The sequence below is a fragment of the Nodosilinea nodulosa PCC 7104 genome (assembly GCF_000309385.1).
GTDB classification, from domain to species: domain Bacteria; phylum Cyanobacteriota; class Cyanobacteriia; order Phormidesmidales; family Phormidesmidaceae; genus Nodosilinea; species Nodosilinea nodulosa.
Window position 1 is genome coordinate 3,156,540 of the sequence record NZ_JH976537.1, and the last position, 202,509, is coordinate 3,359,048.

At 58.1% G+C, this 202,509-nt stretch carries 165 protein-coding genes and 3 pseudogenes; 88 read left to right on the plus strand and 80 right to left on the minus strand.

Annotated elements, in window-relative coordinates; genetic code table 11:
- The 7 genes from LEPTO7104_RS33920 to LEPTO7104_RS0114615 all read left to right on the plus strand — a co-directional run.
- Positions 1 to 647, plus strand: a 647-nt coding sequence (locus LEPTO7104_RS33920; RefSeq protein ID WP_017299324.1) for an IS982 family transposase, incomplete at its 5' end; no start/stop codon positions are given.
- Between the two features lie 181 nt (positions 648 to 828).
- Positions 829 to 1,299 (plus strand): ribosome maturation factor RimP, encoded by a 471-nt coding sequence (gene rimP, locus LEPTO7104_RS0114595; protein ID WP_017299322.1) that lies wholly within the window; start codon positions 829 to 831, stop codon positions 1,297 to 1,299.
- A 69-nt stretch (positions 1,300 to 1,368) separates the two neighbouring features.
- Positions 1,369 to 2,883, plus strand: coding sequence for a transcription termination factor NusA (gene nusA / locus LEPTO7104_RS0114600; protein ID WP_026072719.1), 1,515 nt, complete (start codon positions 1,369 to 1,371; stop codon positions 2,881 to 2,883).
- 21 nt (positions 2,884 to 2,904) lie between these two features.
- Positions 2,905 to 3,201, plus strand: a complete 297-nt coding sequence (locus tag LEPTO7104_RS38295) for a YlxR family protein (protein ID WP_071527241.1) — start codon at positions 2,905 to 2,907, stop codon at positions 3,199 to 3,201.
- Between the two features lie 311 nt (positions 3,202 to 3,512).
- Positions 3,513 to 6,524 carry a translation initiation factor IF-2 gene (gene infB, locus LEPTO7104_RS0114605; protein WP_017299326.1) on the plus strand — a complete coding sequence of 1,004 codons (3,012 nt, stop codon included), beginning with the start codon at positions 3,513 to 3,515 and terminating at the stop codon, positions 6,522 to 6,524.
- A 73-nt stretch (positions 6,525 to 6,597) separates the two neighbouring features.
- Positions 6,598 to 7,707 (plus strand): low-complexity tail membrane protein, encoded by a 1,110-nt coding sequence (locus tag LEPTO7104_RS37000; protein ID WP_017299327.1) that lies wholly within the window; start codon positions 6,598 to 6,600, stop codon positions 7,705 to 7,707.
- 212 nt (positions 7,708 to 7,919) lie between these two features.
- Complete coding sequence (locus tag LEPTO7104_RS0114615; protein ID WP_017299328.1) at positions 7,920 to 8,120, plus strand: hypothetical protein; 201 nt, start codon at positions 7,920 to 7,922, stop codon at positions 8,118 to 8,120.
- Here the strand turns inward: LEPTO7104_RS0114615 and LEPTO7104_RS0114620 are convergent.
- Positions 8,117 to 9,121 carry an NAD-dependent epimerase gene (locus tag LEPTO7104_RS0114620; RefSeq protein ID WP_026072721.1) on the minus strand — a complete coding sequence of 335 codons (1,005 nt, stop codon included), beginning with the start codon at positions 9,119 to 9,121 and terminating at the stop codon, positions 8,117 to 8,119. The two genes, LEPTO7104_RS0114615 and LEPTO7104_RS0114620, sit on opposite strands and share 4 nt — an antisense overlap.
- A 192-nt stretch (positions 9,122 to 9,313) precedes the next feature.
- Between LEPTO7104_RS0114620 and LEPTO7104_RS0114625 the strand changes: the two genes are divergently transcribed.
- The 3 genes from LEPTO7104_RS0114625 to LEPTO7104_RS33930 all read left to right on the plus strand — a co-directional run bounded on the left by LEPTO7104_RS0114625 (position 9,314) and on the right by LEPTO7104_RS33930 (position 12,815).
- Positions 9,314 to 11,464 carry a polyribonucleotide nucleotidyltransferase gene (locus LEPTO7104_RS0114625; protein ID WP_026072722.1) on the plus strand — a complete coding sequence of 717 codons (2,151 nt, stop codon included), beginning with the start codon at positions 9,314 to 9,316 and terminating at the stop codon, positions 11,462 to 11,464.
- A gap of 209 nt (positions 11,465 to 11,673) precedes the next feature.
- Complete coding sequence (tpiA, locus tag LEPTO7104_RS0114630) at positions 11,674 to 12,399, plus strand: triose-phosphate isomerase (protein ID WP_017299331.1); 726 nt, start codon at positions 11,674 to 11,676, stop codon at positions 12,397 to 12,399.
- A 2-nt stretch (positions 12,400 to 12,401) separates the two neighbouring features.
- Complete coding sequence (locus LEPTO7104_RS33930) at positions 12,402 to 12,815, plus strand: ROK family protein (RefSeq protein ID WP_017299332.1); 414 nt, start codon at positions 12,402 to 12,404, stop codon at positions 12,813 to 12,815.
- A 12-nt stretch (positions 12,816 to 12,827) separates the two neighbouring features.
- Here the strand turns inward: LEPTO7104_RS33930 and LEPTO7104_RS0114640 are convergent, their stop codons facing one another.
- On the minus strand, positions 12,828 to 13,706 hold the full coding sequence (locus LEPTO7104_RS0114640) for an IS982 family transposase (protein WP_017296738.1): 879 nt from the start codon (positions 13,704 to 13,706) through the stop codon (positions 12,828 to 12,830).
- Between the two features lie 206 nt (positions 13,707 to 13,912).
- Between LEPTO7104_RS0114640 and LEPTO7104_RS33935 the strand changes: the two genes are divergently transcribed.
- The gene (locus tag LEPTO7104_RS33935; RefSeq protein WP_017299333.1) at positions 13,913 to 14,155 is read left to right on the plus strand and encodes a hypothetical protein; all 243 of its coding nucleotides are present in this window, start codon (positions 13,913 to 13,915) and stop codon (positions 14,153 to 14,155) included.
- Between the two features lie 45 nt (positions 14,156 to 14,200).
- Here LEPTO7104_RS33935 and LEPTO7104_RS33940 read toward each other — a convergent pair whose 3' ends face one another.
- A complete protein-coding gene (locus LEPTO7104_RS33940) occupies positions 14,201 to 14,965 on the minus strand; it encodes a pentapeptide repeat-containing protein (RefSeq protein WP_083887071.1) in 765 nt (254 codons plus the stop codon).
- 294 nt (positions 14,966 to 15,259) lie between these two features.
- Between LEPTO7104_RS33940 and LEPTO7104_RS0114655 the strand changes: the two genes are divergently transcribed.
- Positions 15,260 to 16,018, plus strand: a complete 759-nt coding sequence (locus tag LEPTO7104_RS0114655) for a hypothetical protein (protein WP_155523645.1) — start codon at positions 15,260 to 15,262, stop codon at positions 16,016 to 16,018.
- A 68-nt stretch (positions 16,019 to 16,086) separates the two neighbouring features.
- The gene (locus tag LEPTO7104_RS33945) at positions 16,087 to 17,103 is read left to right on the plus strand and encodes a pentapeptide repeat-containing protein (protein ID WP_017299336.1); all 1,017 of its coding nucleotides are present in this window, start codon (positions 16,087 to 16,089) and stop codon (positions 17,101 to 17,103) included.
- Positions 17,104 to 17,138: 35 nt separating this feature from the next.
- Here the strand turns inward: LEPTO7104_RS33945 and ruvB are convergent, their stop codons facing one another.
- On the minus strand, positions 17,139 to 18,323 hold the full coding sequence (gene ruvB / locus LEPTO7104_RS0114665; RefSeq protein WP_017299337.1) for a Holliday junction branch migration DNA helicase RuvB: 1,185 nt from the start codon (positions 18,321 to 18,323) through the stop codon (positions 17,139 to 17,141).
- 577 nt (positions 18,324 to 18,900) lie between these two features.
- Between ruvB and LEPTO7104_RS33950 the strand changes: the two genes are divergently transcribed.
- Together LEPTO7104_RS33950 and LEPTO7104_RS33955 are read left to right on the plus strand one after the other, a co-directional pair.
- Entirely contained in the window at positions 18,901 to 20,391 is a 1,491-nt protein-coding gene (locus LEPTO7104_RS33950; protein ID WP_017299339.1) for an AAA-like domain-containing protein, read from the plus strand.
- A gap of 36 nt (positions 20,392 to 20,427) precedes the next feature.
- Positions 20,428 to 21,540: pseudogene (locus LEPTO7104_RS33955) on the plus strand (IS630 family transposase).
- A gap of 144 nt (positions 21,541 to 21,684) precedes the next feature.
- Here LEPTO7104_RS33955 and LEPTO7104_RS0114695 read toward each other — a convergent pair.
- The 3 genes from LEPTO7104_RS0114695 to LEPTO7104_RS39405 all read right to left on the minus strand — a co-directional run bounded on the left by LEPTO7104_RS0114695 (position 21,685) and on the right by LEPTO7104_RS39405 (position 23,175).
- Complete coding sequence (locus LEPTO7104_RS0114695) at positions 21,685 to 21,966, minus strand: type II toxin-antitoxin system RelE family toxin (protein WP_017299341.1); 282 nt, start codon at positions 21,964 to 21,966, stop codon at positions 21,685 to 21,687.
- Entirely contained in the window at positions 21,947 to 22,177 is a 231-nt protein-coding gene (locus LEPTO7104_RS0114700; protein ID WP_017299342.1) for a hypothetical protein, read from the minus strand. Before LEPTO7104_RS0114700 ends, LEPTO7104_RS0114695 begins: the two co-directional genes overlap by 20 nt.
- A gap of 129 nt (positions 22,178 to 22,306) precedes the next feature.
- Positions 22,307 to 23,175, minus strand: a protein-coding gene (locus LEPTO7104_RS39405) for an IS5 family transposase (RefSeq protein WP_225886985.1) whose coding sequence is annotated in 2 segments (ribosomal slippage) — positions 22,307 to 22,806 and positions 22,806 to 23,175 — 870 coding nt in all. Because the reading frame shifts where the segments join, the coding sequence is not laid out codon by codon here.
- 125 nt (positions 23,176 to 23,300) lie between these two features.
- On the opposite strand from LEPTO7104_RS39405, the gene LEPTO7104_RS33960 reads away from it, so the two are divergent.
- Together LEPTO7104_RS33960 and LEPTO7104_RS33965 are read left to right on the plus strand one after the other, a co-directional pair.
- Complete coding sequence (locus LEPTO7104_RS33960) at positions 23,301 to 25,025, plus strand: AAA-like domain-containing protein (protein WP_017299344.1); 1,725 nt, start codon at positions 23,301 to 23,303, stop codon at positions 25,023 to 25,025.
- A gap of 165 nt (positions 25,026 to 25,190) precedes the next feature.
- Entirely contained in the window at positions 25,191 to 27,380 is a 2,190-nt protein-coding gene (locus LEPTO7104_RS33965) for a tetratricopeptide repeat protein (protein ID WP_017299345.1), read from the plus strand.
- A 105-nt stretch (positions 27,381 to 27,485) separates the two neighbouring features.
- On the opposite strand, the gene LEPTO7104_RS0114725 is transcribed toward LEPTO7104_RS33965, so the two are convergent.
- From LEPTO7104_RS0114725 to LEPTO7104_RS0114740, 4 genes are all read right to left on the minus strand, one after another.
- Positions 27,486 to 28,115, minus strand: coding sequence for a Uma2 family endonuclease (locus LEPTO7104_RS0114725; RefSeq protein WP_017299346.1), 630 nt, complete (start codon positions 28,113 to 28,115; stop codon positions 27,486 to 27,488).
- A gap of 81 nt (positions 28,116 to 28,196) precedes the next feature.
- Entirely contained in the window at positions 28,197 to 29,756 is a 1,560-nt protein-coding gene (locus LEPTO7104_RS0114730; RefSeq protein WP_026072723.1) for a GldG family protein, read from the minus strand.
- A gap of 49 nt (positions 29,757 to 29,805) precedes the next feature.
- Complete coding sequence (locus tag LEPTO7104_RS0114735) at positions 29,806 to 30,618, minus strand: ABC transporter permease (protein WP_017299348.1); 813 nt, start codon at positions 30,616 to 30,618, stop codon at positions 29,806 to 29,808.
- A gap of 109 nt (positions 30,619 to 30,727) precedes the next feature.
- Positions 30,728 to 31,750 (minus strand): ABC transporter ATP-binding protein, encoded by a 1,023-nt coding sequence (locus LEPTO7104_RS0114740; protein WP_017299349.1) that lies wholly within the window; start codon positions 31,748 to 31,750, stop codon positions 30,728 to 30,730.
- Between the two features lie 229 nt (positions 31,751 to 31,979).
- Between LEPTO7104_RS0114740 and LEPTO7104_RS38300 the strand changes: the two genes are divergently transcribed.
- Complete coding sequence (locus tag LEPTO7104_RS38300) at positions 31,980 to 32,243, plus strand: hypothetical protein (protein ID WP_155523646.1); 264 nt, start codon at positions 31,980 to 31,982, stop codon at positions 32,241 to 32,243.
- An 81-nt stretch (positions 32,244 to 32,324) separates the two neighbouring features.
- Here LEPTO7104_RS38300 and LEPTO7104_RS0114750 read toward each other — a convergent pair whose 3' ends face one another.
- Positions 32,325 to 33,005: a DUF4033 domain-containing protein gene (locus LEPTO7104_RS0114750; RefSeq protein ID WP_017299351.1), complete on the minus strand. Its 681-nt coding sequence runs from the start codon at positions 33,003 to 33,005 to the stop codon at positions 32,325 to 32,327.
- Between the two features lie 72 nt (positions 33,006 to 33,077).
- A complete protein-coding gene (locus LEPTO7104_RS0114755; protein WP_026072725.1) occupies positions 33,078 to 34,832 on the minus strand; it encodes an ABC transporter ATP-binding protein in 1,755 nt (584 codons plus the stop codon).
- A gap of 167 nt (positions 34,833 to 34,999) precedes the next feature.
- Between LEPTO7104_RS0114755 and rdgB the strand changes: the two genes are divergently transcribed.
- Positions 35,000 to 35,578, plus strand: coding sequence for an RdgB/HAM1 family non-canonical purine NTP pyrophosphatase (gene rdgB / locus LEPTO7104_RS0114760; RefSeq protein ID WP_017299353.1), 579 nt, complete (start codon positions 35,000 to 35,002; stop codon positions 35,576 to 35,578).
- A 92-nt stretch (positions 35,579 to 35,670) separates the two neighbouring features.
- On the opposite strand, the gene LEPTO7104_RS0114765 is transcribed toward rdgB, so the two are convergent.
- Positions 35,671 to 35,790, minus strand: a complete 120-nt coding sequence (locus tag LEPTO7104_RS0114765; RefSeq protein WP_017299354.1) for a photosystem II protein Y — start codon at positions 35,788 to 35,790, stop codon at positions 35,671 to 35,673.
- A gap of 109 nt (positions 35,791 to 35,899) precedes the next feature.
- On the minus strand, positions 35,900 to 36,106 hold the full coding sequence (locus tag LEPTO7104_RS41685) for a hypothetical protein (RefSeq protein WP_155523647.1): 207 nt from the start codon (positions 36,104 to 36,106) through the stop codon (positions 35,900 to 35,902).
- 580 nt (positions 36,107 to 36,686) lie between these two features.
- On the opposite strand from LEPTO7104_RS41685, the gene psaA reads away from it, so the two are divergent.
- From psaA to LEPTO7104_RS33970, 3 genes are all read left to right on the plus strand, one after another.
- Positions 36,687 to 38,981: a photosystem I core protein PsaA gene (gene psaA, locus LEPTO7104_RS0114770; protein ID WP_026072726.1), complete on the plus strand. Its 2,295-nt coding sequence runs from the start codon at positions 36,687 to 36,689 to the stop codon at positions 38,979 to 38,981.
- A 122-nt stretch (positions 38,982 to 39,103) separates the two neighbouring features.
- Positions 39,104 to 41,332: a photosystem I core protein PsaB gene (gene psaB, locus LEPTO7104_RS0114775; RefSeq protein WP_017299356.1), complete on the plus strand. Its 2,229-nt coding sequence runs from the start codon at positions 39,104 to 39,106 to the stop codon at positions 41,330 to 41,332.
- Positions 41,333 to 41,940: 608 nt separating this feature from the next.
- Positions 41,941 to 42,837 (plus strand): glycosyltransferase family 2 protein, encoded by an 897-nt coding sequence (locus tag LEPTO7104_RS33970; RefSeq protein ID WP_196358115.1) that lies wholly within the window; start codon positions 41,941 to 41,943, stop codon positions 42,835 to 42,837.
- Here the strand turns inward: LEPTO7104_RS33970 and LEPTO7104_RS0114785 are convergent.
- The gene (locus LEPTO7104_RS0114785) at positions 42,797 to 43,864 is read right to left on the minus strand and encodes a hypothetical protein (protein WP_017299358.1); all 1,068 of its coding nucleotides are present in this window, start codon (positions 43,862 to 43,864) and stop codon (positions 42,797 to 42,799) included. The genes LEPTO7104_RS33970 and LEPTO7104_RS0114785 overlap by 41 nt on opposite strands.
- Positions 43,861 to 44,940: a glycosyltransferase gene (locus tag LEPTO7104_RS33975; protein ID WP_083887073.1), complete on the minus strand. Its 1,080-nt coding sequence runs from the start codon at positions 44,938 to 44,940 to the stop codon at positions 43,861 to 43,863. The genes LEPTO7104_RS0114785 and LEPTO7104_RS33975 overlap by 4 nt, the downstream gene beginning before the upstream one ends.
- 434 nt (positions 44,941 to 45,374) lie before the next feature.
- On the opposite strand from LEPTO7104_RS33975, the gene LEPTO7104_RS0114795 reads away from it, so the two are divergent.
- The 3 genes from LEPTO7104_RS0114795 to kefC all read left to right on the plus strand — a co-directional run bounded on the left by LEPTO7104_RS0114795 (position 45,375) and on the right by kefC (position 49,078).
- Positions 45,375 to 46,397, plus strand: a complete 1,023-nt coding sequence (locus tag LEPTO7104_RS0114795) for a DNA topoisomerase IB (RefSeq protein WP_017299360.1) — start codon at positions 45,375 to 45,377, stop codon at positions 46,395 to 46,397.
- A gap of 178 nt (positions 46,398 to 46,575) precedes the next feature.
- Entirely contained in the window at positions 46,576 to 47,211 is a 636-nt protein-coding gene (gene kefF / locus LEPTO7104_RS0114800) for a glutathione-regulated potassium-efflux system oxidoreductase KefF (RefSeq protein WP_017299361.1), read from the plus strand.
- On the plus strand, positions 47,204 to 49,078 hold the full coding sequence (gene kefC, locus LEPTO7104_RS0114805; protein WP_017299362.1) for a glutathione-regulated potassium-efflux system protein KefC: 1,875 nt from the start codon (positions 47,204 to 47,206) through the stop codon (positions 49,076 to 49,078). The genes kefF and kefC overlap by 8 nt, the downstream gene beginning before the upstream one ends.
- A gap of 122 nt (positions 49,079 to 49,200) precedes the next feature.
- Here kefC and LEPTO7104_RS0114810 read toward each other — a convergent pair whose 3' ends face one another.
- From LEPTO7104_RS0114810 to LEPTO7104_RS40145, 4 genes are all read right to left on the minus strand, one after another.
- A complete protein-coding gene (locus tag LEPTO7104_RS0114810) occupies positions 49,201 to 49,557 on the minus strand; it encodes a response regulator (protein WP_196358116.1) in 357 nt (118 codons plus the stop codon).
- A 20-nt stretch (positions 49,558 to 49,577) separates the two neighbouring features.
- A complete protein-coding gene (locus LEPTO7104_RS33980) occupies positions 49,578 to 52,883 on the minus strand; it encodes a PAS domain S-box protein (protein WP_040695460.1) in 3,306 nt (1,101 codons plus the stop codon).
- A 388-nt stretch (positions 52,884 to 53,271) separates the two neighbouring features.
- A complete protein-coding gene (locus LEPTO7104_RS37005; RefSeq protein ID WP_017299363.1) occupies positions 53,272 to 53,718 on the minus strand; it encodes a hypothetical protein in 447 nt (148 codons plus the stop codon).
- 97 nt (positions 53,719 to 53,815) lie between these two features.
- Positions 53,816 to 53,974, minus strand: coding sequence for a hypothetical protein (locus LEPTO7104_RS40145; protein WP_017299364.1), 159 nt, complete (start codon positions 53,972 to 53,974; stop codon positions 53,816 to 53,818).
- A gap of 382 nt (positions 53,975 to 54,356) precedes the next feature.
- Between LEPTO7104_RS40145 and murJ the strand changes: the two genes are divergently transcribed.
- From murJ to LEPTO7104_RS0114840, 3 genes are all read left to right on the plus strand, one after another.
- Positions 54,357 to 55,961 carry a murein biosynthesis integral membrane protein MurJ gene (gene murJ, locus LEPTO7104_RS0114830; RefSeq protein WP_017299365.1) on the plus strand — a complete coding sequence of 535 codons (1,605 nt, stop codon included), beginning with the start codon at positions 54,357 to 54,359 and terminating at the stop codon, positions 55,959 to 55,961.
- Between the two features lie 117 nt (positions 55,962 to 56,078).
- Positions 56,079 to 56,744, plus strand: coding sequence for a hypothetical protein (locus tag LEPTO7104_RS0114835; protein WP_026072729.1), 666 nt, complete (start codon positions 56,079 to 56,081; stop codon positions 56,742 to 56,744).
- A 104-nt stretch (positions 56,745 to 56,848) separates the two neighbouring features.
- Entirely contained in the window at positions 56,849 to 59,182 is a 2,334-nt protein-coding gene (locus tag LEPTO7104_RS0114840) for an ATP-dependent helicase (RefSeq protein ID WP_017299367.1), read from the plus strand.
- 56 nt (positions 59,183 to 59,238) lie between these two features.
- Here LEPTO7104_RS0114840 and LEPTO7104_RS0114845 read toward each other — a convergent pair whose 3' ends face one another.
- A complete protein-coding gene (locus LEPTO7104_RS0114845; protein WP_017299368.1) occupies positions 59,239 to 59,520 on the minus strand; it encodes a hypothetical protein in 282 nt (93 codons plus the stop codon).
- Between the two features lie 612 nt (positions 59,521 to 60,132).
- Here LEPTO7104_RS0114845 and LEPTO7104_RS42370 point away from each other — a divergent pair.
- Positions 60,133 to 60,267 (plus strand): hypothetical protein, encoded by a 135-nt coding sequence (locus LEPTO7104_RS42370; protein ID WP_017299369.1) that lies wholly within the window; start codon positions 60,133 to 60,135, stop codon positions 60,265 to 60,267.
- A 10-nt stretch (positions 60,268 to 60,277) separates the two neighbouring features.
- On the opposite strand, the gene LEPTO7104_RS0114855 is transcribed toward LEPTO7104_RS42370, so the two are convergent.
- The 3 genes from LEPTO7104_RS0114855 to LEPTO7104_RS0114865 all read right to left on the minus strand — a co-directional run bounded on the left by LEPTO7104_RS0114855 (position 60,278) and on the right by LEPTO7104_RS0114865 (position 62,663).
- Positions 60,278 to 61,444 (minus strand): murein hydrolase activator EnvC family protein, encoded by a 1,167-nt coding sequence (locus tag LEPTO7104_RS0114855; RefSeq protein ID WP_017299370.1) that lies wholly within the window; start codon positions 61,442 to 61,444, stop codon positions 60,278 to 60,280.
- Positions 61,445 to 61,525: 81 nt separating this feature from the next.
- Positions 61,526 to 62,155, minus strand: a complete 630-nt coding sequence (locus LEPTO7104_RS0114860) for a LysE family transporter (RefSeq protein ID WP_017299371.1) — start codon at positions 62,153 to 62,155, stop codon at positions 61,526 to 61,528.
- Positions 62,156 to 62,189: 34 nt separating this feature from the next.
- Positions 62,190 to 62,663 carry an Lrp/AsnC family transcriptional regulator gene (locus LEPTO7104_RS0114865; RefSeq protein WP_017299372.1) on the minus strand — a complete coding sequence of 158 codons (474 nt, stop codon included), beginning with the start codon at positions 62,661 to 62,663 and terminating at the stop codon, positions 62,190 to 62,192.
- Between the two features lie 324 nt (positions 62,664 to 62,987).
- On the opposite strand from LEPTO7104_RS0114865, the gene LEPTO7104_RS0114870 reads away from it, so the two are divergent.
- The 3 genes from LEPTO7104_RS0114870 to LEPTO7104_RS0114880 all read left to right on the plus strand — a co-directional run bounded on the left by LEPTO7104_RS0114870 (position 62,988) and on the right by LEPTO7104_RS0114880 (position 65,093).
- Complete coding sequence (locus tag LEPTO7104_RS0114870) at positions 62,988 to 63,476, plus strand: DUF4079 domain-containing protein (RefSeq protein ID WP_017299373.1); 489 nt, start codon at positions 62,988 to 62,990, stop codon at positions 63,474 to 63,476.
- A 117-nt stretch (positions 63,477 to 63,593) separates the two neighbouring features.
- A complete protein-coding gene (locus LEPTO7104_RS0114875) occupies positions 63,594 to 64,190 on the plus strand; it encodes a Uma2 family endonuclease (RefSeq protein ID WP_026072732.1) in 597 nt (198 codons plus the stop codon).
- A 111-nt stretch (positions 64,191 to 64,301) separates the two neighbouring features.
- Positions 64,302 to 65,093 (plus strand): IS5 family transposase, encoded by a 792-nt coding sequence (locus tag LEPTO7104_RS0114880; RefSeq protein WP_017296610.1) that lies wholly within the window; start codon positions 64,302 to 64,304, stop codon positions 65,091 to 65,093.
- Between the two features lie 85 nt (positions 65,094 to 65,178).
- Here LEPTO7104_RS0114880 and LEPTO7104_RS33990 read toward each other — a convergent pair whose 3' ends face one another.
- Together LEPTO7104_RS33990 and LEPTO7104_RS0114890 are read right to left on the minus strand one after the other, a co-directional pair.
- Positions 65,179 to 65,388, minus strand: coding sequence for a hypothetical protein (locus LEPTO7104_RS33990; RefSeq protein WP_017299375.1), 210 nt, complete (start codon positions 65,386 to 65,388; stop codon positions 65,179 to 65,181).
- 332 nt (positions 65,389 to 65,720) lie between these two features.
- On the minus strand, positions 65,721 to 66,299 hold the full coding sequence (locus LEPTO7104_RS0114890; protein ID WP_225886986.1) for a HEPN domain-containing protein: 579 nt from the start codon (positions 66,297 to 66,299) through the stop codon (positions 65,721 to 65,723).
- A gap of 60 nt (positions 66,300 to 66,359) precedes the next feature.
- Between LEPTO7104_RS0114890 and LEPTO7104_RS0114895 the strand changes: the two genes are divergently transcribed.
- Complete coding sequence (locus LEPTO7104_RS0114895) at positions 66,360 to 67,472, plus strand: IS630 family transposase (protein WP_017297916.1); 1,113 nt, start codon at positions 66,360 to 66,362, stop codon at positions 67,470 to 67,472.
- Here the strand turns inward: LEPTO7104_RS0114895 and LEPTO7104_RS0114900 are convergent.
- Entirely contained in the window at positions 67,469 to 68,053 is a 585-nt protein-coding gene (locus LEPTO7104_RS0114900) for a hypothetical protein (RefSeq protein ID WP_017299377.1), read from the minus strand. The genes LEPTO7104_RS0114895 and LEPTO7104_RS0114900 overlap by 4 nt on opposite strands.
- Before the next feature lie 466 nt (positions 68,054 to 68,519).
- Here LEPTO7104_RS0114900 and LEPTO7104_RS0114905 point away from each other — a divergent pair, with 466 nt between their 5' ends.
- The 3 genes from LEPTO7104_RS0114905 to LEPTO7104_RS0114915 are packed head-to-tail and all read left to right on the plus strand — an operon-like array spanning position 68,520 to position 69,729.
- Entirely contained in the window at positions 68,520 to 69,113 is a 594-nt protein-coding gene (locus tag LEPTO7104_RS0114905; RefSeq protein ID WP_017299378.1) for a Uma2 family endonuclease, read from the plus strand.
- A gap of 44 nt (positions 69,114 to 69,157) precedes the next feature.
- Positions 69,158 to 69,400: an AbrB/MazE/SpoVT family DNA-binding domain-containing protein gene (locus LEPTO7104_RS0114910; protein WP_017299379.1), complete on the plus strand. Its 243-nt coding sequence runs from the start codon at positions 69,158 to 69,160 to the stop codon at positions 69,398 to 69,400.
- The gene (locus LEPTO7104_RS0114915) at positions 69,400 to 69,729 is read left to right on the plus strand and encodes a type II toxin-antitoxin system PemK/MazF family toxin (RefSeq protein WP_017299380.1); all 330 of its coding nucleotides are present in this window, start codon (positions 69,400 to 69,402) and stop codon (positions 69,727 to 69,729) included. The genes LEPTO7104_RS0114910 and LEPTO7104_RS0114915 overlap by 1 nt, the downstream gene beginning before the upstream one ends.
- Before the next feature lie 34 nt (positions 69,730 to 69,763).
- Here LEPTO7104_RS0114915 and LEPTO7104_RS0114920 read toward each other — a convergent pair whose 3' ends face one another.
- The 5 genes from LEPTO7104_RS0114920 to ggpS form a co-directional block, all read right to left on the minus strand.
- A complete protein-coding gene (locus LEPTO7104_RS0114920; RefSeq protein ID WP_017299381.1) occupies positions 69,764 to 70,222 on the minus strand; it encodes a YaiI/YqxD family protein in 459 nt (152 codons plus the stop codon).
- A gap of 171 nt (positions 70,223 to 70,393) precedes the next feature.
- Positions 70,394 to 70,642, minus strand: coding sequence for a UPF0175 family protein (locus tag LEPTO7104_RS0114925; RefSeq protein WP_026072733.1), 249 nt, complete (start codon positions 70,640 to 70,642; stop codon positions 70,394 to 70,396).
- 61 nt (positions 70,643 to 70,703) lie between these two features.
- Positions 70,704 to 71,696, minus strand: coding sequence for an NAD(P)H-dependent glycerol-3-phosphate dehydrogenase (locus LEPTO7104_RS0114930; protein WP_017299383.1), 993 nt, complete (start codon positions 71,694 to 71,696; stop codon positions 70,704 to 70,706).
- A 149-nt stretch (positions 71,697 to 71,845) separates the two neighbouring features.
- Positions 71,846 to 73,519, minus strand: a complete 1,674-nt coding sequence (locus tag LEPTO7104_RS0114935; protein ID WP_017299384.1) for a glycerol-3-phosphate dehydrogenase/oxidase — start codon at positions 73,517 to 73,519, stop codon at positions 71,846 to 71,848.
- Between the two features lie 499 nt (positions 73,520 to 74,018).
- Entirely contained in the window at positions 74,019 to 75,527 is a 1,509-nt protein-coding gene (ggpS, locus tag LEPTO7104_RS0114945; RefSeq protein WP_017299386.1) for a glucosylglycerol-phosphate synthase, read from the minus strand.
- A 435-nt stretch (positions 75,528 to 75,962) separates the two neighbouring features.
- Between ggpS and LEPTO7104_RS0114950 the strand changes: the two genes are divergently transcribed.
- The 13 genes from LEPTO7104_RS0114950 to LEPTO7104_RS0115005 all read left to right on the plus strand — a co-directional run bounded on the left by LEPTO7104_RS0114950 (position 75,963) and on the right by LEPTO7104_RS0115005 (position 91,779).
- Positions 75,963 to 78,338, plus strand: a complete 2,376-nt coding sequence (locus tag LEPTO7104_RS0114950; protein ID WP_026072734.1) for a heavy metal translocating P-type ATPase — start codon at positions 75,963 to 75,965, stop codon at positions 78,336 to 78,338.
- 172 nt (positions 78,339 to 78,510) lie between these two features.
- The gene (locus LEPTO7104_RS38305; protein WP_071527246.1) at positions 78,511 to 79,476 is read left to right on the plus strand and encodes a toll/interleukin-1 receptor domain-containing protein; all 966 of its coding nucleotides are present in this window, start codon (positions 78,511 to 78,513) and stop codon (positions 79,474 to 79,476) included.
- Between the two features lie 243 nt (positions 79,477 to 79,719).
- Positions 79,720 to 79,947: a hypothetical protein gene (locus tag LEPTO7104_RS43630; RefSeq protein WP_026072735.1), complete on the plus strand. Its 228-nt coding sequence runs from the start codon at positions 79,720 to 79,722 to the stop codon at positions 79,945 to 79,947.
- Positions 79,948 to 80,049: 102 nt separating this feature from the next.
- Entirely contained in the window at positions 80,050 to 80,388 is a 339-nt protein-coding gene (locus LEPTO7104_RS0114960) for a DUF433 domain-containing protein (protein ID WP_017299389.1), read from the plus strand.
- The gene (locus LEPTO7104_RS0114965) at positions 80,385 to 80,732 is read left to right on the plus strand and encodes a DUF5615 family PIN-like protein (protein ID WP_017299390.1); all 348 of its coding nucleotides are present in this window, start codon (positions 80,385 to 80,387) and stop codon (positions 80,730 to 80,732) included. The genes LEPTO7104_RS0114960 and LEPTO7104_RS0114965 overlap by 4 nt, the downstream gene beginning before the upstream one ends.
- A 104-nt stretch (positions 80,733 to 80,836) precedes the next feature.
- On the plus strand, positions 80,837 to 81,196 hold the full coding sequence (locus LEPTO7104_RS0114970) for a hypothetical protein (protein ID WP_017299391.1): 360 nt from the start codon (positions 80,837 to 80,839) through the stop codon (positions 81,194 to 81,196).
- Positions 81,197 to 81,478: 282 nt separating this feature from the next.
- Positions 81,479 to 82,822: an LCP family protein gene (locus tag LEPTO7104_RS0114975; RefSeq protein WP_017299393.1), complete on the plus strand. Its 1,344-nt coding sequence runs from the start codon at positions 81,479 to 81,481 to the stop codon at positions 82,820 to 82,822.
- A gap of 71 nt (positions 82,823 to 82,893) precedes the next feature.
- Positions 82,894 to 84,672 carry an N-acetylmuramoyl-L-alanine amidase gene (locus tag LEPTO7104_RS0114980; RefSeq protein ID WP_017299394.1) on the plus strand — a complete coding sequence of 593 codons (1,779 nt, stop codon included), beginning with the start codon at positions 82,894 to 82,896 and terminating at the stop codon, positions 84,670 to 84,672.
- A 271-nt stretch (positions 84,673 to 84,943) separates the two neighbouring features.
- Positions 84,944 to 85,141, plus strand: a complete 198-nt coding sequence (locus LEPTO7104_RS0114985) for a hypothetical protein (RefSeq protein WP_017299395.1) — start codon at positions 84,944 to 84,946, stop codon at positions 85,139 to 85,141.
- Between the two features lie 32 nt (positions 85,142 to 85,173).
- Positions 85,174 to 86,613, plus strand: coding sequence for a glutamate--tRNA ligase (gene gltX / locus LEPTO7104_RS0114990; protein ID WP_017299396.1), 1,440 nt, complete (start codon positions 85,174 to 85,176; stop codon positions 86,611 to 86,613).
- Between the two features lie 470 nt (positions 86,614 to 87,083).
- Positions 87,084 to 88,970 (plus strand): ATP-dependent zinc metalloprotease FtsH2, encoded by a 1,887-nt coding sequence (ftsH2, locus tag LEPTO7104_RS0114995; RefSeq protein WP_017299397.1) that lies wholly within the window; start codon positions 87,084 to 87,086, stop codon positions 88,968 to 88,970.
- 97 nt (positions 88,971 to 89,067) lie between these two features.
- Positions 89,068 to 90,144 (plus strand): hypothetical protein, encoded by a 1,077-nt coding sequence (locus LEPTO7104_RS0115000; RefSeq protein WP_017299398.1) that lies wholly within the window; start codon positions 89,068 to 89,070, stop codon positions 90,142 to 90,144.
- 306 nt (positions 90,145 to 90,450) lie between these two features.
- The gene (locus tag LEPTO7104_RS0115005; protein ID WP_083887074.1) at positions 90,451 to 91,779 is read left to right on the plus strand and encodes an IS4 family transposase; all 1,329 of its coding nucleotides are present in this window, start codon (positions 90,451 to 90,453) and stop codon (positions 91,777 to 91,779) included.
- 93 nt (positions 91,780 to 91,872) lie between these two features.
- Here LEPTO7104_RS0115005 and LEPTO7104_RS0115010 read toward each other — a convergent pair whose 3' ends face one another.
- Positions 91,873 to 92,751, minus strand: coding sequence for an IS982 family transposase (locus LEPTO7104_RS0115010; RefSeq protein ID WP_017296738.1), 879 nt, complete (start codon positions 92,749 to 92,751; stop codon positions 91,873 to 91,875).
- Between the two features lie 502 nt (positions 92,752 to 93,253).
- Between LEPTO7104_RS0115010 and LEPTO7104_RS0115015 the strand changes: the two genes are divergently transcribed.
- Positions 93,254 to 94,465 (plus strand): TolB family protein, encoded by a 1,212-nt coding sequence (locus tag LEPTO7104_RS0115015; RefSeq protein ID WP_017299400.1) that lies wholly within the window; start codon positions 93,254 to 93,256, stop codon positions 94,463 to 94,465.
- Here LEPTO7104_RS0115015 and dusA read toward each other — a convergent pair.
- Positions 94,448 to 95,512, minus strand: a complete 1,065-nt coding sequence (gene dusA, locus LEPTO7104_RS0115020; RefSeq protein WP_051158501.1) for a tRNA dihydrouridine(20/20a) synthase DusA — start codon at positions 95,510 to 95,512, stop codon at positions 94,448 to 94,450. The genes LEPTO7104_RS0115015 and dusA overlap by 18 nt on opposite strands.
- 200 nt (positions 95,513 to 95,712) lie before the next feature.
- On the opposite strand from dusA, the gene LEPTO7104_RS0115025 reads away from it, so the two are divergent.
- Together LEPTO7104_RS0115025 and LEPTO7104_RS0115030 are read left to right on the plus strand one after the other, a co-directional pair.
- A complete protein-coding gene (locus LEPTO7104_RS0115025; RefSeq protein WP_017299402.1) occupies positions 95,713 to 95,997 on the plus strand; it encodes a YkvA family protein in 285 nt (94 codons plus the stop codon).
- A 175-nt stretch (positions 95,998 to 96,172) separates the two neighbouring features.
- Complete coding sequence (locus LEPTO7104_RS0115030; RefSeq protein WP_026072738.1) at positions 96,173 to 96,550, plus strand: DUF2237 family protein; 378 nt, start codon at positions 96,173 to 96,175, stop codon at positions 96,548 to 96,550.
- Between the two features lie 77 nt (positions 96,551 to 96,627).
- Here the strand turns inward: LEPTO7104_RS0115030 and LEPTO7104_RS0115035 are convergent, their stop codons facing one another.
- A complete protein-coding gene (locus LEPTO7104_RS0115035) occupies positions 96,628 to 96,954 on the minus strand; it encodes a heavy metal-binding domain-containing protein (RefSeq protein WP_017299404.1) in 327 nt (108 codons plus the stop codon).
- A 13-nt stretch (positions 96,955 to 96,967) separates the two neighbouring features.
- Positions 96,968 to 97,861 carry a carboxylating nicotinate-nucleotide diphosphorylase gene (nadC, locus tag LEPTO7104_RS0115040; RefSeq protein WP_017299405.1) on the minus strand — a complete coding sequence of 298 codons (894 nt, stop codon included), beginning with the start codon at positions 97,859 to 97,861 and terminating at the stop codon, positions 96,968 to 96,970.
- A 580-nt stretch (positions 97,862 to 98,441) separates the two neighbouring features.
- Here nadC and LEPTO7104_RS0115045 point away from each other — a divergent pair.
- The 3 genes from LEPTO7104_RS0115045 (at position 98,442) to LEPTO7104_RS0115055 (ending at position 102,297) form a co-directional block, all read left to right on the plus strand.
- Entirely contained in the window at positions 98,442 to 98,723 is a 282-nt protein-coding gene (locus tag LEPTO7104_RS0115045) for a 4a-hydroxytetrahydrobiopterin dehydratase (protein ID WP_017299406.1), read from the plus strand.
- Positions 98,724 to 98,950: 227 nt separating this feature from the next.
- On the plus strand, positions 98,951 to 100,411 hold the full coding sequence (locus tag LEPTO7104_RS0115050) for an iron uptake porin (RefSeq protein WP_017299407.1): 1,461 nt from the start codon (positions 98,951 to 98,953) through the stop codon (positions 100,409 to 100,411).
- 431 nt (positions 100,412 to 100,842) lie between these two features.
- Positions 100,843 to 102,297: an iron uptake porin gene (locus tag LEPTO7104_RS0115055; protein WP_017299408.1), complete on the plus strand. Its 1,455-nt coding sequence runs from the start codon at positions 100,843 to 100,845 to the stop codon at positions 102,295 to 102,297.
- A 79-nt stretch (positions 102,298 to 102,376) separates the two neighbouring features.
- Here the strand turns inward: LEPTO7104_RS0115055 and LEPTO7104_RS0115060 are convergent, their stop codons facing one another.
- Positions 102,377 to 102,793 (minus strand): gamma-glutamylcyclotransferase family protein, encoded by a 417-nt coding sequence (locus LEPTO7104_RS0115060; protein ID WP_017299409.1) that lies wholly within the window; start codon positions 102,791 to 102,793, stop codon positions 102,377 to 102,379.
- Between the two features lie 322 nt (positions 102,794 to 103,115).
- Between LEPTO7104_RS0115060 and LEPTO7104_RS0115065 the strand changes: the two genes are divergently transcribed.
- The 3 genes from LEPTO7104_RS0115065 (at position 103,116) to LEPTO7104_RS0115075 (ending at position 106,660) form a co-directional block, all read left to right on the plus strand.
- Positions 103,116 to 104,093, plus strand: coding sequence for a UDP-glucuronic acid decarboxylase family protein (locus LEPTO7104_RS0115065; RefSeq protein ID WP_017299410.1), 978 nt, complete (start codon positions 103,116 to 103,118; stop codon positions 104,091 to 104,093).
- A 115-nt stretch (positions 104,094 to 104,208) separates the two neighbouring features.
- Positions 104,209 to 105,597, plus strand: a complete 1,389-nt coding sequence (locus LEPTO7104_RS0115070; protein WP_026072741.1) for a UDP-glucose dehydrogenase family protein — start codon at positions 104,209 to 104,211, stop codon at positions 105,595 to 105,597.
- Between the two features lie 232 nt (positions 105,598 to 105,829).
- Positions 105,830 to 106,660: an SWIM zinc finger family protein gene (locus LEPTO7104_RS0115075; protein ID WP_017299412.1), complete on the plus strand. Its 831-nt coding sequence runs from the start codon at positions 105,830 to 105,832 to the stop codon at positions 106,658 to 106,660.
- On the opposite strand, the gene hpsJ-B is transcribed toward LEPTO7104_RS0115075, so the two are convergent.
- The 3 genes from hpsJ-B to LEPTO7104_RS0115090 all read right to left on the minus strand — a co-directional run bounded on the left by hpsJ-B (position 106,657) and on the right by LEPTO7104_RS0115090 (position 110,522).
- Positions 106,657 to 107,445: a hormogonium polysaccharide biosynthesis protein HpsJ gene (gene hpsJ-B / locus LEPTO7104_RS0115080; protein WP_017299413.1), complete on the minus strand. Its 789-nt coding sequence runs from the start codon at positions 107,443 to 107,445 to the stop codon at positions 106,657 to 106,659. The genes LEPTO7104_RS0115075 and hpsJ-B overlap by 4 nt on opposite strands.
- Positions 107,446 to 107,580: 135 nt before the next feature.
- Positions 107,581 to 109,353 carry a peptide ABC transporter substrate-binding protein gene (locus LEPTO7104_RS0115085; RefSeq protein ID WP_017299414.1) on the minus strand — a complete coding sequence of 591 codons (1,773 nt, stop codon included), beginning with the start codon at positions 109,351 to 109,353 and terminating at the stop codon, positions 107,581 to 107,583.
- Positions 109,354 to 109,628: 275 nt separating this feature from the next.
- Positions 109,629 to 110,522, minus strand: a complete 894-nt coding sequence (locus LEPTO7104_RS0115090) for a DUF6492 family protein (protein WP_017299415.1) — start codon at positions 110,520 to 110,522, stop codon at positions 109,629 to 109,631.
- 278 nt (positions 110,523 to 110,800) lie between these two features.
- Between LEPTO7104_RS0115090 and LEPTO7104_RS0115095 the strand changes: the two genes are divergently transcribed.
- Complete coding sequence (locus LEPTO7104_RS0115095) at positions 110,801 to 112,231, plus strand: hypothetical protein (RefSeq protein WP_155523651.1); 1,431 nt, start codon at positions 110,801 to 110,803, stop codon at positions 112,229 to 112,231.
- A gap of 129 nt (positions 112,232 to 112,360) precedes the next feature.
- On the opposite strand, the gene hetR is transcribed toward LEPTO7104_RS0115095, so the two are convergent.
- Positions 112,361 to 113,278 (minus strand): heterocyst differentiation master regulator HetR, encoded by a 918-nt coding sequence (hetR, locus tag LEPTO7104_RS0115100; RefSeq protein ID WP_017299417.1) that lies wholly within the window; start codon positions 113,276 to 113,278, stop codon positions 112,361 to 112,363.
- A 443-nt stretch (positions 113,279 to 113,721) separates the two neighbouring features.
- On the minus strand, positions 113,722 to 114,036 hold the full coding sequence (locus LEPTO7104_RS40150) for a hypothetical protein (protein ID WP_155523652.1): 315 nt from the start codon (positions 114,034 to 114,036) through the stop codon (positions 113,722 to 113,724).
- Positions 114,037 to 114,573: 537 nt separating this feature from the next.
- Between LEPTO7104_RS40150 and LEPTO7104_RS0115105 the strand changes: the two genes are divergently transcribed.
- Positions 114,574 to 115,701 (plus strand): pyridoxal phosphate-dependent aminotransferase, encoded by a 1,128-nt coding sequence (locus LEPTO7104_RS0115105; RefSeq protein ID WP_017299418.1) that lies wholly within the window; start codon positions 114,574 to 114,576, stop codon positions 115,699 to 115,701.
- A gap of 181 nt (positions 115,702 to 115,882) precedes the next feature.
- Entirely contained in the window at positions 115,883 to 118,891 is a 3,009-nt protein-coding gene (locus LEPTO7104_RS0115110) for a bifunctional diguanylate cyclase/phosphodiesterase (protein ID WP_017299419.1), read from the plus strand.
- Here the strand turns inward: LEPTO7104_RS0115110 and LEPTO7104_RS0115115 are convergent.
- The 4 genes from LEPTO7104_RS0115115 to LEPTO7104_RS0115130 form a co-directional block, all read right to left on the minus strand.
- Positions 118,884 to 119,099 (minus strand): hypothetical protein, encoded by a 216-nt coding sequence (locus LEPTO7104_RS0115115; protein WP_017299420.1) that lies wholly within the window; start codon positions 119,097 to 119,099, stop codon positions 118,884 to 118,886. The two genes, LEPTO7104_RS0115110 and LEPTO7104_RS0115115, sit on opposite strands and share 8 nt — an antisense overlap.
- A 145-nt stretch (positions 119,100 to 119,244) precedes the next feature.
- Positions 119,245 to 119,844 (minus strand): superoxide dismutase, encoded by a 600-nt coding sequence (locus LEPTO7104_RS0115120; RefSeq protein WP_017299421.1) that lies wholly within the window; start codon positions 119,842 to 119,844, stop codon positions 119,245 to 119,247.
- 130 nt (positions 119,845 to 119,974) lie between these two features.
- Positions 119,975 to 120,406 carry an FKBP-type peptidyl-prolyl cis-trans isomerase gene (locus LEPTO7104_RS0115125; RefSeq protein ID WP_017299422.1) on the minus strand — a complete coding sequence of 144 codons (432 nt, stop codon included), beginning with the start codon at positions 120,404 to 120,406 and terminating at the stop codon, positions 119,975 to 119,977.
- Positions 120,407 to 120,638: 232 nt separating this feature from the next.
- A complete protein-coding gene (locus tag LEPTO7104_RS0115130; protein WP_026072242.1) occupies positions 120,639 to 121,838 on the minus strand; it encodes an IS4 family transposase in 1,200 nt (399 codons plus the stop codon).
- A 156-nt stretch (positions 121,839 to 121,994) separates the two neighbouring features.
- Between LEPTO7104_RS0115130 and LEPTO7104_RS0115135 the strand changes: the two genes are divergently transcribed.
- Genes LEPTO7104_RS0115135 through LEPTO7104_RS0115145 form a run of 3 tightly spaced genes read left to right on the plus strand, consistent with a single transcriptional unit; the run spans position 121,995 to position 124,326 of the window.
- Positions 121,995 to 122,894, plus strand: a complete 900-nt coding sequence (locus LEPTO7104_RS0115135) for a TIGR02587 family membrane protein (RefSeq protein WP_017299423.1) — start codon at positions 121,995 to 121,997, stop codon at positions 122,892 to 122,894.
- Positions 122,894 to 123,340 (plus strand): TIGR02588 family protein, encoded by a 447-nt coding sequence (locus tag LEPTO7104_RS0115140; RefSeq protein ID WP_017299424.1) that lies wholly within the window; start codon positions 122,894 to 122,896, stop codon positions 123,338 to 123,340. The genes LEPTO7104_RS0115135 and LEPTO7104_RS0115140 overlap by 1 nt, the downstream gene beginning before the upstream one ends.
- Before the next feature lie 53 nt (positions 123,341 to 123,393).
- Positions 123,394 to 124,326, plus strand: coding sequence for a DMT family transporter (locus LEPTO7104_RS0115145; protein ID WP_017299425.1), 933 nt, complete (start codon positions 123,394 to 123,396; stop codon positions 124,324 to 124,326).
- A gap of 20 nt (positions 124,327 to 124,346) precedes the next feature.
- On the opposite strand, the gene LEPTO7104_RS0115150 is transcribed toward LEPTO7104_RS0115145, so the two are convergent.
- The gene (locus tag LEPTO7104_RS0115150; RefSeq protein ID WP_017299426.1) at positions 124,347 to 125,387 is read right to left on the minus strand and encodes a hypothetical protein; all 1,041 of its coding nucleotides are present in this window, start codon (positions 125,385 to 125,387) and stop codon (positions 124,347 to 124,349) included.
- 441 nt (positions 125,388 to 125,828) lie between these two features.
- On the opposite strand from LEPTO7104_RS0115150, the gene LEPTO7104_RS0115155 reads away from it, so the two are divergent.
- Entirely contained in the window at positions 125,829 to 126,386 is a 558-nt protein-coding gene (locus LEPTO7104_RS0115155) for a helix-turn-helix transcriptional regulator (RefSeq protein WP_196358118.1), read from the plus strand.
- Positions 126,387 to 126,532: 146 nt separating this feature from the next.
- Here the strand turns inward: LEPTO7104_RS0115155 and nth are convergent, their stop codons facing one another.
- From nth to rsmA, 4 genes are all read right to left on the minus strand, one after another.
- Positions 126,533 to 127,222 (minus strand): endonuclease III, encoded by a 690-nt coding sequence (nth, locus tag LEPTO7104_RS0115160; RefSeq protein ID WP_017299428.1) that lies wholly within the window; start codon positions 127,220 to 127,222, stop codon positions 126,533 to 126,535.
- A gap of 74 nt (positions 127,223 to 127,296) precedes the next feature.
- Positions 127,297 to 128,388 carry an RIP metalloprotease RseP gene (gene rseP / locus LEPTO7104_RS0115165; RefSeq protein ID WP_017299429.1) on the minus strand — a complete coding sequence of 364 codons (1,092 nt, stop codon included), beginning with the start codon at positions 128,386 to 128,388 and terminating at the stop codon, positions 127,297 to 127,299.
- Positions 128,389 to 128,488: 100 nt separating this feature from the next.
- Positions 128,489 to 129,433: a 4-(cytidine 5'-diphospho)-2-C-methyl-D-erythritol kinase gene (ispE, locus tag LEPTO7104_RS0115170; RefSeq protein ID WP_017299430.1), complete on the minus strand. Its 945-nt coding sequence runs from the start codon at positions 129,431 to 129,433 to the stop codon at positions 128,489 to 128,491.
- 111 nt (positions 129,434 to 129,544) lie between these two features.
- Positions 129,545 to 130,384: a 16S rRNA (adenine(1518)-N(6)/adenine(1519)-N(6))-dimethyltransferase RsmA gene (gene rsmA, locus LEPTO7104_RS0115175; protein ID WP_017299431.1), complete on the minus strand. Its 840-nt coding sequence runs from the start codon at positions 130,382 to 130,384 to the stop codon at positions 129,545 to 129,547.
- A gap of 149 nt (positions 130,385 to 130,533) precedes the next feature.
- Here rsmA and LEPTO7104_RS38310 point away from each other — a divergent pair, with 149 nt between their 5' ends.
- Genes LEPTO7104_RS38310 through LEPTO7104_RS0115185 form a run of 3 tightly spaced genes read left to right on the plus strand, consistent with a single transcriptional unit; the run spans position 130,534 to position 131,919 of the window.
- A complete protein-coding gene (locus LEPTO7104_RS38310; RefSeq protein WP_071527247.1) occupies positions 130,534 to 131,187 on the plus strand; it encodes a cold shock domain-containing protein in 654 nt (217 codons plus the stop codon).
- Positions 131,188 to 131,242: 55 nt separating this feature from the next.
- Complete coding sequence (locus LEPTO7104_RS0115180; RefSeq protein WP_017299432.1) at positions 131,243 to 131,572, plus strand: DUF433 domain-containing protein; 330 nt, start codon at positions 131,243 to 131,245, stop codon at positions 131,570 to 131,572.
- Complete coding sequence (locus tag LEPTO7104_RS0115185) at positions 131,569 to 131,919, plus strand: DUF5615 family PIN-like protein (RefSeq protein WP_017299433.1); 351 nt, start codon at positions 131,569 to 131,571, stop codon at positions 131,917 to 131,919. The genes LEPTO7104_RS0115180 and LEPTO7104_RS0115185 overlap by 4 nt, the downstream gene beginning before the upstream one ends.
- Positions 131,920 to 131,963: 44 nt before the next feature.
- Here LEPTO7104_RS0115185 and LEPTO7104_RS41690 read toward each other — a convergent pair whose 3' ends face one another.
- The 4 genes from LEPTO7104_RS41690 to LEPTO7104_RS0115205 form a co-directional block, all read right to left on the minus strand.
- Positions 131,964 to 133,526 (minus strand): DUF3747 domain-containing protein, encoded by a 1,563-nt coding sequence (locus tag LEPTO7104_RS41690; RefSeq protein ID WP_155523653.1) that lies wholly within the window; start codon positions 133,524 to 133,526, stop codon positions 131,964 to 131,966.
- A gap of 165 nt (positions 133,527 to 133,691) precedes the next feature.
- Positions 133,692 to 134,732, minus strand: a complete 1,041-nt coding sequence (locus LEPTO7104_RS0115195; protein ID WP_017299435.1) for a fatty acid desaturase — start codon at positions 134,730 to 134,732, stop codon at positions 133,692 to 133,694.
- Between the two features lie 378 nt (positions 134,733 to 135,110).
- Positions 135,111 to 146,534, minus strand: a complete 11,424-nt coding sequence (locus LEPTO7104_RS0115200) for a LamG-like jellyroll fold domain-containing protein (RefSeq protein WP_017299436.1) — start codon at positions 146,532 to 146,534, stop codon at positions 135,111 to 135,113.
- A gap of 473 nt (positions 146,535 to 147,007) precedes the next feature.
- A complete protein-coding gene (locus LEPTO7104_RS0115205; protein ID WP_026072745.1) occupies positions 147,008 to 147,475 on the minus strand; it encodes a carboxypeptidase-like regulatory domain-containing protein in 468 nt (155 codons plus the stop codon).
- A gap of 90 nt (positions 147,476 to 147,565) precedes the next feature.
- Between LEPTO7104_RS0115205 and LEPTO7104_RS33995 the strand changes: the two genes are divergently transcribed.
- On the plus strand, positions 147,566 to 147,868 hold the full coding sequence (locus LEPTO7104_RS33995) for a DUF2087 domain-containing protein (RefSeq protein WP_017299438.1): 303 nt from the start codon (positions 147,566 to 147,568) through the stop codon (positions 147,866 to 147,868).
- Positions 147,869 to 147,976: 108 nt separating this feature from the next.
- On the opposite strand, the gene LEPTO7104_RS0115215 is transcribed toward LEPTO7104_RS33995, so the two are convergent.
- The 7 genes from LEPTO7104_RS0115215 to LEPTO7104_RS0115245 all read right to left on the minus strand — a co-directional run bounded on the left by LEPTO7104_RS0115215 (position 147,977) and on the right by LEPTO7104_RS0115245 (position 154,362).
- Positions 147,977 to 148,570, minus strand: a complete 594-nt coding sequence (locus tag LEPTO7104_RS0115215; RefSeq protein ID WP_017299439.1) for an LppP/LprE family lipoprotein — start codon at positions 148,568 to 148,570, stop codon at positions 147,977 to 147,979.
- An 89-nt stretch (positions 148,571 to 148,659) separates the two neighbouring features.
- Positions 148,660 to 148,983 carry a YnfA family protein gene (locus LEPTO7104_RS0115220; protein WP_264308442.1) on the minus strand — a complete coding sequence of 108 codons (324 nt, stop codon included), beginning with the start codon at positions 148,981 to 148,983 and terminating at the stop codon, positions 148,660 to 148,662.
- A 50-nt stretch (positions 148,984 to 149,033) separates the two neighbouring features.
- The gene (locus tag LEPTO7104_RS0115225) at positions 149,034 to 149,636 is read right to left on the minus strand and encodes a Coq4 family protein (RefSeq protein WP_017299441.1); all 603 of its coding nucleotides are present in this window, start codon (positions 149,634 to 149,636) and stop codon (positions 149,034 to 149,036) included.
- Positions 149,611 to 150,960, minus strand: coding sequence for a cytochrome P450 (locus tag LEPTO7104_RS0115230; protein WP_017299442.1), 1,350 nt, complete (start codon positions 150,958 to 150,960; stop codon positions 149,611 to 149,613). The genes LEPTO7104_RS0115225 and LEPTO7104_RS0115230 overlap by 26 nt, the downstream gene beginning before the upstream one ends.
- Before the next feature lie 89 nt (positions 150,961 to 151,049).
- Complete coding sequence (locus LEPTO7104_RS0115235; protein ID WP_017299443.1) at positions 151,050 to 151,250, minus strand: hypothetical protein; 201 nt, start codon at positions 151,248 to 151,250, stop codon at positions 151,050 to 151,052.
- 205 nt (positions 151,251 to 151,455) lie between these two features.
- Positions 151,456 to 152,472: a formamidase gene (locus LEPTO7104_RS0115240; protein WP_017299444.1), complete on the minus strand. Its 1,017-nt coding sequence runs from the start codon at positions 152,470 to 152,472 to the stop codon at positions 151,456 to 151,458.
- Between the two features lie 120 nt (positions 152,473 to 152,592).
- Entirely contained in the window at positions 152,593 to 154,362 is a 1,770-nt protein-coding gene (locus LEPTO7104_RS0115245; RefSeq protein WP_017299445.1) for a putative bifunctional diguanylate cyclase/phosphodiesterase, read from the minus strand.
- 596 nt (positions 154,363 to 154,958) lie between these two features.
- Here LEPTO7104_RS0115245 and LEPTO7104_RS37010 point away from each other — a divergent pair.
- Entirely contained in the window at positions 154,959 to 158,984 is a 4,026-nt protein-coding gene (locus LEPTO7104_RS37010; protein WP_017299446.1) for a PAS domain-containing protein, read from the plus strand.
- A 39-nt stretch (positions 158,985 to 159,023) separates the two neighbouring features.
- Here the strand turns inward: LEPTO7104_RS37010 and LEPTO7104_RS0115255 are convergent, their stop codons facing one another.
- Together LEPTO7104_RS0115255 and LEPTO7104_RS0115260 are read right to left on the minus strand one after the other, a co-directional pair.
- Positions 159,024 to 160,244 (minus strand): ISAs1 family transposase, encoded by a 1,221-nt coding sequence (locus tag LEPTO7104_RS0115255; RefSeq protein WP_017297687.1) that lies wholly within the window; start codon positions 160,242 to 160,244, stop codon positions 159,024 to 159,026.
- A 98-nt stretch (positions 160,245 to 160,342) separates the two neighbouring features.
- Complete coding sequence (locus LEPTO7104_RS0115260) at positions 160,343 to 160,660, minus strand: AzlD domain-containing protein (protein WP_017299447.1); 318 nt, start codon at positions 160,658 to 160,660, stop codon at positions 160,343 to 160,345.
- 295 nt (positions 160,661 to 160,955) lie between these two features.
- On the opposite strand from LEPTO7104_RS0115260, the gene LEPTO7104_RS0115265 reads away from it, so the two are divergent.
- The 6 genes from LEPTO7104_RS0115265 (at position 160,956) to LEPTO7104_RS0115290 (ending at position 168,670) form a co-directional block, all read left to right on the plus strand.
- Positions 160,956 to 161,993: a DVUA0089 family protein gene (locus tag LEPTO7104_RS0115265; protein ID WP_017299448.1), complete on the plus strand. Its 1,038-nt coding sequence runs from the start codon at positions 160,956 to 160,958 to the stop codon at positions 161,991 to 161,993.
- A gap of 145 nt (positions 161,994 to 162,138) precedes the next feature.
- Positions 162,139 to 163,362: a DUF4331 domain-containing protein gene (locus LEPTO7104_RS0115270; RefSeq protein ID WP_026072747.1), complete on the plus strand. Its 1,224-nt coding sequence runs from the start codon at positions 162,139 to 162,141 to the stop codon at positions 163,360 to 163,362.
- Positions 163,363 to 163,738: 376 nt separating this feature from the next.
- The gene (locus tag LEPTO7104_RS34005; RefSeq protein ID WP_225886989.1) at positions 163,739 to 165,004 is read left to right on the plus strand and encodes a tetratricopeptide repeat protein; all 1,266 of its coding nucleotides are present in this window, start codon (positions 163,739 to 163,741) and stop codon (positions 165,002 to 165,004) included.
- Between the two features lie 11 nt (positions 165,005 to 165,015).
- Positions 165,016 to 166,452, plus strand: a complete 1,437-nt coding sequence (locus LEPTO7104_RS34010; protein WP_017299451.1) for a HoxN/HupN/NixA family nickel/cobalt transporter — start codon at positions 165,016 to 165,018, stop codon at positions 166,450 to 166,452.
- Positions 166,453 to 166,538: 86 nt separating this feature from the next.
- A complete protein-coding gene (locus tag LEPTO7104_RS0115285) occupies positions 166,539 to 166,856 on the plus strand; it encodes a hypothetical protein (protein ID WP_155523654.1) in 318 nt (105 codons plus the stop codon).
- Between the two features lie 125 nt (positions 166,857 to 166,981).
- The gene (locus LEPTO7104_RS0115290; protein WP_017299453.1) at positions 166,982 to 168,670 is read left to right on the plus strand and encodes a GspE/PulE family protein; all 1,689 of its coding nucleotides are present in this window, start codon (positions 166,982 to 166,984) and stop codon (positions 168,668 to 168,670) included.
- Between the two features lie 63 nt (positions 168,671 to 168,733).
- Here the strand turns inward: LEPTO7104_RS0115290 and LEPTO7104_RS0115295 are convergent, their stop codons facing one another.
- A complete protein-coding gene (locus LEPTO7104_RS0115295; protein WP_225886990.1) occupies positions 168,734 to 169,474 on the minus strand; it encodes an AzlC family ABC transporter permease in 741 nt (246 codons plus the stop codon).
- A gap of 74 nt (positions 169,475 to 169,548) precedes the next feature.
- On the opposite strand from LEPTO7104_RS0115295, the gene LEPTO7104_RS0115300 reads away from it, so the two are divergent.
- The gene (locus LEPTO7104_RS0115300; protein ID WP_017299455.1) at positions 169,549 to 170,748 is read left to right on the plus strand and encodes an NAD(P)/FAD-dependent oxidoreductase; all 1,200 of its coding nucleotides are present in this window, start codon (positions 169,549 to 169,551) and stop codon (positions 170,746 to 170,748) included.
- A gap of 27 nt (positions 170,749 to 170,775) precedes the next feature.
- On the plus strand, positions 170,776 to 171,264 hold the full coding sequence (locus LEPTO7104_RS0115305) for a PIN domain-containing protein (protein WP_040695472.1): 489 nt from the start codon (positions 170,776 to 170,778) through the stop codon (positions 171,262 to 171,264).
- An 86-nt stretch (positions 171,265 to 171,350) separates the two neighbouring features.
- On the opposite strand, the gene LEPTO7104_RS0115310 is transcribed toward LEPTO7104_RS0115305, so the two are convergent.
- Together LEPTO7104_RS0115310 and LEPTO7104_RS0115315 are read right to left on the minus strand one after the other, a co-directional pair.
- A complete protein-coding gene (locus LEPTO7104_RS0115310) occupies positions 171,351 to 173,405 on the minus strand; it encodes a GUN4 domain-containing protein (protein ID WP_017299457.1) in 2,055 nt (684 codons plus the stop codon).
- A 21-nt stretch (positions 173,406 to 173,426) separates the two neighbouring features.
- Positions 173,427 to 173,780, minus strand: a complete 354-nt coding sequence (locus LEPTO7104_RS0115315) for a Pepco domain-containing protein (RefSeq protein ID WP_017299458.1) — start codon at positions 173,778 to 173,780, stop codon at positions 173,427 to 173,429.
- A gap of 198 nt (positions 173,781 to 173,978) precedes the next feature.
- Between LEPTO7104_RS0115315 and mtnA the strand changes: the two genes are divergently transcribed.
- A complete protein-coding gene (gene mtnA, locus LEPTO7104_RS0115320) occupies positions 173,979 to 175,085 on the plus strand; it encodes an S-methyl-5-thioribose-1-phosphate isomerase (protein WP_017299459.1) in 1,107 nt (368 codons plus the stop codon).
- 72 nt (positions 175,086 to 175,157) lie between these two features.
- Here mtnA and LEPTO7104_RS0115325 read toward each other — a convergent pair whose 3' ends face one another.
- The 3 genes from LEPTO7104_RS0115325 to LEPTO7104_RS0115335 form a co-directional block, all read right to left on the minus strand.
- On the minus strand, positions 175,158 to 176,120 hold the full coding sequence (locus LEPTO7104_RS0115325; protein WP_017299460.1) for a sulfotransferase domain-containing protein: 963 nt from the start codon (positions 176,118 to 176,120) through the stop codon (positions 175,158 to 175,160).
- A 321-nt stretch (positions 176,121 to 176,441) separates the two neighbouring features.
- Positions 176,442 to 177,323: a GNAT family N-acetyltransferase gene (locus LEPTO7104_RS0115330; protein WP_017299461.1), complete on the minus strand. Its 882-nt coding sequence runs from the start codon at positions 177,321 to 177,323 to the stop codon at positions 176,442 to 176,444.
- 4 nt (positions 177,324 to 177,327) lie between these two features.
- Positions 177,328 to 177,813, minus strand: coding sequence for a hypothetical protein (locus LEPTO7104_RS0115335; protein WP_026072750.1), 486 nt, complete (start codon positions 177,811 to 177,813; stop codon positions 177,328 to 177,330).
- 423 nt (positions 177,814 to 178,236) lie between these two features.
- Here LEPTO7104_RS0115335 and LEPTO7104_RS0115340 point away from each other — a divergent pair, with 423 nt between their 5' ends.
- Complete coding sequence (locus tag LEPTO7104_RS0115340) at positions 178,237 to 182,145, plus strand: WD40 repeat domain-containing protein (RefSeq protein WP_026072751.1); 3,909 nt, start codon at positions 178,237 to 178,239, stop codon at positions 182,143 to 182,145.
- 179 nt (positions 182,146 to 182,324) lie between these two features.
- Here the strand turns inward: LEPTO7104_RS0115340 and LEPTO7104_RS37015 are convergent, their stop codons facing one another.
- From LEPTO7104_RS37015 to LEPTO7104_RS0115355, 3 genes are all read right to left on the minus strand, one after another.
- On the minus strand, positions 182,325 to 183,806 hold the full coding sequence (locus tag LEPTO7104_RS37015; protein WP_017299464.1) for a diguanylate cyclase domain-containing protein: 1,482 nt from the start codon (positions 183,804 to 183,806) through the stop codon (positions 182,325 to 182,327).
- A complete protein-coding gene (locus tag LEPTO7104_RS34020; RefSeq protein WP_017299465.1) occupies positions 183,799 to 186,888 on the minus strand; it encodes an ATP-binding protein in 3,090 nt (1,029 codons plus the stop codon). Before LEPTO7104_RS34020 ends, LEPTO7104_RS37015 begins: the two co-directional genes overlap by 8 nt.
- 324 nt (positions 186,889 to 187,212) lie before the next feature.
- Positions 187,213 to 187,794: an HD domain-containing protein gene (locus LEPTO7104_RS0115355; RefSeq protein ID WP_026072752.1), complete on the minus strand. Its 582-nt coding sequence runs from the start codon at positions 187,792 to 187,794 to the stop codon at positions 187,213 to 187,215.
- Positions 187,795 to 188,086: 292 nt separating this feature from the next.
- Here LEPTO7104_RS0115355 and LEPTO7104_RS0115360 point away from each other — a divergent pair, with 292 nt between their 5' ends.
- Positions 188,087 to 189,202, plus strand: a complete 1,116-nt coding sequence (locus LEPTO7104_RS0115360; RefSeq protein ID WP_017299467.1) for a TRAP transporter substrate-binding protein — start codon at positions 188,087 to 188,089, stop codon at positions 189,200 to 189,202.
- A gap of 44 nt (positions 189,203 to 189,246) precedes the next feature.
- Here the strand turns inward: LEPTO7104_RS0115360 and LEPTO7104_RS0115365 are convergent, their stop codons facing one another.
- The 3 genes from LEPTO7104_RS0115365 to LEPTO7104_RS0115375 all read right to left on the minus strand — a co-directional run bounded on the left by LEPTO7104_RS0115365 (position 189,247) and on the right by LEPTO7104_RS0115375 (position 192,563).
- Positions 189,247 to 190,566, minus strand: coding sequence for a TRAP transporter large permease (locus LEPTO7104_RS0115365; RefSeq protein WP_017299468.1), 1,320 nt, complete (start codon positions 190,564 to 190,566; stop codon positions 189,247 to 189,249).
- Complete coding sequence (locus LEPTO7104_RS0115370; protein WP_017299469.1) at positions 190,563 to 191,117, minus strand: TRAP transporter small permease subunit; 555 nt, start codon at positions 191,115 to 191,117, stop codon at positions 190,563 to 190,565. The genes LEPTO7104_RS0115365 and LEPTO7104_RS0115370 overlap by 4 nt, the downstream gene beginning before the upstream one ends.
- Positions 191,118 to 191,375: 258 nt before the next feature.
- Positions 191,376 to 192,563, minus strand: a complete 1,188-nt coding sequence (locus LEPTO7104_RS0115375) for an acyltransferase family protein (RefSeq protein ID WP_017299470.1) — start codon at positions 192,561 to 192,563, stop codon at positions 191,376 to 191,378.
- A gap of 1,249 nt (positions 192,564 to 193,812) precedes the next feature.
- Between LEPTO7104_RS0115375 and xdhA the strand changes: the two genes are divergently transcribed.
- From xdhA to LEPTO7104_RS0115395, 5 genes and pseudogenes are all read left to right on the plus strand, one after another.
- Positions 193,813 to 195,195: a xanthine dehydrogenase small subunit gene (xdhA, locus tag LEPTO7104_RS0115380; RefSeq protein WP_017299471.1), complete on the plus strand. Its 1,383-nt coding sequence runs from the start codon at positions 193,813 to 193,815 to the stop codon at positions 195,193 to 195,195.
- A gap of 381 nt (positions 195,196 to 195,576) precedes the next feature.
- Positions 195,577 to 197,907, plus strand: coding sequence for a xanthine dehydrogenase molybdopterin binding subunit (gene xdhB / locus LEPTO7104_RS0115385; protein ID WP_026072754.1), 2,331 nt, complete (start codon positions 195,577 to 195,579; stop codon positions 197,905 to 197,907).
- 75 nt (positions 197,908 to 197,982) lie between these two features.
- Positions 197,983 to 198,207, plus strand: a complete 225-nt coding sequence (locus LEPTO7104_RS0115390) for a DUF433 domain-containing protein (RefSeq protein WP_026072755.1) — start codon at positions 197,983 to 197,985, stop codon at positions 198,205 to 198,207.
- Positions 198,191 to 198,508 (plus strand): annotated as a pseudogene (locus tag LEPTO7104_RS43635) (hypothetical protein); the annotation flags it as partial. The gene LEPTO7104_RS0115390 and the pseudogene LEPTO7104_RS43635, both read left to right, overlap by 17 nt.
- 18 nt (positions 198,509 to 198,526) lie before the next feature.
- On the plus strand, positions 198,527 to 199,507 hold the full coding sequence (locus LEPTO7104_RS0115395) for an XdhC family protein (protein WP_040696805.1): 981 nt from the start codon (positions 198,527 to 198,529) through the stop codon (positions 199,505 to 199,507).
- A 148-nt stretch (positions 199,508 to 199,655) separates the two neighbouring features.
- On the opposite strand, the gene LEPTO7104_RS0115400 is transcribed toward LEPTO7104_RS0115395, so the two are convergent.
- Positions 199,656 to 199,898 carry a ChaB family protein gene (locus LEPTO7104_RS0115400; protein ID WP_017299475.1) on the minus strand — a complete coding sequence of 81 codons (243 nt, stop codon included), beginning with the start codon at positions 199,896 to 199,898 and terminating at the stop codon, positions 199,656 to 199,658.
- A 322-nt stretch (positions 199,899 to 200,220) separates the two neighbouring features.
- Here LEPTO7104_RS0115400 and LEPTO7104_RS0115405 point away from each other — a divergent pair, with 322 nt between their 5' ends.
- The gene (locus LEPTO7104_RS0115405) at positions 200,221 to 200,886 is read left to right on the plus strand and encodes a hypothetical protein (protein WP_017299476.1); all 666 of its coding nucleotides are present in this window, start codon (positions 200,221 to 200,223) and stop codon (positions 200,884 to 200,886) included.
- A gap of 120 nt (positions 200,887 to 201,006) precedes the next feature.
- A complete protein-coding gene (locus tag LEPTO7104_RS0115410; protein WP_017299477.1) occupies positions 201,007 to 202,002 on the plus strand; it encodes an adenosine deaminase in 996 nt (331 codons plus the stop codon).
- A 71-nt stretch (positions 202,003 to 202,073) separates the two neighbouring features.
- Here the strand turns inward: LEPTO7104_RS0115410 and LEPTO7104_RS43640 are convergent, their stop codons facing one another.
- Together LEPTO7104_RS43640 and LEPTO7104_RS40160 are read right to left on the minus strand one after the other, a co-directional pair.
- Positions 202,074 to 202,307 carry a DUF6887 family protein gene (locus LEPTO7104_RS43640; protein ID WP_422879824.1) on the minus strand — a complete coding sequence of 78 codons (234 nt, stop codon included), beginning with the start codon at positions 202,305 to 202,307 and terminating at the stop codon, positions 202,074 to 202,076.
- Positions 202,229 to 202,509, minus strand: a pseudogene (locus LEPTO7104_RS40160) (ISKra4 family transposase); the annotation flags it as partial. The gene LEPTO7104_RS43640 and the pseudogene LEPTO7104_RS40160, both read right to left, overlap by 79 nt.

Consider the following 202,509-nt stretch of genomic DNA (forward strand, 5'->3'; position numbering starts at 1 on the left):
GCCTGGTCAGCTATCACCGCTTTGTGGAGTGGATGCCGTCGGCTCTGCTGCCCTTATGCGTGTACCTGAAGCACTGTTTTGGCGCTTGTAGCGGCATCAGCTTTATCGATAGCAGCAGCCTCAAGGTGTGCCACAACCGTCGGATTCGACGCCACAAGGTGTTTCGCGGCCTGGCGGCTCGGGGCAAAACCTCAGTTGACTGGTTCTTTGGCTTCAAGCTCCACCTGGTGGTTAATGACCAAGGGGAGTTGCTCAACATCCAAATCACGCCGGGCAATACCGACGACCGCAAGCCCGCCTGTGACTTGCTTCAAGGCCTCTATGGCAAGGTCTTTGCTGACCGGGGCTATGTCTCCAAAGCACTGGCAGAACGCCTCTTTGAGACCTGTGGCATCGAGTTCTTTGCCAAACCCAGGCGCAACATGACAAACCACTTGATGCGGCTCACCGACAAGTTACTGGCCCGCAAGCGCGCCATTGTCGAAACCGTCATTGACCAGCTCAAGAACATCTCCCAGATTGAGCATTCCAGGCATCGCAGCCCTACCAACTTCATGGTCAATGTCATCTGTGGCTTGATTGCCTACTGCCATCAGCCCAAGAAGCCTTCCCTCAATCTTGACTTCGCTCTTCCTCCATCGGCTTAACCCGAACTCAGGTTACCTACGTCGCGGCCTCAGGGCGATCGCCGCTGGCCTCTGTCCCATTGCCGTCACAATCCGCTAGAATAGTGATGCTCAAGCCCCCCGGGTTTGGGTTCCTTTAGCAGAAATGTTTTGGGAGGTGGGTCGAGGCCCACTTTTTTATTGGCATTCTTTCACGCACCAGATGGTACATCCCCTTATTCCCCAGGTGCTCGAGCTGGCGGCCCCCGTTGCCCAAGAGCTAGGGCTAGAAGTGGTTGAAGCGGTTTTTCACACCAATCAGGCTCCTCCAGTTCTGCGGATTGACGTGCGCAGTCTCGAAAACGAAGACACTGGCTTAGATGACTGTGAAAAAATGAGCCAGGCCCTAGAGGCCGTGCTCGATACCACCGACATCATTCCCGACACCTACGTGCTGGAGGTGTCGAGTCCGGGGGTATCTGCCGCCCTCGAAACCGATCGCGACTTTGTAGTGTTTAAAGGGTTCATGGTCGAGGTTGCCTTGACTGAGGCACACAAAGGCAAACGGCAGTGGGTAGGCCAACTCGTCCGCCGTGACGATGACGCCATCGTGCTCAGCCAAAAAGGAAAATCCATCGCTCTACCCCGCGACCTGGTGATGACCGTAGAGTTGAGCGATCAAAGCCCCGACTAAGCGGGCCTGCCGCATTCGCGTTCAGTTCATGAAATTGACACAGTTTTATTGCCCATAGGTGAGTAGGTTATGTCGCTAGTAAGTCTGCCAAATTTGCAGGAGATGATCGATGTCATTAGCCGCGAGCGCAATCTGCCCAAGCACGCGGTGGAAAATGCCCTGCGAGAAGCCCTGCTAAAGGGATACGAGCGCTACCGCCGCACCCGCGAAATCGACACCCATTTCGACGAAGAGTATTTTGACAACTTCGATATCGAGCTAGACGTAGACGACTACGATGACCAGGGCTTTCGGGTGCTGGCCACCAAAACCATCGTCGATGAAGTCACCAGCCAGGACCACGAAATTGCCCTGGCCGAGGTGCGCGAAGTTGCCCCCGAAGCCCAGGCCGGTGACACCGTGGTGCTCGACGTCACCCCCGATCAGCGCGACTTTGGCCGCATGGCCGCGATTCAGACCAAACAGGTGCTGGCCCAAAAGCTGCGCGACCAGCAGCGCAAGCTGGTTCAAGAAGAATTTCAGGACCTGGAGGGCAGCATTCTCTCAGCGCGGGTGCTGCGGTTTGAGCGCCAGTCAGTCATTATGGCTGTGGTCAGTGGCGTCGGTCAGCCCGAGGTCGAAGCCGAACTGCTCAAGCGCGATCAGCTACCCAACGACAACTATCGGGCCAACGCCACCTTCCGCGTAGCGCTCAAAAAGGTATCCGAAGGCTCTCACCGAGGACCGCAGCTGCTAGTGTCGCGGGCCGACGCAGCCCTGGTTGTGGAGCTATTCACCAACGAAGTGCCCGAAATTGAAGACGAGATTGTGCGCATCGTGGCCGTAGCCCGTGAGGCTAACCCACCTTCCCGTTCCGTGGGTCCCCGCACTAAAATAGCCGTAGACACCCTAGAGCGCGATGTGGATCCTGTGGGAGCGTGCATCGGTGCGCGGGGATCTCGTATCCAGGTGGTGGTCAACGAACTGCGGGGCGAGAAGATCGACGTCATCCGCTGGTCTCCGGACCCTGCCACCTATATTTCCAACGCCCTCAGCCCGGCCCGAGTCGACGAGGTGCGCCTGGTTAACCCCGATGATCGCCAAGCCCACGTGCTGGTACCCGAGGACCAGCTCAGTCTGGCCATTGGCAAAGAGGGGCAAAATGTGCGTCTGGCGGCTCGCCTGACCGGCTGGAAGATCGATATCAAAGACTCTGGTAAGTACGATTACGAAGAGGAAGACCGGAGGATTGCCGATCTCATTGCGGCTAAAGAAGCTGCCGCCGCTGAAGCCGCCGAACTGGCGGCCGAAGAAGCCGAAGCCGCCGCCTGGAAAGCAGCAGCAGCGGCAGAACGCGAGGCGGCAGCGGCCCGAGCGGCAGGCCTAGAGGTCGACGAGGCTACTGCGGACGACGATATGGACGTGGCACCTGCCGCCGCCGAAGGTGACGCTGACTCCCTAGAGCCCGTCGCCACCACCGCTGACCTGGACGATGAAGACCTAGAGGCCTCGGCTTCGCTGGAAGAGACCCCGGTAGTTGAAGCAGCCTTGGCGACAGCCGAAGAAGATAAGGATGTTTCTACGGAAACGGCGGAGGAAGAATAGCTATCTGGAGTAGGTTTCTGAATGCAACCCAACTATCGACGCTGCGTCAGCTGCCGACGGGTAGGCCCCAAGGCCGAGTTTTGGCGGCTGGTGCGGGTTTACCCAGATCGCACGGTGCACTTGGGTACAGGTATGGGTCGCTCAGCTTACCTCTGCCCTCGACCCGACTGCCTGAGCGCGGCTCAAAAGAAAAAGCGATTGGGCCGCGCCCTCAAAGCCAGTGTGCCAGACGAGGTGTATCAGCTTCTATGGCAGTGTTTAGAGGGCACGGTCGTAGAAGTTTCTCCAGCGTCTGCTTCTGTAACCCCTGCTCCCTAGCCTACGAATGGTTCTAAAGAAAAAATTGCTCTCAGGAGGCTTGACCAAAAATTTTTGCAACTGAATTGTTCCTAGAGTCGATCCCTCTGAGATTCTGTTCATTGGGGGAGCAACTGATTACACTCATAGTATGGGTATCTGTCTGACCCGCTCTTGGCGTCAGTAAACTTGCTTGGGTTCCCATGTCCACCTAGCCGTGGTTTACAATACCTTGCTAGGGTTAACGTATCCGTCAGAATGGTTTGATGTCGTTTTGTTGGACGAAGCAGGTTGGATTATGTAACAAGCTTGACTAGCGTAGGGAGTTGTGGATGAACGGCAAAGTGAGAATTTACGAGTTGTCGAAGGAATTGAATTTGGATAACAAAGACATCTTGGCGATCGCAAGTCGCCTCGATATTGCCGTGAAGAGTCACAGCAGCACCATCGCTGAGTCAGATGCCGATCAAATTCGCTCTGCGGCGCTTCAGTCACGCGCGAGTAGCGGACCCAACCGGCCCGATCGCCCTCGTCCAGCCGCTCCCGTGAAAAATGGAGCTCGCCCAGAGCGCAAGCAGCAGATCTTAGAAATTCGTCGGCATCGGGTTACCCCCAAATCTGAAACCGAGGCTGCGGCGCCGACCGCCAGCGCGCCAACTCCGCCAACCCAGGACAGGCCGGTCCGATCCGGTGCCGATAGCCTGTCCAAGCCCCCCAGCCGACCCGGGGTGTCCGCTCGCGATCCCCAGATCGAAGATCGACCCAGGCCCCCGGCTGCTCCCAGCCGACCTGATGCCCCCTCCCCCGCCGAGGCCAGCACCGAAACCGTTGAGCGCCCGGTGGCCCCCGTAAAACCCAAGCCAGAGCTGGTGGGTCCCGTCTCGCGATCGCGGCCTGAAACCGATGAGCGTCCGGCGGATGCCCCCGAAGGTGTGCGTCCACCCCGGCCAGTCATTCGCCGCGATCGCAGCAGCAGCCCCGAGCGCCCAACCGAAGGGGCGGCGCGCCCCACTATTCCCATTCGCGAAATTGACGCTGGGGAAGATGTCACCCGGCTCAAACCCAAGCCCAAACTGCGTCGCCCCAACACCGATGCAGAAACAGTACGGGCTGAAACCGCCGCCCGCACTGAGACGACGCCTGCCAACGATTCTTCGATCTCTGTGCTCGGAGTCGGTGGCCTCGATGACTCGCACCCCCGTCGACCCTCGCCCCCCCGTCACAGGCGCGACGAGCGCGAGGACGAAGACGACGATCAGAAAATGCGGGAAAAAGCCAGCAAGGTTGGTAAGACCAAGCGTCGCGGCCAGGGCGTGCTGGGTGAAGATGAAGAAGACCTGGATGTCCTAGTCGATGAACTCGACGAAGATGACGATCAAGTCACCGATGCTCAAAACTTGAGCATTTCCCTGGCTCGTCCGCCCAAGCCTAAGAGCGCGGGTGGGGCCAAGCCCTCGTCGCCTACGGTGAAGAGTCATAAGCCCCAGCATCGCGACAGCAGCGGCGGTGGTCGCTCTCGTCGCGGTCGCCGTGGCGAGGCCCAGCCCACTCAGGAGCGTCCAGAGTTTATCGTGCTGTCCGAAGGGCTAACGGTGCACGAGCTGGCTGAGCAAATCATGGTGCCCGAAACCGAGCTAATTAAGTCTCTGTTTTTCAAAGGTATTGCGGCCAACATCAACCAGACCCTCGATATCGAAACAGCCAAAATGGTGGCTGAAGAATTCGAGGTCATGGTTGAAACCAGCGAGATCGAATCGGAGGCTAAGAAAGTCACTGAAATGATCGACGAGGCCGATCTTGACAGCCTTCAGCGTCGGCCTCCGGTGGTTACCATCATGGGCCACGTTGACCATGGTAAAACTACCCTGCTCGACTCCATCCGCAAGACTAAGGTTGCCCAGGGCGAGGCGGGCGGCATTACTCAGCACATTGGCGCCTACCATGTCGATGTTGACCACGGCGGTACGTCCCATCAGATCGTCTTCCTAGATACCCCTGGTCACGAGGCTTTCACCGCCATGCGGGCGCGGGGCACCCGGGTAACCGACATTGCCATTCTGGTAGTGGCCGCTGACGATGGCGTTCGCCCTCAAACTATTGAGGCCATTAGCCACGCCAAGGCTGCCGAAGTGCCGCTGATTGTGGCGATCAACAAAGTTGACAAAGAGACGGCCAACCCCGATCGCGTCAAGCAAGAGCTGATGGAGCACGGGCTGGTGCCAGAAGAGTGGGGCGGCGACACTATTATGGTGCCGGTTAGCGCCCTGACTGGGGATAACCTCGACAGCTTGCTGGAGATGATTGTGCTGGTGGCCGAGGTTGAAGACCTCCAGGCCAACCCCGATCGGTTTGCTCGCGGTACCGTGATTGAGGCTAACCTCGATAAGGCTCGCGGCCCGGTGGCCACCTTGCTGATTCAAAACGGTACGCTGCGGGTGGGCGACTCTCTGGTGGCTGGCCCGATCTTGGGCAAGGTCAAGGCCATGCTTGACGATCGCCTCAAGCGGGTGCAGGTGGCTGGCCCCTCCTTTGCGGTCGAGGTCCTGGGCCTCAACGACGTGCCCGCCGCCGGGGACGAATTCGAGGTCTATCCCGACGAGAAAGCTGCCCGGGCGGTAGCCGACAAACGCATGCTTGAGCAGCGCCAGTCGCGCCTACAGCAGGCTATGGCCTCTCGCCGCGTCACCCTTAACACCATCTCTGCCCAGGTGCAGGAGGGTGAGCTGAAGGACTTGAACCTGTTGCTCAAGGCCGATGTGCAGGGGTCAATTGAAGCAATTCTGGCGGCGCTTCAGCAGCTGCCTCAGAACGAGGTGCAGATTCGGGTACTGTTGGCCGCTCCTGGTGAGATCAGCGAAACAGATGTCGACCTAGCTGCGGCTAGTGGCGCAGTTATTATCGGCTTCAACACGACGCTGGCTCCGGGGGCGCGGCAGTCTGCCGATCGCCAGGGCGTCGACGTGCGCGATTATGAAGTGATCTACAATCTGCTCGACGATATCCAAGGCGCCATGGAAGGGTTGCTCGACCCCGAGATGGTGGAGGAGCCTCTGGGCCAGGTGGAAGTGCGAGCGGTCTTCCCCGTCCGTAAGGGTGCTGTGGCGGGCTGTTACGTGCTCTCGGGCAAGGTGACTCGCAACTGCAACCTGCGGGTGGTGCGAGGGGGCGAGGTGGTCTACACCGGCAAACTCGATTCCCTCAAGCGGATGAAGGAAGACGCCAAGGATGTGGCCGCTGGTTTTGAGTGCGGCATCGGCATCGACAACTTCAGCGACTGGAAGGAGGGCGACATCATCGACGCCTACCGTCTGGTCACCAAGCGCCGCACCCTGGCGATGGCCTGATGAACGACATTGCCGGGCATTTGTGTCCGGCAATGTCGTTAGGCAATCTACGTAGTCAATCACGGAGTAGAAAATGGCACCCTGGCGCTACGATCCATACCTGTGGGTACACCTGGCTGGTTTAGCTACTGTACCCCTGTGGATCGATCTGTGCCTGTTGGGCCTGGCGGTGGGGAATCCTGCCCTGCCGGGGCTAGAGTTGGGTGTTGTCATCGTCCTGGGGGCGCTGCCGGTGCTGACCATGCAGCTCCTGCGGCCTTTCTACATTTTTAGCCTGCCGGGGATAGCTCTGCGCCCCGCCTGCCTGAGTGACGATCAGCGCCTCCAGCTAAGCCAGTTTCGGCGGTGGCGAGTGCGGTTGGGGGCGCTGTTGGTTCCCTTGCCCCTGGTGTGGGTACTGATTAAGCTTTACCCCCTGGCGTTTTTGGCGCGCGATGTAACTCCCTTTAGCGGCTGGGGCCGATTGGGCGGCGTTGCGATCGCCGCTCTGGGCTTCTTTTTGGCCAATTTGTTTTTGCAGGTACCGGTGGCCGTGCTCCAGGTGATGGCCACCCCTGACCGACGTATGGTCGCTGTTCAGCCTTATCCCGTTGAGGCCATAGCCGCTAACTTTAGCTGGTTGGGGCTGTCGGTAAGCTGGCTTCTGCCCAGCCTGGCGCCCCATAGAGATGTCGGAGACCAGAATCTAGTCTCGCAGGCAGAGCCATCTCCTGACGCTGACAGTGATGAGCCTTCCTTAGAGCTTCTGGATCCAGAGGCTTTGCACGCAGAATCTTTAGATCTAGATAAACCTACTCTGGCCCAGGCTAAATCGGTTCTACCCCAGATATCTATTGCTGAGGAAAACCCAGCAGAAGCTGTTTCTGGGGCTGGTTCTCCCAAAACTGTTTCAATAGAAGCTGCGGAAGCTAAGGCCAGCGATGTCAGCGGGCCAGACTTAGAGCCAAACGAACTCCTAGAAATCCGCGAATCTCAGGAGCATCCGGCGGAACATCATTTGCTCGAAGACTCTATGGCGGCAAGATCTGCAAAGGCGATACGTTCTGGAGAGATAGATCACTCAGAGGATGGCCGCTTGGCGATGAATCATTCTGAAGCGCACGGCGCGAAGGGTAATTCGTCCTTCACGGATCCCATTAGTCCTTCTGCGTCAGAGCCTATTGCCGTAGATACATACCCCTAGAGTTTTGGCGGGTATTTTGTATCATCTATAGGTATTTTTCAATTCTTGATACTGTGGTTTGAATCACAATAGCTGTAGAGCGGTTACGCTATCTTGAGTATGTGGTTGTCTGATCGATCGGGGTTTTTGCTGGCTCGCTGGTCGATTGAGCTATCCCGGACGTTGATATCACCCCATGGGTTGACGTTTACCTAAATTTTTTAGAGGCAGCTATGGCCGTAATTCGCTCTGCAAACTCCACACCGCTTTCTGACCACGCCCGCATTTGGTATGGCCTCAAAAACGCGATCGCGGCTAGCTCTGGTTTCAAAAGCTGGAAGGGTGAGCTACCTGCGGCTGAGGCTGAAACGGCTCCTCTCGATCAGCTGGTGCGCCGCTACCTGCGTGAAACCCTAGAAACCCTGGCCTATTAGGTCTCCCTCAGTGCAGGGTTGTAGTACTGGCGATACCAGTCTATGAATCGCTGCATTCCGACTTCGATGGGGGTGCTGGGGGCAAAGCCCACATCGGCCATCAGATCACTGACATCGGCATAGGTGGCAGGCACATCCCCAGGTTGCATAGGGCACATGACCTTTTTGGCCGGTTTGCCCAGGGTCGTTTCAATCACCTGGATAAACCGCATCAGCTCTACCGGCTGGTGGTTGCCGATGTTGTAGATTTTATAAGGTGCCTGGCCATCGCTATCCGCCTGGCTCCGGGGCTGGGGGGGGTGCTCCATGACGCGCACAACCCCTTCGACCACATCGTCAATGTAGGTGAAGTCGCGCTTCATGCGGCCCTGGTTGTAGACCTGGATGGGGCGGTCGGCCAAAATTGACTCCACAAACTTGAAGTAGGCCATGTCGGGCCGACCCCAGGGTCCGTACACCGTAAAGAAACGCAGCCCCGTGGTCGGAATTTGGTACAGACTGCTGTAGGCATGGGCCATCAATTCGTTAGCCTTTTTGGTGGCAGCGTAGAGGGAGACCGGGTGGTCAACGCGGTCATCCACCGAGAACGGGACCTTGTGGTTGGCTCCATATACTGAACTCGACGAGGCAAAGACCAGATGCTCAACCCCCATCAGGCGGCAGCCCTCCAGCAAATTTAAAAAGCCAGAAAGATTGCTGTCCGAGTAAGCGAAAGGATTTTCGAGCGAGTAGCGCACCCCCGCCTGGGCGGCCAGATGGATCACATATTGAAATTGGTGGCCGCGAAATAGGGCCAGCATGCCGTCGCGATCGAACAGGTCTAGCTGCTCGAAGGTGAAGTTTTTGCTGGGGGTGAGTTGGGCGAGGCGATCGCGCTTTAGCCCCACGTCGTAGTAGTCGTTGAGGTTGTCAATGCCGTATACCTCTAGACCCTCGTTCAACAGCCGCTGGGCGACAAAATAGCCCACAAACCCCGCCACTCCGGTAACTAATACTGCGATGACCTTTTCCTCCGCTGTGGTGACTACCTAACTAAGCCAGCCCCCGTAGTATGCCCTAGACCCCTCAAATCTTAAGTCTTTTGCCTAATTTCACCGACCGTAGCTCTAGCGAGAAGCCATTGCCGCCATCGGTGCTAGGATCAAGCCAAAGTAACCCAGAAGAATGGCAAGAGAGAAAGGACGTAGTCGTACATGCAAGAATTTGAAAAAACAATATCCTTTGGTGGTCGTGATATACACCTGAGGGGAGGGCTGTTGGCTCCCCAGGCCGGGGGCGCAGTGCTAGTCAGATCTGGGGAAACAGCGGTTTTGGTGACCGCAACCCGCTCTACAGGACGTCAGGGCATTGACTTTTTGCCGCTGCTCGTAGACTACGAAGAACGTCTCTACGCCGCCGGACGCATCCCCGGCGGATTTTTGCGTCGGGAGGGTCGCCCTCCAGAGCGCGCCACCCTTATTTCTCGACTCATTGACCGCCCCATGCGGCCTCTGTTTCCCCAGTGGCTGCGCGACGATATTCAAATTGTCGCCACCACCCTGGCCATGGATGAGCAGGTGCCCCCCGATGTCCTGGCGGCAACCGGCGCGTCGATCGCGGTGCTGCTGGCCAAAATTCCCTTCTACGGCCCCATGGCGGCGGTGCGCGTGGGTTTGGTCGGCGATGACTTTGTCATTAACCCCACCTACAAAGAAGTTGAGAACGGCGATTTGGACCTGGTGGTAGCGGGTTCCCCCGACGGGGTCATCATGGTTGAGGCTGGGGCAAATCAGCTGCCTGAAGCCGACGTGATTGAAGCCATCGACTTTGGCTACGAGGTGGTGCAAGACCTGATCAAGGCCCAGCTGGAGCTGATCAAAGACCTGGGCATTGAGATCGTCAAAGAGCAAGAGCCGGTTACTGACCCCACCCTGGCCACCTTCATTGAAGAAAAAACCGCCGCCGCGATTAAGGAGGTGCTGAAGCAATTTAGCCTGACCAAACCCGAGCGCGACGAGAAGCTAGATGCCATCAAAGATGAGCTAGTCACCACCATCGAAGCGCTGGAGGACGACAACCCTATCAAGGTGGCCGTAACCGAAAATGGCAAAGCCCTCGGCAATACCTACAAGTCCGTCACCAAAAAGCTGATGCGGCAGCAAATTGTCGAGGAGAAGGTGCGGGTCGATGGCCGCCAGCTCGATCAGGTTCGTCCGATTTCCTGTCAGGTGGGGCTGCTGCCTCCGCGAGTACATGGCACCGGCCTGTTTCAGCGGGGGCTGACCCAGGTAATGTCGGTAACCACCCTGGGTACCCCCGGAGATGCCCAGATGATGGACGATCTCCACCCCGACGAAGAAAAACGCTACCTGCACCACTACAACTTTCCGCCCTACTCGGTGGGTGAGACAAGACCGATGCGATCGCCCGGTCGTCGGGAGATTGGCCACGGTGCCCTGGCCGAGCGCGCGCTGGTGCCCGTGCTGCCCCCCAAGGAAGAGTTTCCCTACGTGATTCGGGTGGTGTCGGAGGTGCTGTCGTCCAATGGCTCCACTTCCATGGGGTCGGTGTGTGGTTCCACCCTGTCGCTGATGGATGCTGGGGTGCCGATTACCAAGCCGGTTAGCGGAGCCGCCATGGGCCTGATCAAAGAAGGCGATGAGGTGCGCATTCTCACCGATATTCAGGGTATCGAGGACTTTTTGGGCGATATGGACTTTAAGGTCGCCGGTACCGATACGGGCATCACCGCTCTGCAGATGGATATGAAAATCACCGGGCTACCTCTCCAGGTCATCGCCGACGCCATCAACCAGGCCAAGCCCGCCCGCCTGCATATCCTCGAGAAAATGCTGGCCACCATTGACACCCCCAGGGCTGACCTGTCGCCCTACGCGCCCCGCCTGATCAGCTTCAAGATTGACCCCGAGATGATCGGCATGGTGATTGGCCCCGGCGGCAAGAAGATCAAAGGGATTACCGAGCAAACCGGCGCCAAAGTCGACATCAACGATGACGGCACCGTGACCGTATCCTCCATTGAGGGCGAAAAGGCTCTCCAGGCCAAGGCCCTGATTGAGGCGATCGTGTTTAAGCCCTCCGCTGGCGATGTGTTTGTTGGCAAAGTGGTGCGGGTGATTCCCATCGGTGCCTTCGTAGAGTTTATGCCTGGCCAAGACGGCATGATTCACATTTCTCAACTGGCGGACTACCGGGTGGCCAAGGTCGAAGACGAAGTCAATGTCGGTGACGAAGTGATCGTCAAGGTGCGTGAAATTGACGGGCGGGGGCGAATTAACCTGACCCGCCTCAATATTCACCCCGATGAAGCGGCGGCGGCTCGCGAGGCGGCGGCCCTGCGCTAGGGCGGTGGAGAAGTGAGGAAGGTGAGGGGATGAAGAGGTAAGGAAGGTGAGGCGATCGCAAATTTTCCCCCTCATCTTCTCCACCTCCCTCACCTTCCCCATTCCCCCAGAACCCCCGGATCAACGTTGCACGCTGCAACATTTGATTCGGGGGTTCTTTTCTTAGTACGATGCAAGTCTGTATACCTAGCCTCTAACCTCAAAACATCGTGCGAAAAATTGTTATTGCTGGCAACTGGAAAATGTACAAGACCCAGGGTGAGACCCTGGATTTTTTGCGTCATTTCCTGGGGCAGTTGACCGACACCCCCGACGGGCGCGAAATAATTTTGTGTGCGCCGTTTACAGCCCTCGGTGCCCTGTCTAAGAGCCTGCACGGAGCCAGAATTAAAGTAGGTGCCCAAAACATCCACTGGATGCCCGAGGGAGCGTTTACCGGGGAAATCTCGGGGGATATGCTGCGGGAACTGGGGGTGCGCTACGTCATTGTGGGCCACAGCGAGCGTCGCCAGTATTTTGCCGATACTGACGAAACGGTCAACCTGCGTCTGCAGGCGGCCCAGGCCTGCGGGCTGACCCCGATTCTGTGCGTGGGTGAAACCAAGAGCCAGCGCGATGCCGGAGAAACTGAGTCGGTAATTGCCAACCAGATTGAAAAAGGCCTGGTCGATGTAGACCAGAACAACTTGATTATTGCCTATGAGCCGATCTGGGCAATTGGTACCGGCGACACCTGTGAAGCTGCCGATGCCAACCAGGTGATTGGCGGCATTCGCAAGCTGCTCAAAAATCCAGACGTCACCATTCAGTACGGTGGCTCGGTCAAACCCAGCAACGTCGATGAACTCATGGCCCAGCCTGAGATTGACGGCGCCCTGGTGGGGGGGGCCAGCCTAGAGCCAGATAGCTTTGCCCGTATTGTTAACTTTCAGTGACTATGAATGTACTGGTTGTCGATGTTGGCGGTAGCAATGTCAAGATTCTGGCTACGGGCCAAACCGAAGTTCGTAAGTTTGCCTCCGGCCCGGCGATGACACCGGAGGATATGGTGGCTGGGGTCAAGGCTTTGGCCCAGGATTGGACCTACGAAGCAGTGGCGATTGGCTATCCAGGGGTGGTTCACAAGGGGGTGGTAGCCCGAGAACCCCACAACCTGGCCCCCGGCTGGACTGGGTTTGATTTTGAAGCTGCCTTTGATCATCCAGTGCGCATGATCAACGATGCGGCCATGCAGGCACTGGGCAGCTACGAGGGTGGCACAATGCTTTTTTTGGGGCTGGGCACCGGGCTGGGGTCAGCTATGGTGGTGGAAGGGGTAGTGGTACCCCTGGAGCTGGCTCACCTACCCTAACCTGAGTTCGGGTTAAGCCGATGGAGGAAGAGCGAAGTCAAGATTGAGGGAAGGCTTCTTGGGCTGATGGCAGTAGGCAATCAAGCCACAGATGACATTGACCATGAAGTTGGTAGGGCTGCGATGCCTGGAATGCTCAATCTGGGAGATGTTCTTGAGCTGGTCAATGACGGTTTCGACAATGGCGCGCTTGCGGGCCAGTAACTTGTCGGTGAGCCGCATCAAGTGGTTTGTCATGTTGCGCCTGGGTTTGGCAAAGAACTCGATGCCACAGGTCTCAAAGAGGCGTTCTGCCAGTGCTTTGGAGACATAGCCCCGGTCAGCAAAGACCTTGCCATAGAGGCCTTGAAGCAAGTCACAGGCGGGCTTGCGGTCGTCGGTATTGCCCGGCGTGATTTGGATGTTGAGCAACTCCCCTTGGTCATTAACCACCAGGTGGAGCTTGAAGCCAAAGAACCAGTCAACTGAGGTTTTGCCCCGAGCCGCCAGGCCGCGAAACACCTTGTGGCGTCGAATCCGACGGTTGTGGCACACCTTGAGGCTGCTGCTATCGATAAAGCTGATGCCGCTACAAGCGCCAAAACAGTGCTTCAGGTACACGCATAAGGGCAGCAGAGCCGACGGCATCCACTCCACAAAGCGGTGATAGCTGACCAGGCCAGGAAAGGCCTCTCGCCAGTGCACGCAGACATGCTTGTTGTAGAACGCCTTGAAGTTGCGATAGTGCTGCTGGTGGAAGCACACCAAGATTGTCATCACCTCGCTTAAGCTCAGCGATCGCTGGCGCTGACGGTGTTGAACGCCTTCACCCAGCAGCATCTGGTGCCATTTCGGCTCGAACTGACAGCAGAAATCATCAATGTGGCAAAACAGCTCTTCTAGACTATCCATAGGGGGGCCTGCTGAATCATTTACGTGATATAGCCATAGTCACGTTGGTTAGGACATCCAGGAACCCTATGACCGTTCAAACGTTTGAACGGTCATAGGAGACATGTCTTAACCAGACTGGCTACAGCTATATCAGCTTACAGAGCCCCTCCTTTCCTTATCCCGAACTCAGGTTACCCTACAAAAAGGGCACCTACGAGGACTATTTGGGCAAGCGCGCCCTCGATCGCCTGGGTAAAAAGCGATGGCGCGGCTATGTAGAAGTCTGTGTGGGTCAGTTTATGGCCGCCCTAGAGGCCGATGATGTGGTCATCGGCGGTGGTCAGATCAAGGTGCTGAAGACGTTACCCCCAGGCTGCCGCCCCGGCCAAAACAGCAATGCCTTTGTTGGTGGGTTTCGCCTTTGGGAACCTGGCCGAGAACGCTTTTCTGCCGCATCCCAACTTTAAAGGCAATCAGATCTGAAGATCCGGGGTCGCTCAGGCCATTGTGGTCTAGGGGGCTGGCTCATCGGCAGCGCTGTCGGTAGCACTACCTGTCTGGTGCGGGTCACAGCCCTGGGAGGGGTTGACTGGGTTGACGTAGCCCTGGTTATAGGTACTGCCATCGGGCATAGTGGCAAACTCAAGGCGCGCCCCGGTAAGGTTGGCGTTGGTCAAGTCGGCTTCGTAGAGGTCGGCGTAGCGCAGGTCTGCCCCGCGCAGATCGGTGTTTGACAGGTCTGCCTGGCGCAAAATGGCTCCGTACAGGCTGGCCTCTGAGAGATTGGCCTGGTGTAGTTGGGCTGAACACAGAGCGGCATCGCGGAGTTCAGCCTGGGTCAGGGAGGCGTTGCTGAGGTCGGCTTTGACCAGGCTGGTGTTGAGCATTTGGGCCTGGCTGAGGTCGGCCTGCACCAGGATAGTCTCTGAAAGGTCGGCCCCCTGAAGATTGGCCTGATGCAAGTTAGCCTGGCTGAGGTTGGCCTGGTGCAGTACGGCGTTGATCAGCTGGGTGCCAGTCAGGTTGGTTCCGCTCATGTTGGCCTCTCGAAAGTTTTTGCGGCTGAGGTCCTGGCCGCTGAGGTCGGCAGCGGCTAGATCGCACTGCTGGCAGCGGCGATCGCTCTCTGGCAGCGCCGATTGGGCTACAGCAGAGGTTTCTGTCGCGGCGCTGGCTGGGGGCTGATAGCGGCTGAGTTGTTCGCGGGCTACCCGCAAAGCGGCCGGTGTAACGGCCGTCAACAGCACTAGCAAGCTGACTAATATATTCCACCGCATAGGCTAAGTCCGAAGGGCTGCTTGAGAGAGGTCGCACTTCAATACTCAGCGGCGTTGTAGCCCATCAGGATTGTCAGCATCAAGTTGCGGTAGCCGCCAGCTGTTTTTTTGTGAAGGAATTCAACTGCGCCCAGGCGGCGGAGAGATGACCGTATAAATACGTAGATGGGCACCAGGTTTCATCAAAGTATCACAGAGTGTCTGGGGGGAATTCGCAGATTCTTGCCGGTCTATTGCGTATTCTGAAGGAGATCTCCCAACAGGTGGCGTGACCACCTCAGTGTGTTCTCTGTTATGGATAATTCACCCTTTCGCCGTATCGTTTTGCCTGCTCTGCTGGCTTCTAGCGCCGGGTTTGCGGCACTGACTTGGCCGATGGCCTCCGACCACGCTGTACAGGTCTCCGATCGACTGCCCGCGCCCCTCAGTCGCTGGGTTGACTCGGCCCTAATCACCCATCAGCACAAGGAGTTTTCGATTCGCTACATCGGCTTTGCCATTTTATCGAGTGTAGCCATTGGCATTGGCACGGCTGAAGCTATGCGATCGCGTCAGGGGCGATCGCAGCGCCGCCAGAGCCTGCTCGATCAAGCTCTGGAATCAGCCCCGGATCGGCCGCTAGTTGACCCTGCGGACATCGACCATGCTTCTGCTGAGGCCAGCGGAGCGGTGGCCCAGTCCGCCGCTCAGCCTGCCTCTACCCTAGATTGGTCGAGCCTGCTGCAAACGGCCGCCAAAACTGAGTCGGGCGAACCGGCCTCAGCGGCGGCGGGGCTGATCTCTACAACCATAGATGCCCATGTTTTGTGCCACATTCAAGGCGTCGACCAGCAGCGCTGCCTGGCTCTCGCCGTCGAAGGAGAGTATTACCGCTACTACCGCAACCGCCCCAGCCTAGACAAAGCCAGGGGGCTGGTGCAGCAGCTCCAGCGCCAGGGCAAAAAAGCGATCGCTACCTGGGATGACATTGGCTACGTCGTTTGGGTGCACGAGTCGGAGCCGCCGCGGCAGACTGTGCCCTGGCCAAATCTTTTGACTGCCCATCAGGGGTGAAAGCCCGGTAGGCAAAAATCAGTCAGTCGCTAACTATGTTCGTAGGCAATGTTGAGCAGTACACAAGCATGAATCTCAAAACGCTAGAGAATCTTTGGACGGCCTTTGTGGAGGGGGAGCGAGATTTTACCGGCATCAACCTGGCTGGGGCCGACCTCAACCACTGGAGCCTGGCCAGGGTCGACTTTTGGGGCGCTGACTTCAGTCGGGCAAACCTCACCCAGGCCAATTTTCGCCGCGCCAATCTAAAGCAGGCGCAGTTTAGCCATGCCAACCTGGCTGGAGCTGACCTGCGCTGGGCCGACCTGCGGGAGGCCGTGCTGACGGGGGCAGAGCTTGAGGCCGCTCGCTTAGAAGGCGCACTGTACAACGCTCAAACCCAGTTTCCCGTCGGGTTTAACCCCGATCAGGCCAGCATGTGGAGCCTGGAGCCAGGGGCAACGCTGGCCACTAAAGATCTGCGGGAGCGCGACCTTGGCGGTAGTGATTTGACCGCCGCCGATTTCAGTGGCGCTCTGCTGGTCAATTGCCAGCTGTTTGGAACAGTGCTGAAAAGAGTCAATCTGCTCAGCGCTCTGATGGGAGATAGCGACCTGCGCTACGCTGACCTGCGGCAGGCCACGCTCATGCTGGCCGACCTGCGCGGTGCCGATCTGCGCCATGCCGATCTAGCCCAGGCCAACCTGATTGGTGCTAACCTGCGGGGATGCCAGCTGGCCAACACCAACCTAGACGGAGCGCTCTACTCCGACAGCACCCAGTTTCCCCGTGGGTTTCAGCCACCCAAAACCCTGCACCATCTGGCCCCGGGGGCATCCCTGTGGGGAGCAGACCTCAGTGGGGCGCGGCTGACCGGGGTAGACCTCAGGGGGGCGAACCTGGCCGGGGCGAACCTGATGCATGCTGACCTATGGGGCGCCTGCCTGGCGAACGCTGATCTGTCTGGGGCCAACCTGCTGGGCACCAACCTGCTGGGTACCGACTTGTCGGGGGCTAACCTCAGCCAGACCAACCTGATGCAGGCCATTATCGATTTGCCAGGGGAGAAGCCCGCGATCGCTGCTTTCAACAGTCAAACGGCTTGAAGATTTCCCGCCGCTATTTTGGGGTCATGGCAGGGTCATAGCAGCGTCATCTGGCTGTCGCTGCCGGGGAGGGTTTCGTCGTAGCCCAGGTGACGGCGGGCGGCGGCGGTAACCACCCGGCCCCTGGGGGTGCGCTGTAGGTAGCCAATTTGCAGCAGGTAAGGCTCGTAGACCTCCTCAATGGTTTGGGGGTCTTCACCGGTAGAGGCGGCCATGGTGTCGAGGCCAACGGGGCCACCGCCAAAGTTTTCAATCATCACCGAGAGCAGGCGGCGATCGGTCCAGTCGAGACCACAGGGGTCGACGTTAAATAATTCCAGGGCCTCAGCCGCCAGGGTCGTGGTGATGGGGCCAGCGGCCTTGACCTCCACGTAGTCGCGCACCCGCCGCAGCAGGCGATTGGCAATGCGGGGTGTGCCCCGCGCCCGGCGGGCAATTTCTTCGGCTCCGGCGGGCTCGATGGGGGTGCGCAGCACCTCGGCGGTGCGCAGCACAATGGGCGTTAGTTCATCAATGTCGTAAAACCGCAGCCGCTGAATCAGGCCAAAGCGATCGCGCAGCGGCGAGCTCAGCGCTCCTACTCGGGTCGTCGCCCCCACCAGGGTAAACGGGCACAGCGGAATGCTGCGGGTGCGGGCCGACTGCCCCTTGCCAATGGTGATGTCAAGGCGAGAGTCTTCCATGGCCGGGTAAAGAATTTCTTCGGTTACCCGGGGCAGTCGGTGAATCTCATCGATGAAGAGTACGTCGCCGGGTTTGAGATTGACCAACAGCCCGGCAATGTCGCGGGGCCGCTCCAGGGCTGGAGCCGTGGTGATTTTGCAGGTCACCCCCATTTCCTGGGCCAGAATCAGCGCCATGGTGGTTTTGCCTAACCCCGGCGGCCCGTAGAGCAGCAGGTGGTCGAGCGGCTCCTGGCGCGACTGGGCCGCTTTGATGGCAATGCCCAGCACCTCTTTCAGCGATGCCTGGCCAATATAGTCTTGCAGGCGCTGGGGCCGCAGGCTGTCTTCTGGGGCAGTAGTTTCTGCCAGCGTATCCGGTACCTCGCCCTGCACATCTTCCGGCTGGAGGGTTCCACCTTTGACCAGTGAGAGTAGCGGCTGCACTACCGCAGCTTCGGCGCTTGGTGCTGATTCGGCCGCTGGCGCTGACGGTTTGGGCTTGGCCCGCTGGGGCTTGGCCGAGTCGTCTGAAGTGTGGGAAGAAACAATCGCCATAGGGGAGCCCAAGGGTCAGCCCCCCTATGATACTGTGGTGCATTTGCACTATCAAGCTACTGACTCACTACAGCAGGATGAGCAGTATCAGGAGAACGCTAGCAAAGCCCATCAGAACTGATCCCAGGCCAGACTCTTGATGGTCTGAGTCTGGACTCAGGTCTTTTTCAAAATCACATTTGAGGCAGTGGTAAACCGTGGGCTTGTATTCTACGATGCTGTGAACACCGCATTCGGGGCACTGCACGCTAGGCGAAGTGAGGGTAGATACAGACATGGCTACACACCTGATGAGTAAACGGACTATCACAAAGAACCTTTAGCGTGGCCAACGGTTGGCTTGACTTGCCGGGCCAACGGTTCGCTTCGCTTAACATCAGGGAACACAGCTATCAGCATCGGGCATGGGTCTGATTTGCACGAGGGGGAAAACTTCTGAAAAATTCTGTTTTGAATTCAGGAGTTACTGATCGCAAAATCTCTACCTACATTGGCGACGTTAAGGCCTAACGACCAAATCTTTTGCAGAGCTAAGCTAAGATAGCTGCGATCGCGCCCTCACTGGCTGCTACCCCCTATGACCCAGGGCATTCAACTCTTTTTCTCCTACTCTCACCGAGACGAGGCCCTGCGAGATGAACTGGCCAAGCACCTTAGCCTGCTCGAACGTCAGGGGGTGTTGAGCAGCTGGCACGATCGCCAAATCACTCCGGGTAGCGAATGGGCCGGACAAATCGACCACTACCTGGAGCAGGCCCAGATTATTCTGCTGCTGGTCAGTGCCGACTTTTTGGCCTCTAACTACTGCTACGACATTGAGCTAAATCGAGCGATGAAGCGCCACGCCGATGGAGACGCAGTGGTGATTCCAGTGCTGCTGCGATCGGTCGATTGGCAGGGGGCCAGCTTTAGGCGGCTTCAAGCTTTGCCTAAAAACGCTAAGCCTGTCACCACCTGGGCTAATCAGGACGAAGCCTTTACCGACATAGCCAAGGGCATTCGTAAGGTAGTCGAAGGGTTGCGAATGACCGTCGCTGAAGCGCAAGCGGAAGGCGACTCCGCAACGCCAGGGTCCAATACTGGGCTGACCCAGGAACCCAATCTTCAGCCCTCATCAGCCCCCGCAGACCTGGAAATTCCCGAGGGTCAGGTGCCCCTCTCCTCACCTTTTTATGTGGAGCGACCTCCCATTGAGGCCGACTGCTACCGCGCTATTCTGCAACCCAGTGCGCTGATTCGCATTAAAGCGCCGCGCCAGATGGGTAAATCGTCGCTGATGGCCCGTATTCTCAACCACGCCAGCCAGCATGGCGATCGCACCGTCAGCATTTCGTTTCAGGAGGCCGACGGCGACATTTTTGCCGAATTGACCAGCTTTTTGCAGTGGTTTTGCGCCACCATTGCCGATGCCCTGGGCCTGCCCGATCAGCTCGACCAGCACTGGGATGGCCCTTTGGGCAGCAAGCAAAAGTGCGGCAACTACTTCTACCGCTACATTTTGCCGGCGTTGAGCGGCCCCCTGGCCCTGGGTCTAGACGAAGTGGACCTGGTGTTTCAGTATCCCAAAATTGCCGAAGATTTCTTTGCACTGCTGCGGGCCTGGCACGAAAAGCGCAACGACCCGCTCTGGCAGCGCCTGCGGCTGATCATCACCCACTCCAAAGAGGTGTATGTGCCGCTCAAAATTAATCAGTCGCCCTTTAACGTTGGCCTGGCCAAGGACTTGCCCGAGTTTACCGCCGCTCAGGTAAGCGAACTGGCCGCCCGCCACGGGCTCAGCCTGGAGGAGGATGTTGTGCCGCTGATGGAAATGCTGGGCGGTCATCCCTACCTGATTCGCGTTGCCCTCTATCACCTGGCCACCGGGCGTTTTACCCTGCCCGAGCTTCTGGCCATTGCCCCCACCGAAGAAGGCCCCTACGCCGAGCACCTGCGGCGACACCTGCAAAACCTCGAAGAAAGCCCCGACCTGCTTGCCGCTATGCAAGTGGTGCTGCAAAGTAAGGAACCCACCCGAGTGGGGAGCAAAGAAGCCTTTCGCCTCCAGAGTAAGCTGTTAAGCATCTAAACTACATATTAGGGAGTGTATTTTGGTGAGTTATACATGCCAATCAAGAATTACCTAACGGCCGAAGAGAAACAGGAATTGCAGAAGCAGCTTAAATTTCATGAGCATCCCGACGTTCGTGAGCGTATTCTAATTCTGCTATTGCGAAATGATGGCAGAAAACAGCAAGAGATTGCAGACTTTCTAGGTTGCTCCTTAAGGAAAGTAGCCTATTGGTGTGCCCACGGAAATCCAAGTGACTTAGCCAGTTTAACCGATGAACGAATGCATGGGAATTATCATAAGGCCACCGATCAATATGTCAACTTATTATTGGATGTCATTGAGAAATAGCCTCAAGAATTGGGGTACGAATTTGGTCGATGGACGGCGGCTCGGCTCGCCACATATTTAGAACAAGAAACCGGGATTCAGCTAAGTGGGAGTCAAGTGAGGAGGATTCTCAAGTCAAAAAAGTACGTTTACCTCTGGGCCAAATATAGCTTAGAGGAGAAGCAAGATCCAGAGAAGCGAAAACTCTTCAAGGCAAAACTGGAGGAGTATTTAAGAATTACTAAAGAATCCCCAGAGAAGCTCCAGGTCTGGTTTTGGGATGAATGTGGCTTTAGTTTGAGAGTGACACGTCGAAAGGATTGGGTCAAGAAAGGGACGCGCAAGAAGGTTTCTGGAATTCGACGGAAAGGACGTATCAATGTGATGGGAGGAATCCGCTATTCGGACAAGAAGCGGTTGGTGGACTTTCTCCCCAAAGGAACCGGTGAAAATTTTTATAAGGTTCTCAAGAACTTTTACGAGGAGGTTATTTATGACTGGGCTGGCGAGGATAGGAGCGTGAGCGAATTTGAGAAAGACGGGCCTAAGGTTGTGATTATTTTAGACAATGCGAGTATTCACAAAAAGGAGGAATTTACAGAGAAGATAAAGTTAGAGATGCCAAATTTAGTTTTGGAGTTTTTACCTGAGTATAGCCCGGACTACAATCTGGTCGAATTGGTTTGGCATTCAGCAAAAGAGTTCATCTCAAATCGTTTATTTAAGTCTATTGAAGATCTCGAGGCTCTTATCAATAAGCTTCTCAATGAAGGAGAACTGGCCATAAATTGGCATCGGAAGGTGAAAAACAAGGGAAGTGCTATTGATGCAATTTAGATGCGCAACAGCTTATGGGGGTGGTCAAGTTTCGCCAAAATCGGGTGGAGCCCCTATGCGATCTCTACCGTATCGCCTTTCGGGAGCAGCTAGGATAACGACAATTGAGTGCTGCGCTATCCTAAATTGGCTCTTCGCACTGATTTATTCGTATATGCTGCCTCTGACATTAATGTCATAGATCAGCAAAATCTCCAGTTCCTCGCCAACGAGAGTAAAAATAACGCGAATTTGCCCAACTCTGAGGCGAAAGTACCCGTCCCACTGGCCTTTGAGCTTTTTAATATCCAGCTCGTTGAAGGGAATTACACCCTCAACCTCTAGCATAGACAGGAGTTGGAGAATCTTTTCCCGAATACGCTCAGCAGTTTTGGCATCCAGCTTCTTGAGGTATTTGACGGCCCGTTTACTGAATCGAACCTCCATGTTTTACCCAGCCTGTTAGATCGATTAACTCGTCTTCCCCATAGGCTTCGGGGCTGCCGAGGGCGGTGTCTATGTCAGTCTGCTCGTCATCGCTAATGTAGGGCATGAGAAGTTTGCAGAGCTGCAAGCGCTCTTCTCGCAAAACCTCTCGCAGACTCTCTTTAATCAGTACTTTCAGTGTCTGAAGGTCAACAATACTCGTAGATTCCATGGGGGTTTCTCTAGGCAATGAATGTCTCGTGGGAGCACGAGGGGTATTGGCCTTGGGCTTAGTTCGTGCTGGTTAGGGTTGAGAGTAGCCAAACTCACAATAACATCGGTACTAGGGCGTGTTTTAAAACTAAGCCCACATCATGATGGAGGCTAGAGTTAGCATGGCCAGGTAGTTTTCAGCCTTTTTCTCATAGCGAGTTGCGATGCGGCGGTACTGCTTCAAGTGATTGAAACACCGCTCAACTTGATTGCGCTGGCGGTATAGCGCCTTGTCAAAGGTACCGCGTCGCCGTTCATTGCGTTTGCGAGGAATGGTCACCCGAATTCCCCGCCGTCGCAAATAGCGACGAATGGAGCCACTGCTGTAAGCTTTATCCCCACTGACCCGCTTGGGACGTAAGCGCGGTCGTCCCCCGTGAGGGCGTTTCACCGCGCCTTGCTCCATCAATGGTTCAAACACGACCGCCTCATGACGCTCACCGACGGTCAGCAGAAAGGTCATCGGTAAGCCGTTTCCCTCGCAGCGCAGATGTAGTTTGGTGCTAAAGCCCCCTTGGGACCGTCCTAAGGCCTCTCGGATTTGCACCTGTTGAACCGCAGAGAGGTCCGAATCGGGCTCTAGGTTCCCCTTTTTGCCCCAGCGGCATGCTGGTGGGCACGGATGACACTGCCATCGACAAAATGAATATCCCAATTGAGCTTGCCCTCGGCATCGGCCTTCGCTTGGAGGCCTGTGAGCACCTGTTGCCATAGGCCAATCTTGCGCCAGTGATAAAACCGCCCGGCAACGGTTGACCAAGCCCCATAGCGCTCCGGCAAGTCTCGCCATGGCGCACCCGTGCGCAAAATCCACAGGATGCCATTGATGATCAGGCGATGGTCTTTGGCTGGGCAGCCCGTGGGAGGTTTTTGCGGTGGCAGCAGGGGTTCAATCTGGTTCCATTGGTTTTCGCTCATTTCACCCCGACGAGGGGCGGGTTGAGGTGGAAGAATCATCGCAGTTCAAGAGTTTATTCGTACTGCTACCATTCTGCCAAAGAGTTTTAAAACACGCCCTAGCCTAGCCACGAAAAACCGCTTAAGATTCGGGGAAATGCCCCTAGCCAAGATTTTCCAGCACCATGACTGCACCCTATCAAGTCGGGGGCGGGCTGCCCTTAGATTCCCCAATCTATGTAGAACGCCAGGCCGATCAGGAATTTTATGACGCCCTCCGGCGCGGCGACTACTGCTACGTGCTTAACTCGCGCCAGATGGGCAAAACCAGCCTGCGCGCCCGCACCATGGCCCGGTTGCAGGCCGAAGGGGTGGCCTGCGCCGCCATTGACCTAGCCGAGATTGGCACCGAGCAGCTGACTCCGGTGGAGTGGTACGCCGGGCTGGTTGATTTGCTGGCCGAAAACTTTAACCTGCTGCCCGAGTTTGACCTCGGTACCTGGTGGGAGGCCCAGCACCCCCTCTCGCCCCTGCAACGGTTTGGCAAGTTTTTGCGAGAGGTACTGCTGGCGCGGGTCACTCAGCCCATCGTGATCTTTATCGACGAAATCGACAGTGTGCTGAGTCTGGGGTTTAGCCACGACGACTTTTTTGCCCTGGTGCGCGAGTGCTACAACCGCCGTGCCGATCAGCCCGACTACCGCCGCCTCACCTTTGCCCTGTTGGGGGTGGCGACCCCGGCGGATCTAATTCAAGACAATGAGCGAACCCCGTTTAACATTGGCCACTCCATTCAGCTGACGGGCTTTACGTCCACTGAGGCCCAATCCCTGGCCGATGGACTGGCCCCAGTTGTGACCGACCCCCAGGCTGTGCTGCACGAAATTTTGCGGTGGACGGGGGGCCAGCCTTTTCTCACCCAAAAACTCTGTAACCAGGTGCTTGAGACGCCCCCTTTACCAGCGGCTGATATCCCCAGCTATGTGAGAGAGCTGGTAGACACTCACCTGATCACCAACTGGGAAGCCCAGGATGACCCTGAACACCTGCGCACGATTCAGAACCGCATTTTGGGCAAAGAGCAGCGGGCCAATCGGCTGCTGGGGCTTTATCGCGAGATTTTGCAGCAGGGTAGCATCGCCTACGATGGCAGTCCGTCACAAGTGGAACTGCGGCTGTCGGGGCTAGTAGTCGAGCGGCAGAACCAGCTAGAGGTCTACAACCCGATTTATCGCCAGGTGTTTGATGAGGGCTGGGTGGCCCAGGCCTTTGCCAGGGTGCGGCCCTACGCAGTGGCAATTGCCGCTTGGGAAGCCTCTGACCCCAAAGACGACAGCTATCTGTTGCAAGGGGCTGATCTGGCCGCTGCCCAAGAATGGGCCGAAAATCGCACCCTAGGCCGCGCTGACTACCAATTTTTGGTCGAAAGCCAGGGCTTTGGCTTACGCCAGGAGCTTGAGCAGGCCAGGCAAGAATTAGCTACGGTAAACCAGGCGCTGACCGCCTCGGAGCAAAGCCTGGCCCGAAATCAGCGACGAACGAGCTGGCTGGCTGGCGCGGGGGCGACGGTGCTGGCCCTCTCGCTGATGGGGGCAGGGCTGGCTACGGCCAGGGCTGGACGGGCTGTAACTCAGGCCGGGAATGCTGACAGAGCGACCCAGCAAGCCAAGGTGGATCGACGGATGTCGGTTCTCCAGCAGGTTGAGGTCAGTCTGGGTTTAGCAGGGTTGCGATTTGACAAGGGTGCCTTAGAAACTCAGCAAAAGACCTTAAATGCTCAAAACAGTGATTTAGAAGAGGCGAATCGACAAGCTAGCCAGCAGGTAGAAACCGCCGAAGCCGCCAGTCGCGATGCCTTGGCCCGGTTTGACCAGGTCAATGGACAACTGGTTAACGTACAGAGCGCCTGAACCTCAAAAACCACTGAATTAGATACCAAAGACCAGAAGCTGAGGGATTTAAGCGGCAAGGTAGCCAGTCTAACCACGCAGCAAAGCACTTTAACAACCGAAATTGGGGATCTGAAGCAGGCCCAGGATCAAATTACCCAGGCCTTACAGCAAACCATTGGCACCTTGGGCATTCAGCGGGTGCGGAATGTGTACTATGTGCTGGGGGGCTTTGACAACGCCCTTGAGTATTTAAACGGTGGTCTAGAGCAGGCCAAAGCCATTCAAGACCGCCGGGGCGAGGGCTATGCCAACGGCAACCTGGGCACCATGTACGCCACCCTGGGCCAGTACCCCCAGGCTATAGAACGCCACACAGCACACCTCAAAATTGCCCAGGAGGTGCAAGACCGCCAGGGCGAAATGCAGGCCACTGGCAACCTGGGCAAGGTCTACTACGACCAGGGCGAATATACAAAAGCCCTGCCCCAGCTCGAAACCTACCTGGCCCTGGCCCAAACCGCTCAAGACAAGCTGGAAGAAAGTCAGGCCCTGGCCTACCTGGGCCGCACTTACCTGGCTACGGGGAAACCCGACCAGGCCCTAGGCTACGAGGAGCAAAGCCTGCAACTGGCCAAGGCGATACAAGACAAGCTGGGCGAAAGCGAGATTTGGAGCTACACAGGCGATGTGTACTTTGCCCAGGCCAACTACCAACGAGCGCTAGAGTGCTACGACCAGCACCTCAAAATTGCTGAGGCGATACAAGACAAGCTGGGCATTGAAGCCGCTAAGCGCAACAAAGCCAGGGTGTATCGGGTGATTGGCCCGCTGGATAGTGCCATTGAGGAATATACAGCCAGCCAAACCCTTGCCACCGAGATTGATGATCGCCAGGGGCAGGCTGCTGCCCTCAGTGGCCTGGGGGAAATTTACTTTGTTACCTACGGCCACGAGCAAGCCCTGGCAACCTACAACCAGGCGCTAGCCCTGGCTCAGCAGACCGGGGACCGCACCGGGGAAGCCCAGATTTTGAACCGGATTGGGCAGGTCTACGATAACCAAAGCCAGTACAAAGAGGCCCTGACCTACTATCAACAATCGCAAGCGATTTATCAGCAAGTAGGCGATCGCGCCGGGGAAGGCGCCACCCTCAACAACATTGGCGCAGTCTACAAAAACCAGGGCAACTATGGCGAGGCGCTGCGCTACTACGACCAATCCCTGGCGATTCGTCGCGAGGTGGGCGATCGTGCCGGGGAAGGCTCCACCCTCAACAACATTGGCTCAGTCTACTGGAATCAGGGAAGCTATAAGGATGCGCTGCGCTACTACGACCAATCCCTGGCGATTTTTCAAGAGGTGGGCGATCGCGCTGGGGAAGGTGCCACCCTCAACAACATTGGCAGGGTCTACAAAAACCAGGGCAACTATGGCGAGGCGCTGCGCTACTACGACCAATCCCTGGCGATTCGTCGCGAGGTGGGCGATCGCGCCGGGGAAGGCACCACCCTCAACAACATTGGCGCGGTCTACCGCAACCAGGGCAACTATGGCGAGGCGCTGCGCTACTACGACCAATCCCTGGCGATTCGTCGCGAGGTGGGCGATCGCGCCGGGGAAGGCACCACCCTCAACAACATTGGCGCGGTCTACAGCAACCAGGGCAACTATGGCGAGGCGCTGCCGTACTACGAGCAATCCCTGGCGATAACTCGCGAGGTGGGCGATCGCGCCGGGGAAGGCACCACCCTTGGCAACATTGGCGCGGTCTACAGCAACCAGGGCAACTATGGCGAGGCGCTGCCGTACTACGAGCAATCTCTAGCGATTCTTCGCGAGGTAGGCGATCGCGCCGGGGAAGGCACCACCCTCGGCAACATTGGCGCAGCTTACAATGCCCAGGGACAGTATGAGAACGCCTTGGAGTACTACAAGCAATATTTGGCGATTAGTCGGGAGGTGGGCGATCGCGCTGGGGAAGGGAGCTCTCTCAATGAGCTTGGGACGGTCTACGACAACCAGGGCAACTATGTCGAAGCGCTGCGCTACTACGAGCAATCCCTGGCGATTAGTCGCGAGGTGGGCGATCGCGCCGGGGAAGGTGCCACCCTCAACAACATCGGTGTCGCCTATGCCAAGCGAGGGTTGGAGAGCGAGTCGTTAGATGATCTGTTACAGGCAGTTCCTTACTTGCAGCAAGGTTTTTTGATAGCCGTAGAAGTTGGCAATCCTGTGCTGGCTGAGCAAAGGCAATCTAGTTTGCAGAATCTTCTGGGCTTTATCAAAGAAAGAGCCGGTGCTGACGAATACCAGCGCCAGTGCCAGCAAATCGCCGCCGCCACGGGGATAGCAGTAGCCGAGTGGTGCCCCTAGAAACTGGTACAGAAGCCGGGTTTCTTCTGCGTTATACCCCAAGATTCGTGGAGATAGCCGCAAACAAACCCGGTTTCTAGACGGGCGGCGCGGATGCACCTATCCCTACCCCAATCGCTGCCTCAGGTCGCGAATGGCGGCGCTGGTGTTGCGGCCATAGGCCACCTCCAAACTGCGGGCCACCACCGCCTGGAGGTCAAGATCGGGAAAGTAGCGGCTGCGCGCCCCCGGTTGGTAGGCCCCATTCTGGAGCTGATAAATCGTCAATACGTCCTGCTTAAAAAACCAGCATTCCGGCACCCGGTAGGGCAGGTAATCGTTCACGTCAGAATAGCTGGTGACGTCAATTTCCAATACCAAATCGGGCGGTGGGTCCAGGCTCCAGTCAATGCGCCGCTTACCTGAAACCGCTTCCCAGTGGTCGATGTAAAAACAGTAGTCTGGCTCAATGCCGCTCTCTTCCGGTAAATCCATGGTTACGGGCGTAAAGGCGTCGTACTCCTGCCCACCGTGGTCTAACAACACCTTAATAATGTCGGCAATTAGACTGGCATCTCGGCCATGTTGAGGCATGGGCGACATCAGCAGCACCTCTCCAGGGCGATACTTAATGCGAGGAATAGCCCCATCCCCCCGCTGCTGACTCAGGGCTTGATACTCTTCCCAGGTAGCGGGCAGCCGCACCACCGCCCCAGCCGGAAGCTGAATTTTATCGCGGGAGACTAAGGCTAGCATGCCAAAACCTGCAACGGCAGTCAGGTTTATTGTAGACCGCCGTCGCAGGTGTAGCGCTGTAGCCAGTAGTTGCTGGGGCGGCTAACGACGGCGCAGCCACATTATTACGGCCAAACCCAGGCCGATGACGGGCAGCACCAGCAGGGCAAAGACCCCCAGGCCAATTTGCTGCTGCACCGTCAGGGTGATGCGGCGGTTAGTGACTTCGCGGGGGCGAATAGACAGGGTGGCATCGGTCTGTTGCCCCAGCCAGCTAACGGAGTTCAGAAATACGTCGCCATTGAGCTGCTGCTCGAACAATCCATCGGTGGCGAAGGTGGCGTTGCCAATGACAACCAGGCGTGCCTCCGGCGGCGGTTCGTCTGCGGCGGCGGTGGCCCCTTTGACCGGACGGCTGAGGGCGACCCCGAGGGTGTAGGGGCCGGAGGGGGGAGCATTTTCGTCATACTGAAGCTTGCCGTCGGTAGAGATGGCTTCGGCTCGGCTCTGGGGGTTGCTTTGTAAAATAGGGGTCGCCGTTACCCCCGGCACCTCTTCCACGTTGATGGGGCGTACCAGCGGAAAGAACGATCGCCCGCCGTTGAAGTCGCGGGTAATGGGGTGGTCGCCATAGTCGGTCACCAGGGGCGCGGCGGGGCCAAGGCCGACCAACTGGCCGCTGCCGGAGGTATCGAGCACGATGCGATCGTCCAGGGTGACGCCCCAGGGATCGAGCAGGGTGCCCAGGCCCGGACTGGTGCGGGGATCGATCAGCAGCATCAGGCTGCCGCCGCCGTCTAAGTAGGTTTGCAGCGCCTTCACCTCAGGCTCAAAGAACTCGGCGGCGGGGCCAGCGACGACCACAACGCTGGCGTCGTCGGGGACCTTGCTGGTTTTGGAAAGGTCCAGGGGCTTAACGACGTCGCTTTTCTCTTCGAGCGCGGCGGCAGCCTGCGAAAACCCGGTGTCGCTGCCGTCGATGGCAAACTCCTTATGGCCCTGGGTGAAATAGACGGTGAGGGCGCGATTGTTCTCAACCTGATCCAGGGCGTTGGTGAGGGTGCGTTCGGACAGGCGCTCCGTGGGGCTGACATTTTGCAAAAAGCGACGGGTGTCGCCGCTTTCTATGAACACCATGCCCGTTTGAGTCGCGCCAAACTCTTGGGCTTGGCGGGGGTCGTTGTAGGGGTTGACGTAGTCGAAGGTAAACTTCGGCCCTCGCTGGCGATAGCTTTCGAGCAGCTGGCGATCTTGAGGGTTGGGGACTGGGTCAAAAATGACCACGCGGGCGGGGGTGTTGAGGGACTTCACTACCTCCTGGGACTGAGGCGCCAGGGTAAATAGCTGATTTTCGGTGAGGTCAACGCGGCTGGCGTAGCGCACGGCCAGAAAATTCACCAGGCCCAAAATCACCAGCACCGCCAGGGTAGAGACCAGGGCGTTGGCACCTGCTTCGGTAGAGCGCTGTGCCCAGAATCGCCCCTGACCCTGATTGCCCAACACCAGCCCCAGCAGCAGCAGGCCAATGCCGGCGAGCAGCAGGCCAGCGGGTAGCAACGTCCACCCAGCGATAATGCCGACCATCAGGCCAGCGGTAACCAGGGCTAGTCCCGGTAGGGCCAGGTATTTCAAATATTTTTGGTAGGCTGCAAACGACTTCATGGCCATAACCCGTTACGACTAACCTATTCGTTAACTTGACTGCGAGGCTCTAGGACCGCTGGAATCGGAGGGTTTCGATGGACTGAGCCGTGAGGTATAGACCCAATCCAATGAACGAGAGAAACAGCACCAGGCCGCCGGTGTCAAAGATGCCTTCGGTGAAGTCGGTAAAGTGCTTGAGCAGGGAAAGGTGGGCGATCGCGCTGCCCAGCACCCCCGGCAGCCCCTGGGCGACAGCATCCACCAGCCACAGCAGCAAAATTAGCGCAAAGGTCATAATCGCTGCCAGCACCGTGCTCTCGGTCAGCGACGAAATGAACATGCCCAGGGCCAGTACGCTGGCGGCCATCAGCACCAGACCCAGGTGCGACAGCAAAAATACCCCTGACCCGGTGGGCGGCGTTGCGGCCCCCAGCGCGATCGCCTGGCACACCATCAGCGGCAGCACCATGGCGATGTAAAAACTCACCACCGCCAGCAGCTTACCCAGCGCCACCGCCCAGTTGGTCACCGGGGAGGTGGCCAGCAGCTCCAGGGTGCCCTGCTTGCGCTCGTCGGCGTAGAGGCCCATCGACAGCATGGGCAGCACAAACATCGACAGTGACCCCAGCAGGCCCACGTAGGCCTTGTTGAACTCGTAGGCCACATCAAAGGGCGGCGGCGTGGGTAAGCCCATCTGCACCGATTGGTCGGCCATCGCCGCCTGGGCCAAAATGCCCTGGGGGCCGAGCAGAATGGCTACCAGAAAGAAGCCCCCCAGCAGCCAGAACACGGCAGCAATGATGTAGGGTAGCGGCGACGCGAAGTAGCTCTGTAGCTCCCGCTGGTAGATGGCAAGGATGTTTTTGAGAATGATGACCATAGGGTGGATGGGTGAGGACGGAGATGGGTAGGGGGTGGGGAATTTTGGATTTTAGATTTTGGGCAGGATGTCTTCACTGAGAAATCTAAAATCCTCAGTCCAAAATGGCCTAGGCTTCTTGTTCCTCGATGCTCTCCTCAACGATTTCCTCAGAGAGCGAGGGTTCCAGGGCCACGGCTTCTCCCGAGCTGGGTTCGGTGGTGGTGAGATTGAGGAAGACATCCTCTAGGGTGGCCTGCTGGCGGCGCAGTTCGTGGAGTTCGAGGCCAGCGTTGACGAGGGCAGCGGCGATCGCGCCTCCCAGGGCGCGATCGGCTTCGGCACTCACCCGCAGACGGTGGTGGTAGTCGGGCAGGTGGTCTGGCCCCAGTAGCGTCACCTGGCGTACGGGAGTTAGGTCAGTGAGCAGGCGCTGGGCTATATCCACATCGCCTTTGATTTCTACCTCGTAGGCGGCTTCGCCCGAGAGGCGGGTGGTGAGGTTGTCGGGGGTATCGGTGGCGACGACCTGGCCGCGGTTGATGATGGTGACGCGATCGCAGGTCATGCTCACCTCCGGCAAAATGTGGGTGGAGAGAATGATCGTATGGCTCCCGGCCAGACCTTTGATCAGCTGCCGCACCTCGTTGATCTGGCGCGGATCTAGCCCTACTGTCGGCTCATCGAGAATGATCACTGGCGGGTCGTGGATGATCGCCTGGGCAATGCCGACCCGCTGGCGGTAGCCCTTGGAAAGCTTGCGAATTAACACCTTGCGCTTGTCGAGCAGGCCGCAGTGGTCCATGGCAATTTCGGCTCGCTTCTGGCGCAGATCTGAGGAGACGCCCTTGATTTTGGCTACGAAGATCAAAAACCCCTGCACCGTCATGTCGGGATACAGCGGCGGCGACTCGGGCAGGTAGCCAATCCGCTGGCGCACGGCCATGGAGTCGGTGTGGACGTCGTACCCCGCCACGCGGGCGGTGCCTTCGGAGGCGGGCAGGTATCCGGCCAAAATTCGCATGGTGGTGGTTTTACCCGCCCCATTCGGCCCCAAAAAGCCCAGAATCTCCCCAGGCTGCGCCCCGAAGGTGATGTCTTGAATGGCCGTGGTAGACCCGTAGGTCTTACTCAGGTGCTCAACTTCAATCATGGGTGTAGAACCGCCAGCAAACCAGTGGATATTGTACTGCTGATTACAGTAGCGATTATTTCTCCCATTGCGTTTAAGTCGCTAAATCTGATTCGCGGTTTACCCACCATCATTAGATGAGTAAGGATAGAGACATCAGGGTGATTTCTAGAAAATTTCTTTCCCCAATAGTGGGACTAACCTATCTACTCTCCCACCCATCCACCCCCTTACCCACCCACTCTTCACCGTGACGAACAAGACTTCCAGTTCCTCAGCATCGTCGCCCAGCCTCAGCTCTGGAGTAACCGACTCACCGTGGCAGCCCTCCTGGCTGCACTGGCTAATTTCGGCGTTGAGTGGAACCGTCGAAATCGAGAAGGAAACCGCGAGGCTGAAGCAAGAGAACGCGAAGCTCGCCGAGAGAGAGAAGAAGCTCGAAGAGATCAACAGGCGACTCTTAGAGATAGACAAGAAGTACGCTACCGCAAAGCCAAAATCCGATATCAACTAGACCCTAGCGAGGCGAACCAACAAGAGCTGGAATTGGTGTTGGCAGTGCTTGAAGAGTATGAGCAGACCCTGGACGAAACTCTCAGTTCCTAACTTTAGGGCAGGGCTGGGGATCTCGTGTGGCTAAAGAACAGTGATCAATTAGGCAAGGTTGGTTGTAGGCATCCTCGGTCTCCAAGGGCGGCGGCGGCTGGCCGAAGACCATCTCGCAGCTGAAGTCTTCAAAATTCGGCACCATGGTCAGGGGAATGCCAAAGTCTTCGGTAAAAAAGCGCTGGGTGGGCAGCTTGCACATGTTGACGCACATGCCGACGCAGCGACTCTCGTCCAAGTAGCGGCACTTTTTGATGTGGACGCCGCTGCGCTGCTGGCGCAGTCGTCCCTGCTCGTCGGTGAATTCTACGGCTTTGACTTCGCAGGGGCCAACCAGCCACTCAAACAGCAGGGTGGCGAACCAGGCGTTGAGCTCACACACGAGTTGGGTCGGTGAAAACAACTGGCGAATCAGCCAAAGCACCTGGGACGGCACTAGGGACTTGAGCACCACCGCCACCAGGGCCTGCTGCTGCTGGGCATTGCGCCCCTGCATAATTTGCGTCGATAAATCGACAAAGCCGTCGTAGCCGCTGCGGGCGGTGTCTTTGCCAAGGGCCTTGGCCATTTTGCGGCTAAAGAGCCAGATGAACAGGCGATCGCCCACACCATCTCGATAAACCGCTTTTGCTGAGTTGGGGCCAAGGCCCTTGGCCTGGGGCGATGCCATGGTAAACCAGGAATAATTACTTACTCCAGGTTAATACCTGAGCGGGCGAGGTAACAGAAGGGGGTGAAATCTCTACCCCTCGAGACTGCCCGCAAACTGCTGGGCGTAGAACTGGGCGTAGCGGCTCTGGTTGGCCAAGAGCTCGCTGTGGGTGCCCGCTTCGATAATGTGGCCCTTTTCCATCACCAGAATGCGATCGGCATCGCGAACGGTGGCCAGACGGTGGGCAATGATGAATACGGTGCGATCGCTCATCAACCGCTCCAGCGCCTCCTGCACCAGCGCCTCGGACTCGGCATCCAGGGCTGAGGTGGCCTCGTCGAGAATCAGAATGCGGGGGTTGAGCAGCACGGCGCGGGCGATCGCCACCCGCTGCCGCTGGCCTCCCGACAGGTTGACGCCCCGCTCCCCCATCCAGGTGTAGTAGCCCTGGGAAAACTGGCTGATAAAGTCGTGGGCGTTGGCGATGCGGGCCGCCGCCTCGACCGCTTCAATATCAAAGTCTTTTTGGCCAAAGGCGATGTTTTGGGCGATCGTGCCGGAAAACAGCGTGGTTTCCTGGGGCACAATGCCAATCTGCCGCCGCAGGCTGCGCAGGGTCACGGTGGCCACATCCACATCGTCAATGAAAATCTGCCCCGCCTGGGGGTCGTAAAAACGGGGCAGCAGGTTGACTAGGGTTGACTTGCCAGCCCCCGAAGACCCGACCAGGGCAATTTTTTCGCCGGGCAAAGCCAGCAGATCTAGGTTGCTCAGCACGGGCTCGTCGGCTTCGTAGCCAAAGGTCACGTTGCGGTACTCGACCCGCCCGGTCACCTTGGGCAGCTCCGTGGCGTTGGGCAGTTCACGCACCGCAGGCTCAATGTCTAGCAGCTCAATCACCCGATCGACCGAAGCCTCACCCTGCTTAAACTCGCCATAGTTAATGATGACGTGGTTGACGGGGTCAATCAGCATCAGGGCCGCCACCACGTAGCTGCCAAAGGAGGCTCCGGTGAGGTTGCCCTCGGCAATCTGCCAGGTGCCCACCAGCAAAATCAGCATCACCACCACGGCGTAGGTAAAGCCCACCACCGGGTACTGCACGGCCTGGAGCCAGGCGGCTTTGTACTTGGCCTGGCGGTTTTTCTCGGCCTCCAGGGTAAAGCGCTCGACTTCGTACTCTTCGGCCGCGAAGGCCCGCACCAGGCGAATGCCGCTAAAGACTTCGGTGACCAGCGACGACAGATCAGACACCAGGTTTTGGCTGCGCCGCGAAAATTTCAGCATTTGCTCCCCAAACCACCCCGCCAGCACCGCCAAAATGGGCACCAGCACCAGGGCTGTGAGGGTGAGCTGCCAGTTGAGGTAGACCATATAGCCCAGCACCACCACGAGCTGGAGCACCGAGGGCAGAAAGTCGTGGAACAGCTTTTGTACCACCTCGCCAATGCGATCGATATCTTCGGTGAGCCGGTAGGAGAGATCGCCGGTTTGACTGCGCTCAAAGTAGCTCAGGCTGAGCCGATGGATGTGGGTGTAGACATCCCGACGCAGGTTAAAGCCTACCTCCAGGGCGGCTTTGGCCATCAGCGAATCCTGAATGTACTGGCCAATTTTTTGGATGGCAAACCCGGCCATGGTGATGGCGATAAATCGGCCTACCACCGGCACGTTTCCCGCCGCCAGCTGGGCCAAAATATTGCCCGAGAGCCAGGCCAAAATGGGCCAGTAGGAGACAAAGATGACGGTGCCAACTAGCGCCCGTAGGATGGTGTGCCACTCACGCCGCACGTAGGGAGCAAGCGTCCAGTAGTTAGAGCCTTGGGAGGGGCGCTTTGGGGTCAAGGGAAACCTTTGCAATGGCGATCACTGTTCAACCACGCTACCAGGTTTAGGCTCGATCTGCATTTGGCCTCTGTGCCATTTTGCGCCTAGCTTTTGCGTCCCTATTTCGTTCCCACGGCCAGGCACTACAATCAACCCGTAGCCTCCCGCGCAGGAATGTATTGCCCATGCCCACGGTCATTGTTGCCACTGGAAACCCCGGTAAGCTCAAGGAGATGCAGGTGTATCTGGACGATCTGGGCTGGCAGCTTCAGCTCAAGCCCGAGGATTTAGATATTGACGAAACTGGCGCCACATTTTTGGAGAATGCTCGCCTGAAGGCGGCAGGGGTGGCTAAAGCCCTGGGGCAGTGGGCGATCGCAGACGACTCCGGCCTTGCCGTCAACGCCCTGGGCGGTGCCCCTGGCATCTATTCGGCCCGCTACGCTGACAGCGATCGGGCTAGAATCGATCGCCTGCTCGGGGAACTGGCGGGATGCAGCGATCGCAGCGCCCAGTTTGTCTGCGCCCTGGCTTTGGCCAATCCCCAGGGTGACATTGTTGTCGAAACCGAAGGCCTTTGCCCTGGCGAGATCTTGCCTGAGCCCCGCGGCTCAGGCGGCTTTGGCTACGACCCAATTTTCTATGTCCCCGACCTGGGCAAAAGCTTTGCCGAAATGCTGCCCCAACAAAAAGAGGCAGTCAGCCACCGCGGCGTTGCCTTTGGTCAGCTGATGCCCCATCTCAAAGCATTGACTTTAGGTTGATCTAAACCTGGCTTGGGGCGTCTTAGAGCTGCGTTCTAAAACGACAGGGAGCCATGGTGCCGTCGCCACCGCTCCCTACCGCCAGCCCAGACCTAAGCCTCTCGGTTGAGGAAGTCTTGCAGCTGCCCCAGGGCGGCCTTACCAATGTTAAACACAGCCCAGCTTGCGGCTACAGCAATCGGCAGTAAAACAACAACGACTCGCCAATCCATCGGGCATGCCCTCCTAAATGAGTTTTACTTAAACACTTGTCACAATTTTCTCATAATGTACACCACATAGCGCGATCGCAGGCACGGAGATTTGACGACCTGCCCCAGATCACTTTAGCCGCGAGGCCTGAATGACGCCCCTACCCCTGACCATGCGGCGGCTTAACCCGCCCAAGGGGCGATCGCCATTGGGCGGCCATTCGCTGCCAGCTAGATTCAGACTCTCAACCGCAGCGCCCTTCGCGGCCTGTAGCGCAGGGGGGTGTGGACGGGGCGCGATCGCTAGGGGATCCGAGCTGAGGCTGTAACCAGTCATCGCAGCAGCTCAGCCCCGATGGACTGAACCTTTCAAAGCACAAAAGGCCTCTCCCTATAATTCTCTGGCTGCTAATTTTTTACTTGATTATCCAGCTCTAGCTGCCCAACTTACGGAATATCAATACTTTTCAAAGTTGTATCAGTCAACCAGCCCCTGAGTCCTTAAAATTCTCTGAAACGAGAAATATAAAGTCAATCATTGGCCCCAGACTTTCGTTTTTCAGAAACCCCTAATTTAATTTTTCTAGAGTTATTAACTTGTGAAAACTTCGCTTACCAAGGGTGGTAGTGATTCTGTAGTTTGTTACTTAACCTGTCTTGGCTCTAGGGATATCAGGCCTTCTGAGGTGATCCTCAGGCTGGTCTAAACAATCTCTGGGCTTGGCTGTTAAATGCTGAAACCCTTGACCCCCAAGCTTTTTCTTGGCCTACCGAGCAAAAAGTGGCAGGTTCTTGGAGCAGCTTGTACTGCCCAAACAGCTTATTTAAGCTTTCTATAGACTCAGGTTATATCCGTCTATCGAGTAGGAAGCGCCTTTATCCGCTCTGTATTTTCGAGTAGAAGAGAGGAGAGTCCCATGACCATAAGTCCCCCTGAACCGGGACAAAAAGTCAGGGTCGTGGTTGATAAAGACCCAGTGCCCGTCTCATTTGAGCGATGGGGCAAGCCGGGTCACTTCGACCGCACGTTGGCCAAAGGGCCCAAAACCACCACCTGGATTTGGAACCTGCACGCCGACGCCCACGACTTTGACAGTCACACCAGTGACCTGGAAGATATTTCGCGGAAGATCTTCAGTGCTCACTTTGGCCATTTAGCCGTCATTTTCATCTGGCTAAGCGGCATGTACTTCCACGGTGCCAAGTTCTCCAACTACGAAGCTTGGCTCACCAATCCCACCGGCATCAAGCCCAGTGCCCAGGTGGTTTGGCCTATTTTTGGCCAAGAGATTCTCAATGCCGACGTGGGCGGCGGCTTCCACGGCATCCAGATCACCTCTGGCCTGTTCCAGATGTGGCGGGCCAACGGCATTACCAATGGCTTCCAGCTGTACTGCACCGCGATCGGCGCTCTGGTGATGGCGGGGCTGATGCTGTTCGCCGGGTGGTTCCACTACCACAAGGCCGCTCCCAAGCTGGAGTGGTTCCAAAATGTGGAATCGATGATGAACCACCACCTGGCTGGGCTGCTGGGTCTGGGCTGCTTGGGCTACGCCGGTCAGCAGATCCATGTCTCCCTGCCGGTGAATGCCTGTCTGGATGCCATTGACGCCGGCAAGCCTTTGACCATTGGCGGTCGGCTGATCGACTCGGTGGCGGCCATACCTCTGCCCCACGAATGGATCCTAGACAAAAGTCTGATGGCGGATCTGTATCCTGGTTTTGCCGAGGGGCTAAGGCCGTTCTTTACCCTCAACTGGGGAGTCTATGCCGACTTCCTGACCTTCAAGGGTGGCCTGAACCCTCAGACCGGTGGGCTGTGGCTGTCGGATACGGCTCACCACCACCTGGCGCTGGCGGTGCTATTTATTGTGGCGGGTCACTTCTACCGCACCAACTGGGGCATTGGCCACAGCTTTAAAGAGGTGCTGGAGGCGCATAAGGGACCCTTTACCGGCGAAGGCCACAAGGGCATGTACGAAATTTTCACCACCTCCTGGCACTGCCAGCTGGCGTGGAACCTGGCCTGGATGGGGTCACTCTCCATCATCGTGGCCCAGCACATGTACTCGATGCCGCCTTACCCGTACATCGCCACCGACTACCCGACGCAGCTGTCGCTGTTTACCCACCACATGTGGATTGGCGGCTTCTTGATCTGCGGGGCGGCGGCCCACGCGGCCATCTTCATGGTGCGCGACTATGAGCCGTCGGTGCATGTCAACAACAACCTCGATCGCGTGCTGCGCCACCGCGACGCGATCATCTCGCACCTCAACTGGGTGTGTATTTTCCTGGGCTTCCACAGCTTTGGGCTGTACATCCACAACGACACCATGCGGGCGCTGGGCCGACCCCAGGATATGTTCTCGGATACGGCGATTAATCTCCAGCCGGTGTTTGCTCAGTGGATTCAGGGCATCCATGCCGCTGCCGCTGGCAATACGGCTCCCAATGCCCTGGCCGGGGTCAGCCCGGTGTTTGATGGCGGCCTGGTGGCCGTGGGCGGCAAGGTAGCCATGGCGGCAATTCCCCTGGGGACAGCCGACTTCATGGTGCACCACATCCACGCCTTCACCATTCACGTGACGGTGCTGATTCTGCTCAAGGGTGTGCTGTTTGCCCGCAGCTCTCGGCTGGTGCCCGACAAGGGCGAACTGGGCTTCCGGTTCCCCTGCGACGGGCCGGGCCGGGGTGGCACCTGCCAGGTTTCTGGCTGGGATCACGTGTTCTTGGGCCTGTTCTGGATGTACAACTGCATCTCGATTGTGATTTTCCACTTCAGCTGGAAGATGCAGTCGGATGTGTGGGGTACGGTATCGCCGGATGGGGCGGTGTCGCACATTACTGGCGGCAACTTTGCGGCCAGTGCGATCACCATCAACGGCTGGCTGCGCGACTTTTTGTGGGCGCAGGCCTCCCAGGTGATTGGCTCCTACGGGTCGGCGCTGTCGGCCTACGGTCTGATGTTCCTGGGAGCGCACTTTGTCTGGGCCTTCAGCCTGATGTTCTTGTTCAGCGGCCGCGGCTACTGGCAGGAGCTGATTGAATCGATTGTTTGGGCGCACAGCAAGCTGAAGCTGGCTCCGGCCATTCAGCCCCGTGCCCTGAGCATTACCCAAGGTCGGGCCGTGGGTGTGGCCCACTACCTGCTGGGAGGGATTGCCACGACGTGGGCCTTCTTCTTGGCGCGAATCATTGCGGTGGGATGACCCGTTTGGTCATGGGATTCCCGGTGGGGGCACGGCATGCTGTGCCCCCACACCAACCCAAACCACCGATGTTCAGCGAATTGCGTTTTCTGACCATTCGTACAGCAAACCTGTTTTGATTCATGGCAACTAAATTCCCAAAATTTAGCCAGGACTTGGCAGCCGATCCGACCACAAGGCGGATTTGGTATGGGATTGCCACGGCCCACGACTTTGAAAGCCACGATGGCATGACGGAGGAAAATCTTTATCAAAAGGTTTTTGCTTCGCACTTTGGCCACCTGGCAATCATCTTTTTGTGGACGTCGGGCAACCTGTTCCACGTCGCCTGGCAAGGTAACTTCGAGCAGTGGGTGAAAGACCCGCTGGGCGTGAAACCGATCGCCCACGCGATCTGGGATCCGCAATTTGGCCAACCCGCTGTGGATGCCTTCACCCAGGGCGGGGCTAGCTATCCGGTTAACATTTCATTTTCAGGGGTGTACCACTGGTGGTACACCATCGGCATGCGCACCAATGCCGACCTCTACGGCGGTGCGATGTTCCTGCTAATTCTGGCGGCAGTATTTCTGTTCGCCGGTTGGCTGCACCTCCAGCCCAAGTTTCGGCCCAGTTTGGCCTGGTTTAAGAACGCCGAATCGCGACTGAACCACCACCTGGCTGGGTTGTTTGGCGTTAGCTCGCTGGCCTGGGCCGGGCACCTGATTCACGTGGCGATTCCCGAAGCGCGGGGGCAGCACGTGGGCTGGGATAACTTCCTGTCGGTGCGGCCTCACCCAGCTGGGCTCAAGCCGTTCTTTACCGGCCAGTGGGGGGTCTATGCCCAAAACCCAGATACGCCAAACCATGTGTTTGGCACAGCCCAGGGGTCGGGCGATGCGATTCTCACCTTTTTGGGTGGGTTCCATCCCCAGACCGATGCGCTGTGGCTGACGGATATTGCCCACCACCACCTGGCGATCGCGGTGTTGTTCATCGTCGCTGGCCACATGTACCGGACTAACTTCGGTATTGGCCACGACATGAAGACCATCATGGATGCCCACCGTCCCCCCGAAGGCACCCCCTTTGGCGGCTGGATTGGGGCCGGCCATAAGGGTATGTATGACACCTACAACAACTCGCTGCACTTCCAGCTGGGCTGGCACCTGGCTTGCCTGGGTGTGGTGACGTCGCTGGTGGCGCAGCACATGTACTCGCTGCCGTCCTACGCCTTTATCGCCAAGGACTATACGACCCAGGCGGCGCTCTATACCCATCACCAGTACATCGCTGGCTTCTTGATGGTGGGGGCGTTTGCCCACGGGGCGATCTTCCTGATTCGCGACTATGACCCCAAGGCGAACGAGAACAACGTGCTTTACCGCATGTTGGAGCATAAGGAAGCGCTGATTTCCCACCTGAGCTGGGTGTCGCTGTTCCTGGGCTTCCATACCCTGGGGCTGTACGTACATAACGACGTGGTAGTGGCCTTTGGCACCCCCGAAAAGCAAATCCTGGTGGAGCCCGTCTTCGCCCAGTGGATTCAGGCGGCCCACGGCAAGCTGCTCTACGGTATGGATACCCTGCTATCTAACCCCGACAGCATTGCTACAACGGCCTGGCCCAACCACGGCAACGTGTGGCTCGGCGGCTGGCTGGATGCCATCAACAGCAGCAGTAACTCGCTGTTCTTGAATATTGGCCCTGGGGACTTTTTGGTCCACCATGCGATCGCCCTGGGTCTGCATACCACCACCTTGATTTTGGTCAAGGGTGCGCTGGATGCGCGCGGCTCGAAGCTGATGCCCGACAAAAAAGACTTCGGCTACAGCTTCCCCTGCGACGGCCCCGGCCGGGGCGGCACCTGCGACATCTCCGCGTGGGATGCCTTCTACCTGGCCATGTTCTGGATGCTCAATACCGTCGGCTGGTTGACGTTCTACTGGCACTGGAAACATCTGACCCTGTGGTCGGGCAACGTGGCCCAGTTCAACGAAAACTCGACCTACCTGATGGGCTGGTTCCGAGACTACCTGTGGCTGAACTCGTCGCAGCTGATCAATGGCTACAACCCGTACGGCATGAATAACCTGGCGGTCTGGTCCTGGATGTTCCTGTTTGGACACCTGGTCTGGGCGACGGGCTTCATGTTCCTAATCTCCTGGCGGGGCTACTGGCAGGAGCTGATCGAGACCCTGGCATGGGCCCACGAGCGCACTCCCCTGGCGAACCTGGTTCGCTGGAAGGACAAGCCCGTTGCCATGTCAATCGTGCAGGGTCGAGTGGTGGGTCTGGCTCACTTTACGGTGGGTTACATCCTTACCTACGCGGCCTTCCTGATCGCCTCGACGTCGAGTCGCTTTGGCTAGCGAGGCTACATCCCGGAGACAAATCGATCCCCCCAGTTGTTTGTGGTAGGGCGTGCATCAGAAAGCCTCCTTTCTTAAGGGGGCAGCTCTTGCCTCCCGACAACAACCTACTGCCCCCCTTTCCAAGGGGGGATGGGGGGATCAAAACCAAAACATTCGGTAACTCATCCACAACAAGAGTCTTCCTTTAAGCATTTTGAATAATCTGAGGTGTCTGAGCGGCTCTCTACATTCGCCCTCTGCCATCTCGCAACCTTGAGACGGATGGAGACTCTCCGCTGCTCAAGAGTCCTGGTTCTTCGGGGTAGTTGAGCCAGGACTTTTATTGTCTGTAGATATGGCTATCCTGAGCAGACACAGCCGATCGCCCAGGATAGCGGTTTAGGGCGGACCGGCCTATCGCTTCCCGTGCCTCGACAGGCTGATGCAGAGCCCCAGCAGCAAAGGCAGCCGCCACAACTCCTACCCCACCCACCCCGACTGCCCTCGGCAGATCCGGCAGCCTGGGCAAATGTATGGATACGATTCAGAAGTAAGGGCATGTGTATGGCTAGAGGTTTGCTCAGATTGGGCGGCCGTAGCGCATTGGTGCCCGGTGGCCCGATTTTTTGTACCTCCCTGAATTTGTAGCGATCGCGCCTGCTATGGAAGATGTCTCCATTGTTGTCTTAGTCAAAAACCGCCCGCGCCACCTGCGGAATCTGCTGAAGGGGGTGCAGCAGCTAGAGTCCCCTCCCCTAGAGACGATCGTTGTGCACATGAACGAAGCGGAGCAGCCCCAGCCCGATTTCTTCACGGGCCGATACGTTTCGGCCCAGGTCAACGATCCGGCGTCACCCCTTCCCCTGGCCCGCGCCCGCAACCTGGGGGCGTCCCTGGCCCAGGGAAAGGGGCTAATTTTTTTGGATGTGGACTGTATTCCAGCCCGACGGCTGGTACTGGACTATGCGAATGCTTTAGCCAAGGCTCCTACCGCGATCGCCATGGGTGCGGTCTATTACCTGCCTCAGCCCCTGCCCCCCGACTGGGATGACGCTGCACTGGTGGCGAACGGACGGCCCCACGGTGCCAGAGCCTACCTTGCGCCCGGTGCGGTGCAGGTTACCCAGGACTACCACCTGTTTTGGTCGCTCAACTTTGCGGTAGCTAAAACCGTGTTTTGCAACCAAATCGGCGGGTTTGACACAGCCTTTTGCGGCTACGGCGGCGAAGATACCGACTTTGCTATGACCGCTCAGGCCACTGGCGTACCCCTGGCCTGGATTGGCGGCGGCAGCGCGTTTCACCAATACCACGACCATTATTTTCCGCCCCTGCAGCACTTCCACGACATCCTTCGCAACGCAACGGTGTTTCATCGCAAGTGGGGCTGGTGGCCGATGGAAAAATGGCTGGGGGCGTTTTCGCAGGCGGGCTACATCCGCTGGTCGACGACGGCTGAGGGAATTGAGGTCGTCGCGGCCCCTACGGCTGAGGCGATCGCTGCCGCCCGCCAGGGATGCTAGCTGCCTCAGCAAACTGCTGGGCAATTAAGGCGGCGGCGCGTTTGGCCCCCTCAGCGGATAACACCGCGCCCCAGGTCTCTACCGCCAGCGATTGGGCCTGGTCGATCGCCCGTCGCCAGTCGCTACTCCGCTCGGGCCAGGTCTCTAGCACCACCGCCAGCCGCTGGCGGGCCAGCTGATCGGCCTTGGCCCTTTGCTCATCAAAAAAGCGCCACTCCGGCAGGGCAATGAACGGCTTGCGCCAGTGGCCCACCTCCAGAACGCTGTTGTTGCCGGCGTTGGCCATCACGATCTGAGCCTGCTGGATATAGGGGCTGGGGTTGGGCAGCCGGGGCAGGAGCTGAAAGTTGGCGCCGGTCAGAATCGTGTCGAAGCCAATTCCAATCCAGCGGTAGTCGGGGACGAGCTGAGATGCGATCGCCACGGCGGCGGGGGTAATCTGGCTCATACCCTGGCCCCGCATGACCAAGATATAGGGTCGATCTGACACGGCGGTGCGCGATGGCGGTGGCGGCATAAAGATACCGCCGCCGTAGTGGGTTTTGGCGCGCATCCAGTCGGGCACCCAGTCTTCTTCAAAGGCCTGGGGGTAGCTAGCGATTAAACCTGCCGCCGCCCGATAGCACTGCAAGTGAGCCGGGTCGTCCCGCTGGCCGCTCATCCGCATGTACCAGTAGGGAATGCCGGCCAGCCGCATGATCATGGCGGTTTCCACACACACGTCGATCACCGCTAGGGCACATCGATAGCGCTGGCACAGGTCGCAAATGGCCTGCATTCTGGGCAAATAGCGGCGCTCGGTGCCGTAGGGAATGTGCAGTACATCATCGGCCAGCTGCTGGCTGCCGCCGGGGCGCAGGGGGGGAACGGCGTGAAGGGAGTGCTGGGGACTGAGCTCCTTGAACAAATTGGGCCGCTCCGAAGCCACAACCACGGGCAGCTTCAGGTGCTGAAGGATGGCTTCGGTTCGGCGCGTGTGGCCCGAGCCATCGGCGTTGACAAAGTAGAACAGGCTGCTGTCGGTCATGGTGCTGAAGATAGGGCTGAAACGGAGATGCGATCGCCCACCAGCCGCTGATAGAGGTGGGTATAATTGCGAAGCATGGTGTCAACGGAAAACAACTCCGTAGCCCGGCGGCGGCAGGCTTGGGGGCACAGCTGCTGCGCCTGGGGAATAGCTTTCGCCAGGCCTTCGACATCGTTCTGCGCTACCAGCACCCCGGTTTCAGGGGTCAAAATTTCGGATAAGGCCCCTCGTCGGAACCCGGCCACCGGGGTGCCGCTAGCCAGGGCCTCGGCGGCCACCAGGCCAAAGGGTTCATCCCAGCAGGGGGTGCAGATAAAAACGCTGGCCCGAGCCACCTCATCCGCGAGGGTGACGGTGTTTAAGCTGCCTAAATAGGCAACATCCTGGCCCAGCCAGGGTTCGATTTGCTCTGCGAAATAGTCTGAGTCGTGAATTGGCCCGCAAATTTTGAGCTGCACGTTGGCCAGTCTGGCGGCCTGGATCGCCAGGTGAGTTCCTTTTTCTGGCGTAATTCGACCAAACCAGATCGCGTGCCTTGCTTGCTGGCGCAGGGGCAGCCAAATGGTCGTATCTACGCCGTTGTAAACCAGGGTGACGTTTAACTCTGGAATCTCGCGCTGCCAGGCCCTCACAACAGTTTTTGAAACGCCAATTACGTGGTGGTTTTGAGCGGCCAGGCTGGCTCTGAACCCCTCCACCAAACTCGGGAAAGGCGGCGTGTGCAAAACCGTTACCATCGGCATTGGCAGCGACCCCGCCATTTGTAAGGGAATGTAGTTCAGGCTGTTGTTGTGGATCAGGTCGTAGTCGCTGTGTTGCAGCAGCTGCATCAGCGCTGTGTATCGCTCTTCTCGATAGTCTGCAATGTTGGCATCAGACTTAAATAACCCAACTTCAGTAGGTCTAAAAAAGGGGACAAACGGCAGTGTTTCATCTGTGCCAACCGCTGAATACAGCGTGACGTGGTGGCCAGCCCGCTGGAGCTGCCTAGTCAAACTGCTGGTATGAGCCTCTAATCCCCCGGCAAAGGGCTCTTGGATGGGGTAGTGGGAATGGGAAATAACAGCTATCTTCACGCGAAGAATCCTTTCTGGGCGCAGCAGTGACTATTTTTGAGGGGATGATGTCTATAAAAAAGCAGTGCTTTTAAAGGCACACAACAGCTATGAAATTGAATACAGAATCGGCGATTCTAGCTATAGCTAAATCCTATAGATGCATCATAAAGAAGTTGTTTTGCTGCAAAACTCTTTCTTTGGAAGTAATTTAATCAGGCCTGCTCGGTGGAATTGACTCAATGAAGCTGAGGCGATGTGCCGCTTTAATCTATTTAGGCAAAAATCCGCTGTTTGTGAGCATATGGGTTTGAAATGCCATCGGCCCAAAGATACAGAAGGTGTAGGACCTGGTTGTAAAGGCCATTTCTACTGATAGGTATATTGGTCTTTTAAATGCGTTAGTAAAGACTATAGAGAGTTCATGTTTAGACCGCATTTAGATCGTACGTATAGTGAATCAGGAACCAAAACAGATCGCCCGTCAGTCGGGGCTCCGCTATGTGACGGACCAGCAGCCCGGCCTGACCCGGAAGAAGTCAGGCCGAGGGTTTAGCTACTTCGACGTGAATGGGGAACTGATTCGCGATCGCAGCGAGCGCGATCGCATCCAGAAAATCGTCATTCCCCCCGCCTGGGAAGATGTGTGGATTTGTCCCTTTGAGGATGGCCATCTCCAGGCCACCGGTCGCGATGCCAAGGGCCGCAAGCAGTACCGCTACCACACCGATTGGCAGCGGATTCGCAACCTGGCCAAGTTCGATCGCATGATTCCCTTTGGAGAGGCGCTGAGCGATATTCGTCAGCAGACCAACAAACACCTGAAGCTGGAAGGCCTACCGCGCGAAAAAGTGCTCGCCCTAGTCGTTCGCCTGCTGGAAACGACGCTGATTCGGGTCGGCAATGTGGCCTACGCCCGCTCTAACCAGTCCTACGGGCTCACCACGTTGCGCACTCGCCATGTCACCATTGAGGGCCATCAGGTCAACTTTGAGTTTACGGGCAAGAGCGGGGTTGAACACAGCATCGAGCTGGCCGACAGGCGACTCACTAAAATCATCAAACAGTGTTACGAAATACCGGGCTACACCGTCTTTCAATACTTCGACGACGACGGCAACAAGCAGCAGGTCGATTCTGGAGATGTCAACGACTACCTGCAGCACATCACCGGCGAAGACTTTACGGCGAAGGAATTTCGCACCTGGGCGGGGACAACCCTAGCAGCGCAGGAGCTGACCGCCATGGCCCTACGGCAGGCGGAAGCCCCGGACAGCAAGCAGGTCACCGCAGCGATCAAAGCCGTGGCCAAGCAGCTGGGGAACCGCCCCGCCACCTGCCGTAAATACTACGTCCATCCCAGGGTGCCTGAAATCTATTTGGCGGGTGAGTTAGTTCCCCTAATGCAGGCCACCTGCGAAACGATTAAACATTTAGACCCCCACGAATGCGCCGTTTTGAAACTGCTGACCTCGTAGGATATTTTCTAGGCAGAGGGCTTTGCTTCAATCTCTCGACCCAGGCAGCCTTTTAGCCTTTGGGGCAACGGCTATACCACCGCTGACGGCCCAGATCGTTTACATTTGCCATAGCAAAACTGATGATGGGCTCAGGCTGGCTCTGCGCCAGGGCCATTTGCTCTCTTTCTCTACAGCTATGACTTCCCCCAACCGGATTTTGGTGCTCTTTGCCCACCCTGCCCTCCACAAATCGCGCATTAACCGTCAGCTGGTGAGCGCGATCGCCGATCTAGAGGGGGTCACCATCAACGACCTCTACGAGGAGTACCCCGACTTTCACATTGACGTCAAGCGCGAGCAGCAGCTGCTAGTCGACCACGATATTGTGGTGTGGCAGCACCCCTTCTACTGGTACAGCAGCCCCGCCCTGCTCAAAGAGTGGCAAGATCTGGTGCTGGAATACGGCTTTGCCTACGGCCACCAGGGCACCGCCCTGCACGGCAAAAAATGCCTCTCCGCGATCTCTACGGGCGGCACTCCCGACGCCTACCGGCGCGAGGGCTACAACTACTACACCATCACCGAGCTGCTGGCCCCCTTTGCCCAGACCGCGCGGCTGTGCGGCATGGTCTATCTGCCGCCGTTCGTGGTCCACGGCACCCACCAGCTGAGCGATGGCCCAGAAATTGGCGATCGCGCCCAGGACTACCGCACCCTGCTTCAGGCTCTGCGAGATGACCAGATCAACTGGGCGGCGCTGGCCGACCGGACCCAGATCAATCAAGACTTGAGCCAGATTCTGCTGACCCCCGAGGTGGCCCCCCATGCATAGCGACAGCTTTTTCTATCAGGCCTTTATTTATCTGATGGCGGCGGTGCTGTCGGTGCCTGTGGCCAAGCGGCTGGGGCTGGGCTCGGTGCTGGGCTACCTGATCGCCGGGGTGCTGATCGGCCCCTTTGTGCTGGGGCTGGTGGGCCAGTCGGAAGACATTCTGCACTTCGCCGAATTTGGCGTGGTGATGATGCTGTTTTTGATCGGCCTGGAGCTGCGCCCCTCGCTGCTGTGGCAGCTGCGGGGGCCAATTTTGGGGCTGGGGGGGTTGCAGGTGGCGGTGACCACCGGGGCGATCGCGATCGTATCGGTGCTGGCGGGTCTGCCCTGGACCATGGCCCTGGCCATCGGCATGATTTTGGCCCTGTCTTCGACGGCGATCGTGCTGCAAACCCTGAACGAAAAGGGCCTGATGAAAACCGAGGCGGGGCAGGCTTCCTTTTCGGTACTGCTGTTTCAAGATATTGCCGTAATTCCCATGCTGGCTCTGCTGCCGCTGCTGGAGATGGGCCATACTGCTGCGGCGAATAGCGTGGTGCTGGTGGCCACCGCCGAAGCGGGCAGTGGCAGGCCCGGCTGGCAGCAAACCCTGCTGGTGATGGGGGCGGTGGGGGGCATCATTGTGGCCGGGCGGTTTTTGATGCAGCCGGTGTTTCGCTTCATTGCCGATACCCGCCTGCGGGAGATGTTTACGGCCACGGCCCTGCTGCTGGTGGTAGGCATTACCCTGATCATGGAGCTGGTGGGGCTGTCGCCCGCCCTGGGCACCTTTGTCGCCGGGGTGGTGCTGGCCGACAACGAGTATCGCCACGAGCTAGAAACCGACATCGAACCCTTCAAGGGCCTGCTGCTGGGCCTGTTTTTTATCTCCGTGGGGGCCAGCATTGACTTCAACGTGCTGGCCCGCCAGCCGCTGCTGATTTTTGGCCTGGTTTTGGGACTCATGCTGATCAAAGGGCTGGTGCTGTTTGGCCTGGGTCGGTTTTTCAAGCAGTCGCTTAGCCAGAATCTTTTGTTTGCCATGGCCCTGGCCCAGGGGGGCGAGTTTTGCTTTGTGCTGTTTTCCTTTGCCCAGCAGAGCCGGGTGCTGCCGCCAGACATCACTGCGCCCTTGGTGGTGGTGGTGGCTCTGTCGATGGCGCTCACGCCTCTGGTGATGATGGCCAATGAGCGGCTGGTGCAGCCCCGATTTGCGGAGCGGGGCGATGACCGGGAACCCGACACCATCAACGATGGCGAAACTCCGGTGATTATCGCGGGCTTTGGCCGATTTGGCCAGATTGTCGGGCGGCTGCTGATTGCCAACGGCGTTCGGGCCACGGTGCTCGACCACGATCCGGCCACCATTGACCTGCTGCGCCAGTTTGGCCACAAGGTGTTTTACGGCGACTCGTCGCGGATTGAGCTGCTCCACGCGGCGGGGGCCGCCGAGGCCAAACTGTTTGTGATGGCGATCGACGACGCGGAGCGATCGCTGCAAACCATCGACCTGGTGCAAAAGCATTTCCCCCACCTGAAGATTTTGGCGAGGGCAATTGACCGCCGCCACGCCTACGATCTGCTGCGCCGCAACGTGGTGGTGGTAGAGCGAGAAACCTTCGAGTCGGCTCTGAGTATGGGGGCTGAAGCGCTGAAGCTACTGGGCTTTCGCGCCTACCAGGCTCACCGGGCGGCCCGCATTTTTCGCCACCACGACATCAAGGCCATGCGCGAGATGGCCGAGATCGACGACATGTCGAAGCTGGTGGCTAGGTCGCAGCAGCTCTCCGCCGACCTGGAGGATGTGCTGCAATCCGACAGCTTCGATCTGCCCCAAGAGGTCGATCAGGCCTGGGATACCACGGCGCTGCGAAAGCAGGGAGCGTAATTTATGGGGATGTGGCCCTGAATTGAGGCTACGAGAAGTCAAGGCTTTCAGCAATCACAAAATGCTTATTTTAGTGCCATGCATCCATGGGCTTTAAAGTTTGGGTAGACTTCTGCCCAAAGTCAGTGGTGGTTGAGGAGTTTGACAATTTTTCCCATCAAGACCTCAGGCTCTATGGGTTTTGTAATGTGAGCCTGAAATCCTGCCTGAAGTGCTTTTTGTTGATCAAAGTCTCTTGCGTAAGCCGTGAGGGCGATCGCCGGAATCATGCCGCCTTGATGGTGAGGACGCGATCGAATCTGCTGGATCAGCATATAGCCATCCATTTCAGGCATGCCCACATCACTCACTAATACATCGGGAATGGATTGGTCAAGAGATTGCAGGGCTTCACAACCAGACGCAACGGCGGTTACTCTCGCTCCATTTTGCTCTAGCAAAAATGCCTGAAACTCACGGGCATCGGTCTCATCATCCACCAGCAAAATTTTCAGATTGCTTAAAGGAACCTCTGGGCAAAACTGCGGAGAGGTCGCTCTGGCTCATTTAGTTGCTCGTGGAGGTTGACGGGTATCTGCACAGTAAAGATTGCGCCTTGGTTCTCCCCCTTACTCTCTGCCCAAACGGTACCTCCGTGCATTTCCACAATTTGCTTCACGATCGCTAGCCCTAACCCCAGCCCGCCAAACTTGCGAGTCGTGGTGGCATCTGCCTGGCGAAAATACTCAAACACATAGGGTAAAAACGGCAAATCGATGCCTTTTCCAGTATCCGTTACGCGAATTTGAGCCAGGTGATTGAACTGCCGCAGTTCAATTGTTACTTGCCCGCCGTTTGGCGTGAACTTAACCGCATTGGTGAGTAAGTTCCAGACTACTTGTTGCAGTCGGGCGGCATCGCCAGTCACCGAAAAGTGCTCAGGCGTGAGGTTAAGCAAGACTTGAACATTTTTAACCTCTGCTGCCAGTCGCACCGTTTCAACGGCTGCCGTAACTACAAGCGCTAGGCTAACAGGAGCTACCGTTAAGCTCAACTTGCCCTGCATAATGCGGGAGATGTCCAGGAGATCTTCAATCAGCTGCGTTTGTAGTTTGGCATTGCGCTCGATTATGGTTAGGGCTTCCCGCTGACGAGCTACATCGAGTTTGCCTTTTTGCAATAGCTGGGTCCAACCAAGAATTGGGTTGAGGGGCGATCTAAGTTCATGGGAAAGGACTGCTAAAAATTCATCTTTGATCCGGTTTGCCTCCTCAGCCGTTTCCCGTGCGGCCTGTTCACGTTGCAGTAGCTGTTCACGTTCTGCCTCAGCCCGTTTTATGCCAGTTATGTTGAGAACAGTACCGATGAAGCGGATGGCATTTCCGGCTGGGTTAAAAAATGCTTTCCCCTTCGCCGCAATCCATCGCTCTACCCCATCTTCGAGGCCGATAGTGCGGTACTCAATATCGTAGTTACCCCCATGCTCGGGATTGAGCGCATGCTGCACCACTTGATCGGTGCGATCGCGGTCTTCTGGATGCAACCCTGCCAGGAAGATGTCGTAACTAATGTCTGATTCAGGCGACAGCCCAAACATAGCTTTGCATTGATCGTCCCATTTCAATAGGCCTGTGAGCGGGTTGAAGTCCCAAGTGCCTAATTTGGCAGATTCTAGTGCCAACCGTAGGCGGCTTTCGCTTTCTTGCAGAGCCGCTTCGGTTTGCTTGCGATCGCTGATATCAATAACTGAACCGACGAATCCCTGAAATTGCCCATCGCCTCCAAACCAGGGGCTTGCCGCGTCGATGGCCCAAATGTATTTATTGTCTTTGCCTCGCAAACGGTACTCTAATCGAAATGCTTGCTGCTGCTCATTGGCCTCTAGAAACCTCCGTTCGGCATCGGCGCGATCGTCAGGATGAGTCTGCTCTAGCCAACCAAATCCTAAACCTGTTGCTGGGGTTTGGCCGGTAAAGTCATACCAGCTTTGGCTGAGGTAGGTGCAGTAGCCGTCTGGATTCGTGATCCAAACCATGAAAGGCGCATGATTGGCCATCCTGCGGAACATCTCTTCGCTGTCTCGCAACAGGTCTTCCGCTTGCTTTTGCTGGGTCATATCTCGCGAAATCGCCACCAGCTGTACCACCTGTCCTGCTGAATCTCGAACGGGCGTAATGACGCTATCCCACCATCTTGGGGTGCCTTTGAAGGTGGGACAGCTGCCCTGAAATCGACTGGTGTTGCCTGCCTTGGCGGCAGCGATCGCGGTTCTCGACGCCTCCTGGGCTTCGCCTGTCCAAAAATTGATCCAACTGGTGTTGAGAACGGGGAGCGGATCGTCAATTTCTAATAGGCGACATCCTCCACTACTAATGTAGAGAATTTCACTCTCTAGATTTAAAACTTTGATGCAATCGCTGCTGCTCTCCAGAATGCGCTGCTTTAGCTCCTCACTTTCTCGCAAAGCAGATTCGGCTTGCTTTAAATCGGTGATGTCAATGGCGGTCCCGTAAATTGTGTGCTCGTCTAGCTGCGGTTTTGCCTTCCAAAGCAGCCAGCGATAGGAGCCATCTTTGTGCCGATACCGATTTTCAAAGGACAGGGTTTCACTACCCGAGAATAGACTGTCGGTTTCGGAGGTAGATGGGTTGATATCATCGGGGTGAACGAAGTCTGTCCAGGGGCGAGAGATCATTTCCTCTACCGTCCAGCCGAGCAATCGTTCGAACGATGGGCTGACCCACTGAAAGTAGCCGTCTGCTCCCGTGACCACCTGCAAATCTGAGGTAACGGCAAAAAACCGCTCCCGCTCCCGCTCAACCTGCTGTCGGTTGATCTCAGTCGCCACTCGGTCGGCGAAGACTGCCAGCAGAGATTCTGCTAAATTCACATGCTCAAGCGGCTTGCTATCCATAACCGCTAACAATCCGAGTACTGCGCCGCTGGAGTCAAAGAGGGGAATTGCCGCGTAGCTTTCAACGGCGAGGGGCTTGAGCAGGGGGGCATCGGGAAAGTGAGCCTGCACCTGGCGCGGGTAGCAGCAAACCTGTCGCTGATCAATTACGTCTCCGCAGGGGGTACCTGGCAGGGGATAGGTCAGGTGCTCAACGCGTTGACCGTGGGCATAAATGGCGATCGTGCGCAGCGTTTTAGGAGCATCGCCCTCAAGTAAGCCAATGTAGGCATAATCTACGTCTAGAGCCTGGGCGAAATGTCGAACCAATGCATCAAAAAAGGCGTCACCCGCCACGGTGGCTGTGCCTTGAACAATCGATCGCAGCGCGGCATCGACCTGGGCAACCCGAGTAGCTGCTGATCTCAGCTCCAGCTCATCGACCACCATAGCGGCTAAATCAACCAGGGTGGCCTGCTGCTCTGGGGTTAATGGATCGCGAGGCTGACTGTCGAGCAGGCATAACGTGCCTAAATTAAAGCCATCCTGGGTGAGCAAAGGCGCACCTGCATAGAACCGCACACCTGGTTCCATCTGCACAAAGGGATTGCAGGCAAAGCGATCGTCGCGGCGGGCATCGGGAATAATCAGCGGCTTGTTGGTCAGTACGGCAAAACTGCACAGTGTGTCGTTACGCGGCACTTCACTGGCGCCAAAGCCAACGCAAGATTTAAACCAGGCTCTCGATTCATCGACCAGCGAAATGAGGGCGGTGGGGATATCAAACAACCGCGCAGCCAGTTGGGTAATGCGATCGAACGCGGCTTCAGAGGGCGTATCGAGGATATTGTAGCGACGCAGCGCTGCCAATCGTTCGGCTTCGTTTTCGGGGGTAAGGGCCGTGAATTGCTGTTGCGGCAATGCGTCAGACATACCTAGCCAGATCGTGGGTTAAGAGCAAAATTGCAGGGAGCCGTAACCAGGGGTGCGGGTTTAAGCCCGTATGTCTAAATTAGCTTAGCTAATTGGCAATAACCTAGTAGATAGTGTTCATAGATGTTCGTCAAGGCTGATGCCGTTTTTGTTTGAGCACATCCTCAAAAGGGACTTGCAGCTAAAGGTTGACTCTATGCCGAGAATCTAAGCCATTGAGTCAACTAGCTATTGAGCGGTGACAAGAACCTGTGCAGCCGCCACCACGGCCTATGCATGGCTGACAAGAGCGATCGCAGCGGTCGATATAGGCTTGTGAGCGGTAACGAGGGCGATCGTCCTCGATGACGGCATGGCTTGAGGCCGAGATGCTGCGCAGGCTAAGCCCTTAATCGGTCATCAGCTTGGCGTCGCTGACGTAGCCCGCCGCGTCGAGCTTAATTACCAGCCATTCGGAGTCAATGCTGATGAACTTGCGCTCTGGCCCCAGCAGGTAGACCAGGTCGTAGTCTGGAAAGCTCTTTTCCGGCTCGGGCGCACCCAATAGCTCAAGGACGCCAGCCCGAGACCGGCCCAGGAGCAGATACTTCGCCAGCAGCTTATCTACCATGCAGAGACGAACATACTGAGGGCCGGAGCTGAGCGCTGGGTCGTTCCACTGGGTGGGGTTGAACTGGGTATAGCCCCGGCAGTGCTGCCACTGCTTGAAGTTTGTTTGGGCCAGCAGCCCGCCAACCACCACAAACGGAAAGCTGACCACCAGCACGCTCCCAATAATGAGGGCGATCAGCAGGCGGCGGCGGTGTTTGGGTTTTGGGTTCTGGGCAGGCAGCATCGCAAACTGAGGCAGCGGGTCTATCGAAACATACTACCCATGGCCAGCCCAAAATCACCGGGCGGGGGCGCGATCGGAACAGGGCGATCGCGCCCTTCTATATATAGCGCCGCACCATTCGCTCTAGCTGCTGAACCAGCTGCTGAAGTCGCTGGTTTTCGGAGCGCAGGGCTTTGTTCTCGGCCCGGAGGCGTTGGTTTTCCTGGCGCAGGGTCTGGGGATCTGGGGGTAGCCGTTCTGGCTGTGAAGCGTACATGGTGGGATGTTGTGACGGAGACCAGGCCACTTCCTGGAGCAGATTCCCCGGCTTTGGCTCCGTGGCTTGGCTATCAATGGCTAAAGAAGCCAGTTTTAGGCCAATCTGAGAGATGATCTATGCCCAGGGATAGTGGCGCTATAGATCTATTGTGGCTCTTTCAAAAGTCAAGCCAGGAAACTTTAATATTGTGGTCTGCTCGTGTCTTGCGCAGAGGCCAGAAAACCCCGGCCAGCCGCAGGCACCTGCACGGTAGGAAAGCCCTTGAACCATGGGTATTGCCCTCCATAAGCTCGGCGGGCTAGTTCAATTATGCAGTTAAATGGGGGATGGTTCTGGATGCCGCCCTGGCCCAGATGCTGTTCATCTTCTGCGAGGCCCTGTGTCAGACGCGAAACCCTCCCGCTCGCTCGCCAATATTGCGGGCATTGTGGCTATCGCCACCATCCTCAGTAAGTTTGTCGGGCTGTTTCGTCAGCAGGCGATCGGGGCGGCCTTTGCGGTGGGGCCGGTGGCCGATGCCTACAGCTTTGCTTACATCATTCCCGGCTTTTTGCTGATTTTGCTGGGGGGCATCAACGGGCCGTTTCACAGCGCGATCGTCAGCGTGGTGGCCCGGCAGGATCGCAAAGACACCGCGTCGCTGATCGAGGCGATCAATACCCTGGTGGGGCTGATGCTGCTGGGGGTGTCGGTGCTGCTGTTTGGGCTGGCCGGGCCAATTATCGATACCATTGCTCCCGGTCTTGCCCTGGCTGACACAGCGGCGCGGGATATCGCCGTCTTGCAGCTGCGGATTATGTCGCCCATGGCCATGCTGGCGGGGCTGATTGGCATTGGCTTTGGGGCGCTGAATGCGGACAGCCAGTTTTGGCTGCCGTCGATTAGCCCGATTTTCTCTAGCGGGGCGGTGCTGGTGGGGTTGGGGCTGCTCTACGGCGCGATCGGCGGCGATATCGCCAGTCCTGAATTCTTTATGGTGGGCGGGGCGGTGCTGGCGGCGAGCACCCTCAGCGGGGCGGTATTGCAGTGGCTGGCCCAGCTGCCTGCGCTGTGGAAGTCGGGGCTGGGAGGGCTGCGGCTGCGGTTTGACTGGTCGCTTCCCGGCGTTCGGGATGTGTTTCGGGTGCTGGTGCCCGCCACCCTGTCGTCGGGGATGCTGCAAATTAATTTGTTTACCGACCTGTTTTTTGCCTCGTTTCTTCCGGGGACGGCGGCGGCGCTGAGCTACGCCAACCTGCTGGTGCAGACGCCGCTGGGGATTATCTCCAACGTGATTTTGGTGCCGTTTTTGCCGATGTTTGCCCGGCTGGCCGCGCCCGAAAACTGGCCCGAACTCAAGACCCGCATTCGCCAGAGCCTGCTGTTTACGGCTCTGACTATGCTGCCGTTGGGGGCGCTGTTTGTGGTGCTGGCCCGACCCATTGTGCGGGTAATCTACGAGCGCGGTGCCTTTGATGCGGCGGCCTCGACCCTGGTGACTTCGCTACTGGTGGTCTACGGCGTTGGCATGTTTGTGTACCTGGCCCGCGACGTGCTGGTGCGGGTGTTTTACGCCCTGGGCGACGGGCAAACCCCCTTTCGCATTAGCCTGATCAACATTGTGCTGAACGGGGTGCTGGACTTTTTCTTCATTCGCTGGCTGGGGGCACCGGGTCTGGTGCTGGCCACGGTGGGGGTGAATGTGTTTTCGACCCTGGCGCTGACGGTAATTTTGCACCGGCGGCTGCGGGGGCTGCCGCTGCGGGAGTGGGGCGGGGCGATCGCCCTCCTGACGCTGCTCAGCGCGATCGCAGGCACCGCAGCCTGGGGCACGCTCCAGGGGCTCGAAACCTGGCTCGGCACCGAGGGCCTCGGCGCGCTGGCGCTCCAGCTGGTGATTCCGGGCGGGGTGGGGCTGGTGATCTTCATCGTTGGGGCATTCCTGCTGCCGATTCCAGAGGCGAAGCAGTTGGCAGCGCGGCTTGGGGAGCGGGTGAGGCGGTAGGGGTAAGGGGGTGGATGGGTAAGGGGGTGGATGAGGAGATGGGGGAGATGGGGGAGGTGGGGACGGTGGAGGGCTGTCGCATAATGGTAGTGAGCGTGCAGCGGCAGGATGCAGACCATGGCAGACCCGATTACCCTTGACGATATTTACGCCCTATTTCAAACCTCTCAGGCTGAGGCCGATCGCCGCTTTGCCGAAGCCGATCGCCTTGCCGCTGAATCCAAGGCCGAGGCCGATCGCCGTGCGGCTGAATTTGACCGCAAAATGGCTGAATCTAAAGCTGAAGATGATCGCCGCGCTGCCGAAGCAGCCCGATCAATGGCAGAACTCAAACGTCTTGTCGATAACACTACTCGTGCAGTGGATGGACTCACGACTCGCTGGGGTCAGTTTGTCGAAAACCTAGTGGAGCCTTCAGTGCTGCGGCTGTTTCAAGCGCGGGGCATTGACGTGCAGGAAGTCAGTCGCCGTATGCGATCGCAACGCCCAGGGGCCGAGATGGAAATCGACATCTTTGCGGTAGATGGAGATGTTGCTGTCGCCGTTGAGGTCAAATCACGGCTCTCTCTTCAGGATGTTGAGTACTTCTTGGGCTGCCTGGGGCGGTTTAAGCAGTCTTTCCCTCACTACGGGGATTATCAAATTTACGGTGCCGTGGCGGGCATTGAAATTGATGAAGGGGTAGACCGCTATGCCTACCAGCGGGGCCTGTTTGTGATTAAACAAACGGGGGATACGGTGACGATTGCCAATGACAGTAACTTTCAGCCGATGGCCTGGTGAAGGAATGAGGAAGATGGGGCGATGAGGTAGTGGGGAAGAATTATGCCCTCACTCACCCACTCACCCTGCGGCTATGCTTGTAGGGCAATCCCTGAAGAAGTCCTATGGTAACGGCGACACCCGTAGATCGAGAGGCGGCGCTGAGCGAGATTCGCGCCGGGCTGCGGCGGGGGCAGCAGGCCCTGGCCGACTGGGAGGGCGGTCGGCTGGCGGTGTCGGCGGTGCCGGGGTCGGGCAAATCGACGGGCATGGCGGCGGCGGCGGCGATCGCGATCGCCCGGAACCAGCTGCACCTGAACCGGCAGCTGGTGCTGGTCACCTTTACGCGATCGGCGGCGGCCAACCTCAAGGCTAAGGTGCGGGGGCACCTGAAAACACTGGGCCTGCCCCAGACCAGCTTTACCGTCTCCACCCTGCACGGGCTGGCCCTCACCATTGCCACCCGCAACCCCGAACTCTCGAACCTGAACCTGGAGACCCTGACCCTGGTGTCTCCGGCGCAAAATAACCGCATTCTGCGCACCTGCGTGGAGCAGTGGATAGTCGCTAACCCCGATCGCTACTCCCAACTCATTGAAGGGCGACAGTTCGACGGCGAAGAGACCGAGCAGCTGAGGCGGCAGTCGGTGCTGCGAACCGAGGTGCTGCCCAGCCTCGCCCATACGGTGATTCGCGAGGCCAAAAGCTCGGGGCTGATGCCCGCCGACCTGGTTATGCTGGCGGAAAACGTCAACCACGCCCTGCCCGGCGATGTTGAAGACTACGATGTGCTGACCATCGCGGCGGGTCTGTACGATCGCTACCAGGCCGTCCTCTCCCAGCGCGGCTGGATCGACTACGACGACATGATTTTGGGTGCTCTGCGCACCCTGGAAGATGCCGACAGTCGCCGCTTCTGGCAGGGGCGCACCTTCGCGGTGTTTGAAGACGAAGCGCAGGATTCGTCGCCGCTGCAGACCCGCCTGCTGACGCTGCTGGCGGCCAACCCCGACGACCCCGAGGGCGAGCCCAACCTGGTGCGGGTGGGCGACCCCAACCAGGCGATCAACTCCACCTTCACCCCGGCAGACCCGGTATTTTTCAACCAGTTTTGCGATCGCTGCCGCCAGATCGATCGCCTGGTGACGATGGATCAAGCCGGGCGCAGCAGCGGCCTGATTATGGCCGCCGCCAACCACCTGTTGACCTGGGTGAATCAGGCGCGTGTGGCGGGGCCAGAGACTCCCTTTCGCGACCAGGCGATCGCCCCCGTAGATGCAGGTGATCCCCAGCCGGGGGCAAATCCTCAGCCCCTGGGCGCTGGCGTAGAAATTCTCTCGCCGCCCACCACGCTAGACTCGGTGAAGCTGATGGCCCAGCGGGTGAGCGAGCTCTATGCCGAGAACCCCGAGACCAGCTTTGCGATCCTGGTGCGGGAGGGTCGCCAGGGACAGTTTGTGGGCGGGCTGCTGCGCGATCCTGAGCAGGTGGGCGTAGACCTGCCCGCCCTGGGATTGAGGATCTACGATGTGGGTGAACAAGATCGACAGACTAGGGTACCAGAGGACATGCTGGCTCTGCTGCAATTCATGGAGCGGCCCCACTCCGCCGATCGGCTGAAGGGGGCGTTGCGGGTGCTGGTCGATCGCAAGCGCATTCCCACCCAGGATCTCAACGCTCTGGCCCAGGCCCCGGAACAGTTTCTCTACCCCGGCCCGCTGGATGCCCCGCCGGACACCGAGGCCGCCCGGACGGCGCGGCGCTACTGCACGGGGCTGCTGCGATCGCGCCTCGAACTGCCGCCCTACAGTCTGTTCTCCTTCATTGGCCTGACCCTGGGCTACAACCAGAGCGAGCTGGCCACCGCCGACAAACTGGCCGCTCGCGTCAGCCAGCAAATTCGCACTGAAAACACGCTGGCAGCGGCGATCGATGTGCTCCAGGACATCGTCGGCTCCGAGCGCTTCACCGCCGTCGAAACCGAAGACACCGACTCCCTCTACACCCGCCCCGGCCAGCTCACCCTGATGACCATGCACAAAGCCAAGGGACTCGATTGGGATGCGGTGTTTCTGCCGTTCCTCCACGACAGAACAATCCCCGGCATCCTGTGGGTGCCGCCCCAGGGCGAATTTTTGGGCGACCTGACCCTGGCTGAGGTGGCCCGCGCCCAGATTCGCGCCTACGCCCACGGCCCTAGTGAACCAGGGCAAGGGGGCGAGATCCCCGACATTGTTAGCGCCTGGGAACAGGCCAAGCACCTCAAAGCCGCCGAAGAGTACCGCCTGCTCTACGTCGCCATGACCCGCGCCAAGCGCCTGCTGTGGATGTCTGCGGCCCAGCAGGCTCCCTTTACCTGGAGCAAACCCGAGACGGTGCAGGCGGCAAACCCCTGCCCGGTGCTGCCCGTCCTGCGGGAGTGGCTGCGGGGAGGGTCAGATGAGCGGGTATCCAGATGAGGGGATGGGGTGGAGGAGGCCGATCGCCAGCAGCCAAAATCCCCAATCTAAAATTCCTAATCGATGCGCTCAATTTGCCAAAGAATTTGGTTCCCTTCTCGCCGCACCCGTGACACCGACCAGTTTCGCCAGGCCCAAAATTCTCCTCGGCTGGTGACAGCACTGGCGTTCACATCCATTAAATCGGCCAGTTCTGAACTGGTGATTAAATAGCCCTGTTTGGCAATTTCGTCGGCAATTTGCAGGGTTTCGAGCACGTTGCGGAGGCTATCAACCCTGACCTCTCGGGGTAAAGAATCAAAGTTTTCGCTAATGGGAGAAGTTCCAGAGTCTGCCATGATGCATAATGCCCTCCAAAGCTAAAAATCAAGCTAAATTCTACCTTTAGACCCTGCATTTCAGGGCGATTAAGCTCATAAATTACCTATGTTTTGTATTGGGAATACTTATAGACAGTATTAGGATCCCTGTCAAACCGGGTGAGAGATCGTGCCTCTGCGGCGGGGAAATGGTTGACTAGCAGGCCTTACGAAGATCGTGCCCATCGCCTCGGGCTGACTTAGTGGAGCGGCGCCAGCGCTGCTGCTCCCCCTAAGGAACCCTAAATCTGTAGGACATTCTAAGCGCCATCTATAGGATTCCTGTAGGACTCGATCTGGAGCTAGCGCTCCAGCAGCCCCAGCACTGGGGGGGCCAGAGCATAGGGAGCATGGCCAGGATTCCGTCTCCGCATTGACGATCTCTGCTGTTCTAAGCGCATTTATGGGCGCATCAGCCAAGCTATATGTAGCCACTGATTGGCTGGGTTTGCAGTAACCCTGGGCACATGCATTAAATTACCTACAGGGAGAAAATTTTCGGGGTGCCTATCCCGAGACTGGTTTGCCGGGGCTTGCACCTCGGCCATTGAGCCTTTTCTCCCTGTTGTTCTGTCTCTCTGAGGTATCTCCATGGCCGACAAAAACACAATCAAGCAGCACATTGCCCTGACCAGCAAGATCAACTTCGACGGCGTTACCCCCGCCAAGAGTGAAGACCCCCGCAAAAAGCGGATTATGGAGCACGTGAAAAAAAGCCTCGGCTAGGGTTTAACCGCTACAGGTAGCCCATGGGGTTGACCGGGTTGCCGTTTTGACGCACCTCAAAGTGCAGGTGAGGGCCGGTAGAGAGCCCCGTAGAGCCAACAGCCCCAATTGCTTGACCCTGCTGTACTGCCTGCCCTTCCTGCACAAATATGCGACTGGTGTGGCCGTAGAGCGTGCTCAGGCCGCCGCCATGATCGATAATGATGGCCTGACCATAGCCCCCGTACCAGCCCGCAAAGATGACCCGACCGGAGTCGGCGGCGTGAATAGTGCTGCCGTAGCTGGCGGCAAAGTCTACCCCGGCATGGAAGCGGCTATGGCCCAAAATGGGGTGAACCCGGTTGCCAAAGCCGCTGGAAATGTTGGCGTTGGCGGGGTAGACAAACCGTCCGGTGCCGCGAATGACGCCAGTGCTAGCCGCAACTTTTTGGCGAATCAGGCTGGCAATTTGCTCCGAGTCGCGGGCGAGCTGATCTTCCGCCGCTTCCAGGGCACCGCGACGGTCTTTAAGGCGCGAAATCAGCTCCTTCTCTGAGCTGGCTTCGGCTTCGTACTGCTGCTTTTGAGATAAGAACTGCTGACGCAGGAGGGCAACCTGGTTGCGCTTATCTTCGACGGCGGCTTTTTGCTTTTCAATGGCGTCGGCTTTGGCCTTGAGATCGGCGAGCACCTTGCGATCGCTGGCGTAGACCCGCTTTAGCTGGTACTGGCGATCGAGAAACTCGTTGAAATTTTGGCTCTGTAGCAGTACGGCCCAGCCCTCGCTGCCCTGCTGCCGCTGCAAAAACTGAAGGCGGGCTACCGTGCCCGTGCGCACCTTTTCATAGTCGTCTTCGGCTTTTTTGAGCTGAGCCTCAAAGTTCTTTAGCTCTTTTTCGGCCTGGTCGAGGCGAAACTCGGTCTCGGCGATTTGGTTGGCGGTATAGACAATGTTGTTGTTGAGATTCTCTAGATTCGACTCTGAGGTGGCCTGGCGATTTTGCAGTTCGTTTTGCTGCTGCTGGAGCTGGTTGCGCTGCTGATCGATGGTTTTTTGCTTGTTTTGCAAATCTTGAATCGATTCGGCCACCAGCTCGGGGGGAGCGGCTTGGGCGCTAGATACAGCCGTTAGCCCCAGCCAGACCGCTATCCCTAGGGCGAGCACGAGGCTCAGGCCGCGAGCCCATACGGCGACCATGGGCCGCCCAGATGGCGCAGAGGAAAACCGATGAGTTTGCTGCATGAGCACAGGCAATACCTGAAATGGGAAGTTTGGAGCTTAACCTTTTAAGGTAAGGGCGGCGGCGGGACGGAGGGCTAAGCCGATCGCCACGACCCCAAAGGCAAAAATGGCGGCACCGGCCAGCCGATTTAACCACTTCAGTCGGTCTGGTGTCAGCCTTTGGCTAAAAACCGTTACACCCCAGCTGAGGCAGATCCACCACAGGGCCGACCCCAAAAACACCCCGAAAACGAGGACCAGCGCGGCCCCCCTCGACTGGCTGCTGCCCACCAGGCCCAGCCCCGCAAAAATTGCAATGAAGGAAAGAATAGTCGCAGGGTTGGTTAACGTCAACAGTAGGGTCGATGCATAGGCCCCCCACAGCCCTCGACTCGAAACCTGGGCGGCTTCGGTGGCCGGATTGGCCCGCACGGTTGAAACGCCTAAATAACAGAGGAATAGACCACCGATCAGCTGCATGGCCCTGGCGTGGCTGACCAGCAGATCGGCGATCGCCGTCAGCCCAAACCCGGCAATGCAGCCATACAGTCCGTCGGCGGTGGCCGCCCCCAGCCCCGTCACCAGCCCCATCAGCTGGCCCTGGGTGAGCGACCGGCGAATGCAGAGCAGACCAATCGGGCCGACCGGGGCCGCGATCGCCAGCCCCAGCCCAATTCCTTTCAGCAATGTCAAACCCTCCATAGCCCCTCCCCAGGACTCTCTACAAGGACTCGCTCAGGTGATCTAGCGATGGCACCTGGGTCTCTTTCACCGTTGAGAGCACAATCAGCGTGCGGGTTTTGACCACCCCCGCGATCGCCTTCAGCCGTTCGGTGATCAGCGCCTCCAGGGCGCGAGTGTGGCAACAGCGCACCTTGAGCAGGTAGTCGTCGTCGCCCGTAACGTGGTGGCACTCCAAAATTTCGGCACTGGCCTGCACCGCCGCCAAAAACCCCTCCCGATGGCGGGGCTGGTCGAGCGTTACCGAGATAAACGCCGTCAGATCTAGCCCCAGGGCTTCGGCGCTGAGCCGGGCGCTGTAACCGTTGATGATGCCGCGTTCTTCCAGTTTTTTGACGCGATCGGCTGCTGCCGGAGCCGACAGCCCCAGCTGTCCCGCCAGCTCAGCCCAGGTCATGCGCCCCCGCTGGCAGAGCAGCGACAACGTTTTTATATCAAGGTCATCAATCTCCATTGCCTTACTTTAGAATCTAATTTAGATAATTTACCTTGCAAACTAAACTCTTGAAAAGAACTTGCTAAGGTTTCCTGACCTAGCAGGGCTTTGGCGAGATAAAGTTGGTAGATACTCAGGGACGAGCAGGTTCTCAGCCCAGCCCCGCTCTCGGTCAGGGCGGCGGATCGCACACCATCTACCACGGCTGACCCATCCCGCGCCTCTAACTCCCCTCACTCACTCCCCAATCCAAAATCGCCAATCCAAAATCCCCCTTCCCCTTTCGCTAGAGAAAATATGTCACCTTAGGAATGGCGATTTTCACTGCTCTGTTGGGAGAGGATGATGGTTTCTACGATTCGCGGCTATTTGCAGCCCATTGCCGATTTCTTTGCCGGGTTTGGCACCCCCGAGCCGATTGTCCACTGGGGCCACCCGCTGATGATGGGCATTGTGGTGTTTGTCATGGGCAGCTTTACCGCCTATCTGGGCTGGAAGGGCCGCATTGGCGACGACGACCCCCAGAAAAAAGCCGAAAACCGCCACAGCCACAAGCGTCTGGCCCTGTGGATGTTTACCTTTATTAGCCTGGGCTATACCGGCGGCGTGCTGTCGCTGGTCATGCAGGAAAAAGATATCTTTCAAAGCCCCCACTTTTGGACGGGCAGCCTGGTGATCATCCTGCTGGCCGTTAACGGGGCGATTTCGCTCACCAAGTTTGGCGGCGGCAAAGCCTCGCTGCGCACGGCCCACGCCTACCTGGGCAGCGTTGCCCTGGCGGTGATGTTTGTCCACGCCTTTTTGGGTCTGCGCCTGGGCCTGTCGATTTAGGGATTCTGCCTGTGGGGGGCGTGATGGGGAGAATGCCTGCATCAGCAGCCGCTACCCTTGGTTACGATAAGGCATACGATGTTGCGCCGGAAGTATTGCGCCGGAAGGACTAGGGCTATGACGTCCACTCCCCTACAGACTCTGCCTACGGACGATCAACGCGTGGTTTACGCTGGCATTAGCTGGCAGCAGTTTAAGCTCATTCAGGCCGGGTTTGCCCAGTCGCCGGGGGTGCGGCTGGGCTACTACCACAACACCATTGAGATTCTGATGCCAGGGCGCGACCACGAAATGGTTAGTCGGCTGATCGGTTTTTTGATTGGCCTATTTTGCCTGGAGAATGCGATCGAATTTGAGCCCACTGGCTCTATGACCCAGGAAAAAGAAGGAGAAGTCTCTGCCCAGGCAGATGAATCTTACTGTTTTGGTGAGTCAAAACCCATTCCTGACCTGTCTATTGAAGTGGTCTTTACCAGTGGCGGTATGGGCAAGCTCCAGCGCTACCAGGCCCTTGGCGTGCCCGAAGTGTGGTTTTGGGAAGATGGCGTGTTTAGCCTGCACAGGCTGCGAGGCGATGGGTACGAATCTATCGATCGCAGCGAAATTCCAGAACTCGCAACCCTGGATATGGCTCTGCTGGGCCGCTGCGTGTTGCTAGCCCAAACGTCTCGCCTGGAAGCCGCCAACGAATTTCGCCAAGGGCTGCGATCCTAAAGCCTTTGGTGCAGGCATCAGCTAAGAGGGTGTTTGAAAAGTCGGTCCGTGGGTAAAAAAGCTCACTCCGTGTAAGTTGCAGATAGAAGTCAGCAATGCCGGAGTGAGACGATGAGTAAAGACTACCCCAGCAATTTAACCCGTGCCCAATACGAGCTGCTGAGTGACTTGCTGCCTGAGGCCAAACCAGGCGGACGACCCCGCAGCGTGGATCTGTGGGAGCTGCTCAATGCCATGATGTATCTCCTGGTAGAAGGGTGCCGTTGGCGGGCCTTGCCGGGAGACTTTCCGCCATGGCAGACGGTGTACACCTACTTCCGGAACTGGCGCAAGGACGGCACCTGGATCATCATTCATGACCACTTGCGCGAGTGGACTCGGATTGAGCAAGACCGACACCCTCAACCGTCAGAAGCCGTCATCGATAGTCAGAGCGTGAAAAGCGCGGCCATGGTGCATGAGGCCGTTGGCTATGATGCGGGCAAAAAGATTAAAGGACGTAAACGGTTTCTGGGCGTCGATACCTTCGGCTTGGTGCTGCGGGTGCTGGTCACCGCCGCCAGTGTGCCGGAGCGTGAGGGGGGTAAGCAACTCCTCAAGCGCGTCAAAGCGATGGGGCCTGCCATCTCGAGACTGACCATTATTTGGGCGGATGGGGGCTTTGATGGCCCTGCTTTCATGATGTGGGTGATGGATACCTGTCGTTGGATTCTCCAAGTCGTGCTGCGACCTCAACAAACTAAAGGGTTCGTGCTGCTCAAGAAACGCTGGGTGGTGGAGCGTACCCTCGGTTGGCTGATGGGGTGCCGACGTTTGGTGCGAGATTATGAACTGCTACCCGAAACCTCAGAGACCCTCATCTACCTGGCCATGATCCGTATTATGGTCAGGCGGTTGGCATAATTTTTGACCCCTCAGATCTTTTAAAACGTCCTCTAAGACATATTGAGAGCCCCCGCAGAAAGCTATTTTCTGCGGGGGCTTTTGCTTACTCTGCCGCTGGGGCGTAGCGGCGGGTGTGGATGGCGAGATATTCGCCCTCGCGGCCTGTGGGCATGAGCTTGGACCAGCGATCGGGGTCGGCATAGCCGATGGCACCTAGCTGGTGAATGGTGTCGCGCACGGCTCCGTAGTCGCCGATCGCAATCAGGCGCACCAGTTCTTGGTTGCGCACGGGCAGCTGAATTTCATAAGTCATGGGTGTTCACCTTCGGTAAAGAAAACGGGGAACCGCCTAGAGCATCCCGCAAGGGTGCTGTACCGAAGGCTTGACCTAAAATAGGCTCAGGCATTTCGGCTTAGTCACGTTAAGTCCGGAATGATTAGGGTTGTGAGAGAGCTGGTACCTCTCGCACAACCCGCCTAAACCATTCCCCGCAAGAAATAATGTACTAGATTCACAGCAGATATTCAACTGTTTAATGCTTAATAATTAGGTTCTACGGAAAACCAGACATCAACAATGAGACAATAGCAGATAATAGTTTGTCCAACTCCACCTGACAAAGAGAACTCTCACATTTATTGGCTCTAGTTCTCCTTCAGGAAATCAACAAAAGTCGGATCATTCAAGTACTCACTTAATATGGCTCTAATATAAAAATATAGTGCAAATATCAGCTCTTCAATATTATTTTCATCATCATTCAAATGATCCTTAATATACTTTTCAACTTTCTTGAAGTCACCATGAGCGATACTTGATCTTAAATTATAAATACCCTTCAATTTATTCTTTATCTCATTAATATCTTGAGATTTATCGTTCAAATATATCAGCAAACTTGCCTTGAGGCGAAATTGTTTTCCAATACTGTCTTCGACATTGAAGCGGTTGAAATCAGGATTATGAGTGAGCAGCAGTTCGATTATGCTTACCAAAACAACCAACTTCGTTTTTACGTCTGCAATATCATGGCTGACAATCTTAAGGAGACTCCCTACGTACAAAAGCTTGCTCTTTAACCCAGACTCGAAAGCCTTATCCAGCTTCTTACTAATCAGCCGTAGATGTGACTCGATACAGGGCAGAAAGTGCCATCGATGTTCATCTTTGGTAGTTTCAAACTCACGACTGGCCATTCCAAAGTTCAAAAATGCAAGGGGCAAGGAACTAAGCTGTTAAGCATCTAAACTACATATTAGGGAGTGTATTTTGGTGAGTTATACATGCCAATCAAGAATTACCTAACGGCCGAAGAGAAACAGGAATTGCAGAAGCAGCTTAAATTTCATGAGCATCCCGACGTTCGTGAGCGTATTCTAATTCTGCTATTGCGAAATGATGGCAGAAAACAGCAAGAGATTGCAGACTTTCTAGGTTGCTCCTTAAGGAAAGTAGCCTATTGGTGTGCCCACGGAAATCCAAGTGACTTAGCCAGTTTAACCGATGAACGAATGCATGGGAATTATCATAAGGCCACCGATCAATATGTCAACTTATTATTGGATGTCATTGAGAAAGAGCCTCAAGAATTGGGGTACGAATTTGGTCGATGGACGGCGGCTCGGCTCGCCACATATTTAGAACAAGAAACCGGGATTCAGCTAAGTGGAAGTCAAGTGAGGAGGATTCTCAAGTCAAAAAAGTACGTTTACCTCTGGGCCAAATATAGCTTAGAGGAGAAGCAAGATCCAGAGAAGCGAAAACTCTTCAAGGCAAAACTGGAGGAGTATTTAAGAATTACTAAAGAATCCCCAGAGAAGCTCCAGGTCTGGTTTTGGGATGAATGTGGCTTTAGTTTGAGAGTGACACGTCGAAAGGATTGGGTCAAGAAAGGGACGCGCAAGAAGGTTTCTGGAATTCGACGGAAAGGACGTATCAATGTGATGGGAGGAATCCGCTATTCGGACAAGAAGCGGTTGGTGGACTTTCTCCCCAAAGGAACCGGTGAAAATTTTTATAAGGTTCTCAAGAACTTTTACGAGGAGGTTATTTATGACTGGGCTGGCGAGGATAGGAGCGTGAGCGAATTTGAGAAAGACGGGCCTAAGGTTGTGATTATTTTAGACAATGCGAGTATTCACAAAAAGGAGGAATTTACAGAGAAGATAAAGTTAGAGATGCCAAATTTAGTTTTGGAGTTTTTACCTGAGTATAGCCCGGACTACAATCTGGTCGAATTGGTTTGGCATTCAGCAAAAGAGTTCATCTCAAATCGTTTATTTAAGTCTATTGAAGATCTCGAGGCTCTTATCAATAAGCTTCTCAATGAAGGAGAACTGGCCATAAATTGGCATCGGAAGGTGAAAAACAAGGGAAGTGCTATTGATGCAATTTAGATGCGCAACAGCTTATTTGCATCTCTGCCGTTATTGAATTGATGTGAATCAAAATCTAAAACAAATGATTGACCGTAGTAATCTTGATTTTGAGTGTGAATAAAGAGCGACATCAAGTAACTATAGTCTGCCACAATTTTTGAATTTTTGATTATTGGATTTTGTTCTTCAAGAAGAAAAAAGAGATTTGACTGACCTTCCTTTATAAGCTGATCCGCCCGATGGCGAAGACCCTCATGCTCCCCTTCGTCATCATACCTGACTACAATCCACATCCTAGCCATAAAGTCATAAATACTATCACGCGAGTAAGATTGATAGTATTTTTTAACGAAAGGATCTTTTGAGGAAAATCGATCCCGAAAATAATTAATGAACAATTCTAGAGTAACTATATCTTCTTCGCTATAGGGCGGGAAGTTGAATGCAGAATTCTGCTTGTATGAATTCTCAATGTATTCACGAACTGCTGTAATTTCATCTGGTGTTCGTGGATTGTCAAGATAAGCATTCAACACCTGGGAAATTGGAATTTTATCAGCTAATGGATAAGCATAAAAAGTCATTAACATGTTCATCATGTTTCGTACTCCAGATTATTTATCTCAGGGTATAGGATGCGTCGTCTGCTATCGGCAGCTTACAAGTGAAACCCAAACCACTACCTTAACCATCCTGTACTACCTACATCACCCAAACATCCTACTATCACAAGCAAGACAACCAATTGTATACAAAATGTACATCTTAAGGTTGTTGAGTTCATGAACATCCAAGCATGATAAGAAATATCAACAAACCTTTTCTAGCAGGCAAGTTCTATCTTGAACTCTCTAATCTTCAAAGCATACTCCATCCTCAATAGGGGATGGAGTTAGGATAGAGGGATGAGAAACCAAATGAATTGTGAGTTTTGGGTTTCAAGCTCAATCCCTCCTACAACTGTGGTCAAATCACCTGTAATGTAAATTAAATGTTATGGAGTTCAATTGGCGTCTTTGGCAATGTACTCTCTCAAGCTCATAATGACAGCGTTCTAACCCATATATGACCACTGTTCTCAACCTAGACGCACTTACCCGCAGCCTGACCCGTGAGCAGTTTGTGGGACTTTGTCAGAGCAACCCAGACCTTCAGCTTGAGCGTTCCCGTCAAGGAGAGCTAATCATTGTGAGCCCAGTTGGTGGTGAGAGCGGCAACCGAGAGGCCACCCTAATCACCAAAGTTGGCATTTGGAACGAGCAAACCCAGCTCGGGTATGTCTTTAGTTCCTCCACCATCTTTAGCCTGCCAGAAGGGGGCGTTGGCGAAGCCAGCTCGGAGAGCTTTCGCTCTCCTGACGTGGCGTGGGTAGCTAAACCTCGCTGGCAAGCGCTCAGCCCCGCCGAGCGAGAATCGTTTCCGCCCATCTGCCCCGATTTTGTGATTGAGTTGCGATCGCGTAGCGACAGGCTTCAGCCCCTACAGGCCAAAATGCAGGAATACCTGGATAGTGGCCTTCGCTTAGGCTGGCTGATTAACCCGCAAGATCAGCAGGTCGAGATTTACCGCCCCAACCAAGCCGTTGAGCTTGTGCAGTTGCCCGCAACCTTGTCTGGAGAAGCCGTATTGCCAGGATTTGAGCTGGCCTTGGCAAAATGATATACTTTGGATATCCGAGAAGCCTTTTGCGCTGAGATAACCCGATGAAAACTCAGATTGGCCAGTGGGGTAACTCGCTTGCACTACGGATTCCCAAATATATCCATGAAGCGCTGCACCTCAAGCTTAATGATGCGGTAGAGTGCTCGGTCGAAGACGGTAAGCTAGTCATCACTCCAGTGCAAGCTTTACCCGAGATGAGCCTCGACGAGCTTTTGGCCGAAGTCACTGAACCCCCTGAACCAGAGTTCGACTGGGGTGACCCCGCTGGTAACGAGGTTTGGTAGTGTACGTTCCCAAGCGCGGTGACTTTATCTGGCTCAGCTTTGATCCTCAAGCTGGGCACGAGCAAATGGGAAATCGCCCGGCGTTGGTGGTGAGCCACGATCGCTTTAACGCCAAAATGGGATTTGCCTTCGTGTGCCCGATCAGCAATACCCAACGAAAAAATCCGTTTTATATCCAAATTCCAACCGGCAACCCTGTTACTGGGGTAATTATGGCTGACCAACTGCGATCGCTCGACTGTAGAGCCAGAAATGCTCAGCTTATTGCTAACTGCCCAGATCTGTTGCTGCAAGATGTGCTGCGGCGAATCAAACCAATTTTGTTCTGAAGCGGTGACGGCAGGTACATAGCAGCGATCTACGCTAGGGCTTTTTAGAGCCATGCCGAGTCAAAAAGCGATCGAGCTGGTTGGCAAAGGCTTCGGTATCGCGCTGGCTAAACGGTGGCGGCCCGCCGGTTTCTACCCCGCCGCTGCGGAGTTCATCTAAAAAATTGCGCATCGACAGGCGCTCGCGAATATTGCCCTGATCGTAAAAGGTACCGCGCGGGTTGAGGGCGTAGGCTCCCTTTGCGATCGCATCCGCCGCCAGAGGAATATCCGCCGTAACCACCAAATCTCCCGGCTGTAGCTGTTGGGCAATATAGTTGTCGGCCACATCCAGTCCCGATCGCACCTGCACCGCCTCAATATAGTCAGACCCTGGAATCTGCAATTCCTGATTGGCCACCAGCGTGGTTTCCACCCGTACTCGCTTAGCGGCCCGAAACAGGATTTCCTTAATCACATTCGGGCAAGCATCGGCATCAACCCAGATTTGCATCGTTCATGTGCCTCCGCATCACTACCCAGCGCACAACAAAGACTTAAAAGATATTGAGATATTCAATTATGCCTCATCCACGATGATCAAAATTTGGGCATACAAAGCTGAAGATATTCTAAAATCACAGCCCGCAATTAAAGCATCCATCAGATATGTCGCTAATGACAATTACAGCCGCCCCAACGATTGAAGATTCTTCATGTCTAATTCAAAATCTTCAACGTCATAGACATAAAGAGGAATATTTCGTTGTTTTAGAAGCTGGCGAAATGTACTAAGCGGCATTTCTGCAAGCTGGCTAGCATAGCCCAAGGTCAAACGGCCCGTTTGAAACAGATGAACAGCAATTTCTTGACGAAACTCACCAGGAGTAAGCTGAGAGGCTTCTAAAATCTCGTCTGAGATCACAACACTCATGGCCATAACTTCCGCTAGCTCACGTAAGTTCAGCCTACCCTAAAAACTATCTACCAACCCATTACTCACCCTGCAAGATTTCTTGATAGTCTTCGGCCTTGAGTTTGCGCTCCATCAGCGCTGCGACCGCTTCTTCGGCGGAGATATCGCCCTTGAGTAGTAGGTATACCTGCTTTGATATAGGTACTGAAATCTGCTCGCGCTGGGCAATATCGTGCAGCACGTAGGCGGTGTTGACCCCCTCAGCGGTGCTGCCCAGTTCGCCAAGAATCTGCTCTAGAGACTTGCCCTGGGCCAGACCGTAGCCCACCCGGTAGTTGCGGCTGAGCACGCTGGTGCAGGTGGCCAGCATGTCGCCCAGGCCCGAGAGGCCTAAAAAGGTTTCGGGCTGACCGCCCAGGTGGGTGCCAATCCGCATTACCTCCGGCAGGGCGCGGGTAATTAGGGCCGATCGTGCGTTTGAGCCCAGCTGTAGCCCTTCGCAGACACCGACCGCGATCGCAATCACGTTCTTCAGCGTGCCGCCCAGCTCGGCCCCCAGGGGATCGGTGCTGCTGTAGGTGCGAAAGTTCTCGCCCGCAAACACGTGCTGCACGGCCTCGGCGGCGATCTCATTCTCGCAGGCGATCACCGTAGCGGCGGGCAGCCCAGCCTCAATTTCCTTCGACAGGTTGGGGCCAGAGAGTACGGCCACCGCATGGTTGGGAAACGCCCGCTGAAAAATCACCGACGGGGTCAGCGTGGTCTCAGGGTCGAGGCCCTTGGTCGCCGTCACCAGCACCGTGGTTTCGGGAATATTTAGCCCCTTGAGCCGATTGACCAGGTCAGGCACCCCTTTCATGGAAATCGCGGAGAGAATCACCTCCGCCCCGTCTACCGCTTCCTCCAGGGAAAGATCGCTTGATCGCGACCACATCTGCACCCGGTGGTCATTGGCATTGGCGATGTGGGCAAGCCCACTGCCCCAGGCCCCGGTGCCCAGGATGGTGAGGTTGACCTGGCGATGCTTATAGGCCTCAAAGACCTGATCGAGGGGTTGGGTGGCGGTGGTCATGGTGGGTGGAAGGGTGGATGGGTATGGGGTGGATGGGTAGAGGGGAGGGTGGGGAGTGATGGAGTGGGAGCGTGGGGGAGATGGGGGGATGAGGGAGATTTGGGGGGCTTCCTCATCCCCCCATCTCCTCATCTTCCTCACCTTTCCAATTAGGCGGTTTGCAACGAAGGCACCTCTTGCTCCAGGGCATAGTCAGGGATGCAGTTCTCGGCCATGAACTTGTGGTAGGCCTGAATATTGCGATCGCACCGTTCCTCGCTCCAGCCGCAGTACTCGCGCAGCACCTCGGCCACCACGGGCAGGGCGTCAAAGCCGTAGTTTTTGTGCATCGACACGGTGGTGCGGCGGCGCAGAATATCCACAAAGGTGTAGGCCATCTCCTCTTGTACCGCAAAAACGATCTGAGCTTTGATGTCGTGGGCGTAGTCAACCACAGGCTCAGCCAGGTCGGGGTGCTGATCGATCAGGGCCAGCACCTCCCCTGTGCGCGCACCGTAGATGCCAATCAGGTGGTCGAGCACGGCGGCGGCAATGCGATCGCGGTAGCGATCGTGCCACTCGTTCACCCGCGCATCTTCGAGGGAAATCGCCCCCGGCAGCGGGCGGGTGTGGGTGGGGCAGCTGGGTACAGCCTCGCCCCGGTGCTTAAAGACCGCGTTGACGAACTCTTCGCCCACCTGGCGATGGGTGGTCAGCTTACCGCCAATCAGCGAAATCAGGTTTTCGGCCCCCTCTTTGCTGTGGTTGTGGAGAATGTGGTCGCGGCTGATGCTGCCCGCCTTTTTGCCCTCGGCATACGGCAGGGGCCGCACGCCAGCGTAGGTAAAGCGTACATCCTCGCGGGTGAGGTGGGCGGCGGGCAGCACGGCGTTGGTCTCTTGGAGGAGATAGTCAACTTCGTCGTTGTCGGCCTTGATGTTGTCGAGGGGTCCGTCGTAGCGCTCGTCGGTGGTGCCAATCAAGAACTGCCCCAGCCAGGGAATGATGAAAAAGGGCCGACCGTCCGACTTGGCCTCGGTGTAGAGGGCCGAGTCGGGGGCACCGGGGAAGGCATCAACGATGATGTGGCTACCCTTGGTGCCGCCAATCTTGCGCCCTTTGCTGACGGATGACTCGCTCAGACCGCAAACCGCATCGACCCAGGGACCAGAGGTATTCAGCACCACGGTCTTGTCGTGGGTTTTGACCTCAAAGGTGGTGTCGCTGAGCATGTCGCGGCAGGTGAGGCTGGTAATGCGGCGATCGCCCACGTGAATGTCTTCGACCTTGGCGTAGTTCAGCGTCGTCGCGCCCGCCTGTTCAGCATCGAGAATGTTTTCAAAACAGAGTCGCTCGGCGTGCTCGGCCTGGCCATCGTAGTACTGGGCCGACCCGGCCAAATCATCGGCATCCATGGCGCGAAACAGCTGCCGCGTGGTCTTGCGCGACAGCATGCGGTGGTTGGGCAGCGACTTGTCGTAGCTGAGCACGTCGTAGAGTACCATGCCCACCTGAATAATCCGGTAGCTGCGCGCCCCGTTGCGGTAGATCGGAATCGTCATCTGCAGGGGCTTGGCCAGGTGGGGGGCATTGCGAAGCAGAACTTCGCGCTCGTGGAGCGACTCGCGCACCAGGTTGAACTCAAAATATTCCAGGTAGCGTAGCCCGCCGTGGATGAGGCGGCTCGACCAGCTGGTGGTGCCCCCGGCAAAGTCATTTTTTTCCAGCAAAATAGTGCGCAGTCCGCGCAGGGCGGCATCGCGCGCAGTGGCTGCACCGTTGATGCCGCCGCCAATCACGATCAGATCGAAGGGTTGGTTGGAGAGGGTTTGCAGGTTACGCATGAATCTCGAGGGTTGGGGTGAACTAGGGGAGCGGGTCGGTAGGCGGGTAATTGACAAGCACAGAAAATTCTTTAGGTCGGCGGAAATCAGCACTGGTGGGATGCAGCCTGGCCGAGGCTACTCCTGTGCCGGGGGCTCTGGCGTCAGCGTAACGCATCACTTTGAGCGAAGGGCTAGGGCAAAAGACCTGCCTGACAAGACCCTGCAATTCGGCAGCTGAGCCTTCCTAAAGGCTCAATTCCCCTAGATTCTGAGGGGTTAGGCTATTTTCAATCCCTCTTGTCATCAGGGGGGGGGGCAGGCAGAAATCTGGCTGAGCGTTTTCTTAAAGAAATCTTCTACAAAATAAAAATTCAAATCCCCTAGGTCTCTCCGTAGGGGTGCATCAACCATGGTGCTTCTACTCCCTATGGTCAGGTCGGGCTGCCTCAGAGCCTCAATGTTAGGGGTGTCAGGCATAGCCGTGGCACCCCTTGCGCAGAGAGCCCACATAACAGAACTAGGCGGTGATCAGCTCGGGTTTGGAGGTCTTAATGTCTACCGCATTGGCTTCGCGGAACATGTGGTTGGCCCACTGCTGTACGTCGTACCGGGTGATGGCACTGTGCATGTTGGCCATGCGGCGCTTTTGCTCTTCCAGGGGCATATTCAAGGCCATGTCAATGCACTCGTCCATATTCTTGTCGGAGTAGGGATTGGTGAGCACCGCATCGGGCAGCTCAACCGCAGAGCCGGTGAACTCTGACAGCACCAGCACACCGCTCTCACCGCCGTGGGCCGCAATGTATTCTTTGGCTACCAGGTTGAGACCGTCGCGCAGGGGCGGAATCCAGGCGATGTCGGCGGTTTTGTACAGCGCCATCAGGTCGTTAAAGGGGATGGGCTCGGTAAACAGTGAAATCGGGTTCCAGGTCAGGGTCGAGAAGCGACCGTTGATTTGGCCTGCCATTTGCTCAATTTCGCTCTGGGCGGTTTTGTAGACCCGCATGCCCGCAGCGGCCTTGACGGCGGTCATAATCAGGTTTACCTTGCCGCGCAGCTCAGGGCGACGCTCCAGCAGGCGCTCATAGCAGAGCAGCATTTCCTTTGCGCCTTTGACATAGTCAACCCGACCGGCGGAGACAATTAGCTTGTTGTCGCCGATGTCGTCGCGAATTGCCTTGACGCGGTCCAAAACGGCGGGGCTGTTCACGGTCTCGTGAATGTAGCCGGGGTTGGTTCCCACCGGGAAGGCGTCGACGTTGACAATGCGGCCTTTGTATTCCAATTTGGCGGTCATCTCGGGTTCGGCCAGGGCGGTGCCGAAGGGGGTAAAGGCCTCGGGCACGGGCTTGCGCTCCACCAGCTTGACATCGCGCAGGCTGCGGGCCGCCGAGACAAAGTTCTCGACGTAGCGGGGAATGTGGAAGCCGCACAGGTCGCAGCAGAGCAGGCTGTCTACAATGGCCTCGCGCCAGTGCAGAATGTTGAACACATCGGCGGCGGGGAAGGGGGTGTGGTGGAAGAAGGCGATCTTCACATTGGGCATTTTTTGCCGAATGTAGAAGGGCGTTAGCCAGAGGTTGTAGTCGTGAATCCAGATCAGGGCGTCGTCGGCAGCCTCTTCGCAGGCGGCTTCAGCAAACAGCTTATTGATGTGCTGAAAGTTTTCCCAGTCGGAGCTTTCGTAGGTAAAGTGCTCGGGGAAAGAGTGCAGAATGGGCCAGATTGCCTCTTTGGCGGTGATGTAGTAAAAGTCTTTGACCCGCTCAGCGCTGAGGGGAATGCGGCGGATGACGGCGCGATCGCTCCAGCCTTCCATGGTGACTCGCTCGTCAAAGCTCCCCTGCTGGTCTTCGGCGACCTGCTTCCAGGCCACCCAGGTGCTGCTGTCGGCATTGGCAAAAAAGCTTTTCAGGGTCGGCACAATGCCGTTGGGGCTTTTTTTCTCGCGATAGACGGTTTTGCCGTTTTCAACGACCTCGTCGTAGGGTTCGCGGTGATAGAGAATTACTAAAGAGGATTTCATTAGGGCTAGTTGCTCCTGGCTTCTTTGCTTGTGGCAATGGGCGCGGGACGGCTGCTGGGCAAACTCCACACGTACTGTTACATTACGCAGCAATTCTATGTATATAGAGCTACGCTGGCATCTACCTAGGGGTATATCCCTATGTCTATAGATAGAGGCCCTGCCGAGATTCTATGATCTTTGTGAGGTTTGCCCAAATCACTAGCGCTGGCCCAGACTGCGCAGAGAGTAGTTCAGGGTCCCGGGCCGAGCGCTGCGCAACCCTCTGCATCTCCCATCCACAACGGGCTTGAGAGGTTGGCTGGCCCCGGTTGCAGCGACGCAAGGCGCAGCGCAATCAGAGTTTTTGAGCAGTTGTTTAGCTAAGTCAGCAGATACCCACAGTTCGAAGCGGCTTGGTAGGCTAGATTTACTGCTGCCCCTAGCTTTTGCCCCATGCAAGTTCTTTCTGCTCAACCATCCGCCCAAGACACAGCATCAGCGCAGTCGTCTAGCCATACGGTAGTGCTCAGCATCAGCGGCATGAAGTGCGCCGGGTGCGTGCGGGCCGTCGAAAGTCGGCTGACTCAGGTAGAGGGGGTGCGATCGGCCACGGTGAATTTGGTAACTGAAGTAGCGGTGGTTGAGGCCCAGGCCGGGGCCGTGACGGCGGCAGACCTGGCGGAAGCGGTGACTCAGGCAGGGTTTAAGGCCACACCGCGAACCAGCGATGGCGATGGCGATGACCTCACCGCCTGGGTCGAGGCCAAGCGGGCAGAGCAGCAGCAGCAGGGGCGACGGCTGGGACTGGCGATCGCCCTCCTGATCCTCTCCACTATTGGCCACCTGCACCACTTCGGCTGGCTGACAATCCCCATTCTCAGCGACCTCTGGTTCCACGCCCTGCTGGCTACCGGCACGCTGGCCTTCCCGGCCAGGGAAATTCTGATCGATGGTTGGCAGGGCATTCGCCGGGGTGCCCCCAATATGAATACCCTGGTGGCCCTGGGCAGCGGCAGCGCCTATCTGGCCAGCGTGGTGGCGCTGGTGTTCCCAGGGCTGGGCTGGGAGTGCTTTTTTGACGAGCCGGTGATGCTGCTGGCGTTTATTTTGCTGGGCCGCACGCTAGAGCAGCGGGCCAGATACCGGGCGGCGGATGCGCTGCGATCGCTGGTCGAACTCCAGCCCGCCGTGGCCCGGCTGATTTCAAATCCCGCCACCGCTGGGGTGGCCCAAACCGGGGTTGAGGTGCCCGCCCGCTGTCTTCAGGTGGGGGAATGGGTGCAGGTGCTGCCAGGCGAAAAAATTTCCGCCGACGGCACGTTGGTGACCGGGCAGACCACCGTCGATGAGTCGATGCTGACCGGCGAGTCGATGCCGGTGCTGAAGCAGCCGGGGGATGGGGTGACGGCGGGCACGGTCAACCAGGGAGGCGCGATCGCAATCCAGGTCACGGGCACCGGCCAAAACACCGTCCTGGCCCAAATGGTGCGCCTGGTGGAAACCGCCCAGAGCCGCAAGGCCCCGGTTCAGCGCTTGGCAGATCTGATTTCGGGCTACTTCACCTACGGCGTGCTGAGCCTGGCGGTGCTCACATTCTTGTTCTGGTACTTCGTCGGCCTGCCCCACTGGCCAGGCGTGATGGACTCAGCCCTGGGCATGGCCCACATGGGCCACACCATGACGGTGACCTCCTCAACGCTGCTGGTGAGTCTGAAGCTGGCGATCGCGGTCATGGTCGTCGCCTGCCCCTGCGCCCTGGGCCTCGCCACTCCCACCGCCATTCTGGTGGGTTCAGGGATTGGAGCCGAGCGCGGCCTGCTCCTGCGCGGCGGCGACAGCCTCGAAACCATCCATCACCTCGATACGGTGGTGTTCGACAAAACCGGCACCCTCACCCAGGGCCAGCCCCAGGTAACGGCGATTCAAGTCCTGGGGGATGAACTCAGCGAAACCGACATTCTGCAACTGGCCGCCACCGTCGAAAGCGGCACCCAGCATCCCCTGGCGAAGGCTATTCACCGGGCGGCCACCGAGCGAGAATTAGATCTGCTCCAAGCCGACGAGTTTGATACCCAGCCCGGTTTAGGCGTCGTCGCCCAAATCACCTGGCGCGATGATGTTCTTCCCTGCGCCCTGGGCAACCAGCTGTGGATGACCCAGCGAGGCATGGTGCTGGATGCCGACGTGCAAGACCAGGTTAAAGCTTTGGCGATCGCGGGGCAGACGGTGGTGTATGTGGCGCTGGGCGAAAATATTGTGGGTTTGGTTGCGATCGCAGACCAGCTCCGCCCCGAAGCCGTCGCCGTAGTTAACAATTTGCAAGCACAAGGGCTACAGGTGCGGGTGCTGACGGGGGATAGCAAAGAGGTGGCGGGGGCGATCGCCACCCAGCTCAACCTCAACCCCAGCCAGGTCATGGCCGAAGTCTCCCCCCAGGGCAAAGTCGATGCCATTCGCCAGCTCCAGGCCGAAGGCCACACCGTAGCGCTGATGGGCGACGGCATTAACGACGCCCCCGCTCTGGCCCAGGCCGATGTGGGCATCAGCCTCCACTCCGGCACCGACATTGCAATGGAAACGGCAGATGTCATTCTCATGCAGAACGACCTGACCGGCCTGCTCGAAACCCTCACCCTCAGCCGCGCCACTTTCAACAAAATTCGCCAAAACCTGGCCTGGGCCTTTGCCTACAACCTGGTGGCGATCCCGTTGGCGGCGGGGGTGTTGTTGCCTGTCGCTGGGGTCAGCCTCAGCCCCGCAGCAGCGGGTGGCATGATGGCGTTTAGTTCAGTGGCGGTAGTGGTCAACTCTCTTTTGCTTCGACGCTGATTGCTCAGACAATACAAACAAGCATTGTTTATCTCACGATTTTTTCAAAACATGCAAAACAAGTTCCCCGTCCTTTTTCAGAGGAGCTTTCGACACCTGTTCATTTTAATAGATCCATACCTCAAGTCAGCATTGTGACCGGAATTTTATACGCCGTTTCTGGAAGTTCAAAATGGACACAACATCAGATAAGGCAGCATTTTTCATTTGTCATGCATCGGAAGACAAAGAATCCTTTGTTCGCCCTTTGGCAAAATATCTACTCAAAAGTGGTGCATCTATTTTTTATGACGAATACAGCATTAAATTGGGAGACAGTCTAACTCAGAAAATAAACGAAGGATTACAAAGCGCAGATTTTGCAATAATAGTATTAAGTGAAGCATTTTTTCAGAAAAATTGGACACAAGCAGAGCTACAGTCAATATTTAATCTCCATGTGTCATCTAGCTTGCGCCTCATCATTATTTACCACGGAATCACAAATGACGACGTAAGAAATATATATCCGCTTCTAGCTGATATATATTCTGCAAATAGCGATAAAGGCATTGAGGAAGTTGTCAGAAAAATTTTTGAGGACACGAGTTTTAAAAGTGATCTGCAATATATAAGATCAGATACTCCTGCACTAGATGAGGACATCGCAACTGGAGGTCTTCATGTCGCGATAAGATTTGAGCTTGGCTATCTGTATGAGAAAAGTATAGACAAGTATATATTTGACATAGGGCGAGAGGATTCTTTTGATAACAGACTTTCCGTTTTTGTGCAGAATAATAGAGACATCGTTGTTCGCCTATCATCAAATAACGGAGTAGCTGTTTCTCTGTCTGCAAGAGTAAGAGATTTTATCGAAGGTCCTAAGATTTTATGCTGCGTTGTCTCGCCCACTGAATCGAGTATCTCTTTATTCGTCAATGAGGAAATAGTGTCTGCAATTAGAGATTTACCAAAACCCTTAATGGCTTCACTTGAACCTAAGGGCGGAATGGTCATCTTTAATAGTTTGGATTTAATTAACCCATGTCCAGCCACTCTTTCATTTTACAGCTATGGTGCCGCAGTCAATGCAGCTGCATTATCTCGTAGAGTAAATGAGTATTGTGATTCAATCGCACGAGTGCTAGATGATTAATGCTAATACCAAAGGCAGAGATACCATTCAAAATTTGAGAATTACTCTAAGGATGTAATAATTTAAGATTTTTGCACAATAAGTCATTTGATTGGGCTAGCGTGACAGAGAATGTTATGATCCTACCTCTTAATATCAAGTCCGCTTAATCGACCACACTATAGACTCAGGGTGGGCAAGGGTTAGCGGCCTACAATTCTTAGGTTAATTGGCCGGACTTGATATAACAAGCCATCATTCTTAATTAACAAGCCATCATTCTTAATTCATGAGATTCAGGTTGAGAAAGTTGGCAACTGGAGTTTGTTTAAATTCAGTGACTCCCTCCAATTGCGAATGGAGGATCTTCCAGACAAGAAAAAAGCGGATCAACTCACGACTGATGAAATTGCCGAGCTAGAAGCGATTGGAGAGTTGGATCACATTTTCACCCATATGAATGCCATGCTGGCTGCTCAAGATGCCAATTAGTCTTTAAAAAATCTGTTCAATAAAAACCTATATAATGTACGTATTTAATAACTAGCCGACATGCCTGTAAATCAACTCTAATTCTCATGAGGAACCATTGCCATGTCCCTTGCAATCTTAGCGGAACCTGCCCCGCTCACTGTCAATTCTGACGGCGTAGTTCTGATCGGCGGCACGCGCGTGACTTTAGATACCGTCGTTGCTGTATTTAACCGGGGATCTACAGCAGAAGAGATTGTCCATCGCTATCCTTCTCTAAAGCTTGGCGACGTATACGCGACTATTGCCTACTACCTCAACCATGAGCAAGAAGTAGAAACATACCTCAAGCAACGCCAGCAGCAAGCTGAAGAAATTCGCCAAATGAACCAGTCGCGGTTTGACCCGCAAGGTTTACGCGATCGCCTACTTGCTCGCAGGCTAGAACAGCAATCCCAATGAAGTTGCTAGCCGACGAGAACCTCGACAACACAATTGTCAGGGGATTGCTGCGCCGAGACCCCAGCATTGATATTCTTCGCGTACAAGATGTTGGCCTATCAGGTGTAGACGACCCTCCTGTGCTGGCCTGGGCTGCGGATAACAATCGTATTTTGCTCACCCATGATGTAGCTACCATCACACGCTACGCCTATGAAAGAGTAGCGACTAATCTCCCCATGCCAGGAGTTATTGAAATCCGTACAGATATTGCCATAGGCAAGGCTATTGACGATATTTGTCTGATTTTAGATTGCAGTACAGCAGAGGATTTAGATGGCCAAATCTACTACATTCCTCTTTGAGCCTGATGACAAGAACGGGTCTAAGCAACCTACAAATACACGGAGACGGGGCGTGTGGGGCATAATCGGGGCATACCTCTTTGCTGGGCCTCGGCCCTTCGTGTATGAAAAAAGCCAGTCCCGCCTCGGGGGAAACCCTCGAACGCCTGAAGCTAACGATTTACCTGGTTCCTATCTTTGGAGTGGTGCCAGCGGCCTACAGCCTGTGGCAAAAGCAGGGCAGCCGCCAAGAACTCGCCGTCAGTCGGCTGGTGGTGACTCTGGCCTTGAGCTGGGTGATTGCCTACGGGCTGCTCAGCGCTGGCAGCCATCTGGCACCGGGGCTGTCGCTGCGGCTGCTGATTACCAATACTCTGGTGACTACGGGGTATACCCTCACTAACCTGGTGCTCATGGTGCGTCTGTTACAGGGAAAATCGGTTAGTCTGCCCGGTTTTAGCCCGTTGAGCAAGCGTTTGCCCTGAGGGGAGTATCTTGGCCTTACACAGCTGGAGCAGTTTGGACTGGCTCCAGAGCCAGCGCCCATCTACTCTGTTTATTAACGTGTTTTGTCAGCTCTGGTTTATATTGCGTGGGTTAGCGGCTGAAATTGCTGCTAACATGCAGCTAAAAATTTTGCAGGTCTTTTGCCGATCGAGCCTGCCATCTTTGTAGCGTTCACTATCTACTGCCCATCGAGGTTTCTGGTGTCCCAACGTAACCCCCAACATCTCAAAGCTCGTTCACCCCAGGGGCATCCTCAAAAAATGCCCGCTCAGCAGCGGCGGCGCATTCCTCGGGTGTTGGGTATTGGGATTGCCCTGGCCGCAGTGGCCGGAGTATCTGGAGTCGGTGGGGCGCTACTGGCGGTTTCACTGTCGGCGGCACCACTCCAGCAGCAGCCGCTCAACGCTCAGGAGTCGGGGGCGTTCAACCAAGAAGCGCCGATTTCATCGACTGGCAACCTGCGTCTGCCGCGCCTGACGCGCCCGGTCAATATTCTTGTGTTGGGCGTAAAGGTTATTACGACAGATATCAACGATGTACCGCCAGAGCTGAAGGGACTTGGTTACCAGGCCCTCGTGAATTCCTTTGACGGCCTTTCCGATTCGATGCTGCTGCTGCGGTTTAACCCGCAGACTGAGCAACTGGTGGTGCTGTCGCTGCCCCGCGACACCCGCACCTACGTGCGCGGTCGGCTGACGAAGCTCAACGAAGCCAATCGCGATGGCGGTCCGGCCCTGGCGGCAGAATCTGTGAGCGATCTCCTGGGTGGGGTGGCGATCGATCGCTACGTGCGCATCAATGTCCAGGGGGTTGAGAAGCTGATCGATGCCTTGGGCGGCGTGACGGTCAACGTGCCCCAAGATATGAAGTATCACGATGACAGCCAGCACCTCTACATCAACCTGAAGGCTGGCGAGCAAAAGCTGGATGGCAACAAGGCGCTCCAGTTTTTGCGCTTCCGCTACGATGCCCAGGGTGATATTGGCCGCATTCAGCGGCAGCAAATGTTTATGCGCGCCCTGGCTGAGCAAACGCTCAACCCGGCCACCATTGCCCGACTGCCTAAGATTCTCTCGGTGATTCAGGCCAACGTCGATACCAATCTCTCTGTGGAAGAGCTGCTGGCCCTGGTGGGATACGGTGCCCAAATCAACCGCTCCAATGTGCAGATGTTAATGCTGCCGGGCACCTTCAGCCGTCCCCAGGATTTTGCGGCGAGCTACTGGCTGCCCACCTATAACGACATCGACACCATGGTCGATCAGTACTTTGGCTTTGGTACCCAGAAGGTAGCCGCCACCAGCGACCCCAGTCGGGTGCGGGTTGCCATTCAAGACAGTACCAATAACCCGGTGGCGGTGCAGGCGCTGACCAAGGCGCTGCGCGACAGCGGCTACTCCAACGTGTTTGTCGATAAAACGCTGAATGAGCCGCTGCCGATTAGCCGCATCGTGGCCCAGCGGGGCGATGCGGCTACCGCCGAAATCGTGCACCGGTTTTTGGGCATTGGGGAAGTGCGGGTTGAAAGCACCGGGGCCTTGAGTTCTGACATCACCGTTCAGCTGGGCGAAGACTGGAACCAGGGCCTGGGCCAGTCGCTCTAGCCGCTGCCGGGTTGGGAGAATGCCCCGGGGGGCGTAGACTGGCGGGGTAGCGATCGCATGGGAATACCGCTATGGCGCAGTGGGTTTGGGGCGCAGCCGCGCTAGCAGGCTTGGGGACGTTGGGCATAAACACTGTAGCCCGAGCCGAGGCACCGCTCCAGGTGGTCTATCCGCCCGATGGTCACCAAACTACGGCGGCGCAAATTTTCTTCATTGGTACGGGCGCGGCGGATCAGCCGGTGCTGCTCAATGGCGAACCCATTGAGGGGCGCAGCCCGTCGGGCAACTTTGCGCCGTCGCGCCCTCTCAAGCTTGGCCCTAACACCTTTACCCTCACCCAGGGCGATCAAACCCTGACGATTACCGTCAACCGCGTCGCCCCTGGGCCTTCTCTGCCTGACACCCTGGGCTTTGCAGAAGGATCTTTGGTCCCAGCCGTAGATATGACTCGCCAGCCGGGGGATTGGGTCTGCCTGGGGGCCGTCGCCCCGGCCAACGCCACGGTGACGGCCTCCCTGGCGGGGCAGACCTATAGCCTGCTGCCCCAGGGCGATCGCACCGACCTGCCCCCCAATTCCGCCGTCCTCACCGACCAGGCCGGCCCCATCGCTACTACTGGCCCCAGCCACTACGAAAGCTGCTTTATGGCCTCCGCCCCCGGCAACCTGGGCCAGCCCACCTATCGCCTCACCCAGGGCGGTGCCACGGTGACGGCCCAGGCCCCCGGTGCGGTGAGCATTCTGGATCCCAGCGCGCCCAATGCGATCGCAGTGGTAGAGGTCACCGCCGCCGCCGGGGTAGCCCGCACCGGCCCCAGCACCGACTATTCACGCCTGACTCCCCTACCCCAGGGCACCCGCGCCAGGGTCACGGGTCGCGAGGGCGACTGGCTGCGCCTCGACTACGGCGGCTGGATTCGGGCCAGCGAAACCCAGGCGGTAGCGGGAGGCTCGCTGCCGCGATCGCTGATTCGCGGCGTCACCTCCCGCCAAATCCCCGGCTGGACAGAACTCTACTTTCCCCTCCAGGTGCCCGTGCCCGTCAGCGTTCAGCAAGATACCGACACCTTCACCCTGACGCTGTACAACACCGTGCCCCAGACCGACACCATCTCCGTCACCGATGACGCGCTGATTGAGCGACTGGACTGGAACCCCGTGCTGCCCGACCAGGTGCAGTACCGCATCCACCTCAAAACTCACCAGCAGTGGGGCTACAAGCTGCGCTACGAAGGCACGACCCTGGTGCTATCGCTCCGCCATCCTCCCGCTGTACAGGCCTCTCGCCCCCTGGCTGGCACCACCATTTTGGTGGACCCCGGCCACGGCGGCGATGAACCCGGCGCTCGCGGCCCCAACGGCACCCCCGAAAAAGACGTGAATTTGCAAGTGTCTTTGCTGCTAAAAGCCGCCTTAGAAGCGCGAGGGGCGACTGTGATCATGACCCGCACCGACGACAGCACCCTCGGCGTCAACGATCGCCCCGCCCAGATTAACCAGGTCGAACCCACCCTGGCCATTAGCATTCACCACAACGCCCTACCCGACAGCGGCGATGCCCAAAATACCGCTGGTATTGGCACCTTCTGGTTTAATACCCAATCCCACAGCCTGGCCCAGTTTCTCCACGACTACCTGGTAACCCAGCTCCATCGCCCCTCCTACGGCGTGTTCTGGAACAACCTCGCCCTCACCCGCCCCCACGTCGCTCCCTCAGTACTCCTAGAGCTAGGCTTCATGACCAACCCTACTGAATTCGAGTGGGTCACGAATCCGCAAGAGCAGGCGAAATTAGCGGAAACCCTGGCGGAGGGGGTGGAACTGTGGGTGCAGCAGGCGGTGGGGGAGTAGGGGAGTGGGGGAGTAGGGGCGTTGGGGCGTGGGGGAGCAGGGGAGATGGGGAGATGGGGAGCAGAGGAGATGGGGAGTAGGGGAGATGGGGGATAAGGGGGGTTAGGGGATGAGTGAGAGTTGATGTGGTGGAAGGATCGAGAGAGCAGGGTTGAGTTTTGCGTATAGGCTGATTTGCAGAACAGGGGTTTAAACCGATGATCAGCTAATCCTTTCCGTGGGGTGAAGGGCGGCGGAACGCCTTTCTCGACGGGGGTCTGGGGCCAGCGAAATGGCCCCAGCAGCAGATCTGGCCTTTGACAGCGATTGTGCGCCGCTATCCACCCTGCTAAGAACGGCCTGTTCTACTAGTCGCAAGCAACTCTCCCCGCTGGGCAAACAGCCGTTTGCCGCCCCAAAGCCCAACCCCACCGCCACCGCTCGCGACTTCACGGCAAAAGAAACCCAATGCGATCGCCCCACCCTCTAGAATAAAAACTTGTCGAGAGTGCAGGAAACCCCATGACCGTCCGCGTTCGCATTGCCCCCAGCCCCACCGGGAATCTGCACATTGGTACCGCCCGCACCGCCGTATTCAACTGGCTGTTCGCCCGCCACGAAGGGGGCCAGTTCATCCTCCGCATCGAAGACACCGACGAAGAGCGCTCCAAGCCAGAATTCACCGAAAACATTCTCTCCGGCCTGCGCTGGCTCGGCATGGATTGGGACGAAGGCCCCTTCTTTCAGTCCCAGCGGCTCGACCTCTACCGCCAGGCCATCCAAACCCTGCTCGACAAAGGCCGCGCCTACCGCGCCTACGACACCCCCGCCGAACTCGACGCCATGCGCGAGGCCCAAAAGGCCAAAAACCAGGCCCCCCGCTACGACAACCGCCACCGCGATCTCACGCCCGATCAACAGGCCGATTTTGAAGCCGAAGGCCGCCCCGCTGTCATTCGCTTCAAAATCGACGACAGCCGCACCATCACCTGGAACGACCTGGTGCGCGGCCCTGTCACCTGGCAGGCCAGCGACCTGGGCGGCGACATGGTTGTGGCGCGGGCCTCCTCAGCCAGCACGATTGGCCAACCTCTCTACAATCTGGCCGTAGTGGTCGACGACATCGACATGGCTATCACCCACGTCATTCGCGGCGAAGACCACATCGCCAACACCGCCAAGCAAATCTTGCTCTACGAGGCGCTGGGGGCTGCGGTGCCCGCCTTTGCCCACACGCCGCTGATTTTGAACCAGACGGGCCAAAAGCTCTCGAAGCGCGACGGCGTCACCTCCATTTCCGACTTCCAAAACATGGGCTTTGTCGCCCCCGCCCTGGCCAACTACATGACCCTGCTGGGCTGGTCGGCTCCCGACGCCGCCGAGCAGTTCACCCTCGACGAAGCGGCCCAGCAGTTCAGCTTCGATCGCGTCAACAAGGCCGGGGCCAAGTTCGACTGGGACAAGCTCGACTGGCTCAACAGCCAGTACCTCCACAGCATGGAGCCTGCCGCCCTGCTGAAACTGGCCCAACCCTACCTGAAGAACGCAGGATATGCCCTGACTGACGCTGACCACAGCTGGCTGCTGCCGCTGGTAGCGCTGCTCGGTCCCAGCCTCACCCGGCTTACGGATATCGTCGAGCAAAGCCGCTTTTTCTTTACCGAAACCGTTGACTTTACCGACGATGCCAAGGCCCAGGTGCAGCTCGATGGGGTAGCCGCCGTGCTGGAGGGGGTTTTGACCGAGCTGACGGAGACATCCCCTGTCACCACCGACGATCTCAAAGCGCTGGTGAACAATGTCACCAAGGCCCAGGGCGTCAAGAAAGGGCTGGTGATGAAATCGATGCGGGCGGCGCTGATGGGTGCCCTCCAGGGACCAGACCTAATGGACTCGTGGCTAATTCTGCGTCAGCGCGGGTTTGATGTAGCGCGGCTAAAGGGGGCGCTGGCGCTGACCTGAGCGCCCTCAACCAGCGCTGCCACCCAGCGCGATCGCGGCCAGCGCCTGGGCTCGGTGTCGCGCACGCCGTAGACAGAGCGGGTTCCGTCAGCCCCAGCCGCGCCCGCAGGGTGCCCTCATCCCCCCGGCACTTGGGGATCAAGGGGTGTGCTTTGACCATGCCCGCAGTTTCTGCGCGCCTCTAAACCCGATAACCCGCTAAAGTAAGCAGTAGGGGAGAAGCTGTGCGCCCGTAGGCTAATGGCTCCAAAGCCGTTAATTTAGCCGTGGATTTGCCCAGTCCCACGGCTTACGTTACATTAAGTAAAGATTTATCTCATATTTTCTTTTCCCGACCTGCGGTTTCCCCCGGCCTAGTTCGGCAACGGCCCGTTCTCAGGCAAGGGCAAGCCCAGGCTCAGGTTCGTTCAACACCCCCTTAACGAAGCGTTCGTTAACACTGTGCACGTTAGTCAATAGAGGCCATAGGTATGAAATTTTCGTGGCGAGTAGCCTTACTGTGGACCCTGCCGCTGCTGGTAATAGGGTTTTTCTTGTGGCAAGGAGCGTTTTCGTCAGCCCCCGCTGACATGGGCCTAAATGCGGCCAATACCCGCCTCACCTATGGTCGCTTTCTCGACTATCTCGATGCCGGACGCGTGACGGCGGTCGACCTCTACGACGGCGGCAGAACTGCGATCGTAGAAGCGGTTGACCCCGAGCTAGACAACCGAGTCATGCGCTGGCGGGTTGACCTGCCGGGCAATTCCCCCGACTTAGTCACCCGTCTACGCACCGCCAACATCAGCCTCGACTCTCACCCGCCTCGCAACGACGGGGCGCTGGTCGGCGCGCTGGGCAACCTCCTGTTTCCGCTGCTGTTGATTGGCGGCCTGTTCTTTTTGTTCCGCCGCTCCAGCGGTGGCATGGGCGGCCCCGGCCAGGCAATGAATTTTGGCAAGTCCAAGGCTCGCTTCATGATGGAGGCCAAGACCGGCATCATGTTCGACGATGTCGCCGGTATTGACGAAGCCAAGGAAGAGCTGGAAGAGGTCGTCACTTTTTTGAAAAAGCCCGAGCGCTTCACCGCCATTGGGGCGCGCATTCCCAAGGGTGTGCTGCTGGTCGGCCCTCCCGGAACGGGTAAGACTCTGCTGGCCAAGGCGATCGCAGGTGAGGCGGGCGTGCCCTTCTTCAGCATCTCGGGGTCTGAGTTTGTGGAAATGTTTGTCGGCGTGGGAGCCTCCCGCGTGCGCGACCTGTTCAAGAAAGCCAAGGAAAACGCTCCCTGCATCATCTTTATCGATGAGATTGACGCCGTCGGTCGGCAGCGGGGTGCGGGTATCGGCGGCGGCAACGACGAGCGCGAGCAAACCCTCAACCAGCTGCTCACCGAAATGGACGGTTTTGAGGGCAATACCGGCATCATTATCATTGCCGCCACCAACCGGGCCGACGTGCTCGACTCGGCCCTGCTGCGCCCCGGTCGCTTCGACCGCCAGGTGATGGTAGACCCGCCCGATATCAAGGGCCGCGTCGAAATCCTCGGAGTTCATGCCCGCAACAAGAAGCTGTCGGAAGATATTTCCCTAGAGGCGATCGCCCGCCGCACCCCCGGCTTTACCGGGGCCGATTTGGCCAACCTGCTCAACGAGGCCGCTATTCTCACCGCCCGCCGCCGCAAAGATGCCATGACCATGGCCGAGGTGGACGATGCGGTAGACCGCGTCATCGCGGGCATGGAGGGTACGCCCCTGGTGGACAGCAAGAGCAAGCGGCTGATTGCTTACCACGAAATTGGCCACGCTATCATCGGCACCCTGGTCAAAGATCACGACCCGGTGCAGAAGGTGACGCTGATTCCTCGCGGCCAGGCCCAGGGGCTGACCTGGTTTACCCCCAGCGAAGAGCAGATGCTGATTTCTCGCGCTCAAATCCTGGCCAGAATTACCGGCGCCCTGGGCGGCCGCGCGGCGGAAGATGTCATCTTTGGCGATGCGGAAGTGACCACAGGGGCAGGCAATGACCTCCAGCAGGTGAGCAACATGGCGCGGCAGATGGTCACCCGCTTCGGCATGTCTGATCTGGGGCCGCTCTCCCTGGAGAGTTCCCAGGGCGAAGTTTTCCTCGGTCGCGACTGGCTCTCTCGCTCAGAATACTCCGAGGAAGTGTCCTCGCGCATTGATGGGCAGGTGAGACTGATCGTAGACAGCTGCTATGAGAACGCCAAGCGCATCATGAACGAAAACCGTGCCCTGGTCGATCGCCTCGTCGATCTGCTGGTGGAGCGCGAAACCATTGACGGTGACGAGTTCCGCCAGATTGTTTCTGAGTACACCGTGGTGCCCGACAAGCAGCAGTTTGTACCTCAGCTCTAGGATGGTTTACTCGGATTCCTGTCCGACCTGACTGTAACCAAGGCTCGCCCCCAGCGGACGAGCCTTTTTAGCGTTTTTAGTGATAGAGATATGCTCTATGCCTGGCCCTACGCTCTACATCGCAATTACTAACCACGGCTTTGGTCACGCTACCCGCGCCGCTTCCGTGGCTGCTGAGGTTAAAGCTCTGCGCCCCGATGTGGATCTGGTGCTGGCCACCACGGCTCCCCAGTGGCTACTCGATGACTATGTGCTCGCAGCCTATGAATACCGTCCGGTGGCCTTTGACATTGGCGTACTTCAGGCCGATAGCCTGAGTATGGATCTGCCTGCTACCCTGGCTCAGCTCCAGCAGATTCAGGCCCACCAGGCGGAGACCGTTGCAGCGGAGGCCGCCTACCTGAGGCAGCGGGGGGTAGATCTGGTGCTGGCCGATATTCCGCCGCTGGCCACGGCGATCGCCCATGCCGCCGATATCCCCTGCTGGATGATGAGCAACTTTGGCTGGGATTTTATCTATCGAGACTTTGGCTCAGCGTTCACCGCCACTGCCGACTGGATTGGGGCCTGCTTTGGCCAGTGCGATCGCCTCTTTCGCCTCCCCTTTCACGAACCCATGTCCGCCTTCCCCCAGGTCGAAGATGTGGGCCTGACTGGCGGCACCCCGCGCTACAGGGCCGCAGACCTGACAGCCCGCTGGCATCTCCAGACCCCGCGATCGCGCACGGTTCTGCTCACCTTTGGCGGGCTGGGGCTAGAGGCTATTCCCTACCACCATTTGGCTAAGTTTCCAGACTGGCAGTTTCTCACCTTTGATCGCGATGCGCCAGATTTAGCCAACCTGCTCAAGCTGCCCCGGCGGGGCTTGCGCCCGGTAGATGTCATGCCCCTGTGCGGCCGGATTGTGTCAAAACCGGGATTTAGCACCTTCTCGGAGGCCTGCCGCCTGGGCGTGCCCATTGTCACTATTCCCCGCGACGACTTTGCCGAAGGTCCTGTGCTGGTTCGCGGCATGCAAAACTACAGCTGGCACCGAATTGTCAGCCCCGCCGAATTTTTTCAGGGGGAGTGGGAGTTTTTGGCCCAGCCTCTGCACCCGCCGCGTACGACAGATGCGATCGCCCAGCATGGCAGTGAGCAGATCGCCCAGGCCATCGTTGACTACCTAACCTGAGTTCGGGATAAGAAAAGACCTTGGCAAAGCAGGCCCACTGTCCCCTCCTTGGGAGGGGTAGGGTGGGTTGTCTAGGCCAGCATGGCAACTCACCCTATCTAGAAGCTTGTATTTTGCCGTAGGTTTAACCCACCCCGCCCTTCGGGCACCCCTCCTGGGAGCTATCCGTTAGGCACAAATATGTCTAAGCGTTACAGGACGGGCATTTGGGGAACCATTTGCGGGAAGATAAAAGCCGTTGTAACCGTCAGCCAAGCCATGAACGATTGGATGAGCTAAGACATCAATCCCCGTCATTTCCAAGACCTGCGCCACGCAAAACGCCTGCGCAAGATTGTAACGGCACTGAGCCGACATCCCACGGCCAGTGTGCCGTTAGCGAGTCAAACCAGTAGCGAAGCGCAGAGCATTTACCGATTTTGGTCAAACCCTACGGTGAGCAGTGAGGCGATTCTCAACAGTCATAGCGAGGGCACCGTCGCCCGAGCCCGAGGTTGTGAGACGGTGTTGTCGATTCAAGATAGTACCGACTTTGATTTTACGAGTCATCCGCAAACCACTGGCCTGGGCTATCTCAATCAAACCCAACAGCAAGGGATCAAAGTTCATAACTGTTTTGCGGTCAGCGGAGCAGGTGAGCCCCTGGGCCTGCTGCATCAACACACCTGGGTGCGTGAGGTTCCCCCGGTAAAACAGAAAGACCGCTCGGCTCAAGAGCGACATCAGCATAAACCGATAGAGGAGAAAGAAAGCTATCGCTGGCTGACGACGTTGACGGCGGCTGAAGCCAAGGTATCGGAGCAGGTTCAGCTCGTGCAGGTGGCCGACCGGGAAGCGGATATCTTTGAGCTCTTTGCCCAACCCCGCCAGGTCAATAGCGAGCTCTTGATTCGGGTGAAGACGAATCGCAGCATCAAACAAGCGTGGGGAAAACTATTCATCGCCTTATCTCAAGCCCCGGTGCTCGGGGAACTCCAGGTTGAGGTTCGGCGGACACCCCAGCGAGAGGCCCGTATCGCGCGGGTGCACCTGCGGGGCTTGCACGTTACTCTGGCGGTACCGGAGTATTTGGCCCGGCAAAAGCCATCGCTACAGCCCATCGAGCTCAATGCCCTGTGGGTTGAGGAAATCGGTGTCCCGGCTGATGGGGGCAAGCCGATTTGCTGGAAACTCCTAACCACGTTGCCGTTGGAGAGCTATGCTCAAGCCTGCCAGTATGTGCGGTGGTACAGCTATCGCTGGCTGATCGAGCGGTTCCATTTCACCCTTAAAAGCGGCTGCACACTCGAAAACTTGCAACTGCAACACCGAGACCGATTGCTCAAAGCACTCGCCACCTACAGCATCGTCGCTTGGCGACTGATGTCGATGACCTATCAGGCCCGTCTGACTCCAGAGGCCTCCTGCGACGCGATCCTACAGCCCGAGGAGTGGCGGTTGTTGCGTCGTAAATTCGCCCCAAAAAGCCGTGCTAAAACACCGCCAACAATGCACCAAGCGATGCTCTGGATTGCCCAACTGGGAGGCTTTTTAGCCCGTAAGAGCGATGGTCAACCGGGTCTTAAAACGTTGTGGCGCGGCTACACCAAGCTCCATTACATGCTAGAAGGGGCTCGCCTTGTGACCAAAACCTAGTCCGCTATGGCATTGGCCGACTTTTGCGTAACGGATAGCTCCAAGGAGGGGACAGCGTTATCCCAAACTGAGATTACCTAACCTGAGTTCGGGTTAAGCCGATGGAGGAAGAGCGAAGTCAAGATTGAGGGAAGGCTTCTTGGGCTGATGGCAGTAGGCAATCAAGCCACAGATGACATTGACCATGAAGTTGGTAGGGCTGCGATGCCTGGAATGCTCAATCTGGGAGATGTTCTTGAGCTGGTCAATGACGGTTTCGACAATGGCGCGCTTGCGGGCCAGTAACTTGTCGGTGAGCCGCATCAAGTGGTTTGTCATGTTGCGCCTGGGTTTGGCAAAGAACTCGATGCCACAGGTCTCAAAGAGGCGTTCTGCCAGTGCTTTGGAGACATAGCCCCGGTCAGCAAAGACCTTGCCATAGAGGCCTTGAAGCAAGTCACAGGCGGGCTTGCGGTCGTCGGTATTGCCCGGCGTGATTTGGATGTTGAGCAACTCCCCTTGGTCATTAACCACCAGGTGGAGCTTGAAGCCAAAGAACCAGTCAACTGAGGTTTTGCCCCGAGCCGCCAGGCCGCGAAACACCTTGTGGCGTCGAATCCGACGGTTGTGGCACACCTTGAGGCTGCTGCTATCGATAAAGCTGATGCCGCTACAAGCGCCAAAACAGTGCTTCAGGTACACGCATAAGGGCAGCAGAGCCGACGGCATCCACTCCACAAAGCGGTGATAGCTGACCAGGCCAGGAAAGGCCTCTCGCCAGTGCACGCAGACATGCTTGTTGTAGAACGCCTTGAAGTTGCGATAGTGCTGCTGGTGGAAGCACACCAAGATTGTCATCACCTCGCTTAAGCTCAGCGATCGCTGGCGCTGACGGTGTTGAACGCCTTCACCCAGCAGCATCTGGTGCCATTTCGGCTCGAACTGACAGCAGAAATCATCAATGTGGCAAAACAGCTCTTCTAGACTATCCATAGGGGGGCCTGCTGAATCATTTACGTGATATAGCCATAGTCACGTTGGTTAGGACATCCAGGAACCCTATGACCGTTCAAACGTTTGAACGGTCATAGGAGACATGTCTTAACCAGACTGGCTACAGCTATATCAGCTTACAGAGCCCCTCCTTTCCTTATCCCGAACTCAGGTTACCTATCTCCCCAGGAATCTCTACCCTTTACCCGCGCCTGATCCAGTCGCCCTCTGCGGGCGGGCAGCGCTTAGAAATATAAAAACAGGCTGAGGACGGTGATGGGCTCAGGAATAGATACAGCACCGGAGTTCACGCCCTGGATCACCTGCTTACCACCATGCATGGCACAGGCATGGGCCAATGGGCGTCAAGGTCCCTGGCAGCTCAAAAGCCGGACGGTCATGGATGAGATCGCTCGATTGGCCCAGCCCGGGGCCAAATTCGCAGGTATAGCAGCCCCAGCCATGGCTATGATCACAAACATAGAATGCTCAAGGAGAAGCTGTGATTCGATCCTCTGTAGCGGTGTTCACCACTGGGCTAATGGCGTTTACCCTGACGGCGGCTCAGGCCGCTGATTTATCCTTTGCTACCCCAGACGGGGTATTTCGCATGGAACCTGCCGGGGGCGATCGCCAAACGCTTTTGCCCGAGGGCGATCGCACTCTGACGGATCTGGCCTGGTCGAGCGATGGGCAACAGCTGGCAGTGGTGCAAAACTACAGCGAAGTCTACCGCATTGAGCCAGGGGCCGAGGCGCCACAACTGGTGTTTACCAGCAGTTGCCCGCGCTCCCCCAGCCTCGAACTCCTCTGGCAGCGCGATCGCGACACCCTGGTGATCAAACAGCGCTGCCCTACTCCCATTCCTGGAGAACTGGGCCAGATCGACCTTTTTCTCAGTACCGCCAGTGGGACTGTAACCCCCCTAGATATCTTGCCTGCGGCCCTAGAGTCTGACCTGTACTTATCTCCCGATGGCAGCCAAGTTGCCTACGTAACGGGCCAGCATATCTTTGTGGCCGCCCTAGACGGCGGCCGCCCCCGCCGGATTACCCAAACCCCAGGCACCTATGCCGCTGCCGGGAGCCCCCTGGCCTGGTCCCCCGATGGCACTCACCTGGCCTTTTACGAGGGAAGCTACCCGCTCCAGCGCCTCAATGTGGTAAGTGCCGACGGCGGCGATCGCCGCCTGCTCACCCCCGATCCCAACTTTCAGATCTATCGCAGCCGCATCCTGTGGTCCCCCGACAGCCGCTACATCGCCTTCTACAAGCCGTTCAACCCTCCTTTTAGCAACCAGGAAGTCATTTCCCTGGTAAACATCAACACTGGCGAAACCCAAATGGTTACCCGGCCTGGCTTTTACGATGCCCTCAGCTGGGCTCCCGATAGCCAGCAGTTGGTCTTTGCTTCCGGGGCCCAGGCCGGGCAGCAGACCTTGTTTCGGCTCAACCTGGTCGATCAGGACTTTACCGCCCTCACGACCCAGCCCTTGCAGAATGTTCTAGACAGCCAGTGGTCCCCGACGGGCGACTGGATCGCCTTCACCGCCACCCCGCCCGACGACCCCATGGGCAGCCAGGTGCTGTATCGGGTGCACCCCGACGGCAGTCAGCTCGCCCCCCTGACCGGCATCGACGAGTACGTTTATCCCTTTGTCTGGGTCCCGGCATCCCTAGCGACTCAGCCTGGCGGGCTAAGCGAAGCTCCCTAGCTGGCGCTGCTGGAGCTGGTGCTGAATCTCGCCCTGACGCTGTACGGCGGCCAGGGCCTCCTGTACCACTGCGGCTCCGGCCTCTGGTTTACAGGATTCCTCGGTTAAAATTTGCTTCCACAGGCGGCTGCCGGGCTGCCCGGCAAACAGCATCAGCATATGGCGGGTAATTTTATTGAGCTTTAGCCCCTGGCGCACCCAGTGGTCAATATAGGGCAGCATGGCTTCGACCACCCGCTGACGGCTGAGGGCAGGCTTGCCCGCGGCAAAAAACCGTTGGTCAACGTCTGAGAATAGGTAGGGATGGTCGTAGGCGGCTCGCCCAATCATGACGCCATCGACCTTTGACAGCTGCTCAGCCACCGATTCTAGGCCCGTAAAGCCGCCGTTGATTTCAATCCACAGGTGCGGAAAGGCCTGCTTGAGGCGGTGCACATCGCCGTAGCGCAGGGGAGGAATGGTGCGGTTGTCCCTGGGGCTTAGCCCCTGGAGCCAGGCCTTGCGGGCGTGGACGGTAAAGTGACGGCAGCCCGTCTGCGCCACAGTATCGACAAAATTCACCATGTCTTCGTAACGATCTAGCTCGTCTACGCCAATCCGATGTTTGACGCTGACGGGCAGCGCGCTGGCGGCCATCATGGCCGCAACGCCTTCGGCGACTCGATCGGGCTGGGTCATCAGACAGGCCCCAAAGTTGCCGCTGCGGACGCGATCGCTGGGGCAGCCCACGTTGAGGTTAATGGCGTCGTAGCCAAAGTCGGCGGCCACGCGGGCGCAGGTGGCCAGCATCTGCGGATCGTCGCCCCCCACCTGGAGCACCAGGGGAGATTCACTGGGGGTGAAGCCCAGCAAATGCTCGCGATCGCCGTGTAGAATCGCCTGGGCCGTCACCATTTCGGTGTAGAGCAGTGTCTGCCGAGTAATCTGCCGCATGAAGTAGCGGTAGTGGCGATCGGTGCGATCCATCATGGGCGCAATGCTGACTGGCACCTCAATGGCCGTCGCTGCTCCAAACGTATTTGCCAAAAGTTGTGTCGATACGGCCATAGAACCGCGCGTTTCGGTGGTCTTTGCCTTCGCAGTTTAGCACTCTAGCTCTGTCTATCCGAAGGCTTATCTATTCTGACCTATAGATCTGATAGGTAGGTTTTAGGGCGGTTCTCCACAGCTTTAGACCAGTTTTCTACACTGTGAAACTGCCTGTTTTATTGACATGATTTAGGCATCACTTTCAGATGAATAGCTCCATGAACAATGCGATTGGCTCCTTTTACAACTGGTATAAAGCAACCCTGCGCAATACTAAATACCGCTGGGTTTTAGTTTTAGGAACGTTGATTTATCTGGTTTCTCCCATCGATATTGCTCCCGACTTTCTGCCCATTATTGGCTGGGTTGACGATGGGCTGCTGGCCACCCTGCTAGTGACTGAGATGTCTCAGATTGCTCTGGAGTATCTGAATAAGCGTAAGCAGCCCGGTGCCAGCTCTGCCGATAGCGCTGTTAATCCCATTACCACCGTCGAAATTTAGGCTGGGCTGTTGGCTTTTAGGCGCTTTGCCGTTACACCTATTTTTTTGGAGGGGATGTCGTCACCTGTTGGCATCCCCTTGCCTATGACTGGCAGCAGTCAGGCGGATCGCGGGAGCTTGCGATAAATTGAAGGCGAATCGATCTGACCTGCCCATTTCCCCAGAGGACTTTCCCATGACTACCGCCACCAACGTCTTGGGCACCCCCCTTGCCCCCTGTTGCACCTCGCCCATGACCGGTTTTTACCGCGATGGCTGCTGCAACACCGGGGCTGGGGACATGGGCGTGCACGTGGTATGTGCCGAGATGACCCCTGAATTTTTGGCGTTTACCAAAGCCCAGGGCAACGATCTCTCTACTCCAGTGCCTGCGTTTCAGTTTCCAGGGCTAAAGCCGGGCGATCGCTGGTGTCTGTGTGCCGCTCGCTGGCAAGAGGCCCTAGAGGCTGGGGTTGCCCCGCCAGTAATGCTCGATGGCACCCATGCCGCTGCCGTCGAGCACGTTTCCCTCTCCGACCTCAAGGCCCACGCTCTAGATGCGCCTGAGAGCTAATTTGGGTAACCGACTCCTGGGTAAAAACCAGCCCTGACTCAGGCCTTAATTTCAATTTAGGAACTGGGAGTCTCGGCTCAGGTCAGCCGCACTGCGGTGCCGCTGGCGGCCACCATCAGCATATTGCCGCCGTTGTTGATTTCGAGCGATTCGTAGTCAATATCGACGGCAATGATCGCGTCCGCCCCTAGCTCTTGAGCAGCCTGCATCATTTCTTTAATCGCCGTGTTGCGGGCCTGGCGCAGCGAATGCTCGTAAGCCCCCGATCGCCCGCCCACCACATCGCGAATGCCCGCGAAAAAGTCCTTAAAAATGTTGGCGCCTAAAATCGCCTCGCCATTGACAAGACCGCAGTACTCAGTCACCTGGCGGCCATCGACGTTGGGACCTGTGGTTAAAATCATGGGTTACCTCCCGTTAAACCGCTTTAGAGCTCACAATTTGCATACTAATATCTAGCCACGGAGCACGGGTAACTGGGGCGCTGGTGGAGATAAAGTCCACCCCCGTCGCGGCCATGGCTCCCAGCGTCTCCAGGGTGATGTTGCCAGAAGCCTCTATTTTGACCGCTGGCTTTTTCTCGCGGATGCGCGCTACGGCTAGCTTCATCATCTCGGGGGGCATGTTGTCGAGCATGATGACGTCTACCGGACAGGCGATCGCTTCGTCTACCTCCTCCAGGGAGGTGGTTTCGACCTCCACCGTCATCGGGTAGGGAATAGCCGGCCGAATCTGGGCAACCGCCGCCCGAATTCCCCCAGCGGCAGCGATATGGTTGTCCTTGATCATCACGGCATCGTCTAGGCCCAGGCGATGGTTGACGGCACCGCCAACTCGGCTGGCATACTTTTCGAACTGGCGCAGGCCGGGAGTCGTCTTGCGGGTGTCGACCAGCTGCGTCGGGCTGTGGGCCAGTTGCTCGACGTACTGGCGGGTGGCGGTGGCAATGCCGCTCAGGCGCATGACCAGGTTTAGGGCTACCCGCTCTCCCGTCAGTAGAGCCGCCAAGGTACCGCTAATTTTGGCGATGGTGGTATCTGCGCCGCAGGGCTCGCCGTCGTCTATGAGCGGTTCAAAGCTGAGCTTGTCGTCAAGCCGCTGAAAGAGGCGACGCGCCATGGGCAGTCCAGCGATCACGCCGGGGGCGCGAGTCACCCAGAGAGCCTGGCCTGGCTGCTGTACCAAATCTCCCAGCCCGGTTGTGGTCCAATCGCCACGGCCCACATCTTCGTGCAGCCAGGCTTGCAGGTACTTATCCAGGCTGCCATCGGGTATGGACATAGAGGGATTGCGGGGAGCGTTGAGCGGCATAGGGCAAGGTTTTTAGAGATGGCGTTGTGGACTGGCGATCGCGGGACACCCCCTCTAAAGTCGCAATTTCTGTCACAGCCAGAAATATTGTGCTACTTTACGGTTAATGCCGCTGTTACGGCAGCTAACTCTACAGATTTTACCGTGTAGGATTCAGGAGGTGATGCCCATGCAAGAGAGTAGTAAACGTGTGGGTCTTCAGGTTGAGATCAGCCGGCTGTGCGCCGGGGCTGTGCTCTAGCTTCAGTGTTAGTTGCTACGGCAATTAGCTAAGCTCTCGAAGCTGGCTGAGTAGGGTTCCTCCCGGCAGTCAGGTTCAACCTAAGATCCAACTAGACCGCCCCTGCTTCGGAAGCTTGTCTTCCCCTGGCAGGGGCGGATAGCGTTTAAAGGGGCATTGGAAGTGCTTAAACAGGTGATTTAGCCTTGATTTGCCCCTCAGTATCACGCAATCTCTTTAGAAAAATAGGCTTTTGAGGCAATAGGCGAATCTCAGCGAAGGCCTATCTACGCTTCTGTACAGATATAAGTTTTGATAGATGTCAGTAGCATGTGGGGTGTAGCTACTCCCTAGGCATCTATGGCCACTCTCCTCAGCGATCGCGATATTCAAGCTCATCTCAACCAACTCCCCGGCTGGAGCCTACAGGGCAAAACCATCATCTGCACCCGCACTTTCCAGGATTTCGTTGCCGCCATCAACTTTGTCAACCAGCTGGTCGAGCCTGCCGAAGCCGCTGGGCACCATCCCGATCTGCAAATTTCCTACAACCGCGTAGTTATCAGCCTCTCCACTCACGACGCTGGGGGGCTAACCGAAAAAGATTTCGCCCTGGCAAAGACTATCTCCACCCTAGGATAGATGCCGAAATTATTACCCTCGCATCCAAGGGACCATATTGGCTTAACCATATTGGCTTAATGGTGCGTTAACTAAGTTAATTAAAGCTTCTTCAAAACACCGTCGAGCCTTAAAACGCCTCTCATTCTGCGCCTGTGGGCATCCTCTATTCTCCTGAAGAGGTCAGTTTTGTTACTTCTGCTACTGAAGTTTCTGACCTTTTTAATGGTGTGAGGAGAAAATACCGAATGGCTAAGTTATTTTGGCAATCACTGCTGGCTGTGCCCGCTGCTCTGGGTGCGGCTGTGGCTGTTTCTGGCTCTGCGATCGCGGCCGATGCTGCGACCAACGTTCAGGTCAGCAACTTCGATCAAGACTCGGTTCAGCTGGCTCAAATCACCAGCGTGTCTGAACTGACCGACGTACTGCCCTCCGATTGGGCCTTCCAGGCATTGCAAAGCCTGGTTGAGAACTATGGTTGTATTCAGGGCTACCCCGACCGCACCTTCCGGGGACAGCGCAGCCTGACTCGTTTTGAGTTTGCCGCTGGTCTAAATTCCTGCCTGGATGTGATCGCTACCCTGATTGCCCAGTCCGGCATCAACCCCGACGACCTGGCGACCATTCGTCGCCTGCAAGAAGAGTTTCAGGCTGAACTGGCTACCCTGCGGGGCCGCGTGGATGCTCTGGAAGCTGATACCGCCACCCTGCGCGCGCAGCAGTTCTCCACCACCACCAAACTGCGTGGTCAGGTCGACTTTCACTTAATTACCCCCATCGACACCATTCCTGGAGAGACCAGCACCAGCGTTGCTTCCCGTGCCCGCCTCAACTTCGACTCCAGCTTCACTGGTCGCGATCGCCTGCGCATTCGCTTGCAGTCTCGCGACGGTAACGCTATCAATCCCTCTGGCCTGCGCGGTTTGGCCAACGGCGGCAGCAGCGACAACTTTAATATTTCGGTTGACGACTTCTACTACAGCTTCCCGGTTGGCAATCGCATCAAGGTAACCGCCTCTGCTCGGGGTCTACAGGGTGATGACTGGGTAACCAGCACCATCGTGCCCTTCGATGGCCCCTCGGTGGCCGACGCTGGTGGCCCTGCCTTCTACGAATCTGGTGGCAGCAGTTCCAATGGCGCTGGAGTGGGCGTCAGCATCGCCTTCACCGACAACCTCGTGTTCGATGCTGGCTACACTGCGGGCAACCCCGGCGCTACTAATCCATCGGTGGGTGTGTTTGCTGCCACCAGCCAGAGCTATATTGGTCAGCTCAGCTACCTCAGCGATGGCTTCCTGGACGCTGCCTTTGCCTACATGCACAACGATCAGTCTGCTATCTTCCAGGGTGGTAACCCCGGTGCTACCGATACCTTTGCTGGCCTTGTCAACCTTGACTTTGGCAACTTCTTTATTGCCGGTCACGGTGCTTACCAGACCTTCAACGGCGGCAATGACTTCAGCTGGACCGCTGGGGTTGGCTTCAACGACCTCTTTTTGGAAGGGGCTCAGTTAGGGGTTTATGGTGGTCAACTGCCCCAGCGGACTGGACGAACTGAAAATCCGGTTCTGGTGGAGGGCTACTACCAAATTCCCTTTAATAAGTTCCTGACCATCACCCCCGCAGTCATTTACGGTGATACTGGCCTAGCTGGTGTCACTGACCAGACCGGGTTCTGGGGCGCCCTGCGGGCTACCTTCCGGTTCTAGCGCTGGGGTTTGCTGGGGGCTTTGTAAACGCCTTGGCACCACAAAGCCCCTCAGCCTGGAGGCTCTCTACTTCATGTCACACATCACATACATCTATATGGAGCTTGTAGATACAGTCGTAGCTGCCAAGTATTGATCTATGCAATCTTCTCTGATCTCCTCGTACCGTTAATCTGGCGTGTATCCTGGGAACCTTGGGTTGGCAGTGCTCGTCCTTGAAGCAGTTAGATGAACTCTGGTGACTAAGGCCAAACTCATCTAGCCGACACAGAGCATATCTGCTATTGTTGGTTTTGGATGTACGTAAGGTTCGCCTACTCTGACTTGTTAGTGGGTCAAGTATGCGCCTTATCGATAGGGATGGTTTCGACCAAACCTGCTGGTAGGTACACAAATAAGCCTTGTTATAAGGTGTGAGGAGAAAATACCGAATGGCTAAGTTATTTTGGCAATCACTGCTGGCTGTGCCCGCTGCTCTGGGTGCGGCTGTGGCTGTTTCTGGCTCTGCGATCGCGGCTGATGCTGCGACCAACGTTCAGGTCAGCAACTTCGATCAAGACTCGGTTCAGCTGGCTCAAATCACCAGCGTGTCTGAACTGACCGACGTACTGCCCTCCGACTGGGCCTTCCAGGCATTGCAAAGCCTGGTCGAGAACTACGGTTGTATTCAGGGCTACCCCGACCGCACCTTCCGGGGACAGCGGAGCCTGACTCGTTTTGAGTTTGCCGCCGGTCTAAATTCCTGCCTGGATGTAATCGCTACCCTGATTGCCCAGTCCGGCATCAACCCCGACGACCTGGCGACCATTCGTCGCCTGCAAGAAGAGTTTCAGGCTGAACTCGCTACCCTGCGGGGCCGCGTGGATGCTCTGGAAGCTGATACCGCCACCCTGCGCGCGCAGCAGTTCTCCACCACCACCAAACTGCGTGGTCAGGTTGATATGCACCTGGTTACCCCCATCGACACCATTCCTGGAGAGACCAGCACCAGCGTTGCCAACCGTGCTCGTTTGAACTTTGACTCCAGCTTCACCGGCAACGATCGCTTGCGCATTCGTTTGCAGGCTCAGAATGGTAATGCAGTAAATCCTCTGGGCGGCTTGGCTAATGCTGGCGGCAACGACAACTACAACGTTACCGTTGACGACTTCTACTACACCTTCCCCGTCGGCAATCGCGTTACCGTGACGGCTGCGGCTCGTGGTCTCCAGGGCGATGACTGGGTGACCAGCACCATCGTGCCCTTCGATGGTCCTTCCGTTGCAGACGCTGGCGGTCCTCAGTTCTACGATGTTGGCGGCAGCAGCTCTAATGGTGCTGGTGTTGGCGTCAGTATCGCCTTTACCGACAATCTCGTCCTCGACGCTGGCTATACCGCTGGCAACCCCGGTGCTAGCGATCCTTCTATCGGTGTGTTTGCTGCCACCAGCCAGAGCTATATTGCTCAGCTCAGCTACCTCAGCGATGGCTTCCTTGACGTCGGTGCTGTTTATGAGCACAACGACCAGTCTGCCATCTTCCAGGGTGGCGCTGCCGGTGCTACCGACACCTTTGCTGGTTTGATCAACCTTGACTTTGGCAACTTCTTTATTGCCGGTCACGGTGCTTACCAGACCTTCAACGGCGGCAACGACTTCAGCTGGACCGCTGGCGTTGGCTTCAACAACTTCCTGGCTGAGGGTACTCAACTGGGTGTCTACGGCGGTCAGCTGCCTCAGTTGGTTGGCCGGGACAACAATCCCTTTATCGTTGAAGGTTACTACGAGATTCCCTTCAACCAGTACCTGACCATTACCCCTGCGGTAATCTACGGCGACACCAACCTGACTGGTGTTGGCGACCAAACTGGTCTGTGGGGCGCTCTGCGTGCTACCTTCCGTTTCTAGGTTGATGTAGTCACTGTTTCGGGCTAGGTTTTTCTAGCTAAAAAAGGCTCTGCCAACATTGGCAGAGCCTTTTTTTGTTCTACTCTAGGTTGCTCCTGGCTTCAGTCCACTCCCCCTGGGGTAGCCACCGTCCTGCTAGCGCGGTAACGCGATCGCGCGTCATAGTGTAAATCCAGGCTGTTTCTAGCGGCTGCTGCTGGGCATTGTACACCTGGTGGCGATCGCGCTGATACTCGCTGATCTCGGGGCGATCGGGGTAATATTCCTCAAAGGCGTCAATGGGATATAGGCAAGCAGGGGCAGAAAATGTCAGGAGTGTGCCGTGGACCCAACCAGCTTCAAGGGTCATGGCTGGGTAGCCTAGCGGTAAATGGTAGAGCCGCCCCACAGCCATAGCCGGTTGAATAGCTATTGTATAGGGCGCGCAAAAATCGGCAAAAGCGCGTTCTCCCGGCTTTAAAGTACCGTAGACAAACAGGTGGCAGGGGGTATTCATAGGCAAGACGACCAGAGCCTTGGCTGGCTAAATATAGCTCCAGTTTGCTTCAAGGCACAAATCGAGCTATTCCCAGCATCTGCCGCCGAGATGGCTGTCTAGCCGATTACCCCGTAAAAGCAGCCTAACGCTCAGGCAGCGTCTGCCATAGGCAGTCGGATAGTATTTCCTATGCTATGAATGAAACTTTATAGAAGGTTATTAAACTCATCAAAGTTGAAGCTTAAAGGATTTGATCTACGGATACTTCATGGTGGGAAAAGTAAGGTTAATAGAAAGCTGTGCGCTAAACGTTTAAATCACTGCTCTGGTTGAATGCCCTATGAGAATTCTGGTAACCGGTGGAGCCGGGTTTATTGGCTCCCACTTGATCGATCGCCTGATGGCCGCTGGCAATGAAGTTATCTGTCTAGATAACTTTTATACAGGCCACCGACACAACCTGCTGCACTGGCTCGACCACCCCTACTTCGAGGTTATTCGCCACGATGTTACCGAGCCTATCCGGCTTGAGGTTGATCAGATTTACCATCTCGCCTGTCCAGCCTCTCCGGTGCACTATCAGTACAATCCGGTTAAAACGATTAAAACCAACGTGATGGGCACCCTGAACATGTTGGGGTTGGCCAAACGGGTGAAAGCTCGATTTTTGCTGGCTTCCACCTCTGAGGTCTATGGTGATCCTGAGGTGCATCCCCAGTCTGAAGAGTATCGGGGCAATGTCAACCCCATCGGTATCCGCAGCTGCTACGACGAAGGTAAGCGCGTTGCCGAAACCCTGTCTTTTGACTACCATCGCCAGAACAACGTGGATATTCGAGTGGCCCGTATTTTTAACACCTACGGTCCTCGCATGCTCGAAAACGATGGCCGCGTAGTGAGCAATTTTGTGGTGCAGGCGCTCCAGGGCAAGCCACTGACGCTCTATGGCACGGGTGCTCAGACCCGCAGCTTTTGCTATGTCTCTGACCTGGTGGAGGGGCTGATACGGCTGATGAATGGTGACTACATCGGCCCGGTTAACCTGGGCAACCCCGATGAATATACTATTTTGCAGCTGGCTCAAACGGTGCAGTCGATGGTTAACCCTGACCTTGATCTGGTCTATAAGCCGCTGCCTCAGGACGACCCCCAGCGGCGTAAACCCGACATTACCCGCGCTAAAACTTTCCTGGACTGGAGCCCAACGGTGCCGCTACAGGAGGGGCTCAAGCTCACCATTGAGGACTTTCGCGATCGCTTTAACCAGGCGGGAACAACTGCGGAACTGCCATCGACCGTGAAGGCTGCGTCCAGTTAGTGAACGGCTGGCCCCAGGCGGGCAGTTACCTGGCTGTGTGCCTGGGCTAATGCAGTCGATGCGGATGGGCCTGCAGTTGAGTTATCGATAGTACATAAACTAAGGAGTATTTTCTATGCGTGTATGTGTGATTGGCACTGGCTATGTGGGTCTAGTCACTGGCGTTTGCCTGGCCCACGTGGGCCACGATGTTGTTTGTATTGACGTGAACGAGGAAAAGGTAAAGCTCATGCAGTCTGGGCAGTCGCCCATTTTTGAGCCAGGCCTGTCTGAGTTGATGCAGTCATCCATGGCGGCGGGCCACCTACAGTTTTCAACCGATTTGAAAGCTGGGGTTGAGCACGGTGACGTTCTCTTTATTGCGGTTGGAACCCCGGCGCTGCCCACGGGGGAAAGCGATACCCGCTATGTTGAGGCGGTAGCCAAGGGGATTGGCACTCATCTCAACGGTGGCTACAAAGTCATTGTCAATAAGTCTACGGTGCCCATTGGCTCCGGCGACTGGGTGCGCATGATTGTGCTGGATGGGGTAGCGGAGCGACAGCTAGCCCCTGTGCCTGCGGGGGGCATCCCTGAAACAGTCCAGTCTGAAGTTGTGGCTGATTTTGACGTGGTTAGCAACCCGGAATTTTTGCGGGAGGGATCGGCGGTGTACGACACCTTTAACCCCGATCGCATTGTGCTGGGCAGCAACAGCCCCCGCGCCATCGCCCTGATGAAAGAGCTCTACACCCCCATCGTTGAGCGACGTTTTGCCGAAGATTCCAGCGCGGCGCCCGTGTCGGTCCTCGTGACAGATCTCAGCTCGGCAGAAATGGTGAAGTATGCATCTAACGCCTTTTTGGCCACCAAGATTAGCTTTATCAACGAAGTTGCCAATATTTGCGATCGCGTGGGCGCTGATGTCACCCAGGTAGCTCAGGGCATTGGTCTTGACTCTCGGATTGGCAAAAAGTTCTTGCAGGCGGGCATCGGCTGGGGTGGATCCTGCTTTCCTAAAGATGTAGCAGCCTTAATTCATACAGCTGATGACTATGGCTACGAGGCCCAACTGCTGAAGGCGGCTGTAGCCGTCAACAATCGCCAGCGCCAAATTATTCTTGAGAAACTTCAGCAGGTGCTCAAGATTCTCAAGGGCAAAACCGTTGGCCTGCTGGGGTTGACTTTTAAGCCCGACACCGATGATATGCGGGATGCACCGTCATTGATTTTGATTGAGCAACTCAACCGTTTAGGCGCTAAGGTCAAGGCCTATGACCCAATTGTTTCCCAAAGCGGCCTCCGCCACGGACTCACCGGAGTCATTGTTGAAACCGATGCGTCGCATTTGTCCGACCACTGCGATGCCCTAGTATTGGTGACCGACTGGCAACAGTTTCAAGACCTTGACTACGCCGATATGGCCCAGCGCATGCACAGCCCTATCCTGATTGATGGCCGCAATTTTCTAGACCGGGAAACCCTGGTGCGGGCTGGGTTTCAATACCATGGTATTGGCCGATAGGTTGCCCTAGCCAAAGAGTTTGCCGATTGGATCAGCCCTGGAAACCCTAGCGTTTTTCCAGGGCTTTAAACTCCTAGGGCGGTAGACTAAAGGAGTCTGTTTCCTCAGCTGAGGGCGCTGTCCAGCGAAGGAGCTAAGCCCTCAAGCGGCAGAACGCAGGGCCGATAGAAGCCGCAGACGCAATTGGCGGCAGCTAGCTCAGATTCACAATTGTCCATTGATCTGCTTTGTTATGACCTCCTATCAGGCTTCTTCTATTCCTGCCTACGCCCTTGAAGACGAAGCTTGGTGGGTACAGCGGTGGGTTGAACTACTCAACACCTATCGATTTAAGAAGCGTCTGGAGCGCGGCCGCATTTACGCTCGGGAAGGCCATATTCTGAGCCTAGAGTACAAGGGGTCTAAGGTAACAGCCCTGGTGCAGGGCACTGCCGAGGAACCCTACAAGCTTTCTATCTGGCTGGATGCCTTTAGCGACGAGGACTGGAACTACGTCATTGACTCCCTGTCGGAGCAGGCGATTTATTCGGCACAGCTGCTAGCTGGAGAAATGCCGTCAGAAATTGAAGCGGTTTTTACCGCCAACGGGTTGAGCCTGTATCCCTTTAACCTTTCTGAGGTGCACTCTAAGTGCAGCTGCCCTGACCCCAAGAACCCCTGTAAGCACATTGCGGCCGTCTATTATCAGCTGGGCGATTTTTTCAGGGAAGATCCATTTGTGCTGTTTCAGCTGCGGGGACGCAGCCGCGACAGCATCCTAGATGCTCTGCGTCAGCGGCGGCAGAGCAGCCCAGTGCCGACGGAGGTGGCCATTGACGGCGAAGAGGCGGCCGCTGACGCAGACCCAAAATCTATCCCTGGCCACCTTGATCTACAACAATTTTGGGCCTACGCCGAACCGCTAGACCCAGAGCTAGTGGTGATCACCCCCGCTGAAACCACAGTCCTGGATATACTGGGCAAAATGCCGCTGCCGCCGGAGGATGCACCTATGGTGATGGGCCATCTGAAGGAGATTTACCAGGCAGTGGCTCAGCAGGCCATGACGCAGGCCCTGGGTTAGGCCGATCGGGTCAGCGATAGCAGCCGTTTGAGGCCGAGCCAGCCAATGATGGAGAAACCCGCCGACAGCAGCAGACTCGTGACTGAGATACGGACGCCCGATCGCCAGGCCTCAGTTTTTACCCGGCGCTCGGCTTCAGCCCGACGGGTGCCAATTTGGGCCTCGATTTGCTGCTTGGCCTGGTCGGCCCGCTGCTGTAGAAACTGAGTGAGGCCGTCGGGGTCATCCCGGTATTTTTCGATGTCGGGGGGCAGTTGGCCGCTCTGGATGGCCTGGTTAAGTAGGTCTTTGTTTTCGCTTTGCAGGAGTGTTCCCAGCTGACTCTGCTGCTGGCTGAGTTCAGTGGAGAGCCGCTGCTGGAGTTGGGTGGCGGCGTCACCGGCTTCGGTGCCGACCTGGGCCAGGGCGGTTTGAGTTGAGAGGCGCACAGCGTTGAGGTGTAGCAGAATCAGCAGCAGATATACCAGCCCCAGCACGCTGGCGAGGGCACAGGCCCAAAAGCGCAGATCGGTGGTCAGGCTCTTTGGCTGGGCCACCCGGCCAATGGAGCTATCGACCCATAACCCGGCCAGGAGCAGGGCGATGCCGATGAGGGGCACAATGCCGCGATCGACAAATTGGGTGGTAGTGGCCAGCTGCCACTGCACGTTGGTGAGGTTGGGCGGAATCAGCAGGATGAGAAAGTCTAGCAGGGCTGACAGAATGGCGATCGCGCCAGCTACCTTGAGAGCGATCGCGGCTAGGGGAGACGCCACCGGACTGGTAACAGCGGGTTCAGAGGTCATAGGGTTGGTCGATTGCTACAGATAACCATTCTGCCTCGGCTACGTCAGAAAACCACAAAATTGCCACAAAATATTGGGCGCTGCCCGGTGTTGCCCTTGCCCAAAAGAGGCGCTTCAGATTGAATTGCCGCTGGGCTAAGATCCGGCGGCGTCTGCGGCAGGATGCCAGTCCTTAATAGTCCAGGTACTGGCATCCCAGGGGGTAAATTCAACATTGGCGAGGCGGTTGCTGACGGCGTTGGTCATGGCCCGGTGCACCACTGGAATGACGGCGACGTCTTTGGCCAGTAGCTCATTCATTTGCCGAAAGAGTTCGATGCGGCGATCGGGGTCGAGTTCTTGGGTCGCCTCTTCCCAGAGGCGATCGTATGCGGGATTGCAGTAGCGGGCGTTGTTGGGCTCCTGCCACTGATTGGCCTGAGACGCAATGTTGGCGCAGGTCCACCAGCCCATGTAGGTGCTGGGGTCGGGGCTTTCGTTTCCGGTGGAGTAGATCTGCATGTCGGCATAGAAGTGGTTGAGGCTGCGGGTGTCTTTAGGATCGCCGGAAAAAAACTCGTCCAGGCGCACCCGCGAAATTTCTACGTCTATGCCCAGTTTTTTAAGACTGTCGCTGACGATCGCCTGGGTTTTTTGGCGCACGGGGTTTACCGCTGCCTGAAATAACACCTGTAGCGTCACGCCGCCCTTGTCGCGAAGGCCGTCGCCATTGGTATCAACCCAGCCTGCCTGATCCAGCAGCGCTTTGGCCTGCGCCAGGTCGTAGGTGTAGGTCACCGACTTAGACTGATAGTCGCTGGGGGCTACCAGCAGTTGGGCGGTGGGCTCACCGGCACTGGCGTAGAGTGTTTTGGCGATCGTGTCGCGATCGATGGCCAGGTTGATCGCTTGGCGCACCCGCAGATCGCTGAAGTAGGGGTGCGGAATTTTAGGGCTAGAGCGCTCCCCATCCTCGGTGCGGGCAAAGGGGTTGGCAAAGTTGAGCATGATGCGCTCTACCTGAGGGCCAAACAGGTTGGTAACGTGGCCGGTTGCATTGGTTTCCAGCTCGCTGAGGGCCTCGGCCTCAACCTGTAGATTTTGAGCAAAGTCGGCCTCATTGGTTTGCAACACCTCCCGCGCTGCGGCGTAGGGGGCAAGGCCCCCCAGCAACTCGACTCGCTCAAAGGCAGGCCGCCCGCCCCAATAGCTGGAGTTGGGCTCGTAAAGGACAGTGCCGCTCTCAAACCCTAGGGCTTTGTAAGGGCCGGTGCCCATCGGCTGGAGATTGGCCGGGACCGCCCTGGCGTCGGGGCCGTTGGCCTGCTCAAAGATGTGGCGGGGTAAAATCAGCCCAGTTTGGCCGGTAAAAGGCACTGACCAGGCCGCAGTGGGATGGTTAAAGGTGATTTTGACGGTGTAGTTGTCGATCGCCTCAACGCTCTTGACCCCTTCGTAGTATTGGGCCGTAGCTGCGGCTACCGCCGGATTGTGAATAAGCTCAAAGGTAAAAACCACATCGTCGGCGGTAAAGGGTTTGCCATCGGTCCAGGTGACGTCAGGCCGCAGGGTCCAGGTGACAGAGGTGCCATCGGCCGCCACGCCGCCGTTTTCTGCGGACGGAATTTCGTCAGCCAAAAAGGGCACCAACTCCCCGGCCTGGTTGTAGCTGGCCAGTGGTTCGTAGACAATACGAGCCGCCTCGAAGTCTTGGTAGCCGGTGGCCAGATGGGGGTTAAGGGTAACCACAGCTGGGCTGTAGAGCAAGCGCAGAGTCTGTGGATCGCGCTCTTGCCCCTGGGCAATGGCCTCAGTCTCCGCTGGCGGCGTGGTAGACAGGTTGGTCGATTGGCCGCAGGCAACGGCAATGGCTAAGGCTATCCCGGCGGCGGCCACCAGGAGTGCAGTGCGAAACCCTGATCTGATCATTAAATTACAGCTATTTAAGCCCAAAAACGACAGTGCTGCAGCGTCACCCCCGCACCTCATGGTAGACAATTTAGGTAGTTCTGAGGCTGAGGGGCGATCGCGGCCAGGAGCGACAATCGCGCTCTGCCCCTATGTCTATCAGGGGTGGCGATCGGATTTCCGGAAATCTACAACCGACCTGGGGCGAGCAGCACCTCGGCTGCCCGTATAGATTGAGTAGATTAGATCGATATAGATCAAATACCGTGGATTTAGCCACAAAAGCACTGCTGCGCCTAGGACACCACCGCTGGCGGCGCGGCCTGGTAGCGGTCGAGGTAGCGGCGATAGCGATGGGGAGCCATGCGGGCTTTGGCCGACACCATAACCGCAATGTGGCTGGGCTGGACAGCGGCAAAAAACTCGGCCAGCTGTTGGTCACTGAGGGCCTGGGGCTGCCAATACTCGTGGCACAGGGGGGAGTAGTCATAAAAATGGCTGGCGGCATCGCCGAGCACCTGATCCACAAATACTCCGTAGAGAATATATTCTGACAGGGTTTGAGATCGGGCCAGGGTTTCAATCCAGGGGCGATCCCAGAGCTGCTCTAGGCGATCGCCCAGGGCTTTGACATGGTTTTGCCGCCAGCTAATCAGATTGCCAATGTAGTTAGGCCGCGCCACCCCGCTGCGGTAGCCCCCAAGCCCCAGCAGGCGATAGGCCGCTGCATAAAGCGGATCGAAGGCGGGGGTGTAGTACTCTGGCACTCGAAACAGCCGGGTTTGGCTCCCGTGGGTAAACTGCGCCAGGCTGAAGGGGCGCAGAAACGCCACGTCTGAATCGACAAAAATTGTAGTTGTCTCCGGGGCGCTTTGGGCGAACGACAGCTTGACCAACTGCTGGACAATCCAGTTGCGGATGGGAGGGGTTTTAAAGCTCAACCAGGCCTTGCGCACCAGAGGGAAGCGGTGAATCCAGGGCGGCAGGAGCGCCTCAGCAGTCAGAATTTCGGTGCTGGCACTGGCTAGCGATCTAAACTGTGAGTAGTCTCGCTGGTCAACGATAATGTAGTGCCGTATGGGGGTCTGGCTGAAACGGCGAACGCTTTCTACCAGGAGTTTGCACCGATCGTAGTCGGGCCCGTAGCTGGGGGTGGCAAGGGCGAAGGCCGGGGGCGCAGGGGAAGGCATTGTGGTGGCTAAAAAAGGGTCGAGACGGGCGGCGATCGCGGGCTAATGCCGGGGGCGAAAAAGGGCTTAATAGGCACTTTTTTCCCATCTATGACCATATCTAACCCAGAAAAAGGGGAGGTAAAGGATAGACTAAGAGCATAAAACAGCCATGTGTAATCAAACACTCAAGAAATAAAGTGAATAAATCGGCAAAATTAGCTACTCTTAGGGGTCAACAGCCCCCTTAGCGGTTGAGTATTACGTGTGAGACTACGCGACCAGGATCAGGCAAAATTATGACTGACACTACGGCTTCGAGCGCTTCCCCAGATCCCCAAGACACGCCTCCGCCCACCCCTTTGCAGAATGGTGGCGAGGAGTTCATGGGGCAGCCCTTTTCTCCGGCGGAGGAGGGTTGGGAGCCGGTGGCGTTGCCTGGTCAGCTGCCCCTGGCCGACTCGTTTGAACCCTTGGTCGCCGCTGATGCCTCTCTGCCTGCGGCCGCACAGGACCAATTAATGCCTGCGGCGGGGGATGTCGAGGGTGCTGCCGAGCCTGCTCCAGAAAATTTGGTGCAGCTGATTCAAGACCTGAACCAGTGCAACGATGCCCTGCTTCTGCGCGTCACCGAGCTGGAAGATGACCTGGAGCGATCGCAGGTCGCTCTCCAGGCTGAGATTGAGCGAACCCAGATTCAGCCCGGTGGTTTGCCCGTAGAGGCCACGCCTGGGCCAGTGCAGCAGCAGATTGCCCAACTGCTGAGCGAGCTTGACATTGCCAACGACGGTCTGCGGCGCACCACGATTCACAATGAGACCCTCCAGGCCGAGCTAGAGGTCACCCAGCAGCGCGTTGCCCAGCTCGAGCGCGAGTGCACCCTCTTGCAGCAGCGCTTTAGCGAAAAAAATACGGCCCTGCACCAGGCCGAAGAAACCTGCCGCGATCTCAAGGCGCGCCTCCACCGTCAGCAGCGCTACACCCTACAGTTCAAGGCAGCCTTAGAAAAGTGTTTGAACATGGCCGGGTCGCCCCCGGCCAGCTCCGCCGCTGTTCAAGGGCAGCTTTTAGACACCGCTGGTCTGGAGGTTCCAGGTCAGCCCGTGACCATGCCGCGATCGCAGCAAATTCAGCCCTGGTCGGCGGGGGCGGGGGCCGTGACCGATAACCCCAGCCTCACCCACCTGCTGCGCGGTCTTCGGGGTGCTGGCCCCGCTCCTGTGTCGGCACAGGCCTCCCCCCCCGATTTGCCCAGGGCTCCAGAGTCAAGGCTAGATCTAGCCGAACAGCTAGCTGCTCTGTCTCCCAATTCATCGCCTGCCCCGGCTTCCGTCGCCAACCCCGAGCCGACAGCGCTTGACCCGGTTCAGCCCGCGCCAGATCCCTGGCTAGAAGCCCCGCCTGTGGCCGAACCTGTGGGCGGACCGGCATCCGTCTTTACTGAACCATCTCCCTGGGGCGAACCAATGGCGCCCGTGCAGCCAGTCCCACCGACCGCTAAAGCCGCGCCGCCTGAGCCACAGCCTACAGCCCAGACCCCTGCCCCGGTTCCTGTGGCTGCGCCCGGTCCGTCGGTGGTGGCCTCCGCTCCGGCACTGCCCACCTATCTGATGCCCAGCGCTAAGGCATCCCCCTCGCCCCTGGTCTATCCCCTGCGATCGCAGAAAAAAATTAAGTCCATCGCTGCGGTTGAGCTACCTAGCTTTGGTCGCACCGTACGCCGCCGGTAAGGGCGCGCCGTTGATAAAGGCCCGCCCTTACCTGAATTGAATACTCTAACTTAAACCCGGTGGCCCTACTTGCTGCTCAACCTAAGCAAATAGGGCCACTGATAGGGTTTGTGCTGAGATAGCCCAGGGCTACTTCAGATGGTGGCCAATCACCATTTGGAGTAGCGTTGGTTCACCACCGGGCTGGTGATGCTTGTCGGCCCAGGCGCGAATTACCTCGTCTAGCTCCTGCAGAGCGGCTTCGCGGCGGGCGGCGGGGATGTCTAATTCCTCCAGCACCCGCATAGTGCCAGGAATGCCGTTGGCCCACTCCCGCATCATGCGGAAGTACTGGGCCGTATCGTCAACCATGGCATACATCCGCTCCTGGTCGTCAACCGGCGCGTAGGAGGCCCGAGCCAGACCGTAATAGGAAGCTCCCCAGGAGGCATCAATGCGGGCTACGGTGCCCGAGTAAATGAGCCGTCGCCGAATGTGTTCAGCCAGCGCCTCGCTGAGGGGCACGCGGTGTTCGGTGGGCCAGTCATCCTGGGACTTCTCGTGCAGAATTTCGATCAGCTCTAGAAACTGAAAAGAGTTGATAATGCGAGCGTCGGGGCAGGGATTGGGCAGCTTGTTTTCTAGGATGGTTTTTTCTTCGCTGGTCAGGGAGGTACCCGACACCCGCGACTGCCCCGGCTGCCAGGGGTAGCGCCGTAGCCACATGTAGGGAAACTGAATCAGGTAGCGGGGCTCTTGGGAGCCCAGCATTTTGAGCAGCTTGCCCTCAGTCAAAGCCTGGCGCATTTCTTCAACGATGGCCTTGACCCGCTTCGGCTCGATGTGGTGCAGGTGGCCCGTCATCCGCAGGTTTTCGCCCTGCTCTAGGTAGGTCATGTAGATGGCGCACTTGGCCGCGGTAGCCGCTGCATCTAAGAAGGCGCCGTGGCGATGACCACCGGTGCGCATAGCGCTAAAGGCGATATACAGCAAGATCTGGTCGATGGCGCTGGGGCTAAGGCGGCGAATGAGCTCTTCGTCTTCTACCGCCAGGGAAGACAAGGGCATAGAAAGAAGAGGTTCAGCCATCGGACTTGGGAAAACTCAGAACAACAGGCGGCGGCGCAGCCCACGCTGCTAAGGGTGCGAAACCGCTGAAAATCGCCAGAAATAGCAAATACAGCTTAGTCTAAAAGCCCGATAAGAATATATGGGCCTGTAATTTTAAGATAAATACTTGTGATTTGATAAAGCTTTGTGTTTGATACGGCTACTTTAGCCGTACAGACATCAATACAGTCTTACTAAACCCCTGATTCATCTTAAGTGTGACGCAAAAACCGACAAATTTAACCACATCTGTGCACAAATTTGGGCGGTAAATTTGCTGAGCCAAAGACAGGTCTGGCGCGCGATCGCCCCTAGGGGCAGCTCCCACCTGGAACTGGTGCTCTGGACGCCTGGGGCCGCGCGATTAAGACCGCTGACGGCAGCCGATAGTCCGGCTACCGTTAGGCGGTCTCTGGCTCGGTTATTCTGCCACTGCCACGGTAGGCCAGGGAGCCATGCCAAACGGAAGAAGATCCGGGAGATTCAGGATCGACCCGACCGCTGCCGCGAAAGCTGAGCCAGTTCGTGATCGCAGGCACTCGGCTGAGCCGACCGCTGCCGCGATCATCCTCGGAACGGCTAATAGCCTGTAGGCTGTGTGCAGAATGGGAGTGGAGCATGGCAGTTAGCTCCAGAGGTGCGGTAGACAGTAGCAGGCCTAGGCTAACGGCGTAGGCCAGAGGAGTCATCAGGGAATGGTTGGAGGAAGGGTGCATAGGGCGTGGCCTTGTTAGCGCTTCTAGTCCTAGTTACAAACCCGCCCACCGTCAGTCAGGAAAATCTTTATCCGTAAATCTGCGGATTTCTAAAATTTAGTAGTCCCTAGCACCGATTTACCCTGAAATTGGCGCTGGAAGTAAGAGGCTGGGGCAACGGCTCTGAAAGGGTTTGAGGCCAGTTGCCAGGGTCCGAAAGTTGGTCGGGCAGGCGGATAGGGGTTTACGCAATCTTCTTAGATCGCAAGTTAAGGGCAGGAACAGGGAGATTAGGGGCGCTGGATTGATCGGTGTCTGCGATCGCGGAAAAACCCTGGCTGCAATGGTCAGAACTGGATAAACGATCTAATCTATTGAGAATGTGTTTGTGCAGCGTATTCGCGCCCGCGCAGCTGTGGTTTGCGCAACTGAGTCCAGATCAGAGGTCTGTTCTCCTGACGCACTGCCGTTTGGGATCAGCCTGTAGCCAATCTTCCTTGAGGTGTAGCCGTGCCCCGATTAGCCCTGGCAAACCGTGTGACCTGTGTAACGCCCTCGATGACCCTGGCGATTTCGGCTCGGGCCAAGGCGATGAAGGCTGAGGGTTTGCCGGTATGCAGCTTTAGCGCTGGCGAACCCGACTTCGATACCCCAGACCACATCAAGGCGGCGGCAAAAACGGCGCTCGATCAGGGTAAAACTCGCTATGGTCCGGCGGCGGGTGAACCGGCCCTGCGCCAGGCGATCGCCCAAAAGCTTCAGCACGACAACGGCCTCTGCTACGGCCCTGAAAACGTGATTGTCACCAACGGCGGCAAGCACTCCCTCTACGGCCTGATGATGGCCCTAATTGAACCCGGCGACGAGGTCATCATCCCCGCTCCCTACTGGCTGAGCTACCCTGAAATGGTCAAGCTGGCGGGGGGCACGCCCGTGATTGTGCCCACCACCGCTGAGCAAAACTACCGAATTACCCCGGAGCAGCTGCGCCAGGCGATTACGCCTAAAACCAAGCTGTTTATTCTCAATACCCCATCTAATCCCACGGGGATGGTGTATTCTCCAGCCGAAATTGCCGCCCTGGCGGCGGTGGTGGTCGAGGCCGATATCTGGGTGGTGTCAGACGAAATTTACGAGAAAATTCTCTACGACGGCGCCACCCATCTGAGCATTGGGGCCGTGTCGCCGGAGGCGTTTGAGCACACCATTATTAGCAACGGCTTTGCCAAGGCCTACTCGATGACTGGCTGGCGGGTGGGCTACCTGGCTGGACCAACAGACCTGATTAAGGCAGTGGCCACGGTGCAGGGGCACAGCACCTCCAATGTGTGCACCTTTGCCCAGTACGGGGCGATCGCCGCCCTGGAAGGCTCCCAAGACTGTGTCGCCGTAATGGGCCGAGCTTTTGCCGAGCGACGACAGGCTATCATCGACCGCTGCCGCACTATTGGCGGCCTGAGCTGCGGCGAACCCGAGGGAGCCTTTTATCTCTATATAGATATCAGCGCGCTGGGTGTGCCCTCCCTCGACTTTTGCACCCACCTGCTCGATGAGAAATACGTCGCCGCCATTCCGGGCATAGCCTTTGGGTCTGAGGGCACCATCCGCATCTCCTACGCCACGGGCATGGAGACCATTCTGGACGGCATGGATCGTCTCGAATCGTTCGTTAAAGCACGTTTGTAGCAACGCCAGGGCAGAGACTGCCCCTACTTTGTCGCGTGTTTTTGCTTTGGCGTCAATTGTGTTTGCTTCGTTAATTGTGATGTCGATGGCTTAGTTTTGCCTTTGGGCAGGAATACTTAATGCAGCTACCGGTATTACCTGCTACATGGGGCAACAATTATCTGCCTTGCTAAACCGAAGAATGTTCAGCCGCATTCCGCTGCGGCTGCTGATAGTGGTGCCTTTTGTAATCCAGGTGTCGGCGGCTGTAGGGCTGACGGGGTGGCTGTCGATGCTCCAGGGACAGCGGGCCGTGAATCAGGTGGCCAGCCAGCTGCGCACCTCGGTTTCGTACCACATTCAGTACAAGCTCCAGGACTTTTTGGCCACCTCCCATTTAGTCAACCAGCTCAACTTCGACGCCATTGCCCTGGGCCAGATTGACCCGACCGACCAGGCCAGTCTGTTTCGCCACTTTATGCAGCAGTCGCGCACGTTTGACCACATCGACTCGATCTTTTTTGGCAACGCCAACGGCGAGTTTGTGGGCCATACCCGCCTGGGACAGACCTCTCACCAGATCATGCGGGCGGGGCCGTCGCTCGGTAATCAGATTCAGTTTGCGGAGGTGGATGAGACAACTGGCCAACCCACCACTGTCCTACAGACGACCCCCGGCTGGCAGACTCAAACCCGCCCCTGGTACCGGGCGGCGGTGCAGGCAGGGGGGCCGGTGTGGGGCGAAATTTTTCCCTATCACGCCTACCCGGTGCTGGCTATTTCTACCTCCAGGCCGGTCTACGACAACAAAGGCAAACTGGTCGGGGTGTTGGGCAACAACTTCTTTCTCACCCAGATCAGCAGCTTTTTGCGGCAGATGCCCATCAGTGAGCATGGTCAGGCTTTTGTGATGGAACGCTCTGGGCTGCTGGTGGCCACCTCCAACGATGCCGCCACCTATACGGTGGTAAAGGGCCACCCCCAACGCTCCTATGCGGTCACAAGCCCGGACCCGTCTATTCGCGCCAGTGCCCAGCTCCTGCTTAACCAGTCGGGGGGAGACGGCCGCCGCATTGAACCCGAGCAGGCCGAGTTTTGGCTCAACCACGAACGACAGTTTATGCAGGTGGCTACCCTCAGCGATGGCTATGGCCTTGACTGGCTGATTGTCGTGATTATGCCCGAAGACGATTTCATGGCCGAGATTAAGGCCAGTCGCCGCAATACCATTGCTCTGTGTGTGCTGGCGCTGGCCGGCGCGATCGCCTCTGGCCTCTACACCAGCCGCTGGATTACCCGGCCTCTAAGTGCCTTTGACTCAGCCTCGCGGGCCATTGCCGACGGCGACCTGAACCAGGCCATTGGCCCCATGGGGCTGCAAGAGCTGGAGGGGCTGGCCCAGGCCTTTAACCGCATGGCAGAGCGGTTGGAGGCGTCGTTTGGGGATCTACAGCAATCTAAAGCTGAGGTAGAGCGTGCTAACACTGAAATTCAGCAGCAAACGGCGTTGTTTCGCCTGATGGCTGAAAATATGAGCGATCTGATCTGCCTGCACGACCTGGACGGCACCTATCTCTATGTCAGCCCTTCGGTGGAGTGGCTGCTGGGCTATGCGCCAGAGGCGCTGTTGGGGCTGCACCCCTGTAGTCTGGTTCATCCTGACGATTTGGCCCAGTGCCAGCGCTATCTGGAGCTGCATACCGATCAGCCGATCTCAGACATCGCCCCGGTGGTTTGCCGGATGCGCCATCACCGGGGCTACTACCTCTGGCTAGAGACGTTCACCCGTCCGATTGTCGACGGCACGGGGGCGGTGGTGCAGCTTCAGACCGCCTCGCGCAATGTCACCGAGCAGGTGAGAATGCGCCGCCAGCTTGAGCACGATGCCTGCCACGACGGACTGACTGGTCTGCCCAACCGCAAGCAGCTCCAGGAGCGGTTGGAGGCTTCTCTAACCCAGGCGCGCCAGCGCCTGGGCTATCGCTTTGCCCTGCTGTTTTTAGACATCGACCACTTTAAGGTGGTGAACGATAGCCTGGGCCACCTGATCGGCGACGAGCTGCTGATGGAGGTGGCTAGTCGGCTCAAGGCCGTGCTGCGACCCGTCGACCTGGCGGTGCGCCTGGGGGGCGATGAGTTTATTGTGCTGCTGGAGGATGTGGGCCATTTTGAGATGGCCCAGGCCATGGCCGAGCAAATTTTGGAGATGCTGCGCCAGCCGTTTCAGCTCAGCAGCCACCAGATGTTTGCGACTGTGAGCCTGGGGCTGGTGATGGGCGATGCCAGCTATCAGTCGGCCTCAGAGCTCATTCGCGATGCCGATACCGCCATGTATCGCGCCAAAGCTAGCGGGCGCGATGGGTATGAGGTGTTTGATCAGGGCATGCACGATCGCGCGATCGCCCGCCTTATCCTCGAAACCGAACTGCGCCGCGCCCTACTCGACCATCGCGACGAGTTTGTGCTCTACTACCAGCCTATTGTCGACCTGAAAACCTCAGCGGTCAAAGGCTTTGAGGCCCTGGTGCGGTGGCAGCACCCAGAGCACGGTCTGGTGATGCCGGGCAGCTTTATTCCGGTAGCCGAAGAAACCGGCCTGATTGTGCCGCTCACCCACTGGCTGCTGGAGCTGGCCTGTCAGCAGATGGTGGTTTGGCAGCGCATCTACGCTCAGGCCGAGACGCTCACCGTGAGCGTAAACCTATCGGCCTTACAGCTGCACAATACCGGACTGCTAGAACAGGTCGATGCGGTGCTCGCCAAGACCGGCCTCTCCCCCGGCAGCCTAGTGCTAGAAATTACGGAGAGCATGCTAATTGACAACATTGACGAAACCATTGTCGTGCTCAACGGCCTGCGGCGGCGGGGTATTGCCCTCAGCATTGATGACTTTGGCACGGGCTATTCGTCCCTGAGCTATCTGTATCGGTTTCCCATCAACACCCTCAAAATCGATCGCTCCTTTGTCAGCCAGATGGACACCAGCCCCAGCCACGAAAAAATTGTGCACACCATTATCAACCTGGGGCGACAGCTCGGCTTTAGGGCGATCGCGGAAGGCATTGAAACCCCTCAACAGGTCAGCACCCTCAAGCGGTTGACCTGTGACTACGGGCAGGGGTACTGGTTTGGCAAACCCCAAACCGCCACCGACGTAGAGGCTTGGCTTATGCAGGCCAGTGCCTACTACCGCCCTCACTCGATCAGCTAAGCCGACGATCTACCCAGCGTTTGGCCTTATAGATGGCCTCCGACCGACTCACCACCCCCGGCACCGCTACGGCACAGCCTGTGTCGTGGGTGGCCCACACTGCATACAGGGGAATGCCGTTTTCTGTGCTTTGGTCTAGCTCAAGGCAAAAGCCTCGATAGGTGAACGAGAGCACCACGTGGGGGAAATCTGGGTCGGCAAACAGCATAGGGTGTTTTCAGCGATAAGGTTTGCGCTCAGGCTCCGGGGCTGGCTTAGACCTTCAACCCTGGGTCTTGTGCCTTGACCTCCAGGGGGCGGCTGCGATCGCCCCCCGGAGGTTAAAGAGCTACAGCGTTAGCGTAGCCGCCAGCCTAGGCTGCAGCGAGGTTGCTGGCGGCAAAATCCCAGTTCACAACGCTTTTGAGAAAGCTCTCAATGTAGTCAGGGCGCTTGTTTTGGTAGTCAAGGTAGTAGGCGTGCTCCCACACATCCATTGTCAGCAGGGGCACCTGCCCGGCGGTGAGGGGGTTGTCGGCATTGAGGGTTTTGGTCACCTTGAGGGTGCCGTTGTCGAGCACCAGCCAGGCCCAGCCGCTGCCAAACTGGGTTGCACCAGCCTGCTTAAACGCCTCGCTGAATTTGTCAAAGCTGCCGAAGTCAGCATTAATTTTGGTGGCCAGATCGCCACTGGGTAGACCACCGCCATTGGGTTTCATCGACTGCCAGTAGAAGGTGTGGTTCCAGGCCTGGGCAGCGTTGTTGAAAAGGCCTTGCTGAGAACTGTCGCCAGCGATCGCCCTAATCACGTCCTCAATGGACTGACTGTCGTGGTCAGTGCCTTTGACTGCATCGTTGTACTTGCTCACGTAGGCAGCATGGTGCTTATCGTGGTGAAACTCGAGCGTGCTTTTGGAGATATAGGGGGCGAGCGCATCGTAGGCGTAGGGCAGCGCGGGTAGTTCGTAGGCCATGGGGACTCCTGGGGTAAAAGCCAGTGGCATCATACGGTGTACCCCCTGCTAAAAACTATCCCCCTGGGGTGGAGGGGGATAGGCTCAAGCCCTGACCAGGTTAAGATCTGGGCCTAGCGCGGCGATCGACTCAGCCCTGAATCGCCACGAGTTCAATGTCAAAAATTAGGGTCTCGCCTGCCAGGGGATGGTTGGCGTCAAGGGTGACATCGGCCTCCGATACATCGGTGACCATGACCGGCACCATCTGGCCCTGGGGGCCCTGGAGCTGGAGCTGAATGCCAACATCGAGGGGAATATCATCGGGGATTTGGCGGCGCTCGACCACCATCACCATTTCTTCGCGGTGGGGACCGTAGGCGTTTTCGGCGGCAATTACCTCGGTTTTGGCGTCGCCGGGGGCCATGCCCACGACGGCGGCCTCAAAGCCGGGGATGACTTCGCCGTTGCCGATCGCAAACTCTAGGGGGGCGCGATCGCGCGATGAGTCAAACACGGTGCCGTCTTCGAGCTTGCCGGTGTAGTGAATCGAAACGCTATCGCCTGTCTTGGCCTGGGTCATAGCACTATCCTTGCGATGAATGGGGCTTTTTGCTTTTCTTTTTTCTTATAGGTCGCAAACGCTAGTCGCAAACTTTCACACTCACGCTAACGGGCATTTGATGGAACCCCAGCAATACTAGAGATTTTCCTAAGGTTTCGGGCTGTGCGCCCAACCGAGTGCCCCTGCCTCCAGCGCACTTAGATCGTTAAACCCCTTGGTATGCTGTAACCCTTAACGGGTGACAACATACCTAAAGCGCTTGCTGCATCAGGGATAGAGCATAGAAACCTCGCTGAAAATAGCGGTGTTTGTGGGGTTTGAGTGCTATCAGGTGGCGCGCCCAGTCGGCCCATAATTCCATGGCATAGATCCAGCGATGGCCATAGAGGCCGAGACTAAAATCACTCTGGCGAGGCGTCTTGTCGTGGTGCTCTTGGATACGCCCAGCATACTGCTCTACCCCGAGGTGTTTCATCTGCTGCCCATACATCGTGGCCCAACTGTAGGCCAAGGCGATCAGCAACACTAAGGCTAAAAACCGAGAGTCATTCACCTTGGCATTTTCCAGGTGATAGCCGCCCGTCTTGCAATCTTTGAAGAACTGTTCAATGCCCCAGCGACACCGATAGACCGCTAAGGTTCGTGCCAAGGTAGGCAAATTAGACAAGATATACCAGGGCTCTTTAGGCCCCTTTTGGCGGTACTTTCGCTTCCAATAGACGGCTAAGTTAAAGGGGCCAAGGCCATCGCCTTTATTGCACAAAATGCCCTGATAAAACCGAGACTGTCCTGGCTGGAAGCCCAGGTCTCTGAGCACACGGTAGTCGCCTTCAGAATCGGTTTGGAAATGAAGCGCTTTTTTCTGCCGGAGCGCAAAGAACACCCCTCGCTTATCCAACCAGGCCGCCAGTTTAGGGCTATGGAACTCCCGGTCACCCAGCACGAGCACCGGATAAGACTTGAACAAGGATAGGGCCGTTTTGAGGAGTCGCTGTTGCGTTGTTAGGTCACTACTGCCCGTCTGCCCTAACAACTCCCAATAGACGGGTAAGGCGTGAGTCCCCCATACCACGCTGACCATAAAGATATTCCGTCCTCTCCATTCCGTGCGGTCGATAGCCAGAATCCAATAGCCATATTGATGATGTTTGAGCGTTCTTAGACGGCGGCGTTGGTCGCGGTTCAACCCCCGTCCCGTTTGCACTTGCCGAATCCAATACTTGAGCAGTGGAAACCACAGCACCTTGAGGGTAAGTTTTGGCAGCGCTAAAAATCGCTGTAAGTTGCGTTTTCGACTTTGATACTGAATCGGCTGAGGAAAGACGCTGGCTAACACCGAGAGTTTGACCTGTCGGTGGGCCTGTAGCAATAGCAACAACAGCTGCAAGGTCAAGTACTGGGCTTCACTCAGGTGGGTGCGAAGGGTGGTTTGGTAGAATGCAGGAAACATATTGATTAGGGGGAGCCGCATTGGGGTTCCCTATTTTTTTGCCCCTCCATTGTCTCAAACCCTTATACCGTATGATGTTGATGGCCCTTGTCACCCGTTAAGGCTGTAACCACAGACAGGTAATGCCCAACCAGCTTATTCCAGAGATCCTTTACCATGGGCCAGCCCATAGACAGCGTCGGTGATCAGGCTACCCCCAACCCATGGCTGGCAGAGTTTCAGGCTATTTTGCAGGGGGCGGCAGGGGGCTTTTTGTTTGGTATTCCGCTGCTGTACACCGTTGAGGTGTGGGCCATTGGCGAGGCCACGAGCCCCCGCTGGCTGCTGCTGGTGCTGGCCACTACCCTGGTGGTGGTAGGCTTACTCACCCAGGTCGAAGGGTTTCGCCAAACCCTCACTCTGCAACCCCTAGAGGTCTTTCTAGAAAGCATTGAGGCGGTAGCTATTGGGGTTGTTTGCGCGACGCTGGCCCTGGTGCTGCTGCGGCGCATCACCCTGGATACCCCCCTGGCCGAGGGGCTGGGCAAGGTGGTGTTTGAGGCGGTGCCCTTTGCCCTGGGGGTGGCCCTGGCGAGGTCAACGCTGCAGGGCAATCGGGGGCGCGATCGCCGCACCACCGCTCCCCTATCGCGCCGTCTGGTCTCCCCTACCCTGGCCAATCTGCGCGATGCCCTGGTCGATTTTGACGCCGCTCTGATTGGCGCGGTGCTGATTGCCTTTAGCATTGCCCCCACCGAGGAAGTGCCGCTGCTGGCCGCTGCCCTGCCGCCCCTGTGGCTGCTGCTGATTATGGCGGCATCCCTGGGTCTTTCCTACGCGATCGTGTTTGCCTCGGGCTTTACCGATCGCACCGAGCGGCGGCAGCGGGGGCTGGTGTTTAGCCCCATGACCGAAACCCTGGTGGCCTACCTGGTGGCGCTGCTGGCCTCGGTGACCATGCTGGTGCTGTTTCAGCAGCTCAACCCCAGCGACCCCTGGCCTGAGTGGCTGAGAGATGTCTTAGTTTTGGGCCTGCCCGCCTCCATTGGCGGGGCCGCAGGGCGTATCCTGATCTAATGGATTTGCCAAATTCTTCCGCCAGTTCAAATTCTGCTCCAGCGACCAGCGAAGCCTCGGGCCGCTTTGCCCAACGCTCTGCCGCCGAGTGGCTGACGTTTGTGGTGGCCTCCGTGATTTTGCTGGTGCTGGTGGGGCTGATTCTCTTTGATTGGCAGACCAACCAAAATCGCCCGCCCGCCTTTGCGGTGGCGGTTTCTGAGGCGGTGCGCGTCACCGATGGCCGCTACTACGTGCCCTTTGCCATTACCAATACCGGCGGCCGCATTGCCCGCATGGTGCAGGTGACGGCTGAGCTGCACAGTGCTGGGGCAGACGATGAAACCGGCGAGCAGCAGATCGACTTTCTCTCGGGCCACGAAACCAAGGCGGGCAGCTTTGTGTTTACCCACGATCCCCAGGGGGGCGATCTGGTGGTGCGGGTGGCCAGCTATCGGCTACCGTAGAATGCTTTGGGGTGGGGCGCAAAGGCATCCCTGTATGGAAATAAGGGGGGTGCATGCTCGGCTACGTTCTAATTTTGCTGGCAACGGTGTGCTTTGGGGCCCAAAATCTGATTACACGGGTGCTGTTTGTTCCCTCTAACCTGCTGGGGCTGCTGGAGACAGGCGGCTTTGTGGAACCGACCCTGCCCAACTCGTTTTTGCTGATGTTTATGCGCATGGCGGTGGGGGTGCCGCTGATGGCCCTGCTGCTGCCGCCGGTATATCCTCCCCTGTGGAGCGATCTGCGCCGTCTGAGCTCCCCCAGCTACCGCCGCGAACTCTACCTGGCTCTGGTGGGCGGCGGGCTGATGTTTTCGTACCTGGCCCTGCTGTACGTAGCGGTGGGGCGAATTGCGGCGGGGATTGCCCTAACGCTGTTTTTCACCTTTCCGGTGTACACGGCTCTGCTGGCCTGGTACTGGTTTGGCCACCGCCCCAGCCTCAGCCGCTGGGGCATTTTGGCGCTAATTCTGCTGGGCAGCGCCCTGACAATTCCCATGACCGGGGCCGCGATCGAGAGCTGGCTGGGGGTGGTCTTTGGCCTGGCCTCGGGCGTGGTGTACGCCTTTTACACCGTGATCGCCCAAAAGGCCTTTGAGACCTTTCACCCGGTGCCGTTTACGGGCATTAGCTTTGCGGTGACCCTGGTGCTGTCGGCGGGCTGCCTGCTGCTGTGGCCCGGCGATCTGGCGGGGCTGCTGTGGCCCGCGCTGTGGGTGGGGGGGCTGCTGTCGGCGATCGCGACTCTGACCGGCCACGTGCTCAACAACCTGGGCATTCGCACGGTGGGGGCCACCGCTGCCTCCATGCTCGGGGCCGCCAACCCGGCCCTGACCGCCGTGCTCGCCTGGGGCCTCCTGCAAGAGCAGCTCTCGCTGGTGCAGGGGCTAGGGGTTCTGCTCGTGACCGTCAGCGTGGGCCTGCTGAGCCTGACTAAGCCTGCCTAGTCGCCCTGTCGCGCGGTCCTTTAGCTCGATAAATAGGGCGTATTGAAATCAAACTCCACCAGCGTTTCATCCACATCTAGGGCCAGAAAGTTGTCCAGGGCAATGTAGTACCACCGCAGCGACGAGGCAAGATCTGCCTTCATGGGCTTAAAGCCCAGCGCCGCTGCAAAGGCCTCCAAGCTGGGATGAATTGTGATGGTATAGATATCGCTGAGATTGGGAAACTCCTGCTGCATGGCGCTCAATGTCGCCTGGGAATCTGCCAAGAACTCACACACATTCGAGTAAGACCAGTACTCGGGTTTGAACTGCCAGGCCCGCACAAACACCACGTAGCAATCTGGATCACCAGACGCTGCCAGCTGAATCGGGTCGGCATCATTGAGCGTGACCAGATGGAGACTGGCACTCGGGGGGCTGTGAAACATGGCCTCAGAGTCGGGATGGGCGGGATAAAAGGCCGCAAAGCCAACCGGCGCAGCATCCGTGACCTGCCTCAGCACCCTCAATCCCTGGGGATATTGGGTTGCCCATCGCCGCAGAACCCGGGTGATTTTAAACGATGCACCCTCGGTGCGCTGGCTGACCCAGCTGTAGCTTTCATCCATAAACGACGCGACGAGGGGGGCATCTCTGCGGGCATCAAAGGCATCTGCCTTGACCTCGGTTGGCTTGTCAGGCGGGGTCTGAGGCAGAAAGCTGGGCGGAATCTGCAAACTCAACTGAGACGGATAGCCATCGAAGGTCGTTCGTTTTACCAAGTGCTTTCTCACCAGCTGATTGATCATCAGCCCAGCGGCGCGCTCGCTTCCCCGCGCCTGGTCTGCATAAAACAGATCGGCGGCTTCGCTGTGGGAGCAGGTGAGTTGGTTAACCTCTGGGCTGAGGGTCTGGAGCGGACTTTGATCTTTTTGATAGCAGGCATAGGCCCAAAGTCTGACAAAGCAAATAGCCTGCCGCCGCGTCAAGCCAGACTGCCCCGTCACCTGATCTACGTAGCGACGCTGAACCTCCGACGGAAACCAATGATTGATCTCTCCAGCGGCGGGAACGGTGGGCATAACAACCTCCTGACGGGGCTGAATGGGACAGTAATATTTTTGTGCCCTGATGAAGTAAATTGTGACGCTGCCCGGGGCACACATCAAAAAAACTTCACCCTACTTCACCCCTGGCTGCTCTGCTTCAGAGACCTGTAGCCCTGATACCGAGACCTTTAGACCCTTGCGGGTTAGTCCTGGCTAGGGACAACGTTTGGCGGCACTGTAGTACCTAGATTGAGTTGCAGCCCCCTAACCCCTTCCCTGTAGATGTCCCTTTCCTGCAATTCACTGCTGATGCCATTTCACTGTGAGGTCAGAAGGGTGTTTGATTCTACCAACCCATTTCAGAGTCAGGCTATGTATAGCCAGTCTTCGTCTAGCCCGATTGCTTCGGTTGACTCAGCTAGTCCTTCGGGACAGGCTGCTTCAATTGATTTTTTGTCCGTGCTGTTCGAAACGATGCTAGATCAGTTATTTCCATCGCAGGGCTTACTCCTGCTCAGTCGGTCGGGCCAGGTGGTGCAGAGTAGCCCTAAAGCCAGGGCGCTCTGCCAGGCTTTGCAAACTGGCACTGCCTTTGCGCCCCGCAAAGCTGGCCGCAAATCTGGCCGTAAATCTGGCTGGAGAGGTCAAGATCTCTGGGCGTTGCCGTCTCAAATTCGGACCCTGTGTAAGGTCATGCTGGAAAGCCGGGAGGAGTTCCCCGACCAGCGCCTACAGCTCCACGAGGAAATTGATATCGGTAGTGAGGGCTGTATTCACCTCAATGGTGAATGGGTGGATTGGGGCGAGGCTGAGTCCACCTACCTGCTGATTACGCTGGAAAATCCGGCTGAGCTATCGGTGCAGCGGGCGGCTTTTGACGCCCATCGCTATCAGCTGACGGCTCGAGAGGCCGATGTCTGGCAGCTGGCGCTTCAGGGACTCTCCTATGGCGATATTGCGGCTCAGCTCTTTGTGAGCTTGAACACGGTCAAGCGCCACATGAAGAGCATTTATGAAAAACGGCGGCGGTAGGAGGGAGATTGCGATCGCCCGGAGGAGCAGCGGGGCAGTCTGCTCCTCCGGGCTTTGATGGCCAATGGCCTAAGCGGGGGATGCCTTTGCACTTTCCCCATCAGCCCTGTGCGTGGAATTGCCGCTCCCCTGGAACCGAAAACGCCTCAGGGTGTAATTGCTGTTGTGGCTGGACTGGCGATCGGCGCAGCCTTGGCTGAAGGACAGAGATCCGCCAGCTCGCAGATGGCGCAGTTGGGGTTGCGGGCGTTGCATACCGCTCGCCCGTGGTACACCAGCCGAATCGACCAGTTTTCCCAGTCGGGCTGGGGCAGCAGCTTCATTAGATCGCGCTCAATTTTGACGGGGTCTGTATTTTGGGTTAGCCCCAGGAGTTTAGTGATTCGCTTGACGTGGGTATCGACCGTGACCCCAGCGTTGATGCCAAAGCCGTGGGCCAGCACCACATTGGCGGTTTTGCGGGCCACCCCCGGCAGGGTAATCAGGTCGTCCATGCGGGCGGGCACCTCACCGTTGAACTCGGTGATGATTTTTTGGCAGGCGGCGCGAATGTTTTTGGCCTTGTTGCGGTAAAACCCGGTGGATTTTACCAGTCGCTCCAGATCTTCTAGATCGGCCTGGGCGAAGGCGTAAACGTCGGGGTAGGCGGCAAAGAGGGCGGGCGTAACCAGGTTGACCCGCTCGTCGGTGCACTGGGCCGCCAGCATGGTGGCAATCATCAGCTGGAGCGGATTGTCAAAGTCCAGGGAGCAGGGCGCTTCTGGGTAGAGTCGCTTGAGGCGCATGAGAATTTCAATTGCCCGCTGTTTCGTAGAGGCTCGCCGCTGGTTGGGCATGGCGGGGTGGGTAGGGGGTGGATGAGTAGGGGGTGGATTGGTAGCGATCTGCCATCTTGAGGTCGCACCGTTACCTATCGGAGGTTTTGGAAAATTTCGAGCTGAGTGGTGTCGCGGACGATCAAAAATACACCCAGCCCTAGCAGCAGCACCAGTCCGGTTTGCATGACGTTTTCTTGAATGCGATCGGGCAGGGGCTTGCCGCCGCGCAGGGCCTCAATGAGCAGAAAAGCCAGCTGCCCGCCATCCAGCGCAGGCAGGGGCAAAATGTTGATAATCGCCAGGTTGATGCTGATGATGGCGGTAAAGGGGAACAGCATGGCCGCGCTCGATTTGGCCAGCCCTGCCCCCTGCTCGACAATTTTGACAGGCCCGGCCACCTGACTGGCCATTTCGCCGAAGTTGGTTACCAGTTGAACAAATCCCTTTACGGTGCGCACCAGGGTATCTTGAAACTGCTGCGCCGCCAGGGTAAAGACTTCGATGGGGTTTTTAGGGCGGCGGTAGCCGAAGTCGCCATTTGGCTGAAGCTGTACGCCAATCACCGCCTTGCCGTCGGCACCGATTTCGGGCGTTACCGAGACATCTACTTCGCGGCCACCGCGCTGTACGGTGAGATCTACCGGCTGGCCAGCGCTGTCTTTGATTAGCTGAATGAAGGAGGGAATGCTCTCTTCGCCCGCCCCTAGGGGTTCGCCGTTGGCGGCTACCAGGATGTCGCCGGGGCGAATGCCCGCCTGACCTGCTGGGGAGCTTTCGGAGATGACCTGGGGCACTAGAATGCCGGGCTGGGGGTTAAAGGTTTCGGGAATGCCGACGGCGGTAAACTGGGCCACAAACACCAGATAGGCAAACACCAAATTGGCGATTACCCCAGCGCTGATCACGATCGCGCGATCTACAATCGGGCGGTTTTTAAGCAGGTCGGGGTCGGTGGTGGGAATGTCGCTGTCGGGGTCATCGTCGGGAAAACCCACGAAGCCGCCCAGGGGAATCGCCCGCAGGGAATACTCGGTCTCGGCTCCCTGGTATTTCCACAGAATGGGGCCAAAGCCAATGGCAAAGCGGTTGACGTGGATGCCCTGTAGCCGAGCGGCCATGAAGTGCCCCGCCTCGTGGACGGCTACCAGCAGGGCAATGACCGCGATCGCAGCTAAAACCGACATAGACAAACCCGATAGGTTAAGAACAGTCTCCCCATTCTAGCGCTGCTTCCTGTCCTCCACGGCTAGCGCTGCCCTGGCGGCCCCATTCTCTGTCTTAGGGCTAGCTGCCCAGCTGCACGCCGCCAGACAGGAACCGAGCCGTCCATACTCCCAAGTCGGGATCCGGTAGGGCCTGGCGCAGCTGCGCCGCCAGGGATTCTGCCTCGGCTGCCGACTCGGCCAGGGTAAACACCGAGGGGCCAGACCCCGACATCAGCGTGCCTAGGCCGCCCAGCTCGGCCATGGTGGCCTTGAGGGCAGCGGTTTTGGGATGGGCAGGCAGCACAATTTTCTCAAAGTCGTTGTGGAGGTGCTGGCCTACGGCCCCGGCATTTCGCTGGGCGACCGCCCTCACCATTTCCCCCGATCGCACCTGGGACTGCCGCTCTTGCCAGCTCTGGACATCTTCTAAATAGGTGTTGCCGTATTCGGCCCGGTAGGTTTTGTAGGCCCAGGGGGTGGAAACAAACTCCGACTCGTACTTGGCCAGCACCAGGTGCAGGCTGTCGATGCCGGGCAGGGAATCGAGCTGCTCGCCCCGTCCGGTGGCGATCGCGGTGCCCCCCGACACGCAAAAGGGAATGTCCGATCCCAACTCAGCCCCTAGATCTTGCAGCTCTGCTTGGGTTAGGCCTAAATTCCACAGCAGGTCTAGCCCCACCAGCACGGCGGCGGCGTTGGATGACCCCCCGGCCAGGCCCGCCCCCACCGGAATTTGCTTTTCGATGGTAATTTCGACGCCGCCCAGCTTGGCCATTACCCCAGGGCAGCGCTCGACCACCAGCGCCGCCGCCTTGTAGGCCAGATTTGTCTCATCGGCGGGTACCAGGGGGTGGTCGCAGCGTACCCGAATGGTGTCTACGCCGATGCTGCGCACGGTAATGCGATCGCACAGGCTAATGCTCTGCATCACCATAATCAGCTCGTGAAAACCGTCGGGGCGGCTGCCCACAATTTCGAGGTAGAGATTGATTTTGGCGGCGGCCAGCAGCGAGTAGAGACGCATTGAGCGATCCTTCGTGAATGGTGTGAGTATCCGTAGGGCAGGCAACTCACCTGCTTGGTTCCCGTGGGTTCCACAAGGGCGGGCACCGCCCACCAACCTTGTCAGCGCCCTTTAACCTGATGATGACGACTGCTTCAGGATTGTATTACTCAGCGCTACCCACTGCTCAACACTGAGGTCTTCCCCTCTGGCGGTGGGTTCGATGCCTAGGTTAGTCATGATCGCCTCCAGCTCGTCGCGATCGATCACGCCCTTGAGGTTGTTGCGCAGCATTTTGCGCTTGCTGCCAAAGCCCAGCTTTACCAGGCGATCGAACCCAGTCAGGTCATCGGACGGGGTAGCCGGGGGACGCGGCGTCAGCTTGACCACCGCCGAATCGACCTGGGGCGGTGGCTGAAAAGCGCGAGCGGGCACGGGGCACACCAATTCACAATCGGCTAAATACTGCATCCGCACCGACAGCGCCCCAAAGGCTTTGGTGCCCGGCTTGGCGTAGAGCCGCTGGGCCACCTCCTTTTGCACCAGCAGCACAATCATGTCGTAGGGCTCTGGGTTCGGCGAGGCTAGAGTGCCCAGCAGCTTCTCTAAAATCGGCCCGGTGATGTAGTAGGGAATGTTGGCGACGACCTTGTTGGGCAGGCCAAAGTCGAAGTGTTTGTCCCGCGAGGCGGCAGCAATATCTAGCTCTAAAATGTCGCTGGGCACCAGCCGAAAGTTGTCGTGTTTGGCGAACTGATGGTTGAGTTTGCGGATCAGGTCGCGATCGATTTCAACCGCTACTACCGCATTGGCGAGGGGCAGCAGCCAGCGGGTCAGCGCTCCGGTGCCGGGGCCAATCTCCAGCACGGTATCCTGCCGGGTGACGGCGGCGGCCTCCAGCATGCGGTGGAGCACCTTTTCGTCGGTAAGCCAGTGCTGGCCAAAGCGCTTGCGAGTACGTTGAGAAAACATTGCTGATTTTAGTGGGCTAGAGGGTTGATCTGCTGCTCCCTTCGGGACAGGACGTTGCGCCAAGGCGATTCATAGTCTGGCTCTAGACTGTCAGCAAGACGGTAAACCAGGGGAAAACTGCACTATGGAATCGTGATTGAGGCTATTGGATGGCAACCGTTCCACACAAAGGGCAACTGACAACCTGGAAAGATGAGCGGGGCTTTGGCTTCATCAAGCCTGATGGCGGCGGCAAAGAAATTTTCTTGCATATCAGCGCGTTGCCAAATGCCAGTCGCCGCCCAAAGGTGGGAGATACAATCTTATACGAGAAAGTTACTGCACCAGACGGTAAAGTTCGTGCCGCCAAAGCCTCCATTGAAGGTGTCACGCCCGCCCCAAGACAAATCACCCAAAGACAAATCACTAGACCAGTTCCAACGACCCGCCCCCTGCCCGCTAGGCGCAAGCCCAACCAAACGAGCTGGCTTCAATCTCTCGCAGGCATTGTTGGGCTGGTGGTACTTGCAGCTTCTACTGTTCCCTCTGTTTATAAAAGCGTCTGGACTCGCTTTGACGCCAATCCTCCTGTCTCACCCAATCCGCCGTCAGAGACTACCACTCCTCCAACACCCATTGAGGCGGTCATAGATCCCAACTGCATTATCAAAGGAAATATCTCGATTTCAACAGGAAAGAAGCTCTATCACGTTCCCGGCATGGAGGATTATGAGGGAACACAAATTCACCTCGATGAGGGAGAACGGTGGTTTTGCACCGAGGCCGACGCGATCGCGGCGGGCTGGCATAGAGCACCTAGGTAAGCCTATGACTGAGTAGCCCGGTTACACTCAAACCTAAGTGAAGTTGAATAAATCTATGCCAGTCGTTACGGCCAAATCTTATGTTGAGTATCGCAACGAAGCCTACTGGGTTGAGGGCACTCGAATTTCCCTAGATTCTGTTGTCTATGCCTTCCGTGATGGCCTGGCACCCGAAAGCATTGTGCAGTCATTTCCACTGCTGACATTAGAGCAAGTGTATGGGGTGATCACCTTTTATCTGGCCAATCGTGATCAGGTTGACGCTTACCTAGCGGCAGGGCAAGCTGCCTTCGATGCCATGCCCCAACCCCTACAAGCCTCTGATCCTGGTTTATACAACAAGCTCCTGGCAGCTAAAGCCTTGCAGCAGCAGGTAGATGCTTGACTATCCTTTACCAAGCTGACGCTGATTTAAACCAATCAATTGTGACGGGGGTGCTGCGGCGAGAGCCTGCCATAGATTTTCAAAGTGCCTTTGCTGCTGGGCTGGATGGAATTATTGACGCAGAGGTATTACGCCTCTCGGCACAGCAGGGGCGGATTCTTGTTAGCCACGATCGCAAGACAATGCCCTCAGAATTTGCTGCCTTTATCACTGATCAGCAAAGTGCTGGCGTTATCATCGTTTCTAGAAAACTACCGTTTGAAACGGTGATTGAGGAATTGCTGCTAATTTGGGCCGTATCCAGTGCTGAAGAGTGGGTCAACCGCATCGCCAAGCTTCCCCTGTGAACGACTCTACACCCCCTGATCCTTCTCAACTTTCCCATCTTCAGTTATCGCCCCAAATAGTTCAAAATGCCCCTAGCAATGCCGTCGGCGATGCGGTTGACGGCGGCGGGGTCACGGAAGCGGGCGGCATCCACTGATCCGGTGAGGAATCCTGTTTCCACCAGCACAGAAGGCATTGTCGTGTTAACCAGCACGTAGTATCGAGCCGTGCGTACGCCGCGATCGCTCATGTCGGTATTTCTCAGCACGCTGGCGTGAATGCTGCGGGCCAGGCGTTCGCCGCTGGAATAGTAGTAGGTCTCTAGCCCGTTGATGTCGGGGCGACTCATGTTAATGGCGTTGCCGTGGATGCTAACAAAGGCATCGGCGTGGGCGCGGTTGGCGAACTGGGCGCGGGCGTCGAGATCGACAAAGACATCGGTGCTGCGGGTCATCAGAACTGTAATGCCAGCGGCCTGGAGCTGCTGCTGCACTCGGGTTGCGATCGTGAGGGCAACCTGCTTATCTGTTAGGCCGCCGATGCCCACGGCCCCGGGGTCTTGCCCGCCATGGCCCGGATCGAGGACAACGACGACTGACCCCTGCGGGATAGTGGGCACAACCGGGGTAGACGCCACAGCCGGAGCCGAGGCTCCGACAATTTTGGCGGGCAGGTTAGCAGCAACCAGGGCGTTGTAGATTTCGTCAGCCCGCTGCTGCTCGCGAAATAGCCCCACCTGTACCACCGACTGACCATTGACGGTGGTGCGAAAGGCCTGGGGTTCTATGGCGCGCACTTGATCTAATGTGCTGCCGCTGGTAATAGGAACGATGACGCGGTAGTAGTTGCCGCTGGGAGTGGTGCTGCTGGGCGGGGGCGGGGTGGGCAGGGGGCTGGTTTGGGCGGGGGTGGGCAGAGGGCTGGTTTGGGCTGGGGTGCTGGGTGGCGGCGGCGTGGTAGTGGCCTGGCTCAGGGCTGGAGCCGTCCCCTCGGCGTAGCGCACATCCAGCGGCGCGTCGTGGGTGAGGTAGATGTGGCCGGTGGGCTGGCCGTTGTAGAGGCGGTGGGCCATCTGCCAGCCGGGGTTGAGCTGAATTTTGAGAAAGCCGTTGGTGCGGCCATGGGTGCGGCCAATTTCGATCGGAGGGGCCGAGCGATCGCGCGTGGGGCGGGCAAACAGCACCAGGTCATTCTGCCGGGCCGATACTTCTAGCCGGTACTGCACGCCGAGGTCCTGGCCGTTGACGCGCACCGAGTAGCCGTTGCCGTCGGTCTTGCGATCGCAGGCGCCGGTAAAGTCAAAATTCAGCAGCAGCGGGTCAATGGCCACTGGCCCGTTTCCGTCCCCCTGCCCCTGCTCCTGCCAGCACTGCTGCCGGTTGGGAATCTGCTCTAGGATCATCAGGTTGTAGAAGGCCCCATCGCGCACGGGGCTGGCGATCGCGACGGCCAGGTTGGGGTCAATGGGCTGCTGGCCAAACTCCTGCGCCCTGGCCATCGGGGCCGCCGTTATGCCCGCCAGAACGATGGCGGCAGTGGTCATCAAAGTATTCAGCGGACGAGACAGCAGGGCCATGGCGGTGGGTGTGGCGGTGTGAGGAGTGGGATCGGGAGCGAGCGTTGGCAAGACTCCCTATGCTACCCACGATTGTGGCGATGGCAAGGGCAGATTGCGCGGGTAACGTGTCGCAGTTTACCAATTGTCCTTGCCCAAAACAAAACCGGCTCAGCACTGCTGAACCGGTAAACGGGGGCTACAAGGCCCTGAATGAGTTGTTTCCCCAGGGATTTTCTAGCGCGCCAAATCCCGAAACGTATCGTAGGCATGGTCGGGATGATAGATATGACAGCGCCCGGTGATTGTCCGCATCAGCTGCCAGGAAAATTTGGTTTCCTTCATCAGCGGTGCCCAGTGTTCCTTCAGCGCAGCGTGGGCGGGCCGCAGGTTGTAGGACGGAATACCCACTGAGATATGGTGGGGAACATGGACGTTGATATCGTGGCACAGCACTTCCACCCAGTGGGGATAGTCGCAGTGCAGGGTGCCAGAGAGCTGCGCTTCTACTTCGTTCCAGGTGTCGCCGTAGCGAAACTGGATCTCAGGAATGGTGTGGTGCACCAGGGTAAAGGTGCTCATCCAGAAGTGGTAGCCAAGCCAGGGCATCAGCCAGTATTTCACCACGCCCCAGGGTCCAGCAAAATAGAACAGGGTGGGAAAAAACACCAGCGCAAAAATCGCCACGGCGGCAATGGAGCGCTTGACCTTGGCGCGATCGCGGGGTTCAAAGTTGCGCAGGTCAAAGTGCAGCGCCCCCCAGTGGGCTACCGATGCCAGCCACCACAGCCAGCCCCGCATGCCCTGGTAAAACACCTGCAAAAACCCATTGGCCCCGGCATATTCCTCCCGGCTCCAGGGCGCCCAGGCGTTGTCGATCTCCATATTGTTGGTGTGGCGGTGGTGAATGTCGTGGAGCAGCCGCCAGCTGTGGAAGGGGTAGATCAGCGGCAGGAACATGATGTGCCCCAGCCAGTTGTTCACCCAGCGCCGATTGGCAAAGGAGCGGTGGCCGCAGTCGTGGCCAACCACAAAAAGGCCGGTCAGCGCCGTGCCGGTTACAAACCAGGCCACCGGCAGCAAGAACCAGGGGGAGAATGCGATCGCCACGTAGCCCAGGGCCACCGCCCCAACGCTCAGCAAGACCGAAGTCCAGGCCTTGCGGGGGTCTTTTTGGAAATATGCTTTAGGAATAGTTTGAATAACCTGCTTTAGGGTCAGGTGGCTGTAGGCGGTCGCGTCCGCGACTCTGGCGGAAGGCTCAAGAATTGCAGTCAAGGAAGATCTCCACGAAAGTTAAGTTGCGCGCATTTAAAGCTGGACTATTTTGCCCAAAAAAAATCTGTTCACCCCGTCAAGGGAGCCGAACAGAGGCTAAGCTTGATTGCAAAATCGAGATATCAATAAGCCGAACTAATTCAATAACTCTGATAACCGCCGCAAACAGCTTAATGGGGCAAAGATTGGCCCATGAGAATGCTTATAATTCCTTAACATTTATACCATGCGGGGTCTCGCTTGCCGCTGCGTCGGAAAGCTTGGTCCGAGATTTCTGCCGAATGAACGTTGCTATATGGCGCGCTATGCCATAAAAACCGAGTTTCTGCTGGGGGCGCCGGGGCAGCGCCGCCAGTGCAGAAACCCGGTCTTTGGAGCTTACGCCAGGCTGGCGGCGAAGTTTTGGCTCACCTCCTCGGCGCTCAGGGCACGGTTGTAGAGGGCGACCAGGTGGTACTCGCCCAGCCAGGGGCGATCGCTGGTCAGCTCATTGCCCAGGGCCAGACGGTAGGCCTCATCCCAGTTGGAGAGGTTGCCGTCGATGGTCGTGCCCTGCTGAAGCTGCCCGTTGACATAGAAGGCGGCATGGCCAGAATTATCGCGGGTGTACACCAGGTGAGAAAGCTGGTTGAGGCTGACCTGGCCCGCTTCGAGCACCTTGCTGTCGCCATTGCCCCCCGTCGTGGTGGTGCGCAGGCGGGTCACGTAGCGGCTGTTGTCCTGCCCCAGGGTGACGTTGCGGTTGCCCGGATTGGCCGAGAGCGTGACAATTCGCGCCGGTAGCTGGCTGTAGGTGGCCTGGGTTGGTTTAACCCAGGCTTCTACGGTCAGCGCCTGGGTGCGCCGAATTTCTTGGCTCAGCCGGGTGGCGGCCCCGCTGGTGGCCAGCAGGCTGGGCTGCTGGAGGGCAATGCCCTGGCCCTGGGGCAGCCGCGCGATCGCCCCATTCACCAGGGTTAGATCCAGGGCGGGCTGAATTCCCGACCGATCGCGAATCGTGTTGCCCGTACCCTCGCGGAAATCGTAGAGGGCCTGAACGCCGGCCACCACTCGGCGAGAGACGACGATGCGAACGGTGCTGCGCCCGGTCAGCCGTCCGTCGCTGGCGCTCAGCTCCAGCACGTAGGTGCCCGCCTGGGCAAACGTCACCTGGGTAGCCGCCTGGGCAGGATTGGCGATCGCAGCGGCAGCGGGGCCACTGATCTGCTTCCAGAGGATGGTCAGGGTGCCAGCGGGCAGGCCGTCATCCTGAACGGTGCCGCTCAGGGTGGCGGTGGCGATCGCGGGCTGAGCTGCTCCTGCCGTTGCAGGTGGCAGGGTCAACACCTGGTCGGCCCCGGCGTTTACCACCGGGGGCTGGTTCACCTGAATGGTGAGCTCGTCAGCGGCGGCGATCGCCCCGTCGCTGGCCGTCAGCCGCAGCACGTACTGGCCGCCCTGGGAGAACTGGGCCGTGGTGATATCGCTGGCCGGGTCAGCAAATGTGACATTGCCGGGGCCACTGACTTTGCTCCAGGTCAGGGTCAGACGGCCCGGTCGGCTGGGGAAGCCGTCGTCGCTGGCGGTGCCGTCGAGTTCGGCCAGGGCCGGAAAGTCGATGGTCTGGTCTGGCCCGGCATCGACTACGGGGGCTTGGTTGGCCGTGAGGGTCACCTCCCGGCTGGTGGAGAGTTCCCCAGTGCTGACGGTCAGCCGCAGGGTGTACTCACCGCTGGCGCTAAAGGTGGCGGTGGTGGTCAGGGCATCGGCATCGGCAAAGGTGACGTTGCCGGGGCCACTGACGCGGCTCCACTGGGTGGTTACGGTACCGGCGGGGTCGGCCAGGCCGGTATCGACGATTTCGCCCTGGAGGGTAGCGGCGGCGGGCAGGTTGACCAGGGGGGCAGCGCTGGCGCGAATTTGGGGGGCTTTGTTGGCATAAACCGTGACATCGGCCACGGCGGTGAGCAGGCCGTTGCTAGCGGTCAGCCGCAGCAGGTAGGTGCCGCTTTCAGAAAACTGCGCCGTGGTGCGGGCCAGGGTGGGGTCCCCAAAGGAAACCGTACCCGGTCCGCTGAGCTGGCTCCAGGTCAGGGTGAGTCGCCCCTGCTGGGGGGTGCCCAGGCCGCTCTGCACCTCGGCGGTGAGCTGCGCCCGATTGGGCAACTGCACGACGAGGGCATTAGGTACTGTGATCCTGGGCGCGTGGTTAACGGTAATGGTCACCTCATCGCTGATGGACTGGGCCTCGTCGCCCACGGTCAGCCGCAGGGTGTAGACGCCGCTGACCTGGAAGGGCTGGCCCTTGTCTTCGCTGGTGCCGGGTGCCACAAAGCTGACCGTGGGCTCCAGGCTGCTGGGGTCGCTAAAGGTGACCGGGGAAGGGCCGCCGGGCTGGCTCCACAGCACCGAGAGGTCGCCGGTTAGCAGCTGGTCGTCGATGACGACGCCTTTTAGCGTCAGGCTGCCGGGCAGGTTGATCACCTGGTCGCCGCCAGCAGAGACCACCGGGGCCAGGTTGGCGTCGGCCCCCACCTCAAAGTTGGTGGCAATTTCGGCGGGGCTGAGGGCGCTGCTGTAGAGGGCGACCAGGTGGAGGTCTCCCAGCCAGGCGCGCTCCTGGCTCAGGTTATCTCCCAGCTCGTTGCCCAGGGAGAGGGCAAAGCTCTCATCCCAGTTGGCCAGGCTGCCTGCGATCGCCCGCTGAGCCACCATCTGGTTGTTGATATAGAGGCGGGTCTGGCCGCTGGCCTCGCGGGTGCAGACCACATGGGTCAGGGTGCCGGGGGTGATGGTGCCCCCCGCCAGGGCGCGATCGCTGGCGTTGAGGTTGGTCTCGCTGGTGCGCACTCCCAGGTGGAACTGGCCCCCCGCCTGACCCAAAATCAGGTTGCGGCTGCTGGCCCCCCCGGACAGGGTGAGAATGCGCCCCAGGCCCGGCTGGTTGGCCTGGGATGGATTGATCCAGGCCTCCAGGGTAAATTCGCCGCTGGCCTTGATCGCCTGGTTCAGGCGGCTGGCGCTGGTGCTGGTCAGGCGGGCGAGGCTCTTCAGCGCCAGGGCAAAGGGTTTGGCCGCGCCGGGGGCGGTCAGGGCTACCGGCGTGCCGGTAATGGTCAGGTCGGCGGGCGCTCCGGTACCTGCCACATCGCGCACGGTACCGGCGGCCAAACTGTCGGCAAAGCTGTAGAGGCTGAGCAGGCTCCGGTTGATGCGGGCTCCCACAAACACCTGCAGGTCGTCGCTGTGGCTGAGCACGCCGCTGGCGGTGGTGGTTTCTGCGGTGAGCCGCAGCAGGTAGACGCCGCTGGCGCTGAAGACGGCGCGGGTGCGCAGGGCCGCCGGGTTGTCAAAGGTGACGGTGCCGGGGCCGCTGATCGCCTCCCAGCGGGTGGTCAGGGTTTGGAGCTGCCGCTCGCCCCGGCCATCGCGCACCAGTTCGCCCCGCAGTTCTAGGGGCTGGCGGAAGCCGATCTCCTGGTCGTCTCCGGCCCGCACGATGGGGGACTGGTTGACCAGCACATCGAGGGGTTCGGTGGTGGAGAGGGTGCCATCGCTGGCGGTGAGGGTGAGCTGGTAGCGGCCAAGGTTGCTGAAGCTGGCGATCGCAACCGGGCTGTGGCGATCGTCAAAGCTGACGGTGGCCCCAGCGGGCGCAGACTGCACCGCCCAGGTGACGAAGATGGCCTCGGGGGAGAGGCGATCGTCGGCCACCGAGCCGGGCAGGGTGGTTTGCACCGCCTCATCCTCTAGGCGCAGGGTTTGGCTGCGGCCCACCCGCACCACGGGGGGCGCGTTGGGGGCGCGATCGCCCTCCAGCAGAGCGGTTAGCTCGGGGCTGTCGGCCAGGCTGGTGGTTTCGGTAACGCCGTAGAACAGCCGCATAAACTCGGTAATGGTGGCCAGGTGGGGCTGTAGCTCGGGCAGGTAGGTGGCGATGGTGTCGCGCACGGCCCGCGAGAACTCGCCAAAGTCATCCACCTTGTCGGCCACAAAGGGGTCGAGCCGCTTGATCAGCTCGAAGTTGCTGTCGATGCTCAGCTCCCGCAGGGTCGATTCCAGTGCGGGCAGGGGCTTGGTGCTGCCGATCGGCGGCAGCACCCGGCTGACAAAGGTGACCCGGTGGAAAATGCGCCAGCAGGGGGGCTTGGTGCCGGGGCCTTTGTTGGCATCGCGCAGGCCGCGCAGGGCCAGGGCGTTGGCGTCGGTGCTCTGCTCCAGCCAGATTGGGTCCACCACCTGGCTAAAGAACTGGTCGAAGTGGTCGGCCTGGGGCTCCAGGTAAAAGGTCATAAACCGATAGGCATCCACCTTGCCGGGCTGGCGCAGGGCCTTGGGGCTGAGCGGGTTGCTGCGATCGAACAGCACATTCCCCGCCGCATCGCGCAAAAATACGTCGCGCTCCACACCGTCAACGCTGATATCGACCGAGAAAGCATTCTCAGACTGCACGCTCTTGTTGGCCTGCACGTTGAGCCGACCGCCAAACAGCGCCTCAAAGCCCAACTTGAAGCCCACGCCGCCGATCGCTACGCTGAGATCGGCAAAGGCCCCAGCTAACCCCTTAAAGGCGTAGGAGCCGCCGTAGCTCTCCTGCACCACATCCATGGTTTCCTGGGTTTCGGCGAACAGGCCGCCGTCTGCGGTCCAGACGTAGGTGTTGGCCAGGTTGCGCTTTTCTAGCTGGGGCAGGGTTTTGAGCACTTCCTGGCTGCCCAGGTCGCCCTGCTGGCCGTACAGCACGTTCTGGCGACGGCCCACCGCGCCCGCATCGTACTGGTCGTAGTAGGCCCGCACCCGCTCCTCTTCGCGCTGGATGCGCTGCTTCAGGGCAAAGGCCTCGACCGGCTTGTAGAAGCTGCTGTCGTTGCTGTAGGTGAGGGCGTTGGGGTAGGCGGGGTCGGGGGTGAAGCCAACCTTGCCGTCCAGGCTGCCCTGCTTGGTGTAGGCCGGGTTGAGCGGGAAGTTGATGATGTTGCGATCGGGCGGAATGTCGGGGTTGGGGCGCATCTGGTACGACACCAGGGCGCTGTTGTGCTTGAGCCTGAGGGCAAACACATCGGCGGTTTGCGACTGCACCAGGGCAAAGCCCATGTTTTCGGTGACAAACCGGCGGCCCACATCGCCAAAGGCCACGGCATCGGGGGGTTCCACAAAGCCCTGGAGCTGCTGCTTGCTGGAGAGGTTGTTGGCCAGCTCCAGGCTGGTGCTGCCAGCGCTGAGCCAGCCCAGGGAGTTCTCAAACTTGGCCTTGATGCCAAAAGCCCCGTCGGTGTCTACCGTATCGATGACCAGGCCAATTCCGGCCTTGACATTGAGCTTGGTGAGCAGCCCAGCGGTCAGATCAAAGCTGGAGTCGAAGCCGCTTTCTTTATCGGCGGAGAAGGTGAAGTTGGTTTTGCTGGCCTGCTTCAGCTCCACAGAGCTGGCCCCGTTGTAGTCGGCAAATTCGCCCAGCACCACGCTGGTGCTGGTGAGGTTTTCGCCGGGCACCGGGGGCGCCCCTTCAATAAAGCCGATCAGCTGCGGGTCAAACTGCACCTGGCCTACCCATTCGGTCACCAGTTCGCCCACCTTAAAGCCGGTGATCAGCTCCCACTGGCCGTCTTTGATCAGGCCGTAGCAGCGCTTGTAGATGCCGAACAGGTTGCCGTCAACATCGGTTTGCAGGTCGCCATACTCCTGCACGGCGGGGGTGCTCTGGAGGCGATCGCTAAAGGGCGTTCTCACCCCGGCCAGGGCGCTGCGCACCTGGGGCGTGTCTTCGCCAATGGGGGCGGTGGAGAGCACAAACTCGGTGTTGTAGGGAACCAGATCGTTGCCCAGCAGGGAATAGTCGGACAGCACCCCGGCTTTCTGGGTGTCGAAGGGGTAGTAGGCCAGCAGGTCTTCGCGGTTGTCGAGGAACTGCTCGTTTTCCCCCAGCAGGCGGCGGAACAGGTTGTCTTGAACCTGCTCCAGGGTGCGGGCGCTGTGCCAGATCCGCACTTCCTCCAGCTCGCCCTGGAAGAGTTCTTCGATCTGACCGTTGCGGCGAATGCCGCCCAGGGTGAATTGGGCGTGGGGCGAGAGCAGGGCGGCCTGCTCGGCTGCGGGCACCGGTTCACTGGGGATTAGCTGCCCGTTGCGGTACAGCACCAGCTGCGACCCGCTGGGGTTGGGGTCTTTGACCCACCGCACCGCGCCTTTGAAGCGGGCGTTGCTGCTGCCCTTACTGTCGAAGGCGAGGGTGCCTTCCGCCTCCTCAAAGCGCCACCAGGAGAGCAGCCCCTGTTCGCCGCCCTGAATAGTGGGCTTGAGGCTGCCCGCCTCCAGGGCCAGGTTCCAGAGGCGAATTTCGGCCAGTACGCCGTCTAGGGGCGCGATCGCCTGCCCGTTCTCAAACACCCGACGGGCCTGGGTCAGCAGGTTGCTGTTCCGCTCCAGCTCGGCGGCGGTGGCGGCGATACCGGCGGCCTGGGCAATTAAAACCCCCTCCTGGGGCCGGAACAGCCTGCCGCCGTCGAGCAGCAACGCCGACGGGGAGAGCGTCACCCCGTTAATGCTGTCCAGGTCGCCGCTGAAATGCTTCAGGCCAGCCAGGGCAAAGCCCGAGCCAAACTCCAGCGGGTCGTTGCTGTTGCCGATGTCGACCGGCTGCTGGGGCTTGCCCGCGTTGAAGCCGGGGCTGGGGCTTTCCTCGTTGCGGCTGTCTTCCACACGGGGGGTGCCGGTGGTGTCGCTGCCCGCTTTTTTGTACTCAAACAGGCCGTAGGGCTGGCCGCTGGGGGTGTTGGCCTGACCATCGACAAAGAACTGAATGACATCCCAGGAGACGATATCGACCCCGGTTTGCTGACCGTCGTTGTTGCGCACCGGGTTGGTAATGGTGTTGCGCTTGCGGCTGACGGTAACAGTGTGGAACGCGGTGGGGTTGGCGATCGGCTCGGAGACAAACAGGTGCTTGTTGCCCTGCACATCCTCAAAGGCGAAGACCGCCCGCCCGGCGGGGTTGAGGTACAGGGCGTAGGGCACGCGCTGCTCGGGGTCCTCGGTGGTGCTGATTTTGCCCTTGGTGAGCAGGGCGCGGGGCTGGCTCAGGTCGTTGACCTGAAAGGCCACTTCCAGGGTGAGGTCGCGGTTGATGTCGAGGGTGAGATCTTTGCCCGCATCGAGGAAGGTGGCGGGCTGGCCGTCGAGCTGCACCCCGTAGGACTGGTTGAACACCGCCGCCAGATGGTTCCAGTTGCCTGCCGCGATGGTTTGCGGAGCCTGCACCAGCTGCGCGCCCACTCCGGCAAACACCGAGTAGGCGGGCAGGGGCGATTCGGTGGGCTGGGGGTTGCCCACCAGGGTGCCGTGGTGGCCAAAGCGGGAGTGGTCGGTGGCCCGCTGGTTGGCAAAGTCGTCGAAGCGCCAGCAGCCCACCAGGTCGGTTTCGCTGCCGCTGACCTCGCGGCTCATGTCGGCGGCAATTTCGGCCTGGGTGCGGCCCCGCTTCCAGATCCGGGCTTCGGCGATCGCGCCCCCCAGAATGCGGCTGCTGATGGTGGGGTGAGACCCCAGCCCCCAGGGGGCCGCCACCGGCACTGCCCCCACGGTATCGGCCTGCTCGCCGATGGCAATGCCGTTGCGGTAGAGCCGCCAGTGGCCGCCGTCGTAGACCCCGGCCAGGTGCACCCAGGCGGCCCCGGTGCGATCGGCGGCGGGCATCACCACCGAGACGCGGTGATCGACACCGCTCTGCTGGCAGCCGGTTTCGTAGCGCCCTTCGTTGAGGCGCAGGTAGACCTGGTCGCCGCCATTGTTGCCGTGGACGATGATGTTGCCGTTGTTTTCGTTGGCGGCGGGTTTGACCCAGGCCTCCAGGGTAATCACCCCGGCAAAATTGAGCGGGTCAGCTGCCGGAATGGTGACTACCATGGTGCTGCCGTTGAGGGCGATCGCCGTATTCAGCTCCTCCCGCTTCAGGCCCAGCAGGTAGCGGCTGTCAGAATTACCCGGCTGGGGCTGGTAGTAGAGCACGCGCGATCGCAGGTTGGCCTCGGCAATCTGGCTGGGGCGCACCCAGGCCTCCAGGGTGAGGTCATCTTTGGGCGAGAACTTCCGCAGCTGCTGGTTAAAGGCGGCGGGGGTGGCTGCCTCCAGCCGGGCGGAGCTGTCCTTGCCGTTGAAGGCGTAGGTGTGGCCCGGAGATTCTGCCACCCAGCGACTGGTGAGGGTGACACCGCTGCGGACGGTGCCATTTTTGACCCCCTGCCCGGTTCCGTTGGCCACAAAGGCCAGCAGCCGCGAGCCGGAAGACAGATCGACCTCGCCCTGGGTGGTGCTGGCGTGCGCCGCGTAGTCGTACTCCAAAAAGAACACCGGCAGCAGTTCTACGGCGGGGTTGGCGACCTCGGTGCGAATCTCCAGCGCCGTTGCGCCCTGGTCTACGGCGGCGGCCAGGGTGGCCTTGAGGTCGCCGATAAACAGGGTGGCCCCGGCGGGCAGCGAGCGGTGGATGCCCTCGGCCACGGCCAGGGTTTCGGCCCGGCCATCGACAAGGCCGATTTCGCCGCGACCGACAAAGGTGCGATCGCCCGCCAGGCCGTTCAGCACCTTGGCAAAGCCCTGGGGCTGGCGCGGCACCTGCTGCCAGGTTTCCGTAATGCTCTGGTCGCCCGCTTTCACCGCCAGGGTGACGGTGCAGGTGGACTCGGTTTCCGGCCCGGTTATATCCAGGCGAATGCGATCCATCTCGGCCTCGGTGGCGCGGGCAAAGCCCACCACGGTTTCGGCTCCCAGGGCGTCGTTAAGGGCGTAGCGGGCGCGCTGGGTGAGGGTTTTGTAGTAGGCCACAAAGAACTGGTCGTCGCTGCCGCGAAAGTACATGGCCACGTTGCCCACGGCGCTGTCGAACAGCAGCGGCGTGTCGGTTGACCAGGCGAAGCTCAGCAGCCCCCCGGCGGTGGATAGCCCGCTGACATCGCTGTGCACCAGCGGCATGGTGGCGGCAAAGCCCTTGTTCAGCAGGTTTTGCAGGGCGGCCAGGGTGGTGCGATCGCTGATCACCGCCTGCTCTAGCTGCCGCCGCTGGCGGTCTTGATCAGTGCGCAGGGCGTCGATATTGGCGCGAATGGTGGTCAGCTCGCCCAGCAGGCTGGCTAGGTCGGTGGCCAGGGCGTCGATCGATTGCTGCAAGTCGTCGCGGTAGCTGCGGAAAGCGGGGTTCTCGGCAATATCCAGGCTGGAGATGCGATCGTTGAAGTCGCGGCCAACAAAAGCCGTGGTTTCGCTAAAGGTGTGCACAAACCCGTCCTGGCGACCGCCATCGTTGCGGTTGGCGTGCTGATAGGCCGTCACCTGCAGGGCCGGAACGGCGGTTATCTGCCCCTGCACCACCCGAGCGACGCTTGAGATGCCAATGCTGCTGATCAGGTCGTTGAAGCTGTCCTGGTTGAGCTGGGTGTAGCCCACAAAGCGCGGCGAAAGCCCGTTTAGCCCGAAGGACAGGGCGCGACCGCCAAAGTTGGCGTGCTCGTAGACGGTGACGCGGGCCTGGCCCAGAAAATCGGTCAGCTGCTGCAAGTCGCGCTGGCCGTTGGCCTGGAGGTTGCGCAGATCGCGCAGACGGCTGAGCTTGGCGGGGATATTCAGGCTGTCTAAGCTGCCCGCCGGAACGCTGGAGGCGATGCTGCGGTTGGCGATCGCGTCATCCACAATCCTGTACACCCGGTTCAGGTAGTCGATCTCCTCGCCCAGGCTGGTGGCCCGCTGGGTCTTCTGGGTGATCGACCCCTGCAACGTCTGAATCCGCTCCAGCTCGGCATTGACATCCACGGTGCGGGCGGCCTGCTGCTTCTGGGTAATGGCGGTCTGCAAGGCCTCAATCTGGGCCAGTTCGGCGCTCACGTCGGCGGTGTCATCGGCGCTCAGCCGCTGGTCAATCACCTGCTGAATCGCCTGAATCTGGGCCATTTCCGCGCTCACATCCACCGGGTCGCCGTCGCGCTCCACCGCCACGGGCCGCAGGGCCAAATTGTCGGGAATTTTGGCCAGCCTGCCGCTGGCGGAAACGCCAAAGTCGAGGGTGGCGATCTGGTTTTGATCGTCCCCAGCGGCCTGGGTGGCCACCGCCAGCATCACCCGCGCCCCCTGGCGCAGGGGCTTGGCCTGCTGGTCGTAGCCGGTGCGGGCGGCTTCCTGCTGGAAGTAGAGCAGCGAGGCCATTCCCGAGGCCACGGTGCGGCCCTCAACGCGGAAGCTGTCGCGGTTGACCCCGGCGTTTTCGCCGATTGGCGCGTCAGACACCACCCAGGCGCGGTCGGCAAAACCGGGGCTGAGGGTACCGGGGGCGTGGTTGCCGGTCTGGTCGAGAATGTCGCCGCCGGAACCTTCGTCCAGCCGCCAGTAGGCAATGAGTCCCAGTTCCTCCCCGGTCAGGCGCAGGCCGCGATCGCTGCGAATTTCCCGCTCCGAGCGGGGCCGATTCCACAGCCGAATCTCGTCAATCAGCCCGGCAAAGCTGCGGCTGGGTGCCCCAATCAGGCGCAGGGGCGCATTCACCGACTGCTTGCCCAGGCTGGCGCTGCCCTCGGCCTGCACCTCCACGGGCAGGCCGTTGACGTAGAGGTGGTAGCCCGCCTCCTCGGGGCGATCGCTAAACACCACGGCCAAATGGTTCCACTGGTTCGATCGCAGCACCTCGCCGGTCATAAACGAATGGAACTCAGTGCCATCGCCAAAGCCCACCCGCACCCGGCGGTTGTCCACAATCCAGATCGAAGGCGGCGCGTCGGCGGTTTTCTCGTCGGCCCCCAGCAGCGCCTGCTCTAGCTCGGTGCCCGGCTCCGGCGCGGTGACGCGGGGAAAGATCCAGGTCTCCTGGCTAAAGCCCTGGCCCAGCAAAACCCCTGGGGCCAAAACGATATGATCGCCAACCTGGCTAAAGTCCAGGGCCGTTTCGGCGGCATCGCTGGTGGTAATGGCCTGGGTGCCGCGAGTGTTGAACAGGCCCTCCAGGGAGCGCTCCACGTTGTAGGCATCGATCAGGCCGGTGGCGCTGTTAAAGGCAAAAATCTGCCAGCGCGACACCTCGGCAATGGTGGTGGGCAGCAGCACCATCGAGAAGCGGCCATCCTGCAAATTGCGAATAAACGACAGCTCCTGGGTGGGTTCAAAGAAGGGCTGATCCTGCATATCCCGGGCGCCGAGGCTGTCTTTGGTGCTCTGGGGCCGGGTTTTGCTGCGGCTGCGGCGAAAGCGCACCTCCATGTTGAGCTTGAGCTGAGGCGCTGGAGCCGCCTGGCCCGCTGGGGCGGTACTGGCCGAGGCCCCCGACAGCACAAAGCGATCGACCAGCAGGGTCGAGTCTACGATGGCAACCCGGGTCTGGTCGGGGCCTTCGACCGTAATTTGGTCGGGGTGACCAGCCGCGATCGCCTGGCGAAACACGTACACAAACCGCCCGTCCGACATCGCCTGAAAGGGGGCGTCGGCGGTCAACCGCGCCGTTCTGGAGAGAAACTTGTCCTCCTCGTTGTCGGCGACCACCGCGCCGGGGTCTACCGGGTCGCGGCTGCCCTTCTTCACCGTCGGCAGCAGCAGCTGGTCGGCCAGGCCAAAGCCCACCTCGGCGATCTCTTTGGGAAACTCCAGCTCCTGGGGATGGTCGGCCCATTGGTTAACGTCCAGAGCACTGTCCTGACCATTCAGGTTCAGCACAGAATAATAGATGCGGCGCTGGTCATCCATGGCTAGGGCAATCACCGTGCCCTGGTGGCGCACCAGCACGGGGTATTTGTAGTTGCGATCGCTGTAGCGCTTGATGAAGCTATCTAAAACGGGGGCTTGAGCAGTCATGGGGGTTCTCCTGAGAGGTTGCGAACCCTACCTGCGGTGTTGGCCCATGCCGAAGCGCCGAGCCAACACCGCAAGTAGGTCTTGGGGACGCAGAACAACTACAGAGAGCCATCAGAGGACTGCGGCAGCATTTTGGTGATCCTTCTCACCAGCGGCGATGATGCTTGCCCCCACAGCTCAGTGACCCATCGCTGCATACAGGCCCCAAAAAATGGCCCGCCTAACGTTTAGACGAGCCAGCCCAGCGAGCTAATTAATTGTTTCCTCAACCATTTCTGCCCCAAGGTATAGCTACAGTCACGCTGGTTAGAACATCTAGAAACCCTATGAACGTTCAACTGTTTGAGCGTTCATAGGAGACCTGTCCTAACCAGACTGGCTACAGCCATACCTGCCCTCGGGCGCTGAATGGGCGGCAACCGCTTTACCCAGACAGCCCAAACGCAAAGCTCGATGCAGCAGTACCCGATGCCCTAGCGACGGCGGCGACGGGTAAAGCCCAGCCAGGCCAGCGCCCCACCGATGGAGATGCCCAGCGGTGCCATGGCCGCTGCGGCCCGGTAGTGCACATCCTCGGTGGAGTTAAAGCTAATGCCGTCGTAGATAATGCCTTTGTCGCCTACGGGCACCGTCCAGTAGTCGGCATGGCTTTTGAATTCGTCTTCGATCGCCACTTCCCAATCGCCCGGAATTGACTCATCGGGCAAAAAGGCAAACCGCCCCTCGCTGTCGGTAGTGGTGGTCATCCAGGGTTCGTCGGGGTTGTTGGGGGCGTAAATGCTCACCGTGGCCCCGGCAAAGGGCTCCCCAGAACTAAACTTAGACTGAAACTCCAGTTGGGTGTCCATGGTGTAGAAGGTTTCGACCTGGTGCGCCCACGCCTGGGCCGGAAACCCCACCAGAGCTAAAACCATCACTAGAGCAAGGAGCAAGCGTTTCATAGCCAAGCATTCCGTAATTGGTCTGCCGCCTATTGTAGCGAGAGATTTGTAGCGAGAGATTGATGGCAGCTTAAAACTGGGACTATAAATATGGACTACGCCACCGCGCTTGAGCATTATTTAGACCCCCAGGGTCGGCTTAAAGAGTGGCCCTCAAAGCGCAACAAAGGCCGTTTCCAACAGCTGGCGCTCGACTATTTGGCCACCAAGTTTGAACCCGGTACCCGCTATCGCGAGCGCGAAGTCAACGCCTTGCTCAACCAGCACCACACCTTCGGTGACCCGGCCCTGCTGCGCCGCGAACTTTTTGAGCGCGGCCTGGTCAATCGCCTGCGCGACGGCTCAGCTTACTGGCTCAAAGTATCGCTCACTGCTTCCCCCCAAACCCCGTAGGACACCGCCCACTATCGCCCCTGTTAGCAATGGTGAATTCAAGCCTAGCGATCGCCCGCTAGAGGGGATGACCTGGTGGGGCGATCGCTCACACGCTCACAGCCCCAATTAGGAGTTGGGGCTGGTGTTGGCCGGCAGTTGGGGCATCAGCACGGGGGAATCTTCTACCGGTTCGACCTGGTAAAACAGAGAACTGGACTGGGATGCACAGCAGAGCGCATCGTCGGGCGTATAGCGGTTAAACGATGCGCTCAAATAGCCCTCGCGGTACAGGTCAACCGTAACCAGGCTGCCATCGGTGCGAGAATCCATTGGGGTTGGCGACAGCGTGCCGGAAAATTTGCCCTTGGTAAACACAAAGACTTGATACGCCAGGGGCCGACACATCCCATCGGCATTGGCCATGCCGGTAACGACAGTGGTGTCGCCAAAGATTTGGGCGGCGCCAGTCAGGGTCCAGCCCGCCGATTCCACCAGCGCATCCTCGTAGAGGGCAGGTGGACGGGCACCGTCTAGACAGCTCGACAAATTACCGCCCCCCTCGATGACCGGGGCCGCCGGTATGGGGGCGCTGGGCTCATTCCAGTTGGTAACGCCGTCTAGCCAGGCGCCGCCTTCGTCAGGCTGGGCCATGGCCACGGGTGCCAGCAGCATCGACCCCGTTACCAGGGCACCCGAAATCAAAGAAATAAAAGATTTCATTGTCACTCGCCCGTTAGCATCAATCTATTGATATCACCTGTTGAGTCCAACATCTACTAGCCTTAGAAGGCCTGAGGCGATCTGCTCTTTTAGGATCTTGGAGCGTACATCATGATACAGACTCCAAGGAGAGCAATCCAGCCGCCAAGCAGGTCAAAGCGATCGGGCTTCACCTGATCAACGAACCATCCCCAGGCTATGGATAGCACAATGAAAACGCCGCCGTAGGCCGCATAGACCCGCCCAAAATGAGCCGGCTGTAGGGTGGGAACTACCCCATAAATGCCCAAAATAATGACTCCCAGCAGCGCCAGCCAGGGGCTTTTCCCTTCCCGCAGCGCTAGCCAGACCAAATAGCCGCCGCCGATTTCACACAGGCCAGCGAGTACGAAAAACAGCATTGATTGAGCCATGGATTCGCCTCAGCTAAAAAAATGGCAGCAGTGGATATTTGAAAAACCAGTTAGATTCCCATATCTTGCTTTACGGTGTCTAGGGGCAGCGCCCACAGCTCTTCAAACCGCACGCTCAATAAACACCTGGCCTGCTGCCCCAGGGCCAATCCGCGGCGACGATTGGCAAAGATATTCCTGATTTGCCCCGGGGCCATGATGGGATACAGCGCGCTGGCCAACCACAGTCCGAGACGCTGCGAGCGGCTGTAGTTCTGGGCTGCGGCAAAAGCTAACACGCCTATTTCTCCGGCGTAGCTGGTATCAAACCCCAGCAGCACGTGAAAAATATCGTGGGTGATGGCGTAGCGCAGGGCAAACACGTTGCGCCGCGCTACCTGATCGAGATCTGGGCTGACGGTAAACGGGCTGAGGTGATTGATCTGCATGTGATGGGCGTACTCGTAGCCAAAGCTGCCCTGGGGCAGCTGGCTCAGGGCCTCTAAGTCAATCGGTGGATAGTAGCCCACCACAGGTTCCAGCTGGGCCAGCACCTCAGGGTTGGCTTGAGCACCCAGGGCATCGGCTTTGAGAACGGCAAAGTCGCCCAGGTGCGTGGGCGACTGGCTGCGGACCCTACGAATCGCTTCAAGCAGCTGCTTGGGCCTGAGCATGGTCGCGTTTCTTAAAGACAACGTTGAGGCCAGACTTGGGCCTGAGGGTTGGAATAGAGATCATGTGCAAGTCTTGGTTGGGGACTAGCTCCCAGGTGTAGTGGCGCAGCAGATGGGCGGCCACCAGCTTGATTTCGAGCTGGGCGAAGGCCAGACCCAGGCACACCCGTGGCCCGCCGCCAAAGCCCACCAGGCTAAAGTCGGAGCGCTTGTGCTCGGCGCGATCGGGGCTAAAGCGATCGGGGTCAAAGCTTTCGGGACTGGTGTAGATGGTGCGATCGCGGTGGGCCGCATCGATTCTGTACAGCGCCATCCAGCCCTCGGGCACGCGGTAGCCGTTGAACTCAAACGCTTTTACCACGCCGCGAAAGCCTCCGGCTACGGGCGGGTAGAGCCGCTCCACCTCTTTGACAATTTGGTCGAGGTACGGCATCTGCCGGATCTGCTCCAGGGCAACGGGGCCACTCGCGGCCATCAGTGCCTCCTGCTCCTGCCGCGCTTTTTCCCACACATCGGGATGCTGCGCCAGCGCCATGACCAGCGAGGTCAGCATCGAGGTGGTGGTTTCGTGCCCGGCAAACAGCATCAGCAGGGCCTGAACTTTGATTTCTTCTATGCTGAGGCGATTGCCCTCCTCGTCTTCGCTCTGCACCAGCAGGCCCAGGGCATCGTGGGTGGGGTGGGCCTGGCGGGCTTTGACCACCTGCTCAATGTGGTCTAGCAGGCGATCGCGCGCGCTGATCGCCCTGCCAAAGGTCGTCCAGCCCCAGCGAATTGGCGGAGCAAACAACCCGTTGGTCAACTCCGTGAACCACCTTGAGAGCTGCGCCGTTTCGGCCCCCGGCTCGCTACCCAGCAGCAGGGTGCTGGCAATGTCGAAGGTGAGCTGCTTCATTTCGTCGAACCAGGTGAACTGGCCCATCTCTTCCCACCGCCGGGCGTAGCGATCGGTGAGGCGCTGCATTGTATCTATGTAGCCAACCAGGGCCGGACCGTGGAAGGCGGGCATGAGCAGCTTGCGGTTGCGGTGGTGCTCTTCACCTTCCTGCAAAAACAGCGATTCGCCCAGCAGCTCTTTGAATGTGCCGGGCCACCCCTCCCGCCAGGAGAAGCAGTCCATATTCGTAGACAGCAGAAACTGGTTGGCCTCTGGCCCCGTCATCACCACCGTAGGGCGGCCCAAAATGCGGGTTTTAAAGACCGGACCATACTGGGCCTGGCGCTTGCGGGCAAATTCAGGATCGAACAAAAAACTGAGGGTTTCCCCCAGAATCGGTAGTCCAAAGCTGCCGGGGGGCAGCGGTTTTTGAGCGGAAGATGCCATAGAAACCCGTGCAAGGCGTTGGCCAAAGACCGACTTTGCGGGACCAACGCCCTCTAGGGTAGCGTAGAGCTGTGGCAGTACGCCCGAGGCTAGGCGGAGGCTATGTTGTGGCCAGCGGCAACAATCAGCTCCCTGAAGGTTTCTTCCGAAGCCCTGGAGCTGATGGTGACCGTTTTGGCCTGGGAATTGATGTCAATATTGGCATCAGGTTCAGACGTAAGAATGTGCTCTTTGAGATTTTTCTCCGACTGCTGATCGCTCAGCGTGGGGACTTTAAATTGCCAGGGCATAGCGGTATCTCTACTTATGTGACTAAGGTTTTCGTAGTACACCTTAGTCAGCTCCTAGCGGAGTTGTCGTCTACAGAAAGGCCTAATTTCGGGGGATGAACTCGATTTAGTCCGCTCTCAGCCATAAATTGGCCGCCTCGCCGCCATCCGCCGTAGCGACCATCCCTACCCTGTTTAACGCCCCATCTCCTGCGGGGCTGACGGCCTAGCTTAGGGCTGGCGGCACCGCTTCACCGCCGTAGCTGCGGGTGGGGGCAGGAAAGCCGCAGGAGGTGCCATCGGTGTGAATGACCTGATCGTCCCAGGGCAGTTGATAGACCTCTTTCACCATGTCCTTCATGTAGGTGTAGGGGCAGTCCTGGGCACCGCCTTTGACGGCCACATAGCCGCGATGGCCAAACTGGTAGATGTTGTTCTCCACGCCCCAGTGGAGGCGGGCCTCGCGCACCAGGTCGGGGCGCACCTCGGCGGTGATGATTTCGTCGGGGCGGTGGCTGCCCATGACCAGGGGGGTGCCGTCAAAGTTGACGATCATGCCCTCGCCCATGGAGTCAAAGCTGCCGTCGCTGCCGCACATGCATACCGACGCTGTCACCATCAGGTTGCAGAAGGCGTTGGCCTGGTTGGTGATCTGCCAGGAGTGGCGAATGGGGGCGGTGTAGCCCGCCGTGCGAATCATGATCTCGGCTCCCTTGTAGGCGCACTCGCGGGCCATCTCGGGGAACATGCCGTCGTGGCAGATGATCAGGGCAATCTTGCTGCCGTTGGGGCCGTCGCAGACCGGAATGCCTATATTCCCCGGTTCCCAGGGCTCGACCGGCACCCAGGGGTGCAGCTTGCGGTAGTAGAGCTTGAGTTCGCCCGCACTGTCGATGATGATGCCGCTGTTGTAGGGGTAGCCCTCCGGGTTGTACTCCATGATCGAGAAGCAGCCCCAGATGTTGTTGTCGATGCAGGCCTGGCGAAAGGCCGCGACCTCAGGGCCATCTAAACGGCACATGATCTCGGGGTTGGTGTCCATCGACAGGCCGTGGAGCGAGTATTCGGGGAAGACCACCAGATCCATCGTGGGCATGTTGCGGCGGGCCTTGGCGACCATGGCGCAGATGCGATTGGTCTGGGCGGCCAAGTCGTCGGGGGTGACGACGTTGGGCAGCTGGAGCTGCACCATGCCCAGCACGACGCCGTTGGGCGATTTATTGAGGCCACCAAGTCCGCTCATATGTCTCTCTCTGGAACAACCTGACGCAAAAGTCGAATAGCACTATAGGCCGATCGCGCCGCAAAGTATAGTGTTGAAAATTACGCAATCGCCGCCGCTCGCCGGGATTCAAAACCGCGCCTAGCTGGTCAGGATAGAAGCCTCAATGTCGCAGGCGCTGAGGGGTTTGTAAAAAAGATAGCCCTGGCCCAGCTCGCAGCCGAGCTGCCGCAGCTGGTCGAGCTGCTGGCGGGTCTCGATGCCCTCGGCGACAACGGTGAGTTCTAGCTGATTGCTCAGGGAAACGATGGTGCTGACGATCTTAAAGTTGCGGCTGCTCTCGCTCATCTGGTTGACGAAGGAGCGATCGATTTTGAGGTCATTTAAGGGGAAGCGGTGCAGGCAGCTGAGGGAGGAATAGCCGGTGCCAAAGTCGTCGACGCTGATGCGAATCTGGCGCGATCGCAGCTGGTCCATGATTTCTATGGCTCGCTCGGGGTTGTCCAGAAGGGCGCTTTCGGTAATTTCCAGCTTGAGGCTGGCTGGGCTGACGCCCGTTTCGGCTAAAACGCGATCGATATCCGCCAGCAGGGTGGGCGAGGCAAACTGGCGTACCGATAGGTTGACACTCATAATCAGGTGGGGCCAACCCCGGTGATGCCAGTCCAGCAGCTGCTGGGCGGCCTGCCGCAGCATCACAATGCCAACGGGCACGATCAGCCCGGTCTCTTCCATGCAGGGGATGAAGGCTCCCGGTGGCACCAGGCCCCGGCTGGAGTGCTGCCAGCGCACCAGAGCTTCAAATCCACAAATTGTTTCGGTCTGTAGATCGATAATGGGCTGATAGTAGGCGATAAATTCCTGCTGTTCGAGGGCGCGCTGCAATTCGGTCTCGAGGGTCAGACGATTGAGCATGGCCACAGACATCTGACGGTCGAAGAGTTGGTAGACGTTTTTGCCGCGCAGCTTGGCTTTATACATGGCCGTATCGGCGTCTTGCAGCGGCTCTTCGGGATGCTGGTAGGCGCTGTTGCCCAGCGCAATACCAATGCAGGCAGTCATAAAAATTTCGCAGTCGTTGACTTTAAATGAGGTGGTAAAACTCTGGAGTATGCTCTGGATAATCGGCTTAAGGGCGGCTTCATCCTCTACGTGGTGAAGTAAAAAGCAAAATTCATCTTCCCCTACCCGCGCGAGCATATCGCCAGGGCACAAAAGCTGCTTTAGGCGCTCAGCGATCGCCAGCAGGAGCTGGTTGCCGACGGTGTAGCCAAAAGAGCTGTTGACCAGCTTGAACTGATCGCAATCTAAATAAATTACCGCAAAGGAAAAGTGCCTGACGTGCAGCATCTCGGCCAGCCGCTGGAGCACACCAGCTCGGCTGGAGAGCTGAGTCAGGGCATCCTGGGAGATGATGGTTTGGAGCTGTTGCGTGCGCTCTTGTACGGTTTTCTCTAAATGATTATTAAAGAGCATTAATTCCTGATGCTGCCGCCGAATCCGCAGCATCGATCGCACTCGGGCCATCAGTTCTAGGGAGCCTAGGGGCTTACCGATAAAATCGTCGGCCCCGGCCGCAAAACACTGGGCCAGGGTATTTTGAGACGCCAGCGAAGTGACCATAATAATGGGCACCGCCTGCCACTGGGGCATGGCTTTGATGCGTTGGCAGACCTCTAGCCCATTGATGCCCGGCATCATGACGTCTAGCAAAATAATATCGGGCTGAAAGAGATCCAGGCTGGCGATCGCCTCTGCCCCACTGGCCGCATAGTGAAGCTGATGGGGGTGGGTATCAGTTAAGCGGCTTGCAGCCCCTGACGATGGTATAGACAGAAGCGTTTCAATCACTTCGAAGTTACTGGCTTCATCGTCAACGACAAGAATTGAAAAGGGGCGTGCACCGACCATCGGGTTAGCTTTTAAAGGGACTGTTTTACAATGTGGTTAGAGTTTGTCAGTCAGGGTTCGCAGTCAACGTTCTCTAGGCTACAAAATCAACTCTAGTCATTAGTTGAACGATCAGCTGGACTGACGTTAGAATGCCCAGATTTTTTATGCACACTCGGGTTGGTTAGCCAGAATTAGCTAAACAGCGCAAAACTTAAGACGATCAAAATAGACGCGAAAAGGGGCGAATAAAACGCCTGTTGTCAAGTAAGTTTATCTGCCTCCAAAAGCAGTTTTTGCGGGCTTAGCTAAAATTTAAGTAAAATATTTAAATAAAGTATGATTAGCGCCTGCGCCTCTCGCTTGTTATGACAAGTATAGGTGTCGGCAGCTTTAGTATAACAAAGTAAAGCGGGCTGGTAATATGCCGAGAGAGGCTCAAAACTGGATTGTCTAAACCTGAGTCAGTCTCCCGGGCAGCGCACCTACACCGCTCTTTAGATTTGAAGCCTGTAGCTATCACTGAAATTACCACGGGTTTTATTTTTCCCGATAGAATCTGGGCAACCTATGGGCGGGGAAACTATGTGAGTCTAGTCTTCCCCTAAGTTTGTTTTATGGACCATGCTTTTGTTGGTGCCACCGTCGCCGTGAGCAGCGATACATCGGTTGCCGATGTGTTGAGCCTCATGGACGATAGCCAGCTGCCGCTCCCCTGTGTTTTTGTCGTTGACAGGGGCCATTTAGAGGGTTTCTTTACGGAGCGCGATTTGCTGTCGCTGGTGGCGGCGGGGCGATCGCTGGCCGATCTGCCCATTGCGGAGGTGATGCAGAGGCCGGTGATTAGCGTGCGGCGCTCTGAGCTGGGCGATCTCTCGGTGCCGGTGCAGCTTCTGCGGCAGCACGCCGTTGACTATCTGGCTGTCTTAGGGGAAGGCGGCGAGTTGCATGGGGTGATTGCCCAGGCGAGTTTGCCCGCCCATCTGTGGGAGGTGGTTCAGGCCCAGCGGGCCGAATTGGACCACCGTCAGGCGAGCGAGGCCGCTCTGCGCAAGGGAGATGCCCAGCGCCGGGCTTTAATCAACGCGCTGCCCGACCTCATTTTGCGCACCTCGGCTGAGGGAGTCTATCTCGATCGCATTATGTCGGCGAATTTTCATACCTGCTGCGGCGGGGATGCCATCGTTGGCAAGCGGCTAGATCAGGTTCTGCCGACGGAGCTGGCTACCCTCCGCTTGCGGCATATTCAGCGGGCGCTGCGCACGGGAGACCTGCAAGTCTACGAACAGCAGATCGTTGTCCACGACAGCCTGCGCATTGAGGAGATTAGAATTACCCCCTGCGGCGACGGTGAGGTGCTGGTGATTGTGCGCGACATCACCGATCGCAAAGCCCTGGAGGCTACCAACCGCGCCATCATGGGTGCCATTCCCGATCTGCTGATTCGCATCGACCGGTGGGGGCAATACCTCGACCTACTGGGGGGTGACTCGGTTAAAAAAGTGCTGCTGCCCACCGACAATCAGCCCGTCCACACGGTCTATGACGTGCTGCCCACCCCCCTGGCTGAGCAAAAGATCTGGGCCGCCCAGCAGGCCCTGGACACCGGACTTGTGCAGGCCTACGAGCAGCAGATCGAAATCGACGGCGAGCGGCGCTGGGAGGAGGTGCGGGTTAGCCCAGTCGGGGACGATGAAGTGCTGATGATGATTCGCGACATCAGCGATCGCAAACAGGCCGAACTGGCCCTCTGTGAGAGCGAGGCGACCAATCGCGCCCTGCTGGAGGCAATACCGGATTTGCTGGTGCGGGTCAGCGCCGAGGGGGAGTATCTCGACTTCATTGGCCCCGATCGCAGTTTTAACCTGTTAGATCCAAAGGTGGTGGTGCCGGGCGGTTCGATATCGGCGCTGCTGCCGCCAGCGGCTGCCCAGGCCCAGATGGCGGTTCTGCGGCGTGCCCTCGAGACCCGGCAGCTACAGGTCTACGAACAGGAAATTCAGGTGGGCGATCGCATTCAGTACGAAGAGGTGCGGGCGATCTGCCTGGGGGACGAAGAGGTGCTGCTGATCATTCGCGATATTAGCGACCGCAAGCGAGCCGAAGTAGCCCTCCAGGAGTTCAATCAGGTGCTAGAGGCGAAAGTCAACGAGCGCACCGCCGCCCTCCGGGAGAGCGAAGAACGCTGGCAACTCGCCATCCAGGGCAGCAATGCCTCCCTCTGGGATTGGAATGTGAAAACCAACCAGGTCTTTCGCACCCGGCGCTGGTACGACCTGCGCGGTCTGCCTGAGGGCCAACCCAGCGATACCCTGGAGGCGTGGTCCGAAGTCATCCATCCGGAGGATCGCGATCGCGTGCTGGCGGCGATGGCCGACCATCTGGCCCAAAAAACAGCCTTCTACCAGCAGGAGTACCGCCTCCGGCGCCAGGACGGTGGCTATGTTTGGATTCTCGATCGCGGCCAGGCCGTCTGGGATGAGGACGGCAGCCCGGTGCGCATGATCGGCTCCGAGATGAACATCACCCAGCGCAAAGAGGCCGAGCTAGAGGCCCAGCGGCTGAGGGAACAGCTGGAGTTTGTGCTGTCGTCAAACCCGGCCGCCATTTTTACCTGCTCGCCCGCCGGGGTCTGTGCGCCTACGTTTGTCAGCGACAACATTGTCAACCTGAGTGGGTACACCCAGGAGGAATTTTTGGCCGACCCCAACTTTTGGGCCAGCCACCTCCATCCCCAGGATGCGCCCCGCCTGTTTGCGGAGCTGCCAGCCCTGTTTGAGCGGGGCCAGCATATCCACGAATACCGCTTTCTGCACAGGGCTGGCCACTACATGTGGGTGCGCAATGAGCTGCGGCTGATCCGCGATGCCCAGGGCAACCCCCTCGAAATTGTGGGATATTTTGCCGATATTGGCGATCGCAAGCAGATTGAGAACCAGCTCCGCAGCAGCGAAGCCGCCCTGACCGAGGCCCAGCACATGGTGCACCTGGGCAGTTGGGAACTCGATACCCTCACCCATGACCTGACTTGGTCCGAGGAAATGTTCCGCATTTTTGGCCTGGACCCCCGCCAGCCCGAACCGGCCTATGTCGAGCATCTCAAGTCCATTCATCCAGAGGACCGCGATCGCCTGGAACACCACCTCGCCCAGGCCATGGAGCAGGGCATTCCCTATCAAATAGAGCTGCGAATTTTCAGGGCCGACGGGTCTACGGGCTACCTAGAGTCGCGCGGCGAAGCTAAATGGAATGACCAGGGGCAAATTTCAAAAATTTTTGGGACGGCCCTCGACATCACGGAGCGCAAGCAGGCCGAAGTGCAACTCCAGCGCATGAATGAGCGCCTGAGTTTAACCAACGCCGAACTCGACCGCGCCACCCGCCTCAAAGACGAGTTTTTGGCCAACATGAGCCATGAGCTGCGCACCCCTCTGAACGCGATTTTGGGCATGGCGGAGGGGCTAAAAGAGCAGGTCTTTGGCTACATCAACGACCGTCAAAGCCATGCCCTCGAAACGATCGAGCGCAGCGGCACGCACCTGCTAGAGCTGATCGACGACATTCTCGATCTGTCTAAAATTGAGGCGGATAAGCTCGAGCTAGACATCGCCTCAGTCAGCGTTCACCATCTCTGTGAGACCAGCCTCAGCTTTGTCAGGCAGATGGCATTATCCAAATCCATTGGCCTGAGGTTTGAACCGCTTCAGCTAATTCCAGAGCTGGCGATGGACGAGCGGCGCATGCGCCAGGTGCTGATCAACTTACTCAGCAATGCGGTGAAATTTACCCCCGCTGGCGGGCAGGTCACCCTGCGGGTTCAGGTGGAGTCGCGCCACGACAGAAATTTTCTCAGCCTGTCGGTCATCGACACAGGCATTGGCATTGCGCCAGACAATATGGCCAAACTGTTTCAGCCCTTTGTGCAAATAGACAGCAGCCTCAGCCGCCAATACACGGGCACGGGCCTGGGCCTGGCCCTGGTGCGCAAAATTGCCGAGCTGCACGGGGGCACCGTAGCGGTCACCAGCACCGTTGGCCAGGGCAGCTGCTTTACCGTGCGCTTGCCCTGGGCGGCAGCCCTCAACGCCAGCGATACCGACCTGCCGATGGGGGAAAACTCGGCTGCCGCCGAAGGCGCGATCGCCCCCTGCCCGCCAGGGCAAAGCCTAGACGCCGCTCTCTGCCCCGGCGACCCGGCCTCCCTGGCGTCGATGCCGATTGCCACCTCGCCCGCTGGGGCTGACCGCCAAAGGGCAACACCGCTGATTTTGCTGGTGGAAGACAACGCCACGACCGTGGCCACCATTTCGAGCTTCCTCACCGCCTCGGGGTATCGCCTGATCTACGCCAAAAATGGCCAGGACGCGATCGAGCTGACCCGCACCCATACCCCCGACTTGATCCTGATGGATATTCAAATGCCGGGCACGGACGGTCTGGAGGCCCTGCGGCAGATTCGCCGCGATGGGCGATTTGCCGATCTGCCTGTGATTGCCATTACCGCCCTGGCTATGGCGGGCGATCGCGATCGCTGCCTGGCGGCGGGCGCTAGCCAGTACCTCACCAAGCCCGTCAAAATGCGAAAGCTAAAGCTCTCGATTCAGCAACTGCTAGAGTCGGGCTGGATGTCGGCCCGGCCCTAGGCGCCAGGGTAAGCGCAAGAAAACTATCGATACATTGTGCTAGGTTGCGAGCCCTGCAGCAAGGACAGTGAGCATGTAGTCAGGACTCATTGAGGCTCGCTTTGCCTTCTGCTTAAGACTTCGTTTTTTTGAGGTTTCTTGGTTCAGCACACTGATGGCCAAGCGCCTCAGGAGCGCCATATTCTCGCCACCGTGGCCCCGCCTGATGCGAGACTTATCCTCGCCCCAGGTGACATCGAGCACCCAATGGAGTTGATTTTCGATACCCCAATGGGTGCGAATCGCCCGGCCAGCCATGGCGGCATCACAGGGCAATGACGTGAGATAAACCATCGTCTCTCGGGTGATCTTGTTCCAGAGATGTCGGACTCGCTTCACGAAGACGATGGTTTTGAGGCCCACCCATTGCTCGATTTGGTGTAGGTCTCCCATGGCGGCGATGGGTACAGCCCACACCTGCCGATGCTCCCGCCGATGATGGCCCGACTCCACCCGAGCGTCATAACTGTGCTCTAGAGCGGTAAAGTTACCGGCTTCAGCCTGCTCAAACCAGGCCGTGACCTCGGCCCACAGGGTGGGGTGATTGGCCTTGAGACAGAGGACATAGTCGGCCCCGTGCCCAACGATCTCACGAGCAATTTCCTTCTGGGTGCCCATGGCATCGAGGGTGATGATGCAGCCGCTGATATCGAGAAGTTTCAGCAACGCAGGAATGGCGGTGATCTCGTTGCTCTTGGAGGCAACTTTGACTTGCCCTAACAACAGCCGATGCTCGCTGGCCCAGGCGCTGACGACGTGGAGCGCAGACTGCTTGGCGTTGCGGTCATAGGAGCCTTTAATCGTCTTGCCATCGATGGGAATCACTTGGGCTCCACTGCTCTCAACGATCTGCTTCACCCAGCCCAGAAAGCAACGCTCTAGGGCTTCAGGGGCCATCCGCTCGAACAAACGACGATAGGTGTCGGCATGGGGCACGCCGTTCGGTATCGAGAACAGGGTACTCAGCCACGCCTCGTGACTCTCGGCATAGGTTTCGATGTCCTCCCACCCCGTCGCGCCGCCGATGACGGCCAGAATCGCGATCATCACAATGCTCAAGAACGGGTGCTCTACCCCTTGACTGCCACGCGGGTCTTCTAGTTCAGCAAAGTGTGATTCCCACTGCTGCTGAATGGAGTTAGCATCGGTAGCCGCGCTCAAGGGTGGCTTGGTCTGACCGGCTTTAGCCGTCTCTTCATTGGGAGCAAAGCCTTGGCTCATGGGGACTCGCTAAGGGTCGCAGTGATAGCATGCCCCTAGCATGTCACAGACCTATTTTTCTTGCGCTTACCCTGCCCTAGGCGCCACCGCTGTAGCGCCTAGGGCACCAGCCAGCCCCAGAACCAAAATACGGCCATGCCGCCAGCGATGGTCAGCAGCAGGTTTTGGCAACCCAGGGCCAGGGCCACGCAGGCGATCGCCCCCACCAGCCGCGCATTGTGCCAGCCCAGCCACAGCTCGCCCTCAGGCAGCACCACCGCTGGCACCACGATCGCCGTCAGCACCACCGGAGGCACGTAGCCCAGCGCCCGCACCAGGGTGGGTGACAGCCGAATGCGCCCGCTAACGGCCAGCAGCACGTAGCGAATTGAGAAGGTCACCAGGGCCATCGCCCCGACTAAAAGCCAGTCGTTCATCGCAGGTTCCGTGGCCGGTGATTGGGGTCGGCTCTGCCCACAGTTTAAAGGCTAATGCGGGGGCGGAGACTTTTTGGCGAGTAGCTGAAGCCTTTACCTGATCAGGCTTGGGGCCTGTGGGAAGGCTGTTGTGGAGGCCTCGATCGTGCCAGCCCGACACCCAGCCCAGGGATTGCGAAGATTTGTTGCGCTGTTCCGGGTTTAAATCTGCTTTACAAACTCAGGCGTAATAGCCATGAAAGCCTTAAACATCTGGTTGCTTGCCCCAAGCGCCAAGCCTAGGAGTTTTTACAACATGCCCCCTTCCGATTCCGCAGCCCCCGCTGCCGACTTTTCGTTCGTCGAAGTTGACGATGCTGGAGAGCAAATCAGTGGGGCCACCCCCATTTTTGCTGACCTGGTGCAACCATTGACCTCAATCTCTGGAACCCTTTCTGGAGATGCCGATCTCTTTCAAATCTATATTTCGGGCGATCGGCCCTTTTCTGCGACCACCCTGAGTCCAGCAACGCTGCTGGGCCTACCCATCGACAATGCGCTCGGGATTCCCAATCCTTTGCTAGAAGACCCCCAGCTGTTTCTGTTCGATGCCGCTGGTAACGGCATCTATGGCAACGACGATTTATTTGGTTCGGCCCAGGCGACCTTACCGTCAATGATTGCCCCACTTGATGCAGGCATTTATTACCTGGCCATTTCTGGGTTCGATTATGACCCCATCAGCGCTGGAGGGGAGATCTTTCCCGATGACTCCTTGGATGGCGTGTTGTTGCCCACTGGGCCGGGAAGAGAGTCGCCTCTGATTGGGTTTGCCGGAGACGGTTCAGCCGGAGGCAACTACACCATTGCACTCACGGGTGCCCAAACTATCCAGCCAGGCGCCGCTGTCTCACCGCTGCCTGAGTTAGTTGACCTGACCGGCTTTGACGGCAACGTTACGGTCAACGCTATCCAACAGCTCGCCCGTGAAGCCTTTTTTGACAACGTGCTGGCCTTTTACAAGACCGATGCCCAGGGCCAGGTGGCTGGCCTGCTGCCCGGCGACCCAGGCTATGAGGCTGCGGCTGCCGCTAATCTCATTGATGGCATCAGATTGACCGTTGGCAACAACCAAACTATCGATGCCTCCCTGAACCTCCAAGGCGGAGCGTACTATGCGCCCGCCTTGCTGATTGATGGCAGTCTGCAAAACCTCGCGACGGTGGGTGATGCAGCCCTAGGTCAGGCGCGTATTCAACGATCGGGCAATACCTGGCAATTTGAGGATGCTGGAGATTGTGACTTTAACGACTTAATCGTGACGCTTACCCCTGAAATCACTGGAATGGGCTAGGCGATCGCGCATAGGCGATCGCTCAGTCGTAGCTATTTTCTAACCGAACCGATTGACTGCTTCGAAAATTCTTGGGATCTAAGCCGTTTAGGTCCTGGGGATTAGACCCGAATATGCACATCCACAATCAAGGGTTATATCTACTATGAAAACCATGAAACAGATCTCCAGAAAAGCTCTACTTGCCACTGGTTTACTATTTGGGCTAGCGACCAGCATGGGCGTGGGAGCGTTGTTTGTAAACGCCTCTGACCACGATGACGGCGAATCGGAAATCAAAGGGCGCAACCTGAACCTGACCGATTTATACGTGTTTCGGGAAATGGATCAAAATCCCTACGCTTCGCCAGATAACTTGGTTCTGATTATGGACACCAATCCTCGCTCGGTGGCGGGGCAACAGTATTATTTCAGCACCCGTGCGAAGTATACGTTTAATATTTCTCGGGTTACCGACAACGATGCGACGCCCACTGGAAAGACTGATGTTGTCCTAGAGTTTGAGTTTGATGCGCCGGATAGCAACAATCAGCAAGACTACACGCTAACGATTATAAAAGATGGCAGCAGCGACAAGGTCGAGGGCCAGACCACCGCGCTGCAGACGACTCCGGTCGTGAATACAGACACCGTAGACGGTTCAGAGGTTCAGGTATTTGCCGGGCTGCGCGAAGATCCGTTCTATTTTGATGTGGAGCAGTTCTTTCGAGTTCGGGCTGGGGCGTTGGGTAAAGGGCCTGCCGTTGGCTTTCGCGAACCCAACCAGGCGGTAGACTTTGCCCAGGGGTACAACGTCAATGCGATCGCCGTTAATCTCCCAATCGAACTATTGCAGGGTTCGGAAAGGGCTAAGACCTTTGATGTATGGATGACGGTAACGCTGCCGGGAAGCAAGAACTTTAGCCAGGTGGAGCGGTTAGCCCGTCCGGCGGTAAACGAGGGCTTGATCGTCACTAACGACTTTTTAAATACCCTAAACAGCGTTGACCCTGCCTTTGAGGCATCGGCCCTGGCCGGCCAAGAACCGGCCGCCAGTGCGGCAGCTCCCATTGTGGGAGAGGCGAAACAAACGCTGCTCGCGCTTGGCAATAGCGATGCCAGAGCCGATGCTCTGCTTCAGGCATTTTTGCCCGATGTCATGCGCATTGACACTACCGACATCAGTGGCTACGCCAATGCCCTGAATGCTAAGGGCAGCCCCATTCGCGGGCGACTGCTGAAGGATGACGTTATCGATATCACGCTCTCGGTACTCACCAACGGCGCGGTCACCAGCGACAACGTCTCCTATGAAGGAACGCCCGGCAACCCGGCCCAGGGCCACGATCCCCTGGTGAACTCATTCCCCTATCTGGCCCCTGCCAACTAGCGCTGGCCGACGAAGTAAGTAGGTCTGATTATCTATAGGACGCATTTCGACTCCGCTCAATGCTCGGTTCTTTGCTGGGCAGGGGGTTGAGCGGAGTCGTTTTGCTCCGCAACGCGATCGCGAACACGAAGTGTCTCCCGAAGGGAGAAAACCCAGAAACTTAAGCTGGATTTAATTTGGCCCTCCTCCTTATCTGCCCAGGCCATTCCTCTAAGGGGTAAGGGAGGGTGGCGCTTTGGGCACTGACGGCAGGCCAGTGGCCGTATGAGCAGGTCAACCCATTTTGATGAGTACAGGAACCGATCGCATGGTAACCATTAAATCCATCACCTCTCGATCTGGCCGAGCCCATAGATTTCGGCTGCTGGCGTTGAGCTTGCTATCGTTTGGGATCGTAGCGCTAGCGCAGTCACGCGGTTGGCAACATTGGCCAGCGTTTGGCAGCCAGAGCCCCTATAGCTACTCGTTTGCCGGGTCTGCCTCTAGTCAAAATCAGCAGACCCTAGAAAAGTCGATTTCGTTCTACCAGGGGCGAATTCAGAAAAATCCGACCGATGGCCTGGATCAAGCTGCCCTGGCCAATCTCTATATTCAGCTGGCCCGCACCACTCAAAACTACAGCTGGTACCTGCTGGCCGATAGATCTGCGCAGCAGTCGCTGGCCAATTTGCCCTTCGACAACAAGGGGGCGATCCTGGCCCTGGCCAAGATTGCTGAGGCTCAGCACGACTTTGCCACCACCGTCAGCCTCGCCGAAAGCGTGGGGAATCCCGATGCGTTGGGGCTGGTGGTCACAGCCAAGTTGGCGATGGGCCAGGTCGAAGCAGCCACCGCTGTGGCCAACTCGCTGGCAGAGCAGTATCCCTCCCTGGGCAGCCTGACCCTGAGGGCGCTGACCCACGAGGCCCAGGGGCAGGATGATTTGGCCCTGGCGGATTATCAGGCGGCGATCGCCGCCGAGGAACCCTCCAACACCGCCGGGTCTGCGCAGACCCGCGTGTTTCTGGGCCGGTTCTACGTTCGGCGGGGCAATTACAAAATGGCTCAAGCCCTTTACCGTGAGGCGCTGCGGATTGTGCCCGACTATCCGCTGGCGCATCTCCAGATGGCTGAGTTGGCCACGGTGAAAGGCCAGTACCGCAGGGCCAATTACCACTACCACGAGGTCGGCGGGCCGATCGCGCTCCACGGCCTGGCCCGCATTCAAGCCCTCCAGGGGCGATCGGCCACGGACGCCTGGGCTGTGGCCGAAACCGAGCTTCGGCGCAGCGTGGCGGGCAACGCCCTGGGGCATCGGCGAGATTTGGCCCACCTGCTGCTGGAGCGGGGTGACCCCGACGATGTGGCGGAGGCGGTGACGCTGCTGGAGGCCGAAACCGTCAACCGCCGCGATCCTAAAACCCTGGATTTGCTGGCCTGGGCGCTGATGGCGGCGGGCCGCTGGCCCGACGCCCAGCAGGCCATCCACGGGGCGCTAGAGCAGGGGGTGCGGGACGCCGATATTGCCTATCGAGCGGGGGAAATTGAGGCAACCCTGAAGCATTCCCAGCAGGCGGAGCAGTTTTTTCGCCTGGCGCAGGATATTGACCCCGCATTTAACGACCAGACTCGCCAGCGCTTAGGACTCGTCAAGCAGGATTAGAGGCTATTGTGATGACTCAGCAGTTGCGCCCATACTTTCCCCGTTTTCCCCGACACCGCCGCCGATACGGTGTTTTAGGCCTACTGGCCGCGATCGCCTGCCTGGTAATCGGGCTGGCGATCGCCCCGCCCGCCGCCGCCGACTGGAATAATCTAGCGACGGCTGAGATTACGCTGGATGAGCTGCAAACGCGAATGACGCTGACCTACCCCACGGGTGTCACCGCCTTTGCCGATGACGACAGCAGCGGGCGGCTCTCCAACGACGAACTGGCGCGCCACCGCGAGGCGCTAACCCAGCAGCTTGAGGCAGCGATCGCCCTCAAAGACAGCCGCAGTCAAACGCCCAGTCTGACGATTCAGCCCACTGTAGATGTGGCCTCTACCAACGCGAGGGTCGCCCCCAACACCCACACCACGCTGCAGCTGGTCTATGCCTGGGCAACGCCGCCGTCAGGATTGATAGTGAACTACACCTTCCTGCCCGCCGATGACCCCCTGGCGAGCTGTCTGGCCACTATCGTCCAAAACGGCGACCTCACCACCCACGTCTTTACCCCCCAAGACAGGCAGCTGACCGTGATGCCAGCGGACTCAGCGCCTTTGGGCAGCCGGGCCTGGTTTTTGACCCTAGTAGGTGCGTTTATGTGGGGGGCGGTGCACTCGCTATCGCCGGGGCACGGCAAAACGCTGGTGGGGGCGTACCTGGTGGGCGAACGGGCGAACCCCCGCCACGCCTTGTTTTTGGCGCTGACCACCACCCTGACCCACACCATCGGCGTTTTTGCCCTGGGGCTGATTACCCTGGCGGCGGCCCGCTACGTGCTGCCCGAGCAAATTTACCCGTGGCTGAGCCTGTGCTCGGGCGGGCTGATTGTGTACATTGGCGCAACCCTGATTGCCCAGCGATCCCAGCGCCAGCGCCCCGACCACCACGGCGATCAGGCCCACAGCCATGGTCAACCGGGTCGCCAGCTGGCCTACGCCCACGGCCGCGATTCCGGCTCTGACCACGGACATGGCGATCCCCATCATGCCTCCCACAGCCACGCCTCCCACAACCACGCCTACCACGAACACTCCCACGGCGGTCATTCCCACAGCCATTTGCCCCTGGCGAGCGACGGTAACGACGTCACCTGGCGCAGCCTGATGATGCTGGGCCTCTCGGCGGGGCTGGTACCCTGTCCGGCGGCCCTGGTGCTGCTGCTGGGGGCGATCGCCTTTGGCAATCCGATCTCGGGGCTGCTGCTGGTAGTCGCGTTTAGCCTGGGGCTGGCCAGCGTTTTAGCAGGGTTGGGCCTGCTGCTGGTTTCGGCCAAGCGGATGTTCAAGCAGGTGCCCATGCCTCGCATGCAGGCGTTGCAGTGGCTGCCGCTGGCCAGCGCTGTGGGCATTACCGTAATCGGCCTCGGCATTTCGACCCGATCGCTCATGCAGCTGATCTAAGGCTCCGCAGCCCCAGCGAGGTTTTCCAATTTTTTTCAGCTCGACCACGCTTGACTTGACCACCCATTCACACCAGGACGCCTACCATGCCACCCCTCTCTCGCTGGACCATGACCCTGCCCCTGGCGATCGCCTGCCTGTCGCCCGCCCTTGTCGCCCCCGCCGTGGCTGATCCGGCTGCGACCCCGTCGCCCAGGGCTGAACCCGTCGTATCTCTCTTTTGCTACATGGTCACCACCGACGGCCAGGTGCGCGACCTGTCCTCGCTGTGCGGCGACACCTCTGAAACCGCCGTTGCCCCCCGTCAGGCGGTGGCCCAAAACCAGAACGGTGAGGTCTGCTATTTCCTCGACAGCAACGGCAAGCCCTGTACGGTGGCGGGTCGACCTGCGGCTGGGAATTAGGCCCGGATCTGGCTGACAGTTCAGCGCATTCCCCCTAAAAAAATATCTCGTTCAGGAGTGCGGCAGGCCCCAGCAAAGCCGCCCCAGAGCAGCAAGCAGCACCTATTTTGGAGTGAGATTAGACCATGACAACAGCAGGCTCGGTATGGCAGCAGCTCCGACACAAAAAACTCGATCTGGATCAGGCTCTATCGCTGCTGGTGAATGAGCAGGGCCGGGTGAATCTGGTTTTACTCGATCGCGAAGTCAGCGATCGCTTTTTTCGAGACTGCCAAGATCATCCTGCGCTGCCGCCGATTTTGCCGCTGCTGCTGTGGCGCAACCGCTACTACCTGGGCAGCCCCTCGCCGCTAGCGCCAGAGGACATTGATCAGCTCAGCGATCGCACCTCGACCGAAATTGTCATTATCAACATCAGCACCAAAAGCTATCACGCCTGGTTTCGCTTGCAGCGGCTCGACACCAACAAAATCGACGCCGAGCAGGTGATCAACCCGCTGACCGGCGAGCTGGAATCGGAGGATATTGGCGAGATTACCGAGCTGTTTCTGTCCAAAGCCGTCGATCAAATCAGCCGGATTAAAACGATTATTTCGGGCGCGCTGCGCAACCGGGCCAGCGATATTCACCTGGAGCCGATCCGCGCAGGGCTGCTGGTGCGCTACCGCATTGACGGCATTTTGCACGACATTACAACGCTGCCCCCCGACATCAGCCGCCGGGTGATCGTCGCCCTCAAGGTGATGTGCAAAATGAACATTGCCGAAAGCCGGGTGCCCCAGGATGCCCGGATTGGCGATCGCTACTCGAAGACCTCCGACCTCGATGTCGAGCTGGACATGCGGGTCAGCACCCTGCCCTGCATCAACGGCGAAAAGGCCGTCATTCGCTTGCTGCCCCAGGAAAACCCCTTCACCACCATCAAAGAGCTGGGCTTTACCCCCCCGGCCCTTGAAATCTACGAAAACTGGCTGCGCCAGCCCCAGGGCATGATTATCTTTACCGGGCCAACCGGCTCGGGCAAAACCAGCACCCTCTACACCAGCCTGCAGCGGGTGGCCACCGAGCAGGTCAACGTGGTGACGGTGGAAGACCCGGTCGAGTACATTCTGCCGCGCATTACCCAAACCCAGGTGCACGAGGCGGCGGGCATGACCTTCGCCGCCGGAATGCGGGCCATTCTGCGCCAGGACCCCGACATCATTATGGTGGGCGAAGTGCGCGACAACGAAACCGCCGAGACCGCCGTGCGCGCCGCCCTTACCGGCCACCTGGTGCTGACCACCCTGCACACCAACGACGCGGTCAGCGCCATCCCCCGCCTCAAGGACATTGGCCCCGACCCCAGCCTGATCAGCGATGCCCTGCTGGGAATTGTAGCCCAGCGCCTGGTGCGCAAGGTCTGTCCCCACTGCGCCGTGCCCCACGAGCCGACCGCCCAGGACCTCAAAATGCTCGGCATTACCTACGATCAGGCCCATGCCGACCAGTGGCGCATCGGCAAAGGCTGTCTGAAATGCTTTAACTCCGGCTACGCAGGCCGCGAAGCCGTAGTGGAACTGCTCAACGTAGACGATACCGTTCGCCAGATTATCTACGAAGGCACCCTGACCCAGCTCCACCGCTACCTGCACAAGTGCGGGCTGGAGTCTTTCCGAAAGGCGGCGATCGCCAAAGTCACCACCGGCCTCACCACCATGTCCGAAATTCTGCGGGTGCTCCCCTACAGCGCCTTCCACAAGCGCCATCACCTCCAAGAAGGAGCGGCCTTCAAGGCAAATCTGCGCAAACCCAGCCTCCACACCGCCGGCTAACGATCCCCCACCCTCCCCCATCTCCCCCATCTCCCCCACCTCCCCTATCTCCCCCACCTCCCTTTATCTCCCCACTTCCCCATCCGGTGAAAACAGCCGCGTTTCGAGCCAGTAACCCACTGCTACCCCCGCGATCGCCGCCACCATTAGCCCCAATTTATGAGGCAATCCATTCGCCAAAACAGATGCCAGGGCCGCAACGGCGATCGCTCCCACCATCGGCCTCGTCGTCGCGTAGGGCACGACCATGCCAATAAACGTCGCCACCATGGCAAAGTCCAGCCCCCAGGCCGCCGCGTTGGGGATCAGCTGCCCCGCCGTCAGCCCCAGCAGGGTGCAAAACACCCAGTTGATGTACATGGCCAGGGCCGCACCCAGGTAGTACCAGTGCTTGTGGGGGCTGGGGTCGGGCTGCTGGTAGCGGCGAATGGTGACAGCAAAGACTTCATCGGCCAGAAAAAAGCCGATCGCCGCTTTCCACTTCTGGGGCGCTCCCTGCACATAGGGCAGCAGGCTGGCGGAATAGAGCATGTGCCGCAGGTTTACCACCACCGTGGTGAGCACCACCAGCGGCAGGGTGCTGCCCGCCGCCAGCAGCCCCAGGGCAATAAACTGGGCTGAGCCAGCAAACACAAAGACCGACATGCCCAGGGTGGCCCCAAAAGACAGGCCGCTGCCCTGGGCCAGGGTGCCAAAAATAATGCCAAAGGGAATCGCCCCCACCACCAGGGGAAAAATGTCGCGGGCCCCGGCCCGGCTCTCTTGCCAGGGCGATTTCACGATGAACTCGGTTGAGCTAGACAAAAGAAATCTCCTAAACCCGGATGACTCTCTCTATTTTGAGTTAGAAGAAAGAAGAGGTATCACGATTTTTCGCTATGGCAGACGCTCCCCAATCGATTTGCATTCTCGGCGGCGGCTTTGGCGGCCTCTACACGGCCCTGCGCCTGAGCCAGCTGCCCTGGGAGGGCACCTCGCCCACCATTACCCTGGTGGACTGCAACGATCGCTTTCTCTTTCTGCCCCTCCTCTACGAACTGGTCACCGACGAGCTGCAAACCTGGGAAATTGCCCCCCCCTACACCGAACTGCTGGCCGGTACCCCGGTGCAGTTTCGCCAGGCCGCAGTTGCCGCCATTGATTTGGATCAACACCGGGTCAGCCTCGGCGACGGCATGATGCTCACCTACGATCGCCTGGTGCTGGCCCTGGGGGGCACCACGCCCATGGACATGGCCCCCGGCGTGGCCGAGCACGCCCTGGCCTTTCGCACCCTCGACGATGCCTACCAGCTCAAGGAGCGCCTGCGCCTGCTAGAAGCCTCCGACGCTGAGAAAATCCGCGTGGCGGTGGTGGGCGGCGGCTACAGCGGCGTGGAGCTGGCCTGCAAAGTGGCGGAACATTTAGGAGAGCGCGGCCGCATCCGCCTGATTGAACGCACCGACATGATTCTCCGCACCTCGCCAGAGCACAACCGCGAGGTGGCCCAGAAAGCTCTCTCGGACCTGGGCGTGTGGGTTGATCTCGAAACCGCCGTGGATAGCGTCACCGCCGACACCATTACCCTCACCTACCGCGAACAGACCGACATTTTGCCCGTCGATCTGGTGCTCTGGACGGTGGGTACTAAGGTAAACGAGGTGATTGCCAACCTGCCGCTGAAGCACAGCGATCGCCAGCAGGTCGTCGTGCAGCCCACGCTGGAGTCGGTCGATCGCCCCGGCGTGTATGCCCTGGGCGATGTGGCCGACTGCCGCGATGCCGAGGGCCAGCAGATGGCCGCCACCGCCCAGGTGGCCCTGCAACAGGCCGACTTTGTGGGGTGGAATATCTGGGCAGCTCTGTGCGATCGCCCCCAGCTGCCCTTCCGCTACAACCACCTGGGCGAAATGATGACCCTCGGCACCAGCCGCGCCACCCTCACCGGGCTAGGCGTGCAGCTCGACGGCGAACTGGCCCACGTGGCGCGCCGCCTGGCCTACCTCTACCGCATGCCCACCTTTAACCACCAGGTGCGCGTCGGCATCAACTGGATGACAAAGCCGCTGCGGGATCTGCTGGCGGGGTCTGCCTCTTAGCTCGAAATCTAGCGCCCCCAAGCCAGCATTGTCGTCAGCGATACCTCTCCAATCTCCAATCTCATCTTAGTGGGACAGATTGATCTGCTCCCCCAGCTTTTTGGTACCGTTATCATCCCCGCCGCCGTTTATCAAGAACTCCTCGCTAACGGCAAAAATCACCCGGTTACCCAAACCCTACAGTCCCTGGAGTGGCTAGAAATCCGTTCCATCAGCGACCAGGGTCGCGTAGATGCCCTTGAGCGCGATCGCAACCTTGACCCTGGAGAAGCCAATGCGATCGTCTTAGCGTTAGAGCTTCAAGCTACTCAACCCCTCATCGACGAGCGCTTGGGACGCCTCGAAGCGAAGCGACAGGGCTTGCGCGTCACCGGCATATTAGGCGTTTTATTGGCGGCCAAGCGGCAAACCTTACTTTCAGAAATTCGCCCAGTCATGAATGCGCTGATTCAGCAAGCCAACTTTCGCATTAGCCCCCAGCTCTATCGTGAAGTTTTGCAGCTAGCAGGAGAGTAACCAGGCTATAGTGAAAAAACTCCTCAAAGCCCTATTTTCTCGTTTTCTTGTACTGGGCGGCAAAACGTCAAGAGCGGCCAAATTGCCTATGATTTACAATTGGCAAGTCTGGATGCAAGAGAAAAGAATCCGCCCACCCGTCCACCGCCCAGCATAGGGAGATGACCGACTGGTGCGGAAGTTCTAAAAGTTACATCGGAGTAGTAAATTACGCTATCTATCGAACTGTTCTTCCATCGCCAGCCGACTTTGTCGCCAAACTTTTCCCAAGTCTTATCACCCGGATAGTGGCCGTCGAGTTTTGCCCCACACTCAACGTAAATTTGCTTTTGCACGCTAAAGCCGAATCGCCCCTTACTATAGTTTACCCATAGCTGGTCAATGGTCAGTAGGTCAGCGCAGGGAAAGCTTAATAGCTCTGCATCTCGAATCCAGTCACCATCTTGGCGACCAACGACCTCCAACATACGGAGATAAGTTTCATAATCAGCGGCTTCCCAGTCACCTGTCTTGAGAAAGCCGTGTAGCTTTCTATAGTCGATACCTTTATCTGAATTGAGCAAGTCTTTAGCATCAGAGGAAAACGCAGTTTCACACTCCTGAAGCCTGGACATGAGAGTGTGTAGACATTGCATGCTACCTCCCCAGGCAGGAATGAAGGGCAAGTGCCCTTGAGGAGCTAAATTGCTAAAATCCAGGTCTTTGCGTCTTTTCCAAGCAATTTTGAGCCAGCCTACTCTTTCCCCAAAGCAACGAGCAATATCAATATCCAATAACTTGTCTTTGAAATTGTCTCCGCATTCAAGGAGAATCCTCTTTTGCACGGTGAGTCCAAAATTTTCATTACTGTACTTTGTCCACAACCTGTCAATGGTCAGTAAATCAGTGCTAGGGAAGTTCGCAAAGTCATCATCAGTTAAATAACCTTCGGTTTCTTTCCTGAGAACTCGTAATGTGATTGCTTGAGTTTCTTGATCAGCGGCATTCCAGCTACCTATCCTCAACAAATCTCGCAGATTTCTGTAGTCGATTCCTGTCTCAGATTCCAATAAATCTTCGCTAGCGGTTTCACTGCTCAATACTGGTTCCGGAGAAGTTTCATCAGTTCCACAGAAATCTGCTGTAAGCACATCGTTAACCGTTGTAGTGGAAGCAGTGACCGACCGGCTTGAGATGTCTCCAGTGTTAGGCGTCTGAATCTTGTCAGGTTCCTGAATCGCTCGATTCTGGAGCTGACTACGAATCTCTGCCCACAGGTTCATCACCTCCAGATCGGCTCCCATTGCCAGGGCATTAAGCCGAATGCAGATTTGCTCAGCCAGGGCTGGATTGGTCTGCTTATATCGATGTACATCCAGCTTTAGCAGGTCGATATCGGCCTGTCGGGCATACTGCGGAATCAGAATAAAGTGCTGCTTTTCGATCGGGTCTACGCTGATGCGGGGCACCTGGGCCGGAGCTTTGCCGTACTGTTGGCAGAGAGCGGGTACTCGCTGCGTTAAGTAGCGGCCCAGGCGCTCTACAGTGGCGCAGCTGCGCTCTCCTGATAGCTGCAGGGCTTCCAAAAAAGCATAGGTAAACGCCCCCTGCCCCAGCTCCTCAATTTCCCAGGCTTTTTGCGTTGGCTGGCACGAGGCCAGAGTAATCACGCCCTTCTGGCTGTCTCGGCCAATGCCTAACCCGTCGCGGCTGCCCTGGCTGCGGCAGGCATCTAAAATCATAATCACGTTATCGGCCCCGCAGCGGCTGAGGCGCTCTTGCACATAGTTCACCGTCAGCCCGGCGATCACCTCGGCCCCGCGCGAGTTGGCATCCATCGGCATCAGGTAATCGCGGTCTTGGTGGCGCTCGCCATGGCCCGCAAAGAAAAACCAGCAGTTGTCGCCCGTGCTCAAAAAGGGGCTCTCGAAGCGATCTTGCAAAAAGGTGATCAGGTTGCCGTAGGTGGGTTGGGTAGGAATGGTTTGACCCGTAGGCAGAGTCAGCGGAGGTGAATTGTCGGTAAAAAAGCACACCTCGAACCCGGCACTGGCAAAAAAATCTTTGACCCGCTCGGCATCTTGCTTGGCATACTTCAGCGGAGCAAAGTTCACCGGGTTGTAGTCGTTAATGCCAATGACCAGCGCCCAGTTTTTCGCCATCTCGCCAAATAAGCTACTGATTTAAGCCTTTTTCTTGAAGCGCAGCGTCATTGCGCCGCTGCCGCCCACCTTTGTGCCCGATCCTAACAGGCTCAACTGCCCTTCGCCACTGACCTCAACTGACAGCTCAATCTCGTCAAGCTCCATACTGCCGAGTTCCGTCGCGCGAGCCTGGGCGTGCTGTATCACCCGACCCATGGTTTGCAAAAAGTCGGCCATGCCCTGCTCTAGCTTCTCCGCCGAAACCGGAATGCCAGGACGACTGACCGCTGATGTACGGGGTTGGTCATCGGCGTAGGGGTTGCGAGGATTGTTGCCATCCCGCCCCCCACTAGGGGCTGTATCTGTAATGACGTAGATATAGTCGTCAGCCATGGCAGATTTCAGTAATGACGGAGGTTGCGTGCTCTGCAAGTTTAACCTTCAAAACTGGGTTCCCTCATATCCTTCTTGAGCTGTGGCAGTGATCACGCTCAGAACAACGCTCTAGTCGCCCGAAATGCAGCCGGTGAAAAACTCCCTGCAACAGTCTGTCATAATGCATCTGAGAATTTTGGACGCCAGGACAGGCCCATGAAAATCAACGACAAGCCCACCAGAACCATTCGCCTGCACGAAGATAATCCTCGCGTGGTGCAGGTGATCGATCAGCGCCAGCTGCCCCACCAGCTCACCTGGATGGACCTGAATTCAGTGAATGAAGCCGCCTACGCGATCAAAGACATGGTGGTGCGGGGCGCGCCGCTGATTGGGGCCACCGCCGCCATGGGCATGTACCTGGCTGCCCTGGAAGCCGTTGATGTAGACGACTTTCGCGACTTCTTGCACCAGGCTGCCCACACCCTGGGCCAGACCCGCCCCACCGCCGTCAATTTGCACTGGGCGCTGACCTCCCAGCTCCACGCCCTGCGAGAGGTGGCCACGGCCCCAGAGGCGGTCGATCGCCTGCGCCAAAATGCCGAAGCCATCATCGACGCCGATGAAGAGCAGTGCCGCCAGATCGGCCTCCACGGCGTCAAATTGATCGAGGAGATCCACGATCGCACCGGGCAGACCGTCAACATTTTGACTCACTGCAATGCTGGCTGGCTGGCCTGCGTCGACTGGGGCACCGCCACCTCGCCCATCTACCACGCCCACGATCGCGGCATTCCGGTGCATGTCTGGGTCGATGAGACTCGTCCGCGTAACCAGGGGGCCAAGCTCACCGCCTGGGAACTGGGCCAGCACGGCGTACCCCACACGGTGATACCCGACAACGCCGGGGGGCACCTGATGCAGCACGGCATGGTCGATCTGGCGATCGTGGGCAGCGATCGCACCACCCGCCAGGGCGATGTCGCCAACAAAATCGGCACCTACCTCAAGGCCCTAGCCGCCCACGACAACGGCGTGCCCTTCTACGTCGCTCTGCCCTCCTCTACCCTCGACTGGACGCTGCGGGATGGGGTGAAAGAAATCCCCATCGAGCAGCGCAGCCCGGACGAGGTGAAATATATGGATGGCCTCTCGCCCCACGGCGTTACTTCGGTGCTGATTTGCCCTGAGTCTTCCCCAGCGGCCAACTATGGGTTTGACGTTACGCCCGCCCGCCTGGTGACGGGGCTGATTACCGAACGGGGTATTTGCCCAGCCTCGGAGGCTGGGCTGCTGGGCCTGTTTCCCGAGCAGACGGCATAAGGCCATGGTTTATGACCATGGCCTTGGGGGGCATTCTGTGACACGGGCTCATCTGCCAGACGAGCCCGTAGCCTATTTCGCTGGGGTTTCGCCGTTGGCCAGCCAGTGGGCGCAGTCGGCCCCGAGCTGGGTTTCGGCTACGGTCTCATACCAGTGGATATCTTCGGTGGTGAGGGTATCGCGCCAGCGGCCATTGGTGCCCTTGTTGATAAAGGTTTTGGCCCCGCCCTCAAAGATTTGGCCCGCCAGGGGCACGACCTGCTCGGCGTGGTTCTTCATGTAGTCAAAGGTGCAGTGCTCTACGATCGCGTCCCAGCGGGCCTGATCGATGGGGATGTCGAGAAACGCGGCGATGCGGCGCATTTGGCCGGGCATGTCCTGCTTGAGCTGGGCGTAGTGCACCATCAGCACGTTGGGCAGGTGGCGAATCTCCCACCAGGAGCGCACATTCTCCCACATCGACCAGAAGGGATAGCCATCCCCCTGTAGCCAGTCGTGGAAGTACTGGCGAATGGAGCTGGGGGGCGGCTCAATCGGTGGCCCCACCAGGCCGGGGGTGTTGTTCAAAATGTCGTAAAACATGCCGTTGGCGCTGGCGTGGTGGTTGTAGAGGCTCCAGAGCACGTCGCGCCCATCGCGGCCAATGTAGATGTACTTGGCCTGGGGCGAAAAGACCAGGGCATCGACGGGCAGGTGGGTCTTGAGAAAGCGGCGGTGAGTTTGGGCTTCCACCGCCGCCATTTTCTCCGGGGCGGGGGGCACCCGCAGATCCATCCAGGGCGACATTTCGCTGACGTTGAGCCCTTCCTGGCCGTTGAAAATCAGCTGGGCCACGATCTGCTGCATCCACGTGGTGCCCGATTTGGCGTAGGTGGCAATGATGACGTCGTCGTCGCGAAACTGAAAGTCGTTCCAAATAGTTGAATCGAAATGGTGGCTGTGCAGCTCGCGGGTTTTGCTTGGCCAAAAATGGGTTCCTGCGCCGGACTGATTTGCCAATGGGGGTTGAGCAGGCTTGTCGATGGCTTGGGTCATGAATGGGTCTCCTTCGGAAACGTAAAACGTAGTGGTTGTTACACAGCTCTGGTAGCTACAAGCTGTTGGGCAGAGTTTTCGGATGCATGGGAGGGGGGATGGGGGGAGGGGGAGATGGGGGGGATGGAGGGGATGGGGGAGAAGGGGGGCTATCTCTGGCGATTAGGAAGGTATTTCAATGACGGACCTCGCGCTGGCTCCCTGGTGGAGTGGGAGGAACTCTTGGTTTGCGGCTCTGCCGCCTGAAATTGGCGGCAGAGTTGCTAAAGTGCATTCCAAGGCAGAGCATGGGCACCAGAGGCCGCGAAGGCTACCGAGGATCTAGAACAAAATCGACGGCAGAAAGGCCCCGGCGGGCTGGTGGTAGAGGCCGCGGCTCATGAGCGTCATGGGTTGAACGACGCGCAGGCCATGCTCCAGGCACCAGCGAAACAGGGAACTGTTGCGGGTGGGCAGCAAAAAGCCGGGACCGTCGAAGGCGGGAGCCGCGCCAATTAGGGCTTTGAGGGCTTCGTTGTGGTAACCCACCGCATGGCCAAAGAAGCCCAGCCCCGTGGCGTAGCCGACGATCTGGCCGTTGTGCTCGACCAGGGTGGCGGTGCCCTGGTCGATGGCTTGGCGCAGTTCGCTGCTGCGGGTGAAGCCGTGGACTTGCAGGCAGAGGCGATCGCACTCTGCCACATCCACCTCGGTGGCGGGCCGCACCGGGTAGCCGGGGATGGCCAGGTTAAGCGCTGGCCCCTGGAGGTTGGCCAGGGGTTCTTGCACATCAAAGCCCAGCTTGATGTAGAGCGACAGCGATCGGTTGTGGAAGGCGGTCTGGACCAGGCGCACGCCAGCGAATCCCTGCTGCTCGGCGCGATCGAGCACAGATTCCATCAGGCGGCGGCCCAGGCTGGCGTTTTGAACCGCCGGGGTGACGGTGATGGGGCCAACGCCTGCGATCGCAGACTCTTCCCAGAGAAAGTTGCTGCCCACGACCTGCCCGGCCGCCTCCGCCACCACTGAGTAGACGTTGGGGTGGGCAAACAGCATGCCCATCATGCCCTGAACCACCTCCTGGTTGGAAAAGTCGGGCGGGAAGTTGTGCTGTGCGGAAATTTGCCTGAAGGCGTCGTAGCAAATCTGGCCGCAGATCGCGGCATCAGCCGGGGTGCCCCGCCGCAGCGTGAGGGCGGCGGGTGGGGTGGTGGTGTAGACCATGGCGCTAGCTCCGGGCCTCCACTAGGGTCATCTGGTCGATCAGGGCGGGCAGGTGCTCGGGGCTGAGGGCGGCCTGGTACTTGGCGGCCATGGCCGGAGTCAGCAGCTCCAGCATGAGCCGGTTTTCAACCCAAAATTCCACTACGTCAAACAGTCCATCGCGGTTGGCGGCCAGCACTCGCCAGCCTTCGCGATCGCCGATGCGCTCGATTTCTTCTAAGCTAACGGGCACCGAAATCGCCGCATGGAAAGAGATGTACTGGGATTGTTGAGGGGTGACGCGGAACCCAGACTGCCCCTGGTGGGCGCCGGGAATTAGCTCTGAGCCAGCCGGGTAAAACTCGATCAGGGTGCCAAAATCATCCCCCGCCAGGGCCACGTAGCTGCCGGGGTTGGGGGGAAAGGGCGCTACCCGGCCCTGAAAAATCTCGGCCATGACGGTGGCCACGTGCAGAGGGTCGTTGACGCTGACAGAAATGTGGTGAAGCATGGGGTTCTCCTTACAGCTGAGTGAAGGCAATTCTGCGCCGGGTTGGCGCCGCAGAACCGCCGGGGGCATTTCCCCTGGGGAAATGAGAGCCAAAGCCATGGAGCCAGGCCGGGGCAACCTATATCACGGCCTGGTTGCCCCTTCGGCCCTGCTCAATGGTCGGTGTTAACCATGTCCTCAATATCGTCAGAAAGCCCCTGGGCTACCAGAGAAGATACCGACAGATAAGCGGTGACTTAACACCCTCACTTAAGCGTTAGGCGATCGCCCTGGATCGACGGCAGGTTAAAGGGTTGCGCGATCGCCCCAAGCCGTCCTTAACTCGAACTTATCTCGGTTAACTGGCGTAAAATAGATGAACAATTTAGGTGCCATCGCTACGCCCACTCCTTCACGGCGTCCTTCGCCAAACCGTGACCTTATATGACCGCCAAAAAGAGTCGCAGACGGGGAGTCGTGCTATCCCTCACGGGCCAGCGTAAACTTGACGCGGCCCGGCGGCAGCTTGAGCAAACCCTCAACAACGGCGATCGCTTCACCCTCGAAGAACTCAGCGATCGCACCCGCCTCGCCCTCAGCACCGTCACCCGCGTCCTCGACAGCCACCACGGCGTCGACAAGCAAACCCTCGACCAGTTCTTCGCCGCCTTTGGCCTGCTGCTCGAGCGCACCGACTACCAACACCCCAACCCTATTGACCCAACCCCTATCGACCCACCGACCCACCGACCTCTCACTCCCCCATCCCCCCCTCTCCCCTGCTTCCCCTCCACTCCCACCATCGACTGGGGCGAAGCCATCGACGCCTCCCTCTTCTACGGACGCGCCACCGAACTCGACACCCTGGCGCAGTGGATTCAGCGCGATCGCTGCCGCCTGATCGCCATCCTCGGCATGGGTGGGATTGGCAAGACAGCCCTGTCGGTGAAGCTGGCCCAGCGGGTGGGGGCGTGGGAGCGTGGGAGCGTGGGAGCGTGGGAAGGTAAGGAAGGTGAGGGAGATAGGGAAGGTGAGGGAGATAGGGAAGGTAGGGGAGTTATTTCTTCCCCATCTCCCCCATCCCCTTATCCCCTCATCCCCCCATCTCCTCATCCCCCCATCCCCCCATCCCCCTTCTCCGCCATCATCTGGCGCACCCTCCGCAACGCCCCGCCCCTGGAACTCCTGCTGAGCGATCTCATTCAGGTGCTCTCGGGGCAGCAGGAAAGTCCGTCATCGCTGGCGGTGGGGCCGCTGCTCGCGCGGGTGATGCACTACCTGCGGCAGCAGCGCTGTTTGCTGGTGCTCGACAATGGCGAAACCCTGCTGCAAGAGGGGAAGCTCACTGGCGCCTACCGGGAGGGCTACGAGGCCTATGGCGAACTGCTGCGCCAGGTGGGGGAGCTGCCCCACCAGAGCTGTGTGGTGCTGACCAGCCGCGAAAAGCCTTCGACCCTGGCGGCGCTGGAGGGGGAGATGCTGCCGGTGCGATCGCTCACCCTGCCCGGCCTGCACGCCACCGAAACCGATCTGCTGTTTGACACCATTGGCCTATCGCGATCGCCCCAGGGTCGCCACCGACTGCTCGACAGCTACGGCGGCAACCCCCTGGCACTTAAGATCGTGGCCACCTCCATTCGCGAGCTGTTTGGCGGCGATGTCGAAGCCTTTGTGCAGGAAGAAACCACCGTTTTCAACGGTATTCGGCGCCTGCTCGACCAGCAGTATCAGCGCCTCAGCCCCCTGGAGCAGCAGGTGATGGTGTGGCTGGCCATTGACCGCGACTGGGTAGCGATCGCCGATTTGCAAGACGACATTGTGCCCGCCATCCCCAAGCAGCGGCTGCTCGAAACCCTGGAGTCGCTGGCCCGGCGCAGCCTGATTGAGCAAAAACAGGCCCGCTTTACCCAGCAGCCGGTGGTCATGGAGTACGTGACCGAACGCCTGATTGAGCAGATCAGCGACGAAATCATCAACCTGCCCCAGGTGGCCCCAACCGAAGGGCTCCTGATTGACCACTACGCCCTGATCAAGGCCACCGCCAAGGAATACATCCGCGACAGTCAAACCCGCCTGATTTTGCAGCCCATTGTTCACAACCTGTGCGCCCGGTTCAACTCCACCGCTGCCCTCGACCAGCAGATGCAGCGCCTGCTGAGGCTGCTCCGCCAGACCTTTACCCAGAGCTATAGCTACGGCGTCGGCAACCTGATCAACCTGATGCAGGCCCTCAAGCTCGATCTCACCGGCTACGACCTGTCGAGTTTGACCATCCGGCAGGCCTGTCTGCAAAAGACACCCATGCACCGGGTCAACCTGGCCCAGGCTCACCTGATGGCTTGCCGCTTTGCGGAGCCGGTTTCCCACCCCAACTCCATTGCGGTCAGCCCCGACGGCGATTTGGTCGCTACCGGCGGCGAAGACGGCATCGTGCAGATGTGGCAGGTGTCTACCGGGCAGCCAGTGCTCATGCTTCAGGCCCATTCCACCTACGTCTTTGCCCTCACCTTTAGCCCCGACGGCAAAACCCTGGTCAGCGGCAGCATGGATACGGGCATTCGCTTTTGGGATGTGGCCACCGGCAACTGCCTGCAAACCTGGCACTACCAGCATCCCTGGGGGCTGGCCTTTAGCCCCGATGGCACCGTGCTGGCGGGCAGCCTGGGCGACAGCGATCGCTCCATTTTGCTGTGGAACTGGCGCACGGGCGAATGCCTCAAAACCCTCGTCGGCCACAGAGGCCCGGCCAATGGGCTGGCCTTTGCCACCCGCCCCATCAGCCTCGCCCCCGGCGCGCCGCCGCGTCAGCTGCTGGCCAGCTGCGGGCAGGACGGCCTGGTCAAAATTTGGGACGTGGAGAGCGGTGAGTGCCTCCACACCCTGACCGAGCACACCAGCATGTGCTGGGCGATCGCGCTGCATCCCGAGGGCGATCGCGTGGTCACCAGCAGCTTTGACCACACCCTCAAGCTCTGGGATCTGGCCACGGGCACCTGCCTGCAAACCCTGCGCGGACACACGGGCGAAGTCTTTGGGGTCAGCTTTAGCCCCGCCAGCGACCTGGTCTCCGGCGACACCAGATACCTGCTGGCCAGCGCCAGCAGCGATCGCACCATCCGCCTGTGGGATGTGGCCACGGGGCAATGTCTTAACCTGCTCCAGGGCCACGACGACGCTGTTTGGGGAGTCAGATTTGCCGCTGGCCGCGCCCCCGACGGCCAGTGGGCACCCGGCCAAACCCTAGTCAGCATCGGCATGGACCAAACCGTCCGCTTCTGGGACCTCAGCCGCCCCCTCCCCCCCTCCCCCTCTCCCCTCCCTGGCCACTGCCTCAAAACCATCCACGGCGGCAACTCCGGTCTTCGCTCCATCGCCTGCCACCCTCACCAACCCCTGATCGCCAGCGGCGGCCTCGGGCGCGCGATTCGGCTTTGGGATGCAGCGGGCCGCTGTGTGCAAGAACTCACGGGCTACGGCAGCAGCCTGTGGAAGGTGGCCTTTCACCCCCAGGGCGACCTGCTGGCCAGCGCTAGCCTCAACGGCGAAGTGCGAATTTGGGAACTGGCCACCGGACGCTGCCGCCACGTGCTGCGCCGCAACAACTCCTGGATTCAGGCGTTTGGCTATACTCCCCAGGGCTATTTGCTCAGCGCCAGCAGCTCCGATGCCACCCTGCGCTTTTGGGATAGCGACAGCGGCGAATGCTGGCGCAGCATCACCCTAGACTCCGATGCCTACATTCTGGGGCTGGCAGTTCACCCCCAGGGGCACTACTTCGTCACCACCGGCAACGACGGTGCGCTGCGCTGGTGGGATACCGAAACCGGCGCATGTCTGCGGGTCGGCGGCGGCCAGGAAGGCCACACCTGGGGCGTGGCTTTTCATCCCCAGGGGCACCTGATGGCGACAGTGGGCAACAATATCGACATCAAGCTCTGGAATGCCGATACCGGCGAATACCTGGGCCTGCTGATGGGTCACACCGGCATCCACGGCGGGCTGGCGTTTAGCCCCGATGGGTCGCTGATGGTGAGCGGCCGCAGCGATCGCACCCTCCGCGTGTGGGATGTCGCCACCTGGCAGTGCCTGCGGGTGCTCGAAGGCCATACGGGCGTAGTCACCTCCGTCATTTTTCTCAACGCCGTGGCCCCTGGCCATCAGCATCCCCTGGTCGCCACCGGCAGCCTCGACGAAACCATTCGCCTGTGGAGCATCGAAACCGGGGAATGCCTCGCCGTACTGCGCCCCGATCGCCTCTACGAAGCCATGAACATTGCTGGCGTCACCGGCCTCTCGCCCGGAGAAATCGCCACCCTCAAACGCCTGGGCGCCGTAGAGGGACAAGCCGAATGAACTGGCTCACCTCATCGCCATCGCCCTAGCCATTCCAGTTAAGTCATTCCCCCTCAAAACGCCCCCACGCCCCACGCCCCCACGCTCCAACACTCCAACACCCCCACACCCCCACGCCCCCACGCCCCCACGCTCAAACGCCCCCACCTACAAAGATTTACCGTCGATCGCGCAACAACCTACGACGCCAACTCAGAGGTCAGCCTATACCGATTGCGCCCGGCCTCCTTCGCGGCATAGAGAGCCCGATCGGCCAGGGCCATAGCGTCTATAGCATCGGCGGCATCGGCCAGAGGTTTGGGCACCACCAGGTGAATGCCAAAACTCAGGGTGATCTGGCTTGTCGGGGTAGGGCAAGGGTGGGCAATCTGAAGGGCTGCGATCGCGCTTTGAATTTGCTCGACCACTTCCACCGCCCCAGCCAGCTCGGTATTGGGTAAGAGCACCACAAACTCTTCGCCGCCGTAGCGCGCCACGCAGTCGGCGGGCCGCTTGAGGCAGCCCTGCAAGGCCTGGGCCACGGCAACCAGGCAGCGATCGCCACTGGGGTGGCCAAAGGTATCGTTAAACTGTTTGAAATAGTCGATATCGCACAAGATCAGCGCTAGGGGCTGTTTTTCCCGCTGTAGGCGTCGCCATTCCTGCTCTAGCCGGTTATCAAAGCAGCGGCGGTTGGAAATTTGCGTCAACCCATCGGTATTGGAGATCCGTTTTAGCTCCTGGTTGGCCAAACTTAAGCGCTGGTGCAGCTCGGCATGCTGGATTGAAATTTCTAGCTGCTGCACAATTAGGCTCAGCGTCTCTGCCTCCTGCTGCGCCCAGATATGGTTAGAGCAGGCGCTCTGCACCACCAGGCCGCCCCACAGACGACCGTGCTGATAAATCGGTAGGTGCAGGTCTTGGGGGGCGGTGACCAAAAACTTATGGCCTTCGCCCTGGGGGGAGCAGGTCGCGGATTCGGCCAGACAACTCGGCTGGTCTTTGTCCTTTGGGAACGTCAAGGAATTGTGCTGAAGATAGGGGCAGCCTAAGTCCTCGGAATAGAAGTCTGAGGTGGGGATATGCCCTGCGATCGCCAGCAGTTTGTAGCGGTGCGGGGCACACCAGCGGTACACCAGCGCGCGACTGGCTTGCAGCAGGTCTTGAATGGCCTGAACCGTGTTGTTCAGGGTGTCTTGCAGGTTGATTGAGGCATGGATGCCCTGCACAATCTGCCGGGAAATGGTTTCCCACTGGGCCTGGCGCTGGGCCTGTCTGCGCAGCTGACTGAGGTCTAAATGGGTGCGAACCCGGGCCAGCAGTTCGGTGGTATTGAAGGGTTTAGTGATGTAGTCTACCGCGCCACAGTCAAAGGCCTGCCCCAGATGCGCAACCTCATGGCTGGCCGTCAAAAAAATGATGGGAATGTGCACCGTTTCCGGATTTTGTTTCAGTCGATAGCACACGTCGAGGCCGCTCATTTCCGGCATCATTAAGTCCAGCAAAATTAGATCGGGCTTGACATCGGCCAGGCGTTCTAAAACCTGCTGGCCTCGCGTTGCAAAGGTCGTTCGATAGTCCGCCGCCGCCAGCACCCCGTGCAAAATCTTGAGATTTACGGGGACATCATCGACGGCCATAATCAGGGGTTTGGCGGCCTTAAAACCCAGAGACTCAGGCATCGGTAGGGTCTCCCGAAGGGGTTGCTAAGCGAGCCATCAGCGGGTGAGTCAGGCTGTCTAGCAGGGGCGCAAACGCATTTACGGTGTGGGGTAAATGTTCCCAGTCAAATTCATTGAGCTGCCTGGAAAGGGTGTCGATGTAGACAGAGAGCCGCTCATCGGGGTAATCAGCGACCACGGCTCGCAGGCGGTCCAGGAAGGTTTCGAGCGATCGCGTGTCCAGGGTGTGCCGCAGGGTTTGCCATGGGTCCACCGCGATCGCCTCCAGCCGGGCAATCACCTCAGCCAGCCGCTGCTGCGGCAGGGGCGCTGGGTCAGCCGGGGCGGCGGTTGACGGTGGCTGCCCTGGGCTGACAATCTGCTGAATCAGCTTAAACAGCCGCTGGCGCTTCACGGGCTTGTGCAGTAGCTCGGCGTACAGGCCGCTAGCGATCAGCGCGTCGTCGTCGTGGCTCAGGGAAGCCGTGATCAGAATAATGGGAATCGAGCGGGTTAGGTCCTGCTGCTTGAGGATGTGGGCGGCGGCCTGGCCGTCCATGAGGGGCATGCGCAAATCCAGCAAAATCAGGTCCGGCAGGTGCGTCTGGGCCAGCTGCACCCCCTCTAGCCCGTCCTGGGCAAACAACAGCTGGTGGTGGGTGTTTCTAAAGTAGCCGGCAATTAAATCCTGGTTGGATTTGGCGTCGTCTATCACCAAAATGGTCAGCGCTGGCCACTGGTTTACGTCAGCGTCCGCCTCTGCATTGGCTGCGATCGGGCTGTCCTCCGCAGCAATGGCCACCTGGTGGAACCTACAGGTAAACTTACTCCCCTGGCCCAGCTGGCTCTGCACCTCAATGGTGCCGCCCATGAGATGCGTGAGGCGATAGGTAATGGCCAACCCCAGGCCGGTGCCGCCAAACTTGCGATCGCTCTGGCCATAGCTCTGGGTAAAGGCATTAAAAATTAGCTGCTGATCGGCCGTCACAATGCCCATGCCCGTGTCGGAAACGGCGATCGTCAGATCGACCGACTGCTGGTTCGGGCCATCGGGGGGAGGCGCGCAGGAAACCTCGATATCGACGTAGCCCTGTTCCGTAAACTTGAGCGCATTGCCCACCAGATTGAACAAAATCTGCCGCAGCCGCACTTCGTCGAACAGGAGTGCGGTGGGCAGCTCGCTAGCCAAAATCACCCGCAGCTGAACATCTTTCTGGGCGGCTTTCTGCTGAAAAATATGCTGAATGTCCTGAACCAGCAGCGCGATGTTCGTCGGTTCTGGCCGAATGTCCATCTGACCAGCCTCAATTTTAGACAGGTCAAGGATGTCGTTGATGAGCGACATCAGGGTTTTGCCGCTGGACGAGATGGCATCGAGGTAGTCGAGCGCGACCGGATTTTTGATGATGGTTTGCAGCAGATCGCTAAACCCCAGCACGGCGTTCATGGGCGTGCGAATTTCATGGCTCATGTTGGCTAAAAATTCGCTCTTGGCCCGGTTGGCCACCTCGGCATGGGCCGCCGCTTTTTCGAGGGCCACATTGGAAAAGTTGAGCACCGCCAGCATCAGCGTGCTGCGTAAATCTGCGGCGGCTTCGATCTGCTGGGGTAGCCAATCTAGCGACTTGCCGCTGACCAACTCCTTCCACAGGTTAAAGGAGTTGCGGGGGCAAAGCTTTGCCTGCCCGGCCTCATCGACGGTGACGCTGGCGCTGAGTTCACCGGCCCAGTTCACGGTTTGCAGCTGCTCTGAGCGAAACAGCAAAATGTGGTACGAAACCGGCCGAGGCTGCTGCAAGAAAATGGAAATGCCCAGCACCCCCGCCGGTTGGGTATCCCAGGTCTGGCTGGGGGGATAGACATTCCCCAGACATGGGGTGACAAAAATTTGCTCCGGTTCCTGGTGAAACAGCCATTCGATAAAGGTTTGAATATCGGCCTTGGCAGGGGTGCGCCCGACTAGGGCATAGTCCTGGTCTAGCACCAGGGCAACTCCCTCGGCTTCAAACATATCCAGCAGGATCTGGGCATTGGCTGTGAGGGTCTTGAGCACCGCATCTTCGGTTTCGTTGATGTCGATTCTGAGCTGGGCCAGCAGGGCTTTGTTTTGGGTTTGGTAGTAGCTGCGATCGCGCTCTTGGTAGCGCGTGATCTCCAGGCTGGCGACCTTGGCCAGCAGGGTAAACGCCTGCCGAGCCATGGTGGACAGTGGTTTGGGCTGGTAGTGGTGGCAGGCAATCAGCCCCCACAGCCCCTGCTCATCGGTGAGCGAAAGGGACATCGAGCCGCCCACCCCCATCACCTGTAGGTAGTCAATGTGGGGTGATGAGACTCCCCGCAGACTGGCGCTGCCCAGGTCTAGGGGGGCATTGGTGAGGGGGCTGGTGGCTGGCACCAGGGGAACCGGGACATAGCTGAGATCGGGAATAAACCGAAGGGAATTTTTGTAAAACAGCTCCCGCGCCTCGCGGGGAATGTCGGTGGCCGGGTAGTGAAGCCCCAGGTAGCTCTCGCGATCGCTGGCGTTGACCTCGGCGACTACAACCCCGCTCAAGTCGGGCTTAAAACGATAGACCATCACCCGGTCAAACCCCGTGAGCCGCTGGGTTTCGCGGGCAAAGATATCCACTAGCGATTGCAGATCCGAGGCGGTGCTAAAGGCTGCGATCGCCGTGTGGATTTGCCCCAAAAGGTCGTCCACCCCAGCGGCGTCCGACGCCTGAGGCTCCAGCTCCATAAGCAAGGCGTCTTTTTGCCAATGAACCCCAGCCGCAAAGTGCTGCCCGGTGGTGGGGTGGGTCAGCACCCGGTAGGTCGGGGCCTGACTCTGGGCCAGATCGTGCCTCAACGATTTCACGTCGAGTTCGGCAAAGACAGCCGTCAGGGGCTGCCCCATCAGCTCCGCCGCGGGCTGCCGCAAAAACTCTTCGGCGTTGGCGCTGAGCTGCAAAATGTCTAAATCTGGGTAGCCCAGGGAGAGCAAAACACCGTGGGGCTGGATGGTGTCAATAAAGCGAATCGGGTATACGTCGCAGGACTCTAGGGCCAGCAGGTCGGCGTTGTTGAGCGATCGCGAGATTTTTTGGGTAGAAGTGCCAGCCATCTCAGCTCAGTAAAATCAGTAGAAATTTAGTCACGAGAACCCTTGAAAAAATGAGAAGCAGCTCGCTCCTCAGCCCGATCAGCAATGGATTCTAGGTGTACCCTTAAACCCAATTATTACGCCGATCTCGATCAGATACATAGCTTTAGCAAACAAAACATGACGTTACAATTTGAGTCAGAAACTAATTGAAACTCAAAAATGTCGCCATAGAGCTATCTAGTATGTAGAGCCGTTTAGTACACAGAGTGCCCAAAACTCAGTACAGCTTTCTCTGCTGCCGCAGGATTTGGCCCCATCGCTGGGCCGCTCGTTAGGCCGGGCTCAATGGGGTTGCGCGGTGTCCGCCAGCGCCGCTTGCCCCCGGGCGATGACCTGGTCATAGAACGCCTCCAGGGCTGGGTTGCAGCCCCGGCAGCCGCTCACGACCTGCTCGGCCCAGGCGAGGTACTCGCGCCGCCGTTCCGTCGACCAGTCTGCGGGGGGCGAGGCGGTAATATCCTGCACGTTGGCGGTTTTATCGGCAATTTTGATCTGCTGGGCGCGGTGCGACAGATGGGGCGCGTGCTCAATTTGCAGGCGCTTGCGATCGCCCTTGGGCAAGCTCTTGTCGTCGGTCACCTCGTCCACCACCTGCCGCACCTCGGGGCCAAAGAGGCTCTCCAACTCCTCCGGCGTGGTCTCGGTATCCTCTACCGTGTCGTGGAGAATCGCCCCCTGCAGCGTTACCAGGTCGGTTACGCCGCCTTCGCTGGCCAGCAGCCGCGCCACGGCAATGGGGTGATTGATATAGGGCGACGCCGCCCTGTCTTTGCGGCGCTGGTCGCTGTGCTTGGTGGCGGCAAAATGCAGCGCCTCCAGCAGGGCAGCGGCGGCGTTGGATGCGGCTGGGGATGGTTGAGTCATGGGTTCTAAAATAATCACTCTGTTCAGCATGACCGATCTGGCCGCGCAATTGGCTCTGCCCTAAATGGGACTGGCGCTGGGGTTATGCCGAAGGCCCCAGGGGACGGATGGCGGTGGTATTGTCCGGCACGGAGGGCTGCTGGGGCAGCAGAGCAATAATTAAGCCCGCCCTGCTACGTATTAACCCTGAGCCGAGCGCCAAAATGTTCCCCATAACAAAACTTGATATTCCTGGCTCTAGTATCATGGGTGCGATTTTACTATTTGCAAAAACGAAGTGAGGAGTGCTCCGATGAAGCGAAGAATTTTTCTGTCGAGTGCAACCGCTGGGGCCGCAACTACCGTTGCGATCGCTTCCTGCGGGCAGTCGACCACGGGCAGCGGCCCCGCTGTGCAAACCGACGAATCCAAAGCGATCGAATGGCGCATGGCCTCCAGCTATACCCCCAGCCTCGACACCGTCTACGGCGGCAGCGAGGTTTTTGTTGAGCGAGTCAAAGACCTCACCAACGGCAAGTTTCAAATCACCCTCTCGGCAGCTGGGGAGCTAGTACCGGGCTTAGAAGTCCTCGATGCGGTGCAGCAGGGCACCGTTCAGGCCGGACACACCAACTCCTACTACTACCGGGGCAAAAACGAAGCCCTGGCCTTCGACACCGCCGTGCCCTTCGGCTTTAACTACCGCCAGCAAAATGCCTGGCTTTACCAGGGAGGCGGGCTAGATCTTATCCACGAGCTGCTCGCTGACTTCAACATTATTAGCTTCCCCGGCGGCAACTCGGGTACCCAGATGGGCGGCTGGTGGAACAAAGAGATCAACACCCCCGCCGATCTCAAGGGCATCAACATGCGCATTCCTGGCCTCGGTGGCCTGGTCATGGAGCGCCTCGGCGTCAACGTACAAAACCTGGCCGGGGGCGAAATCTTTCAGGCCCTTCAGCTGGGCACCATCGACGCCGCCGAGTTCGTCGGCCCCTACGACGATGAAAAACTGGGCCTGCAAAAAGCCGCCAAAATCTACTATTACCCCGGCTGGTGGGAACCCGGTTCGCAATACTCCTTCTACTTCAACCTCGACGCCTGGAACAGCCTCTCTCCCGCCTACCAGCAGGCCCTCAAGACAGCCGCCAGCGAGGCCCATGTCAACATCATGGCCCGCTACGATGCCCTCAACCCCGGCGCCCTCGACAGCTTGCTCGGCCAGGGCGTCAATTTGAAGCCCTTTTCCGATGACATTATGACCGCTGCCCAAACCACTTCCTTCGATCTGTACGAAGAGCTGGCTTCCAAAGACGAGTCCTATCGCAAGGTCTACGATGCCTGGAAGAAGTTCCGCGAAGGCTCAAACCGCTGGTTCTCAACCGCAGAGCTGAGCTTCAACGAGTTTGTTTTCGCCCAAAAGTCGTAACCTCAGGTTGGCCCAGAATGCTGGCCTCTAACCCTCCCGCCGGGCTAGGTTAGGGGCCAGGTCACAATGCTAGGAAATAAAATTAGCAATATTAGAGCCATCGCCTGAATCGCAATAAACGGAATCACGCCCCTGTAGATACTGGTGGTCTGGATTTCGGGTGGGGCAATGCCGCGCAGATAAAACAGCGAAAAGCCAAAGGGCGGCGTCAAAAACGAGGTTTGCAAGTTGACCCCCAACATGACCCCAAACCAGACCAGGTCAAAACCCAAATCCAGAGCCACCGGAGCCATCAGCGGCACAATAATAAACACAATCTCGAAGTAGTCGAGAAAGAAACCGAGGAAAAATACCAGCAGGTTGACAAACAGCAGAAAGCTGATCTTGCCCCCGGGCAGGTTGGTGAGCAGATGGTCGACGGTCTCAGCCCCCCCAACGCCTCGAAACACCAGGCTAAAGATGGTGGCTCCCAACAGCAGCACAATCACCATGGTGGTCAGCTCTACCGTGGCATCAAGTGCCTCCAGCAGCATTTTGAGCGACAGACGGCGATTCAATGCCGCCAGCACCAGCGCACCCAAAACTCCCATAGCGCCTGCTTCGGTGGGGGTGGCGACCCCGGCAAAAATACTCCCCAGCACCACCAAAATCAGCGTCAGCGGCGGCAGCATCACCCGAAAGATTCGCCTGACCAACTCTGGCTTCGAAATGTCGATCATCTCGGCGGGCAGAGCCGGGGCCATCTCGGGCTTAAAGAACGAGACAACCACGACGTAAATTAGATAAAAGCCAGCTAGGGCCAGACCCGGCACCAGCGACCCCAGAAATAAGTCGCCCACCGATACCCCCAGCTGATCGCCCAGCACAATCAGCACCACGCTGGGGGGAATGACCTGCCCCAGCGTGCCCGAGGCGGCAATTACCCCGGTGGCTAGCGAGGGGCTGTAGCCGTAGCGCAGCATAATTGGCAGCGAAATCATCCCCATGGCCACTACCGTTGCCCCCACCACCCCGGTGGCAGCGGCCAGTAGTGTGCCAACCAAAATTACCCCGATCGCCAGCCCACCCCGCAGACGGCCAAACAAAATGCCAAAGGTCTCCAGCAGGTCTTCGGCCAGGCCCGATCGCTGCAAGACTGTGCCCATCAAAATAAAGAAGGGAATGGCCAGCAGCACGTAATTGCCCATAATGCCAAAAATGCGGTTGGGCAAGGCGCTAAACAGAATCCAGTCGAAATGGCCCAGCAGGCTGCCAATGACGGCAAATAAAATTGCCGTCCCGGCCAGGGCAAAGGCCACGGGGTAGCCCGTAAAAATAATGACTAAAGCACCCAAAAACATCAGCGGGCCAAGGGCATCGCTCATGGGCCAACCTCCTCTGGGTGAATATTCAAAGGGGGAATGCCGCGCAAAATAGCGATCTGCTTGATCGCTTCAGAAATTCCCTGAATGCCCAGCCAGGCAAAGGCAACGGGAATCATGGTTTTGAGGGGGTAGCGGGGCAACCCCGCCGGGTCGGAGGATTGCTCCAGCACTTTCCAAGAGTTGGTTACAGCAGGCAGCGAATAGATAATCACGATCGCACAAAAGGGCAGCAGCAGTAGCAGCGTCCCCAGCAAATCGACCCAGGCCTTTTGCTTGACCGACAGCCGACTGTAAAAAATATCCACCCGCACATGGGAGCCTTTTTGCAGCACGTACGCCGCAGCCAGCAGAAACACCAGGCTAAAGAGATACCACTGCACCTCGATGTAGCGGTTTGAGCTCAGGTTGGTGCCTGTGTAGTGGCTGAGATACCGGGTAACAGCGTTGTAGGCACCCACCGCAGTCATCATCAGCGTCAGACCAATGGTGAGCCAGCCCAGCCAACCGCTAATTCGATCAATCCAACCAGAAACCCGCAGCAAAAACTGCATTGAGTCTCCTCCAGGTATACGACGTAGTAGATATGACAAGATTCCTGTAGCCTATAGTACCTGCTGCCCCTGGACCACCCCCGATTGTCCCAGGCTTTTAAAGTCAGGCTGTATTGCTCGTAACCTCTGGGTTCCGTCGAGGTACTGGGCCCTTGTTTTAGCGATCTACCCGTTGCGAGCAAGGCGGTCAGTCAAGCAGCTTAAGCTGGGTTTAATTTGGCCCCCCTGCGCAGCGCTATAACCGTACGTGCTGACCCTTTACTGGGTCAACTTTGCGGAAGGTCTATACAAGCCTACGAACTGAGGCAAAAAACGCTTCAAACCTAAAACAAGGGGGACGCAGATCGCTAGAGAGATTGCCGCCAACCCGAGACTTAAGGGGAGAACAATAAATGGCTGATCGGGCAAAACGGATGCCAGCTTGCCGGCCAGTTTATAGTTAAAGGGCATCAGCAGTCCGTTGAGACCCAGCAGTACGAGGGTATTGAGCCCGATGAACTTGATGCCTAAGCGATTTTGAAGGGAACTTAAGGACTGGCTAGAAGCCGACCAACGGGCCAGATAAATTGTTGCTAGAGAACCCGCTAGGCCCGTGATGAGAAACAGCAGGGGCTGCCCATGGCTGGAAAGACCCATGAAGACCACCTTAGGGAGCTCATGGTAAAACAGGGATTCATTCAGGTTGAAAGTCAGCAGCATAATGATGAAGCTAACCCAAAACCCTATGGCGTCCTTGGAAATGCTGCTCTCGGGCTTGGCATCGCCGTCGTTAAAATAATTGCTATGCCTTAAGACAGACCCTGATATATAGAAAATATAGGCAACCATTGCCTCCGGAAAAAACCAGAGATTCATAGCCAACTCTCGATTTTCGAGGGTCACAAACCAGCCTAGGCCAAACAGTAAGGCGGCGGCTAAGAGGCGCGATCGCTCAGATTTGAGTATTCTGCAAACCACAAAATGTACTACTTCAACCGCAAATAAGCAGGCTAAAAACCAGGTTGTAATGTTGAAGGCCGGAACGCCTCTCAGAAGTGAGAGAGAATCGCTAAGATATGCTGTAAAGTTTAAGTTTTTGCTGGCTAAATCGAGTAAGATGCGTCCCATTAAGCCCAGTATATTGAAAAATACGAATGGAACTATTCTAGAAGATATTCTGATGCTTATATATTTCGCGAAGCTTCCCTTGGGAGGTTTTGAAATATAGCCAGAAAGAAGAAAAAATAAAGGTATATGGAAAGAATATATGGCTTTATAGGTCAGAAATGCGGATGTGAAATCGTGCTGGCTTAAAGACTCTAGTATGTGCCCCAGGAAGACTAAGATCATGCCGTATGATTTCGCGAAATCTAGCCACAGAATCCTGGTGGAAAGAGAATTTTTTGGGATGCCGATGTCTGCTTGCTGCATAGGTTTATCCATGACAATAGTACGGCTTTGTGCCATACCTGGCCTGTTTTTCGATCTGATTATAGTTAGATTGCCTGCTTGGCTGATGAGGTCATGCCAACGCTAAAGCACAGCCTGAATCAGATACGGCATGGCATCTGATTGGCTGGTGAATAGCCGCTCAAAAACTGAAGCAGTTTGTTTTTGAAAGATGCTACAGCACTTCAAAAAGAGGCTTAAACGCCTAAGTGAGGCGCATAATATCGCATGCTTTTTCTGGGTCTACGCTAAAGCGCCTGGTCAAAGCTCATTTTGCTAAGATCCTGAGCTAGCGAACCAGAATTAAGGCGAAAAATCCTATTTCAACCCTAATCTTTGCTTGGCCATTCTGAATGGCCTGCAGTATCAAGGCGTCGGAAGCGCACGCTCACGCAGACCTTTCGCAGCAAAGAGACGCTGATGCGAAGGTTTAGCTTTTATGGTGGAGTAAGCATGTTGAATTTAGGCATAGGGTTAGATGCGAAAAACTGGCGGCGCAGGTTAGCTAGGGCATGGCCTTTCTATCTGCTTGCTGGAGCTAGAAGCAAACAATGTCTGCCCGGCTGCGCCTCTCTCTGTGTACGGGTTAGCTTATTGCACTGCACCTCAGATTTCATAGCAAAAAAAGCAGGCATTATAAAAGCTCTACATTGTTTGCCATAATCTTTATAAAGGTTTGACCGTTCTGGCTAGGGCAGTGCGATCGCCTCACTCGGTCAATCTCGCGGCTCTGGGTAGGATGCTGGTTGATTGACAAAATCCTTAAAACCCTGGTGCTACCGTAGGTTGGTGTTGAGCGAAGCGAAACCCAACCTGCATCAGGACTTTTGTCAGTCAATCAGGGGCGGGATGTGTCCGTTCCGTCAGGAGACGGGCATTTGCTATCTGTCTTCGCACCATTGCCTACGGAGCTGAGTTTCTGATCCTCTGAGGCGGACGTAATCCATCTATTAGCTAAGGCGGAACCCCCTGTACGATCTGGCCTCCCCTTATCATCCTTCTGCCTTGAAGTACTAATCTCCCCCCGCGAATGATGCCAGCCTCAGATGGCCAGTCTGCTTGGGGCAGTGGCTCGGTCAGCGATAAGCACAAATTAAATTTGGTCAAATTGTCATCTGGCTTACTAAAATGCCGCTAAGTTGAACACTAGATTGCCCATGGGATCGTGTTTTTGGAAGCATTAAGCCCCGTGACTCAACAACTTGACGTTCAACTCAGCTTTGCTATCAACGGAGAACCCGTCTCCGTTGACAATGTTTCTCCGGCCATGACCCTGCTAGAGTACCTGCGCCTGAGCGGGCGGGCGGGTACTAAGGAAGGCTGCGGCGACGGCGACTGTGGGGCCTGCACTGTGGCGATCGTTGGCGAAGGGGCCGATGGCCAGCCCCACTACCAGGCCGTCAACAGCTGTTTGATTCCCCTAGGGGCGGTGGTGGGGCGGCAGGTGTTGACCGCAGACGGCATCACCCAGTGCACCATTCCCAAAGATGCGTTTGTGAAGGAACCCGTCACTATCGACAAGCTTCACCCGGTGCAGTCGGCCATGGTCGAAACGGGCGGTTCCCAGTGCGGCTACTGCACTCCCGGCTTCATTATGAGTTTGTTTGCCGCCTACTACGACGGCACCCCCGACGACCTCTCGGTAGAAGGCAACCTCTGCCGCTGCACCGGCTACCTGCCCATTCGCCGCGCCGCCCGGATGGTGGCCGAGGCCGCCCCCCAGGATCGGTTCGCGGAGCAGCTGGGGGCATCGTCTACGGCGCTTTTGCCCTTTGCCTACATGACCGACAACAACGGCCACAGCGAGCGGTTTTACCGACCGACCCAGCTGGCGGAGGTGCTCGACCTGTTGCAGCAGCACCCCGACGCTACCCTGGTGGCCGGGGGCACGGATCTGGGCCTGGAGATGAGCTGGCATCGGCAGCACTACCCCATTTTGATCTCCCTGGAGGCGATCGCAGAACTCAAGCAGGTGCAGCACACTGAGGCATCCGTAGAAATTGGTGCGGCGGTGCCCCTCAGCCACATTGAGGCCAACCTGCACGGCATCTTTCCCGCCATGGACGAGATGATCCACTGGTTTGCCGCCCGCCAGGTGCGCAACCGGGCCACCCTGGGGGGCAACATCGGCACCGCTTCCCCCATTGGCGATCTGCCCCCGGTGCTGCTGGCGTTAGATGCCACCCTTAAGCTGGCTGGCCCCAGCGGCGATCGCACCCTGCCCCTGGCCAACTTCTTCACCGGCTACCGTCAAACCGAGCTACAGCCCGGTGAGGTGATTGTCTCGGTGCAAATTCCTAGGGGATGGACGGCTGCCAGCGATCGCCGCCTCACCCAGTCCTACAAAATCGGCAAGCGCGGCACCGACGACATTAGCATTGTGGCGGCGGCTTTTGTGGTGGACGTGGATAGCAGCAACACGATTCTCCATGCCCGGCTGGGCTATGGCGGGGTAGCGGCAACACCAGCCAGGGCGACAGAGGTTGAGGCGTTCCTGGTGGGCAAGCCCTGGAATGCAGAGACAATTCAGGCCGCCAAGCCGCTGCTGAAAGAGGCCTTCACGCCGCTCACCGACCTGCGCGGCAGCGCCGACTACCGCAAGCTGCTGGTGGTGAATTTGTTCGAGAAATTTTTTGTGGAGTTTCCCTGAAGTTCAGATCCTCAAATGGTGCATTCGCGAAGCAATGCACCCTCCAGCGCCCGAGAAGTTTTTGAAGATTAACCGCACAGATTACCTACATGCTGAGACCGATGCGAAGCGCGATGCGCTACCTACAAGTTAACCCTTCCGTTGGGTCCAGGGCGGCCAATGTTATGTTTGCGTTCCTACGGAACGACGGTCCCTGGTCGAGGGGGTCTGGGGGAAATCGAAATTCCCCCAGCGGCAGGCATAGCTTTTGTCCCCCAGCCTTGCGCCTCCAGTAGTAGGACGCTACATCATCAAAATTCTTAGCAGACCCACCCCTGCCCCTCCTGGGAGGGGATGTCCAAAATCCAAAATCGCCAGTCCAAAATCGCCAGAGGTATCCCCATGAGCCCAGTCGGCCAACGCAAGAGTCACGAAAGCGCCGTTGCCCACGTCAGCGGCACGGCAGTCTACACCGACGACCAGCGCGAACCGGCGGGGATGCTGTCGCTCTTTCCGGTGACCTCGCCCCACACCCGAGCCACCATCACCAAGCTAGATGTCGCCCCAGCACTGGAGATTGACGGTTGTGTGACCGTGCTCACCGCCGCCGATGTGCCCGGAGAAAACAATACCGGCGTAATTGTCCGCGACGAGGTGCTGCTGCCCACCGATGAGGTCAGCTACTACGGTCAGGTGGTGGCCTGGGCCGTAGGCGAAACTGAGACTGCCGCCCGCGAGGCTGCTGCCAAAGTGGTGGTGGAGTATGTGCCGCTGCCCGCCATTAAGACCGTGAAAGAGGCGATCGCCGCCGACAGCTACCACAGCGAGCCCCAGTTCATCCGGCGCGGTGACCCCGACGCGGTGATCGCCCAGTCTGAACACACCTTCACTGGCGAAGTCGAAATCGGCGGACAGGATCACTTCTACCTCGAAACCCAGACCAGCTGGGCCGTGCCCGACGGCGAGGGCAACCTCCAGGTCTTCGCATCGACCCAGCACCCCACCGAAACCCAGCACATTGTCGCCCGCATTCTAGGGCTGCCCGAGAACCGGGTGGTGTGCACCTGTCTGCGCATGGGCGGCGGCTTTGGCGGCAAAGAATCCCAGGCCAACCCCTTTGCCTCAGCGGCGGCCCTGGCCACCTACAAAACCGGCAGACCAGCCCGCTGCCGCCTGCGCCGCCACCACGACATGCTGATCACCGGCAAACGCCACGGCTTTTTTGGCGAGTACGAGGTGGGCTTTAACGGCGACGGCACCATCACCGCCATGAACGCTATCCTGACCGCCGACGGCGGCTGGAGCCTGGATCTGTCGCCCCCGGTGCTGGCCCGGGCCATTCTGCACATCGACAACGCCTACTATATCCCCAACCTGGTGGTGGAGGGGCGGATCGCCAAGACCAACCGGGTGTCGAACACGGCCTATCGCGGCTTTGGCGGCCCCCAGGGCATGATTGTGATCGAGGAGGTAGTGGACAGGATCGCCCGCACCCTCAACCTGCCCCCGGATGTGGTGCGCGAGCGCAACTTCTACCACGGCACTGGGGCCACCTGCACCACCCACTACGACCAGGAAATTGTTGACAACCGCATGGCTCGGGTCTGGCAGGAGGCCAAGGAAGGGGCTGACTATATGGCCCGGCGGGCGGCGATCGCGGCCTTCAACGAAACCAGCCTCTACAAGAAGCGGGGCCTGGCGATCACCCCCGTCAAGTTCGGCATTTCCTTCAACAAGGTGATGTACAACCAGGCCGGGGCGCTGGTGCTGATCTACACCGACGGCAGCATTCAGCTCAACCACGGCGGCACCGAAATGGGCCAGGGCCTGCACACCAAAATGATCCAGGTGGCGGCCAAAGCCCTGGGCGTCAACCTCGATCGCATTCGGATGATGCACACCAGCACCGACAAGGTGCCTAACACCTCGGCCACGGCGGCCTCCAGCGGCTCCGACTTGAATGGTCAGGCGGTGAAGAATGCCTGCGAAATACTGCGCGATCGCCTCGCCGGAGTTGCCGTGCGCATGCTCAACCTCGACGCCCCCGAAGACATGGTTTTTGAAGACGACTGGATCTACTGCCGCACCTACCCCAGCGCCCGCATTGCTTTCGACGAGGTGGTGCAGCAGACCTACAGCGAACGCATTAGCCTGTCGGCCACCGGCTTCTACCGCACTCCCAACATTTTTTGGGACCCCAAGCTGGGTAAAGGGCGTCCCTTCTACTACTTTGCCTACGGGGCCGCTGTCTCTGAGGTCGAAGTCGATGGCTTTACCGGTACCTTCAAACTGCGCCAGGTCGATATCGTCCACGATGTGGGCGAGTCTATGAATCCCCTGGTGGATAAGGGCCAGATCGAAGGCGGTTTTGTGCAGGGCATGGGCTGGCTGACCATGGAAGAACTGGTGTGGGATGGTGAAGGCCGCCTGCGCACCTTTGCCCCCAGCACCTACAAAATCCCTACCATCAGCGAAGTGCCCGAGCAGTTCACCGTCCATCTGCTAGAGCGCGCCGCCCAGGATGGCGTCATCTACGGCAGCAAAGCCGTGGGCGAACCCCCCTTTATGCTGGCCATGTCGGTGCGCGAGGCGATCCGCGCCGCCGTCGCCGCCTTTGGCAATGCCGACTACGTGCCGCTAGGCTTGCCCGCAACCCCGGAGGCGACCCTGTGGGCGATCGAGGCTGTGAAGGCGGCGGTTAGCCAGGGGCAATCTGTGGAGGTGATGTCTTGACCGCAACAAATGCCAGTAATAGATAAACCACACTATGGATCAGCGTTACGGCTTAAAGTTAGGCAGTCAAAGACTATGGCACTAACTCCTCATGTTGTTCAAAGCGATCCTGATATTTTAGGAGGAACTCCTGTTTTTTGTGGTACCCGCGTGCCAATCAAGACACTGCTTGATTACCTTGAGGCCGGAGATTCTTTGAACGTGTTTTTGGATCATTTTCCCGGCGTGAGCAGGAAACAGGCCATTGCCGCCTTGGAATTGGCAAAAGAAATGCTAATTGCCTATGCGAATCCTGCTTAATGAATGCGCTCCTCGCCCATTAAAACGTGAACTCGCTGATTACGATATCAGCACCGTTGTTGAAATGGGGTGGTCGGGCAGAAAAAACGGCGAACTGCTGGCACTTATGAATCAAGCCGGTTTCACCATTCTGCTTACCACAGACCAAAATCTGCGCTATCAGCAGAATTTACGCCAAGCTGGGGTGACTGTTGTGGTTTTGGTGGCACCCAGTAATCGCCTGCCCGATTTACTTCCCTCGATGTCTGATGTTCGTCAGATGCTAACTTCGATTAGTCCAGGAAATGTGATTGAAGTTGGACGTAACCGAAAGAATTTTATGGTGAACTGCTTTCAACAACTGGCTCAGGTGCTTGAATATGGCTCTGCTGTTTTAGCTACTGTCACTGCCGTTAAAGGTTCTGTGCCCCGTGAAGTGGGAGCCAAGCTAGTGGTCGATGTTGGGGGCCAAGCCTTCAACACCATTGGCGGCGGTGCAGGGGAAGCCAAGGTGCTGCGTCAGGCCCAGGAGGTGCTTAAGACCGGAAAAAAGCAGTTTGTCGAGATTGACCTGTCGGGGGCACCGCAGCGGCAAACCCAGGGCGTTTGCGGGGGGCACATGCGGGTGTGGCTAGAGCGGTGGCAGGGCGATGCGGCAAAACTCCTGGTGCATTCGATTTTGCGATCGCTTCAGGCAGGTCAGTCTGTCACCTTCGTCACGCCCTTCGAGCAGGATAGAACCCCCTACTTAGTCGAGAATGCTGTCTGCGTTGATCCCACTGCGGCCTTCGTAGAAACCCTTCAGCCACCGCCGACGCTGCTGATTGTGGGGGCAGGGCACGTGGGCATTCAGCTGGCCAAAGTTGCCGATCAAATCGGCTTTCAGGTTGCCGTGCAGGACGATCGCCCCGATTGGGCCAACGCACACCACTATCCCCAGGCCAGTCAAATTCTGGCGATTGAGATTGACCAGGCGATCGCATCCCTCGCCGCCCACCAAAACCTCTATGCCGCCCTGGTCACGCGCGGCTACACCTACGATCTCGCCGCTCTCCAGCTACTACTTCAGCGCCCCATTCCCTGCCAGTACATCGGCATGATCGGCAGCGAAAAGCGAGTGCGCCAGGTCTATGGGGCGATCGCGCACAGAGGTATTTCAAAAGAGAAATTGGCCTCCATTTATGGCCCCATTGGTTTGGATATTGGAGCATTGACGCCCGAAGAAATTGCGGTCAGCATTGGCGCTGAGCTAATTATGGTGCGGCGGGGAGGGACGGGGCGATCGCTCTCCGAACAGCTGCGTCGGCAGCTTGTGATTTGACTCAGCCAGCGCATGCTCGCGCAGCTGGGCAGGCAGAGGTCTGACAGTTTCCTGCCTCAAAGCTCTGCCTGCCCAGGTGAAAATAGCCCGGTTAAAGCGCTATTTAGGCTGCCTTAGCTAAGGCAAAGTGTTAGCCACTTTGGCAAAGCTAGGAAGCAGGCATGGTGCCTGTCCGGCTGCGAGAATCGAGGTCTTCAGCCTTAAAGTACCATTCCCCATTGCTGTTTTGGGCAAAGGTGTTTCTGACTGAATTCCAGGCAACTTCATGGGCACCTTCTTCGCTAAACCCATCTTGCAGTGAGCTATTGAAGGCGGCCATAAAAATTTGCTTGGCCTCCTGGGGAAGTGACTGAGTTTCTTGGGGTAAAGCGTCTGTGTTTTCGTAAGCCATAAGGTTTTCTCCCTATCGTTATTAGGTCATTCCTGAGTAGACCTTAGAGCATTGAAACTGGCCTCAACCTCTCTCTTGCGCTGGAAACTCTGGAGCTATATGGGCTGCCCTAAGATAGGGGATTGACGTACGATTTTGACGAGAATTTACCCTGTTTGCTCGATGGCTAGAATATCGCTTTTCTCTGAATCGGCTGGCGCAGAGCGGCTGATCCCGTGGCCAACGCAAGAACTGCCTGACCGACTAAATCCGACTTTATTTGGCGGCGGCCAGCCTCTGCCTGAGGTCAATATGGGGGAATAAATTTATCGCGCTTATTTTTATGGCTAAGCAAAAAAAATGGATGCCTCTGGCGGCGATCGCCCTGATCGGCTTCGACATCGGGCTAGCTCTGGCCTACTTCGCCACCATTTATCTGTGGGGTGAGTCGGGGCCGCTGCTGGACTTCAACGGCCTGCGATCGCTGCCCTCCTGGGTTCAGGCGGCGCACCTGTTTGCGATCGCGCTCCTCTGTGTTGGTCTACTTCTCTATCGCCACCGCATGGCCCGTCCGGTCTCCTGGTTTCTGCCCAGCGCCGTAGCCTTGCTGTGCCTCTACGGTGGACTCGATGAATTGACCAAGCTCCACCTCTCCCTGCACCAGTTCAACTGGAAGCTCATTTACCTGAGCATTCTGATGGCTATTCCAGTGCTGGGCTGGCAGGATTTGGCCTGGATCTGGCGGCACCACCGCGCTTCGGTGCTGTGGGTGCTGGCGGGGATGGGTGTGTTTCTGCTGGGCGGGTTTGGCGCCGAAGCCGCCAAGGGCGCGATCGACTCGGAGCTTGCCACCCATGCTTCCTCCAGAGGTCTTTTCCTGGGCGAGCACCTGAGAATTACCCTCGAAGAATTTGGCGAACTCCTGGGGGAAACCCTTATCCTTTGCGGCATTGTTAGCTTCATGCAGCAGGCGCTCAATCCCTTGCGCCGCGTGGCCTACCGCCCTTAATTTGCAGTGGGCTAAGTCGTACCAAAGGCATTGGGGGGCCTTCCTCCGAGGAGTGCTGCATTGAACTGCGGCCATCCAAATATCTGGGGCATAATAGCCGAAAAAAAGCGCTGCCTGACTATGCGATCGCCCCTCTCCACCCTCCCCAAGGCCGAACTTCACATCCACATCGAAGGCTCCCTGGAGCCAGAGATGATGGTTGCCCTGGCCCAGCGCAACGGCATTGCGCTCCCCTACGATTCGGTCGAGGCGGTGCGGGCGGCCTACCAGTTTGAAAACCTCCAGTCCTTTTTAGACCTTTACTATGCCGGGGCGCAGGTGCTGCAAACCGAGCAAGACTTCTACGACCTCACCTGGGCCTACCTGCAAAAATGCGCGGCCCAGCACGTGCGCCACACCGAAATTTTCTTTGACCCGCAGACCCACAGCGATCGCGGCATTCTCTTTGAGGTGTTCCACAGCGGTATCACCCAGGCGCTAAAAGATGCCAAAACCCAACTCGGGGTCTCCTCAGCGCTAATTCTCTGCTTTTTGCGCCACCTCAGCGCCGAAGCCGCCATGGCCACCCTGGAGCAAGCGCTGCCCTACCGGGACAGCATCATCGCCGTGGGGCTAGATTCCTCAGAGCTGGGCCATCCGCCCTCGAAGTTTCAGGCGGTGTTTGACCGGGCCAGGGCCGAGGGCTTTCTCACAGTGGCCCACGCGGGCGAAGAGGGGCCACCCGACTACATTTGGGAAGCGATTCGCCTGCTCAAGGTGTCGCGCATTGACCACGGCGTACGCTGTGTGGAAGACCCGGCCCTGGTGGAGTACCTGGTTGAGCACCAGATACCGCTGACGGTGTGCCCCCTGTCGAACATCAAGCTCTGCGTGTTTGACACCATGGCCCAGCACAACCTCAAACACCTGATGGATCTGGGCCTGTGCGTCACGGTGAACTCCGATGACCCCGCCTACTTCGGCGGCTACCTGGCGGAAAACTTTGCGTCGGTGGAATCTGCCCTGGAGCTATCGCCAGAGCAGCTGGTGCAGCTCGCCAAAAATTCCTTCCGAGCGTCATTCTTGAGCCCAGCAGAGCAGCAGCCCTATGTAGAAGAACTAGAAACCTACAATTAGGAAAGGCCTAAATACGGTGTCAATAGTAATGCTAAAAACCGCGAAGCCAAGGATGTACGCAGGGCAACCGACTAACCATTGCTAGCTAACTTCTTTTGAAGAATCGCTTCCATCACCTTCAAGTCGTCTTCAGTCTGGGGGAACGGATAGACTGGAGCGCTAGGATTGCCCATTCGGATCAAAGCCTCAATGGCTTCATCATCATCTCGGTGGGCCAGGGAGCATGTCACCTTTGCGCCCCAATCATGCCATTGAGGTAAGCGCAGCGATGGGCTAAGGCCTGTGGAACGTTGTCTTCGTTCCACTGAGCACCCGAGATTTTAATGCGGCGAGCAATCTGCTTGATGCCTGATTCGACGGCTCCTGAACCAATCGAACAAATCTGCTCCCGCTGATAGTAGTCGTAGTTGAGGATGCGGTGCTGGTGCTTGCGTAGATACTGACAGAAGTTCTTGGCCGCTTTCTTTTTTAGTCGGCTCAAACAAGGTCAGTACTTCATCGACTTTG

Bases quoted from the DNA above. Each gene is read 5' to 3' on its own strand.
- rimP (WP_017299322.1), top strand. From the start codon at position 829: ATGGTACATCCCCTTATTCCCCAGGTGCTCGAGCTGGCGGCCCCCGTT.
- nusA (WP_026072719.1), top strand. From the start codon at position 1,369: ATGTCGCTAGTAAGTCTGCCAAATTTGCAGGAGATGATCGATGTCATT.
- LEPTO7104_RS38295 (WP_071527241.1), top strand. From the start codon at position 2,905: ATGCAACCCAACTATCGACGCTGCGTCAGCTGCCGACGGGTAGGCCCC.
- infB (WP_017299326.1), top strand. From the start codon at position 3,513: ATGAACGGCAAAGTGAGAATTTACGAGTTGTCGAAGGAATTGAATTTG.
- LEPTO7104_RS37000 (WP_017299327.1), top strand. From the start codon at position 6,598: ATGGCACCCTGGCGCTACGATCCATACCTGTGGGTACACCTGGCTGGT.
- LEPTO7104_RS0114615 (WP_017299328.1), top strand. From the start codon at position 7,920: ATGGCCGTAATTCGCTCTGCAAACTCCACACCGCTTTCTGACCACGCC.
- LEPTO7104_RS0114625 (WP_026072722.1), top strand. From the start codon at position 9,314: ATGCAAGAATTTGAAAAAACAATATCCTTTGGTGGTCGTGATATACAC.
- LEPTO7104_RS33930 (WP_017299332.1), top strand. From the start codon at position 12,402: ATGAATGTACTGGTTGTCGATGTTGGCGGTAGCAATGTCAAGATTCTG.
- LEPTO7104_RS0114640 (WP_017296738.1), bottom strand. From the start codon at position 13,706: ATGGATAGTCTAGAAGAGCTGTTTTGCCACATTGATGATTTCTGCTGT.
- LEPTO7104_RS33940 (WP_083887071.1), bottom strand. From the start codon at position 14,965: ATGCGGTGGAATATATTAGTCAGCTTGCTAGTGCTGTTGACGGCCGTT.
- LEPTO7104_RS0114655 (WP_155523645.1), top strand. From the start codon at position 15,260: ATGGATAATTCACCCTTTCGCCGTATCGTTTTGCCTGCTCTGCTGGCT.
- LEPTO7104_RS33945 (WP_017299336.1), top strand. From the start codon at position 16,087: ATGAATCTCAAAACGCTAGAGAATCTTTGGACGGCCTTTGTGGAGGGG.
- ruvB (WP_017299337.1), bottom strand. From the start codon at position 18,323: ATGGCGATTGTTTCTTCCCACACTTCAGACGACTCGGCCAAGCCCCAG.
- LEPTO7104_RS33950 (WP_017299339.1), top strand. From the start codon at position 18,901: ATGACCCAGGGCATTCAACTCTTTTTCTCCTACTCTCACCGAGACGAG.
- LEPTO7104_RS0114695 (WP_017299341.1), bottom strand. From the start codon at position 21,966: ATGGAGGTTCGATTCAGTAAACGGGCCGTCAAATACCTCAAGAAGCTG.
- LEPTO7104_RS0114700 (WP_017299342.1), bottom strand. From the start codon at position 22,177: ATGGAATCTACGAGTATTGTTGACCTTCAGACACTGAAAGTACTGATT.
- LEPTO7104_RS33960 (WP_017299344.1), top strand. From the start codon at position 23,301: ATGACTGCACCCTATCAAGTCGGGGGCGGGCTGCCCTTAGATTCCCCA.
- LEPTO7104_RS0114725 (WP_017299346.1), bottom strand. From the start codon at position 28,115: ATGCTAGCCTTAGTCTCCCGCGATAAAATTCAGCTTCCGGCTGGGGCG.
- LEPTO7104_RS0114730 (WP_026072723.1), bottom strand. From the start codon at position 29,756: ATGAAGTCGTTTGCAGCCTACCAAAAATATTTGAAATACCTGGCCCTA.
- LEPTO7104_RS0114735 (WP_017299348.1), bottom strand. From the start codon at position 30,618: ATGGTCATCATTCTCAAAAACATCCTTGCCATCTACCAGCGGGAGCTA.
- LEPTO7104_RS0114740 (WP_017299349.1), bottom strand. From the start codon at position 31,750: ATGATTGAAGTTGAGCACCTGAGTAAGACCTACGGGTCTACCACGGCC.
- LEPTO7104_RS0114750 (WP_017299351.1), bottom strand. From the start codon at position 33,005: ATGGCATCGCCCCAGGCCAAGGGCCTTGGCCCCAACTCAGCAAAAGCG.
- rdgB (WP_017299353.1), top strand. From the start codon at position 35,000: ATGCCCACGGTCATTGTTGCCACTGGAAACCCCGGTAAGCTCAAGGAG.
- LEPTO7104_RS0114765 (WP_017299354.1), bottom strand. From the start codon at position 35,790: ATGGATTGGCGAGTCGTTGTTGTTTTACTGCCGATTGCTGTAGCCGCA.
- LEPTO7104_RS41685 (WP_155523647.1), bottom strand. From the start codon at position 36,106: ATGACTGGTTACAGCCTCAGCTCGGATCCCCTAGCGATCGCGCCCCGT.
- psaA (WP_026072726.1), top strand. From the start codon at position 36,687: ATGACCATAAGTCCCCCTGAACCGGGACAAAAAGTCAGGGTCGTGGTT.
- psaB (WP_017299356.1), top strand. From the start codon at position 39,104: ATGGCAACTAAATTCCCAAAATTTAGCCAGGACTTGGCAGCCGATCCG.
- LEPTO7104_RS0114785 (WP_017299358.1), bottom strand. From the start codon at position 43,864: ATGACCGACAGCAGCCTGTTCTACTTTGTCAACGCCGATGGCTCGGGC.
- kefF (WP_017299361.1), top strand. From the start codon at position 46,576: ATGACTTCCCCCAACCGGATTTTGGTGCTCTTTGCCCACCCTGCCCTC.
- kefC (WP_017299362.1), top strand. From the start codon at position 47,204: ATGCATAGCGACAGCTTTTTCTATCAGGCCTTTATTTATCTGATGGCG.
- LEPTO7104_RS33980 (WP_040695460.1), bottom strand. From the start codon at position 52,883: ATGTCTGACGCATTGCCGCAACAGCAATTCACGGCCCTTACCCCCGAA.
- LEPTO7104_RS37005 (WP_017299363.1), bottom strand. From the start codon at position 53,718: ATGCTGCCTGCCCAGAACCCAAAACCCAAACACCGCCGCCGCCTGCTG.
- LEPTO7104_RS40145 (WP_017299364.1), bottom strand. From the start codon at position 53,974: ATGTACGCTTCACAGCCAGAACGGCTACCCCCAGATCCCCAGACCCTG.
- LEPTO7104_RS0114835 (WP_026072729.1), top strand. From the start codon at position 56,079: ATGGCAGACCCGATTACCCTTGACGATATTTACGCCCTATTTCAAACC.
- LEPTO7104_RS0114840 (WP_017299367.1), top strand. From the start codon at position 56,849: ATGGTAACGGCGACACCCGTAGATCGAGAGGCGGCGCTGAGCGAGATT.
- LEPTO7104_RS0114845 (WP_017299368.1), bottom strand. From the start codon at position 59,520: ATGGCAGACTCTGGAACTTCTCCCATTAGCGAAAACTTTGATTCTTTA.
- LEPTO7104_RS42370 (WP_017299369.1), top strand. From the start codon at position 60,133: ATGGCCGACAAAAACACAATCAAGCAGCACATTGCCCTGACCAGCAAG.
- LEPTO7104_RS0114855 (WP_017299370.1), bottom strand. From the start codon at position 61,444: ATGGTCGCCGTATGGGCTCGCGGCCTGAGCCTCGTGCTCGCCCTAGGG.
- LEPTO7104_RS0114865 (WP_017299372.1), bottom strand. From the start codon at position 62,663: ATGGAGATTGATGACCTTGATATAAAAACGTTGTCGCTGCTCTGCCAG.
- LEPTO7104_RS0114870 (WP_017299373.1), top strand. From the start codon at position 62,988: ATGATGGTTTCTACGATTCGCGGCTATTTGCAGCCCATTGCCGATTTC.
- LEPTO7104_RS0114875 (WP_026072732.1), top strand. From the start codon at position 63,594: ATGACGTCCACTCCCCTACAGACTCTGCCTACGGACGATCAACGCGTG.
- LEPTO7104_RS0114880 (WP_017296610.1), top strand. From the start codon at position 64,302: ATGAGTAAAGACTACCCCAGCAATTTAACCCGTGCCCAATACGAGCTG.
- LEPTO7104_RS33990 (WP_017299375.1), bottom strand. From the start codon at position 65,388: ATGACTTATGAAATTCAGCTGCCCGTGCGCAACCAAGAACTGGTGCGC.
- LEPTO7104_RS0114895 (WP_017297916.1), top strand. From the start codon at position 66,360: ATGCCAATCAAGAATTACCTAACGGCCGAAGAGAAACAGGAATTGCAG.
- LEPTO7104_RS0114900 (WP_017299377.1), bottom strand. From the start codon at position 68,053: ATGATGAACATGTTAATGACTTTTTATGCTTATCCATTAGCTGATAAA.
- LEPTO7104_RS0114905 (WP_017299378.1), top strand. From the start codon at position 68,520: ATGACCACTGTTCTCAACCTAGACGCACTTACCCGCAGCCTGACCCGT.
- LEPTO7104_RS0114910 (WP_017299379.1), top strand. From the start codon at position 69,158: ATGAAAACTCAGATTGGCCAGTGGGGTAACTCGCTTGCACTACGGATT.
- LEPTO7104_RS0114920 (WP_017299381.1), bottom strand. From the start codon at position 70,222: ATGCAAATCTGGGTTGATGCCGATGCTTGCCCGAATGTGATTAAGGAA.
- LEPTO7104_RS0114925 (WP_026072733.1), bottom strand. From the start codon at position 70,642: ATGAGTGTTGTGATCTCAGACGAGATTTTAGAAGCCTCTCAGCTTACT.
- LEPTO7104_RS0114930 (WP_017299383.1), bottom strand. From the start codon at position 71,696: ATGACCACCGCCACCCAACCCCTCGATCAGGTCTTTGAGGCCTATAAG.
- LEPTO7104_RS0114935 (WP_017299384.1), bottom strand. From the start codon at position 73,519: ATGCGTAACCTGCAAACCCTCTCCAACCAACCCTTCGATCTGATCGTG.
- ggpS (WP_017299386.1), bottom strand. From the start codon at position 75,527: ATGAAATCCTCTTTAGTAATTCTCTATCACCGCGAACCCTACGACGAG.
- LEPTO7104_RS0114950 (WP_026072734.1), top strand. From the start codon at position 75,963: ATGCAAGTTCTTTCTGCTCAACCATCCGCCCAAGACACAGCATCAGCG.
- LEPTO7104_RS38305 (WP_071527246.1), top strand. From the start codon at position 78,511: ATGGACACAACATCAGATAAGGCAGCATTTTTCATTTGTCATGCATCG.
- LEPTO7104_RS0114960 (WP_017299389.1), top strand. From the start codon at position 80,050: ATGTCCCTTGCAATCTTAGCGGAACCTGCCCCGCTCACTGTCAATTCT.
- LEPTO7104_RS0114965 (WP_017299390.1), top strand. From the start codon at position 80,385: ATGAAGTTGCTAGCCGACGAGAACCTCGACAACACAATTGTCAGGGGA.
- LEPTO7104_RS0114970 (WP_017299391.1), top strand. From the start codon at position 80,837: ATGAAAAAAGCCAGTCCCGCCTCGGGGGAAACCCTCGAACGCCTGAAG.
- LEPTO7104_RS0114975 (WP_017299393.1), top strand. From the start codon at position 81,479: ATGCCCGCTCAGCAGCGGCGGCGCATTCCTCGGGTGTTGGGTATTGGG.
- LEPTO7104_RS0114980 (WP_017299394.1), top strand. From the start codon at position 82,894: ATGGCGCAGTGGGTTTGGGGCGCAGCCGCGCTAGCAGGCTTGGGGACG.
- LEPTO7104_RS0114985 (WP_017299395.1), top strand. From the start codon at position 84,944: ATGGCCCCAGCAGCAGATCTGGCCTTTGACAGCGATTGTGCGCCGCTA.
- gltX (WP_017299396.1), top strand. From the start codon at position 85,174: ATGACCGTCCGCGTTCGCATTGCCCCCAGCCCCACCGGGAATCTGCAC.
- ftsH2 (WP_017299397.1), top strand. From the start codon at position 87,084: ATGAAATTTTCGTGGCGAGTAGCCTTACTGTGGACCCTGCCGCTGCTG.
- LEPTO7104_RS0115000 (WP_017299398.1), top strand. From the start codon at position 89,068: ATGCCTGGCCCTACGCTCTACATCGCAATTACTAACCACGGCTTTGGT.
- LEPTO7104_RS0115010 (WP_017296738.1), bottom strand. From the start codon at position 92,751: ATGGATAGTCTAGAAGAGCTGTTTTGCCACATTGATGATTTCTGCTGT.
- dusA (WP_051158501.1), bottom strand. From the start codon at position 95,512: ATGGCCGTATCGACACAACTTTTGGCAAATACGTTTGGAGCAGCGACG.
- LEPTO7104_RS0115025 (WP_017299402.1), top strand. From the start codon at position 95,713: ATGAACAATGCGATTGGCTCCTTTTACAACTGGTATAAAGCAACCCTG.
- LEPTO7104_RS0115030 (WP_026072738.1), top strand. From the start codon at position 96,173: ATGACTACCGCCACCAACGTCTTGGGCACCCCCCTTGCCCCCTGTTGC.
- LEPTO7104_RS0115035 (WP_017299404.1), bottom strand. From the start codon at position 96,954: ATGATTTTAACCACAGGTCCCAACGTCGATGGCCGCCAGGTGACTGAG.
- nadC (WP_017299405.1), bottom strand. From the start codon at position 97,861: ATGCCGCTCAACGCTCCCCGCAATCCCTCTATGTCCATACCCGATGGC.
- LEPTO7104_RS0115045 (WP_017299406.1), top strand. From the start codon at position 98,442: ATGGCCACTCTCCTCAGCGATCGCGATATTCAAGCTCATCTCAACCAA.
- LEPTO7104_RS0115050 (WP_017299407.1), top strand. From the start codon at position 98,951: ATGGCTAAGTTATTTTGGCAATCACTGCTGGCTGTGCCCGCTGCTCTG.
- LEPTO7104_RS0115055 (WP_017299408.1), top strand. From the start codon at position 100,843: ATGGCTAAGTTATTTTGGCAATCACTGCTGGCTGTGCCCGCTGCTCTG.
- LEPTO7104_RS0115060 (WP_017299409.1), bottom strand. From the start codon at position 102,793: ATGAATACCCCCTGCCACCTGTTTGTCTACGGTACTTTAAAGCCGGGA.
- LEPTO7104_RS0115065 (WP_017299410.1), top strand. From the start codon at position 103,116: ATGAGAATTCTGGTAACCGGTGGAGCCGGGTTTATTGGCTCCCACTTG.
- LEPTO7104_RS0115070 (WP_026072741.1), top strand. From the start codon at position 104,209: ATGCGTGTATGTGTGATTGGCACTGGCTATGTGGGTCTAGTCACTGGC.
- LEPTO7104_RS0115075 (WP_017299412.1), top strand. From the start codon at position 105,830: ATGACCTCCTATCAGGCTTCTTCTATTCCTGCCTACGCCCTTGAAGAC.
- hpsJ-B (WP_017299413.1), bottom strand. From the start codon at position 107,445: ATGACCTCTGAACCCGCTGTTACCAGTCCGGTGGCGTCTCCCCTAGCC.
- LEPTO7104_RS0115085 (WP_017299414.1), bottom strand. From the start codon at position 109,353: ATGATCAGATCAGGGTTTCGCACTGCACTCCTGGTGGCCGCCGCCGGG.
- LEPTO7104_RS0115090 (WP_017299415.1), bottom strand. From the start codon at position 110,522: ATGCCTTCCCCTGCGCCCCCGGCCTTCGCCCTTGCCACCCCCAGCTAC.
- LEPTO7104_RS0115095 (WP_155523651.1), top strand. From the start codon at position 110,801: ATGACTGACACTACGGCTTCGAGCGCTTCCCCAGATCCCCAAGACACG.
- hetR (WP_017299417.1), bottom strand. From the start codon at position 113,278: ATGCCCTTGTCTTCCCTGGCGGTAGAAGACGAAGAGCTCATTCGCCGC.
- LEPTO7104_RS40150 (WP_155523652.1), bottom strand. From the start codon at position 114,036: ATGCACCCTTCCTCCAACCATTCCCTGATGACTCCTCTGGCCTACGCC.
- LEPTO7104_RS0115105 (WP_017299418.1), top strand. From the start codon at position 114,574: ATGACCCTGGCGATTTCGGCTCGGGCCAAGGCGATGAAGGCTGAGGGT.
- LEPTO7104_RS0115110 (WP_017299419.1), top strand. From the start codon at position 115,883: ATGTTCAGCCGCATTCCGCTGCGGCTGCTGATAGTGGTGCCTTTTGTA.
- LEPTO7104_RS0115115 (WP_017299420.1), bottom strand. From the start codon at position 119,099: ATGCTGTTTGCCGACCCAGATTTCCCCCACGTGGTGCTCTCGTTCACC.
- LEPTO7104_RS0115120 (WP_017299421.1), bottom strand. From the start codon at position 119,844: ATGGCCTACGAACTACCCGCGCTGCCCTACGCCTACGATGCGCTCGCC.
- LEPTO7104_RS0115125 (WP_017299422.1), bottom strand. From the start codon at position 120,406: ATGACCCAGGCCAAGACAGGCGATAGCGTTTCGATTCACTACACCGGC.
- LEPTO7104_RS0115130 (WP_026072242.1), bottom strand. From the start codon at position 121,838: ATGTTTCCTGCATTCTACCAAACCACCCTTCGCACCCACCTGAGTGAA.
- LEPTO7104_RS0115135 (WP_017299423.1), top strand. From the start codon at position 121,995: ATGGGCCAGCCCATAGACAGCGTCGGTGATCAGGCTACCCCCAACCCA.
- LEPTO7104_RS0115140 (WP_017299424.1), top strand. From the start codon at position 122,894: ATGGATTTGCCAAATTCTTCCGCCAGTTCAAATTCTGCTCCAGCGACC.
- LEPTO7104_RS0115145 (WP_017299425.1), top strand. From the start codon at position 123,394: ATGCTCGGCTACGTTCTAATTTTGCTGGCAACGGTGTGCTTTGGGGCC.
- LEPTO7104_RS0115150 (WP_017299426.1), bottom strand. From the start codon at position 125,387: ATGCCCACCGTTCCCGCCGCTGGAGAGATCAATCATTGGTTTCCGTCG.
- LEPTO7104_RS0115155 (WP_196358118.1), top strand. From the start codon at position 125,829: ATGCTAGATCAGTTATTTCCATCGCAGGGCTTACTCCTGCTCAGTCGG.
- nth (WP_017299428.1), bottom strand. From the start codon at position 127,222: ATGCCCAACCAGCGGCGAGCCTCTACGAAACAGCGGGCAATTGAAATT.
- rseP (WP_017299429.1), bottom strand. From the start codon at position 128,388: ATGTCGGTTTTAGCTGCGATCGCGGTCATTGCCCTGCTGGTAGCCGTC.
- ispE (WP_017299430.1), bottom strand. From the start codon at position 129,433: ATGCGTCTCTACTCGCTGCTGGCCGCCGCCAAAATCAATCTCTACCTC.
- rsmA (WP_017299431.1), bottom strand. From the start codon at position 130,384: ATGTTTTCTCAACGTACTCGCAAGCGCTTTGGCCAGCACTGGCTTACC.
- LEPTO7104_RS38310 (WP_071527247.1), top strand. From the start codon at position 130,534: ATGGCAACCGTTCCACACAAAGGGCAACTGACAACCTGGAAAGATGAG.
- LEPTO7104_RS0115180 (WP_017299432.1), top strand. From the start codon at position 131,243: ATGCCAGTCGTTACGGCCAAATCTTATGTTGAGTATCGCAACGAAGCC.
- LEPTO7104_RS0115200 (WP_017299436.1), bottom strand. From the start codon at position 146,534: ATGACTGCTCAAGCCCCCGTTTTAGATAGCTTCATCAAGCGCTACAGC.
- LEPTO7104_RS0115205 (WP_026072745.1), bottom strand. From the start codon at position 147,475: ATGAAACGCTTGCTCCTTGCTCTAGTGATGGTTTTAGCTCTGGTGGGG.
- LEPTO7104_RS33995 (WP_017299438.1), top strand. From the start codon at position 147,566: ATGGACTACGCCACCGCGCTTGAGCATTATTTAGACCCCCAGGGTCGG.
- LEPTO7104_RS0115215 (WP_017299439.1), bottom strand. From the start codon at position 148,570: ATGAAATCTTTTATTTCTTTGATTTCGGGTGCCCTGGTAACGGGGTCG.
- LEPTO7104_RS0115220 (WP_264308442.1), bottom strand. From the start codon at position 148,983: ATGGCTCAATCAATGCTGTTTTTCGTACTCGCTGGCCTGTGTGAAATC.
- LEPTO7104_RS0115225 (WP_017299441.1), bottom strand. From the start codon at position 149,636: ATGCTCAGGCCCAAGCAGCTGCTTGAAGCGATTCGTAGGGTCCGCAGC.
- LEPTO7104_RS0115230 (WP_017299442.1), bottom strand. From the start codon at position 150,960: ATGGCATCTTCCGCTCAAAAACCGCTGCCCCCCGGCAGCTTTGGACTA.
- LEPTO7104_RS0115235 (WP_017299443.1), bottom strand. From the start codon at position 151,250: ATGCCCTGGCAATTTAAAGTCCCCACGCTGAGCGATCAGCAGTCGGAG.
- LEPTO7104_RS0115240 (WP_017299444.1), bottom strand. From the start codon at position 152,472: ATGAGCGGACTTGGTGGCCTCAATAAATCGCCCAACGGCGTCGTGCTG.
- LEPTO7104_RS0115245 (WP_017299445.1), bottom strand. From the start codon at position 154,362: ATGGTCGGTGCACGCCCCTTTTCAATTCTTGTCGTTGACGATGAAGCC.
- LEPTO7104_RS37010 (WP_017299446.1), top strand. From the start codon at position 154,959: ATGGACCATGCTTTTGTTGGTGCCACCGTCGCCGTGAGCAGCGATACA.
- LEPTO7104_RS0115255 (WP_017297687.1), bottom strand. From the start codon at position 160,244: ATGAGCCAAGGCTTTGCTCCCAATGAAGAGACGGCTAAAGCCGGTCAG.
- LEPTO7104_RS0115260 (WP_017299447.1), bottom strand. From the start codon at position 160,660: ATGAACGACTGGCTTTTAGTCGGGGCGATGGCCCTGGTGACCTTCTCA.
- LEPTO7104_RS0115265 (WP_017299448.1), top strand. From the start codon at position 160,956: ATGCCCCCTTCCGATTCCGCAGCCCCCGCTGCCGACTTTTCGTTCGTC.
- LEPTO7104_RS0115270 (WP_026072747.1), top strand. From the start codon at position 162,139: ATGAAAACCATGAAACAGATCTCCAGAAAAGCTCTACTTGCCACTGGT.
- LEPTO7104_RS34010 (WP_017299451.1), top strand. From the start codon at position 165,016: ATGACTCAGCAGTTGCGCCCATACTTTCCCCGTTTTCCCCGACACCGC.
- LEPTO7104_RS0115285 (WP_155523654.1), top strand. From the start codon at position 166,539: ATGCCACCCCTCTCTCGCTGGACCATGACCCTGCCCCTGGCGATCGCC.
- LEPTO7104_RS0115290 (WP_017299453.1), top strand. From the start codon at position 166,982: ATGACAACAGCAGGCTCGGTATGGCAGCAGCTCCGACACAAAAAACTC.
- LEPTO7104_RS0115300 (WP_017299455.1), top strand. From the start codon at position 169,549: ATGGCAGACGCTCCCCAATCGATTTGCATTCTCGGCGGCGGCTTTGGC.
- LEPTO7104_RS0115310 (WP_017299457.1), bottom strand. From the start codon at position 173,405: ATGGCGAAAAACTGGGCGCTGGTCATTGGCATTAACGACTACAACCCG.
- LEPTO7104_RS0115315 (WP_017299458.1), bottom strand. From the start codon at position 173,780: ATGGCTGACGACTATATCTACGTCATTACAGATACAGCCCCTAGTGGG.
- mtnA (WP_017299459.1), top strand. From the start codon at position 173,979: ATGAAAATCAACGACAAGCCCACCAGAACCATTCGCCTGCACGAAGAT.
- LEPTO7104_RS0115325 (WP_017299460.1), bottom strand. From the start codon at position 176,120: ATGACCCAAGCCATCGACAAGCCTGCTCAACCCCCATTGGCAAATCAG.
- LEPTO7104_RS0115330 (WP_017299461.1), bottom strand. From the start codon at position 177,323: ATGGTCTACACCACCACCCCACCCGCCGCCCTCACGCTGCGGCGGGGC.
- LEPTO7104_RS0115335 (WP_026072750.1), bottom strand. From the start codon at position 177,813: ATGCTTCACCACATTTCTGTCAGCGTCAACGACCCTCTGCACGTGGCC.
- LEPTO7104_RS0115340 (WP_026072751.1), top strand. From the start codon at position 178,237: ATGACCGCCAAAAAGAGTCGCAGACGGGGAGTCGTGCTATCCCTCACG.
- LEPTO7104_RS37015 (WP_017299464.1), bottom strand. From the start codon at position 183,806: ATGCCTGAGTCTCTGGGTTTTAAGGCCGCCAAACCCCTGATTATGGCC.
- LEPTO7104_RS34020 (WP_017299465.1), bottom strand. From the start codon at position 186,888: ATGGCTGGCACTTCTACCCAAAAAATCTCGCGATCGCTCAACAACGCC.
- LEPTO7104_RS0115355 (WP_026072752.1), bottom strand. From the start codon at position 187,794: ATGACTCAACCATCCCCAGCCGCATCCAACGCCGCCGCTGCCCTGCTG.
- LEPTO7104_RS0115360 (WP_017299467.1), top strand. From the start codon at position 188,087: ATGAAGCGAAGAATTTTTCTGTCGAGTGCAACCGCTGGGGCCGCAACT.
- LEPTO7104_RS0115365 (WP_017299468.1), bottom strand. From the start codon at position 190,566: ATGAGCGATGCCCTTGGCCCGCTGATGTTTTTGGGTGCTTTAGTCATT.
- LEPTO7104_RS0115370 (WP_017299469.1), bottom strand. From the start codon at position 191,117: ATGCAGTTTTTGCTGCGGGTTTCTGGTTGGATTGATCGAATTAGCGGT.
- LEPTO7104_RS0115375 (WP_017299470.1), bottom strand. From the start codon at position 192,563: ATGGCACAAAGCCGTACTATTGTCATGGATAAACCTATGCAGCAAGCA.
- xdhA (WP_017299471.1), top strand. From the start codon at position 193,813: ATGACCCTGCTAGAGTACCTGCGCCTGAGCGGGCGGGCGGGTACTAAG.
- xdhB (WP_026072754.1), top strand. From the start codon at position 195,577: ATGAGCCCAGTCGGCCAACGCAAGAGTCACGAAAGCGCCGTTGCCCAC.
- LEPTO7104_RS0115390 (WP_026072755.1), top strand. From the start codon at position 197,983: ATGGCACTAACTCCTCATGTTGTTCAAAGCGATCCTGATATTTTAGGA.
- LEPTO7104_RS0115395 (WP_040696805.1), top strand. From the start codon at position 198,527: ATGGTGAACTGCTTTCAACAACTGGCTCAGGTGCTTGAATATGGCTCT.
- LEPTO7104_RS0115400 (WP_017299475.1), bottom strand. From the start codon at position 199,898: ATGGCTTACGAAAACACAGACGCTTTACCCCAAGAAACTCAGTCACTT.
- LEPTO7104_RS0115405 (WP_017299476.1), top strand. From the start codon at position 200,221: ATGGCTAAGCAAAAAAAATGGATGCCTCTGGCGGCGATCGCCCTGATC.
- LEPTO7104_RS0115410 (WP_017299477.1), top strand. From the start codon at position 201,007: ATGCGATCGCCCCTCTCCACCCTCCCCAAGGCCGAACTTCACATCCAC.